223 protein-coding genes, 1 tRNA gene and 1 pseudogene (2 of these 225 only partly in view) are annotated in these 218,645 nt (G+C 71.7%); 109 read left to right on the top strand and 116 right to left on the bottom strand.

Features of this window, described 5'->3' with window-relative positions; all coding sequences use genetic code 11:
• Positions 1–554: the 3' portion of a VOC family protein gene (locus AC5PYY_RS05550; RefSeq protein WP_493898800.1), read on the top strand. The gene continues 94 nt to the left of window position 1, outside the view; only the last 554 of its 648 coding nucleotides appear in the window; its start codon lies beyond the left edge, outside the window; the stop codon is at positions 552–554.
• Between the two features lie 43 nt (positions 555–597).
• Here the strand turns inward: AC5PYY_RS05550 and AC5PYY_RS05555 are convergent, their stop codons facing one another.
• The 3 genes from AC5PYY_RS05555 to AC5PYY_RS05565 form a co-directional block, all read right to left on the bottom strand.
• Complete coding sequence (locus AC5PYY_RS05555) at positions 598–2,820, bottom strand: heavy metal translocating P-type ATPase (protein WP_493898801.1); 2,223 nt, start codon at positions 2,818–2,820, stop codon at positions 598–600.
• A 79-nt stretch (positions 2,821–2,899) separates the two neighbouring features.
• Positions 2,900–3,139, bottom strand: coding sequence for a heavy-metal-associated domain-containing protein (locus AC5PYY_RS05560; RefSeq protein WP_493898802.1), 240 nt, complete (start codon positions 3,137–3,139; stop codon positions 2,900–2,902).
• A 136-nt stretch (positions 3,140–3,275) separates the two neighbouring features.
• Positions 3,276–3,557, bottom strand: a complete 282-nt coding sequence (locus AC5PYY_RS05565; protein WP_493899331.1) for a metal-sensitive transcriptional regulator — start codon at positions 3,555–3,557, stop codon at positions 3,276–3,278.
• Between the two features lie 214 nt (positions 3,558–3,771).
• Here AC5PYY_RS05565 and AC5PYY_RS05570 point away from each other — a divergent pair, with 214 nt between their 5' ends.
• Together AC5PYY_RS05570 and AC5PYY_RS05575 are read left to right on the top strand one after the other, a co-directional pair.
• Positions 3,772–4,026, top strand: coding sequence for a hypothetical protein (locus tag AC5PYY_RS05570; RefSeq protein ID WP_493898803.1), 255 nt, complete (start codon positions 3,772–3,774; stop codon positions 4,024–4,026).
• 3 nt (positions 4,027–4,029) lie between these two features.
• The gene (locus AC5PYY_RS05575; RefSeq protein ID WP_493898804.1) at positions 4,030–4,458 is read left to right on the top strand and encodes a TA system VapC family ribonuclease toxin; all 429 of its coding nucleotides are present in this window, start codon (positions 4,030–4,032) and stop codon (positions 4,456–4,458) included.
• A 194-nt stretch (positions 4,459–4,652) separates the two neighbouring features.
• Here the strand turns inward: AC5PYY_RS05575 and AC5PYY_RS05580 are convergent, their stop codons facing one another.
• From AC5PYY_RS05580 to purB, 3 genes are read right to left on the bottom strand one after another with little or no spacing between them, the layout of a single operon-like run.
• The gene (locus tag AC5PYY_RS05580) at positions 4,653–5,291 is read right to left on the bottom strand and encodes a guanyl-specific ribonuclease (RefSeq protein ID WP_493898805.1); all 639 of its coding nucleotides are present in this window, start codon (positions 5,289–5,291) and stop codon (positions 4,653–4,655) included.
• Positions 5,288–5,653 (bottom strand): barstar family protein, encoded by a 366-nt coding sequence (locus tag AC5PYY_RS05585; protein WP_493898806.1) that lies wholly within the window; start codon positions 5,651–5,653, stop codon positions 5,288–5,290. Before AC5PYY_RS05585 ends, AC5PYY_RS05580 begins: the two co-directional genes overlap by 4 nt.
• Positions 5,650–7,122, bottom strand: a complete 1,473-nt coding sequence (gene purB, locus AC5PYY_RS05590; RefSeq protein ID WP_493898807.1) for an adenylosuccinate lyase — start codon at positions 7,120–7,122, stop codon at positions 5,650–5,652. The genes AC5PYY_RS05585 and purB overlap by 4 nt, the downstream gene beginning before the upstream one ends.
• 92 nt (positions 7,123–7,214) lie before the next feature.
• Here purB and AC5PYY_RS05595 point away from each other — a divergent pair, with 92 nt between their 5' ends.
• Together AC5PYY_RS05595 and AC5PYY_RS05600 are read left to right on the top strand one after the other, a co-directional pair.
• Positions 7,215–7,463 (top strand): hypothetical protein, encoded by a 249-nt coding sequence (locus tag AC5PYY_RS05595; RefSeq protein WP_157621783.1) that lies wholly within the window; start codon positions 7,215–7,217, stop codon positions 7,461–7,463.
• Complete coding sequence (locus tag AC5PYY_RS05600) at positions 7,460–8,044, top strand: hypothetical protein (RefSeq protein ID WP_022923270.1); 585 nt, start codon at positions 7,460–7,462, stop codon at positions 8,042–8,044. The genes AC5PYY_RS05595 and AC5PYY_RS05600 overlap by 4 nt, the downstream gene beginning before the upstream one ends.
• 16 nt (positions 8,045–8,060) lie before the next feature.
• Here AC5PYY_RS05600 and AC5PYY_RS05605 read toward each other — a convergent pair whose 3' ends face one another.
• The 8 genes from AC5PYY_RS05605 to AC5PYY_RS05640 all read right to left on the bottom strand — a co-directional run bounded on the left by AC5PYY_RS05605 (position 8,061) and on the right by AC5PYY_RS05640 (position 17,716).
• The gene (locus AC5PYY_RS05605; protein WP_493898808.1) at positions 8,061–8,399 is read right to left on the bottom strand and encodes a hypothetical protein; all 339 of its coding nucleotides are present in this window, start codon (positions 8,397–8,399) and stop codon (positions 8,061–8,063) included.
• 10 nt (positions 8,400–8,409) lie between these two features.
• The gene (cydC, locus tag AC5PYY_RS05610) at positions 8,410–11,901 is read right to left on the bottom strand and encodes a thiol reductant ABC exporter subunit CydC (RefSeq protein ID WP_493898809.1); all 3,492 of its coding nucleotides are present in this window, start codon (positions 11,899–11,901) and stop codon (positions 8,410–8,412) included.
• A gap of 68 nt (positions 11,902–11,969) precedes the next feature.
• Complete coding sequence (gene cydB / locus AC5PYY_RS05615) at positions 11,970–13,067, bottom strand: cytochrome d ubiquinol oxidase subunit II (protein WP_493898810.1); 1,098 nt, start codon at positions 13,065–13,067, stop codon at positions 11,970–11,972.
• A gap of 15 nt (positions 13,068–13,082) precedes the next feature.
• Positions 13,083–14,546 carry a cytochrome ubiquinol oxidase subunit I gene (locus AC5PYY_RS05620; RefSeq protein WP_493898811.1) on the bottom strand — a complete coding sequence of 488 codons (1,464 nt, stop codon included), beginning with the start codon at positions 14,544–14,546 and terminating at the stop codon, positions 13,083–13,085.
• A 73-nt stretch (positions 14,547–14,619) separates the two neighbouring features.
• Positions 14,620–15,483: a M56 family metallopeptidase gene (locus tag AC5PYY_RS05625; RefSeq protein ID WP_493898812.1), complete on the bottom strand. Its 864-nt coding sequence runs from the start codon at positions 15,481–15,483 to the stop codon at positions 14,620–14,622.
• An 18-nt stretch (positions 15,484–15,501) separates the two neighbouring features.
• Positions 15,502–15,894, bottom strand: coding sequence for a BlaI/MecI/CopY family transcriptional regulator (locus AC5PYY_RS05630; RefSeq protein ID WP_130014169.1), 393 nt, complete (start codon positions 15,892–15,894; stop codon positions 15,502–15,504).
• A gap of 147 nt (positions 15,895–16,041) precedes the next feature.
• A complete protein-coding gene (gene galE, locus AC5PYY_RS05635; RefSeq protein ID WP_493898813.1) occupies positions 16,042–17,058 on the bottom strand; it encodes a UDP-glucose 4-epimerase GalE in 1,017 nt (338 codons plus the stop codon).
• Between the two features lie 49 nt (positions 17,059–17,107).
• A complete protein-coding gene (locus AC5PYY_RS05640; RefSeq protein ID WP_493898814.1) occupies positions 17,108–17,716 on the bottom strand; it encodes an RDD family protein in 609 nt (202 codons plus the stop codon).
• A gap of 159 nt (positions 17,717–17,875) precedes the next feature.
• On the opposite strand from AC5PYY_RS05640, the gene AC5PYY_RS05645 reads away from it, so the two are divergent.
• Entirely contained in the window at positions 17,876–18,259 is a 384-nt protein-coding gene (locus AC5PYY_RS05645) for a tRNA-specific adenosine deaminase (RefSeq protein ID WP_493898815.1), read from the top strand.
• Entirely contained in the window at positions 18,256–19,023 is a 768-nt protein-coding gene (locus tag AC5PYY_RS05650) for an SDR family oxidoreductase (protein WP_493898816.1), read from the top strand. Before AC5PYY_RS05645 ends, AC5PYY_RS05650 begins: the two co-directional genes overlap by 4 nt.
• A gap of 173 nt (positions 19,024–19,196) precedes the next feature.
• Here AC5PYY_RS05650 and AC5PYY_RS05655 read toward each other — a convergent pair whose 3' ends face one another.
• From AC5PYY_RS05655 to AC5PYY_RS05675, 5 genes are all read right to left on the bottom strand, one after another.
• The gene (locus AC5PYY_RS05655) at positions 19,197–19,490 is read right to left on the bottom strand and encodes a hypothetical protein (protein ID WP_493898817.1); all 294 of its coding nucleotides are present in this window, start codon (positions 19,488–19,490) and stop codon (positions 19,197–19,199) included.
• Positions 19,491–19,695: 205 nt separating this feature from the next.
• The gene (locus tag AC5PYY_RS05660; RefSeq protein ID WP_493898818.1) at positions 19,696–20,415 is read right to left on the bottom strand and encodes an ABC transporter ATP-binding protein; all 720 of its coding nucleotides are present in this window, start codon (positions 20,413–20,415) and stop codon (positions 19,696–19,698) included.
• On the bottom strand, positions 20,415–21,536 hold the full coding sequence (locus AC5PYY_RS05665; RefSeq protein WP_493898819.1) for an ABC transporter ATP-binding protein: 1,122 nt from the start codon (positions 21,534–21,536) through the stop codon (positions 20,415–20,417). Before AC5PYY_RS05665 ends, AC5PYY_RS05660 begins: the two co-directional genes overlap by 1 nt.
• Positions 21,533–24,313 (bottom strand): FtsX-like permease family protein, encoded by a 2,781-nt coding sequence (locus AC5PYY_RS05670; RefSeq protein ID WP_493898820.1) that lies wholly within the window; start codon positions 24,311–24,313, stop codon positions 21,533–21,535. Before AC5PYY_RS05670 ends, AC5PYY_RS05665 begins: the two co-directional genes overlap by 4 nt.
• On the bottom strand, positions 24,310–27,957 hold the full coding sequence (locus AC5PYY_RS05675) for an FtsX-like permease family protein (protein WP_493898821.1): 3,648 nt from the start codon (positions 27,955–27,957) through the stop codon (positions 24,310–24,312). Before AC5PYY_RS05675 ends, AC5PYY_RS05670 begins: the two co-directional genes overlap by 4 nt.
• Before the next feature lie 581 nt (positions 27,958–28,538).
• On the opposite strand from AC5PYY_RS05675, the gene AC5PYY_RS05680 reads away from it, so the two are divergent.
• Together AC5PYY_RS05680 and AC5PYY_RS05685 are read left to right on the top strand one after the other, a co-directional pair.
• A complete protein-coding gene (locus tag AC5PYY_RS05680; protein ID WP_493898822.1) occupies positions 28,539–29,102 on the top strand; it encodes a SigE family RNA polymerase sigma factor in 564 nt (187 codons plus the stop codon).
• Positions 29,099–29,848, top strand: a complete 750-nt coding sequence (locus AC5PYY_RS05685) for a hypothetical protein (protein WP_493898823.1) — start codon at positions 29,099–29,101, stop codon at positions 29,846–29,848. Before AC5PYY_RS05680 ends, AC5PYY_RS05685 begins: the two co-directional genes overlap by 4 nt.
• 152 nt (positions 29,849–30,000) lie before the next feature.
• On the opposite strand, the gene paaK is transcribed toward AC5PYY_RS05685, so the two are convergent.
• The 3 genes from paaK to AC5PYY_RS05700 form a co-directional block, all read right to left on the bottom strand.
• The gene (paaK, locus tag AC5PYY_RS05690; RefSeq protein ID WP_493898824.1) at positions 30,001–31,314 is read right to left on the bottom strand and encodes a phenylacetate--CoA ligase PaaK; all 1,314 of its coding nucleotides are present in this window, start codon (positions 31,312–31,314) and stop codon (positions 30,001–30,003) included.
• A gap of 253 nt (positions 31,315–31,567) precedes the next feature.
• Positions 31,568–32,017 (bottom strand): hotdog fold thioesterase, encoded by a 450-nt coding sequence (locus tag AC5PYY_RS05695; protein WP_493898825.1) that lies wholly within the window; start codon positions 32,015–32,017, stop codon positions 31,568–31,570.
• Positions 32,014–33,261, bottom strand: coding sequence for a 3-hydroxyacyl-CoA dehydrogenase NAD-binding domain-containing protein (locus AC5PYY_RS05700; RefSeq protein WP_493898826.1), 1,248 nt, complete (start codon positions 33,259–33,261; stop codon positions 32,014–32,016). The genes AC5PYY_RS05695 and AC5PYY_RS05700 overlap by 4 nt, the downstream gene beginning before the upstream one ends.
• Positions 33,262–33,334: 73 nt before the next feature.
• Between AC5PYY_RS05700 and AC5PYY_RS05705 the strand changes: the two genes are divergently transcribed.
• From AC5PYY_RS05705 to AC5PYY_RS05745, 9 genes are all read left to right on the top strand, one after another.
• Entirely contained in the window at positions 33,335–33,748 is a 414-nt protein-coding gene (locus tag AC5PYY_RS05705) for a hypothetical protein (RefSeq protein WP_493898827.1), read from the top strand.
• On the top strand, positions 33,741–33,983 hold the full coding sequence (locus AC5PYY_RS05710; protein ID WP_493898828.1) for a hypothetical protein: 243 nt from the start codon (positions 33,741–33,743) through the stop codon (positions 33,981–33,983). Before AC5PYY_RS05705 ends, AC5PYY_RS05710 begins: the two co-directional genes overlap by 8 nt.
• Before the next feature lie 61 nt (positions 33,984–34,044).
• Positions 34,045–34,842: a MerR family transcriptional regulator gene (locus AC5PYY_RS05715; RefSeq protein WP_493898829.1), complete on the top strand. Its 798-nt coding sequence runs from the start codon at positions 34,045–34,047 to the stop codon at positions 34,840–34,842.
• Positions 34,843–34,968: 126 nt separating this feature from the next.
• A complete protein-coding gene (locus tag AC5PYY_RS05720; protein WP_493898830.1) occupies positions 34,969–35,799 on the top strand; it encodes a helix-turn-helix domain-containing protein in 831 nt (276 codons plus the stop codon).
• On the top strand, positions 35,747–35,926 hold the full coding sequence (locus AC5PYY_RS05725; protein ID WP_493898831.1) for an alpha/beta fold hydrolase: 180 nt from the start codon (positions 35,747–35,749) through the stop codon (positions 35,924–35,926). Before AC5PYY_RS05720 ends, AC5PYY_RS05725 begins: the two co-directional genes overlap by 53 nt.
• 160 nt (positions 35,927–36,086) lie before the next feature.
• A complete protein-coding gene (locus AC5PYY_RS05730; protein ID WP_493898832.1) occupies positions 36,087–37,031 on the top strand; it encodes a hypothetical protein in 945 nt (314 codons plus the stop codon).
• 99 nt (positions 37,032–37,130) lie between these two features.
• On the top strand, positions 37,131–38,831 hold the full coding sequence (paaN, locus tag AC5PYY_RS05735; protein WP_493898833.1) for a phenylacetic acid degradation protein PaaN: 1,701 nt from the start codon (positions 37,131–37,133) through the stop codon (positions 38,829–38,831).
• Between the two features lie 7 nt (positions 38,832–38,838).
• Entirely contained in the window at positions 38,839–39,738 is a 900-nt protein-coding gene (locus AC5PYY_RS05740) for an NUDIX hydrolase (protein WP_493898834.1), read from the top strand.
• A gap of 47 nt (positions 39,739–39,785) precedes the next feature.
• The gene (locus AC5PYY_RS05745; protein ID WP_493898835.1) at positions 39,786–40,808 is read left to right on the top strand and encodes an alpha/beta fold hydrolase; all 1,023 of its coding nucleotides are present in this window, start codon (positions 39,786–39,788) and stop codon (positions 40,806–40,808) included.
• A 30-nt stretch (positions 40,809–40,838) separates the two neighbouring features.
• Here the strand turns inward: AC5PYY_RS05745 and deoD are convergent, their stop codons facing one another.
• On the bottom strand, positions 40,839–41,564 hold the full coding sequence (deoD, locus tag AC5PYY_RS05750) for a purine-nucleoside phosphorylase (protein ID WP_493898836.1): 726 nt from the start codon (positions 41,562–41,564) through the stop codon (positions 40,839–40,841).
• Between the two features lie 229 nt (positions 41,565–41,793).
• Here deoD and AC5PYY_RS05755 point away from each other — a divergent pair, with 229 nt between their 5' ends.
• Complete coding sequence (locus AC5PYY_RS05755) at positions 41,794–43,686, top strand: glycosyltransferase family 2 protein (RefSeq protein WP_493898837.1); 1,893 nt, start codon at positions 41,794–41,796, stop codon at positions 43,684–43,686.
• A complete protein-coding gene (locus AC5PYY_RS05760) occupies positions 43,683–44,969 on the top strand; it encodes a PQQ-dependent sugar dehydrogenase (RefSeq protein ID WP_493898838.1) in 1,287 nt (428 codons plus the stop codon). The genes AC5PYY_RS05755 and AC5PYY_RS05760 overlap by 4 nt, the downstream gene beginning before the upstream one ends.
• 249 nt (positions 44,970–45,218) lie before the next feature.
• Here the strand turns inward: AC5PYY_RS05760 and AC5PYY_RS05765 are convergent, their stop codons facing one another.
• Positions 45,219–46,475, bottom strand: a complete 1,257-nt coding sequence (locus tag AC5PYY_RS05765; RefSeq protein WP_493898839.1) for a glycosyltransferase — start codon at positions 46,473–46,475, stop codon at positions 45,219–45,221.
• Between the two features lie 194 nt (positions 46,476–46,669).
• On the opposite strand from AC5PYY_RS05765, the gene AC5PYY_RS05770 reads away from it, so the two are divergent.
• Both AC5PYY_RS05770 and AC5PYY_RS05775 read left to right on the top strand, forming a co-directional pair.
• Entirely contained in the window at positions 46,670–47,623 is a 954-nt protein-coding gene (locus AC5PYY_RS05770; protein ID WP_493898840.1) for a class II glutamine amidotransferase, read from the top strand.
• 10 nt (positions 47,624–47,633) lie between these two features.
• On the top strand, positions 47,634–48,197 hold the full coding sequence (locus tag AC5PYY_RS05775; protein ID WP_493898841.1) for a GNAT family N-acetyltransferase: 564 nt from the start codon (positions 47,634–47,636) through the stop codon (positions 48,195–48,197).
• 21 nt (positions 48,198–48,218) lie between these two features.
• Here AC5PYY_RS05775 and AC5PYY_RS05780 read toward each other — a convergent pair whose 3' ends face one another.
• Positions 48,219–49,778 carry a GNAT family N-acetyltransferase gene (locus tag AC5PYY_RS05780; RefSeq protein WP_493898842.1) on the bottom strand — a complete coding sequence of 520 codons (1,560 nt, stop codon included), beginning with the start codon at positions 49,776–49,778 and terminating at the stop codon, positions 48,219–48,221.
• Between the two features lie 119 nt (positions 49,779–49,897).
• Here AC5PYY_RS05780 and arr point away from each other — a divergent pair, with 119 nt between their 5' ends.
• Positions 49,898–50,332: an NAD(+)--rifampin ADP-ribosyltransferase gene (arr, locus tag AC5PYY_RS05785; protein ID WP_493898843.1), complete on the top strand. Its 435-nt coding sequence runs from the start codon at positions 49,898–49,900 to the stop codon at positions 50,330–50,332.
• 224 nt (positions 50,333–50,556) lie between these two features.
• On the opposite strand, the pseudogene AC5PYY_RS05790 reads toward arr, so the two are convergent.
• Together AC5PYY_RS05790 and AC5PYY_RS05795 are read right to left on the bottom strand one after the other, a co-directional pair.
• Positions 50,557–50,667, bottom strand: a pseudogene (locus AC5PYY_RS05790) (toxin-antitoxin system HicB family antitoxin); the annotation flags it as partial.
• Between the two features lie 46 nt (positions 50,668–50,713).
• Positions 50,714–51,643, bottom strand: a complete 930-nt coding sequence (locus AC5PYY_RS05795) for a tyrosine-type recombinase/integrase (RefSeq protein WP_493898844.1) — start codon at positions 51,641–51,643, stop codon at positions 50,714–50,716.
• 291 nt (positions 51,644–51,934) lie between these two features.
• Between AC5PYY_RS05795 and AC5PYY_RS05800 the strand changes: the two genes are divergently transcribed.
• A complete protein-coding gene (locus AC5PYY_RS05800; protein WP_493898845.1) occupies positions 51,935–52,231 on the top strand; it encodes an addiction module antidote protein in 297 nt (98 codons plus the stop codon).
• 86 nt (positions 52,232–52,317) lie between these two features.
• Here AC5PYY_RS05800 and AC5PYY_RS05805 read toward each other — a convergent pair whose 3' ends face one another.
• Both AC5PYY_RS05805 and AC5PYY_RS05810 read right to left on the bottom strand, forming a co-directional pair.
• The gene (locus tag AC5PYY_RS05805) at positions 52,318–53,610 is read right to left on the bottom strand and encodes a tyrosine-type recombinase/integrase (protein ID WP_493896382.1); all 1,293 of its coding nucleotides are present in this window, start codon (positions 53,608–53,610) and stop codon (positions 52,318–52,320) included.
• Positions 53,607–54,662, bottom strand: coding sequence for a tyrosine-type recombinase/integrase (locus AC5PYY_RS05810; RefSeq protein WP_493898846.1), 1,056 nt, complete (start codon positions 54,660–54,662; stop codon positions 53,607–53,609). Before AC5PYY_RS05810 ends, AC5PYY_RS05805 begins: the two co-directional genes overlap by 4 nt.
• A 164-nt stretch (positions 54,663–54,826) precedes the next feature.
• Between AC5PYY_RS05810 and AC5PYY_RS05815 the strand changes: the two genes are divergently transcribed.
• From AC5PYY_RS05815 to AC5PYY_RS05825, 3 genes are all read left to right on the top strand, one after another.
• Entirely contained in the window at positions 54,827–55,141 is a 315-nt protein-coding gene (locus AC5PYY_RS05815) for a hypothetical protein (protein ID WP_493898847.1), read from the top strand.
• Entirely contained in the window at positions 55,131–55,373 is a 243-nt protein-coding gene (locus AC5PYY_RS05820) for a YlcI/YnfO family protein (RefSeq protein ID WP_493898848.1), read from the top strand. The genes AC5PYY_RS05815 and AC5PYY_RS05820 overlap by 11 nt, the downstream gene beginning before the upstream one ends.
• A 134-nt stretch (positions 55,374–55,507) precedes the next feature.
• Entirely contained in the window at positions 55,508–56,107 is a 600-nt protein-coding gene (locus tag AC5PYY_RS05825; RefSeq protein ID WP_493898849.1) for a hypothetical protein, read from the top strand.
• Positions 56,108–56,291: 184 nt separating this feature from the next.
• Here AC5PYY_RS05825 and AC5PYY_RS05830 read toward each other — a convergent pair whose 3' ends face one another.
• The 3 genes from AC5PYY_RS05830 to AC5PYY_RS05840 form a co-directional block, all read right to left on the bottom strand.
• The gene (locus AC5PYY_RS05830; RefSeq protein WP_022923225.1) at positions 56,292–56,618 is read right to left on the bottom strand and encodes a type II toxin-antitoxin system PemK/MazF family toxin; all 327 of its coding nucleotides are present in this window, start codon (positions 56,616–56,618) and stop codon (positions 56,292–56,294) included.
• The gene (locus tag AC5PYY_RS05835; RefSeq protein WP_066638586.1) at positions 56,615–56,821 is read right to left on the bottom strand and encodes an antitoxin MazE-like protein; all 207 of its coding nucleotides are present in this window, start codon (positions 56,819–56,821) and stop codon (positions 56,615–56,617) included. Before AC5PYY_RS05835 ends, AC5PYY_RS05830 begins: the two co-directional genes overlap by 4 nt.
• A gap of 129 nt (positions 56,822–56,950) precedes the next feature.
• A complete protein-coding gene (locus AC5PYY_RS05840; RefSeq protein WP_161937868.1) occupies positions 56,951–57,709 on the bottom strand; it encodes an alpha/beta fold hydrolase in 759 nt (252 codons plus the stop codon).
• A gap of 244 nt (positions 57,710–57,953) precedes the next feature.
• Between AC5PYY_RS05840 and AC5PYY_RS05845 the strand changes: the two genes are divergently transcribed.
• On the top strand, positions 57,954–58,454 hold the full coding sequence (locus AC5PYY_RS05845; RefSeq protein ID WP_493898850.1) for a GrpB family protein: 501 nt from the start codon (positions 57,954–57,956) through the stop codon (positions 58,452–58,454).
• Between the two features lie 10 nt (positions 58,455–58,464).
• Here AC5PYY_RS05845 and AC5PYY_RS05850 read toward each other — a convergent pair whose 3' ends face one another.
• The 4 genes from AC5PYY_RS05850 to AC5PYY_RS05865 all read right to left on the bottom strand — a co-directional run bounded on the left by AC5PYY_RS05850 (position 58,465) and on the right by AC5PYY_RS05865 (position 65,287).
• Positions 58,465–59,691, bottom strand: a complete 1,227-nt coding sequence (locus tag AC5PYY_RS05850) for an IS256 family transposase (protein ID WP_493896408.1) — start codon at positions 59,689–59,691, stop codon at positions 58,465–58,467.
• A 297-nt stretch (positions 59,692–59,988) separates the two neighbouring features.
• Positions 59,989–60,627 (bottom strand): class I SAM-dependent methyltransferase, encoded by a 639-nt coding sequence (locus AC5PYY_RS05855; RefSeq protein WP_493898851.1) that lies wholly within the window; start codon positions 60,625–60,627, stop codon positions 59,989–59,991.
• Between the two features lie 732 nt (positions 60,628–61,359).
• A complete protein-coding gene (locus AC5PYY_RS05860; protein WP_493898852.1) occupies positions 61,360–63,882 on the bottom strand; it encodes a polynucleotide kinase-phosphatase in 2,523 nt (840 codons plus the stop codon).
• Positions 63,875–65,287, bottom strand: a complete 1,413-nt coding sequence (locus AC5PYY_RS05865) for a 3' terminal RNA ribose 2'-O-methyltransferase Hen1 (RefSeq protein WP_493898853.1) — start codon at positions 65,285–65,287, stop codon at positions 63,875–63,877. The genes AC5PYY_RS05860 and AC5PYY_RS05865 overlap by 8 nt, the downstream gene beginning before the upstream one ends.
• A 421-nt stretch (positions 65,288–65,708) precedes the next feature.
• Between AC5PYY_RS05865 and AC5PYY_RS05870 the strand changes: the two genes are divergently transcribed.
• The 4 genes from AC5PYY_RS05870 (at position 65,709) to AC5PYY_RS05885 (ending at position 69,635) form a co-directional block, all read left to right on the top strand.
• Complete coding sequence (locus tag AC5PYY_RS05870; protein WP_493898854.1) at positions 65,709–66,197, top strand: hypothetical protein; 489 nt, start codon at positions 65,709–65,711, stop codon at positions 66,195–66,197.
• A gap of 432 nt (positions 66,198–66,629) precedes the next feature.
• On the top strand, positions 66,630–67,052 hold the full coding sequence (locus AC5PYY_RS05875) for an ArsR/SmtB family transcription factor (RefSeq protein WP_143785162.1): 423 nt from the start codon (positions 66,630–66,632) through the stop codon (positions 67,050–67,052).
• A complete protein-coding gene (locus AC5PYY_RS05880; protein WP_348647747.1) occupies positions 67,049–69,040 on the top strand; it encodes a heavy metal translocating P-type ATPase in 1,992 nt (663 codons plus the stop codon). Before AC5PYY_RS05875 ends, AC5PYY_RS05880 begins: the two co-directional genes overlap by 4 nt.
• A 211-nt stretch (positions 69,041–69,251) precedes the next feature.
• The gene (locus tag AC5PYY_RS05885; RefSeq protein ID WP_204142038.1) at positions 69,252–69,635 is read left to right on the top strand and encodes a VOC family protein; all 384 of its coding nucleotides are present in this window, start codon (positions 69,252–69,254) and stop codon (positions 69,633–69,635) included.
• Positions 69,636–69,945: 310 nt separating this feature from the next.
• Here the strand turns inward: AC5PYY_RS05885 and AC5PYY_RS05890 are convergent, their stop codons facing one another.
• Entirely contained in the window at positions 69,946–70,365 is a 420-nt protein-coding gene (locus tag AC5PYY_RS05890) for a cupin domain-containing protein (RefSeq protein ID WP_493896388.1), read from the bottom strand.
• 313 nt (positions 70,366–70,678) lie between these two features.
• Here AC5PYY_RS05890 and AC5PYY_RS05895 point away from each other — a divergent pair, with 313 nt between their 5' ends.
• The 3 genes from AC5PYY_RS05895 (at position 70,679) to AC5PYY_RS05905 (ending at position 71,719) form a co-directional block, all read left to right on the top strand.
• Positions 70,679–70,909, top strand: coding sequence for a ribbon-helix-helix domain-containing protein (locus AC5PYY_RS05895; RefSeq protein ID WP_188430346.1), 231 nt, complete (start codon positions 70,679–70,681; stop codon positions 70,907–70,909).
• Positions 70,896–71,243, top strand: a complete 348-nt coding sequence (locus tag AC5PYY_RS05900) for a type II toxin-antitoxin system PemK/MazF family toxin (protein ID WP_114928882.1) — start codon at positions 70,896–70,898, stop codon at positions 71,241–71,243. The genes AC5PYY_RS05895 and AC5PYY_RS05900 overlap by 14 nt, the downstream gene beginning before the upstream one ends.
• A gap of 92 nt (positions 71,244–71,335) precedes the next feature.
• A complete protein-coding gene (locus AC5PYY_RS05905; protein ID WP_493896383.1) occupies positions 71,336–71,719 on the top strand; it encodes a VOC family protein in 384 nt (127 codons plus the stop codon).
• Positions 71,720–71,810: 91 nt separating this feature from the next.
• On the opposite strand, the gene AC5PYY_RS05910 is transcribed toward AC5PYY_RS05905, so the two are convergent.
• On the bottom strand, positions 71,811–72,557 hold the full coding sequence (locus AC5PYY_RS05910; RefSeq protein WP_493898855.1) for a GNAT family protein: 747 nt from the start codon (positions 72,555–72,557) through the stop codon (positions 71,811–71,813).
• Between the two features lie 326 nt (positions 72,558–72,883).
• Here AC5PYY_RS05910 and AC5PYY_RS05915 point away from each other — a divergent pair, with 326 nt between their 5' ends.
• Complete coding sequence (locus AC5PYY_RS05915; RefSeq protein ID WP_493898856.1) at positions 72,884–73,666, top strand: aminoglycoside phosphotransferase/kinase family protein; 783 nt, start codon at positions 72,884–72,886, stop codon at positions 73,664–73,666.
• Positions 73,667–73,813: 147 nt separating this feature from the next.
• On the opposite strand, the gene AC5PYY_RS05920 is transcribed toward AC5PYY_RS05915, so the two are convergent.
• The 5 genes from AC5PYY_RS05920 to AC5PYY_RS05940 all read right to left on the bottom strand — a co-directional run bounded on the left by AC5PYY_RS05920 (position 73,814) and on the right by AC5PYY_RS05940 (position 80,217).
• Positions 73,814–76,270, bottom strand: a complete 2,457-nt coding sequence (locus AC5PYY_RS05920; protein WP_493898857.1) for an AAA family ATPase — start codon at positions 76,268–76,270, stop codon at positions 73,814–73,816.
• 99 nt (positions 76,271–76,369) lie between these two features.
• The gene (locus AC5PYY_RS05925; protein ID WP_493898858.1) at positions 76,370–77,239 is read right to left on the bottom strand and encodes a mechanosensitive ion channel family protein; all 870 of its coding nucleotides are present in this window, start codon (positions 77,237–77,239) and stop codon (positions 76,370–76,372) included.
• A gap of 13 nt (positions 77,240–77,252) precedes the next feature.
• A complete protein-coding gene (locus tag AC5PYY_RS05930) occupies positions 77,253–78,656 on the bottom strand; it encodes a DUF2254 domain-containing protein (RefSeq protein WP_493898859.1) in 1,404 nt (467 codons plus the stop codon).
• 14 nt (positions 78,657–78,670) lie between these two features.
• On the bottom strand, positions 78,671–79,591 hold the full coding sequence (locus AC5PYY_RS05935) for a crotonase/enoyl-CoA hydratase family protein (RefSeq protein WP_493898860.1): 921 nt from the start codon (positions 79,589–79,591) through the stop codon (positions 78,671–78,673).
• 185 nt (positions 79,592–79,776) lie between these two features.
• Positions 79,777–80,217 (bottom strand): OsmC family protein, encoded by a 441-nt coding sequence (locus AC5PYY_RS05940; protein ID WP_493898861.1) that lies wholly within the window; start codon positions 80,215–80,217, stop codon positions 79,777–79,779.
• A 190-nt stretch (positions 80,218–80,407) separates the two neighbouring features.
• On the opposite strand from AC5PYY_RS05940, the gene AC5PYY_RS05945 reads away from it, so the two are divergent.
• The 3 genes from AC5PYY_RS05945 to AC5PYY_RS05955 all read left to right on the top strand — a co-directional run bounded on the left by AC5PYY_RS05945 (position 80,408) and on the right by AC5PYY_RS05955 (position 82,444).
• Complete coding sequence (locus AC5PYY_RS05945; RefSeq protein WP_493898862.1) at positions 80,408–81,073, top strand: Type 1 glutamine amidotransferase-like domain-containing protein; 666 nt, start codon at positions 80,408–80,410, stop codon at positions 81,071–81,073.
• 71 nt (positions 81,074–81,144) lie between these two features.
• On the top strand, positions 81,145–81,789 hold the full coding sequence (locus AC5PYY_RS05950) for a VOC family protein (protein WP_493898863.1): 645 nt from the start codon (positions 81,145–81,147) through the stop codon (positions 81,787–81,789).
• Positions 81,782–82,444, top strand: coding sequence for an alpha/beta fold hydrolase (locus AC5PYY_RS05955; RefSeq protein WP_493898864.1), 663 nt, complete (start codon positions 81,782–81,784; stop codon positions 82,442–82,444). The genes AC5PYY_RS05950 and AC5PYY_RS05955 overlap by 8 nt, the downstream gene beginning before the upstream one ends.
• Before the next feature lie 142 nt (positions 82,445–82,586).
• On the opposite strand, the gene AC5PYY_RS05960 is transcribed toward AC5PYY_RS05955, so the two are convergent.
• Entirely contained in the window at positions 82,587–83,486 is a 900-nt protein-coding gene (locus AC5PYY_RS05960; RefSeq protein WP_493898865.1) for a patatin-like phospholipase family protein, read from the bottom strand.
• 228 nt (positions 83,487–83,714) lie between these two features.
• On the opposite strand from AC5PYY_RS05960, the gene AC5PYY_RS05965 reads away from it, so the two are divergent.
• A complete protein-coding gene (locus AC5PYY_RS05965; protein ID WP_493898866.1) occupies positions 83,715–83,888 on the top strand; it encodes a type II toxin-antitoxin system Y4mF family antitoxin in 174 nt (57 codons plus the stop codon).
• Between the two features lie 197 nt (positions 83,889–84,085).
• Here the strand turns inward: AC5PYY_RS05965 and AC5PYY_RS05970 are convergent, their stop codons facing one another.
• Both AC5PYY_RS05970 and AC5PYY_RS05975 read right to left on the bottom strand, forming a co-directional pair.
• Positions 84,086–84,757: a cation diffusion facilitator family transporter gene (locus AC5PYY_RS05970; protein WP_493898867.1), complete on the bottom strand. Its 672-nt coding sequence runs from the start codon at positions 84,755–84,757 to the stop codon at positions 84,086–84,088.
• Positions 84,754–85,365 carry a methyltransferase family protein gene (locus tag AC5PYY_RS05975; RefSeq protein ID WP_493898868.1) on the bottom strand — a complete coding sequence of 204 codons (612 nt, stop codon included), beginning with the start codon at positions 85,363–85,365 and terminating at the stop codon, positions 84,754–84,756. Before AC5PYY_RS05975 ends, AC5PYY_RS05970 begins: the two co-directional genes overlap by 4 nt.
• A gap of 336 nt (positions 85,366–85,701) precedes the next feature.
• Between AC5PYY_RS05975 and AC5PYY_RS05980 the strand changes: the two genes are divergently transcribed.
• Together AC5PYY_RS05980 and AC5PYY_RS05985 are read left to right on the top strand one after the other, a co-directional pair.
• Positions 85,702–86,235 carry a sugar O-acetyltransferase gene (locus AC5PYY_RS05980; RefSeq protein ID WP_493899332.1) on the top strand — a complete coding sequence of 178 codons (534 nt, stop codon included), beginning with the start codon at positions 85,702–85,704 and terminating at the stop codon, positions 86,233–86,235.
• A gap of 2 nt (positions 86,236–86,237) precedes the next feature.
• The gene (locus AC5PYY_RS05985; RefSeq protein ID WP_493898869.1) at positions 86,238–86,813 is read left to right on the top strand and encodes a TetR/AcrR family transcriptional regulator; all 576 of its coding nucleotides are present in this window, start codon (positions 86,238–86,240) and stop codon (positions 86,811–86,813) included.
• 202 nt (positions 86,814–87,015) lie between these two features.
• Here the strand turns inward: AC5PYY_RS05985 and AC5PYY_RS05990 are convergent, their stop codons facing one another.
• Together AC5PYY_RS05990 and AC5PYY_RS05995 are read right to left on the bottom strand one after the other, a co-directional pair.
• On the bottom strand, positions 87,016–88,083 hold the full coding sequence (locus tag AC5PYY_RS05990; protein WP_493898870.1) for an ArsO family NAD(P)H-dependent flavin-containing monooxygenase: 1,068 nt from the start codon (positions 88,081–88,083) through the stop codon (positions 87,016–87,018).
• 9 nt (positions 88,084–88,092) lie between these two features.
• Complete coding sequence (locus AC5PYY_RS05995; protein WP_493898871.1) at positions 88,093–88,899, bottom strand: phosphatase PAP2 family protein; 807 nt, start codon at positions 88,897–88,899, stop codon at positions 88,093–88,095.
• Positions 88,900–89,160: 261 nt separating this feature from the next.
• Between AC5PYY_RS05995 and AC5PYY_RS06000 the strand changes: the two genes are divergently transcribed.
• The 3 genes from AC5PYY_RS06000 (at position 89,161) to AC5PYY_RS06010 (ending at position 90,464) form a co-directional block, all read left to right on the top strand.
• Positions 89,161–89,304 (top strand): hypothetical protein, encoded by a 144-nt coding sequence (locus tag AC5PYY_RS06000; RefSeq protein ID WP_493898872.1) that lies wholly within the window; start codon positions 89,161–89,163, stop codon positions 89,302–89,304.
• Positions 89,294–89,623, top strand: coding sequence for a DapH/DapD/GlmU-related protein (locus tag AC5PYY_RS06005; protein WP_493898873.1), 330 nt, complete (start codon positions 89,294–89,296; stop codon positions 89,621–89,623). Before AC5PYY_RS06000 ends, AC5PYY_RS06005 begins: the two co-directional genes overlap by 11 nt.
• Positions 89,624–89,807: 184 nt before the next feature.
• On the top strand, positions 89,808–90,464 hold the full coding sequence (locus AC5PYY_RS06010; protein WP_493898874.1) for an HAD family hydrolase: 657 nt from the start codon (positions 89,808–89,810) through the stop codon (positions 90,462–90,464).
• Between the two features lie 55 nt (positions 90,465–90,519).
• Here the strand turns inward: AC5PYY_RS06010 and AC5PYY_RS06015 are convergent, their stop codons facing one another.
• Positions 90,520–91,386 carry a TrmH family RNA methyltransferase gene (locus AC5PYY_RS06015; protein ID WP_493898875.1) on the bottom strand — a complete coding sequence of 289 codons (867 nt, stop codon included), beginning with the start codon at positions 91,384–91,386 and terminating at the stop codon, positions 90,520–90,522.
• Positions 91,387–91,546: 160 nt separating this feature from the next.
• Here AC5PYY_RS06015 and AC5PYY_RS06020 point away from each other — a divergent pair, with 160 nt between their 5' ends.
• Complete coding sequence (locus AC5PYY_RS06020; protein WP_493898876.1) at positions 91,547–92,206, top strand: GNAT family N-acetyltransferase; 660 nt, start codon at positions 91,547–91,549, stop codon at positions 92,204–92,206.
• Positions 92,207–92,266: 60 nt separating this feature from the next.
• Positions 92,267–93,133: a pyridoxal kinase PdxY gene (gene pdxY, locus AC5PYY_RS06025; protein WP_493898877.1), complete on the top strand. Its 867-nt coding sequence runs from the start codon at positions 92,267–92,269 to the stop codon at positions 93,131–93,133.
• A gap of 314 nt (positions 93,134–93,447) precedes the next feature.
• Here pdxY and AC5PYY_RS06030 read toward each other — a convergent pair whose 3' ends face one another.
• The 5 genes from AC5PYY_RS06030 to AC5PYY_RS06050 all read right to left on the bottom strand — a co-directional run bounded on the left by AC5PYY_RS06030 (position 93,448) and on the right by AC5PYY_RS06050 (position 95,483).
• A complete protein-coding gene (locus tag AC5PYY_RS06030) occupies positions 93,448–93,753 on the bottom strand; it encodes an NUDIX domain-containing protein (protein ID WP_493898878.1) in 306 nt (101 codons plus the stop codon).
• Between the two features lie 107 nt (positions 93,754–93,860).
• The gene (locus tag AC5PYY_RS06035; protein WP_493898879.1) at positions 93,861–94,421 is read right to left on the bottom strand and encodes a TetR/AcrR family transcriptional regulator; all 561 of its coding nucleotides are present in this window, start codon (positions 94,419–94,421) and stop codon (positions 93,861–93,863) included.
• A complete protein-coding gene (locus AC5PYY_RS06040; protein WP_493898880.1) occupies positions 94,418–94,834 on the bottom strand; it encodes an SRPBCC family protein in 417 nt (138 codons plus the stop codon). The genes AC5PYY_RS06035 and AC5PYY_RS06040 overlap by 4 nt, the downstream gene beginning before the upstream one ends.
• 35 nt (positions 94,835–94,869) lie before the next feature.
• Positions 94,870–95,256, bottom strand: coding sequence for a type II toxin-antitoxin system VapC family toxin (locus AC5PYY_RS06045; RefSeq protein ID WP_493898881.1), 387 nt, complete (start codon positions 95,254–95,256; stop codon positions 94,870–94,872).
• Positions 95,253–95,483: a FitA-like ribbon-helix-helix domain-containing protein gene (locus tag AC5PYY_RS06050; RefSeq protein WP_493898882.1), complete on the bottom strand. Its 231-nt coding sequence runs from the start codon at positions 95,481–95,483 to the stop codon at positions 95,253–95,255. Before AC5PYY_RS06050 ends, AC5PYY_RS06045 begins: the two co-directional genes overlap by 4 nt.
• Before the next feature lie 59 nt (positions 95,484–95,542).
• Here AC5PYY_RS06050 and AC5PYY_RS06055 point away from each other — a divergent pair, with 59 nt between their 5' ends.
• The 3 genes from AC5PYY_RS06055 to AC5PYY_RS06065 all read left to right on the top strand — a co-directional run bounded on the left by AC5PYY_RS06055 (position 95,543) and on the right by AC5PYY_RS06065 (position 98,459).
• Positions 95,543–97,090, top strand: a complete 1,548-nt coding sequence (locus AC5PYY_RS06055; protein ID WP_493898883.1) for a GMC family oxidoreductase — start codon at positions 95,543–95,545, stop codon at positions 97,088–97,090.
• Positions 97,091–97,161: 71 nt separating this feature from the next.
• On the top strand, positions 97,162–98,043 hold the full coding sequence (locus tag AC5PYY_RS06060; protein WP_493898884.1) for an AraC family transcriptional regulator: 882 nt from the start codon (positions 97,162–97,164) through the stop codon (positions 98,041–98,043).
• Positions 98,040–98,459, top strand: a complete 420-nt coding sequence (locus tag AC5PYY_RS06065) for a VOC family protein (RefSeq protein ID WP_493898885.1) — start codon at positions 98,040–98,042, stop codon at positions 98,457–98,459. The genes AC5PYY_RS06060 and AC5PYY_RS06065 overlap by 4 nt, the downstream gene beginning before the upstream one ends.
• 161 nt (positions 98,460–98,620) lie before the next feature.
• Here the strand turns inward: AC5PYY_RS06065 and AC5PYY_RS06070 are convergent, their stop codons facing one another.
• Entirely contained in the window at positions 98,621–99,259 is a 639-nt protein-coding gene (locus AC5PYY_RS06070) for a hypothetical protein (protein ID WP_493898886.1), read from the bottom strand.
• A gap of 1 nt (position 99,260) precedes the next feature.
• Complete coding sequence (locus tag AC5PYY_RS06075; RefSeq protein WP_493898887.1) at positions 99,261–100,022, bottom strand: class I SAM-dependent methyltransferase; 762 nt, start codon at positions 100,020–100,022, stop codon at positions 99,261–99,263.
• A gap of 215 nt (positions 100,023–100,237) precedes the next feature.
• Here AC5PYY_RS06075 and AC5PYY_RS06080 point away from each other — a divergent pair, with 215 nt between their 5' ends.
• The gene (locus AC5PYY_RS06080) at positions 100,238–101,212 is read left to right on the top strand and encodes an aldo/keto reductase (protein ID WP_493898888.1); all 975 of its coding nucleotides are present in this window, start codon (positions 100,238–100,240) and stop codon (positions 101,210–101,212) included.
• A gap of 66 nt (positions 101,213–101,278) precedes the next feature.
• Here AC5PYY_RS06080 and AC5PYY_RS06085 read toward each other — a convergent pair whose 3' ends face one another.
• Both AC5PYY_RS06085 and AC5PYY_RS06090 read right to left on the bottom strand, forming a co-directional pair.
• Positions 101,279–101,698, bottom strand: a complete 420-nt coding sequence (locus AC5PYY_RS06085) for a type II toxin-antitoxin system VapC family toxin (protein ID WP_493898889.1) — start codon at positions 101,696–101,698, stop codon at positions 101,279–101,281.
• Positions 101,695–101,985, bottom strand: coding sequence for a type II toxin-antitoxin system Phd/YefM family antitoxin (locus tag AC5PYY_RS06090; protein WP_493898890.1), 291 nt, complete (start codon positions 101,983–101,985; stop codon positions 101,695–101,697). Before AC5PYY_RS06090 ends, AC5PYY_RS06085 begins: the two co-directional genes overlap by 4 nt.
• A gap of 139 nt (positions 101,986–102,124) precedes the next feature.
• Here AC5PYY_RS06090 and AC5PYY_RS06095 point away from each other — a divergent pair, with 139 nt between their 5' ends.
• On the top strand, positions 102,125–102,859 hold the full coding sequence (locus tag AC5PYY_RS06095) for a GNAT family N-acetyltransferase (protein WP_493898891.1): 735 nt from the start codon (positions 102,125–102,127) through the stop codon (positions 102,857–102,859).
• 50 nt (positions 102,860–102,909) lie between these two features.
• Here the strand turns inward: AC5PYY_RS06095 and AC5PYY_RS06100 are convergent, their stop codons facing one another.
• From AC5PYY_RS06100 to AC5PYY_RS06110, 3 genes are read right to left on the bottom strand one after another with little or no spacing between them, the layout of a single operon-like run.
• A complete protein-coding gene (locus AC5PYY_RS06100) occupies positions 102,910–103,335 on the bottom strand; it encodes a TA system VapC family ribonuclease toxin (RefSeq protein WP_493898892.1) in 426 nt (141 codons plus the stop codon).
• Positions 103,332–103,559, bottom strand: coding sequence for a CopG family transcriptional regulator (locus AC5PYY_RS06105; RefSeq protein WP_493898893.1), 228 nt, complete (start codon positions 103,557–103,559; stop codon positions 103,332–103,334). Before AC5PYY_RS06105 ends, AC5PYY_RS06100 begins: the two co-directional genes overlap by 4 nt.
• Positions 103,560–103,574: 15 nt before the next feature.
• The gene (locus AC5PYY_RS06110) at positions 103,575–104,399 is read right to left on the bottom strand and encodes a hypothetical protein (protein WP_493898894.1); all 825 of its coding nucleotides are present in this window, start codon (positions 104,397–104,399) and stop codon (positions 103,575–103,577) included.
• Between the two features lie 117 nt (positions 104,400–104,516).
• On the opposite strand from AC5PYY_RS06110, the gene AC5PYY_RS06115 reads away from it, so the two are divergent.
• The 3 genes from AC5PYY_RS06115 (at position 104,517) to AC5PYY_RS06125 (ending at position 107,206) form a co-directional block, all read left to right on the top strand.
• On the top strand, positions 104,517–105,245 hold the full coding sequence (locus AC5PYY_RS06115) for a Type 1 glutamine amidotransferase-like domain-containing protein (RefSeq protein ID WP_493898895.1): 729 nt from the start codon (positions 104,517–104,519) through the stop codon (positions 105,243–105,245).
• Positions 105,246–105,484: 239 nt separating this feature from the next.
• Positions 105,485–105,901 (top strand): nucleotidyltransferase family protein, encoded by a 417-nt coding sequence (locus tag AC5PYY_RS06120; protein ID WP_493898896.1) that lies wholly within the window; start codon positions 105,485–105,487, stop codon positions 105,899–105,901.
• 492 nt (positions 105,902–106,393) lie between these two features.
• Positions 106,394–107,206 carry a nucleoside phosphorylase gene (locus tag AC5PYY_RS06125; protein ID WP_493898897.1) on the top strand — a complete coding sequence of 271 codons (813 nt, stop codon included), beginning with the start codon at positions 106,394–106,396 and terminating at the stop codon, positions 107,204–107,206.
• 121 nt (positions 107,207–107,327) lie between these two features.
• Here AC5PYY_RS06125 and AC5PYY_RS06130 read toward each other — a convergent pair whose 3' ends face one another.
• The 3 genes from AC5PYY_RS06130 to AC5PYY_RS06140 all read right to left on the bottom strand — a co-directional run bounded on the left by AC5PYY_RS06130 (position 107,328) and on the right by AC5PYY_RS06140 (position 108,512).
• Complete coding sequence (locus AC5PYY_RS06130) at positions 107,328–107,549, bottom strand: HIT family protein (protein ID WP_493898898.1); 222 nt, start codon at positions 107,547–107,549, stop codon at positions 107,328–107,330.
• 310 nt (positions 107,550–107,859) lie between these two features.
• Positions 107,860–108,264, bottom strand: a complete 405-nt coding sequence (locus AC5PYY_RS06135; RefSeq protein ID WP_493898899.1) for a TA system VapC family ribonuclease toxin — start codon at positions 108,262–108,264, stop codon at positions 107,860–107,862.
• Positions 108,261–108,512, bottom strand: coding sequence for an antitoxin (locus tag AC5PYY_RS06140; protein ID WP_493898900.1), 252 nt, complete (start codon positions 108,510–108,512; stop codon positions 108,261–108,263). Before AC5PYY_RS06140 ends, AC5PYY_RS06135 begins: the two co-directional genes overlap by 4 nt.
• A gap of 254 nt (positions 108,513–108,766) precedes the next feature.
• Here AC5PYY_RS06140 and dnaK point away from each other — a divergent pair, with 254 nt between their 5' ends.
• From dnaK to AC5PYY_RS06160, 4 genes are all read left to right on the top strand, one after another.
• Positions 108,767–110,689 carry a molecular chaperone DnaK gene (dnaK, locus tag AC5PYY_RS06145; protein WP_493898901.1) on the top strand — a complete coding sequence of 641 codons (1,923 nt, stop codon included), beginning with the start codon at positions 108,767–108,769 and terminating at the stop codon, positions 110,687–110,689.
• Positions 110,686–111,369 (top strand): nucleotide exchange factor GrpE, encoded by a 684-nt coding sequence (locus tag AC5PYY_RS06150; RefSeq protein WP_493898902.1) that lies wholly within the window; start codon positions 110,686–110,688, stop codon positions 111,367–111,369. The genes dnaK and AC5PYY_RS06150 overlap by 4 nt, the downstream gene beginning before the upstream one ends.
• A 233-nt stretch (positions 111,370–111,602) precedes the next feature.
• A complete protein-coding gene (locus tag AC5PYY_RS06155) occupies positions 111,603–112,682 on the top strand; it encodes a DnaJ C-terminal domain-containing protein (protein ID WP_493898903.1) in 1,080 nt (359 codons plus the stop codon).
• Positions 112,683–112,688: 6 nt separating this feature from the next.
• Positions 112,689–113,126: a heat shock protein transcriptional repressor HspR gene (locus AC5PYY_RS06160; protein ID WP_493898904.1), complete on the top strand. Its 438-nt coding sequence runs from the start codon at positions 112,689–112,691 to the stop codon at positions 113,124–113,126.
• A gap of 190 nt (positions 113,127–113,316) precedes the next feature.
• Here AC5PYY_RS06160 and AC5PYY_RS06165 read toward each other — a convergent pair whose 3' ends face one another.
• The 5 genes from AC5PYY_RS06165 to AC5PYY_RS06185 form a co-directional block, all read right to left on the bottom strand.
• Positions 113,317–113,796, bottom strand: coding sequence for a hotdog fold domain-containing protein (locus tag AC5PYY_RS06165; RefSeq protein WP_493898905.1), 480 nt, complete (start codon positions 113,794–113,796; stop codon positions 113,317–113,319).
• Positions 113,797–113,904: 108 nt separating this feature from the next.
• Positions 113,905–114,900 carry a type IV toxin-antitoxin system AbiEi family antitoxin domain-containing protein gene (locus AC5PYY_RS06170; RefSeq protein ID WP_493898906.1) on the bottom strand — a complete coding sequence of 332 codons (996 nt, stop codon included), beginning with the start codon at positions 114,898–114,900 and terminating at the stop codon, positions 113,905–113,907.
• 201 nt (positions 114,901–115,101) lie between these two features.
• Complete coding sequence (locus AC5PYY_RS06175; RefSeq protein WP_493898907.1) at positions 115,102–115,737, bottom strand: ABC transporter permease; 636 nt, start codon at positions 115,735–115,737, stop codon at positions 115,102–115,104.
• Between the two features lie 151 nt (positions 115,738–115,888).
• Positions 115,889–116,047 (bottom strand): hypothetical protein, encoded by a 159-nt coding sequence (locus AC5PYY_RS06180; RefSeq protein ID WP_493898908.1) that lies wholly within the window; start codon positions 116,045–116,047, stop codon positions 115,889–115,891.
• Complete coding sequence (locus tag AC5PYY_RS06185) at positions 116,044–116,937, bottom strand: ABC transporter ATP-binding protein (RefSeq protein WP_493898909.1); 894 nt, start codon at positions 116,935–116,937, stop codon at positions 116,044–116,046. The genes AC5PYY_RS06180 and AC5PYY_RS06185 overlap by 4 nt, the downstream gene beginning before the upstream one ends.
• Before the next feature lie 246 nt (positions 116,938–117,183).
• On the opposite strand from AC5PYY_RS06185, the gene AC5PYY_RS06190 reads away from it, so the two are divergent.
• The 4 genes from AC5PYY_RS06190 to AC5PYY_RS06205 all read left to right on the top strand — a co-directional run bounded on the left by AC5PYY_RS06190 (position 117,184) and on the right by AC5PYY_RS06205 (position 121,124).
• Entirely contained in the window at positions 117,184–118,473 is a 1,290-nt protein-coding gene (locus AC5PYY_RS06190; protein WP_493898910.1) for a sensor histidine kinase, read from the top strand.
• 61 nt (positions 118,474–118,534) lie between these two features.
• Positions 118,535–119,206 carry a response regulator gene (locus tag AC5PYY_RS06195; protein WP_493898911.1) on the top strand — a complete coding sequence of 224 codons (672 nt, stop codon included), beginning with the start codon at positions 118,535–118,537 and terminating at the stop codon, positions 119,204–119,206.
• A 168-nt stretch (positions 119,207–119,374) separates the two neighbouring features.
• Positions 119,375–120,091, top strand: a complete 717-nt coding sequence (locus AC5PYY_RS06200; RefSeq protein ID WP_493898912.1) for a response regulator transcription factor — start codon at positions 119,375–119,377, stop codon at positions 120,089–120,091.
• On the top strand, positions 120,081–121,124 hold the full coding sequence (locus AC5PYY_RS06205) for a sensor histidine kinase (RefSeq protein ID WP_493898913.1): 1,044 nt from the start codon (positions 120,081–120,083) through the stop codon (positions 121,122–121,124). Before AC5PYY_RS06200 ends, AC5PYY_RS06205 begins: the two co-directional genes overlap by 11 nt.
• A gap of 99 nt (positions 121,125–121,223) precedes the next feature.
• Here AC5PYY_RS06205 and AC5PYY_RS06210 read toward each other — a convergent pair whose 3' ends face one another.
• Both AC5PYY_RS06210 and AC5PYY_RS06215 read right to left on the bottom strand, forming a co-directional pair.
• Entirely contained in the window at positions 121,224–121,964 is a 741-nt protein-coding gene (locus tag AC5PYY_RS06210) for a cytochrome c biogenesis CcdA family protein (protein ID WP_493898914.1), read from the bottom strand.
• A gap of 1 nt (position 121,965) precedes the next feature.
• Positions 121,966–122,565, bottom strand: a complete 600-nt coding sequence (locus tag AC5PYY_RS06215) for a thioredoxin family protein (RefSeq protein ID WP_493898915.1) — start codon at positions 122,563–122,565, stop codon at positions 121,966–121,968.
• A gap of 95 nt (positions 122,566–122,660) precedes the next feature.
• Between AC5PYY_RS06215 and AC5PYY_RS06220 the strand changes: the two genes are divergently transcribed.
• The 3 genes from AC5PYY_RS06220 to AC5PYY_RS06230 all read left to right on the top strand — a co-directional run bounded on the left by AC5PYY_RS06220 (position 122,661) and on the right by AC5PYY_RS06230 (position 125,820).
• Positions 122,661–123,335, top strand: coding sequence for a pyridoxal-phosphate dependent enzyme (locus AC5PYY_RS06220; protein ID WP_493898916.1), 675 nt, complete (start codon positions 122,661–122,663; stop codon positions 123,333–123,335).
• 164 nt (positions 123,336–123,499) lie between these two features.
• Positions 123,500–124,606 (top strand): ATP-binding protein, encoded by a 1,107-nt coding sequence (locus AC5PYY_RS06225; RefSeq protein WP_493898917.1) that lies wholly within the window; start codon positions 123,500–123,502, stop codon positions 124,604–124,606.
• Positions 124,603–125,820: an MFS transporter gene (locus AC5PYY_RS06230; RefSeq protein WP_493898918.1), complete on the top strand. Its 1,218-nt coding sequence runs from the start codon at positions 124,603–124,605 to the stop codon at positions 125,818–125,820. Before AC5PYY_RS06225 ends, AC5PYY_RS06230 begins: the two co-directional genes overlap by 4 nt.
• Positions 125,821–125,925: 105 nt before the next feature.
• Here AC5PYY_RS06230 and AC5PYY_RS06235 read toward each other — a convergent pair whose 3' ends face one another.
• Positions 125,926–126,513: a GNAT family N-acetyltransferase gene (locus AC5PYY_RS06235; protein ID WP_493898919.1), complete on the bottom strand. Its 588-nt coding sequence runs from the start codon at positions 126,511–126,513 to the stop codon at positions 125,926–125,928.
• A 204-nt stretch (positions 126,514–126,717) separates the two neighbouring features.
• Here AC5PYY_RS06235 and AC5PYY_RS06240 point away from each other — a divergent pair, with 204 nt between their 5' ends.
• On the top strand, positions 126,718–128,286 hold the full coding sequence (locus AC5PYY_RS06240) for a CYTH and CHAD domain-containing protein (protein WP_493898920.1): 1,569 nt from the start codon (positions 126,718–126,720) through the stop codon (positions 128,284–128,286).
• 132 nt (positions 128,287–128,418) lie between these two features.
• Here the strand turns inward: AC5PYY_RS06240 and AC5PYY_RS06245 are convergent, their stop codons facing one another.
• Both AC5PYY_RS06245 and AC5PYY_RS06250 read right to left on the bottom strand, forming a co-directional pair.
• The gene (locus tag AC5PYY_RS06245; protein WP_493898921.1) at positions 128,419–128,937 is read right to left on the bottom strand and encodes an O-acetyl-ADP-ribose deacetylase; all 519 of its coding nucleotides are present in this window, start codon (positions 128,935–128,937) and stop codon (positions 128,419–128,421) included.
• Positions 128,938–129,009: 72 nt separating this feature from the next.
• The gene (locus AC5PYY_RS06250) at positions 129,010–130,392 is read right to left on the bottom strand and encodes a cobyrinic acid a,c-diamide synthase CobB (RefSeq protein WP_493898922.1); all 1,383 of its coding nucleotides are present in this window, start codon (positions 130,390–130,392) and stop codon (positions 129,010–129,012) included.
• Between AC5PYY_RS06250 and AC5PYY_RS06255 the strand changes: the two genes are divergently transcribed.
• The 8 genes from AC5PYY_RS06255 (at position 130,391) to AC5PYY_RS06290 (ending at position 141,165) form a co-directional block, all read left to right on the top strand.
• Positions 130,391–131,284, top strand: coding sequence for a ZIP family metal transporter (locus AC5PYY_RS06255; protein ID WP_493898923.1), 894 nt, complete (start codon positions 130,391–130,393; stop codon positions 131,282–131,284). The genes AC5PYY_RS06250 and AC5PYY_RS06255 overlap by 2 nt on opposite strands.
• Before the next feature lie 300 nt (positions 131,285–131,584).
• The gene (gene clpB / locus AC5PYY_RS06260; protein ID WP_493898924.1) at positions 131,585–134,155 is read left to right on the top strand and encodes an ATP-dependent chaperone ClpB; all 2,571 of its coding nucleotides are present in this window, start codon (positions 131,585–131,587) and stop codon (positions 134,153–134,155) included.
• A gap of 206 nt (positions 134,156–134,361) precedes the next feature.
• Complete coding sequence (pstS, locus tag AC5PYY_RS06265) at positions 134,362–135,471, top strand: phosphate ABC transporter substrate-binding protein PstS (RefSeq protein ID WP_493898925.1); 1,110 nt, start codon at positions 134,362–134,364, stop codon at positions 135,469–135,471.
• Between the two features lie 105 nt (positions 135,472–135,576).
• Complete coding sequence (gene pstC / locus AC5PYY_RS06270; protein WP_493898926.1) at positions 135,577–136,551, top strand: phosphate ABC transporter permease subunit PstC; 975 nt, start codon at positions 135,577–135,579, stop codon at positions 136,549–136,551.
• On the top strand, positions 136,551–137,690 hold the full coding sequence (pstA, locus tag AC5PYY_RS06275) for a phosphate ABC transporter permease PstA (protein WP_493898927.1): 1,140 nt from the start codon (positions 136,551–136,553) through the stop codon (positions 137,688–137,690). The genes pstC and pstA overlap by 1 nt, the downstream gene beginning before the upstream one ends.
• Positions 137,691–137,728: 38 nt before the next feature.
• Positions 137,729–138,508 carry a phosphate ABC transporter ATP-binding protein PstB gene (gene pstB, locus AC5PYY_RS06280; RefSeq protein WP_493898928.1) on the top strand — a complete coding sequence of 260 codons (780 nt, stop codon included), beginning with the start codon at positions 137,729–137,731 and terminating at the stop codon, positions 138,506–138,508.
• A gap of 69 nt (positions 138,509–138,577) precedes the next feature.
• Positions 138,578–139,318 (top strand): LppX_LprAFG lipoprotein, encoded by a 741-nt coding sequence (locus AC5PYY_RS06285; protein ID WP_493898929.1) that lies wholly within the window; start codon positions 138,578–138,580, stop codon positions 139,316–139,318.
• Positions 139,318–141,165 (top strand): MFS transporter, encoded by a 1,848-nt coding sequence (locus AC5PYY_RS06290; protein WP_493898930.1) that lies wholly within the window; start codon positions 139,318–139,320, stop codon positions 141,163–141,165. Before AC5PYY_RS06285 ends, AC5PYY_RS06290 begins: the two co-directional genes overlap by 1 nt.
• Here AC5PYY_RS06290 and AC5PYY_RS06295 read toward each other — a convergent pair.
• A complete protein-coding gene (locus AC5PYY_RS06295; protein WP_493898931.1) occupies positions 141,132–142,010 on the bottom strand; it encodes an RNase H family protein in 879 nt (292 codons plus the stop codon). The genes AC5PYY_RS06290 and AC5PYY_RS06295 overlap by 34 nt on opposite strands.
• Before the next feature lie 101 nt (positions 142,011–142,111).
• Positions 142,112–142,603 (bottom strand): DinB family protein, encoded by a 492-nt coding sequence (locus AC5PYY_RS06300; RefSeq protein ID WP_075812073.1) that lies wholly within the window; start codon positions 142,601–142,603, stop codon positions 142,112–142,114.
• Positions 142,604–142,645: 42 nt separating this feature from the next.
• Here AC5PYY_RS06300 and AC5PYY_RS06305 point away from each other — a divergent pair, with 42 nt between their 5' ends.
• A complete protein-coding gene (locus tag AC5PYY_RS06305; RefSeq protein WP_493898932.1) occupies positions 142,646–143,227 on the top strand; it encodes an HhH-GPD-type base excision DNA repair protein in 582 nt (193 codons plus the stop codon).
• A complete protein-coding gene (locus AC5PYY_RS06310) occupies positions 143,224–144,438 on the top strand; it encodes an MFS transporter (protein WP_493898933.1) in 1,215 nt (404 codons plus the stop codon). Before AC5PYY_RS06305 ends, AC5PYY_RS06310 begins: the two co-directional genes overlap by 4 nt.
• Positions 144,439–144,601: 163 nt before the next feature.
• Here the strand turns inward: AC5PYY_RS06310 and AC5PYY_RS06315 are convergent, their stop codons facing one another.
• Together AC5PYY_RS06315 and AC5PYY_RS06320 are read right to left on the bottom strand one after the other, a co-directional pair.
• Positions 144,602–145,405, bottom strand: coding sequence for an exodeoxyribonuclease III (locus AC5PYY_RS06315; protein WP_493898934.1), 804 nt, complete (start codon positions 145,403–145,405; stop codon positions 144,602–144,604).
• A gap of 28 nt (positions 145,406–145,433) precedes the next feature.
• A complete protein-coding gene (locus AC5PYY_RS06320) occupies positions 145,434–145,844 on the bottom strand; it encodes a hypothetical protein (RefSeq protein ID WP_493898935.1) in 411 nt (136 codons plus the stop codon).
• A gap of 65 nt (positions 145,845–145,909) precedes the next feature.
• Between AC5PYY_RS06320 and AC5PYY_RS06325 the strand changes: the two genes are divergently transcribed.
• The 4 genes from AC5PYY_RS06325 to pyrE all read left to right on the top strand — a co-directional run bounded on the left by AC5PYY_RS06325 (position 145,910) and on the right by pyrE (position 149,476).
• Positions 145,910–146,710 carry a deoxyribonuclease IV gene (locus AC5PYY_RS06325; protein WP_493898936.1) on the top strand — a complete coding sequence of 267 codons (801 nt, stop codon included), beginning with the start codon at positions 145,910–145,912 and terminating at the stop codon, positions 146,708–146,710.
• Positions 146,711–146,799: 89 nt separating this feature from the next.
• A complete protein-coding gene (locus AC5PYY_RS06330) occupies positions 146,800–147,585 on the top strand; it encodes an SDR family NAD(P)-dependent oxidoreductase (RefSeq protein ID WP_493898937.1) in 786 nt (261 codons plus the stop codon).
• Positions 147,582–148,907 (top strand): glycoside hydrolase family 15 protein, encoded by a 1,326-nt coding sequence (locus AC5PYY_RS06335; protein ID WP_493898938.1) that lies wholly within the window; start codon positions 147,582–147,584, stop codon positions 148,905–148,907. The genes AC5PYY_RS06330 and AC5PYY_RS06335 overlap by 4 nt, the downstream gene beginning before the upstream one ends.
• 20 nt (positions 148,908–148,927) lie before the next feature.
• On the top strand, positions 148,928–149,476 hold the full coding sequence (gene pyrE / locus AC5PYY_RS06340; RefSeq protein WP_493898939.1) for an orotate phosphoribosyltransferase: 549 nt from the start codon (positions 148,928–148,930) through the stop codon (positions 149,474–149,476).
• A gap of 10 nt (positions 149,477–149,486) precedes the next feature.
• On the opposite strand, the gene AC5PYY_RS06345 is transcribed toward pyrE, so the two are convergent.
• A complete protein-coding gene (locus tag AC5PYY_RS06345; RefSeq protein ID WP_493898940.1) occupies positions 149,487–150,893 on the bottom strand; it encodes a C40 family peptidase in 1,407 nt (468 codons plus the stop codon).
• A gap of 427 nt (positions 150,894–151,320) precedes the next feature.
• Entirely contained in the window at positions 151,321–153,117 is a 1,797-nt protein-coding gene (locus tag AC5PYY_RS06350; RefSeq protein ID WP_493898941.1) for a sunset domain-containing protein, read from the bottom strand.
• A 143-nt stretch (positions 153,118–153,260) separates the two neighbouring features.
• On the opposite strand from AC5PYY_RS06350, the gene AC5PYY_RS06355 reads away from it, so the two are divergent.
• Positions 153,261–153,902, top strand: coding sequence for a TrmH family RNA methyltransferase (locus AC5PYY_RS06355; protein WP_493898942.1), 642 nt, complete (start codon positions 153,261–153,263; stop codon positions 153,900–153,902).
• Positions 153,903–153,962: 60 nt separating this feature from the next.
• Positions 153,963–154,766, top strand: coding sequence for a transglutaminase-like domain-containing protein (locus AC5PYY_RS06360; RefSeq protein WP_493898943.1), 804 nt, complete (start codon positions 153,963–153,965; stop codon positions 154,764–154,766).
• A 14-nt stretch (positions 154,767–154,780) separates the two neighbouring features.
• Here AC5PYY_RS06360 and AC5PYY_RS06365 read toward each other — a convergent pair whose 3' ends face one another.
• From AC5PYY_RS06365 to AC5PYY_RS06375, 3 genes are read right to left on the bottom strand one after another with little or no spacing between them, the layout of a single operon-like run.
• Positions 154,781–155,623 carry a transglutaminase family protein gene (locus AC5PYY_RS06365; RefSeq protein WP_493898944.1) on the bottom strand — a complete coding sequence of 281 codons (843 nt, stop codon included), beginning with the start codon at positions 155,621–155,623 and terminating at the stop codon, positions 154,781–154,783.
• A complete protein-coding gene (locus tag AC5PYY_RS06370; protein WP_493898945.1) occupies positions 155,623–156,555 on the bottom strand; it encodes an alpha-E domain-containing protein in 933 nt (310 codons plus the stop codon). Before AC5PYY_RS06370 ends, AC5PYY_RS06365 begins: the two co-directional genes overlap by 1 nt.
• Positions 156,549–158,174 (bottom strand): circularly permuted type 2 ATP-grasp protein, encoded by a 1,626-nt coding sequence (locus tag AC5PYY_RS06375; protein WP_493898946.1) that lies wholly within the window; start codon positions 158,172–158,174, stop codon positions 156,549–156,551. Before AC5PYY_RS06375 ends, AC5PYY_RS06370 begins: the two co-directional genes overlap by 7 nt.
• 113 nt (positions 158,175–158,287) lie before the next feature.
• Here AC5PYY_RS06375 and fbaA point away from each other — a divergent pair, with 113 nt between their 5' ends.
• The 5 genes from fbaA (at position 158,288) to AC5PYY_RS06400 (ending at position 162,774) form a co-directional block, all read left to right on the top strand.
• A complete protein-coding gene (gene fbaA, locus AC5PYY_RS06380; RefSeq protein ID WP_493898947.1) occupies positions 158,288–159,316 on the top strand; it encodes a class II fructose-bisphosphate aldolase in 1,029 nt (342 codons plus the stop codon).
• On the top strand, positions 159,313–159,732 hold the full coding sequence (locus AC5PYY_RS06385) for a DUF3151 domain-containing protein (RefSeq protein WP_493898948.1): 420 nt from the start codon (positions 159,313–159,315) through the stop codon (positions 159,730–159,732). Before fbaA ends, AC5PYY_RS06385 begins: the two co-directional genes overlap by 4 nt.
• Before the next feature lie 220 nt (positions 159,733–159,952).
• Positions 159,953–160,927, top strand: a complete 975-nt coding sequence (locus AC5PYY_RS06390) for a hypothetical protein (RefSeq protein WP_493898949.1) — start codon at positions 159,953–159,955, stop codon at positions 160,925–160,927.
• Positions 160,928–160,988: 61 nt separating this feature from the next.
• Positions 160,989–162,287, top strand: a complete 1,299-nt coding sequence (locus AC5PYY_RS06395; RefSeq protein ID WP_493898950.1) for an adenylosuccinate synthase — start codon at positions 160,989–160,991, stop codon at positions 162,285–162,287.
• Between the two features lie 31 nt (positions 162,288–162,318).
• Entirely contained in the window at positions 162,319–162,774 is a 456-nt protein-coding gene (locus AC5PYY_RS06400; protein ID WP_493898951.1) for an SRPBCC family protein, read from the top strand.
• Between the two features lie 68 nt (positions 162,775–162,842).
• Here AC5PYY_RS06400 and AC5PYY_RS06405 read toward each other — a convergent pair whose 3' ends face one another.
• The 3 genes from AC5PYY_RS06405 to AC5PYY_RS06415 are packed head-to-tail and all read right to left on the bottom strand — an operon-like array spanning position 162,843 to position 165,156.
• Positions 162,843–163,919: a winged helix DNA-binding domain-containing protein gene (locus AC5PYY_RS06405; protein ID WP_493898952.1), complete on the bottom strand. Its 1,077-nt coding sequence runs from the start codon at positions 163,917–163,919 to the stop codon at positions 162,843–162,845.
• The gene (locus AC5PYY_RS06410; protein WP_493898953.1) at positions 163,916–164,575 is read right to left on the bottom strand and encodes a YdeI/OmpD-associated family protein; all 660 of its coding nucleotides are present in this window, start codon (positions 164,573–164,575) and stop codon (positions 163,916–163,918) included. The genes AC5PYY_RS06405 and AC5PYY_RS06410 overlap by 4 nt, the downstream gene beginning before the upstream one ends.
• 2 nt (positions 164,576–164,577) lie before the next feature.
• Entirely contained in the window at positions 164,578–165,156 is a 579-nt protein-coding gene (locus AC5PYY_RS06415) for a pyridoxamine 5'-phosphate oxidase family protein (RefSeq protein ID WP_493898954.1), read from the bottom strand.
• A gap of 147 nt (positions 165,157–165,303) precedes the next feature.
• Between AC5PYY_RS06415 and AC5PYY_RS06420 the strand changes: the two genes are divergently transcribed.
• Complete coding sequence (locus tag AC5PYY_RS06420; protein WP_493898955.1) at positions 165,304–165,735, top strand: VOC family protein; 432 nt, start codon at positions 165,304–165,306, stop codon at positions 165,733–165,735.
• A gap of 29 nt (positions 165,736–165,764) precedes the next feature.
• Here AC5PYY_RS06420 and AC5PYY_RS06425 read toward each other — a convergent pair whose 3' ends face one another.
• The 4 genes from AC5PYY_RS06425 to purD are packed head-to-tail and all read right to left on the bottom strand — an operon-like array spanning position 165,765 to position 172,832.
• The gene (locus AC5PYY_RS06425; protein WP_493898956.1) at positions 165,765–166,394 is read right to left on the bottom strand and encodes an alpha/beta fold hydrolase; all 630 of its coding nucleotides are present in this window, start codon (positions 166,392–166,394) and stop codon (positions 165,765–165,767) included.
• A gap of 44 nt (positions 166,395–166,438) precedes the next feature.
• Complete coding sequence (gene purL, locus AC5PYY_RS06430; RefSeq protein WP_493898957.1) at positions 166,439–170,479, bottom strand: phosphoribosylformylglycinamidine synthase; 4,041 nt, start codon at positions 170,477–170,479, stop codon at positions 166,439–166,441.
• A 12-nt stretch (positions 170,480–170,491) separates the two neighbouring features.
• Entirely contained in the window at positions 170,492–171,484 is a 993-nt protein-coding gene (locus AC5PYY_RS06435) for a phosphoribosylaminoimidazolesuccinocarboxamide synthase (RefSeq protein WP_493898958.1), read from the bottom strand.
• Positions 171,485–171,488: 4 nt separating this feature from the next.
• Positions 171,489–172,832, bottom strand: coding sequence for a phosphoribosylamine--glycine ligase (gene purD / locus AC5PYY_RS06440; protein WP_493898959.1), 1,344 nt, complete (start codon positions 172,830–172,832; stop codon positions 171,489–171,491).
• A gap of 269 nt (positions 172,833–173,101) precedes the next feature.
• Here purD and AC5PYY_RS06445 point away from each other — a divergent pair, with 269 nt between their 5' ends.
• The 7 genes from AC5PYY_RS06445 to AC5PYY_RS06475 all read left to right on the top strand — a co-directional run bounded on the left by AC5PYY_RS06445 (position 173,102) and on the right by AC5PYY_RS06475 (position 182,133).
• Entirely contained in the window at positions 173,102–174,118 is a 1,017-nt protein-coding gene (locus tag AC5PYY_RS06445) for a helix-turn-helix transcriptional regulator (protein WP_493898960.1), read from the top strand.
• A 111-nt stretch (positions 174,119–174,229) separates the two neighbouring features.
• Entirely contained in the window at positions 174,230–176,470 is a 2,241-nt protein-coding gene (locus AC5PYY_RS06450; RefSeq protein WP_493898961.1) for a HelD family protein, read from the top strand.
• A gap of 10 nt (positions 176,471–176,480) precedes the next feature.
• On the top strand, positions 176,481–179,156 hold the full coding sequence (locus AC5PYY_RS06455) for a DNA polymerase III subunit gamma and tau (RefSeq protein ID WP_493898962.1): 2,676 nt from the start codon (positions 176,481–176,483) through the stop codon (positions 179,154–179,156).
• Positions 179,157–179,169: 13 nt separating this feature from the next.
• A complete protein-coding gene (locus tag AC5PYY_RS06460; protein WP_493898963.1) occupies positions 179,170–179,844 on the top strand; it encodes a lysophospholipid acyltransferase family protein in 675 nt (224 codons plus the stop codon).
• Between the two features lie 58 nt (positions 179,845–179,902).
• The gene (locus tag AC5PYY_RS06465; RefSeq protein ID WP_493898964.1) at positions 179,903–180,589 is read left to right on the top strand and encodes an HAD family hydrolase; all 687 of its coding nucleotides are present in this window, start codon (positions 179,903–179,905) and stop codon (positions 180,587–180,589) included.
• A 157-nt stretch (positions 180,590–180,746) separates the two neighbouring features.
• On the top strand, positions 180,747–181,391 hold the full coding sequence (gene recR, locus AC5PYY_RS06470) for a recombination mediator RecR (RefSeq protein ID WP_493898965.1): 645 nt from the start codon (positions 180,747–180,749) through the stop codon (positions 181,389–181,391).
• A gap of 169 nt (positions 181,392–181,560) precedes the next feature.
• Positions 181,561–182,133 (top strand): DUF5063 domain-containing protein, encoded by a 573-nt coding sequence (locus AC5PYY_RS06475; protein WP_493898966.1) that lies wholly within the window; start codon positions 181,561–181,563, stop codon positions 182,131–182,133.
• 66 nt (positions 182,134–182,199) lie between these two features.
• Here the strand turns inward: AC5PYY_RS06475 and AC5PYY_RS06480 are convergent, their stop codons facing one another.
• From AC5PYY_RS06480 to AC5PYY_RS06510, 7 genes are all read right to left on the bottom strand, one after another.
• The gene (locus AC5PYY_RS06480; RefSeq protein ID WP_493898967.1) at positions 182,200–182,538 is read right to left on the bottom strand and encodes a cation:proton antiporter; all 339 of its coding nucleotides are present in this window, start codon (positions 182,536–182,538) and stop codon (positions 182,200–182,202) included.
• The gene (locus AC5PYY_RS06485; protein WP_493898968.1) at positions 182,535–182,795 is read right to left on the bottom strand and encodes a monovalent cation/H+ antiporter complex subunit F; all 261 of its coding nucleotides are present in this window, start codon (positions 182,793–182,795) and stop codon (positions 182,535–182,537) included. The genes AC5PYY_RS06480 and AC5PYY_RS06485 overlap by 4 nt, the downstream gene beginning before the upstream one ends.
• Positions 182,792–183,169, bottom strand: a complete 378-nt coding sequence (locus AC5PYY_RS06490) for a Na+/H+ antiporter subunit E (protein WP_493898969.1) — start codon at positions 183,167–183,169, stop codon at positions 182,792–182,794. Before AC5PYY_RS06490 ends, AC5PYY_RS06485 begins: the two co-directional genes overlap by 4 nt.
• Positions 183,169–184,683: a proton-conducting transporter transmembrane domain-containing protein gene (locus AC5PYY_RS06495; RefSeq protein ID WP_493898970.1), complete on the bottom strand. Its 1,515-nt coding sequence runs from the start codon at positions 184,681–184,683 to the stop codon at positions 183,169–183,171. The genes AC5PYY_RS06490 and AC5PYY_RS06495 overlap by 1 nt, the downstream gene beginning before the upstream one ends.
• Positions 184,680–185,012, bottom strand: coding sequence for a sodium:proton antiporter (locus AC5PYY_RS06500; protein ID WP_493898971.1), 333 nt, complete (start codon positions 185,010–185,012; stop codon positions 184,680–184,682). The genes AC5PYY_RS06495 and AC5PYY_RS06500 overlap by 4 nt, the downstream gene beginning before the upstream one ends.
• The gene (locus AC5PYY_RS06505) at positions 185,009–188,002 is read right to left on the bottom strand and encodes a DUF4040 family protein (protein ID WP_493898972.1); all 2,994 of its coding nucleotides are present in this window, start codon (positions 188,000–188,002) and stop codon (positions 185,009–185,011) included. The genes AC5PYY_RS06500 and AC5PYY_RS06505 overlap by 4 nt, the downstream gene beginning before the upstream one ends.
• Before the next feature lie 129 nt (positions 188,003–188,131).
• Positions 188,132–189,235, bottom strand: coding sequence for an alpha/beta hydrolase (locus tag AC5PYY_RS06510; RefSeq protein WP_493898973.1), 1,104 nt, complete (start codon positions 189,233–189,235; stop codon positions 188,132–188,134).
• Positions 189,236–189,744: 509 nt separating this feature from the next.
• Here AC5PYY_RS06510 and AC5PYY_RS06515 point away from each other — a divergent pair.
• A complete protein-coding gene (locus AC5PYY_RS06515; RefSeq protein WP_493898974.1) occupies positions 189,745–190,935 on the top strand; it encodes a tyrosine-type recombinase/integrase in 1,191 nt (396 codons plus the stop codon).
• Between the two features lie 49 nt (positions 190,936–190,984).
• Here AC5PYY_RS06515 and AC5PYY_RS06520 read toward each other — a convergent pair whose 3' ends face one another.
• From AC5PYY_RS06520 to AC5PYY_RS06535, 4 genes are all read right to left on the bottom strand, one after another.
• Positions 190,985–191,602, bottom strand: a complete 618-nt coding sequence (locus tag AC5PYY_RS06520; RefSeq protein ID WP_493898975.1) for a peroxiredoxin family protein — start codon at positions 191,600–191,602, stop codon at positions 190,985–190,987.
• A gap of 9 nt (positions 191,603–191,611) precedes the next feature.
• A complete protein-coding gene (locus AC5PYY_RS06525; protein WP_493898976.1) occupies positions 191,612–192,589 on the bottom strand; it encodes a cytochrome c biogenesis CcdA family protein in 978 nt (325 codons plus the stop codon).
• Position 192,590: 1 nt separating this feature from the next.
• Positions 192,591–192,863, bottom strand: coding sequence for a glutaredoxin (locus AC5PYY_RS06530; RefSeq protein WP_493898977.1), 273 nt, complete (start codon positions 192,861–192,863; stop codon positions 192,591–192,593).
• A 195-nt stretch (positions 192,864–193,058) separates the two neighbouring features.
• The gene (locus tag AC5PYY_RS06535; RefSeq protein WP_493898978.1) at positions 193,059–194,327 is read right to left on the bottom strand and encodes an IS256 family transposase; all 1,269 of its coding nucleotides are present in this window, start codon (positions 194,325–194,327) and stop codon (positions 193,059–193,061) included.
• 286 nt (positions 194,328–194,613) lie between these two features.
• On the opposite strand from AC5PYY_RS06535, the gene AC5PYY_RS06540 reads away from it, so the two are divergent.
• Positions 194,614–194,826 (top strand): hypothetical protein, encoded by a 213-nt coding sequence (locus AC5PYY_RS06540; protein ID WP_493898979.1) that lies wholly within the window; start codon positions 194,614–194,616, stop codon positions 194,824–194,826.
• 208 nt (positions 194,827–195,034) lie between these two features.
• Here AC5PYY_RS06540 and AC5PYY_RS06545 read toward each other — a convergent pair whose 3' ends face one another.
• Positions 195,035–195,208 carry a hypothetical protein gene (locus tag AC5PYY_RS06545; RefSeq protein ID WP_493898980.1) on the bottom strand — a complete coding sequence of 58 codons (174 nt, stop codon included), beginning with the start codon at positions 195,206–195,208 and terminating at the stop codon, positions 195,035–195,037.
• Positions 195,209–195,341: 133 nt separating this feature from the next.
• Here AC5PYY_RS06545 and AC5PYY_RS06550 point away from each other — a divergent pair, with 133 nt between their 5' ends.
• From AC5PYY_RS06550 to AC5PYY_RS06585, 8 genes are all read left to right on the top strand, one after another.
• Positions 195,342–196,064, top strand: coding sequence for a response regulator (locus tag AC5PYY_RS06550; RefSeq protein ID WP_493898981.1), 723 nt, complete (start codon positions 195,342–195,344; stop codon positions 196,062–196,064).
• A gap of 86 nt (positions 196,065–196,150) precedes the next feature.
• Positions 196,151–197,248 carry a sensor histidine kinase gene (locus tag AC5PYY_RS06555; RefSeq protein WP_493899333.1) on the top strand — a complete coding sequence of 366 codons (1,098 nt, stop codon included), beginning with the start codon at positions 196,151–196,153 and terminating at the stop codon, positions 197,246–197,248.
• A 37-nt stretch (positions 197,249–197,285) separates the two neighbouring features.
• Positions 197,286–197,903 (top strand): DUF305 domain-containing protein, encoded by a 618-nt coding sequence (locus tag AC5PYY_RS06560; protein ID WP_493898982.1) that lies wholly within the window; start codon positions 197,286–197,288, stop codon positions 197,901–197,903.
• Between the two features lie 51 nt (positions 197,904–197,954).
• Positions 197,955–198,191, top strand: a complete 237-nt coding sequence (locus AC5PYY_RS06565; protein ID WP_493898983.1) for an SHOCT domain-containing protein — start codon at positions 197,955–197,957, stop codon at positions 198,189–198,191.
• A complete protein-coding gene (locus tag AC5PYY_RS06570) occupies positions 198,188–199,711 on the top strand; it encodes a multicopper oxidase family protein (protein WP_493898984.1) in 1,524 nt (507 codons plus the stop codon). The genes AC5PYY_RS06565 and AC5PYY_RS06570 overlap by 4 nt, the downstream gene beginning before the upstream one ends.
• Before the next feature lie 61 nt (positions 199,712–199,772).
• Positions 199,773–200,066: an SHOCT domain-containing protein gene (locus AC5PYY_RS06575; protein WP_493898985.1), complete on the top strand. Its 294-nt coding sequence runs from the start codon at positions 199,773–199,775 to the stop codon at positions 200,064–200,066.
• A gap of 64 nt (positions 200,067–200,130) precedes the next feature.
• A complete protein-coding gene (locus tag AC5PYY_RS06580; protein WP_493898986.1) occupies positions 200,131–200,733 on the top strand; it encodes a DUF305 domain-containing protein in 603 nt (200 codons plus the stop codon).
• Positions 200,734–200,824: 91 nt separating this feature from the next.
• The gene (locus AC5PYY_RS06585) at positions 200,825–201,700 is read left to right on the top strand and encodes a potassium channel family protein (protein ID WP_493898987.1); all 876 of its coding nucleotides are present in this window, start codon (positions 200,825–200,827) and stop codon (positions 201,698–201,700) included.
• Between the two features lie 82 nt (positions 201,701–201,782).
• On the opposite strand, the gene AC5PYY_RS06590 is transcribed toward AC5PYY_RS06585, so the two are convergent.
• The 8 genes from AC5PYY_RS06590 to AC5PYY_RS06625 form a co-directional block, all read right to left on the bottom strand.
• Positions 201,783–202,193 carry a four-helix bundle copper-binding protein gene (locus AC5PYY_RS06590; protein ID WP_493898988.1) on the bottom strand — a complete coding sequence of 137 codons (411 nt, stop codon included), beginning with the start codon at positions 202,191–202,193 and terminating at the stop codon, positions 201,783–201,785.
• A 222-nt stretch (positions 202,194–202,415) separates the two neighbouring features.
• Positions 202,416–203,822 carry an NADH-quinone oxidoreductase subunit N gene (locus tag AC5PYY_RS06595; protein WP_493899334.1) on the bottom strand — a complete coding sequence of 469 codons (1,407 nt, stop codon included), beginning with the start codon at positions 203,820–203,822 and terminating at the stop codon, positions 202,416–202,418.
• A gap of 15 nt (positions 203,823–203,837) precedes the next feature.
• Complete coding sequence (locus AC5PYY_RS06600) at positions 203,838–205,328, bottom strand: complex I subunit 4 family protein (RefSeq protein WP_493898989.1); 1,491 nt, start codon at positions 205,326–205,328, stop codon at positions 203,838–203,840.
• Between the two features lie 2 nt (positions 205,329–205,330).
• Positions 205,331–207,268, bottom strand: a complete 1,938-nt coding sequence (locus tag AC5PYY_RS06605) for a proton-conducting transporter transmembrane domain-containing protein (protein ID WP_493898990.1) — start codon at positions 207,266–207,268, stop codon at positions 205,331–205,333.
• The gene (locus tag AC5PYY_RS06610) at positions 207,265–207,567 is read right to left on the bottom strand and encodes an NADH-quinone oxidoreductase subunit NuoK (RefSeq protein ID WP_075957358.1); all 303 of its coding nucleotides are present in this window, start codon (positions 207,565–207,567) and stop codon (positions 207,265–207,267) included. Before AC5PYY_RS06610 ends, AC5PYY_RS06605 begins: the two co-directional genes overlap by 4 nt.
• Positions 207,564–208,127, bottom strand: coding sequence for an NADH-quinone oxidoreductase subunit J (locus tag AC5PYY_RS06615; RefSeq protein ID WP_493898991.1), 564 nt, complete (start codon positions 208,125–208,127; stop codon positions 207,564–207,566). The genes AC5PYY_RS06610 and AC5PYY_RS06615 overlap by 4 nt, the downstream gene beginning before the upstream one ends.
• Before the next feature lie 2 nt (positions 208,128–208,129).
• Positions 208,130–209,110 (bottom strand): complex I subunit 1 family protein, encoded by a 981-nt coding sequence (locus tag AC5PYY_RS06620; RefSeq protein ID WP_493898992.1) that lies wholly within the window; start codon positions 209,108–209,110, stop codon positions 208,130–208,132.
• Positions 209,103–209,714: a hypothetical protein gene (locus tag AC5PYY_RS06625; RefSeq protein WP_493898993.1), complete on the bottom strand. Its 612-nt coding sequence runs from the start codon at positions 209,712–209,714 to the stop codon at positions 209,103–209,105. The genes AC5PYY_RS06620 and AC5PYY_RS06625 overlap by 8 nt, the downstream gene beginning before the upstream one ends.
• A 69-nt stretch (positions 209,715–209,783) precedes the next feature.
• On the opposite strand from AC5PYY_RS06625, the gene AC5PYY_RS06630 reads away from it, so the two are divergent.
• Complete coding sequence (locus tag AC5PYY_RS06630; protein WP_493898994.1) at positions 209,784–210,434, top strand: hypothetical protein; 651 nt, start codon at positions 209,784–209,786, stop codon at positions 210,432–210,434.
• Positions 210,435–210,673: 239 nt separating this feature from the next.
• Here AC5PYY_RS06630 and AC5PYY_RS06635 read toward each other — a convergent pair whose 3' ends face one another.
• The gene (locus tag AC5PYY_RS06635) at positions 210,674–211,018 is read right to left on the bottom strand and encodes an NADH-quinone oxidoreductase subunit A (protein ID WP_493898995.1); all 345 of its coding nucleotides are present in this window, start codon (positions 211,016–211,018) and stop codon (positions 210,674–210,676) included.
• A 304-nt stretch (positions 211,019–211,322) separates the two neighbouring features.
• Positions 211,323–211,399, bottom strand: a tRNA-Pro gene (locus AC5PYY_RS06640).
• A 116-nt stretch (positions 211,400–211,515) separates the two neighbouring features.
• On the opposite strand from AC5PYY_RS06640, the gene AC5PYY_RS06645 reads away from it, so the two are divergent.
• Positions 211,516–212,910, top strand: coding sequence for an AAA family ATPase (locus AC5PYY_RS06645; RefSeq protein WP_493898996.1), 1,395 nt, complete (start codon positions 211,516–211,518; stop codon positions 212,908–212,910).
• Here the strand turns inward: AC5PYY_RS06645 and AC5PYY_RS06650 are convergent.
• The 4 genes from AC5PYY_RS06650 to AC5PYY_RS06665 all read right to left on the bottom strand — a co-directional run bounded on the left by AC5PYY_RS06650 (position 212,885) and on the right by AC5PYY_RS06665 (position 218,157).
• Complete coding sequence (locus tag AC5PYY_RS06650) at positions 212,885–213,835, bottom strand: metallophosphoesterase (RefSeq protein ID WP_493898997.1); 951 nt, start codon at positions 213,833–213,835, stop codon at positions 212,885–212,887. The genes AC5PYY_RS06645 and AC5PYY_RS06650 overlap by 26 nt on opposite strands.
• A gap of 225 nt (positions 213,836–214,060) precedes the next feature.
• On the bottom strand, positions 214,061–214,525 hold the full coding sequence (locus tag AC5PYY_RS06655; protein ID WP_493898998.1) for a GatB/YqeY domain-containing protein: 465 nt from the start codon (positions 214,523–214,525) through the stop codon (positions 214,061–214,063).
• A 110-nt stretch (positions 214,526–214,635) separates the two neighbouring features.
• A complete protein-coding gene (locus AC5PYY_RS06660; protein WP_493898999.1) occupies positions 214,636–217,320 on the bottom strand; it encodes a transglycosylase domain-containing protein in 2,685 nt (894 codons plus the stop codon).
• 36 nt (positions 217,321–217,356) lie between these two features.
• Entirely contained in the window at positions 217,357–218,157 is an 801-nt protein-coding gene (locus tag AC5PYY_RS06665; RefSeq protein ID WP_493899000.1) for an alpha/beta hydrolase family protein, read from the bottom strand.
• A 74-nt stretch (positions 218,158–218,231) separates the two neighbouring features.
• Between AC5PYY_RS06665 and AC5PYY_RS06670 the strand changes: the two genes are divergently transcribed.
• Positions 218,232–218,645: the start of an NAD(P)/FAD-dependent oxidoreductase gene (locus AC5PYY_RS06670; protein WP_493899001.1), read on the top strand. It continues 864 nt past the right edge of the window; only the first 414 of its 1,278 coding nucleotides appear in the window; it begins with the start codon at positions 218,232–218,234; the stop codon falls past the right edge of the window.

Consider the following 218,645-nt stretch of genomic DNA (forward strand, 5'->3'; position numbering starts at 1 on the left):
ACGGTGGCGTCCATCCCCGGTTCGGCACCCGCAACGTCATCCTCCCGCTGGCCGACGACCGTTACGTCGAGGTGGTCGAGGTCCTCGACCACCCCGCGTCCGACAAGGCACCCTTCGGGCAGGCGGTCCGGGCGCGCTCGGCCCGCGGCGGCGGCTGGATGGCCTGGGTCGTCGCGGTCGACGACCTCACCCCGGTCGAGGAGCGGCTGGGCCGCCCGTCGGTCGAGGGGCACCGGCACACGCCGGAGGGCATCGAACTGCAGTGGCGCCAGATCGGCGTCAAGAATGTCATCGACCACGGCAACCTGCCGTTCTTCCTGCGCTGGGAGTCGGCGGTCGAGCACCACCCGTCGCGGCTCGCCGACTCCGCGACCCGGCTGACCGGGCTCACCATCGGCGGGGACTTCCCCGAGGTGCGGGAGTGGCTCGGCATCACGGGTGCACCCAAGGGCTCCTTCGAGAGCGCCATCGAGTTCGGCTTCGTCGAGGACGACGACTGCCCGTGTCTGGGCGAGGTCGCCTTCGCGACGGACGAGGGCACCGTCACCATCTGAGGCCCCGGCTCCTGGGGCAGGCCGACGCCTGTGCCCGTGAAGGTCAGCCGCGCCCGTAGGCCTTGAGCCGCAGGCTGTTGAGCACGACGAGCACCGAGCTCAGCGCCATCGCGCCGCCGGCGATCATCGGGGTGAGCAGGCCGAAGGCCGCGAGCGGGATCGCCAGGGTGTTGTAGCCGAACGCCCACCCGAGGTTCTGCTTGATGATCCGCAGCGTCTGCCGGCTGAGCCCGATCGCGTCCGCGACGGTCTCGACGTCGGGGCGCATGAGCACGATGTCGGCGGACTCCGCGGCCACGTCGGTGCCCGAGCCCATCGCCATCCCGAGGTCGGCCTGGGCCAGCGCCGCGGCGTCGTTGACGCCGTCACCGATCATCGCGACGACCTTGCCCTCCCGCTGCAGCGCCTCCACGGCCGCGAACTTGTCCTGCGGCAGCACGTCCGCCGTGACGTTCTCCGGGTCGATCCCGACCTCCGCGGCGACGGCGGCGGCGGTCCGCGCGTTGTCACCCGTCAGCAGGTATGGCGTCAGCCCCAGCTCGCGCAGCCGCGCCACCGCGTGCGCGCTGGAGGCTCGCGCGGTGTCGGCGACGGTGATGGCGGCGCGGGCGGTGCCCTCCCAGCCGACGAGGACCGTCGTGCCGTCAGTGCGCTCCAGGGTCTCGTGGAGCACCTCGGGCACGACCCTGAACAGGCTCGGCCGGCCCACCGTGACCTCGACGTCCTTGACCGTCGCGCGCACGCCCTGGCCTGGGAGGTTGGTGAAGTCGGAGACGGTCGCCAGCTCCACCCCGCGCTCGCGGGCGCCGGTGACGATCGCCTGCGCCACGGGGTGCTCGCTGCCCGCCTCGACGCTGGCCGCGGCCTTGAGGGCCGCGTGCTCGGGCAGGGAGCCTGCCGTCACGACGTCGGTCAGCACCGGCTCGCCGGTCGTGAGCGTGCCTGTCTTGTCGAGCACGACGGTGTCGACGCGGCGGGTGGACTCCAGGATCTGCGGGCCCTTGATGAGCACGCCCAGCTCGGCGCCCCGGCCGGTGCCGGTGAGCAGCGCGGTCGGCGTGGCCAGCCCGAGGGCGCAGGGGCAGGCGATGATGAGCACCGCCACGGCGGCGGCGAGCGCAGGGGCGACGCCGTTGCCGGTGAGCAGCCAGAGCAGGAAGGTCACCGCGGAGATGACCAGCACCGCCGGCACGAAGACCGCGGAGATCCGGTCAGCGAGGCGCTGCACCGGGGCCTTGCCGGTCTGGGCCTGCTCCACAAGATCGGTGATCCGCGCCAGCGTGGTCTCCCGGCCGACCCGGGACGCCTCGACGACCAACCGGCCGTGCCCGTTGACCGTCGCCCCGGTGACCTCGTCACCCGGCGCCACCTCGACCGGCATCGACTCGCCGGTGACCATCGAGGAGTCGATGGTGGAGCGCCCGTCGACGACCACGCCGTCGGTGGCGACCTTCTCGCCCGGCCGGACGACGAACCGCATACCCACCTCGAGGTCCTCGATCGGGATCCGGTGCTCGGTGAGGTTCATCGTGCCGCTGCGCGCCTCGTGCCGCAGCACCGCGACGTCCTTGGCGCCGAGCTCGATGAGCGAGGTCAGCGCCGAGCGGCCCTCGGCCTTGGCGCGGGCCTCGATGAAGCGCCCGATGAGCAGGAAGGCGGTGACGACCGCGACGACCTCGAAATAGAGGTCCTCGCTGAAGCCGGTCAGCAGCGCCACGACCGACCAGCCCATCGCGGCCGTCGTGCCGACGGAGACGAGGGTGTCCATCGTCGAGGCGCCGTGCCGGGCGTTGATCGCCGCCGCCCGGTGGAACGGCCACGCCGCCCACAGATAGACCGGCAGGGTGAGGAACAACTGGGCCCAGTGACCCGCCATCCCGGTCGCCTCGCGCACCGGCGGGACCATGTGCAGCACCGCCACGACCGCCGCCAGGACGGTCGCGACGATCATCCGCACGCGCAGCGAGCCCTGGCCGACGACGTCGTGCGTCATCGCCGGTGCGCGCCCCGGACCGGACGTCTCGTCGGCGAGGGGAGTGGCGCCATACCCGGTCTTCTCGACGGTCGCGACGATGTCGGTGACCGACAGCGCCGAGGGGAACGTGACGCTCGCCTTCTCGGTCGCGAGGTTGACGCTCGCGTCGACCCCGTCGAGCTTGTTGAGCTTGCGCTCGATCCGCGCCGAGCACGACGCGCAGGTCATCCCGGAGATGGCCAGGTCGACGTGCTGCGTGTCGGTCGTGGTCGGCTGGGTCCTGATGCTCACGTTCTGCTCTCTCTCACTCTCACCGGACGCCGCGAAGGGTTGCTGTGCAGGCGACCGGGCGTCGCGGATGGTTGCCCTGTCAGACGGTGGCGGTGTAGCCGGCCTCCTCGACGGCCGCGCGGGCGGCGCCGAGGTCGAGCGGGCCGTCGGAGGTGACCATGACGTCGGTGTCGCCGCCCTTGACGAGCTCGTCGATGTGCACGTCGAGCACGCCGGCGACCTCCTTGAGCTCCTCGGTCACGGACGCGGTGCAGTGGTCGCAGGTCATGCCGGTGACGACGATCTTGGTGGTCTGGTTGGAGATGGGGGTGTCGGTCATGGTGAGCTCCTTGGTGAGGTGGTTCGGATGTTCTCGGTATGCCGCGCGCCCGGGTGACGCGCGGTCGTGGGGGTGTCGGGGTCCGCTGCTGGGGCGGTGTGTCCGGCTCGGGAGCGGCTGTGCGCCGTGCCTCGGGTCAGCTGCGGACGAGGCGCGCGATGGCGGCGGACGCCTCGCGGACCTTCTCGTCCTTGGCGTCCTCACCCTCGGCCGCGGCGTCGACCACGCAGTGGCCGATGTGGTCCTCGAGCAGGCCGAGGCTGACCGACTGCAGTGCCTTGGTGGCCGCGCTGACCTGGGTCAGCACGTCGATGCAGTAGGTGTCCTCCTCGACCATACGGGCGATGCCCCGCACCTGCCCCTCGATCCGGCGCAGCCGCTTGAGGTAGTCATCCTTGGACCCGGTGTATCCGTTCACGGCCATGCCAACAGCATACCCCCTATGGGTATTTTCGCAAACCCCCCTGTGCACCCTCCATTCCCTGACCGAGAGCCCCGTCTGTCCACTCTGGCAGCCGCGTGTGCTTACTCCGGCAGCCTCGTGTGCACGAACCGAGAGCCCCGTCCGTCAGTCCCGGCCTGTGGAACGCGGATACATCATTGCGTCAGTGCCAGTGATGCTATGATGCGGCATGCGCACGACCATCACGCTCGACCCCGACGTGGCGCTCCTCGTAGAGCAGGAGATGGCTGCCCGCAAGATCCGGTTCAAGCAGGCGGTCAACGATGCGCTGCGCCGGCAGCTGGCCGGCGCCGCCGGCGTGACGCCCCTGGTGATCCCCGCCCGCGACCTGGGCGCCGCAACCGCCGACCTGGACCGGGCCAGCAGACTGGCAGGTGAGCTGGAGGACGAGGCCTTGAGCCGCAAGCTGGCCGAGGGACGCTGACGCGTGCTCGTGGTTGACACCGACGTCCTCATCTATGCCGCTCACACCGGCTCGCGCCAGCACGCGGCGACGACGCGGTGGCTCGCGGAGGTGATGGACGGCCCGGAGATCCTCGCGGTCCCCTGGGTGGCTGCGCTCGGTTTCCTGAGGATCACGACCCACCCGCGGGTCTTCGCGGAGCCCTTCACCCCCGACGAAGCGCTCGAGAGCCTGCAGGCGTGGTGGAGCCACCCGAGCATCACCGTCGCCGAGCCGACGACTCGGCACGCCCACGTGCTGGCCGGCCTGCTCCGGGAGTCCGGGACCGCGGGCAACCTGACGATCGATGCCCACATCGCGGCGATCGCCGTCGAGCACGGTGCTGCCGTGGCGACCTTCGACCGTGACCTGGCCCGTTTCGGCGTGCGGGTCGTGGTGCCGGGCGAGGCGTGAGCCGCCCGGCCGGCAGGCCACACTCCTGAGCCGGTCGTGCCGACGCCGCGCCCTCCCTGACCGGCTTAGCTACGCACGTGCGTAGCTGAGCCGATCTGCGCCGGCGCGTCACCGGGAGCGATCGGGATCGGCGAGCCAGCCGCGGATGCGGGAGGACGCGCCCACTCGTGCTGTCCCTCCCTCTGCCGTCCGGCTCACCCCGCAGGAGCGAACTCGCAGAAGCTCTCGTAGTGGTCGTCGGTGTAGTACCAGACGTCGGGCAGCCACTCGACGTCGCCGCCGGTGACGACCCGCTTGGCGCCGCGATGGTCCAGGCCCGGGGTGTCGACGGTGAACTCGCGGTAGTAGCCGCGCGACTCCCCGGGCAGGTAGCCCTCGAAGTTGCCGAAGGTGGAGCCGTCCTTGCCCGGGTATGCGTAGGGCCCGCCCTGCTCGATCTGGCGCACCACCGGGTCCAGCTCTCCGGGCAGGTCGTCGTCCGCGCAGGCGTCGATGTCGTCGTTCGGTCGGGTGTCCACGCCGCTCGGGCGGCCGAGCACGTCGGCGTCGACGGGATGGGTCGGCTCGGCGTCCCCGTCGTCCTCGCCCGACCCCTGGGAGTCTGGCTGCGACCCGGCATCGGCACCGCTCGACACCGCGTCGCCCCCGGCATCGGGGGCGGCCTCGTCGCTCGTCTCCATCGACCCGAACGTCGTGTCCGACGACGCCTCGGCGCCGGTCCGCTCAGGTCCTGCTGCGTCGCCAGATCCCCCGCCCTGACTGAGCATGAGCCACAGCACCAGCGCGGCGAGCAGCACGAGCACGCCCACCGCGACGGGCCGGGACATCCTCATGCGCCCGCCGCCTCGTCGGAGTCGCCCGGCCCCAAGGCCACCACGGCCAGGTCCTCCGCGTCGTCGAGGATCTCGGAGAGGATCCACCAGGCCCGGCCGTCGGTCTCGGCGAGCCGCCCGGCTTCTTCCCAGACGAGCGCGACCGGCCGTCCGTCCCAGAAGTCCGCGAGATCGCGCAGCAGGTCGGCCATCGCGTCCAGGTTGGTCGCTGCCGGTGCCGGGAGCCGCAGCGCCTCGGCGAGCTGCGCCTGCGTCTCCCGCAGCCCGCCGCCGCGCGGGGTGGTCGCGGTGGACACGGCGTACCCGGCCTGGGCGAAGTGCGCCTGCGCGTCGCCGAGCCGGTCGGCGGGCAGGATGATCACGGCTGCTCCAGGTGCTCGACCAGCCGCGGCGCGATGCCGACATAGTTCGCCGGGGTGAGCGCGACCAGGCGCTCCTCCTCCTCGGCGGGCAGACCCAGGCCGCGAACGAACTCAACCAGCTCCGGCTGCCCGATCCGCCGCCCACGGGTGAGCTCCTTCAGGCGCTCGTAGGGGTTGCTCATCCCCTCGACGCCGCGCGCCGCGAGCGCCCGCATCACCGACTGGATCGGCTCGGCCAGCACCTCCCAGTTGCGGTCGAGGTCGGCGGCCATCGCCTCCGGCACCGCGTCCAGCCCGGCGAGGCCGCGGCTGACGTTGTCGAGCGCGAGCACGCTGTGCCCGAGCGCGGTGCCGATGTTGCGCTGCATCGAGGAGTCGGTGAGGTCGCGCTGCAGCCGGCTCGTGACCAGCGTCGAGGCGAGCACGTCGAGCAGCGCGTTGCTGACCTCGAGGTTGGCCTCGGCGTTCTCGAAGCGGATCGGGTTGACCTTGTGCGGCATGGTGCTCGAGCCCACGGTGCCTTGCCCGCGGACCTGCGCGAAGTAGCCCATCGAGATGTAGGTCCACACGTCGGTCGCGAGGTTGTGCAGGATCCGGTTGAAGCGCGCGACGTCGGCATAGAGCTCGGCCTGCCAGTCGTGGCTCTCGATCTGGGTGGTGAGCGGGTTCCACTCCAGTCCGAGGTGCTCGACGAAGCTGCGGCTCACCTGCTGCCAGTCGGCCCCGGGCACCGCCTCGACGTGCGCGCCATAGGTGCCGGTCGCCCCGTTGAGCTTGCCCAGGTATGCGCATTGCTCGATCCGGCGCAGCTGTCGCGTCAGCCGGTGCGCCAGCACCGCCAGCTCCTTGCCCATCGTCGTCGGCGTGGCCGGCTGCCCGTGCGTGTGCGCCAGCAGCGGGACCTCGGCGAGCTCGCGCGCCATGGCCGACAGCTGATCGACCAGGGCGCGAGCCCGCGGCAGCCAGACCTCCTGCACCGCGCCCTGAACCATGAGCGCGTACGACGTGTTGTTGATGTCCTCGCTGGTGCAGGCGAAGTGGATGAGCTGCCCCAGCGCCTCGGCCCGGGAGGTCCCCTCGGCGCCCCCGCCCTCGCTCTCGGCGTCCGACCTGGTCAGCAGGTCGACGAGCCGACCGCGCAGGAAGTACTCGATGGCCTTCACGTCGTGCACCGTCTCGGCCTCGATGACCTTCAGCTCAGCGATCGAGTCGGCGTCGAAGTCGACCACCAGTGCCCGCAGGGCCTCCTGCTCCTGCGCCGAGAGGCCGGGGGCGCCGGGCACCACGTCGTGCTCGACGAGGTGCAGCAGCCACTCCACCTCGACGTGCAGCCGCGCCCGGTTCAGCGCCGCCTCAGAGAGGTGGTCGACGAGCGGCGCGACCGCGCCGCGGTACCTCCCGTCCAGGGCACCCAGGGCGATGCTGGGGGCGAGCTCGGCGAGCGGCGTGCGGGCAGCGGGGAGCGGCATACCGGCATTGTGGCAGGCAGTGGCGACGGCCCGGGCATCGTCGGTGTCAACTTCGGGTTGACTGGCTTTGGCGTCAAGACTATGTTGACATCATGACGACACCACAGGACCGTATGCGCACCTTCCGGATGACCTCGGGGGTGGCGGTGATCCTCGCGGGCTTCGTGAGCTACTACGTCTCCCGGCAGATCGACGGCGGCTTCTGGCACGGCTTCTTCCAGGGCGCGACGCTGGCGCTCATGGTCCTCGGCGCCTTCCTCGTCGGGAGCGGGCGGTGGCCGGGGCGCCGTCGTGACGGCGGCGAGGAGCAGCACTGGCTGCCGAGCCGGGACGGGCGATGACTGGTCCGGCGCAGGGCGCGCCGCGGGAGGAGGACGAGGACCTCGTCGTCGCCCTGGGGAGGGTGATTGTCGGCGACGGGGGAGAGGTGTCGGTGGCCGGTGGCACGCTGGAGACGGAGGAGCACCTCCGGCTGGTGCGGCGGTGCGCCGAGGCCCACGAGGGCACGGCGGCGTTGCTGCGGCAGGCGGTCGGCTCGGCCCGCGGTGCGGGCGTGAGCTGGGCGCGGCTCGGGGCGGAGCTGGGTCTGTCCCGGCAGGGTGCGCAGCAGCGGTTCGGCGAGTCCGCCGGGCCGGGGGAGGAGGACGACGATGGAGCGGACCAGCGGTGGTTGGGCCCGGTCACCGCCGTAGACGAGATGGGCGAGCTGGAGCTCGCGGGCGAGCTGGGGTGGCACACCGTCGAGGCCGGGATGTTCCGGCACCGGATGGTGCGGACCGGCACGCGGTGGGAGCACCGACGGGTGATCTGGACCCGGCCCGTCCGGCACTACCTCACCGAGGGGTGGCAGGTGGGGGCGCGGGCCTTCCCGTGGCTCTACCTGGTGCGGGACACCGGGCTCCCGGTGGGCGACGCGTCCTGAGCTGCCGGCGCCGCGGTCAGCGCTTCTTGGCGTCCGGGTCGATCTCGTCGGCGCTCACGTAGTCGCCGGTCACGCGGTCGCGGTGCTCGCGAGCGATGCGGGTGGCCTCCTCGGCCTCCTGGTGCAGCTTGTCGGCGTGCTGCTGGGCCTCGCGCGCCTTGCCCTGCAGCTCCTTGGCGCGCTCCTCGGCGCTCTGGGCGTAGGACTCGCCGGACTGCGCCTTCTCGCGGAGTCCGGCCGCCTCCTCGCGGGCGGCCGCCAGCCGCTTGTTGCGCGCGACGACCGCCCAAGCGGCCAGCGCCGCCACCACGACGACGGCGATGACGACGATCCAGACGATGGTCGAGGTGTCCATGACCGGCAACCTAGCCGATGTGCTGCGGGACCGCTCGGCCGTCCGCTGCGTCCGCGGCACTCCGGCCGACCCGGTGCTCGGTCCAGCGTCCGGTCACCGGCGCGGTGTGGCTGACGAGCACGACCGCCCGGCCACCGCCCACCCTGTCCAACAGGCCGCCCAGGGCCCGCTGCGCCGTCGCGTCGTCGAGGTGGGCCGTCGGCTCGTCGAGCAGCACGACCGGCCGCTCCGAGAGCAGCGCCCGGGCCAGCGCGAGCCGGCTCCGCTCGCCGCCGGACAGCCCTGTCAGCGGGGTGTCGAGACCGTGCGGCAGTGTGCCGAACCAGCCATCCAGGTCGACCGCCTCGACCGCGTCCAGCAGCTGCTCGTCGGTGGCGCCCGGCGCCGCCAGGGCGAGGTTGGCGCGCACCGACCCGGCGAAGGCGTGCGGCTCGTCGTCGACGACGGCCAGCAGCGCTCGGGTCTGCTCCAGGTCCAGGGCACGCACGTCCGAAACGCACCGGCACCCTTGGCCCGTGTCCGCGTCCGCCAGCAGGTAGTCCCCGCCGCTCGGGTCGAGGTGGCGCGCCAGCACGGCGAGGGCGGTCGACTTGCCGGCACCGTTGGGTCCGCTGAGGCGGATGCGGTCGCCCGGCTCCACGACGAGGTCCAGCAGGTGCAGGTCGGGGAGCGTGGACCCGGCGGGGGGCCTGGCACCGGTCGCCCCGTCCCCGGCCGCCTGGGGCGCACCGTCCGCCCGGGGCGCCCACCGGGCCGAGGCCCCGCGCAGCTCCAGCACGGGCGGTGCGGGTGGCACCGGGGTGGTGCCCCGGCCGGCGACGGCCGGCTCCTGACCGACGAGCGCCTCGAGGCGTGCCGCCGCCGACCGCGCGCGGGCCCGGGCGCCCGCCACCTCGGGCAGGCCGGCCCAGGCGTCGGCCAGCGCGAGCGGCACCAGCGCGACCAGCGCGGCATAGGGCCCGCTCAGCGTCCCTTCCGCCCGCGCCCCCCAGGCGAGCAGCCCCACGAGCGTCGCGGTGACGGCCACGATCACCCACGTGACGGCGAGCCCGGCAGCCCGGGCCCGGGTGAGCCGGGCCTCGCTGCTCCGCTGCGCCGTCTCCGCCCGCAGCACCGGGGCAACCAGCTCCCGATGCCCGCCCACGGTCCCGGCGACGGCCTGGACCGCGAGCAGGTTCGCGACCAGGGCGGTGACCCGGTCCCGGACCTCGCCGCGCTGCGCCACGGCGGCGTCCTGCGCGGGGCGCTCCACGGCATACCCGAGGACGGTGAGGAGGGTGACGAGGAGACCACCGGCGGCCACGACGAGACCCGCGATCGGCAGGTGCCAGCCCGCGATGGCCGCCCCGACGAGGGTGGCGAGGAGGGTGGACCAGGCGGGCACGCTCACCCGCACGTGCTCGTCGACGACGTCCTCGAGGTCCCGGGCGGCGGCGGTGAGCACCTGTCCGCGGCTGCGTCGCCCCAGCCGGGCGGGGGTGAGCGGGATGAGCGCGGCGTAGAGGTCGGCCCGCCGCCGGGACAGGTCGTCGAGGGCCACGTCGTGGCTGACGACGCGCTCGGCGTAGCGGAACACCGGCCGGAAGATGCCGAACGCCCGTACCCCGACGATCGCCACGAGCAGGGTCAGCACCACGGGCATGGTCGAGGCCTGCACGATGAGCCACCCCGAGGTCGCGGTCAGCGCCACCCCGCAGCCGACTGAGGCGCCGCCCAGCAGGCAGGCCAGCGCCAGCCCGCGGCGACCGCGCGGGGTGCGCAGGGGCGCGACCTCGCCGGGCCGGTGACCGTCCGCCGGCTCCTGGTCAGCCCCGGTCGGGTGGGGTGCCGCGGCCGGCTCGGTCGGACGGCCGTCCTGCGGAGCCGGGTCCGCAGCGGCCGGCTCACCCCGATGGCCGTCCAGCGGAGCCGACGCCGCGGCGGCGTCGAGGCGCCACCGGTCGTCCGCGAGCGCGGCCAGGTAGCAGTCGTGGGTCACGACGACGAGCCGCCGCGTGTGGGCGAGCCCGGTGATGACCTGGTGCAGGACGGGTATGCCGTCCACCGCCACGTTGGCCGTCGGCTCGTCCAGCAGGAGCAGCGGCGCCGGGGAGAGGGTGGCGCGGGCGAGGGCGAGCCGGGCCCGCTGACCGGCCGACAGGCCGAACCCGTCGTCACCGAGCCGGGTGTCCAGCCCGTGCCGGTCAGCCAGCTGCGCCCACAGCCCGACCTCGGTCAGCGCTGCGGTCATCACGGCGTCGGTCGCGTCCGGGGCGGCGGTCGCGAGGTTGTCGCGCACGGTGCCCGGCAGCAGCAGCGGCCGCTGGGTCGCCAGGTGGGCCGCGGGGGCGCTGACCGTCCCGGACGCGGGGGTGCGCAGCCCCGCGAGCAGCTCCAGCACCGTCGTCTTGCCGGCCCCGCTGGGCCCGGTCACCACGGTCAGGCCGGGCCCGGACGACGTCGTGAGGGTCAGCCCGTCCAGGGTGCGGACCCGGCCGGGGTGGGCGTAGGAGACCTCGGCGAGCCCGATGGGCCGCCGGGCCGGTGTCGCCGGACGGGCACCACGGGCACGACGGGCCTTCCCCAGCACCCCGTCGTCGGCCAGCTCCTGCAGCACCTGCGCCCCGTCGGCGGCGTTGTGGAACTCGGCGCCGACCCGGCGGACCGGCCAGTACGCCTCGGGCGCCAGCAGGATCGCGGTCAGCCCGACGACGAGGTCCATCCCGCCGTGCGCCAGCCGCAGCCCGACCGACACCGCCACCATCGCCACCGAGATCGTCGCCAGCAGCTCCAGCGCCGCCGTCGACAGGAAGGCCGTCCGCAGCGTGGCGACGCTCGCCCGCCGGTGCCGCTCCCCGACCTCGCGCACCACGTCCACCTGCGCCCGCGCCCGCCCGTAGGCCACCAGCGTCGGCAGGCCCCGCATCACGTCGAGGAAGTGCCCGGCCAGCAGCTCCATCGCGCCCCACCGGCGCTGCGTCTCATCGCGCGTGTGCATGCCGATGAGCGCCGCGAAGACCGGCAGCAGCGGCAGCGTCAGCACGACGATGAGCGCGCTCCACGGGTCCACCACCACGAGGGCGACCAGCGCCAGCGCCGGCACCACGGCCGCGGTGACGAGCGCGGGGAGGTAGCGGGCGACATACGGCTCGAGGGCGGAGACCCCGTCGGTGGCGCGGGTGAGCGCGACCTCGGTGCCCGGCCGCCCCTCCACCGGCCGCGCCAGCCAGTGCCGCAGCAGCGCCTCCCGCACGATCCCGACCACGCGCAGCCCGGCGCGCCGGGCGACCAGCTCGCCCGCGCCGGCGAGCAGCCCGCGCGTCACCAGCAGCGCGACCAGCCAGCCGAGGTATGCCGTGAGTTCCTCGCGCTCGCCCCGCACCACCGCGCCGACGACGAGGGCGAGGGTCACCGCCTGCCCGATCGCGACGACCCCCGAGAGGACGCCGACGACGGACAGCGAGGCCACCGGGCCGCGGGTCGCCGGGAGGGCCCGCAGCAGGGCGGGGTCGAAGGGTCGCACCGGCTCAGTGTCGCTGGTCGTGCGGGCGCGCGGGCACGGGACTCCACGCCCACCGTCGCTGCCTCACGTCAGCGGCCCGCCCCGACCTGGTCGCCCTCCACGACGGCGGCGTGGTGCACCTGCGTCGGGATGTGGTGCCCCGAGACCCGCTTGCGGAAGGTCCAGTAGCTCCAGGAGGTGTAGATCAGCATGATGGGGGTGAAGACCAGCGCGACGACGGTCATGATGCCCAGCGTCTTCTGGCTCGAGCTGGCGTTCTGCGTGGTCAGCGACCACGCCGGGTCCAGGCTGGAGGGCATCACGTCGGGGAAGAGCGCCAGGAAGAGCGAGGCGGTGGCCAGCCCGATCGCGGCGAAGGTGCCGGTGAAGGCCCATCCCTCCCGACCGCGGCCGGCCATCAGCAGGCCCCCGACGAGGCTGGCCGCGGCGAGGCCGGTGACCGCCCATGACAGACCCGATCCGCTGCGTGCCTGCAGGATCGCGAGCCAGGCCACGGCCAGCACTGCGGCGACCAGACCGAGCCGGATCGCCAGGGCGCGGGCGTCGTGGCGCAGCTGCCCGTCGGTCTTGAGCGCGACGAAGAGCGCGCCGTGGGTGAGGAAGAGGGTGAGCGTGGTGAGCCCGCCGAGCAGCGCGACCGGTCCGAGGAGGTTCCAGAAGCCGCCGACATACTCCATCTCGGCGTCGATCGGCACCCCAAGCACGATGTTGGTGAAGGCGACACCCCACAGCAGCGCGGGGACGAAGGACCCCACGACGACCATCGTGTCCATCCGCGCGCGCCATGCGGCCGAGTCGACCTTGCCGCGGTACTCCAGCCCGATGCCGCGCAGGATGAGGCCCACGAGGATGAGCAGCAACGGGAGGTAGAACCCGGAGAAGAGGGTGGCGTACCAGTGGGGGAAGGCGGCGAAGATCGCGCCGCCGGCCGTCAGCAGCCACACCTCGTTGCCGTCCCAGAAGGGGCCGATCGCCGAGAGCATCTGCCGCTTGCGCGTCTCGCCGGTATGCGCGGTCGCACCGTCGGCGGACGCCACGTCGGCCCCGGGCTCGTCGCGGCCGAGGACGGGCAGCAGCATGCCGACGCCGTAGTCGAAGCCCTCGAGGCAGAAGTAGCCGATCCACAGGACGGCGATGAGGATGAACCAGATCGTGCTGAGCTCCATGATGTCCGTCCTGACTCAGTAGGTGAAGACGTAGGCGTCGTCGTCGTCGCGGGTGCGGGGGTCGTAGGACGCGTCCTCGGGGACCTGCTCGGCGCCCGCCCTGCCGTAGCGCAGGGTGAGCCCGACCTCGACCACGGCCAGCGCGCCGTAGAGCAACGTGAAGACGATCATCGACGTGAGGACCTCGCCCGCGCTGACACCGGGCGAGACGCCGGTCTGCGTGGTCATCAGCCCCATGACGAGCCACGGCTGGCGCCCCATCTCGGTGAAGATCCACCCGAAGGAGTTGGCCAGCAGCGGCAGGAAGAGGACGGCGACACCGGCATACCCCCAGACCCGGTGGCTCATCCGCGGCTCGTCGGTCTCGCTGCCCTTGCCGCGCAGCACCCACAGGACGGCGGCGGCGATGGCCATCGCGGCGAAGCCCAGGCCCATCATCAGCCGGAAGGACCAGTAGGTGACCGGGATCACCGGGCGGTAGTCCTCGGCTGCGGTGAGCTCGGACCCGGCATAGGTCAGCTCGTAGCGCTCCTGGATGTGGTCGATGCCCTCGACCCCGCCGTCGAAGGCGCCGGTGGCGAGGTAGGAGAGCAGCTTGGGCACGGTGAGCGCCCAGACCTCCTCGCCGCCGTCCAGGGTGCCCACGGTGATGATCGAGAAGGGGGCGCCCTCGCCCTCGGGGACGTCCTCGTAGAGCGCCTCGGCGGCCGCCATCTTCATCGGCTGCACCTCGGTCATCACCTTGCCCTGCAGGTCACCGGTGCCGATGACGCCGATCGAGGCGACGAGCACGGTGATCGCGCCGAGCTTGGCGCCCTTGCGGTACATCGGCTTGTCGGCCGCCGGCGTCGCCGCCCGCCACAGGTGCCAGAGGGCGAAGGCCAGCACGAAGCCGCCGCCGGTCATGTAGGCGGCGGTGATGACGTGCGGGAAGGTGACGAGCTGGACCGGGTTGGTCAGGACGGCGAGGAAGTCGGTGAGCTCGGCGCGCCCGGTCTGCGGGTTGAGTTCGTAGCCGACCGGGTTCTGCATGAAGGAGTTGGCGGCGAGGATGAAGTAGGCCGACAGCACGGTGCCGATGTGCACCAGCCAGATGCACGCGGCGTGCAGCTTCTCCGGGATCCGCCCCCAGCCGAAGATCCACAGACCCAGGAAGGTGGACTCCAGGAAGAAGGCGAGCAGGGCCTCGATCGCGAGCGGGGCACCGAAGATGTCGCCCACGAAGCGGGAATAGTCCGACCAGTTCATCCCGAACTGGAACTCCTGCACGATCCCGGTGACCAACCCGAGCGCGAAGTTGATGGTGAAGAGCTTGCCGAAGAACTTCGTCAGCCGCAGCCACTGCGGGTTGCGGGTGCGCATCCACTGCGTCTGCATGATGGCCACGAGCAGGGACAGCCCGATCGTGATCGGCACGAAGAAGTAGTGGTAGACGGTGGTGATGCCGAACTGCCACCGGGCCAGGTCGAGTGCCTCCACGGGCGCCTCCAGTCTGCGCGGACGTCGAACTACGTGACGTCGTAGATTTTACTCCTCGTCATAGCGGGCGCGGTCACCAGGAGAGGGTGAGAAGGGTCACGGTGGTGGCGACGGGGAGGGCGAGCACGCCAGCGGCCAGGAGGGTGACGCCGATCCGGGTGTGCCGTGGCGCCGGCGGCCGGCTGAGCAGCCGGACCCGGGCGGTGATCTCGGGGGTGGCAGCCGGGGCCATGGCCACGAGGGCCCGCGCGAGGTCGGCGTGCCCGGTGCGCTGCTCGGCGATGCGGTCGGCAAGCGCCTCGGTCAGCAGCTGCACCTCGGTCAGGGCGGCGGGCACCCGCAGGCCGGCGGGCACCGCCTCGTGCAGCACCGTGAACAGCTCGAGCAGCAGGTCGTGGCGGGCGTCGAGGTGGCCCTGCTCGTGCGCGAGGACGGCGCGCAGCTCGACGGTCCCGAGGCGGTCGAGAGCGGCGCGGGTCAGGACGATGCGGTGCCCGCGCCCCGGGAGGCAGTAGGCGCTCGGGTTGCCCAGGGCGAGGACCGTGACGCCGGGCCGGGCGATGCCGGCCGCGTCGCGGGCCAGGGTGTCGTCGAGGTGGTCCCCGACGAGGTCGATGAGCTCCCGGTGCTGGGTGCGGCGGCGGCGCAGGTCGGTGCCGACCCGGTGCCCCGCAGCGAGCAGCCGCACGAGCATGACGCCGGACACGACGAGCGCGAGGCCCAGGAGGAGCGGCTGGGACAGACCGGCGGTGAGCACGGCCGTGGGCGCGGCCAGCAGCGCGCAGAGGGCACCGGCCACGCTGACCGACTGCCACAGCAGCAGGCCCGGCCCGGGCATGCGGCGCAGCGCGGTCCAGGAGGGGAGCAGGCGCGGGGCGAGGAGGACCAGGACGAGGGCGAGGGCGACGACCGCGGCGGTCAGCAGCGGGCCGCCCATGGCTGCGGGGTGGTGGGCTCAGGCGCCGCGGCGACGCTCGACCTCGGCCAGCGCGGCCCGCAGGTCGTCGAGCTCGCCGGCGCTGGCGTCGTCCAGGAAATGCAGCATGGCGGCCGTACGGTCCGCCTTGACGGTGTCGAGGGCGGAGCGCAGCGCGGTCGCGGCGAGCTGCTCGCGGCTGGCGGCGGCGGAGTACTGCCACGCGCGCCCCTCGCGGGTCCGCTCGGCGATGCCCTTCTTGGCCAGCCGGTCCAGCACGGTCATGATGGTCGTGTAGGCCAGCTCCTTGTGGTGCTCACGCCGCTCCAGCTGGTCCAGGACGTCCCGGACCGACAGGCCGGAGTCGTCGGACCAGAGGATCTCCATGACGGCGCGCTCCAGGTCGCCGAGGGAGGAACTGCGAAGGGGCATGTCCGCAAGGATACGCCCCGAACCTGGACGCCACCCCTCGTTCCTGCACCGGACGCGTGCTCGGGTCGCACCGGACGCGTGCTCGGGTCGCACCGGACGCGTGCTCGGGTCGCACAGGACGCGTGCTCGGGTCGCACCGGTATGCCGTCAGTCCGGGTAGCCCTGCGGGTTCGCCTGCTGCCACCGCCACGTGTCGGCGCACATGTCCTCCACCGACCGGGTCGCCCGCCAGCCCAGCTCGGACTCCGCGAGCGAGGGGTCGGCATACGAGCTGGCGGTGTCACCCGGCCGGCGCGCGACGACGTCGTACGGGATCTCCCGGCCGCTGGCACGCTCGAACGCCGAGACGAGCTCGAGCACGGAGGTGCCGCGTCCGGTGCCGAGGTTCCACACCGACAGCGGCCGCTCGTGCGTGCTGATCCACTCCAGCGCCGCGACGTGCCCCTCGGCGAGGTCCTCGACGTGGATGTAGTCGCGCACGCCGGTCCCGTCGACCGTCGGGTAGTCGTCGCCGAAGACGGAGAGCTTCTCCCGCCGCCCGACAGCGACCTGGGCGATGAAGGGCATGAGGTTGTTGGGGATGTCGGACGGATCCTCGCCGATGCGCCCCGAGGGGTGTGCACCGACCGGGTTGAAGTAGCGCAGCAGCGCCACCTTGAGCTGCGGGTAGGCGTGCGTCACGTCGCGCAGGATCTGCTCGTTCATGACCTTGGTCCAACCGTAGGGGTTGGTCGCCGACGTCGGCAGCCCCTCGGTCATCGGCACCGGCGCGTCCTCGCCGTAGACCGTGGCGCTCGAGGAGAAGACGAGGTGGGGGACGCCGCGGTCGACCATCGCCTCGACGAGGCGCAGCGTGGCGTCGATGTTGTTGCGGTAGTAGTCGATCGGCTTCGCGACCGACTCACCCACCGCCTTGAACGCGGCGAAGTGGATCACTGCGTCGAAGGACTCCTGCCCGAGCAGCGAGTCGAGCTTGTCGCCGTCGGTGAGGTCGAAGGCGTGCACCGGGACGGGTATGCCCGCCAGCTCCTCCAGGCGCGGGGTCACCGAGGGCTTGCTGTTGGAGAAGTCGTCGACGACGACGACCTCGTGCCCGGCCCTGGCCAGGGCGATAACGGTGTGGGACCCGATGTATCCGGCACCGCCGGTGACGAGGACGCGCATACCGCTCATGCTGTCAGATCCCGGGCGCGCGACCGCCCGGACGCCGGGGTCAGGGCTTGAGCAGGCGCGGACTGACCGGGGCCTTCGGGTAGCCAGAGACCACCACGGCGCTCACGACGATGTCGTGCAGCGCGCGCTTCTTCGGGTCGCGGAACGGCCACAGCACGCTGACGAGGAAGAAAATGCCGACGGTGAAGAAGCTGAGCAGGCCCAGGAGCCCGCCGCGCACGAGGCCCACGAACCCGCCCAGCGGCGACCCGTCGGCCTCGCGGACGACCTTGAGCCCGAGCAGCGCCTTGCCGGGCGACTGCCCCTTCGCGCCGTTGAGCCAGGCGAGGTAGCCGAGCGAGGCGAGCCAGGCGAACCCGGCGAGGTCCTCGAGCGGCTCGACGATGCCGCCGACCACCCCCAGGACGACGATGATTCCGAAGAGGAGGCTCCAGTCCACCAGGGTCGCGGCGACCCGCTCACCCCAGTCGGCGTAGCGCAGCTGCGGCGGCGGTGCCGGCCGGGTGGGCGGCGTGTCCTCGGGCTGGCCGTAGGCGGACGTCGGCGACCAGGCCGGGATCGGGGGAACGCTCCACGGCGCGGCGTCGGTGGGGCCGGTGAGGTGGTCGCGCTCGCGGTCGCGGTCCGGTGGCGGCGGTGCCCAGCTCATGGTGTCTCCTCTGCCCTGCGCCGGTCGGTCGCCGGGAGCACGGTCCCGGCGGTTCCAGGGTATGACGCCGCGCCGCCGCTGTCGGCTCCGAACACCCGCCAGGGGACGGGCGGCTCTGGCCGGCCACACCGCGCGGGCGCGGCGAACTACGGTGGGCGGGTGGGCATCGACGACATGGACAGGATCCATCTCACCCGGGCGGTGGAGCTCGCGCAGGCCGCTCTCGAGGCGGGTGCCGACCCCTTCGGCTCGGTCCTCGTCTCGCCGCCTGACCGGGCTGCGAGCACCATCTACACCTCCGGCGAACACTGCCCGATGCGCGCCGCCGCCCACGGCTGGGTCGGGCTGGGGCGCATCGTGTATGCCTCCTCCACGGCCCAGCTCACCGCGTGGTCGGCGGAGCTGGGCCGGGAGCCCGGCCCAGTCGCGCCCTTGCCGATCCAGGAGGTCGTGCCCGGGGCGGTGGTGGACGGCCCCGACCCGGAGCTGGCCGAGCAGGTGCGCGCGCTCCATGCGCGTCGTGCCGGTGGCGGTCCTCGATGAGCCGCGGCACCGTGCTCCTCACCGGGGTCGGACGCCGCCGGGGCATCGCGGCGGGGATCGCCCTCGCCCTGGCCGGGGACGCCTGGGACCTGACGCTGTGCCACTGGCCGGGGTACGACGACCGCGTGGGTCTCGAGCACGGCCCGGACGACGCCGAGGCCGTGGCCACCCGCTGCCGGGAGCTCGGCGCACAGGTCGAGGTCATCGCCGCCGACCTCGCCGACCCCGAGGTGCCGGAGCACCTGGTGCGCGAGGCGAACCGGCGCGGCGACCTCACCGCCCTGGTGCTCTCGCACGCGGAGAGCGTGGACAGTGCCATCCGCACCACCACGGTCGAGTCCTGGGACCGCCACTTCGCGGTCAACGCACGGGCGTCGTGGCTGCTCATCAAGGCTCTCGCCGAGCAGCTCTCCCCGGCGGTCGTCGAGCGCGGAGCCGCCCGCGTGGTGGCGCTGACCAGCGACCACACGGCATACAACCTCCCCTACGGCGCCAGCAAGGGAGCCCTCGACCGCCTGGTCGTCGCGGCCGCGCACGAGCTGGCCGACCTCGGGGTGCGGGCCAACGTCGTCAACCCGGGGCCGATCGACACCGGCTGGATGGCCGAGGAGATCCGCGAGGCGGGCACCGCGCAGACGCCGCTCGGTCGCCTGGGCACCCCGCAGGACACTGCCGACCTCGTGCGCTTCCTGCTCTCGGAGCAGGGCGGCTGGATCACCGGCCAGCTGCTCCACAGCAACGGCGGCTTCCGCACGGCCGACTGAGCGAGTCTCGCCACTCATACACAGAAGCTGTTCCTGTGCGCGGATGCATCACCGCAGAGGAACGACTTCTGCGTAGGAGAGTGGCCGGTTGCTCAGACCCACCGGCCGTCGTGCCGCGCCGGGTCCTGACCGGTATGCCGTGGCGCAGGCCCTCCGTCAGCTGGCCGCAGCCTTCACCACCGGTTGCGCTGCGTCTTGTTCTTCTCCCGCGTCTCGAGCCGGGTGGGCGGTGGGCGCCGCACCAAGACCGCGAGGAGCACCAGCCCGACCGACGCGCCCACGGCCAGACCGATGGCCGAGAGTGACCAGTCGGTGAGGAACCCGACCAGCAGGCCCACGACCACCAGGGCGGCGACGCCCACGAGGAGGATCCGCGAGGAAGACGTGCGGCCGGTCGACCCGCCCAACGGTCGCCCGAGAAGGCTCTCGCCCTGCGGCTGGTCCGTCGGGTGCTCTTGTCCCTGCACGATCACTCCTCGCCACTGCTCCTGCATCGCCTGTGGCCACGACCGTAGTTCGGGTCCGGGGCGCCGTCGACCGCAGGAACGGAGGCAGGCTGACCGGGGACGTGCCGCCCCGGCGACGACTCGCCGGTCAGGCGCGGGTGGCTCCGCGCTGCTGACCGTGGACGTGCCGCCCCGGCGACGACTGGCCGGTCGACCGGCGGTCGGCTCAGACCCGCCGACCGTCGTGCAGCTCGATCACCTGGTCGGCCCGGCCCATCAGGACCGGGTCGTGCGTGGAGACCACGGAGGCGATGCGGCCCTCGTGCGTGAGCCGCACCAGCAGGTCCATGATCATCGCGCCGGTGTCCGAGTCGAGCTGCCCGGTCGGCTCGTCGGCGATGAGGATGTCGGGGTCGCTGACCAGCGCGCGGGCGATCCCGACCCGCTGCTGCTGCCCGCCGGAGAGCTCGTAGGGCCGCTGCCTGCTGTGCCGCGCCAGCCCGACGAGCTCCAGCGCCTCCTCGACGCGCCGGGTGCGCTCGCCGACCGGGGTCCGCTGCAGCCGCAGCGGGACCTCGACGTTCTCGGCCGCCGACAGCACCGGGACGAGGCCGAAGCTCTGGAAGACGTAGCCGATCCGCTCGCGCCGCAGCGCCAGCACGTCCTTCTCCGGCAGCTCGGAGAGCACCCGCCCGTCGTCGAGCATCACCTCGCCCTCGGTCGGGCGGTCCAGGCCCCCGAGCAGGTTGAGCAGGGTCGTCTTGCCCGAGCCCGACGGTCCGCGGACCACGGTCAGCCGCCCCGCGGGCACTTCGAGGTCGACCCCGGCGAGCGCATGGACCTGCGTCGCTCCGGTGCCGAAGGTGCGGTGCAGGTCGCGGCCACTGAGCACGACCGCTGCGGCGCTCTCGCTCACCTGCTCCTGGTATGCCGTCCGCTCGCTCATCACCGTTCCTCCCCGTCATCGTCTCGCACCGCGTCCGGCTCCGGCACGGACGGAAGGGGTGTTCGGTCGGGTTCGCGCTCGGACGGAAGGGGTGTCCGGTCGGATCCGGGTCGGGGCTCGCCGGCCGCGTGCTCCTCGTCGTCCGGCCACACCTGCACATGGCTGGGCTCGGCCTCGAGCCGCACCCGGTCGCGCAGCCCCAGCTCCTCGACGTGCGCCCGTGGGAGCTGGATGCGCCCGGCGCGGTCGATGACGGTGTACTCCTTGGCCACCTGCCGCTGCTCACCCGACTCGTCGGTGACGACATACCGCAGCACCTCGGTGGAGGTGCGACCGTCGCGGATCGCGACGGTACGCCGCACATGATCGGAGACGGTGGGGTCGTGCGTCACCACCAGCACCGTCGTCCCCAGCTCACCCGCCGAGGTGCGCATGGCCTCCAGCACCTGGGCCGACGACGTGTCGTCCAGCTCACCGGTCGGCTCGTCCGCGAGGAGCACGGCGGGGGAGTTGGCCAGGGCGGTCGCGATCGCGACCCGCTGCTGCTGCCCACCGGACAGCTCGGTCGGGCGACGCGCGGCGCAGTCGGTGATGCCCAGCAGGTCGAGCAGCTCGCCCACCCGCTGCTCACGCTCGGTCCGACCGGAGATGACCATGGGGAGGGCGACGTTCTCGGCCGCGGTGAGGAAGGGCAGCAGGTTGCGGGAGGTCTGCTGCCAGACGAAGCCGACGGTGTGCCGCTGGTAGTCCACCCGCTGCGCGCGGCTCATGGACAGCAGGTCCACCCCCGCCACCCGGGCGCGGCCGCCGGTCGGCCGGTCGAGCCCGGAGAGGATGCCGAGCAGGGTCGACTTGCCGGAGCCGCTGGCCCCGACGAGCGCGACGACGTCGCCGGGGTCGACGACGAGGTTGAGACCCTGGAGGGCCTGCACCTCGACCCCCTCGGTGGAGTAGATGCGCACCAGGTCCTCGCACCAGATGTCCGGGCCCTGGTGCTCTCGCACCGTCCCGAGCGCGGGATGGTCGGGGGCCGTCGTGGACGTGGCGTCGTCGTCCCCCGTCGTGGGGGCGTCGCGATGCTCCGGTGCGCGGTCGTCGTGGGTCTGAGGGGTCGTGCTCATCGGTCCTCCCCGACGCGCAGGGTCTGCGCGAGGTTGGTGCGCCCGGCGAGCCAGGCGCTGGTGGTGACGGCGATCAGGACGGTGAGGACCACCGCGCCGAGCACGGCGGCCAGCAGCGGCAGATCGAGGTGGAGGGCGGGCTGGGTGCTCCCGCCCGTCAGGCCGGTGAGGTCCAGCCCGCGCAGCAGCACCCACGGCACGGCGAGCCCCAGCAGCGACCCGACGACGAGCGAGGTCACCAGCAGCGGGGCGAGCTCCCAGGCCGTCAGCGCCCGGGTCTGCCCCGGGGCCAGCCCGAGCGTGCGCAGGGTCGCCAGCAGGCGGGCCCGCGCGGACCCACCCATGAGCTGCACGACGACCACCGCGAGCACAGTGAGTAGGCCGGAGACCACGGTCGCGCCCACGAAGAGCTGGCGTAGGCCGCTGGTCACGGGAGCCTCGGCATACGCGTCGAGGCGGGTCGTCACCGTGGTGACCACGCCGCCGGTGCCGACGAGGTCGGTCACGTCGCCGGCCACCGCCGCAGGCTCAGCCCCGTCGTCCAGCCCCAGGAGCGCCACGGTGGGCAGGCGGGACGTCCCACCCCCGGCGGCGCGCCACCGCTCCTCGCTCACCAGCACCCCGGCACCGGTGACCTGGATCCCAGGCAGTGCCTCACGGTGCCCGAGCACCTCGACCGCGCCGAGTCGACTGACGGTGATCTCCTCGGCGTCCGGCGTGATCTCATCCCCGGCGCCGCGCAGCGTGATCACCGCCGGTATGCCGTCCGACGACCAGAACTCGGGCGGCGGTCCGTCGACGAGGGGCGAGGCGGCATACACCTGCTCCACCTCGGACTCGGCGACGTAGACGCGCAGCGCCGTGCGCTCGCCGTCGACCTCCATGCTCTGGTTGGAGCCGGAGTCGATGATCGACCCGACGACCTCCACCCCGTCGATCGCCAGCAGTTCGGCACGCAGCTCCCCGGTGAGCGAGGGCCCGGTGAGCCGGACCGCGGCACCGTTGTCCTCCCAGGCCGCGAGCTGTGCACCACGGGTGACCGTCGCCAGCAGCACCGCGCTGACCAGCGCGATCGTGGTGCCGAGCACGACCGCCAGGGCAGGCACCAGCCCTCCTGCCGGGTCGCGCAGCGCCCGCGCGGCCCCGACGAAGGGCGTGAGCCCGCGGCGGCCCCGCAGCCCCGCCGTGAGCGCCGCGAGGGGGACGGGATAGAGCCGCAGGGCCAGCACGCAGGCCGCCAGCGCGAGCAGGACAGGGGTGGCGGCGGCCAGCACGTCGATGCCGGTCCGGGCCGCGTCGTCGCCCCGGGCCCCACGATCCAGCAGTCGCCAGGTGGCGACCGCCGCGAGTCCGATGACCGCCAGCTCGACGACCCAGCGCCACCGGCTCCGGCTGCGACCGGACAGGTCGGCCCGTCGTCGCAGCAGCGAAGCGTCGTCGATCGAGGCGGCGAGGGTCACCGACGGCACGAGCGCCACCGCCCCCGTCACGACCCACTGCCACCACGGCGTCGGGCCCGGCACCAGCGCCATGGCGCCCAGATGGCCGAGCACCGCCGCCGGCACGCCCAGCAGCAGCCCCTCGGCGGCGACGAGCCACCGCAGCTGTGCCGGGGAGCCACCGCGGGCCAGGGCCATCGCCAGGTTCTGGCGACGTCGGTGCACGACCAGCCCTGCCCCGAGTGCCGCCACCGCGAGGGCGACCCCCAACGGCCCGGCGGCGACAACGGCGAGCAGCGAGCTGGTCGCGCGTTGCTGGCTGGCGATGCGCTGCAGGGCGTCGGTGAGGTCGGTGGAGAAGATGGGCACCTGGGGGCCGTTGCTGTCCAGCATCTGCTCTGCCGTGGCCAGCGTGTGCTGCTCTGCGAGGAAGCCGTTGACCTGCGCGTCGAGGGCCTCGACCTGACCGGTGTTTCCGGTGATGAGCGAGGCGTCGACGGGATACCAGACCCGCATCCGGACCGATGCCGGCTGGCCGAGGCTGCCTCGGTTGGCCGGGGCGAGGAAGGCGGTGGCGTAGGCGCTCTCGCCGAGGTTGGGGTCGTAGAGGGTGCCCATCGTGGCGCCGTTGTCGACGTGCTGCCATCGCGGGTCGTCGGGATCGAGGGGCTCGTAGGTGCCCGAGATGACCAGCTCCCGCACGACGTCCCCGACCTGCAGCTGCAGCTCCTGCGCGGCTTCCTCCAGCACGATGACCGGGACGGGCGCCGGGCCCTCGTCGTCCGGCTCTTCGCCGGTGTCCCGGCCGCCGATGAACCCGGGATCGCCGACCACCAGCTCCGGCCACTCGCCCCGCACCAGCTCGACGTGCTCGCGCAGGTCCGGGTCCACGGCGGGGCTCAGGGTGGCCTGGTAGTAGCCCGACGCCTCCGGTGGCGCGTAGCCCTGGTCGTTCGTGAGCCGGACGAGGAACTGCGCCGGCTCGAGGACGCTGCGCAGCGGCTCCGGCTGCTGCTCGCGCACCCGCTCGGCCCCCTCGACCAGCGGTGCCCACCCATCCGCACCGGGCTCGCCCGTGAGGTCCTCCGCCCGTCCGAAGACGACGGTCCGCTGCCAGTCGCCGCGCAGGTCGCGCTGCCAGGCCGAGAGCGAGTCGATCTCCTGCTCGAGCTGACGCCCCTGCACGTTCACCAACCCCCGCGGCACGGCGGTGAGCAGCAGTGCCACCAGCCCGACCAGCACCGCCAGACCGACCGATACCCACGGGTCGGCGGCGAACTGGCGTCGGGCCAGTCGTCCCGATCCCAGTCCGCGAGGTATGCGGTGGCGTGCGCTCACCGGATCTCCTCCCGGTAGTCGCGGTCCAACGCCTGCGCCCGGACCCGTCGGGAGAGCAGCGTCGCCAGCACCGCCAGGCCGAGCAGCCCGGCCGCGACCAGCACCGCCCACGGCAGCGCCTCCAGCCGCAGCGCGGCGGGCAGCAGAAGCCGGCCCGGCTGGGTGGTGGACGTCGCCAGCTCCCGGACGACGGCGGCCCCGACCACCCACCCGGCCCCCAGGCCGAACGCGATCGAGGCCAGGACGACGCCGACCAGCTCCAGGGCCCGCGAGCGCGCCTGTGCCGCGGGCGGCATACCGAGGGCGCGCAGCACGGCGACCTCCGGGCGACGGGACGACAGCAGGGTCGCCGCCACCGCGGCCACCCCCGTGAGCGCCAGGAGCACGGCACCCGCCGACGCGACCCAGAAGACCAGCCGTGCCGCGCTCGTCGCGTCGGTGACGGCGACCGTGCCCGGGCCGGTGACCGCCCGGAGATCGTCGCGCGCGGAGAGCGCCGCCACGGCGGCGTCGACTCCGGGCCCGGCCTCGCCGTCCTGGGCCCCGTCGGCCACGGGTCGGGCCCACACCTGGGTGGGCCAGGTGAGGCTGCGCTGTCGCTCGGCGAGCAGGGCCGATACGACCCGAGCGTCGGCGAGCGCCGCGGTGGTGCCGGTCTGGCCGGGGATCGCGGGCACGACCTCGTGGACCTGCGCCTGCAGCGACGTGCCCGCCAGGGAGATCGTGAGCGCGTCCCCCAGGTCGAGCGAGGCGGCGGCCGCAGCTGCGTCGGTGACGGCGACCGGCACCAGCCCGGAGGGAGGGGTCTCGGCGGTCGGGGCATCGTCGAGGGAGTCGGTGGGTGCGCTGCCGCTGAACTCGGCACCCGGTGCCAGCGTCACCTCGGGATCGCCGAGCCCCTGGTTCGGCCACTCGATGTGCCACGTGGCGCCGCTGGTGGCATACCAGGTCGGGACGAACTCCTGGTTGCTCTCGGTGAAGGTGCTGAAGCTGACTCCCTGGTCGCCGACGTAGCCCTGATCCACCTCCAGGATGGTTGTGACCTCGGCCTCCTCCACGGACTCGGCCGCCTCGATGAGCGGATCGGCCATCTCGCGGGACATCACGTCGGCGCTGCCCCAGCCCGCATCGGCCAGCAGCGACTGGCCTCCGGCCGTCAGCTCCAGGTCGGCGGCGAGGGTGCTCGACCCGGAGGAGAAGAACGGCTGGCCGGCGGGGGGCGGGAGGATCTCGACGGTCATCGCCTCGATCGTGTGCTCACGGCCTTCAGGCAGGGTGAAGGTGAGCTCCTCGGTGGTCGTCGCCGGCGTGGCGGCGAAGTCGCGGAGCGTCTGGGGGTCATAGTTCAGCTCCGGACCGGGGACCTCGACGTCCTCGGACGCGACGGTCGAGGTGAGCCCGGTGCGGACGTCCTGGACCAGCACACTCACCCGCATCTCGACCGGCTGCGCGGCTCCGGTCACGGCGTCGTCGAGACGCAGCGTCGTCTGCTCCTCCAGCGACAGGCGCACCTGCTCCGCGGCCGCGCGTTCTTCCTCCGACATCTGGTCGAGGTTCTCCTGCTCGAGCTCGTAGAACTGCGCCTCCAGGTCGGCCAGCCCGTCGAGGCTGGCGATCTCCCAGCGGTCGGCGTCGCGCTCCGCCGTGAGGGTGAGCTCGAGGCTCTCCGTGCCGGCCGGCACCCCGAGCGGGTCGCCGTCGCGGGACTCACCGTCGACCGCGAGCACCTCGCCCAGGCCGTCGGGCACCAGCCCCGCAGGTATGCCGTCAGGCACGTTGGCGACCCCCGCGAGCCGGTCGGTGTCGGCCAGGGTGAGTGGGACGACGACGTCGCCGAAGCGGGCGTCGGGCTCGAGCCAGACCAGCGTCGCGTCGGCGATCTCAGGGAGGTCGGTGAGATCGGGTGGCGGGTCCGCCAAGGTCGAGCGGGAGGAGGGGTTGGGCGGGCGCACGAGGTCGGCCCGCAGCGGGGCGCCCTCGCTGACGGCGGCGAGGTCGTCGCGCAGCTGCGCGCTGGTGCCGGAGTAGAGCGCCGCCAACGTCGTCGACCCGGCGGCGAGGACGATGAGGACGACGGGCACGGCATACACCTGCAGGTGTCGGCTGACCTGCGCGGAGGCGAGGTGGGACGTGGTGGCGCGGGACCGTCGGGTGGCCAGCTCGAGGATCCGGGACAGCGGACCGAGCAGGGCCATGGCGATGACGGCGGCGGCCGCGAGGAGCAGGGCGGGAGCGGCGCCCGCGACGAGGTCGGTGCCGAGCGTGCCGTCCTCGGCGCGGGTGAGCGGGGAGCCGGCCCGGCGCAGCTGCCACCAGGCCAGGGCGGCCGCCCCGAGGACCAGGACGACGGTGACGATCGCGGTGGCGGCCCGGGTGCGCCCCGACCGGTCGGCGATCGCCTGGCCACCGGAGAGCCGGCCCGCCTGGAGCCCCGCGATCGCGGCCAGCGCCAGGCAGATGCCGAGCAGGGTGAGCAGGGCGGTCCAGGCTATCCGGGCGAGCAGATCCTCGCCTCCGGGCACCAGCTGCATGACACCCCAGGCGAGTGCGGCCCCCAGCAGTACGCCGACGGTCGCGACCGCCACCGACTCGGCCAAGCCGCTGAGCAGCACCTGCGCCCGGGATGCTCCGCGGGCGACGAGGAGCTGCGCCTGCGGTTCGCGGGTGGCGGCCAGCAGCCGCGCGAGCTGCACCACCGCGAGGCCGGTGACGAGCACGAGCACCGACAGAGGGATGACTCCGAGCGCACGGGCGGTGGCGAGGTTGGTGGCCGCCTGGCCTGCGGTGGGGGCCAGGTCGCCCTCCACCTGGAGTCCGCGGATCGCGACGCCCTCGACGTCGTCGCGCAGCGTGGAGCGCAGGCTCTCCGCGCCGGTAGCCAGGGTCCGGAGGTCGTCGGGCGTCGTGCGGTCGGTGTCGGGTCGGACGGGCCAGCGCACGAACGGGGCGCCGATCTGCTGCACCAGCTCCTCGTCGGTGACGAGGGGACCGAGGGTGGCCTCCTCGTCGGTGACGCCGGTGCGGACGAGCTCGTCGCCGAACCAGAAGGCATCCTGCGGATCGACCGGCTGCCAGAGGGCGGTCACCTTCAAGCCGAGATCGCCCACCGCGAGCACGTCGCCCAGGGTGAGGTCCCAGGCCCGCGCGGCACCGACGTGGAGCGCGGCCGGCGCGGGATCGTCGGGCGTGCCGGATGTGGTGGTCGCGCCCACGTCGGGCCACGCGCCCTCGACGACGGTCACCAGATCTGTAGGAGCCGAGCCGGTCGCCGCGAGGTCTGGGCTGCCCAGCAGCACCAGATCGCCGTCGAGAGCCGCGCCGTCCTGCTGGACCGGCCGCGGCTCGGAGACGACCAGGCGTCCGATGTCGACGGGCGCCGGGGCCAGTGACTCGGTGATCGTCCCGCGCGCCTGCTCGTCCTGTGCCTGCGGATCCTCGGCGAGACGGGTCTGGACCTGCACGCCGGTCTCCGTCGGCAGCCCCTGGGTGAGGGCCTGTCGGGCTGCGGTGCTGGCCGCGGCCGCGGAGTAGCCCACGGTGCCCGCGATGATCGCCGTCGTCACTGTGACCAGCGCGAGCAGCGTGAGCAGCAGTCCCCAGGAGGACCGCGCCCGCGCCCTCGCGAAGCCTGACCACGACGTCATACGCGTGACCCTAGGTGGGGGCACCGACAGCGACCCTGGCTTCCGTCGCGGCAACTCCCGGATCGTGGCCCTTTCGTGATGAACCGCTCCCGGGCGGCGCGACGTCGGGCCTGCATGATCCCCCAACGCGTTAGGGGTGTCGGGAGGTTGGGTCGACCCCATTCGACCCACCTCGACTCGGCTGGGCTCGGGTCCGCCCGGCTCGGCCCGGCTCGTCGCTCGCCCAGGGCGGCCAGCCGCTGTTCTTTGCCACGATGGTCATAAGGCCCCACGCCTGGCTGGCAGCCCCACCCTTCGCGTGGCGCCCCACGGGTGCAGCAGTGGGGGTCGCGGCGAACCGTGGGGCCTGCCGAGATCCGCGGGGCCCGCCGCGACCTTTCGTGCTGCAACCGGACACCCAGGACGCCCCACGCCTGGCTGGCAGCCCCACGCTCCGCGGCCCGCCCCACGGGTGCAGCAGTGGGGGTCGCGGCGAACCGTGGGGCCTGCCGAGATCCGCGGGGCTGCCTGGGCCCGACCCAACCAAGCGGGCCCCTCGGCGCGTTCCAGGAGCACACTGGTGACCCCGGGAAGGAGGAGGTATGCCACAGCGCAGCGGCGACGACTACGTCGCCTTCGTCCGGGCACGCCAGGGGGCACTGGTGCGGGCGGCATACCTCATCTGCGGGGACGAGCATCTGGCCCACGACCTGGTGCAGGACGCCCTGGTGAAGCTCGCGAGCCGCTGGGAGCGGCTGCGGGACGAGGCGCCGGAGGCCTACGTGCGGCGCATCCTCTACCGGGACACGGTGTCGCGGTGGCGTCGGCTGCGTCGGGAGCGGCTGGTCGACCACCACGACCCACAGGGTGCGCTGGCCGCCATCGTCGCCGTTGAGCCCGTCACGGGCTGGGTCGACGGAGCCGATGTGCGGGCCGCCCTCTCGCTGCTGCCACCGCGGCAGCGGGCGGTGATCGTGCTGCGCTACTACGAGGACCTCTCCGAGGCCGACATCGCCGCGACCCTGGGCATCTCGCCCGGCACGGTCAAGAGCCAGGCGAGCGACGCGATGAAGACACTGCGGCGGCTGCTGCCTGACGGCCCGGACGCCGGGTGGGTGCCGCACGTGGTGCGGGACGGGCAGCGGCACGAGAGGGGGACCGCGTGAGGGAGCACGAGCTGGCCGGCCGCCTGCGCTCCGAGGCCGAGCGCATACCGGAGCCCGATCTGGCGGAGTCGACCTGGGAGGGGGGTCGACGGGTCCGGCGACGTCGCTTCCTGGCGGGGGTGGGGGGTGCGACGACGGCCGCCGCGGCGGCGCTGGCACTCCTGGTCGTGCCCGGCGCGCCCGATCTGAGGGCCGAGCCGGCGGGGGACGTGTCTGGGCGGACCGTCGTCGACGCGCCGCGGCCGGTCGCCGCAGACCAGGCGTCCGGCGAGGAGCTGCAGACCTGGACGAGGCTCTACACCGCCTGCCTGGAGGCCTCGGGCTATGAGGTCACCAGGGGTGAGCACGGGATCGCCGCGACCAAGCTCGGGGTGCAGGCTGGGGAGCGGGACCGGGATCTGTCACGGTGCCAGGCCGAGCTGCTGCTGGAGGCACCGCCCCGGCCCGAGCCTGCGGTCCCGTCGCCGCCGGAGCCCGAGCCGACCGAGCCCCTGCCGTCCGACTATGGCTCCGGCTGGGGCGCGATGGTCCAGGAGGCGCGGATGACCCTCACCGCCCGCTACCACGACTACCTCATCAGTCACTCCTGCCTCGACGCGGCCGGGCTGCCGACAAGTGAACCGCCACCGGCCGAGGTGTTCATCCGCGGGCTGGACTGGGCGCAGATCCCCGCCTGGCACCCCTATCTCGAGGCGGCGCGCGAGGGACGGTATGTCGAGGCCCGCGACGCCTGCCCCCTCACCTGACCGGCAGCCTCGGCTGCTCAATCCGAGAGCCTCGGCTGCTCACTCCGGCAGCCTCGTGTGCCCACTCCGGCAGCCCGGTGCAGGGCAACGGCCCCGAGCTCGACCATGCCTTCTCGTGCCATGGCGACGATCTCCGTGGTCGAATTCGCCGGTCAGCGCTCCCGCTGGTCCACGATCCGCCGCGCCTTGCCGACCGAGCGCTCCACACCGCCCTCCGCCAGCACCACCACCTGCGCGCTGGTGCCGATCCGGTCCTTGACCTGCTTGCCCAGCTCACCGGCCAGCCGCTCGCGGTCCTCGCTGCCGAGCCCCGGCTCGCCCTCGACGTTGATCGTCAGCTGGTCCATCCGTCCCGGCCTGGTCAGCACGCACTGGAAGTGCGGCGTCAGCCCTGGGGTCGCCAGCACGAGCTCCTCGATCTGGGTAGGAAAGACGTTGACGCCGCGGACGATCATGAGGTCGTCGCTGCGGCCGGTGATCTTGGCGAGCCGGCGCATACCGGGGCGGGCGGTGCCGGGGAGCAACCGGGTGAGGTCGCGCGTGCGGTAGCGCAGCACCGGCATCGCCTCTCGCGTCATCGCGGTGAGCACCAGCTCGCCCTCCTCCCCGTCGGGCACCGGCTCCTCGGTGATCGGGTCGATGATCTCGGGGTAGAAGTGGTCCTCCCACAACGTGAGGCCGTCCTTGGTCTCGACGCACTCCTGGGCCACGCCCGGGCCCATCATCTCGGACAGCCCGAAGATGTCCGTCGCGTGCATCCGGCAGCGCTGCTCGATCTCGCCACGCATCGCCTCGGTCCAGGGCTCGGCCCCGAAGACGCCGATCTGCAGCGAGGTCTCGGCCGGGTCGATGCCCTGCACGGCCATCGCATCGACGAGGGAGAGGAAGTAGGACGGCGTCACCATGATGACGCGCGGCCCGAAGTCGGTGATGAGCTGGATCTGCTTGTCCGTCTGCCCACCGCTCATCGGGACGACGGTGCAGCCGAGCCGTTCGGCGCCGTAGTGGGCGCCCAGCCCGCCGGTGAAGAGGCCGTAGCCGTAGGCGACGTGCACCATGTCACCCGGGCGGGTGCCGGCGGCGCGCAGGGAGCGGGCGACGAGGGTGGCCCAGGTGTCGACGTCGCCCTGGGTGTAACCCACCACGGTCGGTCGCCCGGTCGTCCCCGAGCTCGCGTGGACCCGGACGCACTGCTCGCGTGGGACGGCGAGCAGGCCGAACGGGTAGTTGTCGCGCAGGTCGGCCTTGGTCGTGAACGGCAGCCGCCGCACATCGTCGAGGCTCGTGATGTCGTCGGGGTGCACCTCGCGCTCGTCGAGCTGGCGGCGGTAGTGCTCCACCCCGTCGTAGGCGCGGCGCACGCAGGCCTGCAGCCGCTCCAGCTGGGTGGCGCGCAGCTGGTCGACCGACCAGGTCTCGGCCTCGTCGTGCAGGTCGGGGCGCTCGTCGATCTCGGGCAGGGTCATGCGCTCGCGTCTCTTTCGTCGCCGGTGTCCGCCAGGGTATGCCCTCGTCCCCGGCCTCCGTCCCCGTCCCGTCTCTACACCGAGCGCCGTGAATGGTTGCCCCTGACCCCACCGGGTGTCGCGAATGGTTGCCCCTGACCTCGACCGGGCGCCACCTGTGGTTGTCCTCACCTCGACCGGGCGTCGCTCGTGGTTGTCCTCACCTCGACCGGGCGTCGCTCGTGGTGGGGGTATGCCGTCCGCCGGGCCGCCCTCAGCGCTCGCCTGACGCCGGGCGCACCGCCCTGGAGTGGCCGCGGAACTCGGCGACGACGGCATTGTCGGTGCCCCGGCATACCGTGACGTCCGTGATCCCGCTGCGGCCGTAGGTCACGCGTTCGGTGGCGGTGGCGATCAGTTCGTCGTCGAGACGGGAGGGGAGGAGATAGGTGATGTCGCAGCTGGCCGCGACGGTCGTGCGGCCGGTCGCGTTGCAGGCGAGCGCGAAGGTGGAGTCGGCCAGGGTGAAGACGTAGCCCCCGTGGGCGATGTCGTGGCCGTTGACCATCGTGTCGACGATCCGCATGCGGGTGCGGGCCCGACCCAGGCGACGGCCTCCCTCGGTGGTCTCGACCTCGACGTCGACGAGCTCGATGCCGAGCGCGGCGGAGGCCCTGTCCTGGTCCCACATGCGGTGGACGTGGCTGAGATCGGTGTCGGTCACAGTGCCTCGCTCGGTCGGTAGCGACCGCCGGGATAGAGCTCGTCGAGCTCAGCGAGCTGCCGGCGGACGGTGTCGGCGCCGATCTGCTCCAGCCAGGCGAACGGCCCGTGGGGGTAGTTGGTGCCGAGGGTCATGGCGGTGTCGACGTCCTCGGCGCTCGCCTCGCCCCGATGGACGAGGTCGACGCCCTCGTTGACGAGCATGGCGAGGGTGCGCGCGACCGGGTCGGTCTGCACCGGGCCGCCCACCAGCTGCTCGGCGAGCGCCGCGTCGGGCTCGGCGTCGACCGGCCGGCCGTCGGCATACTCGAAGACGCCGCGCCCGGTCTTGCGGCCGAGCCTGCCCTCGCGCACGAGCTCGCGCTGCCAGTCGGTCGGGCCGTAGCGCGGGTCCTCGCCGGTCTGCCGCCACACGGACTCGCCGACGGCGAGGTTGACGTCCTGCCCGATGAGGTCGGTCAGCTCGAACGGCCCCATCCGGAAGCCCGCGCCGCGCAGCGCCAGATCGACCGTCGCTGGGTCCACGAGCCCCTCGGCGACCATGCGCTGAGCCTCGCCGTAGAACGGGCGGGCGACGCGGTTGACGATGAACCCCGGCGTCGAGGTGCACCGCACCGGCGTCTTGCCCCAGCGGCGCACCAGCTCCGAGGCCGCGTCGAGGACGTCCGCGCCCGAGTCGGCGCCCGTGATGACCTCGACGAGCCTCATCAGTGGCGGCGGGTTGAAGAAGTGCAGGCCGAGGACCCGCTCCGGGTGGGCCATGGCAGGCGAGGTGCCGCCGGGCAGCGCCGCGTCGTGCCCGGAGCCGGCCTCCCCGACGATGTCGTCGATCGACAGAGAGGAGGTGTTGGTCGCCAGGACCGTCGTGCTCGGCTGCGCGCTCTCGAGCTGGCGGAAGATCGCCCGCTTGACGTCCAGGTGCTCGACCACGGCCTCGATCACGAGCGCCACCGCCGGGATGGTCGTCATGTCGGCGGTGGTGTGCGGCGTGACCCGCGCGAGGGTGGCGTCGGCGTCCACCCGGGTGACCTTGCCCTTGGCGACGAGCTTGTCGAAAGTCGCCCGCAACCCGGCCACCGCGCGCTCGGCCGCCTCCGGCTGCGCGTCCACGAGGATCACGGGGTGGCCGGCCTGCGCCGCGACCTGCGCGATCCCGGCGCCCATCGCCCCGGCCCCGATGACGGCCACCGCGGCCTGGTCCGGAGGGCTGAGCAAGGCGTGCGGCGGCGTCGGCGACTCTGGCATGGGTCCACCATGGCACGAGCGGTCCGCCTGTGGACGACGGCGCCCGGGGGCGCCGCGTCGGCATACTGGCGTCATGGGAATGAACATGGGGCTGGTGTATGTCGAGGGCGCGGCGGTCGAGGACCTCGCGGCGGTGGGGCTGCGGCCGACCGGAACCCGGTCGAGCGGGGACGAGGCGAGCACCTCGCCCGACCCGGAGATGGTGGTCGCCCGCCGGGTCGGTGACTGGCTCGTCCTCGTCGGCGGGATGATGCTGCTCGCCACCGAGGACGAGATGCTCGCGCGCACGCTGGGCCGGCGGGTCGTGGCCGCGCTCCTCGGCAGCACGAGCGACACCTACTCCTTCGCCGTCTGCGAGCCGGACGGGGCGCGCCTGGCACGTCGTGGACTCCGCGGGTCAACGCGAGGTCGACGAGGGGCCGGCGCTGCCCGCGGAGGACGGCGTCGAACTGCTCACCGAGGACACGGTGCTGGGGCTCGTGGGTGACGCCACCGGGGTCGAGATCTGGGACGCCTTCGTAGAGGAGGACTGGGAGGTCCTCGAGGGTGAAGGGGTCTTCGGGACCGAGATGATGTTCGACGAGGGCCCGGAGGTGGAGCCCGGCGTCGCCGCGCCGGGAGACGAGGCATACCCGAGCGCCGGCGAGCCGACCCACGAGGCCGGCGACCGCACCTCCGAGCCTGCGCGCAAGGGGTTCTTCGCCCGCCTGTTCGGCCGCTGAGCGGGAGCTCGCGCCCGGGTCTTGACTCTCACACGGTGTCAGGATCTGGAGTGGGATCGCCATGTTGAGTATCGGAGAGTTCGCCAGGTTGGCCGGGGTGTCGGTGCGCATGCTGCGCCACTACGACCAGCTCGGTCTGCTGCGGCCGGACCGGGTGGACAGCCACAGCGGGTACCGCTCCTACGCCGCCGCCCAGCTCGCCCGCGCCAACCAGCTCATTGGCCTGAAAGACCTCGGGTTCACGCTCGAGCAGGTCGGTGTGCTGCTGGACGGCGAGCTGGCCGAGGGCGAGGTGGTCGCCCTCATGCGGGCCCGTCGTGATGCGCTGCGCGCGCAGATCGCGACGGACGAGCACCGGCTCGCGTCCATCGAGGCGAGGCTCCGATCGATCGCAAAGGAGAATCCCATGTCAGAGTTCGTCGAGACCTCGCTGCCCACGCTCACGCTGGTGCAGCGGTCGGTCCGCATCGAGGAGATGTCGCAGGTCGAGGAGGCCATGAGCGGGATGTTCCAGCAGGTCAACGACCTGCTGCGGGACATCCCGCGAGCCGGCCCCGGCGTCGCGACCTACACCCCGCAGGGGGATGGCATGATCGCGGCGGCCGCCGAGCAGATCGGCGACGCGCCCGTCCCCGACGGCCTGGAGCGGGCCACGGTCGAGGCCCAGCCGCGGGCGCTCACCGTCCGCTACACCGGCGGCGACCTGTCCGGCATCCAGCAGGCCTGGCAGGGGCTCGTCGCCGAGGTCGAGACCCGCGGCCTCACCCCGCACGGCACCTGCCGAGAGGTGTATGACGTCACGCCCTTCGACGGCGACGGCGCCGGCTGGTCGGTGGACCTGCAGCAGCCGGTCGCCTGAGAGGCTCGCTGCAGAGCGTCCCGTGGAAGTCGTGACCGTTGTCGACTTCCACGGGACGCTCGCGCGCGGTGCCACAGCGACGACGCTCGCCCGTCGGCTCAGGCCCGGCGCGCTGGCGTCACCACCGTGGCCTACACCTTGACCGAGTCCGCCTCGCCGCTGGTCTCCGTCCTGTGGTGGGTCGAGGTGGAGGAGGACGCGACCTACGCCGACGCGGCGAACGAGTTCTGGGGCATCGCGTTCAGCCGACGCCACGGGCATACCGACGTCGTCGCCACGCTCATCGGGCCCAGCACGCAGCCGCGGACCCTCGACCTGCGCGCAGGGGAGCGCGGCTGGGGCGTCGAGCTGCCCGCGCACGTCTTCCTCCGGCACGTCCCGAAGCTGTCACTGCTCGGCGAGATGCGCGACCTGCCGTGCGACGGCGCGTTCGTCGAGATCGGTGGGGTCCGGCTGCCCGTCCCGGGGTATGCCGACACCCGCGCCCTGGAGGAGATGGTCACCCTGCTGCACCGTCAGGGCGTGCTTGTGACCGACGAGGCCATCGCGGCTGCGCTCGCCGGGGACGCCCCGGCCTACTCCGACCGGCAGCTGCGGCGCCGGTCCAGCGCGGCGGCGGGGATAGGCCCGAAACAGCTGCAGCAGCTGGCGCGGGCGCGTGCTGCATACCGGCTCCTGCGCGCAGGGCGGACCCTCGCCGAGGCCGAGGTGGAGGCGGGCTACAGCGACCAGGCGCACATGACCCGGGGGATGCGCGCGGTCGCCGGGACGAGCCCGGCCAGGATCCTCGACTCCTTCGGCAGCCGGCCGGGTGAGGACGGCCGGTTCGTTCAATGGCTCGGCGGAGCAGTCCGCCTGGAGCGGCTCGGCGGGGGGCGACGCGTGGGCGTCGGACAAGGTCGAGGTGCCGACCGCCTTCGCCCTCTTCGGCGGCGACCTGATGATGCCGCCGCGTGAGCTGTGTGAGCGATGCTTCGCCGTGGAGCGCTTCACCCTCTACCCGGAGGGCGGTCACTGGCCTGCGCTCGAGGAGCCGGAGCAGGTCGTCCGCGACCTGCTGGCCTTCGCCGACGGCAGGAGCTGAGCTCCCTCACCGGGTCACGACGGTCCCGTGGGAGTCGGGACCCTTCCCGACTCCCACGGGACCGTCGTGGGGCTGTGGACGACCGGGGCCACGGGAGGTCCACCTCTGCCAGGCTGGGGGCCGACGCACGAGCCGGGGGCAGGTGCGGGCAGGGGGAGGCATGGCACGAGCGCCGAGCGCTGCGGTTCGCCGACGTGCCTGGCGCCACGAGGTCGCACGCCTGCTGGCGGACCGCCACTCCGGCGTCGTCCGACGCGCGGACCTGATCGCCGAGGGACTGACCGACGAGGACATCCGGGCCGAGGTCGATCGCGGGGTGTGGCACCGCGCCGGCTGCCACACCCTGTGCATCGCGAGCACCGAGCCGCGCGGCGAAGGGCTCCTCTGGTGGGCATTGTGGGAGTCCGGCCCTCGTGCGGTGCTGGACGGCGCGACCTCCCTGGTGGTCTCCGGGCTGAAGCACTGGGAGGCGTCGCCCATCGACGTCTCGGTCCCGCGCAACGCCACCGTCCGCTCGTTGCCCGGCGTCCGGCACCACGTCCTGCGTGACCTCGGGCCGGCGATCCCCGTCGGGCTGCGGCGGACCAAGACCGACGTGGCGCTCCTGCGCGCCGCGCAGTGGGAGCGCACGGACCGGGCCGCCGCGACGCTGGTGGCGATGACGGTGCAGCAGCGCCTCGTGTCGACCAGCGCGCTGATGCACCGCTGGGGCGGGACGCGACGCTGCGCCCGACGGCGGCTGCTCGGTGCCGTGATCCGCGACGTCTGCGACGGCTCCCACTCGATCAACGAGCTGGACGTCGTTGCGGCGTGCCGGGCCCACGGCATACCTGCTCCGAGCCGGCAGAGCACCCGGACCGTCGGCGCGGGGCGGGTCTATCTCGATCTCTTCTGGGACGACTACGGCGTGCACGGCGAGATCCAGGGCGCCCACCACCAGTGGGGTCTGCACGGGGTCGACGACGCCGTGCGCGGCAACGCCCTCGCCATCGACCAGCGCGACCTCGTCTCGCTGCAGATCCCGGTCCTCGGCTGGCGGCTGGACCCCGCGGTCTTCCTCGACCAGATCGCCTCGGCGCTCCGACGTGGCGGGTGGGCCGGCTAGCGTCCCGTGGGAGTCGGCACCCTTCGCGACTTCCACGGGACGCAACCGCCCAGGTATGCCGCTGGGCAGGCCCGCGCGGGCGTCGTTACCCTGAGGCTCATGGCCACGACCGCGACGACGCACCCCCTGCTGGACACCCACCGCGAGACCCTGGAGGCGGCGACGCAGGCGCTGCGGGAGCGCAGCTACTACAGCCGCTACCCCGAGTCGCCGAGCCCCCGCGTCTACGGCGAGGGCTCCTCCGAGCGTGGCCAGCTCGCCCACCAGGAGACGCTCAACAAGGACTTCGACGGGCTCGCAGAGCAGCCCACGACCGGCCGCAGCGTCGGCTCGGAGAAGAGCCCCTACGGCCCGACCCTCGGGGTGCGCTACCCCGAGCTCGACGTCGAGGCCGCGATGACCGCGGCCCAGGAGGCGATGCCCGCCTGGCGCGACGCCGGCGCCGAGGTCCGCGCCGCGGTCCTCACCGAGGTCATCGAGCGGATCAACGCCCGCAGCCACGAGATGGCGCACGCGGTCATGCATACCTCGGGGCAGCCCTTCGTCATGTCCTTCCAGGCCGGCGGCCCGCACGCGCAGGACCGCGCGCTCGAGGCGGTCGTCGTCGCGCGCGAGGAGCAGCGGCGCGTTCCCGGCTCGGTGACCTGGGAGAAGCCGGCCAAGGGCGACCCGATCCGCATGCAGAAGGACTACCGCGTGGTGCCGCGCGGCGTGGCGCTGGTCATCGGCTGCAACACCTTCCCGACGTGGAACGCCTACCCCGGCATCTTCGCCAGCCTCGCCACCGGCAACCCGGTCGTCATCAAGCCGCACCCGCGCGCCGTCCTGCCGCTCGCGCTGACCACCCAGATCGCCCGCGAGACGCTCGCCGAGGCCGGCTTCGACCCGGCCCTGGTGCAGCTCGCGGCCGAGGACGACGGCGGCACGCTCGCCAAGGACCTCGCCCTGCACGACGCGGTCAAGATCATCGACTACACCGGCGGCCCCGGTTTCGGCCACTGGCTGGAGACCGAGGCGGCGGGCGCGGGCAAGCTCGTCTACACCGAGAAGGCCGGCCTCAACACCGTCGTCGTCGACTCCACCGACGACCTCAAGGGCATGCTCGGCAACCTCGCCTTCTCCTTCTCGCTCTACTCCGGGCAGATGTGCACCGCCCCGCAGAACGTCTACGTCCCGCCGACCGTCCGCACCGACGAGGGCGACCTGTCCGCCGGGGAGTTCGCCGACAAGCTCGGCCAGGCCATCAGCCGCTTCACCGCCGACGACGCCAAGGCGGTCGAGATCCTCGGCGCCACGGTCAACGACGACGTCCGCGGCCGCGCGACCGACATCCCCGCCCTGGCCGACCGCCTCGGCGGCGACGTCGTCCTCGACAGCCGCGCGGTCGCCCACCCCGCCTACCCCGACGCCGTGGTGCGCACCCCCGCCCTGGTGGGGGTCGACGCGACCAACGACCAGGCATACACGCAGGAGTGCTTCGGCCCGGTCGCCTTCGTCGTCCGCACCGAGGACACCGCAGACTCGCTGCGCCGCTTCTCGCGGACCGTCGCCGAGCACGGCGGCATGACCGCGGCGGTGTATGCCACCGACGAGGAGGTCCTGGACGACGCGCGGGAGGCCGCCGCGGACGCCGGGGTGGCGCTGTCGGAGAACCTCACCGGCCAGATCTTCGTCAACCAGACGGCCGCCTTCTCCGACTTCCACGGCACCGGCGCCAACCCCGCGGCCAACGCCGCCTACGCGGATGCCGCCTTCGTCGCCAACCGGTTCCGGGTCATCACCAGCCGACGGCACGTCTGACATGGGTATGCCGCACCCTCCGGGCGACGCGCCCGCCCGGGGCGTCTCGGGCGCGGCGGGAGCGCCCGGCCTTCGCGGCGACGCGGCGACCGCGGAGACTGCAGAGATCGGGGACGAACCGGCGGCCGTGCGGCTGCGCACCGTCGCCGACGGCGTGCTCGCGCTCGTGGGGATCAGCGGGCTGCGCGCGATGGAGGAGCAGGACGCCGTCCGGCGGGTCATCGGGCTGGCGGAGCGTGCCTTCACCGCAGGCACGCGGCGTGTCGAGGCGGAGGTGCGGGTCGACGACCGGGCGACCCGGCGGGTGCTGCAGCGGGCCGGACTGCGGCCGGAGGGCACGGCTCGCGGCCGGGGCGAGACCCCTGACGGCGAGTCGGTCGACCTCCTGCGGTTGGCCCGGCTCGCCACCGATCCGGCGCCCGGCGAGCCCGGTGCGTTTCTGGGCATGCTCAACGCCACGCTGCCGCGCAAGCGGCTCATCGCCCAGGGGCTCATCCGTGACGAGCAGGGCCGGATCCTGCTGTGCGAGCTGACCTACAAGACCGACTGGGATTTGCCCGGCGGCGTCGTCGACCCGGAGGAGTCGCCGCGAGAGACGTTGCGTCGCGAGCTGCGCGAGGAGCTGGGTGTCGACCTCCCGGTCGGGGAGCTGCTGGCGGTCAACTGGCTGCCGCCCTACAAGCAGTGGGAGGACGCCCTGCTCCTGGTCTTCGACCTGGGCCCCCATCCCGCCCTCACGGACGGGGTCGAGCTGCAGCCCAGCGAGCTGCGGGCGGTGCACTGGGTCGACCCGGCCGAGGTCGGCTCCCACGTCGCGCCCTACGTCGCCCGTCACCTCGACACGCTCCTCCAGGGTGGGGGCATCATCCTGGAGGATGGTCGCTCGCCCGCAGACCTGACGCCTTAGCCCGACGGGGAGCGCGGAGTGATGTCCCGGGCTGGCAGGATGCCGTCATGAGACTCCGTGACGTCCAGACCGCCCGCACCACGACCGCCGTCCGCGAGGCGGGCGACCCCGGCTCGCCGACCGTCGTGCTCATCCACGGCAACGTGTCGTCGTCGGCCTTCTTCGACGTGCTCATCGAGAAGCTCGCCGCCGACTTCCACGTGCTCGCGCCCGACTTCCGGGGGTATGGCGACTCCGCCCGGGCCACGATCGACGCCACCCGGGGCATGGCGGACCTGTCCGACGACGTCGCGGCGGTCCTCGACACGCTGGGCGTGGAGGGACCGGTGGACGTGCTCGGCTGGTCGGCGGGCGGCAACGTCGCGCTCCAGCTGGCGATGGACCACCCGGGCCGGGTGCGGCGGCTGGTGCTGGAGGCGCCGGGCAGCCCGTTCGGCTTCGGCGGCAGCACGGGGGAGGACGGGCGGCCGGTCGCCGACGACTTCGCCGGGAGCGGCGGCGGCACCGCCAACCCGCAGTTCTGCGCGGCGCTCGCGGCGGGGGACCGCGGCGAGGAGCCGACGAGCCCGCGCACGACGCTGCGTTCGTTCTATGTCGCGCCCGGCTTCACCTTCGCGCCCGAGGTGGAGGAGGCATACCTCGACGCGATGCTGAAGACGACGGTGGGCGACGACGTCTACCCGGGCGACACCGCGACCAGCGACAACTGGCCGGGCGTGGCGCCGGGGGTGACGGGGATGAACAACGCGCTGTCGCCGAAGTACCTCGACCAGTCCGGCTTCGCCGACCTCGACCCGGCGCCGCCGGTGCTGTGGATCCGCGGCGACGCCGACCAGATCGTGTCCGACACCTCGATGTTCGACCTGGCCCAGCTCGGCAAGCTCGGCGCGGTCCCGGGCTACCCCGGCGAGGAGGTCTGCCCGACCCAGCCGATGGTGAGCCAGATGCGGGCGGTGCTGCAGGCGGCCGGCGAGTTCACCGAGGTGGTCTACGAGGGCTGCGGCCACAGTCCGCACCTGGAGCAGCCGGAGCGCTTCGTCGACGACGTCCGCGTCTTCCTCCAGGCCTGAGGACGGACCGGCCGCACACCGCGCGGCCGGTCAGGACGCGGTCGGCAGCGGCGTGGCCAGCGCGGCGTCGAGGGCGATCGTGATCATGTCGCCGAAGGTCTGCTCGCGCTCCTGGGCGCTCGTCTCCTCGCCGGTGACGATGTGGTCGGACACGGTGCATACCGCGAGCGCCTGCCGACCGTGCTGCGCGGCGAGGGTGTAGATCTCGGCGGCCTCCATCTCGACCGCGACGACGCCGTACTCCACGACCTTCTGGGTCAGCTCGGGACGGGAGTGATAGAAGCTGTCCGAGGAGAAGACGGTCCCGACCAGATGCGGCGCGTCGGCCGCCTCCGCCGCCTCGACGGCCGCCCGCAGCAGCGCGAAGTGGGCGGTCGCCGGGTAGTGGTAGCCGCCGAAGCGCAGGCTGTTCATGGAGCTGTCGGTCGCCGCGGCCTGCGCGAGCACGACGTCGCGGACCTTCAGCCGCTCGGTGAGCGCCCCGCAGGAGCCGACCCGGATGAGCTGCTGCACGTCATACTCGCTGATCAGCTCGTTGACGTAGATCGACGCGGACGGCTGGCCCATGCCGGTGCCCTGCACCGAGACGCGCTCGCCGCGGTAGGTGCCGGTGAAGCCGAGCATGCCGCGCACCTCGGTGTAGCAGGCGGCGTCGTCGAGGAAGTTCTCGGCGATCCACCGGGCGCGCAGCGGGTCGCCGGGCAGGAGGACACGGGGGGCGATCTGGCCGGGCTCGGCGGCGATGTGGGTGCTCACGCGGCACAGGGTATGTCGTGCCGCCCGTCATCGCACGACGTCGGGTCTGTCGGTGGTCGGGTCTAGCGTCGCTGCATGGATCGAGATCGCGGCAACGCCACGGGTCGGGTGTGGCGCGCGTGGACGCCGAGGGGGTGGTGTTGACTGGAGAGATCATGAGCAGGTGGAGCCAGTGACGACGCCTCACGCCCCGAGGTTGCCGGGGCTCCACGGGCCCCCGGGACTGCCCGTGTCCCTGCCGGAGGACCAGGACGCCCGGGCGCGGGCGGATCGGCTGCTCGGGCTGGCGCTGCGCAGCCGGAACGACGTCTGGGTGGAGGCGTTGGCCCGGGCTGCGGGAGCGCCGGTGGTGGCGACGGCCCTGGCCTCGGCCCTGGTGGCGGGGGAGTCGCTGCCGGCCCGGATGCGTGAGCTGGCACGCGCGCCCTTCAGCGCGGCGCTCGCGACGGCGTGGTTCGGGATGGCTCGCCGCGAGGCGGAGCAGCATGCCGCGGTCGAGGTCTACCGGCAGGTCCTCGAGGCGCTCGGCGAGCGTGGGTTGCGGGGGGTGGAGCGGCGGCACTACCTCCAGGCGGCCTACCTCACCGGGCGGCTCGACCTGGTCGCGGACGGGCTCGAGCGGTGCCGCGGGGTGAGCGCCGACGTCCTCTCCGGGCTGCGCGCCGACCTGGCGCACCCCCAGCACGGCGGTGGCGCGGACGGCGTGGACGAGCAGGTCTATGCGAGGTGGGTGGAGCTGCTGGGAGAGCGTTTCGTGGCGCACGACCTGCGTGGGCCACGCGTGCACCAGAACGCCCGGCCGCTCTTCGACGGACTGCACGCCGACCCGGTCGACGCCCCGGGGTCGGTCGACGGGCCCCTCGTCACGGTGGCAGTTCCGACCTACCGCCCGGACCGTGGTCTGGTCACGTCCGTCGCCTCGCTGCTGGACCAGACGTACGGCCACGTCGAGGTCCTGCTCGTCGACGACGCCTCCGGCCCCGAGCACGAGGAGGTGCTGGCCGAGTGCGCGGCGCTCGACGAGCGGGTGCGGCTGCTGCGCCAGGAGGTCAACGGCGGCGCCTACCTCGCGCGCAACCGCGCCGTCGAGCTGGCCGCGGGCGCCTTCGTCACGACCCAGGATGCGGACGACTGGTCGCACCCGCGGCGGCTGGAGCTGCACGTCGCGGCGCTCCGGGAGCGCCTGGAAGCGCCCGCCAGCCGCAGCGCCGCGATCCGCATGCGGCCCGATCTGACGCGGCAGTGGTTCGGCTACCGCCCGGAGCGCACCAACGCCTCCTCGCTGCTCGTGCGCCGCGAGGTCTTCGACCGCGTCGGCCTCTTCGACCAGATCCGCAAGGGGGCCGACTCGGAGTTCGCCGAGCGACTGGTGGCCGCCGGTGCTGGCGAGATCGTCGACCTGCACCGCCCGCTCGCCATCACCCGGCTCACCGCCGGCTCGCTGTCCCGCGGCGACTTCACCCTCGGCCGGCACAGCCCGGAGCGGGTGCTCCTGCGCTCCTCCTTCCGCGACTACCACGCGCGGCTCACCCGGGGCGAGGCCGTGCCGCCGCTGCGACGCGAGGGCATGAGCCCGTATGCCGTGCCCCTCACCTACGTCCGTGACCTGCCTGGACGGGAGGCGCCACCGTCGGCATACCCCGTGGTGGTCCTGGCCGACCTGACCCAGCCACCGCCGACCCTCCCAGGGGCCGGGGGCACACCGGCCGTGCTCGCACGGGAGGACCTGGGGCGCGCCGCCGCGTCGTCGCCGAACCACCACTCCGAGCTGCTGGCCGCCGCCCGGCGCGGCGATCTGACGCTGCTCACCGATGCCGACGAGGTGCACGCCGACGTGCTGGTGGTCACCGACCCGGCACTGCTCGCGCAGTCGCCGCTGCCGCTTCCGCGACTGCGCGCGGACACCGTGCTCGTGGCGGCCGGCCCGGCGGGGCCGCACGACCGGGTGCGCGACCTGGAGTCGGCCGGCGCGGCAGCCCGCGTCCTCGGGTCAGGGCCGCGCTGGTTCGCCACTGACCCGCAGAATCAGGAGGTGTGGGCCCGGGAGGGCTGGCGCCTGCCTCTGCTCGACGAGCTGCTCGACCTGACGGCGGAGGGCGCGCGGGCTACCGTCCTGTCATGAGAGCCGCCTCTATCACTCCGGTGCTCCTGGCCTCGCTGGCCCTCGCCGGGTGTGCGGGAGACGACAGCACCAACGACGGCGCCGACGCCTCGAGCCCGAGCGAGTCGAGCACTTCTCGTGGGGGTGAGGTCGACGACGACGCCGCCTCCGACACCGCGGGCGACGCTCCTTCGACCACCGACGAGGCCGAGGGCACCAGCACTCCGACGAGCGGGATCGCCGCCGACGAGATCCCCGGCGTGGACGTCGAGGTGGTGATGGACGGTCTGGCCCTGCCGTGGGACGTGCAGCTGCTCGAGGATCCGGCCGGTTCCGGCACTGGCAGGGCACTCGTCACCGAGCGCGGCGGCCGCCTCCTTGCCCTCGGTCCGGACGGATCGACGCGCGAGGTGAGTCTCGACATACCTGACCTCTTCGTCGGCTCCGAGTCCGGGCTCATGGGTCTGGCCGTCGGACCGGAGGAGGCGTCGGGTCGCACGATCTTCCTGTGTCATGCGACGCAGGAGGGCGGGGCGCCGCGCGACATCCGGGTGACGCGGTGGGCGTTGGATGACGAGGCGAGCGCAGCGACCGCCGACGGTGTCGTCGTCGACGGCTTGCCGATCAGCTCGGGGCGGCACGGCGGATGTCGGTTGCTGCTGGCTGACGACACCCTCTACGTCGGCACCGGTGACGCCGCACAGTCCGAGCACCCGCAGTCGCTGGAGTCGCTCGGCGGCAAGGTGCTGGCGGTCGACCTCGAGGGTGAGCCGGTGGAGGGCGCGCCATTCGTCGACGGCGACCCGCGGATCCTGAGCTACGGCCACCGCAACGTGCAGGGGCTGGCGGTGCAGGCTGGCACGGACGCGTTGTGGTCAGTGGAGCACGGGCCCGATGTGGACGACGAGGTCAACGTCATCGAGGAGGGTGGCAACTACGGGTGGGACCCCGGACCCGGGTATGCCGAGTCGGTGCCGATGACCGACACCGAGGCCTTCCCCGACGCGGTCGAGGCGGCCTGGTCGACGGGCGATCCGACGCACGCGCTCGCCGGTGCGGTCTTCCTCGAGGGTGGGCAGTGGGGCGCATGGGACGGCGCGCTGACGATCGCCGAGCTGCGCGGGCAGGGGGTCACGGTGCTGACCGTGAACGGCGAGGACGTCACGGCCGAGGAGCGGATGGAGGAGCTTGAGGGCACCTACGGCCGCCTGCGCTCGCTCACCCTGGACGCCGACGGGGCGCTGTGGGTGACCACCTCGAACGGCCAGGACGACGTGGTCCTCCGCGTCACCCCCCAGGACTGACCGGCAGCCTCGCCTGTCCACCCCGGCAGCCTGGTCTGTCCACCCCGGCAGCCTGGTCTGTCCACTCCGGCAGCCTCGCCTGCCCGCCCGTCGCATATCGCGCGGCCGGTCACGGCATACCGCGCGGCCGGTCACGACATACCGCGCGGCCGGTCACGACATTTCGCGCGGCCGGTCACGACATATCGCGCGGCCAGTCCGGGTGGCGGGCCGTGCTCGCGCCGCCCTCGCCTTCCTTCGCCCGGCCCCCTACCGCCGCGCCGTCACCCTGACCCCGAGGGTCGCCGCGATCCGGTCCGCCGCCGCGGCCGCGCCGCGCTCAGCCCGCACTCTGGCGCCCACGGCCGCAGCCTGCTCGCCCACCCCTGGATCGGCCGCGACCGCGAAAGCCTCCCGCATCGCGTCGACCGAGGTATGCCCGACCGCGACCGGCGCCGCCGCCGCGCCGATCTCGTGAACCCGCCGCCCGAAGAACGGCTGGTCCAGCGCGAAGGGCACCACCACCTGGGGCACGCCGGCGCGCGTCGCCTCGGCGGTCGTGCCTGCGCCGCCGTGGTGCGCGATCGCCGCCACGCGCGGGAAGAGCAGGTCGTGCGGGGCACCGTCGACGAAGAGGACGCGATCGTCATACCTCTCCTCCAGGCCGGTGCCGCGCAGCGCGACCACGTGGTGCCCGGCCGCGAGCGCGCCCTCGATCGTGTGCCGCAGCGCCTCCCGGGTCTGGGGCAGGCTCTGGCTGCCGAAGCCGGCGTAGACCGGTGGCGGCCCGTCGGCGACGAAACGCTCGAGGTCCGCGTCGAGCGCGGTGCCGGGTGGGGAGTCGCGGAAGGGGTAGCCGGTCAGGACGATCCGGCGGCCACTCACCCGGCGTGGCGCAATGAGCTCCGGGGAGTGCGCGATGAACGCGGGCACGGTGAGGGTATGCCGTGCCGCCCGCAGTCCGGTCCTGCGCGGCACCCCGTGGTCGGCGAGGGCGGCGCTCACCGGGGAGCCCATCGCCATGCCCGGACCCAGGGCGCGCAATCCGTCGAGGAGGTTGCGCGGCGAGCGTCCGCGGCGGCTCGCGAACATGCTGGCGTCGCCCCAAACCGACGGTAGCGCCGGCACGAAGAGCATGAGCACCTGGCGGCGCGCGTCGTGCGCCGCGAGCTGCCCGGCCCACGGAAAGGTCAGGGCGGTGGAGACGACCGCGTCGTAGCGGGGCCACAGGTCGATCAGCGCGCGGGCCAGCTCGGGCGCCATCGCCTCGGCCTGGTGCCGCAAGGCCGCGACCTGCTCGCCGACGCTGCCGCTCGCCATCCTCTCGGCGACGGAGCCCTCGCGATAGATCCGCATGGCGTCGACCCGGATCTCTTCCGCGCCCAGCCCGGCGTCGCGGACCGTGCCCACAAAGTCGCTCGACGCGGTGACCCCGACCTCGTGACCACGATCTTGCAATTCCCGGCCCACCGCGAGCACCGGCTGGTAGTCGCCGCGACTGCCGCCGGCCAGGATCGCGATCCGCATACCCCCATCATCGCCGGACCCTCGCGCCGACCGGGCTGTGGGGGAGCGCCCTGGCATCGCGCCGAAGGCAGACCGTGACGCCTGTGACGACTGTGGCCCGCGCGCAACGCCGCGCCGGCAGATCGAGGAGCCGACCGCGCCGCGCGCGCCTAGGCTGACCGACGTCATACCGACCGACCATCGATGGAGGATGTATGTGCCGAGTGCTCGCGTTCATCGGGCCGGAGACTCCGCTGGAGAATCTGCTGCTCACGCCCGAGAACAGCCTCGTCAACCAGGCCCTCGACCCGGAGAGCCACCCTGAGCTGCAGCTGGCGGGGTGGGGGTTCGGCGCCTGGGGCGAGCACCTGGCCAACCCGGAGAAGCCGTTCGTCTACCGCCGTCCGATGGCGGCGTTCTACGACGACAACGTCAAGCACATCGTGCCGAGCCTGCGCGCCAGCACGATGCTGGCCCACGTGCGCGCCGCGGCCTACGACGCCAAAGTCGTGCTGGCCGATGAGAACTGTCACCCGTTCTCCGTCGAGGGCACCCGCTGGATCGTCGCGCAGAACGGCTATCTGCCCAAGTGGCAGCTGCTGCAGCGCGAGCTGCTGCAGCACTGCAAGGACGAATACCTCGAGCAGATGGCGGGCACCACCGACACGGAGTTCATCTACGTGCTGCTGCTCTCCCTGCTTGAGGGCGACAGCGACGAGGACGTCCAGCGGGCGGTCGAGGAGCTGATCCGGCTGATCGCCGCCGCGATGAAGAAGCTCGAGCGGCCGGGCCTGACCAAGCTCAAGCTGGCGCTCGTCTCGCAGGACCGCATCATCGGGGTCAACGGCGGCCTCGGGCTCGAGGGCGAGACCGACGCGAGCGGTGACTGGCTCGAGTTGCGCAAGCACTCCGAGCCGGGCACCGACGAGCACAGCCTCTCGATGCTGCTGGAGCCGTTGTACTTCCTCATGGGCCGCAAGTTCGAGGAGGACACGAGCACGTATGCCTTCGAGAAGTGCGCCGAGGACGAGGCGACCGGCGTGATCTTCGCCTCGGAGACCCTCACCGAGGACACCGATGGCTGGTCGCAGCTCGACTTCGGCCACATCGCCTTCTTCCGCAACGAGGGTGGCAAGGTGACCAAGACCGTCAAGGCGCTCTCGGTCTAGGCGTCGACTCGTGCCGGTCGCGCGGGAGGAAAGTCAGACGGATCCCGGGTATGCCGCTCGCGCTCCCCTCGTGGTGCGCAGCGGGGGTCTGGTGCTGCGGGAGTGGCGGCAGACTGACGTCCCGGCGATGGTGACCCTCTTCGACACCGCCGAGATGGACCGGTGGACGCCGCTCGCGCACCCGTTCGACGCGCAGGTCGCGGCGGACTACGTGCGGGCCGCTCATCGGGCACGCGCGAGAGGCACGATCCAGCTCGCGATCACGACCGACGGCGAGGTGCCCCTGGGAGAGGTGCTGCTCTTCCCGGGGGCGTCGCCGACGGCGTGCGAGTTCGCCTACGCGGTCGGTGCGGCATACCGGGGGCAGGGTCTGGCCGCCCGCGCCATATCGGCGTTGCTCCCGACCGCGCGTGCCGCGGGATACCGCTCCGCCACGCTGACCATCGCCCAGGGCAACCTCGACAGCGAGCGGGTCGCGACGGCCGCATGCTTCCAGCGGGACGAGGCCCCGCTGACCACTCGGGAGCGCAAGGGATACACGCTGCTCATGGGCACCTGGAGCCGCGCGCTCTGACCCCAGGGTCAGCGCCTGCTCTCAGATCCGTTCCACCCGGTCGGCCTGCGGTCCGCGATCGCTCTGCCGCACCTCGTAGCGCACCCGGTCGCCGGGGTAGAGCTCGTCGTCGCCGCGCAGCACCGACACGTGCACGAAGAGGTCGGCGCCTCCCGCGTCCGGGGTGATGAAGCCGAAGCCCCGCTCCGGGTCGTAGCGCGCGACCACGCCCTGGCCGCCCCGTGCCGGGCGGTCGGCCCCACCCCGGGGCCCGCCCCGGTGACCTGACCGGCCACGGTCGCGGCCTGGGGCGGGTCCGCCGCGCCGGGGCGCGCCGCCCACGAGGCGCACGTCGCGCGCCTGCGGACCGCGGTCGCCCTCGACGACGTCGAACGCCACCCGGTCACCCTCGCCCAGCTCGGGCAGGCCGTCCGCGAGCGCGCGGGCGTGGACGAAGACGTCGTCGCCACCCGACTCGGGCGCGATGAACCCGAAACCCTTGTCCACGTCATACCAGGAGACGGTGCCGTCCGCCCCGTCGGAGACCGCGCCCTGCGCGTTGCCGTCGGTGGTCAGGGGGAGCAGGTGCTCGGCCTGCGGTCCCTTCTGGCCGTCGACGACGAGGTAGGCCACCCGCTGCCCCTCGGAGACGACGCCGCCGGCGACGATCGCCGAGCTGTGCAGGAAGATCTCGGGGCCGCCGTCGTCGGGCGTGATGAAGCCGTAGGCCTTTGCCGGCTCGAACCACGAGACCGTGCCGAGCTGTCCCACTGGTGAGTCGGCGGGACGGTCGGCGATGACGCGGACGCCGCGCGCCTGCGGGCCGCGATCGCCCTCGCCGATCTCGAACTCGACGACCTGCCCCTCCCGCAGCACCTTCATCGCCTCGTCGCCGAGGATCTCGGACGCGTGGACGTAGAGGTCTTCCTCCTCCGACCCCAGGTCGATGAAGCCGAAGCCTCGGTCGGTGTCGAACCAACGGACGGTGCCTTCGGTCACGGCTCTCTCCTCGGTATGCGTGTGCGGCGGGCTGCCCTCGAGTGTCCCAGTCATGCCCGGTTCGGTCTGCGGCAGGGCGCTGTACATATACATGTCGCGACGCTCCTCGCCCACCTGTTGCCACGCCCGGAGCAGCCCTTCGCGCTCGAAGCCGCAGCTCTCGGCGGTGCGCCACGAGCCGTCGTTCCACGGCTCGACGTAAAGCTCGAGCCGGTGGATCTCGTCGAGGGAGAGTGCCCAGGCGGTGAGGGTATGCAGTGCCGCCCGCGCGTAGCCGCGGCGCCGACAGCGTGGGTCGATCCAGTAGCCGGTGCTCGCCCGTCCTTGGTCGATGTGGTGGAGCCAGAGCCCGATCTGACCGACCGCCTGGTCACTCTGCGCATCGGCAATCGCGAAGGAGTAGCCAGTGCCGGTGCGGAGGCGGTCGTGCTGCCGGGCGATGAAAGCCAAGGCATCCGCCGTGGTGCCGCTGCGCGGGACGGTCGTGATGAGCGGGATGAGGTCGTCATCGGCGACGGCCTGGATCAGCGGCGCGTCGCCGTCCTCGAAGGCGCGCAGGATGACGGCACCGTGGCGGAGCACCGGCATCGCTGTGGGGAGCATCTCGCCATCCAACCACCGGGGAAGGGGGCCTGCGCTGCATACCTGATCGCTCTGTTGGCGTGCTGCCGAGGTCAGTCCTTCCAGCCTGGGTTGCGGGCCGAGCCGCTACGCTCGCCGGCATGAGCGAGGCTGTGGAGCCGGTGCCCTTCGAGGTATACGAGGAGGGTGTCTCCCTGCACGGCACGAAGGCTGACCTCGAGGTCGGCGATCTCATCACGCCGGGTCGGGAGTCGAACTTCGAGAGCGGCCGGGTGATGAACTACGTCTACTTCACCGAGACGCTCGACGCGGCGGCGTGGGGAGCCGAGCTGGCCGTCGGTGAAGGGCGGGAGCGCATCTACGTGGTCGAACCGACCGGTGACGTCGAGGACGACCCCAACGTCACCGACAAGAAGTTCCCAGGCAACCCGACCCGCTCCTTCCGGTCGAGCGAGCCGCTGAGGGTAGTCGGCGAGGTGGCCGACTGGGTCGGACATCCGCCCGAGAAGCTGCAGGCTATGCGCGACGGCCTGGCCGAGCTTCGGCGGCAGGGGAAGGCTGAGATCCTCGACTGAGTGCCTACGACTACCACGGCGAGGCCCGCCTCCTCGTCATCGGCCCTGACCGTCACGGCCGGCTTGGACGAGCTGGATCCGGGCAGGCACCCCGCCCGCGCCGCCGTCCACCTCCGTCACATCCAGGCCGCCCAAGTCAACCCGACCGCCACTGAGGACGACAGGCCGCCCAGCAACGATTCGGCAGAAGCTGACCTACTCGGAAAGCGGCATTCCGGGTGTCCTCAGGATGCGTCGCCGAGTTTGTGGATGACGTTCTGGTTGAGGCTGAGGTGCTCTTCGGCTGCCTTCGTGGCGAGTTGCCGGTGGGGGCGTTCACCGACGCGGAGATGGAATCTTCCTGAATAGGTGCAGGACGATCAGGCGCGGACCGCGGCTCTGTCAGGTGCCGGAGGCCATGTAGGCGGCGAGGATGTAGTTGGGATGTCGGTCGAGGTTCGTGCGGGCCCGGTCATACCGCATGGTGGTGCGGGGGTCGGCGTGGCGGGCCGCGATCTGGACGTCTCGCAGGTCCACGCCGGCGTCGAGCATGGTGGTGACGAAGGTGTGCCGGAGCATGTGCGGGTGCATCCGCGGCAGGTTGATGCCTGCGTGGTCGGCCAGGTGATGCAGCCGTCGGGTCGCGGCGTGACGGTCCATCCGACCGCCCTGCCGGTTACGCAGGACCGGACCGTCTACACGGCTGTCGACGGAGCGTTCGATCGCGCGCTGCACCGCTGGCGGCAGGGGCGTCAGGACGACCTTGCCTCCCTTGCCGCGGACCTTCAGCACCCGGTGCCCGTGCTCCTCGCGCAGGTCGTCGATGTTGGCGCCACACGCTTCGAAGATGCGAAGTCCCAGCAGCCCGAGCATGCAGACCAGTGCGAAATCGTTGATGTTGCTGCTGACCCTTGCTGCCTGGAGCATCGCTTCGAACTGCAGATGGGACAGGCCGAGAGTGGGTGATTCGGGTGGCACGTGCGGTCGCCGGACGTGGTCGGCTGGCGAAGAAGGCAGGACACCGTCGATGACTGCGGTGCGGTAGAACCCGATCACCACGGACAGCCGCCGCGAGATGGTCGCCGGCTTGTATCCGCGCGTCTCCTGCATCCACCGCACGTAGAGCTCGACGTGCACCCGGTGGACGCTCAACGGGTCCAGGTGACGTTCGGCGCACCACCTCATGAAGGCGCGCAGGTCCGACTCTGTGTGGGTGCGCGTCTGCCCGGTGTATCGGGCCAGATGCGCGGCTATCGCCTGGCGCAGCGCAGCACCGCCCGGGCTGTCAGTCGAGACGGGAACGAGCACGGAGGTGATCTGGAAGGTGTTCATGCACCATCGTGACCCGCAGATCAGCGCGGCCGCTATTGACGTCAGCCAGTTTCCTCGACGTCGACAATTCATGCTGCCAGGCGCGGCAAGTCCGACGAGCGTAGCCGTCCTCCGCGCAGACCACGCTTGCCGGGAGGGCGATATGTCAACTACAGTTAACATACGGCGGAGGTCGTCCGATCGGGAACGTTCGATCGGTGGCTGACCAGGCTCGGTGGTGACAAGTCCACGCAGGAAGCCGACATCCGCAAGGCCCACGAGGTCAGCGGCCGAATGGAGGAAGCACCGATCATGACCAACGACACCTTTGCGCCCTTCGACAACGCGGACTACCTCAACACGTTCGAGGACGTGGCCGCGTACCTGGAAGCGGTCATGGAGGTCGCCGAGGACGACCCAAAGGTGATCGCCGCAGCGCTGGGGGCCATCGTTCGGTCTCGCAACCTGAGCCAGATCGCACGACAGGCCGGGATGAGTCGCGAAGGCCTATACAAGGCACTCTCCGCAGACGGCAACCCATCATTGGCGACAGTCGTGAAAGTAGCCCATGCCCTTGGCCTCCGACTGCACTTCGAAGCCATCGCGTGAAAGAGCAGAGCACCACTCTGCAAGCGGCAGTAGCGTGCGGACCACGCTCAGCGCGGCATTATGCACGTGATGGGGGTGGGGGCGGTTCATGATGCTTCGCCGTTCTCGAGATCGTTGAGGAGTTTGCCGAAGAGCTGGGCTCGGTGGGTCTGGCCCTTGGCGTGGGCGTCGTCGTGCTGGGCCTGGAGGGTGGGGCGGAAGGCGATGGTGGTCTGGAAGAAGGTGCAGGTCTCGCAGATGGACTCGAAGGCGCAGTCGAGCTCGGGGGGTCGGGTGCAGTGGCCGTTGCCGAGCATGCGGGAGTGCTCGCGGCGCAGCCGGGCCATGTTGGGTCCGAGGGCGTCGGCGGGCAGGTGGGCGGGGTCGGTGTAGAGGGCGTCGACCTTGTCGGTGACGGCGAAGTACTCCTCGGCGACGGTGCGGTTGGCGATGCGGGCATAGCGCAGGGTCATGTCCATCGAGGAGTGGCCCAGCATCGCGGCGATGGCTTCCAGGGACATGCCGCGGTTGATGGCCTGGGTGGCCAGGGTGTGGCGCAGCTGGTGGGGGTGGATGTGGGCCAGGCCGGCGGCGGCGCCGGCCTTGTTGATCATCCGGGTGACGGTGTGCCGGTCCAGCGCCCGGCCGTTCTCTCTCGGGAGCAGCAGCGGGTGGGCGGGGTCGACGTGGGTGGCCCGGTAGTCCTGGATGAGGGTGAGCACGTGCGGGTGCAAGGGCAGGTAGCGGTCCTGGTGCAGCTTGCCGACCGGCACATGCAGCCAGGGTCCGGTGCCGATGTGCACGAGAGCGTCGGCGGGCAGGGCGGTGTACTCGCTGACTCGCAGGCCGGTGCGCAGCAGGACTTCCACGGTGACGCGCAGCAGCATCCGGGGCTGGGCCTGGGCGGCGCGCAGCAGCCGCGCGGCGCTCGGGTCGTCCAGCGCCTTGGGCAGGGGCCGGTCCTGGCGGGGCAGGTCACCGGAGAACATCGGCACCCGGGCCGGGGCGTCGTCCCAGCCCCACTCGCCGATCCGGATGAAGAACATCCGCAGCGTGCCCAGCCGGCCGGCGATGGTGGCCAGGCCCAACGGGGTCCCGCCGCGGCCGGGGCGGGCGGCCAGCCACGGCTTGTAGGCCTCGATCGTGGACCGGTCGATGTCGGCCACGCAGGTCAGGGTCGGGGTGTGGGTGAGCAGGTAGGTGGCGAAGCAGCGCAGCGACTGGTCGGCGCCGTTGACGCTGCCCGGGCGCAGCACGCAGGCCAGCTGGGTCAGGTAGGCCCGCATGGTGGCCGCGACCTGAGGCAGCTCGGCGGCGACCTGGTCCCAGGTCGCGACCGGCGCGGCGCCGCCGCGCTGGTCCTGGGCGGGGTCGAACCGGACCGGCAGGGTGGTGCTCATCGCAGCCTCCGGAACCCCGGCAGCGCCGGCCGTTCACCGGCGCCCGGCGGCGGTGTCGCGTGCACGCCGGGGACGCCGGCGAAGACCTGGGCGTCGATGACCTCGGCGGCCTTGCGGTACTGGGAGGCCAGCCAGTCGTCGGCCAGGTGCAGGTAGATCCGGGTGGACTCGATCGAGGCGTGACCGGCCTGGGCCTGGACGGCCTCCAGGGCCATCCCTGCCTCCCGCAGCCGGGTCAGGCAGGTGTGCCGCAGCTCGTGGCAGGTGCCGTGGGACAGGCCCGCACGCGTCCGGGCACCGGCCAGGACCTGATCGATACCGCGCACGGTCAGCGGCTGCCCGCGGGTGGGTCCCTTGAGCACGACGAACAACCGGCCGGTCGCGGCGTCGGCGGGTCGCTCGATGGCCAGGTAGTCGGCGACCGCGGTGAAGAACCTGGCCGAGACGGGCACAATGCGTTGCCGCCCGCCCTTGCCCTCGGCGATGAACACCCGCCGTTCGGCAACCCGCAAGTCCTCCAGGCGCAGGCCCAGGACCTCGCAGCGGCGCAGCCCGCCGAGCACCATCGCCGCGACCATGGCCCGGTCCCGGTGGGTGCGCAGGGCGCCGGTGAGGGCATCGACATCGGCCGGGGCCAGGATCCGCGGCAGGGACCGGACCCGCCTGGTCAACGGCACGCCCTGGGAGGGGCGGGATCTCTCCCTGCGGGTCGGCAGCCCCCGGGGCACCGGGTTGGCGACCACGTCCCCGCGAACCTGCAAGAAGGCGTAGAACCCGGAGATCGTGGAGACCCGCCGGGCGACCGTGGCCGGCCCCACCCCGCCTCCGCCGTCGGCGGGCAGGCCCTGGACCACGCCGGCAGGACGGCCGGTGCGCTGGGCGGTGATGAAGGCGAGCACGTCGGCCGGGACCGCCTCGGCCGGGTCTTTGCCGAGCACCGACAGGAAGATTCTCAGGTCGTACGCCGCGGCCAGGACCGTGTTCGGCCGGCACCGCCCGGACAGGAAGTCCAGGTAGTCGTCCGCGCAGCCGACCCCGACCCGCAGCACCACCTCGCCCGAGGGCCCTCGCGACCTGACCAGACACGGATCCAGACCCGACATGTCACGACCTCCCGGTCCCTCGACCATCAGCCACACCGGCTGGTCGAAATCTCCCGGAAGATCACGTGCATAACAAGCAGTTGCGCGCGTATTCGTCTGTAATACAATAGCTCATGAGCGGACTGTTCGACCTGGAGGCGCTCGATGACACTGAGCCCTTCGAGGTCGACACGCAGGCCGCTCATCTGTTCAAACATCCGCACCTGGGGATGGACGACGTGATCGAGGCGTGGAGCAGCGATCCGCTGTTCTACCTGGCCAAGCCGCCCGCCCACTGGTTGATGGTCGCGGAGGTCAGTGGGCGAGTACTCATCGTGCCGCTGGCTCCATCTCGATCGGGCGATCCGAGCAAGTGTCGACCAATCGGCTGTTACGAGGCGTCTTCGGGCCTCGCCGCTACGTACCGGAGGGACCCTGATGAGCATTGACAACAGCCGGCCGCTGACGCCGGAGCAGGAGTACGAGTTCTACGCCGACCCGCGCAACCAGGAGCCTCAAGGACCTGCGCGTCGACGCAAGCGTCCGATGAGCGCACCTGTGCCAGTGCGTTTCCCGGCCGACCTGCTTGAGGAGGTCAAGCGCGCTGCAGAGGCAGACGATCGCTCGGTCTCGGCCTGGATTCGCCGAGCCGTCGAGCACGAGCTGTCCCGCCCCGCCTGAGCTCCCGCGGCAAGCACGACGCGCGGCAGTAGCGTGCGGACCACGCCCAGTGCGGCAGTAGTGTGTCCGTCTGGCGCTGCTCCTGACGGAAGCGTTGGGCAGTTGGGTGCCCCTGAGGTGTCATCATCGCTCGTGTGGAGATGACGGTGATGCACGACCTGGCCCCGGCCGGCTGGCTGATAGGGGACCCGGCGCCTTGGCAGCAACTGGTCGGCTTCGGGCCCAGTGGATTCGAGGCCTACGCGCGCCTTCGCCTCATCCCTGATCCCGTGCACACGGATCAGTCCGCGAGCGAGCACGGCACGCCTGAGGATGAACCCGACCTGACCAAGCTGCGACTGCTGGTGAGCGAGCTGATTCCACATACCACCACCCCCGAGCATGGCTATTTCTGTTTCTGGTTCGGCTTCACGGGGGCTGTCGAGGGGGAGGGCTTGAGGTGCCCTCCAGTGCGGAGAAGTCAGATCGACGGAGCGCCACTGGTGCGCCTCCCCCACCGTGATTACTACCTCTTTCAGGGACCGTTGAACGCGATTGACCGGTGGGAAGCGGGAGAGTTGCTGCCTGCATTTGTCTGGCCCCAGGACCAGGCTTGGTGCGCTGCAGCGGACGTCGACCCACACTGGGTGGGCGTTGGGGCGAGCGAGCGCGCCGTGCGAGACCTTCTCTCTTCACCAGAGCTTGACGTCGTGGCAGCCGACCCGAGAGAGCCCCAGCCGTACTACCTGCACTGACCGAGATGCTGCAGCCAGTTGCATTCGGAGCGCGGCAGTAGCGTGCCGACCACGCTCAGCGCGGCAGTAGCGTGCCGACCACGCTCCATGCGGCAGTAGCGTGCCGACCACGCTCAGCGCGGCAGTAGCGTGCCGACCACGCTCAGCGCGGCAGATCCGGATGTCCGCAGTGGTCTCTCGTCCGCTACCTAGCCAGGCCGAGGAAAGCCATGAGGGCGCGTTCGACCTCCACGAGACTTTCGGGCGCCAGGCGGCCAATGCGGGTACCGACGTTCTCGCGGCGGACTGTGGTGACCTTGTCGATCATGACCTGGCTGTCGTGCTGCAGGCCGGTGAAATCATCGGCGGCGACGCGTACGCGAAGCAGAGGGGCATCTACCAGCGTCGTCGTCAGGGGCGCCACGGTCACCGAGGCAGTGCCCTCGAAGAGGTCGTCCTGCACGATCAGTGCGGGCCTCGGCTTGGAGGCGTAGACACCCCCGGCGACGGTCCACAGCTCGCCGCGCCTCACTCCTCGTCCCAGGGGGCGGTGACGGCTTCGACGAACTCCTGGTCATCGGACTGCTCGTCCGCCCTGGCGACCAGGGCCGCCTGACGTTCGGCCTCCTGTGCGAAGCGCTCGCTACGCACGTCCGGCACCCAGATCTGCACGGGTCGAAGTCCGCGTGCGCGCATCCTGCGCCGGTACTCGCTGACTCGATGCTTCACCGTCATGCCTACCACGTTACATGTAACGACAGTGCAGCGGAAGGCGGCTACGTCCCTAACAGCGCACCAAGATTTGGGTCCCCACCTCACCCGCCGAGCGACCAGCGGCATGAGCGGACGTGTCGTGGACATCTGCTAGCGGCCGTGGTTTGCCAGCCATGGGTCGACGATGGCGTGGTACGTGGTCGGGTCGTCTCGACGGATGCAGTGGCTGACACCGTCGAGGTATCGGACGTCAACGCTGGGGTTGCTGGTGGGGACCGAGTGCTTGGCGAACGGACCGTCGGCGTCGTAAAGGACGAGCGTGGGGCACCTCAATTCTGTAAACACGTCGCTGGCATTGACCTGGCCGAGCTCGAGCTGGTCGATCATGTGTCGGTCAACGTGCGGTTTGCACTCGGCCCACCGGTCGATCTCGTCGTCCGTCCAGGTCGTGTTGCGTCGCATGAGCACCTTCTCCCTCCCTGCGTCAGCCGGGTTGTCGAACCGGTCGAGGAAGGTGTGTTGCTCGTCTGCGAAGCCGGGCGGGGTGACGGTGCCCTGCGTGAGGGCGGGATCTTCAAGGACGAGTGCGCGGACGAAGTCCGGCGCTCTGGTCGCCGCGATGGCGGCGACGCGTCCTCCGAGAGAGTGGCCGATCACGGTCGCCGGTCCGAGTGCGCGCAGGGTCTCGACGAGGTCGTTGACGAAGGTGTCGAGCATGCGCGATGCGGCGGCGGTGTCGAAGCGGGGTGATCCTCCGTGGCCTCGCAGGTCGACGGCGTGGACGTGCCAGGTCGGCGACCACCGTTCGACCGCGTGAGGCCAGGCGGTTCCGGCCTCGGTGAGGCCATGGACCAGGAGCAGGGCTGGCCGGTCCGGGTCACCCCAATTATGGGTCCGCAGGGAGGTCACAGTGCTCCTTAGGTTAGATCGATGGCTTCTTGCCTGCAGAAGAGCAGAATTTTGATCGGCCTGTCAACGACTCATGCGGTGAGCTACGTCGAGCGGGCAGGGCTGAGCGAGACCGCCGTCGCCACCAACCTGCACGGGCGTAGCCGTCCCCTGTCCTCCGCGCGGCAGTAGCGTGCGGACCACGCTCCATGCGGCAGATGAGCGTGTCCGACAGCCTGTCCGTGCTGGCCCCTATCGTCATCACGTGACGTGGGTTGAGCGGTATCCGGAAGAGCGCCTGGTGCCTCACGACCCTTCATGGGCAGCGAAGTTCCTGGAGGTGGCACGGTCGCTGCGCAAGGTGCTCGGGCCAGAGTGGGTCATCGAGCACGCCGGTTCTACCTCCGTGCCGGGGTTGTCTGCGAAACCGGTCATTGATCTGGTACTGCGTCTACCAGAGGGACGGAGCGTCAGTGATGCGATGCAGCCGCTCTTGCCGATGGACTGGACTGCGGCCGTGGAGGTCGGGGACCACTGGGCGATCTTCCATCCCGCCGTTGGACGACGCGATGCGATCGGGCATCTCTTCACGGCAGCCCAGTGGCCTGAGGCTCACATGCGTCTGTTCGCGAGCTGGCTGAGGTCCCATCCCGTCGACGTGCAGCGATACGAGGACCTCAAGCGGGACCTGGTCGCGGCCGGTGTTTGGGGGCCCGACTACACCCGAAGGAGACAGAGCCCCGCTGAGTGGTGGGCTTTGAGGTGATGCTCGTTGCCTACCGGTCGCCTTCTTCGAGGGCGACGGTTCCAGTATTGCTGGTCTTGTAGATCTTGGCCATCGATGCTTCGGAGAGGTAGCGGCGTTCGTCGACCTGCCACTCGTCGTGGGTGTCGATCAGGACGGCTCCGATGAGGCGGATGATGGCGGCTTCGTTGGGGAAGATGCCCACGACGCGGGAGCGGCGCTTGATCTCCTTGTTCAAGCGCTCGAGGGGGTTGGTGGACCAGATCTTGCGCCAGTGCTCACGCGGGAACGCGGCGAACGCGAGGACCTCGGACTTCGCGTCGTCCATCAGCGGCCCGATCTTGGGGTACCGGGCCGCGAGGTCGTCGCGGACCTTGTCCCACTGCTTGCCCATCGATCCCAGGTCGGGCTGGGCGAAGATGGTCCGGAACACCGCGGCGACCATCTCGGTCTCGGCCTTGGGCACGTGAGCCAGGACGTTGCGGATGAAATGGACCCGGCACCGCTGGTGGGCCGAGCCCTGGAAGACGCGGGTGAGGGCGGCGACCAGGCCGGCGTGCTGGTCGGAGATCACCAGCTGCACCCCGCCCAGGCCGCGCTTCTTGAGGCCGGTCAGGAACGCCCGCCAGAAGATCTCCTCCTCGCTGTCCCCGACGTCCAGGCCCAGGATCTCCCGGCGGCCGTGCTCGGTGACGCCGGTAGCGATCACGACGGCCTTGGACACCACCATCCCGGCCTCGGTGCGCACGTGCAGGTAGGTCGCGTCCAGGTAGACGTAGGGGAAGCGAGCGTGGTCCAGCCGGCGGGTGCGAAACGCGCCGACGACCTCGTCCAGGCCCGCGCAGATCCGCGACACCTCGGACTTGGAGATCCCGGTCCCGCCCAGGGCGACCACGAGGTCGTCCACCGACCGGGTCGAGACGCCGTGGACGTAGGCCTCCATCACCACCGCGTACAGCGCCTGGTCGATCCGCCGACGCGGTTCCAGGATCGAGGGGAAGAAGCTACCGGTGCGCAGCTTGGGGATCGCGACCGTAACGTCACCGCCCTTGGTCGTGAGCAGCTTGGGCCGGGACCCGTTGCGCTCGGTCGCGCGTGTGTCCGTGCGTTCGTAGCGGCCGGCGCCGATGGTCTCGGTCGCCTCGGTCTCGATCAGCTCCTGCAGGACCATGCGGACGGACTCGCGGACCAGGTCCACGCCGTCACCGGCACGAAGTGCGTCCAACAGGTCGGACACGGCAGACTGGGGAAGGGTCATCGGTGAGATCTCCTCTGGTGAGTACTCGGCGGTACACACCGAGCATCTCGCCGATGACCCCCTCACACCAGGGCACCACACCGGCCACCCAAACCCCACCACTCCACGGGACTCTTACCCCGAAGGAAGGCCGATTTCGTCCGGGAGATCGTCAACTCAGCCCGCCAGGAGATGGGACTGCCCCCGATCCACGGGGCGCTCTGACAGGCTGGGGCCGCGCAGCTCAGCCTCCGCACGGCTCGCGGCAGAACAGGATGTTCCTCGCCCGTCTGGGGGCTGACGCACTCTGCCCTCATCTCACCGGAAGAACGTGAACCACTGCCGGCCTACCTGAAGCGATCGGGGTTCCGTGACCAGACGGTGCACGCCGACAGCCCACCGCTCGTTGGCGTCCTCAGGCGTGACGAAGGCGACCTCTTCGAACCCTGCCTGTGCGAACCACTGGCGGATGGAGGGGGTGAGGTCGGGATGACGCCGGTGACGGGTCCAGATCACCTCGGCGCCCGGCGCGCACAGCTGAGGTGCCGCCGCGATGGTCGTCCGCACGTCGGCGTCGCTGACGTTGCCGAAGATCCCGCAGAGCAGCACCAGGTCCGCCGGGACTGTCCCTTCGTACTGGGCACTTTGCGAGGCGTCGCCCTCGCGGACGTCGATCTGCGCGGGAAGTGAACGCGATTGCCGGCGGGCACGCCCTGCCAGTCCGGTGTCGCGCTCGAGAAGGACTCCGCGAACGCGATGCGCATCCTTCCGCCTGGCCAGGACCCCGAGAAGGTCGCGCCCGTCGCCCGCGCAGGCACTGACGACACGCACCGGCTCGGGAGCAGACCCATCCAGGTAGCGGTTGATGGCGTGGCGGACCGCAGCCAACCGGGAGTTGAGCCCCGAGCTGGAACGGTCGTACGCCTCGTGCCAATCCGACCAATCCGTGGCTGGCATCACTGGACTCTACCCGCTCGCGAGCTCAACACCCCGATCGATTCCGCACGAGCGACCCGCGGCAGTAGCGTGCGGCCACGCTCAGTGCGGCAGTAGCGTGCGGCCACGCTCAGTGCGGCAGTAGCGTGCGGCCACGCTCAGTGCGGCAGTAGCGTGCGGCCACGCTCAGTGCGGCAGTAGCGTGCGGCCACGCTCAGTGCGGCAGTAGCGTGCGGCCACGCTCAGTGCGGCAGTAGCGTGCGGCCACGCTCAGTGCGGCAGTAGCGTGCGGCCACGCTCAGTGCGGCAGTAGCGTGCGGCCACGCTCAGTGCGGCAGTAGCGTGCGGCCACGCTCAGTGCGGCAGTAGCGTGCGGCCACGCTCAGTGCGGCAGTAGCGTGCGGACCACGCTCAGTGCGGCAGTAGCGTGCGGACCACGCTCAGTGCGGCAGTAGCGTGCGGACCACGCTCAGTGCGGCAGTAGCGTGCGGACCACGCTCAGTGCGGCAGTAGCGTGCGGACCACGCTCAGTGCGGCAGTAGCGTGCGGACCACGCTCAGTGCGGCAGTAGCGTGCGGACCACGCTCAGTGCGGCAGTAGCGTGCGGACCACGCTCAGTGCGGCAGTAGCGTGCGGACCACGCTCAGTGCGGCAATACAGTGCGTCTCTGCTGACGATGAGGAGGTTCAGTATGGGCGGTTTTCCGACATACTTCGGGCGCAGCGCTTCCCTGCAAATTATGGTTGCGCTGTATCAGAGTCTTGGGTCGACGGGCTCGGACTCCAGGGCGAGGACGCTGAATACCGCTTGGTGAACTTTCCAGAGTGGGGCGCGGTCGATGAAGGCTGTCAGGGCTTCGAGTCCGAGGCCGTGCTCGCGGCGGGCTAGTTGGCGTTTCTTCCCCAGATTCCGGTCGCGCAGGAGTGAGAGCGAGTCGGTGTAGTCGGGTCCGTAGATGATGCGCAGGTACTCCCTGCCTCGGACCTTGATGCCGGGTTGGACCGAGGCATCGGTGAGGTGGGCCGGTTTGACGACCATTCCTTCTCCGCCGCCGGCGGTCAGGTCGTTCCACCAGCGGGTCGCTTCTTCGCGCTCCTGCCTGGAGGCAAGGTCGACGTAGCGGTGAAGGGTCGGGGTGATGAGGTCGCCGTCCAGCTTGGCGAGTTCGGCGAGGTGCCACTCGTGCGGTTCGGTCAGCGCCAGGGCGCGTCCCTCTGCGGCGAGGATCTGGAAGGGAGCCAGCGTGACGCCGTCCAGGCCCTGCGTCGGTCGCACGTAGGCGGCATAAGCCTCCCGGAACTTCTCGGCGTTGGCGAGGCGGCGCTCTGTCTGTTGGGTGAGGGCCTCGACGTCCAGCCCGCGTGCTGCGGCTTGCTTGAGGACGGTGAGGGCTTCGGGCAGGGCGTGGGTGGCGGCCGCCCCGACGGATGCGTACTGGGTCTTGATGAGGTCGAGCGCTTTGGCTGACCAGGGGAGGAGTTCGCAGTCGAGGGCGAGCCAGTCCGTGTCCAGCGACTCGAACAGCGGCTGGGCCGAGAGGCGGAGGCGTTCGAGGAGCTCGGTGGTGTCCGCGAAGAAGGGCCGTCCCGTGCGGGTGTAGAGGGCGCCGGTGGTGCCGTCGCTGACGCCGAAGCGCCGTTCGGCGGACTGAGCGTCCTGGGCGATGACCGCGATGGCGCGTGAGCCCATGTGCTTCTCCTCGCACACGACGCGCGTGACGCCCCAGCCGGCGTACTCCTCGAACGCTTGCTCGGGGTGCTCCAGGAACCCCTCCCTCGTGGAGGTGGCGACCGGCGACATCGTGGGGGGCAGGTAGATCAGCCAGCGCGGGTCGACGGCGAACCGGCTCATCACCTCCAGTGCGGCGGCGGCGTTCTCCTCGGGGATCTTGACCTTGCCGGCGTGAGTGGTCTCCAGCCAGCGGGTGCCGGCGACGTCGCCGATCCGCAGCACCGTGGGCTCGCGGTCACCGGCGGCGGGTGTGAGCGGTCGGACCGGCTCGTACCACTGCTGCTCGGCCGGCACAGACACGATCTGGCGCTCGGGGTAACGCAGCGCGGTGAGCGCGCCGCCGAAGACGACGCCGGTGTCCAGGCAGATGGTGTTGTTGACCCACTCCGCTTCGGGGACTGGGGTGTGGCCGTAGACGACCATGGCTTGGCCGCGGTACTCCTGCGCCCAGGGGTAGCGCACGGGTAGGCCGTACTCGTCGGTCTCCCCGGTGGTGTCGCCGTAGAGCGCGAAGGCGCGGACCCGCCCTGAGGACCGGCCGTGGTAGGCCTCCTTCAGCCCGGCGTGGGCGACCACGAGCTTCGCCTCGTCGAGGACGTAGTGGCTGATGAGCCCATCGAGGAAGCTCAGCGTCCGGGCCCGGAAGTCTTCGGGCTCGTCCTCGAGCTGGGCGAGTGACTCGGCCAGGCCGTGGGAGATGGTCACCTTTGACCCGCGCAGGGCGCGCAGCAGCTTGGCCTCGTGGTTGCCGGACACGCAGAGCGCGTCGCCGGAGGCGACCATGCCCATGACCAGGCGCAGCACGCCGACCGTGTCCGGGCCCCGGTCGACCAGGTCACCGACGAAGACGGCCTGCCGGCCTTCCGGGTGGGAGGCTCCGATCGCCACACCGGTCTCGTCCAGCGTGATGGTCCAGCCCAGCTTGGTGAGCAGGCTCCGCAGCTCCGAGGCGCAGCCGTGGACGTCGCCGATGATGTCGAAGGGGCCGTGCAGGTCCGTGCGGTCGTTCCACGGGCGCTCACGCACGATCCGGACCGCGTCGACCTGCTCGGTGCCGCGCAGGACGTGGACCCGCCGGAACCCCTCCTTGTTGAGCTTGCTCAGGGACCGCTGGAGGTCCCGGTGCTGGCGGGCGATGACGTGGCGGCCGAAGTCCCGGTCTGGCCGTGCCGCGTTGCGTTCGACCGCGACCGACTCGGGCACGTCCAGCACGATGGCGTCCACGAGGACGTCGTGGCTCTTGGCGAGCGTGATGAGCGAGGCTCGGGCGGCCCGTTGCACGTTGGTGGCGTCGACCACGGTCAGCAGGCCGCGACGCAACCGGGTGCCGACGATGTAGTGCAGCACGTCGAACGCATCCGGGGTGGCTGACTGGTCGTTCTCGTCGTCGGCGACCAGGCCCCGGCAGAAGTCGCTGGAGAGGACCTCGGTCGGTTTGAAGTGTGTGCGGGCGAACGTCGACTTCCCGCTGCCTGACACGCCGATCAGCACGACCAGGCCCATGGCCGGCACGGTGACCGAGAGCCCATCCGAGACATCAGTCATCACGGCCCTCCTTCTCGGTGAAGATCGCCATCTGGGTCGGGGCACCGAGTGTCTCGTCGACCTCTCCGATGCCGCGGCGCTCCACCATGTAGCCGTACGTGGTGGCAACATGCTCCGACCAGTCGGAGAACTCCGAGCGGGTCCACTCGAACCGGTGGTCAGGGTGCCGCATCCCCACCAACCCTTCGTACCGGACGTTGTACTCACTGTTCGGGGTCGTCACCACGACGAGCCGGGGCCGGGCGGCGCCCCACACAACCCGTTCCAGCGCCTCCAGCCGCGAGGGGTCGACGTGCTCGATGACCTCCATCAGCACAGCGGCGTCGAACCCGGCGAACCGGTCGTCCTCGTAGGTCAGGGCGCTGTGGAACAGCTGGATCCGTTCGGCCTGCCGCTCGCTCATCTGCTCCAGCCGCAGGCGTGCGGCGGCATGCTGCAGCGACCGTGCTGACACGTCCGACCCAGCGACCCGGGTGAAGGCCCCGGTCTGGAGCAGCTGGTCGAGGAACTGGCCCGAACCGCAGCCCAGATCGATGACCGACTGTGCCCCAGCGTCGAGCAGCACCTGGTGGACCGCGGCGTGCCGCTGCGCGTTCAGCGGCAGGCGCTTCTCCTCCGGCTGCCGCACCTCCTCGTCCTCGACCGGCTCCACCACCTCGACAAGGTCGTCCCCGAGTTCAGCCAGGCGAGTCAGGGCCACACGCCTCAGGGCGCCGGCCCGACCAAGGTATCGGCGCGTGATCAGATCCCTCTCAGGGTGGGTCGGTAGCCACGCCTCGCCCGAGCGCATCAGCTTGTCCACCTCATCGGGCCCCTGCCAGTAGTGCTTCGACTCATCCAGCACCGGCAGGAGGACGTGCAACTGATTGAGCGTGTCGGCCAGACGCACCTCGCCAGTGAGGCGAAGCCGGACATACCTAGAGCTTCCCCACTCAGGGAAATCGTCATCCAGCGGGACAGGCAGCGCCTCCACGGTCCAACCCAGTGGCTCGAAAAGGCGGTGCGCGATGGGGGGCCCGCCACGGCACGGCAGAACCGGGATGTTGACCTCCAACGGGATCGGTCGGTCCGCCAGATCTTGTCGGGAGCCGCCTCGCCCGCTGCGGGCGGTGCTGAAAACCCGTCCCAACGCGACGGCGAGCAACGAGGACGCCGCGTATGGACGGTCGTTGACGTACTGGGCCAGGCTGAAGTCCGGAGAGCCCTTGCCGCGGGAGCGCGCCAACCGGACTGGGTCGACGTCCAGCACGAGGGCGACCGTGCACCTCTCATCGCTCGCTTCGGGGTAGAAGACCGTTGCGGTGCCGAACGACTGCTCGAAGTGCTGCACCCGGTCAGGGTGCTTATGCAACAGGTAACCCAGATCAGTCGCCGGCTGGTGCGTCGTCGCCACGGTCAAGAGCACCCGCTCAGTCTGCCCGAGTACCGACAGCACAGGTCGGCAGGCCACGCGGGCGCAACTTCACGAGTCAGTCCGTGGGAACCAGGCGCCCCTTGGTGTGCCGACCCAGACTGGTGCTCACGCCGAGCGACCTGCGGCAGTACAGGATGTGGAGCTCAGGTCGGGCGTGCTCGCGAGTGGCTAGCCGGACAGTGTTGCGCATCGGTTGGCCTGGACGTCCACAAAGCGTGACTCACTTGTACCCGACCGGACTAGTCAGGAGGGCACGGCCGGCGTGGCTCTTGTGGGGGGTGAAGTCGCGGTGGCAAGGCCCGTCGCCCCTAGATCTGGACATTGGCATCTGCTATGCACTTGCACTGCACCTGCCGTGGCACATACTGTGTACGTACCAGCACCAGCCGACACTCACCATCAGGAGACCAGAATGAACCCCATCAGTGACACCAATGACGTGCTGATCAAGGCAGTTCGAGCTGCGGCGGAGGCGTTCATCAGCACGCTAGACGAGCTGTCCAACAACGTCTCCTTCGCGGCTTCGGCCACACCGGACGGGCCGATTGCTTACGACCCCTTGCACGACGAGCCGCCGTTCACCCCCGACCCCAAGGGTTCCGAAACCGAGCAGCAAATGGCCTGGGTGACCTACCTCGGAGCCATCGGTCGCCTCAACGCCGAGGAGCATCGCGGGGCGTCAAGCAAGGAAATCTCGGCGTTCGCCAAGAAGGCAGGCTACTCCGGGGGCAACGCGGTCAACGGTTGGAACTCGCGCCCCGGCAGTCCCCGCGCGGTGGAGAACATCGACGGCGCGCGCTTCTTGAACAGCGCCGCCCTCGGCTGGATCACCAAAGACGCGACGGAGCTCGGTATCGAAATCGTGGGCGAGATCGAGACCGTCCCCCAGCCGCCCAAATGAACTAGACGTCACTCTCACGAGGCCGGGGCTCCGCGGGCAAGGAGAACGACCAAGGTAGCCGCCCCTCGCATGGGCACCAGGACACTGTGACGGTATCTGCCCGCTCTCCCTCGCTGACGCGATCGACCGGCGGCATGGTCGGACGCTACGCGTTCACAGCGGCAATGTCGGACGCGCCGCAGGCTAGCGTCCTCCTGGCGGCAGTAGCGTGCGGCCACGCTCAGTGCGGCAGTAGCGTGCGGACCACGCTCAGCGCGGCAGATGAGTGCATCCCGAGCAGCCCGCAAGCGCTCCGGCGGTGGGCCCGGTGGCGACGTATGGCTAACGGGCGGGAGTTGAACCGTGACTGCTATGTGGCGAGGTCTGCTGGGCCAGAACAATGAGGGGTGCCGGCACCGACCCCGCAAGGTGCGCTATTATCGCCGGATGACGATGACATCGGACGGCATGAGCGTGCCGGCGGCGCCTGCAGGGAGTGACGGGCTGGTGGTGGCGGCGGCGCTGTTCCACGGCCTGTCGGACCCTTCCCGGCTGGCGATCCTGCAGCACCTGACCCTGGGCGAGCACCGCGTCCGGGACCTCACAGAGCATCTGGGGCTGGCGCAGTCGACGGTGAGCGCGCACCTGGCGTGCCTGCGCGACTGCGGCCTGGTCGTGTCCCGGCCAGAAGGCCGCGCCTCGATGTTCTCGCTGACCAGTGCGCCCGAGTTGCTGGGCGTCCTCGACGCCGCGGAGCGGCTGCTCGCCTCCTCGGGGTACGCGGTGGCCCTGTGCCCGAACTACGGCGTCGGGACCGAAGGCAATCCCGCCCCGGACCAGCTGCGAACCCACGCCGGGCAGGAGGAGGGGGTGTGAGCGGCCAGGAGACCCCGCAGCGGGAGGTCCTCGTGGACGCGTGCGGGTGCGAGATCGCCCCGCCGCCTCCCACCGGCGGTGGTGAGGTCGAGGAGCCGGTCACCCGGCTCTGGCAGGTGCGCGAGGTACAGCTGGGTCTGCTCTCCGGTGCATTCCTGGGGGCCGGGTTACTCGCCGGGCTCGCGGGTTGGGCGATCGCGGAGCTGGTGCTGGCTGCCGCGGCGCTGCTGGTGGGCGGGTCCACGTTCGTCCCGGGTGCGCTGCGACGACTGGCGCGCGGCAAGCTGGGTGTCGGCCTGCTGATGACGATCGGCGCCGTCGGGGCGACCCTGCTGGGGCAGGTGGAGGAGGCCGCCGCGCTGGCGTTCCTGTTCTCCCTCAGCGAGGGCCTGGAGGAGTACTCCCTGGCCCGGACCCGGCACGGCCTGCGGGCCCTGCTGGACCTGGTGCCCAAGGAGGCGACCGTGCTGCGCGGCGGCCGCGAGCTCCTGGTCGACCCCGGACAGCTGGTGATCGGGGACGTCATGGTGGTCCGGCCGGGGGAGCGGCTGGCGACCGACGGGAGGGTGCGGACCGGCCGCAGCAGCCTGGACACCTCGGCGATCACCGGCGAGTCCATGCCGGTGGAGACCGGACCTGGTCAGGACGTCTTCGCCGGGTCGATCAACGGCACCGGCGCCCTCGAGGTCGAGGTCACCTCCACCGCGCAGGACAACTCCCTGGCCCGCATCGTGCACGTGGTGGAGGCCGAGCAGTCCCGCCGCGGCGCCACCCAGCGGCTGGCCGACCGGGTCGCCGGCCCGCTGGTGCCCGGCATCCTGGTCGCCGCAGTCTTGACGGTCCTGCTCGGGGCCCTGCTGGGTGACCCCTCGGTCTGGGTGCACCGCGCCCTGGTCATGGTCGTGGCGGCCTCTCCCTGCGCCCTGGCGATCTCCGTGCCGGTCACCGCGGTCGCCTCGATCGGCGCGGCCAGCCGCCGCGGGATCCTGGTCAAGGGCGGCGCCGCGATGGAGGCCCTAGGCAGGGTGAGCACCGTCGCCCTGGACAAGACCGGCACGCTGACCCGCAACCGGCCGGCCGTGATCGACGTCGCCACCGCACCGGGCCACGACCAAGGCCAGGTGCTGGCGTGGGCGGCCGCGCTGGAGGCCCGCAGCGAGCACCCGCTCGCCGCCGCCATCCTGGCCGCCACCGACCAGGTCCCCGCCGCGCAGGACGTGGAGGCGGTCGTCGGCGCCGGGCTGGTCGGCACCGTCGACGGCGCGCGGGTCCGGTTGGGCCGGCCCACCTGGATCGAGCCCGGTCACCTCTCCTCGGCCGTGACCGGTATGCAACAGGCCGGCGCGACCGCGGTCGTGGTCGAGGTCGACGGCCACCCGGTTGGCGCCATCGCCGTCCGGGACGAGCTGCGGCCGGAGGCGACCGAGGTCATCTCCCGGTTCCGCGACCACGGCTACACCGTGGCCATGCTCACCGGCGACAACCAGGTCACCGCCGCGGCCCTGGGCGAACAGGCCGGCATCGAGCAGGTGCACGCCGACCTGCGCCCCGAGGACAAGTCCACGGTAGTCACCGGGCTGCGCGCCCACGGACCCACCGCCATGGTCGGCGACGGCGTCAACGACGCTCCCGCGCTGGCCACCGCAGACGTCGGCGTCGCGATGGGCGCCATGGGCACCGACGTCGCGATCGAGACCGCCGACGTCGCCCTCATGGGTGATGACCTGCGCCTGCTGCCGTTCGCGTTCGACCACGCCCGCCGCACCCGGGCCATCATGCTGCAGAACGTCGTGCTGTCCCTGGCCCTGATCGCGGTCCTGATCCCGCTGGCCCTCTTCGGCGTCCTCGGCCTGGCAGCCGTCGTACTCATCCACGAGCTGGCCGAGGTCCTCGTCATCGCCAACGGGGTTCGGGCCGGACGCGCCAGGCACTTGCCCCACCTTGACAAGGTCCACGACCACGCCCGCCCACTGAAGGCCCGGGTGTAAGAACAGCACGCGGCCACCCCACCAACCGCCGCGGAAACCTGGACCTTCGAGACACCGACCGGAGCGGCAATGTCGGACGCGCCGCAGGCTAGCGTCCTCAGTGCGGCAGTAGCGTGCGGACCACGCTCAGTGCGGCATGTGCGGATGCTGGCGCGAGCCGGCCGGGGGCACTCCGATGCCTGGTCGAGGCGCTTCTGGCTAGCCTCGCAGGATGAACGGAATCGTGTGGTGGGAGATCGAGACAGCGGACCCCGAGCGTTTCCAGAGTTTCCACACCGCGCTCTGGAGCTGGGCGTTCGAGCCAGCCTTCGCGGACACGTCACTCGGCGCGGACTACTGGATCATCAAGGCTGACGGCGTGACCCTTGGAGGGCTGCAGCGCTCGCTCGAGTCGACCCAGCCCTCGAGCGGCGGTACCCGCATCTACTTCGAGATCGATGACCTCGAGGCTGCCTTCGTTTCGATCGCTGAGAACGGTGGGACGATCGAGCGTCACAGGACAGAGCTGGGCGGAGACGATCGCTGGTTCGGCATCTACAGGGACCCGACCGGAACCTCCTTCGGTCTGTGGACAGCAAATCCAGAGAACCCTTAAGTCCGGACCGCGGCATGACCGGATGGGACTTGGTGGCGTGGACTCCCCGGAAGCTGCTGGTCGTCCGGACGGTGAATGGCGAGACGTTGTGCGCTCGGGCCGTCCCCGGCGGCCTGTGGAGTGGAACGTGATCTGGGTCGGCGGTGACTCGGTGTTCAGATCATCGCCGAGCGTCTTTTGGTGAGTTGTCGGCGGCTGTCCGGTCATTCCTCGCCTGGGCGACGGTGCGATGACTGTTTCCTCAGTTCGTGTGCGGAGCGCCGGGCTGCCGTGCACACGGAGCGCTCGCACTGGCTAGGGGCGCAATTTTTCAACCTAGTGGCGGCCCGACGATGGTTCGTGTCTCGCTGCCGGGCACCTGGCCGAAGGCATCGGGATCAAAGGGATTCTGGCTGTCCAACCCCGACAGGTAGTCACGCTGGGCGCGGAAGAAGTCCTCGATTCCACCGGGTGTCACGACCGTAATGAACCTGCAGGGTGCGCCGGCGAGATTGGCCACGGCATGGGGGACGTGTCGCGGAAACCACACTAGGCCGCCGGGGTGAAGCGCTCCGCTCCGGTCACCGACTTCGTAGTTCAGCAAACCTTCGAGGCAGATGACGACTTCATCCTCCGCCTCGTGCACGTGCCGCGGCGGCCCTCCGGTCTCGACGAGCCCAGCGATCACAGTGAGGAGGCCGTTGGACTCGCGCGCGGTGACCTTCATGGAAAGCACGGAGCCGCCACCCATGTCCAACTCCTCGAGGGAGTCGTCAGCCGCTAGCGCGTATCCGGGGTGGAGGGTCATATCCCAGTATGTACCTGTGGTCCGCGCATAGCGAGTCCCGTTCGGACGTTCAACCGCCTTCCGATGCGTAGTGCGACGTACGGCCCAGCTGTCGACACCGGCTGGTGCGGCAGTAGCGTGCGGACCACGCTCAGTGCGGCAGGAGCGTGCGGACCACGCTCAGTGCGGCAGGAGCGTGCGGACCACGCTCAGTGCGGCATGACCGGATGCTGCTACTGAGGTAGTAAATACCATCCTACTCGGGTAGCATCGATGCATGAAGGTGAGTGTGAGTCTGAGCGAGCAAGACCTCGCGGCCCTCGACCGTTACGTCGAAGAAGCTGGCCTCGAGTCGAGGTCCGCTGCCGTCCAGCAGGCCATCCGCCGCCTGCAAGACCCGCAGCTGGAGGCGGCCTATGCCGCCGCCTGGGAGGAGTGGGCCGTCGCAGGGGACGAAGACGCGTGGGCGTCAACGTCCTCGGACGGGCTGACCGATGCTGCGCGGTGAGATCCTTCTCGTCGATCTGGATCCGGTGCGCGGCAGCGAGGCCAACAAGCGGCGGCCCGCGGTGCTCGTCAGCAATGATCGGGCGAACACCATGGCTGAACGACTCGGTCGTGGAGTAGTCACCGTCGTGCCCGTGACCAGCAACGTGGAGCGGATCTTCCCGTTCCAGGTGTTGCTGCCAGCCGACGAGACAGGACTGCGGGTGGACTCCAAGGCCCAGGCGGAGCAGGTGCGCTCCGTCGCCGTCGAGCGGGTCGGTTCTGCGGTAGGCCGGGTGTCGCACCGCCTCATGGCCGCGGTCGACGAAGCGTTGCGAATCCATCTGCAACTGTGACCGCGCGACGCGCGGCAAGAGCGGATGGCGGTCGTAGCCCCTCGCGGGATACTCCGACGCCCGGTCACGGCTCGTCTGGCTAGCATCCAGGGATGAGCGGAATCGTCTGGTGGGAGATCGAGACAGCGGAACCCGAGCGATTTCAAGACTTCCACAGCGGCCTGTGGGCGTGGACGTTCGAGCCAGCCTTCGCGGATACGTCGCTGGGAGCGGACTACTGGATCATCAAGGCTGACAGCGTGGCCATTGGAGGGCTGCAGCGTTCGCTCGAGCCGGTCAAGCCCTCAACAGGCGGCACCCGCATCTACTTCGAGGTCGACGACCTCGAGGCTGCTTTCGTTGCCATCGCTCAGAACGGAGGGACGATCCAGCGTCGTCGGACTGAGCTAGGTGGCGACGATCGCTGGTTCGGCATCTATAGAGACCCGACCGGAACCTCCTTCGGCCTCTGGACCGCCAATCAGGAGAACCGATGAGGTCGGGCCCCGGCATAGCGTGCGTCCTACGCTCCGCGGCAGTAGAGTGCAATTGCCGCTATCTCTTTGCGCCTGTTGTGGCTGGGATGGCTTATGGGGAGTGGCCAGGTCTCTGCCATTCGATAGTACTGTCCAATTCTGCCCCTCCGTGGTTGAGGGCTATCAGGTGCGAGTTCCGGTTGGACTGGTCGGTTTCGGCTGTGATGTGAGTTACGCCCCTTGCCTGCAAGGTGACCGCGATGTTCTGCAGCAGCGCTAGGGCCAGACTGGTCCTGCGCCACGGGGTGGTGACCCCGATGCATCCGAGGCGTGGTTCGGGGTGACGGTTCCAGACGCGAATGAGCCCATCGAGAGTGCCTGTTCGAGGATGTCGAGCGACGAGGTAGAGAGCGGGGTCGAAGTCGGGGTCGTCCAACGATTCGGTCAGTTGCGCGCCGGTGCCGGCCCAGCCGCTGGTCCCGGGGATGTCGTCCCTGATGGTGTTGTCGAGGACAGCCACGGCCTGGGGATCCAGTTCGGTGACAGAGACGATCCGGTGCTCAGTGCGAACCGGGATGGTGGGGATCGCTGCGACCTGGAGCCGCCAGAGCCTTTCGGTTCTCACTGGTAGGAAGCCGGCGCGTCGCAGGGCACGGTTGTAGGTCTCGTCCTGGTCAGCTGGACGAGAAAGGATCAGCGTGCCGCATCCGTCCTTGGTTGCTGCGTCCACCAGCGCTGGCCACGCGCTCGGGTGCTCTGCTGGTAGTCGTACGAACCAGTGGCCATCTGGACGTCGGATCGCCCGCATGGTTGCTCCGTCGACCGTCGACCGGCGCCGGACTACCTGGGGATGGGTCATATGGCGATCCTTTCGCCTCCACCCCAGGCATTCCACCCGTTTTCTGTGGTCGGGCTTCAGGGGCGATAACCGGTGGCTTGGCCACCTTTCCTTGTGGCACGGTCACAGGCATGCGAGACACCGCCTGGCAGAGCGACGTCCACCAGTGGGTCTGCGCGGTGACAGGAGGATCGCTGCCCCCTCTGGAGCATGTCCGCACCGAGGCCTGGTCCACGGTCTGGCGCGCTCGGAGCCGGGACACCACGTTTTGGTTCAAGGAGAACACCCCGTCCCTGACGCCCGAGGGTCCTGTCCAGGCCAAGCTGGCCATCCTTGCACCGGAGCAGGTGGACGCCCCGGTGGCGTGGGATGTCGACCGTGGCTGGTTGCTGACCCCGGATGGCGGTCAGGTGCTGCAGGATCGCTACCCCGAGCTGCGCGGCATGGACCGTGAGGCCATTCGGTCGATGCTGCGCAGCTACGCACACCTCCAACGCGCGACCCTCGGCCACGGGGAAGATCTGGCTGCTGTGGGACTGCCGGACCGCTCACCTGCCACCGCCGGGCAGACGCTGAGGCAGGTGGCGACCGCGATGGCGGCAACCCCACCAGGCGACCCGCGGCACATCGACGATCAGGAGCTCACCCGGCTCCAAGCCGGCGTGGACGTCGTCGAGGAGGCAGCTAGGTGTCTGCAGCACGGGCCCGTCCCGCACGCTCTTGATCACAACGACCTGTTCCCCCGCAACGTGTTCGTGCCGCGTTCCGGCGGCCAGGGTTATCGCTTCTTCGACTTCGGTGAGTCGTTGTGGTCCCACCCGTTCGAGTCCCTCGTGATGCTGACCTGGGAGGTGATCCACCAGCACAAGCTGCAGGTGGCTGACAGCGGCCTGCTCGACCTGGACCATCCCAGCATCCACGACCTCTTCGATGCCTACCTCGAAGGCTGGCAGGACTTTGCTGACCTACCCGCTCTGAGACGTCTGACGGCAGCCGCGCTTCAGATCGCTCCCCTTTACCGGGCCGAACGCTGGATGGAGATCCTCGCCAGCCGTCCGGCCGCACTCGGCCGGCACGGAAGCATCCCACGGGCCTGGATCTTTGACATCGAGCGGCCCGTGCACCTCTGACGAAGTATCTCTGGCAGCCCACCCCCGGCCGAAGCCGTACTGCCCTGGTCGATACCCACATATCCCCGACGAGCGGCCACCCTAGCCACTCCTGTTCGGCGATTTGACGGGCTCAGCCAACATCCGCTCATCGGCATGACAGTGATGTCACGTCCGCCCACGGACCGCCACGATCCGGCCGCCTTCATCCCCAGCACCCGGCCCCAGCTCGACCACTACGTCTGCCGTCGCCACAGCCACCGGGTCGTGCTCGGCCACGACGACGGTGTGTCCTCCCGCCGCGAGCGCGTGCAGCTGCGCCAGGAGCCGGTGCACGTCGGCGGGGTGCAAGCCGGTGGTCGGCTCGTCGAAGAGGTAGAGCGTGGCGCTGCGGCGCTGCTTCTGCAGCTCGGTCGCGAGCTTGATCCGCTGCGCCTCGCCCCCGGAAAGCTCGGTGGCGGACTGCCCCAGCTGCAGGTAGCCCAGCCCCAGCGCAGCCAGCGCGTCGAGCGCCCGCGCGGCCGCCGGCACGTCCGCCAGCGCTTCCCGCGCCTCCCGCACACTCATCCGGAGGAGATCGGCGACGGTATGCCCCTGCCACCGCACCTCCAGCGTCTCCGGCGCGAACCGGTCGCCGTGGCAGGTCGGGCACGGGGCATACGTCCCGGGCAGGAAGAGCAGCTCCACCGCCACCGCGCCCTCACCCCCGCACGTCGGGCACTGCCCGGCGGCCGTGTTGAAACTGAAGCGCCCCGCACCGAAGCCGCGGGCCTTCGCCTCCGGCGTCGCCGCAAAGGTCTTGCGCACCGCGTCCCACAGCCCGGTATACGTCGCCAGCGTCGAGCGCGGTGACCGGCCGATCGGCTTCTGCGTGATCCGCACGACCCGCGTCGGCGCACCCTGGCCCCGGGCACGCACCGATCCGCCCGACCCATCGGCCCCACCCGCGCCGTCGCTGCCGGTCCCGGCGTCGTCTTCCTCCCCGGCGTCCTCGAGATCCTCCACCCGCGCCAACTGCGCCCCGACGACGTCGTGCACCGCGTCGAGCAGGCTCGTCTTGCCCGACCCGGACACGCCCGTCACCACGGTCACGACCCCGAGCGGCAGGTCCAGGTCGACGCCCCACACGGTATGCCGTGACAGCCCGCGCAGCTCCAACGTCCCGGTCGGCGTCGGCGCACGGCTGGCGGTCCCAGAGTCCAGCACCTCCGCGGCGTGGACCGGCTCGTACAGGTACACCGCGGTCGGCGACTCCGCTACCCCCCTCAGCCCGTCGACCGGCCCGGACCACAGCACCTCGCCGCCGTCCCGCCCCGCGCCCGGCCCCACGTCGACCACCCAGTCGCATCGCTGCACGACCACCATGTCGTGCTCGACCACGACGACGGTGTTTCCCGCGGCCACCAGCGCCCCCAGCAGCCCCATGAGCTGGTCGACATCTCGCGGGTGCAAACCGGCCGACGGCTCGTCGAGCACATAGACCACGCCGAAAAGCCCCGACCGCAGCGCCGTCGCCAGCCGCAGCCGCTGCAGCTCACCCGAGGAGACACCGGCCGCCGGCAGGCCCAGCGTCAGGTGCCCCAGCCCCAGGTCGAGCAGCAGCTCCAGCCGCCCCAGCAGGTCGGCCACCAGCACCCGCTCGGCCTGCTCCTGCGCGTCGCCATCGACCTCAGCAGCTGAGCCGTCCCCGAGCTCCGCCGCCCGCCCGCGCAGCACCGCCACCAGCTCGCTCACCGGCAACGCGGCCGCTTCGTCGATCGCCAGCCCCTGCCACGTGACCGCCAGCGCGTCTGCGCGCAACCGGCGCCCACGGCATACCGGACACGCCCTGGTCTCCACGAGACGCAGCATCCGCCGCCGCGCCGTCGCGCTCTTCGTCTCGGCGAGCGTCCGCCGCACGTAGCGCGCCGCCGAGGAGAACGTCCCCTGATAGGGCCGGTTGATCCGCTCGGCGTCCCGCGTCGGCACGACCGTGACCACCGGCTGCTCGTCGGTGAAAAGGATCCAGCGCCGCGTCTCCTCCGGCAGCTCGCGCCACGGCGCGTCGATGTCGTGCCCGAGCGTCGCGACGATGTCGCGGTAGTTCTTGCCCAGCCACGCCCCCGGCCACGCGGCGATCGCGCCCTCGGCGATGGAGAGCGAGTCGTCCGGCACCATCGAGGCCTCGGTCGGCTCGTGCACCACCCCGAGCCCGCCGCACTCCGGGCAGGCGCCGACCGCGGTGTTCGCCGAGAAGTGGTCGGAGTCGAGCCGCTCCGCCCCGTCCGGATAGACCCCGCACCGGCTCAGCAGCATCCGCAGCGTCGACCCGGTCGTGGTCACCGTGCCGACGGTCGAGCGCGCGCCTGCGCCGGAGCGACCCTGCTCCAGCGCCACCGTCGGCGGCAGCCCGCGCACGTCGCGCACCTGTGGGTCGAGCGCGCCGTGCAGCAGCCGACGCGCGTAGGGCGCGACCGAGTCGAGATAGCGCCGCTGCGACTCGCCGTGAATCGTCCCGAACGCCAGGCTCGACTTGCCCGACCCGCTCACCCCGGTCACTGCGACGAGCGCGTCGCGGGGGAGGTCGACGTCGACGTCACGCAGGTTGTGCAGCCGCGCTCCGCGCACCTCGATCTGGCCGTCCATGCAGGTCAGGGTATGCCGCCGCACCCATCCCGCTGCAGCCGTCGCGCTGCACTCCGGTCACCCAGGGCGTCACCCCGCAGCACGCCGCGGGACAGAGGACTACTCCCGCTTCTCCTCGAACAGCTGGCTCAGCGTCTGCGTCAGCCGCGGCGAGGCGTCGACCGTCACCGCGTCCGAGGTCGTCTCGATGCCCGCCTCGGCGAAGGCGGCGAGCACCGCACGGATGACCGCGTCGGTGGCCTCCTTGGTCTCCAGCTGGCGGGCGCCGGACCAGAAGCGCAGCTCGAGCACCACCGCCTTGGTGCCCACCGCGGTGAAGAAGGCCTCCGGTGCCGGGTCGTCCAGCACCGGCGCCAGGCCGACCATGGTCCGCACCGCCACCCCCTGCGCGGTGGCGAGATCGTCGTCGTCCGCCAGCTCGATGGTGATCGAGCTGCGCACCTGCTCATAGCCGGTCTGGACCGTCACGAGGTTGGAGTGGAGGGTGCCGTTGGGCACCAGCACGAGCCGTCCGTCGAAGGTGCGGATCGAGGTCGAGCTCAGCCCCATCGACACGACCGTGCCCGCCTGGTCCAGCAGCGCGATCTGGTCACCCACCTGGATCCGGTCCCGCGCCAGGATGATGATGCCGGCGAAGAGGTTGCCCAGCACGGTCTGGAAGGCGATACCGGCCGCGATCGAGATGATCCCGACGCCGCCGAGGATGTTGACCGGCCGCACGCTCGGGAAGAGCACGGTGAGCGCGATACCTACGCCGAGGGCCACCACGACCCAGCTGAGCAGCCGGCCGAAGACCTGCGAGGACTCGGCGCTGCGGCCCCGCCAGCGCAGGGCGCGCGCCACCAGCACCCGCACCAGCTGCCCGAGGAGGATCGACCCGACGAGCGCGGCCAGCGAGATCCCGAGCCCGGTCCAGGTGAGCTCGGGCAGCGTGAGGCCGCCGTCCTCGGCCGCCGCCAGCACCATCATCCGCCCTCCTCCGTCATCCGCGCTGCTCCGTGGGAGCGGCCTCGTCGTCGGCGCGGGCCCGCTCGACGATCTGCTCGGCGACGCGCTCCCAGTGGTCGAGCGCCTCGGCATACTCCGGTAGCGCGACCGGGCGCAGCCGCTCGATGATGAAGAGCACCTGGCGCGGCACCTGCAGCGAGTTCTCCGCGTAGTGCAGGACCTCCTCGAGCGCGAGGTCGATGAGCTCCTCCACCCGCTGCGGGGTGTGGACGAGCCGGACGACACCGTCGTGCCGCACCGCTCGGGGCAGGTTGCGCCGCGTGACCACCCGTCGCAGGATCCGGTGGATCTCGTCCATCACCTGGCTCGCGGTCGTCGGGTCGTTGATGCCCGGGCTGAGCGCCCGCTCGGCGATGTCGACCAGCTTGCGGATGCCGACCGCCGGGTCCTGGTTGAAGGCCCGGTCCTGCTCGACGACGACCGAGCGACGCAGCACCGCGACGTCCAGCTCACGCTCCAGCTCGGCCTGGTCCTCCTCCTCGCGCGAGGGCGCCTCCGCGATGGTGACGGGCGCGCCCGGCACGTGCACACCCCATACCCGGATCGCCGGAGCACCCTCGGTGACGTAGCGACCGACCGGGGTGAGCACCTGCACGACCGCGTCGTGCTCGGTGGCCCACCGGACCAGGCCGCGGTGGTCGACCTCGACGACGTAGCCGTGCTCCTGCGACTCGACGGTGAGCGGCGCGCTGCCTTCCGGCTGCTCCCATTCGGCGGCGTGCTCGGGGTGGGCGGGGTCGTCGGCGCGGGGGAAGTAGCGGTCGGTGACCGCCATCGTCGACTCACCCAGGTGCGAGACGATCGAGGAGACCTGGATCGAGGTCGTGATGTGGTGGATGAAGGCGAGAAACATCGCCACGCTCGCCAGCACGAACAGGAAGCCGAGCGTGATCGAGATCTGCGGCACGAAGGCCGTGATGTCACCGGTGTCGCCGCGGACCGAGCGCAGCACGGTGAGGGCATAGGTGAAGGTCGCGGCGAAGATCCCCAGGGTCGCCTGGGTGATCCGGCTCGACAGGAAGTCGCTGAGCACCCGCGGGCTGAACTGGCTGCTCGCCAGCTGCACGACGACCATCGTGATCGAGAAGACCAGACCGGTGACCGAGATCATCGCGCCGGCGATGTTGCCGAGCATGTCGCGCGCGCCGCCCGGCCCGCCCTGGAAGACGAAGGGCAGGTGCTCGTCGAAGGTCTTCTCCCACTCCGGCAGCAGCGCGCCGGTCGCGGTCGCGACGATGACGATGACGGTCGGCAGCATCCAGAAGGGTCGCCAGAAGCGGTCCCAGCGGGTGATGCTGCGGGTCTGGGGCAGGACGCCGACGTCGTCGATGTCGTCGTGGTCCGCGTCGCGGGTGGTCTGGTCGGTCGCCTCGGTCATCGGGGCACAGCCTGTCAGGGGGTATGCCGTGCCGCACCTCGACCGGACGCCTCGCCGGGGTGGTCGGTGCGGGGAGGGCTGGCAGCGCGGGGCGCGTCGGCGGGGGTGGCCTGGGTGGCGGCCTCGGGGGCGGCCTCGGGGCGGGGGGTGCCGCCGGGGAGGTCGGAGCCGTTCATCCGGGCCAGCAGCTCGAGCTGGGCGCGACGCTCCCGGGCGAAGGTGCGGCGGGCCGAGGAGGTCCACGAGCGGGTGAAGAGCTGCTTGGCGCGGGCCAGGGCCCGTCGGTCGTGCTCCACCATGGCGGCGACGAGCTCGTCGGCCGCGGCGAGCGGGTCGTCGGCGACGCGGGTGGCCAGGCCCAGCTCGGCGGCCTCGGCGCCGGGCACGAGGCGGGCGGTCAGGGTCAGCTCCTTGGCGACGTCGATCCCGACCAGCTCGGTGAGGGAGCGGACCCCGCTCATGTCGGGGACCAGGCCCCAGCGGGCCTCGCGGACCGACCAGGTGGCATCGGGGGCGGTGGTGCGCAGGTCGGCCCCGAGGGCCAGCTGGATCCCGGCGCCGAGGCAGTGCCCATGCACAGCGGCGACGACGGGGACGGGGAGGCGCCGCCAGGCCCAGCAGGCCTCCTGGAAGGTGTTGGTGCCGCGCCACGGCCGAGGGAGGAAACGGCGGGCGATCCCGGTCCGGTCGCGCAGGGCCGAGCGCAGGTCGAGGCCGGCGCAGAAGGCGTCACCCGCGCCAGAGAGGACGACCGCCCGCACGCTCTGCTCCCGGCGCAGGCCGTGCGCGGTCGTCACGAGGTCGTCGAGCATCTCCAGGGTGAGCGCGTTGAGCTTGTCCGGGCGGTGCAGCTGGACCTGCACCACCCCGGGCGAGCGCCACGAGAGCCGGACGTGCTCGCCGGTGCGGGGCAGGGAGGGGTGAGCGGACGGCATACCCCCGAGCATCGCAGACGGGCCGCGACGGTCCGGTGACGCGTCGTCGTGACGCGACACGCCCGGGCGGGAGCGACTCATCCGCGCACGTGAACGAATGAGCCGATCGGGGCGGGCGCGTCATCGGCCCAGGCGTTCACGCGAACGCCTGGGCCGATGAGGTATGCCGTGAGGTCGGGTCCCGCTCAGGACTCCAGTGCCGCGTCGAGGGTGATCTCGACGCCGGTGAGCGCCTTGCTGACCGGGCAGCCGGCCTTGGCGTCCTCGGCGGCCTGGACGAAGCCGGCCTCGTCGAGACCGTCCACCTCGCCGCGCACGGTGAGCGCGATGCCGGTGAGGCGGAAGCCGCCGGCGGGGTCCTCGCCGAGCGACACGCCGGCGGAGACGTCCAGGGCCTGCGGCGTGCCGCCGGCCTCGGCGATGAGCGCCGAGAGCTGCATGGCGTAGCAGGAGGAGTGCGCGGCCGCGATGAGCTCCTCGGGGGAGGTGTGGCCGTCGGCCGAGTCGGCGCTGCGGGTGGGGAAGGAGACGTCGTAGGTGTCGAGCTGGGAGCTGGTGAGCTCGACCTTGCCGGAGCCCTCCTGCAGGGAGCCGGTCCAGGCGGTGCGTGCGGTACGGGTGGGCATGTGCATCCTTTCGACGGGCCTGTCTGTCGTGGGGGCAACGTGTGGGCGGGGCCGGACCATTCCACCCGGCGCGGCGCGCACGGGGTCCCCGGGCGGGAGGGCGCGGCCTAGGGTGACCAGGGCGATGAGTTCCGTCGCCTGGCCCGGTCGGTCTGCATGACCGTCCTCGCCCCACCCACCAGGAGGTGCCGTGAAGCTGCTGCTCACGTCCGGAGGAGTCTGCAACCCCAGCATCCGGGAGGCCCTGGTCGACCTGCTCGGACGCCCGATCGAGGAGTGCCACGCGCTCGCGATCCCGACGGCGGAGTACGGCCACCCGATGTGCGGGCCCGCCAACGCAGGCCGTTTCATCACCGGGACCATGCCCGTGCCGATGGTCGACCTGGGGTGGGCCTCGGTCGGGGTGCTGGAGCTGACCGCGCTGCCCACGGTGGGCCGCGAGCGGTGGGTGCCCTGGATCGAGGAGGCCGACGTGCTGCTCGCCTCTGGTGGCGCGGCCGACTACCTCGCGCACTGGATGCGGGAGACCGGGCTCGCCGACCTCCTGCCGACCTGGCCGGACAAGGTCTGGGTCGGCCTCAGCGCGGGGAGCATGGTAATGCCGCCGCGGATCGGGCCGGAGTTGGTCGCGTGGCGGCGGCCGGACGGCAGCGACCGCACCCTCGGGGTCGTGGACTTCTCGATCTTCCCGCACCTGGACGTGTTCCCGACGAACACCCTGGCCAAGGCGCGGGAGTGGGCAGCGAGGATCGACGGGCCGTCCTACATCCTCGACGATCAGAGCGCGATCGTGGTCGACGGTGACCGGGTCGAGGTGGTGTCGGAGGGGGAGTGGCACGACTTCACTGCCGGCTGAGGGACGCGGGCGGGGGCGGGAATGGGTACCGTGAAGGGCCTGACCCCACCCCGACCCGAGGAGCCCCGCGGATGCTGGCTGTGAGCATGGTGACCATCGACTGCGAGAACCCGCGCGAGCTGGCGGAGTTCTGGACCCAGGCGCTGCAGACCGAGATCACGGTGGACTGGGACGACTTCCTCGTCCTCGGCGGGGAGCCTGCCCTGGGGCTGCAGCGGGTGGACGACCCCACGCCGGGCAAGAACCGCCTCCACCTCGACCTGTCGGGCGGCGTGCGCGCGCAGGAGGTGGCGCGGCTCGTCGAGCTCGGTGCCGATGTGGTGCGCACGCACGACGTCGACGGCTTCGGGTGGACCGTGATGGTGGACCCGGCGGGCAACGAGTTCTGCGTCGGTGACCCGCACGGCGACGGGGAGGGTGCGGATGAGGCTGCGCCGGCCGAGGGTGAGGGCGAGGCCGCGCCGGCCAGGGGACGGGACGAGGACGACCGACCCGAGGACTTCAACGAGCGGGACGCGGGCGAGAACTGCATGGAACCGGAAGCCGAGGCGGGTGCGCAGCGCGCCGACCGGCAGGGCGGTTCCGACGAGGGCGCCTCCGACGAGGGTGCCGACCGGGAGGACGCCTCCGACGATGGTGGTGTCGAGGACGACGCCGACACGGGCGCCGACGCCGGCGGAGTCGAGGACGAGCAGGCGGGCGGGCCGCGTGCCTGAGCCGGAGGGCGCCGAGCAGGCGCCGCCCACCCCGCTGGTGCTGCTCCACGGCGTCGGGCAGGCCCCGATGGCCTGGGAGGACGTCGTCGTCGCGCTCTACGGCAGTCGCCGGCTGCTGACGCCGTGGGTGCCCGGTCTGCGGCCGACCGGGCAGGAGGTCATGTCGCTGCCGGACGCCGCCGCGGCGTTGGACCAGCAGCTCATGCTCGAGGGGCTGCGGCAGGTCGATGTCTGCGGGCTGTCCTACGGCGCGATGGTCGCGACCCGCCTCGCCGCAGACTTCCCCGAGCGGGTGAGGCGGCTGGTGCTCATCGGCGGCCAGGTGCGGCCGCCGCGGCTGATCATGCGCGCCCAGTCGGCCGCGCTCAAGCTCGTGCCGGCCTCCCGCCTGGCCGACTCCGGGGTCTCCAAGGAGCGGCTGCTGCAGGTGCTCGAGGCCGCCCGCGCCGCCGACCTGAGCGACGCGCTCGGGCAGATCCAGGCGCCGACGCTCGTGCTCGTCGGAGCTAAGGACAAGGCCAACCAGCTGGGCTCGCGCGCCCTGGCGAACGGCATACCCCAGGCGCAGCTGCGCATCGTCGAGGGCGCCGGCCACACCCTCAACGAGGACGCCCCGGCATTTCTCACCGACCTGCTCCGCGACTTCCTCGACTGACCGCGCGATATGTCGTGACTGGCCGCGCGATATGTCGTGACTGGCCGCGCGATGTGTCGTGACTGGCCGCGCGTTCTGTTCGGACTGGCCGCGCGATATGCGCGCATACCGTGCGGCCAGTCACGGCATATCGTGCGGCCGGTCAGGGTTGGGGGAGGCCGAGGAAGTCCCGGATCGTGGGCAACTCGCGTCGGGCTTGGGCGAGACCGGCCTCGTGGCTCGCGCGCAGCTTCGCGACGTCGCGCTCACCGTTGCCGACGGGCATCCGCTCCGGCACGAAGAGGTATGCCGCACCGCTCGCCTCGAGCTCCCACAGCTCCTCGCGCACCGCGTTGTAGCGGGCCGCCCGGAGCGCCATCGCCTCAGGCACCGCGGGATAGCGGCGGAAGTGCCGCCGCAGGAAGCCCTGCGCCCGCTGCGGCCCCTTGACGTAGCCACGCTCCTGCGTCAGCACGACGAGGAACTTCCTGAAGCCGTCCGCCCGCGCCGCGTCCAGCGGGATCCCACCCGAGGGCCCGAGCGCGCCGTCGACGTAGACCCGCCCGTCGATCGTCACCGGCGGCATGACAACCGGCATCGTCGACGAGGCGCGGACCCGCACCATGAGGTCCCGCATCGACGCGAGATCCTTTCTGCCCCAATAGATCTGGTCGCCGCTCTCGGCGTCGAAGGCGCCGATCCGCACCTGGGCTGGGTGCGTGGCGAAGGTCTCGAAGTCGAAGGGCAGTGCCTGGTGCGGCAGGGCCGTCTGCTCGTAGATGTACTCCGCGTTGAACCACCCCTGCCCCCGCGCGAACGTCCACCAGTCACCGAAGCGCGGGTCGGACGCGAAGTCGGTGAAGCTGTGCCGCGCGCGCCAGGCGTCGCGCGACAGCGTGTTGCAGGTGTTGCTCGCCCCCGCCGAGATCCCGCCCACCCAGCCGAGGTCGATCCCCGCCTCGATGAGCGCCACCACCAACCCCGAGGTGTATGACGCTCGCATCCCTCCGCCTTCGTAGACCAGGGCGGTGTCGCTCACCAGACGTCGGGGCTGCTGCTCCACGGACCCACCCTAGGCGCCGGTGCAGCCCGGCACCGGCATGCGCGTGCCGGTGCGGGGCAGCAACCGGCTCGCCGCGGTGAGTCGCTGACTGAATCGGCAAAAGTTTGCCGACACGGCTGGCGTCGACGCATCGTGCGTGGCATTTCTGGTCCCTCTCGGCACGATCGTGCCGGTCTGGAGGTCTCGAGCATGATGGACGCGACCCAGATGGTCTAGCGATGCCGCGCCTTGGGGCTACGGCAAGCCGATCTCGCCGATCTCGCCGGGGTCTCCGAGCGCTTCGTGCGCGAGCTCGAAGGTGGCAAGCCATCAGTCCGCCTCGACCTGCTGGTGCGCGTCCTCGACGTCCTCGGCCTCGAGTTGGTGCTCCGGCGCAGGAGCACTTCCCAGAGCCAGTCGTGACTGCGATGCAGCGGGTCGACCCACGGGACGTCCGCCGAGCGACCGTGCTCAAGGCGGGCCGAGCGGCGGCGACCCTGGACCGTACCGACGGTGCCGTCACCTTCCGCTACGACGCGGCATACCTGGGCCGGGATCGCGCTCGCTCTGGCGCTCGCCGCCTGGGGCGGTCGGGCTCGGGAGCGCGTGGCGGTGGTGGGTCAGCAGCGGCAGTCCGCGTCGGAGCAGCCACACCCGCCGGTGCCTGACGGCGCGCAGCAGCCCTTGCCCTGCCAGGCGAGGATGCCCTCGCGCAGTGCGATGCCGGCGATGACCAGCCCGGCCAGCGGGTCCGCCCAGGACCAGCCGAGAGTGGCGTTGAGCACGAGGCCGACGAGCAGCACCGCGGAGAGATAGGTGCACAGCAAGGTCTGCGTGCCGTCGGCGACGACTGCGTTGGAGCCGAGCGCGCGGCCGGTGCGACGCTGGGCCCACGACAGGACGGGCATGATGATGAGCGACGCGACGGCGAGCCCGATCCCGACCACCGAGGTCTCCGCCTCCCGCCCCGAGAGCAGCGCCCGGATCGACTCGACACCCACCAGGGCGGTGAGCGCGAAGAAGGCGATCGCCATGAGCCGCAGCGCCTGCCGCTCCCGCTGCTCGGGCAGGCGGTGGCTGAACTGCCACAGGACGATGAGTCCGCTGCTCACCTCGACGACCGAGTCCAGCCCGAAGCCGATGAGCGCGACCGAGCCGGCCACCAGTCCAGCCGCGATGGCGACGACCGCCTCGAGGACGTTGTAGACCACCGAGGCCAGCGCCAGCAGCCGCGCCCGCCGTTGCAGGGCGCCCCGACGCGATGCCGACAGGGGCGCCGAGAGCGCGGTCATGACCGATCCCCGACGTGGCCGACGCCAGGCAGGAAGCGGCCCACGGTGGCGGTGTAGGCGGCATACCCCTCGCCGTGGGTGCGACGCAGATAGGGCTCCTCGACGACCCGGACCTGCAGCTGGATCGCGACGACGAAGAGGACGAGACCTGCGAGCGAGGTGGCAGTCGGCGCCATGAGGCACAACCCTGCCACGGTCAGGAGCATCATGGTGAAGATCGGGTTGCGCGCGAGGCCGAAGGGGCCGGTGGTCACGAGGTCGGTGCGCTCGCTCTTGTCGACGCCGACCCGCCAGCTGGCTCCCATCGCGAGCTGGGTCCAGACCGTGCCGGCGATGCCGGTCACGGTCAGGATGACCCCGAGGGCCGCGAGCGACGATTGCTGTAGTGGTGTGATTGGCGTCCATCCGGCGATGGCGTCGATCGGTCCCAACGCCACGAGGAGCGCGGCGAGTCCGAAGCTGACGCCGGCCCACCACTCGGTGGATCCCGTACGCCCGCGGAAGCCGCGCATACCGTGGTCTCCCGTGCGTCGCCACTGCACCCAGCTGCGCCAGCCGAAGCCCAGCACCGCGTAGAGCACGAATAACCCCAGTGCCAGCCACCCCATGACCGGATCCTTTCGTCGGAGGAGACCGACGCTAGGGGCCTCGGGCAGTCCCGGACCAGCAAGGTTCGGCTGTCCTGCGCCGCCCCTGTTGCCGAATTCGACCATGGGTTATTGCGCCAAGGCACGACAACCCATGGTCGAATTTCACGGTCGATCACGACATTCCACGCGGCCGGTCACGGCATCTCCTGCGGCCAGTCACGGCATATCGCGCGGCCGGTCACCGCGGGGGTTTCGGGTCCTCGCAGGGACTGTCGTAGGCGGCGCCGTGGTGTGTGTACGATCGTACGCGTGAAGGACTACTTCGCCGGAGACGCACGCACCAACCGGGAGCGGATGCTCGCCGGGGATCTCTACATCGCGGACGACCCGGAGAGCGCGCAGATCGCCCAGCGGGCGCTGCGGCTGCAGGCCGAGTATGCACGGCGCACCGCTGAGGACCCCGACACCGCCCGCGAGGTCCTCGAGGAGCTGCTCGGCGAGCTGGGGGAGGACGCCTACCTCAAGCCGCCGGTCTACTGCGACTACGGCGTGCACACCCGCGTCGGCGCCCGGACCTTCGCCAACTACGGGCTCGTGCTGCTCGACGTCGCGCCCATCACGATCGGCGAGGACTGCCAGATCGGGCCCAACGTGCAGCTGCTGACGCCGACCCACCCGGTCGACCCCGAGCCCCGCCGCGACAAGCTGGAGGCCGCCGCGCCGATCACGCTGGGTGACAACGTCTGGCTGGGAGGCGGCGTCATCGTGTGTCCCGGTGTCACGATCGGCGACAACACTGTCGTCGGCGCCGGGGCCGTCGTGACCAAGGACCTGCCCGCCAACGTGGTCGCGCTGGGCAATCCGGCCAGGGTCGTCAAGGAGATCTGAGCGTGGCCCCCGCAGCGCGCCCCCGTCGGCACGACCCCGAGCGGCGCGACCGGATCGTCGACGCCTGCCTCGACGTGATCGCCGAGCACGGGGTCGCTGGCTGCTCGCACCGCCGCGTCGCCGCGGCGGCCGACGTCCCGCTCGGCTCGATGACCTACCACTTCGACGGTATGCAGCAGCTGCTCACCGAGGCCTTCGGCCGGTTCGCCGACTCGGTCGCGGAGCAGTTCGAGCGGCGGCTGGGGTCGGCGGCCGGCCCCGACGAGGCCGCGGCGGCGGTGGCCGCGCTCATCACCGAGGACGTCTTCGACAGCCGGCGCTCCCTCGTCCTCACCCACGAGCTCTACACCCTCGCGGCGCGCGAACCGGCATACCGGAGCATCACCCGCGACTGGATGAGGCGCAGCCGAGCGGCGCTCGAGCGGCACGTCGACGCGACGACAGCGCGGCTGCTGGACGCGCTGATCGAGGGCCTGACGATCCACCGGGCCCTCGACACCGAGCCGGGAGCCGGATCGGCCGACGCGGCGCTCGTCGAGGAAGCGGTGCGGCGGGTCCTGACGCCCGCGGCCCCCTAGAGACGTTCGGGCTCGTGTGACCCCGGATTCGACCACCGGAAGTATCGCCTTGGCGCGAGAAGCCGTGGTCGAATTCCACGGTCAGCGGCCACTGTCCCCGTCCCGCCCCTGTCTCCGGCCCGCCGCGAGCCTCCCCGCCCCGACGTTCTGGACAGAGTCTTCTGGGGAACGGGCCCCAGAATCCGCTGTCCAGAGCGTGGGGTCACCCCCTCCGCGAGACCGAGGACACCTGCGCGGCAGCATGCTCGCCGACCAGCCGCGCCCACTGGCCCACGCCGATGAGCGTCGCGGACGCGGGGCCGCACCAGTCGCCGTACCCCAGCAGGAAGAGGCCGGGCAGCCCCGGCACCATCGGTGTCCCGTCCGTGACCACCCGTCCGTTGACCCGCGGCAGGTCCAGCCCGTGGGCCCACGACAGCTCGGGTCGGAAGCCGGTGCACCAGACCACCGCGTCGTAGGGCTGCTCGAGGCCGTCGGCACCGATCGCGCCTCGGGCCGTCATCTGCTGCACCATCGGGGTCGCGACCAGTGCCCCACGGTCCCGGGCCTCGCGCACCGGCGGCACCGCCACGATGTCGCCCAGCCCGCCGACGCCCTCGCCCTCGCCCCGCAGCCGCGCCGTCGCGACCCGGAAGAGCTCACGCCCGTCCACCTCGTCGGGCAGGTAGCGCGGCGGCGCCAGCGTCGCCCACGTGACCTCGGCCACCTCGAGCAGGTCGGCCGCGATCTGGGCGCCGGAGTTGGCGCCACCGACGACCAGCACCCGCCGACCCGCGAAGGAGGCGGGACCGGTATACCTCGCGCTGTGGACCTGCGTGCCGCCGAAGTCGCCGATCCCCGGGACGGCGGGCACGAACGGTCGCGACCAGGTGCCGGTCGCGCCGACCACCACGCGCGCCCTCCACGGGCCGCGATCGGTCTCGACGTGGAACCCGTCGGCCTGGCGGTGCACCGACCGCACCCGCACCGGCCGCTCCACGGGTATGCCGTAGCGCTCCTCGTAGCGCGCGAGGTAGTCGATGACGTGGTCGGCGTCGGGGTTCTGCCGGTCGGATGCCGGCGTGGGCGGCATCCGCCAGCCCGGCAAGGAGGAGTAGCCGGCGGGGGAAAAGAGGCGCAACGAGGGCCACGTGTGACGCCAGGCGCCGCCGGGGCGGTCCTGCGCGTCGAGGACGACGTGATCGACGCCCGCTCGCCGCAGGTAGAAGGACGCAGCCAATCCCGCCTGCCCACCACCGACGACGACGCAGTCGATCACAACGGTGCCCACCCGGTCAGGCTAGGGGACGAGCTCGGGCACGCGGCGCCCCGCCGACGCGATCGGCCGCGGGTGCTCGACGGGGAGCTCATAGGCCGCCAGGCCGTAGGCGGGCCGCGCCGAGCGGAGCGGCAGGGCCGGGACGGCGCGGCGGCCGAGGCGAGCCCGCTCCGCCCGCCGGACGAGGGCCTGGTCGACGTCGATGATGACGCGCAGGACGACGGCGCCGACGAGCATGCCCCCGAGCAGGTCGGACGGCCAGTGGTAGCCCAGGTAGTAGGCCACCCCGATCGAGTTGAGCACGATGAGGCCCATGAGCCAGGCGAGCCGGTGCATGACCCGGCTGTCCGGGTGGGCGTAGATCGCGATGAGATAGGCCGCGGCGCCGTAGAAGAGGATGGCCTCGGAGGCGTGGCCGGAGGGGTAGCTGATGCCGTACCACCCGTGCTCGGCCGCGCCGCCGTTGAGGAAGCGGCCCGACACGTCGTCGGCCTTGGGGGAGGTGCGGGCCAAGATGACCTTCAGCCCGCCCACGACGGCGTAGAAGCCGAGCTCGACGGCGGCCGTGAAGAGCAGCGGACGCCAGGTGCGGTGCTTCCAGGCGAGCACGGTCGCCACGAGGATGAGGACGGGCAGGCAGACGGCCTGACCGGCGACCGCGTTGGGCACCTGGTCCAGGAATCTGGTCCACTCCGGCGTGAGCTCGTCGGACCAGAAGCCGTGCAGCGACCGGTCGGTCTCGCGCAACGGGCCGGCGACGAGCAGCGTCAGCGTGATGAGGGCAGCGAGCAGCACCGGCGTGGACGTGAGTCGACGCAGCAGCGGCATGGCGGCAGCACCTAATCTTCGAAGCGGCGGAGGTCTGTGGCGCCGACCGACTCTGGCCTCGCGTCGATGTCCCCTGACTACGAGATCCCCTGACTGCAAGATCCGCCGACGGCGAGCGGGCGCCTATGTCATTACTATACGCCCCTGACCTGCATCGATGCCAATCGAGTCGTCGCGCCTGTGATCAGCGCAGGTGCGGCAGCACGTCGGCGGCGACGAGGTCGAGGTGATCCACGGTTCCCGTCAGGAGGCGCTGCGGTCGTGGCCGAGCTCAACGGGAGCTACCACCCGCCGGAGCAGGTCCGGGCCCTGCTCGGCGAGCTGACCGGGCGCGAGGTGCCGGAGACCGTGACGGTCTTCCCGCCCGTTCTACAGCGAGTTCGGCAAGAACCTCGTGCTTGGTGACGGTGTCTTCATCACCATGGGCTGCCGTTTCCAGGACACCGGCAACATCACGATCGGCGCGGGCTCCCTCATCGGGCACGGCTCGACCCTCACGACCCTCAACCACGGCGTAGACCCGGCCCGTCGCGGAGACACGATTCCGGCCGCCGCGACCCTGGGGCGCGATGTCTGGCTCGGCGCCAACGTCACCGTCGTGCCAGGGGTGAGCATCGGCGACGGCGCGATCGTCGGCGCAGGGTCCGTGGGCACCAAGGACGTGCCCGAGCGGTCCATCGTCGCCGGAATGCCGGCCCGGGTGATCCGCTCGATCGACGACTGACAGTGGTGAGGATCGGTCCAGGTGCACCGATCCTCCCCGCGGGTGCCGGGCCAGACTGGGGAGGATCGGTCCAGGTGCACCGATCCTCCCCGCGGGTGCCGGGCCAGACCGGGGAGGATCGGTCCTGCTGCACCGATCCTCCCCGCGCCCCACGGCATACCCCGTCCCGTGCCAGGATCGCGCCATGCTGCGCGCCGTGATCTTCGACCTGGACGACACCCTGGTCGACCAGCGCTCCGCGGCGCACGAGGCGGTCGTGCCCTGGGCGGCCGACCACGGCGTCGTGGACCCCGGGGTGGCCTTGCGGTGGGATGCGGTGGCCCAGCGGCACTACCCTCGCTACCAGCGCCGGGAGGTCAGCTTTCAGGGGCAGCGGCGCGCGCGGGTGCGGGAGTTCCTCGGGCGCGACCTGAGCGACGCCGAGGCCGACGCGATCTTCGCCGGCTACCTCGCTCGGTATGAAGCCGGCTGGCGCCTCTTCCCCGACGCCGCTCCGGCGCTGGAGCGCGTGCGGGGGCGGGGGCTGCGGCTCGGGATCCTCACCAACGGCGAGGTCAGCCAGCAGCGGCGCAAGCTCGATCGGCTGGGGCTCGACGAGGCGTTCGACGCCGTCGTCTGCTCCTCCGACCTGCCCACCGGCAAGCCCGACCCGGGAGCCTTCCACGCCACGGTGGATCGGCTCGGCGTCGCAGCCGAGGAGTCGCTCATGGTGGGCGACTCGCTCGTCACCGACGTGGAGGGCGCGCTCGCGGCAGGGCTCGACGCGGTCCTGCTCGATCGGCACGGAGACCACCCTGACGCTGCCGTGCGCCGGATCGCGTCGCCGGAGGAGCTCGGGTGACCCGGTGCGGTCCGACGGGCGTGCACCACGAGTCGACTGAGGGCGCAGCCCCAGGTCAGCGACGCGACGCCTGGCGTTGTGCACGCCGCTCGATGCGTCGCATCAGCTCATAGAGCACGATCGAGCCCGCGCTCGCCGCGTTGAGCGAGCTCGCGGTGCCGGTCATCGGGATCGCGGTGAGCAGGTCGCACGCCTCGCGCCAGCCGCTGCTCATGCCCGTCGCCTCGCTGCCGATGACGACGATCGTGGTGCCCTCGGTCGGCACCTCGGTGAGCGGCACCTCGCCGTGCTCGTCGGTGCCGACCACGGTGACCTGCTCACCCCTAGATCGTCGCCGCTCGGCCCAGTCGAGCACCGGCTGGTGCGAGGGCAGCCGCAGCACGGGTATGCCGAAGATCGAGCCTGTGCTCGCCCGCACCGCGGCCGGATCCCACGGGTCGGCGGCGTGCCCGGTCACGATGAGGGCCGATCCGCCCAGCGCGTCGACGGACCGGGCGAGGGTGCCGATGTTGCCCGGGTTGGCAGGCCGGTCGAAGACGACGACGGGTCCCCGCAGCTCGTCCGGGAGACGGGACACATCGTCGGCGGGCAGCTCCACGAGCGCCAGCAGCTCGGGTATGCCGTCACTCCGCTCTCCCAGCTCCGCCATCAGCTCGGGCGCCACGTCGACGACGGCGCAGCGCCCGCCGTGCGAGGCGAGGGTCTCGCGAGCCCAGTCGGAGGGCCGGGCCCGCCCGTCCTTGAGCAGCGCGAGCACGCGGTGATCCGAGGAGGCCAGGGCGGCGCTGATCGGCCGCACGCCCTGCACGAGCAGCTGGCCGGTCTGGTTGCGCTTGCGCCGGTTGGTCAGCAGCGCCTCCCACTGCTGGAAGACGGCGTTGCGCCGCTCCACCCGACGCGGCAGGCTCAGGTCAGGTCGCACAGGAGCCAGGATGCCGCATCCCCCCCGCCTCTCCCCGAATCCACCACCGGTTTCGTCGCCATGGCACGAAAACCCGTGGTCGAGATCTGCGGTCGCCGCTCTCACCCGCACCAGGAAATCCGCTGGTGGCACGAGCGCCCCACCCGCCACACTCGTCGGTATGCCGCACCTCACCCTCGAGCAGATCTGGCCACCCTTCGGGCTCCGGCTCGAGGCGGGTGACCTCGTGCTGACCGCGCTGCGCGAGGGCGACATCGCCGCGCTGGTGGCCCTCGTGCTCGACGGCATCCACGACCCGGCCCACATGCCCTTCGAGTTCCCGTGGACCGATGCGCCGGCGGAGGAGATCCCGGCCAACTACGCGCGCTACGTCGGCCGCATTCTCGCTGGTCAGACCCCGGAGGCAACCTCGCTGCAGCTCGTCGTGCGCCGGGCCGGCGAGGTGGTCGGCATCCAGGCTCTGGAGGGCGCGGACTACGCGGTGACCCGCACCCTGGAGACCGGCTCGTGGCTCGCCCAGAAGTTCCAGGGCCAGGGCATCGGCACGCGCATGCGGCAGGTGGTCTGCGCCTTCGCCTTCGACCACCTCGGCGCCGAGCGGATCACCTCCGCGGCCTTCGTCGACAACGCCGCCTCACGTGCCGTCAGCCGCAAGGTCGGCTACGAGACCAACGGCCGGGAGTGGATCAAGCGCCGCGACGAGGTCGCCGAGGAGGAGCGCTTCGTGCTCACGCCGGAGACGTTCCGCCGCGGCGAGCCGGTCCGGGTGACCGGCGCGGCGGCATACCGGGAGTTCCTCGGGCTGGGCGAGCGCGACTGAACGCGACCGGCCCCCGGCAGCGATGCTGCTCCCGTGGCGCGGTGGTGCCATCATCGAGGGATGCGCTTCCTCTCGATCCAGAGCCACGTCGCCTACGGTCACGTCGGCAACTCGGCCGCCGTCTTCCCGCTGCAGCGCCTCGGGCACGAGGTCTGGCCGGTGCTCACCGTCAACTTCTCCAACCACACCGGGTACGGCGCGTGGGGCGGCCCGCTCATCCCCGCCGACGACGTGCGCTCGGTCGTGAGCGGGATCGAGGACCGCGGCGTGCTCGGCACGGCCGACGGAGTGCTCTCGGGCTACCTGGGCGGCGAGGAGATCGTCGACGTCGTGATCGACGCCGTCGCCCGGGTCAAGAAGGCCAACCCGCGCGCCACATATACCTGCGACCCCGTCATGGGCAACGCGACCTCCGGCTGCTTCGTCGCCGAGTCGATCCCGCCGCTCATCCGCGAGAAGGTGCTGCCGCACGCCGACATCATCACGCCCAACCAGTTCGAGCTCGGCTACATGACGCACACCGAGCCGGACAGCCTCGAGTCGACGCTCGCCTCGGTGGACCGCGCGCGCGAGCTCGGCCCCAGGACCGTGCTCGTCACCAGCGTGCTGCGACCCGAGCGCGAGGCCCAGCCTGACGGCGGCGAGACGATCGAGATGCTCGCCGTCGACGACGAGGGCGCCTGGATCGTCGCGACGCCCCGCCTCCCGATCAAGGCCAACGGCTCCGGCGACGTCACCAGCGCGCTCTTCACCGCGCACTACCGCGAGAGCGGGTCGGCGGCCACCGCCCTGGAGCGCACCGCGGCCAGCGTCTTCGAGCTGCTCCAGGTCACCCTCGACTCGCGCGAGCGCGAGCTGCGGCTGGTGCAGGCGCAGGAGGCGTTCGTCGCGCCCGGGCGGAGCTTCGAGGCGACCCAGGTGCGCTGACGGCAGGATCCGGTATGCCGATGCTCGCCTGAGTCGGCGCGTGCGGCTGTTGCGCCGGGGTCAGGGTGTGCGCCGGGTGTCGGCTGGCGCGCCTGTGATCCGTCCCGCCGCCGCGCCGGTGCTGATCGGCTCAGGCGCGCACGTGCGTAGCTGGGCCGATCCAGTCGGGCGTGTCGTCGGCCGCAGCGTTCACGTGAACGCTCGGGCCGATCAGGTCGGGCGTGTCGTCGGCTGCAGCGTTCACGTGAACGCTCGGGCCGCTCAGTTCGGGCGTGTCGCCGGGACGACTCGACGGATCGTCGCCACGGGTGTCGCTACGCCCCCTGCGACGTCAGATCCAGCGCGGTCCGCACCGCCGCAGGTATGCCGTCCACGTCCGCGAGCCTGAGGCCAGCCAGGTCCTCAAGGGCGAACCAGCCGAGGTCGTCGTGCTCGTCCGGTGCCGCGTTGACGGGTTCTCCCCGCCAGCGGGTGACCCGGAAGGCATGGATCTCCACCTCGGCGTGCCCCAGGGCGACCGAGATCGGGGCAGCGTCGTGGATCTCGATACCCAGCTCCTCCTGGCACTCCCGGCGAACCGCGTCGAGTGCCGACTCTCCCGGCTCGAGGTGCCCGCCCACGAGGTCCCAGCAGTCGGGATATCACTCGCGGTGCGCCGCGCGGTGGGCGAGCAGCACCCGTTCATCGCGCACGAGGACGGCGACGGCGACCCGATGCATACCCGCCATCATCGCCCGCCCTCCAGGTCCCGCCGCACCAGGTCGATGAACGCCTCGATCGCCTCGTCGGCCGCCGCGCGGTCGCGGTCGATGAGCAGGTCGAAGACCAGACCTTGGCCCACGGCCAGCGTGAGCCGTGCGAGCCGTTCCGCATGCGCGTGGTCCGTACGTGCGGCATACAGGCGGGTGAACTCGCGCAGCTGCGCGGCGACCATGACCTCTCCCAGCCGGGCCGCGTAGGGCTCGCCGTGCATCGCGTGGGTCGCGAGCTCGAACCAGAGCGCTCCGTAGACCTCTGCGCCCTCGACCGTGGCGGCCCAGTTGCGCCGGCCGGCGTCCCAGGGGTCGTCGGCATCGTCGAAGAGGGCCCCGATCTGCTCGGCCTGGCTCCCGGCGACGGCGTCGATCACTGCGGCCAGCAGGTCCTCGCGTGAGCCGAAGTGGTAGTGCAGCATCCGCTGGCTCGTGCCGATGGCCGACGCGAGCGAGCGCAGGCTCGTGTCGCGTATGCCGTGCGCGGCGTAGTGCGCGATCGCGCGACCGAGCAGGGCGTCACGGGCGTCGCTCATCCCTCGGCGATCCGCGCGAAGGTCCGTGCCTCGAGGTCGATCATGGACTGCGCGCGTCGGCCGAGCAGGGGCGTGGCGACCCGACCCAGGGGGCCGGTCCAGGTGAGGCCGAGATCCAGCCGTGAGCCGTCGCCGACCGCGCTGATCGTGTGCGTCGCCGTCGTCACGACACCCGGCGCCCGCGCCACCCAGGTGAAGGCCGAGCCGGGCGCCCACTCGGTGATCTCATAGGTCGAGGTGACCAGGCCCGGCTGCCTCACCTCGAACCGGGATCCGACCCCGGTGGGCGACGGCCCCGTCACGTGGCGGACCGAGGTGAAGGTGTCGAGGTGGTCGGGCCAGGCGGCGAGGTCGCTGACGACCTCCCACAGGCGCTCGGTCGTGGCGCGTGAGCTCGCGCTGGTGGCTGCCATGTATCAGATGATACATGGCAACTGCGCGACTGATCTCAGACGGTCACGACCTCGACGTGCGCCCGAGCGCCCTCCGCGAGCCCGTGGTCGCGAGTCCACAGCTCGCATCCGAGCGCTGACGCGAGCGCGGCGTAGGCGGCGTCGTAGCTGGTCAGGTTGTGGCGGAGCGCCCAAACGCCCGCGCGCAGAGCCGGTGTGCTGGGGTGCCGGCGCAACGCGAGGTCGTCGTAGTCGGCCAGAGCATCCTGGGCGCGATGGGCGCTCAGATGCCCGCCCAGCGCCAGCCCCCGCAGGGCGTTCGTGACCTCGTGGTCGACGAGGTCGGGGGCGTGGAGCGTCTCCTGGGCGAGCTGCGACCGGAGAGGAGCCAGCTCCCGCTGAGTAAGGGCATCGACGACCACCGAGGCGTCGACGACGATCATCGGGAGTCGCGGTCGGCGCGGATGATGTCGACGGCCGACACGAGGCTCGACTCCGACCGCGCGTCCACCCGGGCGAAGACCTCCGCGAGATCGGGAGTGGCGACCTCGCGCTGGAGGAGATCGCGCAGGTATGCCGTCAGGCTCAGCCCTCGCCGCGCCGCCCGGGCGGCCAGCTCATCGCGGGTGGCGGGGTCCACACCTCGGATCTGCAGCAGAGTGGATGACATGCATACAGAATACATCCAACCCGCGGGCCAAGATTGAGCATCCGGCTACCGTGACTCCCGTGAGCACCCAGGACGAGGAGACCGTCGACGTCGTCGTGGTGGGGGCCGGCTCGGCCGGTGCCGTGGTCGCGCACCGGCTGACTGAGGACGGCTCCCGTCGGGTGCTGCTCCTGGAGGCGGGCGGCCCGGACACCTCGCCGAACATCCGCATCCCGGCGGCCTTCTCGCGGCTCTTCGGCTCCTCGGCGGACTGGAACTACCGGACCACGCCCCAGCCCGGGCTCGGCGGCCGCTCGATCTACTGGCCGCGGGGCAAGGTGCTGGGCGGCTCGTCCTCCCTCAACGCGATGATGTGGGTGCCGGGCTTCGCCGCCGACTACGACCGGTGGGCCGAGCTCGCCGGGCCCGGCTGGGGCTGGGACGCGGTCCGGCCGCTGCTGGAGAGCACGCTGGTCCCGGTCGAGGAGCAACGCGATCCGAGCCCGCTCACCGGTCGCTTCCTGAGAGCCGTCGGCGAGGCCGGGTTCGCGGTCGAGGAGGCCAATTCCGAGGCGCCCGACGGCTTCACCCAGACCCGCGTGACACAGCGGCGCGGCGCGCGCTCGAGCACCGCACAGGCATACCTCCGATCCGCGGCCGGGCACCCGAACCTCGAGGTGCGCACCCGCGCGCACGTGACGCGGGTGCTCTTCCAGGGGCGGGTCGCAAGCGGGGTGGAGTATGCCGTCGGCGGGGTCACGCGGCGGGTCTCGGCGCGGCAGGCGGTCGTGCTCTGCGGCGGCGCGGTCAACACCCCGCAGCTGCTCCTGCTCTCGGGCATCGGCCCGGGCGAGGAGCTGCAGGAGCACGGCATACCGGTGCTCGTCGACGCACCGGAGGTGGGCCAGAACCTGCGCGACCACCTGGTGAGCGGGCTCATCGCCCGCACCTCGGAGGACACGCTCGCCTCTGCCACGTCGGCGGCCAACCTGGCGCGCTACCTGCTGCGGCGCCGCGGGATGCTGACGTCCAACGTCGCCGAGGCCTACGGTTTCGTGCGCTCCCGGCCCGAGCTGGATCAGCCGGACCTGGAGCTGATCTGGGCGCCGGTGGCGTATGCCGACGAGGGGCTGCACGACATACCGGAGCACGGCCTGACGCTCGGCCCGATCCTGCTCCAGCCGCGCAGCCGCGGCACGATCGGCCTCGCCTCGGCGGACCCGTTCGCGCACCCGGTGATCGACCCCCGCTACCTCAGCGACCCCGAGGGTGCGGACCTCGCGACCCTGCTCGCCGGCCTGGCGATCGCCGAGCGGATCCTTGCCTCACCTGCGCTGCGGGCCGTGACGGATGGCACCTACGTGCGCCCGGTGGACGGCGAGCGGCTCAGCGCTGAGGAGCGCGCTGCCGCGGCGCTGGAGCAGCACGCGCACACGCTCTACCACCCCACCTCGACGGCCCGGATGGGCACCGATGCCGCGTCGGTGGTGGACCCCGATCTGCGGGTGCGCGGAGTCGAGCGGCTGCTCGTCGCCGACGCGTCGGTGATGCCCGAGATCATCCGCGGGCACACGCACGCGCCCAGCGTCGTGATCGGCGAGCGGGCGGCGCAGCTGCTCCAGCGCTGACGGCCGCACCGTCGGAGTCACCCCGGTCCTTGGGAGGCCCGCCGACCGCCGATCCGACCTACGATGGGCAGATGGCTGTGTGGACCACGCCGCCACCCGCGATCCTGCCGCCGGCGCTGCGTCGGCACGTGCGGGAGATGGTCGGCTACCACGCCGTGGGCCTGACCCCGGGGATCCACCGCGGGCTGCCCTCCGACACCCTCACCATGGTGCTGGCGATCGGCGCGCCGCTACGCACCGCCAGCTCGTGGGAGGCGCTCGACGCCGGCTCGGTCGACGAGCAGAGGGTCGTCCTGGGCGGGCTCCACGTGCGCAGTGCCCTGGTGCTGCAGCCGGATGCGTGGGAGGGGATCCAGCTCGCCGTGTCGCCGCTCGGGGCGCGTGCCTTGTTCGGAGTGCCCGCCGCGGGCCTACCGGTCGACCACTGGGATGCCGCCGACCTGCTCGGCGACGCCCTGTCCCGGCTCTCGGACCGGCTGGACACCACGACCGACTGGCCCGGCCGGTACCGACTGGTGACCGAGTTCCTCCTCGGACGGGTGGCGTCCGGTCAGGGTCACCGGCCACGGGCCGAGGTCGCCGAGGCATGGCGGGTGGTGCGGGCGCGGTGCGGTGATGTCCGGGTCGAGGAGGTCGCCAGTCACGTCGGTCTGGGACGTCGCCGACTGAGCACCCTCTTCGCCGCCGAGCTGGGGGTGACGGTGCGGACAGCGGCACGACTGGTGCGTTTCGACGCCGCGCGGCGGGCTCTGTCGGCACGGGCCTGCGCGCCGTCGGCCGGTCGCTCGCTCGACCTGGCGGGGCTCGCGGCCGACTACGGCTACTACGACCACGCCCATCTGGTGCGAGACTTCGGCCGGTTCGCGGGCCTGAGTCCGACGGACTGGTTGGCCGAGGAGTTCCCGAACGTCCAAGCCGGCCACGTGCCCCAGGCGCCACCATCGACGGCATGAGTGATTCCGCGCCCGACCACAGCCCGCACCCTCCGACCGTCTGGCCGGCCTTCCAGGCACGCGATCCGCGCGCCGTGATCGACTTCCTGGTGGCCCTCGGGTTCGAGGAGACCGCGGCCTACACCGACGACGACGGCGTGCTCCAGCACGCGCAGCTCGACTGGCCCGAGGGTGGAGGCGTGATGCTCGGTCAGCACCGTCCCGACGGCGAGTTCTCCCAGACTCCCGGCACCAGCGCGGCATACGTCGTCACCACCGACGTCGACACCGTCCTCGAGCGGGCTCGTGCCGCTGGCGCGGAGGTCCCGGACGCGCCTGTCGAGCAGTCCTATGGCAGCCGCGAGGTGCTCGTGCGCGACCCCGAGGGCAACCAGTGGAGCTTCGGGACCTACCCAGGCGAGCCCCGCCGCCGCTGACCCCGAGCCCCAGCACGGACCCACCGGCGTGCACAACGGTGCGGCGGTCGGCGAAGGCGCAGGTCAGCTGAGAGGCTCGCGCGGTGGTGCACGCCGGTAGGTCCGTACGTCGGCCGGACGACCGGGCCGCTGCTCCTGGGGGGACTCGTCCGCAGGCCTTCTCAGGGCTCGATCACCGGTGCGGCCTCCAGCGCCGCAGGCGAGGTGGCGCCGCCCCGCTCCAGCGCCGCCCCCTCGGTCCGGGCCAGATGACGGCGCACCCCCTCCGCCACCTGCGCGATCGGCCGGGGCGGGAGGTAGGCGGAGGCGCCGGCCTCAAGCATCCGGCCGACCTGCCCCGCATAGCTGACGCCCAACTCCTCGTCCTCGATCTCGGTCACCACGACGCGCGCGTCGGGAAACATGTCGCGCAGGCCGTGCACCAGTTGCGGGGTGCCGGGCGGAACGAGCAGCACGTCGACGGTCGGCGGGGCCTGCTTCATGTCGATGACGAGGTAGTCGTCACCGAACTCCTCCGAGAGGCGCGCCCGCACCGCCTTCGACAGCCGCATCGCGGTCGCGACCACGGTGACGCCCTCGGTATGTGGTGTGGCCGGCTCGTCCTCGTCGTCCTCGTCCTCTGCGTGGAGGATCGCGCCCTGCAGCACCCGAGGGGTGAAGGAGAGCGTGCCGAGCGGCTCGCCGCCGCGAGTGAGCGTGACCTCCTCACCTGCCACGGCCGCCCCCACCAGGGCGCGGACGGGCGGCAGGTCGTCGAGCTCGATCCGGGCAACTGGCGCATCGCGCTGGAGCCACCGCATGTCAGGGCGCTCTCAGCACGACGAACAGGAAGCAGAGGAATGCCGTCCGCTCGCCGCTCGCGATGCGCGGCGGCAGGAGCTCGGTCGGGGTCTGTGGGGAGGGCGGCGGCTCGTCGACCATCTCGATGCCGAACCCGGCGCGGGTGAAGGCGTTGAAGATCGCGTGCACGGGGCGGTGCCACATCGTCAGCGTTGCGGGCCGACCGTCGAAGTCGAACTCGTCGGAGTACTGCCGCGTCGCGAAGTAGTCCTCGTCCGGGTGGGTGAAGGTGCGCACGAAGGGGTGGTTCACCGCCAGGATGAAGCGGCCCCCCGGCCGGAGCACCCGACTGATCTCGGCGAGCGGCGCGTCCCAGTCCTCGAGATAGTGCAGCACCAGCGAGGACACCACGTCGTCGAAGGAGTCGGCGGCGAAGGGCAGGGGTTGGGCCAGGTCGTGGACGTGCAGCGGCACGTCGTCGCCCAGGCGCTTCCGGGCCAGGTCGATCATGGCCGGGCTGCCGTCGAGCCCGGTCATGCGGGCTCCCCGATCGCGCAGCAGCGCGGTCAGCGGCCCCGCCCCGCACCCGGCGTCCAGGATCCGGCGCCCGTCGACATCGCCCGCGAGGTCGACCATGGCGGGGCGAGCGTAGAAGGCGTTGAGCAGGCTAGCGACGTTCTCCGCCTCATAGCTCGCGGCGAAGTCGTCGTAGGCGTCGGGGCGCCACGAGGGCGCGACGGCCTGCGCTCCGGGGTCCTGTCGCGCTTCGGCGTCCGAGGTCATACCACCAGCGTGCGGCCTGACCCTGGGGACTTCCTCGATCAACACGCGCTTCGCCGCTCGACTGCGCTCACCCCACGTCACCACCGGCACCAGACCGTGGATGGCGGGCGCGACCGCGGCGTCGATGGAGTCTCACTCGGGGCGCACCGCGGGCGCTGTTGACGAAATCCAGGTCCTTCGCCATGCTCTCGGCCACCCTGACGAAGGAGTCCCTGGTGACTGCGTGGAGATTCGGGCCGGTGGTGCTCGGGGCCGGCAACGTCGGAGGCGATGGCGGTGACCTCAGCCAGATCGGCACAGGCCACGACGAGGCCACGGCCTGCGCCATCCTCGATGAGGCAGTCGCGTGCGGCATCACGGTGGTCGATACCGCCGCACGGTATGCCGCAGGCTCCAGCGCGGCGATCATCGGACGCTGGCTCCGGGCTCGTCCGGTGGAGGTCACGAGTCGGGTGTCCGTCGCCACGAAGGTCGCGCCGCCGTGGCTGGACCATCGACCGGCCCCCTTCGACCGGGACTGGATCGGGCCGATGCTGACCGGCTGCCTCCAGCGGTTAGGCGTCGAGCAGGTCGCGATCCTCTACACCCACGCCCCGGACGACCACGAGATGCGCCCGGACGGCACTGGCGACCCGACGCCGGTCGAGGACACCCTGGAGGCGTTGGAGGAGCAGCGGGAGGCGGGCCGGTGCGAGCTCCTCGGCGCCAGCAACGTCACCGCTGATCAGCTCACGCGGGCGCTCGACGCGGCGGACCGGCTGGGGATCAGGGGATACGAGGTCGTCCAGAACCCCTTCAACCTGCTGGAGATCCAGGCCCAGGAGGAGGTGCTGGATCTGGCGGCGGAGCGCGGACTGACCTACACGTCGCACTCGCCGCTGGCGACAGGCATCCTCACCGGCAAGTACGCCGGTGGAGTGCGTCCGGAGCACAGCCGCCTGTCCGACCAACCCGACTTCGCCGACGAGCTCCCGCCGCAGTCGGAGGCTGTGGTGGCGCTACTGATCGGCCTGGGTCGGCGGCGTGGGGCGTCACCCGGTGCACTGGCGCTGGCCTGGCAGCTGGCTCATCCCGACGTCACCGCGATCACGGTCGGCCCCGGTCGGCAGGCCCCGCACCTCGCGCTGGTGACCGAGGCGCTGGCTCTCGACGGTGGACCCGATCTGCTCTCCGAGCTCGACCCGAGCTGACCGCAGCGGTCGATCGCGGCGGTGACCGCCGGCATACCCCCTCGTCCGATGAGCCGCAGGGGCCACTCAGGCGCTGGGTGTCAACGCCACCAGGTCGAGGGCACCCTCCAGGCCGGCGAAGTCGTCGGGGTTCCGCGTCAGCAGCGGTATGTCGTGCCGCACCGCCGTGGCCGCGATCTGCAGGTCCATCCGCCGCGGACGGGGGTTGCGGCCATGCTCCCGGACCAGGGTGGCCAGGGCTTCGTAGTACTCCGCCGCGAGCAGGTCGAAGGGGAGCACGTCGAAGACCTCGAGGATGCTGCGGATGCGCTGACGTCGCCGGGTCTGCTCCACCAGGTCGTCGGTGGCCGTGATGCCGTAGTGCAACTCCCCGACGGCGATGACCGGCACCGCGAGCTCGTCGGCGTGGTCGCGCAGCTGCGCGGCGGAGGGCGGCTCGATGATGGCCGAGGTGTCGAGCAGAGCGCGCCGAGCGGTGGTGCTCATGCGCCGCTGCTCTGGCGCGCCCAGGGGTCGCGGGGAGTGTCGTCGTCCTGGCGGATGTCCGCGAGCCAGCGGCGGGCGTCGCTCCTGCTGAGGGGAGTACTGGTCAGAGCGGCCACGGCATCGGCTGTTGGCACGAAGGCCCGCCGGCCCGTGTCGCGCTGGTGGGGGACGACGTCGGCGACCGCCCGACCGTTGACCGTCACCACGAAGGACTCGCCAGCCGCCACGCGACGCATGATGACGGCATTGTCGTTGCGCAGGTCGGCCTGGCGAATCTCTGTGCTCATAGCGTTAGCGTAGCGAACCTGTAGCTACCGGGCTCTCGATCTCGTCCACACGGCCGGCGTCTGGCTGATTCAGCACCTGCGTCTTGTCCGCCAGCGGAAACTGATGGCGTCACCAGACTCCTGTCGCCATGATCGAGGGATGGCGGAGGCGTCGCGCACCTGGTCCACGGAGGACGGGGCTGTCCTGCGCGCGATGCTGCGCCCGGACGGGGCCTGGTCACTGCGCCTGCCGGACGCGGGCCCGTCGGTCTGGGGTGGGCTGCTGCACCGCGCGAACCTCGAGCTCCACGGACCGCTTCTGGTGTCGTGCCCCGCGGGTCACCATCCGGAAGCCGCCGCAACGCTCACCGACGCGGGCTTCGAGCCGATCCGTCAAGAGGTCGTCTGGCGCCTCTCGCTCGCTCGGCTGCGCGCACTGCCCCGGGTGCACACCGAGCACCGCCTCCTGCCCGTCACCGAGGTCGATCTCGCGGAGGCCGCGGCGCTCGACAACCGGATCCGGCACGACATACCGGGCACCGAGGCGTGGACCGCGAGCGCCGAGGAGTTCGCGGCCACGCTGGACGATCCGGAGTTCGACCCGGCGCTCTATCGCGTGGCCCAGCACCCTGGTTCGGGCAGTCTGGCCGGTCTCATCAGGGTATGGAGTCGCTCACCGGAGCCGCGTCTCGGCTGCCTCGGCGTGACGCGACCCTGGCGGCGGACCCGCCTGGCGCTCGCGCTCGTCCAGGACGTGGCTCGGACCTTGGAGAGCCGAGGCATCACGCACCTGCGGACCGAGACGGACACCACCAACCGTGACTCGCACGGCATGGCCGCCCGGCTCGGGGGCGAGGTCATGCGCGAGACGGTCGAGTGGCGCCGCCCCGCGTGAGAGTTCGACGAGGCGCGAAGAGCGCGGGCGAGCGGCCAGGGTGGCGCGGGTCAGGCCAGCGGGTTGACCCACCGGATCTCGGGAAAGCGCGCGAAGTCCGAATCGGCCGAGACCACGGCGACGCCAAACTCGAGCGCGAGCGCTGCGAGCTGGGCATCCGGGACGACGTTGCCGGTGACGTGGTGCCGCTCGGAGATCTCTGCGTATGCCGCGGCGGTGCGTCCGGTGGCGGGCGGCACCCAGACCGTCGCGGCAGCGAGCCAGCGGTCGACATACTCCTGCGCGGCGGTAGCCGAGAGAGGGTGCTGGGCGATGCGCGGATGGGTGGCGATCCGCAGGAACGCGCCGATGGTCTGCCACGGAAGGCCGATGCGTTCGTGTCGCGAGAGGGCATCCGTGAGCCAGGTCGAGGCGCGCTCCCAGTAGGGGCTGTCCTCGTCGATGGCGTAGAGCAGGATGTTGGCGTCGACGATCACGGCGACTCGTCGAGCAGGTCGAGGACCTCGCCGATGTTGCGGACGTCCACCTTGAGGCCGAGCTTCGTCGAGTGGTGCTCGTAGGGAGAGGGCGGCGGGTTGGACGTGGCCATGCCACGACGGGCAAGGGAGTTGACCGCCTCGCTCGGGCCCATCCCACGCTCGCGCCGGAGGCGCTCGACCTCGACGGCGACATCATCACTTAGCGTGATTGTCGTCCTCATGCGGCAAGGCTAGCATCATGATGCGACACCCTCCCCGCTCTGAAGCAGCGCCATGATCTCCCGGCTAATCGCCGGATCGGGGCGGTAGTGCTGCTCGAGCCACCGCAGCGTCGCCGCAGCGGAAGGCACATTGCGGTCATAGCCCTGGACCATCGCCCCCCACGGCGGCTGCCGGTCGCTCGCGACGCGCTCGACCCGTCGTGTGGCCTCGAACGGATCGTGCTGCGCCCACGTCGTCGCCGCGTCGAGGCGCAGGAGCGCGAGGACGCGGTCGACGGCATACACCTGGATGAACCGCATCGCCACGAGCCGTTCGCCGCGGAGCTCGCGGTGCAGACCGACGTAGAGGTTGGTCAAGGCCTCGTTCAGGTGGAAGTCGACCGTGTCGAGGGCGGTCGGTCGGGCCGGTGGCCGGCCTTCGGTGAGCGTGAAGGACGGCCGCGACCAGACGACCCGCGCCCCGGCGAAGGGCAGCGCCTCGAGCTCGGCGGGGGTGAAGACCGCATACTCCAGGAACAGGCCGTCGGCGAAGAGCGCCTTGCGGCCGTTGGGGTCGTTGACGAAGCTGTAGGCCACCTCGCCGCCGAATCCCGCCAGCCAGTCGATGTCCTCGAGGTAGCGCTGCTTGGTCTGCGCGTCGGCGACGACGAGGAAGAAATCGATGTCGGAGTGGTCGTCGAAGCGGTCGGTCTCCTGACCCGCGGAGCCGAGTCCAAGGACGGCGACGACCTCCGGATCCGCGCTCACGCGCGAAGCGATCCGATCGAGGCGTCGGAGGGTCGGATGCAGGGGCTCGGTGGTGTGGCCGGACGTGGTGTCGTGGGTGCTCTGCTGCGGCATCGGCGCCGTCCTTTCCTGAAGAGAGAAGGTCGACGTCTCAGCCCGCGCGGGCAGCCCTGCCCACCGAGGTCGCGACGTCGCCACGCTATCGCAGGTCGGGCCGCCTACAGTTCCGGCATGGATGCCTCGTCGGTCGGCCCGGTCGCTCGGGGGACGATCGTGACCCTCGGCGGCGGGGGCTTCTCGATGTCGGAGGACGGGAGCTCGCGCATCGACGACCACCTGCTGGAGCTGACCGGCACCGCTCACCCTGCCGTCTGCTTCGTCCCCACGGCGAGCGGTGACTCGCCGGACTACTGCCGCCGCTTCGAGGACGCGTTCGCCGGCCGAGCGCGGACGTCGGTGCTCTCCCTCTTCTCCCAGGCGCCCTGGGGGTATGCCGATCCGAAGCTGCTGCTCGAGCAGGACCTCGTCTACGTGGGCGGCGGATCGACCGTCAATCTGCTGGCGGTATGGCGTCGGCACGGTCTCCCCGAGATCCTGCGGAGAGCCGCGGGTCAGGGGACGGTCCTGGCCGGCATCAGCGCCGGGATGAACTGCTGGTTCGAGGCATCCTCGACCGACTCGTTCGGTCCGCTCGCCCCGCTGCGTGACGGCCTGGGTTTCCTCCGTGGTGGAGCCTGCCCGCACCTGCTCGGGGAGGAGGGGCGGCTGCCGAGCCTGCGGCGCTGGGTCGCCTCGGGCGAGCTCCCGACAACGTATGCGGCCGACGACCACGTCGCCCTGGTGTGGCGGGACGGAGCGCTGACCGAGGCGGTCGGCGAACGCGAGAGTGGCCTCGCGCTGCGCGTGGAACGCGCTGGTGACGAGGTGGCAGAGGAGCGGATCGCCGTTCGGGTGCTGTGACCGATCGGAGCGCCGAGACTGCCTGGATGATCCGCCGCCGCGAGCCTGATCGCCCGCGCGGTGAGGGCCGATCAGGGCACACGCGCTGCATACCGACCGAGCCTCGGACGCCGCGTCTATCCTGCTCGAGTGCGCGTCTGTGGTCCTGATCTGGAGGCCAGGGCACTGTCGGCGGTTCTGGCGGATCCGATCTGCGTGGCAATCCTGAACCGCCTCCCCCGCCTGGACCTGGATGAGTGGTGGCTCACGGCTGGAGCGGTCTTCCAGAACATCTGGAACGCGTGGAGGGGCGACCTCCCGGATCCGGCATCAGGGACTACGACGTCTTCTACTTCGACGGGTCCGATCTGACCTGGGAAGGAGAGGACCGGGTGATCCGAGCTGCGAGCGAGCTGTTCCAGGACGTGGAAAGTCAGATCGAGCTGAGGAACGAAGCCCGGGTCCACCTCTGGTACGAGGTGAAGTTCGGAGTCAAGGCGGAGCCGTTCACCAGTGCAAGAGATGCCATCGACTCGTTTGCCTCGACCACGTGCTGTGTGGGTGTCACTCAGAGCCCTGAGGGCCTGAAGCTGTATGCGCCGTTCGGCCTGGATGACGTCTTCGCGATGCACCTGCGACCGAACCGCCGCCTGGCGCCGCAGGCTCGACGGCTCTGAGGCTGGCGGTGGTGAACGGCAGGTAGTCGTCGACGTCGGCCGCGTCGGCATGGTGGCCGGTGGAGCCGGCGCGCATCAACATGATGGTGGTGCGGGCGGGGTCCAGCCGTCCGGCTGGCAGGGCCCAGACTTCTGGATCCCTGACGGCCCTGCCGGAGCGACGCAGTGCCGCGAAGAGGGGAGCGGGATGCACGGGCGACAGGAAGACAACATCGGCCCAGGTGCATCCGAGCGGGTGCACCGGCTGGGCCAGAACCTGGGGGTATGACGCGTGCCTGGCCCGCGAGGCCCGGTCGGGATAGGTGCGCCGCACCTGCGCCAACGGCAGCACGGCGTCACCGAGGATGGGGGACGCGGGGACGTGGTAGAGCGTTTCAGACACGACGTAGGTCATGAAGAAACCCTCGGGCGAGGCCGCCGCGAGGGTCGAGCGTGAGTCTAGCGGCTAGACGTCTGCCGCCGCCGGGACCTGAGGTCTGGTTGGGTGAGCCCATGGACGAGTGGCAGCCTCAGGTCAGCCCGCTTCTGGAGTTCGACCACAACCCCACCGCCTTCATCGAGCCCCGTGCGCGAGCTGCGCCCGATGTCCCTCGTGCGTGCGTGCTGACCTGGTTTCACGACGGGGTGGAGCGCCTCGTCGCCCGTCTGGGCGGTCGCCGGATCGCAGAGAACCGGTGGGAGGACGGCCCGCATCCGCTCTTCGAGCTGAACGTCTCCGGCCGACGGGTCGGCATGGTCCCCATGCCCGTCACAGGGCCTGCCTCAGGCAGCCTCGTCGAGGAGGTGATCGCACTCGGCTGTCGCTCGTTCGTCGCCTGCGGGGGCGCCGGCAGTCTGCGTCACGATCTCACGGTGGGGCATCTCGTCGTGGTGACTTCGGCACTACGTGACGAGGGGTTGTCGCACCACTACCTGCCTCCGGGGCGCACCGTCGATGCCGACCCTCAGGCGGTGGCAGCGTTGCGGGAGGTCCTGTCCGAGCGCGGCCTCCCGTTCGTGGAAGGGCGCACGTGGACGACCGATGGCTACTTCCGGGAGACCCCGGGAAAGATCGCGGCCCGTCGCGACGAGGGGTGCATCACGGTGGATATGGAGGCCGCGTCGATCGCGTCGGTCGCTCGCTTCCGAGGCGTGCCATTGGCGCAACTGCTGTATGCGGGCGACGACCTCAGCGGCGAGACCTGGGACCACCGGAGCTGGACGACTCAACACGAGGTTCGCGACAACATGCTGGACCTCGCCGTCGAGGCGGCCCTCAAGATCGACGCCGAGGCCGCCGCTGCGGCGGAGAACCGCCTTCGTTGAGCATCCCCACGGGTCATGGGATCCCAGACGTCAGGCGGGCCGGATACGGTCACCCTTGAGAGTCGGTCGACGTCATCGCATCAGTGCATCTTGACGGTGGGCTCAAGGGCGTTCCGCGTCCTCACTCAAAGGTCGTGGGCAGCCCGAGCTCGCTCCGCAGCGCTCGGGCGAAGGGGAGGCGCTGCTCCGGCGTCACCCACGTCGCCTGATCGTGCCGACGGTAGAGGTCGTCGCCGTCGTGCCGCGGGAACACGTGGACGTGCAGGTGCCAGAGGTCCTGGTCTCCCGCTGGCTCGTTGTGCTGCCGGATCGAGGTTCCGGCGCAGTCGATTGAGGTGCGCATCGCTCGTGCCACGCGCTGGGTGAGGTCCCAGACAGATGCCCGTCCTCGGCGGAGATCTCATAGAGGTTCTCGACGTGGACGCGAGGGATCACGAGGGCCGCGCCGGGATTCGCCGGCCACCACTTCGGGGCGATACGAGCGTAGGCGCGGTCGGTGACCGCGATGATGTCTTCCGCCTTGTTGCGCTCGTCGAACTCACCTCGCTGGACGCGGCAGAACGGGCAGGAGTATGCCGTCGGCTCATGGCGGGGGAAGTTCACCGGATGATCCTGGCACGGAGATGCCAGACGTCAGGCGGGCCGCATCCAGGTCAGCCCCAGAAGCGGTCGAAGTCCGCGTCGAAGGAGACGACCGTGGCGTGGTGCTCCAGCGCCAGAGCGGCGAGGTGTGCGTCGCTGGTGAGGTTGCCGGCGGTGCCGGCGGAGAGCAGCAGCTCACTGAGGAGGTCGAGGTGACGCTCGCCCGGGTGGAGGACGACGGCCGAGGGAGCGGTGAGCCAGCCGCGGACTACGCCGAGAGCCTCGTCGGTGGTCAGGGGTCGGACGAAGAGCCCCGGGCGGGTGGCCAGTCGCACGACCGCGAGCAGTGCCGCCCACGCCAGACCCACCGTGTCCTTGCCGCTGAGCGAGTCATCCAGCCACCGCTTGGCGATGGCATGGTCGGGGGACGCGCTGTTGACGGCGTGCAGGAGCACGTTGGCATCGACGAGTTTCATGCTCCACGTCGTAGACGCCCGAGGAACGACTCGTCCTCGAGCTCGCCAGACAGGCGTAGAGCCTTCGTCACATCCACCGTGGGTACGCCCATATCGAACGTCGGCGTCTCGTGGCGCCGCGTCGGCCGGTCCTGCGCGCCGTCACGGATGGCGCCGTTGAGCGCGCGCTTGAAGGAGACGCCCTTCTCCTGCATCCGGCGCCTGATGATGTGCTCGACGTCCGCGTCGAGCGTGACCGTCGTCCGCATAGATGACGGCATAGCATCATCTCCACTGATGTGAGATGCACCGATCCCTGGCGCGCACCCCTGCGCACTGCGACCCCCGGTCAAGGCTGCGACCGAGCGTGGGAACAATCAGCTCACGTCCGTAGTTGAGCCTAGTGAACTCAACTTCACTGAGCCTCGGTTTGACAACACGCGAACCGCTCACCAGAGTTGAGTGCAGACGTGTCAACTCACCGCGCACGAGGTGCGCAACGACATACCAAGGAGAGCAGTTCATGGGACGTGCAGTCGGTATCGACCTCGGCACCACCAACTCGGCTGTCGCCGTGCTGACCGGTGGCGAGCCGGAGATCATCGCCAACGCCGAGGGTGGGCGCACCACCCCGTCCGTCGTCAGCTTCGCCAAGAACGGCGAGGTGCTCGTCGGTGAGGTCGCCAAGCGGCAGGCCGTCACCAACGTCGACCGGACCGTCCGCTCCGTCAAGCGCCACATGGGCACCGACTGGAGCACCGAGATCGACGGCAAGAAGTACAGCCCCCAGGAGATCAGCGCCCGCACGCTGCAGAAGCTGAAGCGGGACGCGGAGGCATACCTGGGCGAGGACGTGACCGACGCGGTCATCACCGTGCCGGCCTACTTCGACGACGCTGAGCGGCAGGCCACCAAGGAGGCCGGCGAGATCGCGGGCCTCAACGTGCTCCGCATCATCAACGAGCCGACCGCCGCGGCGCTCGCCTACGGCCTGGACAAGGGCAAGGAGGACGAGCTGATCCTCGTCTTCGACCTCGGTGGCGGCACCTTCGACGTGTCCCTGCTCGAGGTGGGCAAGGACGCCGACGACGGCTTCGCGACCATCCAGGTCAAGGCCACCCACGGTGACAACAAGCTCGGTGGTGACGACTGGGACCAGCGCATCATCGACCACCTGGTCACCACGGTGAAGAACCAGTCCGGCGTCGACCTGTCCAAGGACAAGATCGCGCTGCAGCGCCTCAAGGACGCCGCCGAACAGGCCAAGAAGGAGCTCTCCTCCGGGACCAGCACCTCGGTCAACCTGCAGTACCTCTCCATGGGTGAGAACGGCCCGATCCACCTGGACGAGACCCTCACCCGCGCGCAGTTCGAGCAGATGACCTCCGACCTCCTCGACCGGGTGAAGCAGCCCTTCGAGCAGGTCATCAAGGACGCCGGCATCAAGGTCGACGAGATCGACCACGTCGTCCTCGTCGGCGGCTCGACGCGCATGCCCGCGGTCGCCGAGCTGGTCAAGAAGATGACGGGCAAGGAGCCCAACAAGGGCGTCAACCCGGACGAGGTCGTCGCCGTCGGCGCCGCCCTGCAGGCGGGTGTCCTCAAGGGTGACCGCAAGGACGTGCTGCTCATCGACGTCACCCCGCTGAGCCTGGGCATCGAGACCCAGGGCGGGATCATGACGCGCCTCATCGAGCGCAACACCGCGATCCCGACCAAGCGCAGCGAGGTCTTCACCACGGCCAGCGACAACCAGCCGTCGGTGGGCATCCAGGTCTACCAGGGTGAGCGCGAGATCGCCGCGCACAACAAGTTGCTCGGCAACTTCGAGCTCACCGGCATCGCCCCGGCCCCCCGCGGCGTGCCGCAGATCGAGGTCACCTTCGACATCGACGCCAACGGCATCGTGCACGTCTCCGCCAAGGACCGCGGCACCGGCAAGGAGCAGTCGATGACGATCTCCGGTGGCTCCGCGCTGCCGAAGGATGAGATCGAGCGGATGATCAAGGACGCCGAGGCGCACGCCGACGAGGACAAGGCTCGCCGCGAGGAGACCGAGACCCGCAACACCGCGGAGCAGCTGGTCTACTCCACCGAGAAGTTCCTCGCCGACTCCGGCGACCAGGTGCCCGCGGACACCCGCGGCCCGGTCGACTCGGCCCTGACCGACCTCAAGGACGCGCTCAAGGCCGACAGCGGCGCCAGCCTGGACGACATCAAGGCCAAGATGGAGACGCTGTCCACCGAGAGCCAGAAGATGGGTTCGGCGATGTATGCCGCTCAGGCCGAGGCGGGCGGTGACGCTGGCGCGGGTGCCGGTGCCGGGTTCGCCGACGGGACCGGGGCGGCGGATGTCGACCCGAACGCCGCGGGTGGTTCCTCGGATGAGGACGTCGTGGACGCCGAGGTCGTCGAGGACGACAACGACGGTCAGGACACCAAGTGACCGACCAGCCGCAGGGCACCCACCCCGAGGGCGCTCCCGACGAGGAGCGCCCCGGGGAGGGCCCGGTGATCCGGGACAAGCGCCGCATCGACCCCGAGACGGGCAAGCTGCGGAAGACCGACGACGAGGGCGGAGAGGCTGTGAGCGACCAGACCACCCCCGAGGCCGGGGCCGGCCCGGCAGTTGGCGCCGAGAGCGCCGACGGCACCGAGGCACAGGCCGAGGGCGACACGCATCCTGACACCCAACTGGCCGCCGAGCGGCTGGAGGAGATGCGTCGGATGCAGGCGGAGTTCGTCAACTTCCGCAACCGCACCCAGCGCGAGCGCGAGGCCGACCGCGGCCGGGCGACCGGTGCCGTGGTCGAGGCGCTGCTGCCGGTGCTGGACGACGTGCACTCGGCGCGAGAGCACGGCGACCTCACCGAGGGCAGCCCGTTCGCGGCGATCGCCGACAAGCTGGAGCAGGCACTCGGGCGTTTCGGCGTCGAGCGGGTCGGCGCGGTTGGCGACGTCTTCGACCCGACCGTCCACGAGGCGCTGATGCACCTGCCTGCGGATCAGGCCGATCTGCCCGAGGGCGCGACCGAGATGACGGTCGTGCAGGTCATGCAGCCCGGTTTCCGGATCGGCGAGCAGGTGGTGCGCGCCGCCCGCGTCGCGGTCGCGGACCCGAGCTGAGGGACGCGTCGGCCATGCGTCATACCGGACTGGCCGCGCGATATGCACGGACTGGCCGCGCGATATGCACGGACTGGCCGCGCGATATGCACGGACTGGCCGCGCGATATGCACGGACTGGCCGCGCGATATGTATGTGCCGGCCGCACGGTGTGCGCGCAGACCGTGCGGTCGGTCGACGCAGAGCGCGCGGCCGGTCGCAGAATGAGTAGTGAAGGAGGAGGTGAGCACGCATGGTGAACCAGGACTGGTTCGAGAAGGACTTCTACTCGATCCTCGGCGTCAGCAAGGACGTGGACGCCAAGGAGCTGAAGAAGACCTACCGCAAGCTGGCGCGGCAGTATCACCCCGACAACAACCCGGGCGACGCCGCGGCGGAGCAGAAGTTCAAGGACATCGGTGAGGCCTACGCAGTGCTCTCCGATCCCGAGCAGCGCAAGCAGTACGACGCCGTGCGAGCCATGGGCGGCGGCGCCCGCTTCACCGCGGGGGCTGGCGGCCCGGGTGGTGCCGGTGGCGGCTTCGAGGATGTCTTCGCCCAGATGTTCGGCGGTGCCGGTGGTGCGCAGAACGTGCGCTTCGGTGCCGGCGGGCCGGGCGGTGCAGGCGGCATCGATCTCGAGGACCTGCTCGGTGCCTTCGGTGGGTCTGGCGGCTTCCAGCAGGGCGGCGGCCAGGGCTTCCCGGGCGGCTTTCCCGGTGGGGCGCAGGGCTTTCCGGGTGGTGGTGGCTTCTCGGGTCAGGGCTACGGCGGAGGTATGCCGCGCGGCCAGGACGTCGAGGCGTCCACCACGCTCGACTTCCGTTCTGCCGCAATGGGAGACACGGTCACGTTGTCCAAGCCGGACGGTGGGCGGATCACCACACGCATCCCGGCCGGGGTCAAGGACGGCCAGCGGATCCGCTTGCGCGGCAAGGGAATGCCCTCGCCGGTGCAGGGTGGTGAGGACGGCGACATGTATCTCAAGGTGTCCGTCACCCCGCACCCGGTCTTCGGCCGCGACGGCGACCACCTCACCGTCGACCTGCCGGTGACCTTCGCCGAGGCGGCGCTGGGCGCCACGGTGCAGGTGCCGACGCTCGACGGCGGCACGGTCAAGGTCAAGGTGGCGCCGGGCACGCCGTCCGGGCGGGTGCTGCGGGTCAAGGGCCGCGGGATCGAGACGAAGAAGGGCACCGGCGACCTGCTCGCCAAGGTGCAGGTCGTCGTGCCGAAGGACCTGTCCGACAGCGCCAAGAAGGCCGTCGAGGCGTTGCGCGCAGAAGACGACGGCGACCCGCGCGCCGAGCTGCTGGCGCGGGCCAGGGCGTGATCGGCGATGGTCGATCGTGACACTCCGGTCTATGTGATCTCGGTCGCGGCCGAGCTCGCCGGGATGCACGCGCAGACGCTGCGGCAGTATGACCGGCTCGGCCTGGTCACCCCGTCGCGCACCCGGGGTGGGGGGCGGCGCTACTCCTCGCGCGACGTCGACCGGCTGCGCGAGGTGCAGCGGCTCTCCGGCGAGGGTGTCTCGTTGGCGGGAATCCAGCGGATCATGGAGCTCGAGGTCCAGGTCGAGGCGTTGCGCGACCGGATCAGCCAGCTCCTGCTCGACAACGAGCGGCTGCGCGACCGGGTCACCCAGGGCTCGCGGATCTTCGCCGCCGATCTTGAGGGCGAGGTCGTGGCCGTCCGCGCCGGCCAGCGGCCACAGAGCCGATCGGCGACGACCGCACTGGCGCTGTGGCGACCCCTGGGCTGGCCACACGACTGAGGAGTCGGGCGGCAGGCGTCGTCGACCACACCCCACGCCCCCCTGCTGCCGGTGGCGGCCCCTCACGCGGACCAACGTTGGGTTAGCACGACCTCCATCGGGGGACTTGTCGATGAAGGTCGTGCTAACCCGTGGTCACTCTCTGGTTGTGGTCACTCCCTGGTCGTGGTCGATCACTCTGGTGCCCTGGTCACGACCCTGACGTGTTCTTCTTCGGCGTCACCCAGAGCCGGATGGTGCCCTCGATGACGACCGTGCCGTCGGCGAGTTCGCCCCGCACCTGCACCGGCAGGTCTGGGTCGTCGGAGGCCCACCGCTCCGGGTCGGTCTCGGCGATGCAGGTGACGTCGCCATCGGCCTTCGCGAGATAGCTGACCTCCATGCCCTTGGGGATCCACCGTTTGCCTGTCGGGATCGTGGCCTCGGCCAACGCTCCCATCGCCGCCTCCAGCCCGTTGCACAGCGCGATCGCGTGGACCGTCCCGAGGTGGTTGGTCACCCTGCGCCGCTTGCGGATGAGCACCTCGGCGTGGTTCGGCTCGATCACCGTGAACCGCGGCCGGATCGTCGCGAAGTACGGCGCCATCTGGCTGAACGCCAGGTCGAACAACCGCGTCCCGACCACGGGCACGGCCCCGGCGCGGCGGTAGAGGGCGAGCACGTCAGGCATACCGGAGAGCCTAGGTGACCGCCATCCCCACTCCCGACCAACGTTGGGGTAGCCCGACCTTCATCGGCAAACTTCCCGTGGAAGGTCGTGCTATCCCGTGGTCACTCCTCACAAAGCCGCGGTATGCCCCTGGCTGGCACGGTCTCGCACGTCTCCGGCCCCGACGGCGAGCGCCGCGTCGATGAGGGACCGGACGCGCCCCGGATGCGCCAGATCCGCCCAGACCAGGCGCACCACCACATATCCCTCGCGTTGCAGTCGGAGCTCACGTTTCTTCTCGGCGACCAGATCTTCGTGGCTGCCGTACTTGGTCATGCCGTCGAACTCGACGACGACGCGAGTCCCGTCCAGAAGGAAGTCCACGCGCGCGATGAAGCCTCCGTCGGCCCCGCGGATCTCGACCTGGGGCACCGGGCTGAAGCCCAGTCCCACGAGGAGCAGTCGGCTCCGTGTCTCGCCGGGCGACTCCGTCCGCCTGTCAGCCAGCTCGATCACCCGCTTGGTGAGCGCGTGGGCAGGGTGGTTGGGGCGGGCCGCCGCAGCCTGCGCCAGCTGCTCCACCGATGCGAGACCGTGGTGGAGCACGTGGTCTGCAGTCATGACCCCGGCGTCCCGGCCCAGTTCCTCTGCCACGCCCATGACCACGAACCGCGGCTCGAGCACACTGACTCCGCGCAACCCTGTCGCCGTCGCGTCGGCATACCCGGTGTGGATGGTGTAGATGGCGTTCTTGCGGTGCTGCCCCGTCCCGATCCGGCAGCCGTGGATGCGCTCCGGCACGACCGGCAACGGCAGATCCAGGAGCACTGCGGCACTCACGTGACTCACCGCCACATCGGTCGGCCAGGTGCGGGCCACCGCGACGGTCCGGAGTGCGTGCCGCTCCCGGGCGGAGGACTGCTGGAAGAGCTCGTGGTCCACGAAGGCGCCCCGACCGACGCGCAGCAGGACCTTCTGTCTGCGGAGGGCGGCGATGGCGCCCTCGCCCAGGCCGAGTCTGGTGAGGTCTGCGCTGGTGATGGTCCCTCCCTGTGTCGCGAGCAGGTCACGCAGGCCGGTGAGCTGCGCGGGCGGGAGGGTCGAGTCCCGGGGCGGTGTCTGCATACCGCGACCTTGCCTGCCGCGGCGTTGTCGCCGCAGAAGTTATGCACAGGGACGTCTGGGAGCCGCCTTCAGTCCTGGAGATTCTGGCTCCTCCCCGGGACCAACGTGGGGATAGCACGACCTTCATCGGCAAACTTCCCGATGAAGGTCGTGCTATCCCGTGGTGACTCCCGGCGCCGGCGCGCCCGGCCGTCACCAGCTCTACTTCACCTCGCGCCGGGCCACCCGCCACAGGCCGAGCGCCAGCGGGATGAGCACCCACCAGATCGACGTGACGCCCAGCTGGGCCCACTGCTCGCCGGTCGGGGCCGCGTCGAGCGTCATCATCGGCGTCGACGCGACGTTCTGGTCGATCCAGGCGGCGCGGTCGCTCACCCATCCCACGGTCATGGACAGCACGTTCATGATCACCGGCAGCACGAAGAACGCGGCGATCGCCAGCGGCACGTTGAGGAAGAGCGCCCCGAACGCCACGCCCATGAGCACGTAGATGAGTTCCAGCACGACCATGCCCGCGTACACATGCCACGGCAGGCTCAGGTCGATGTCGCCCCCGGCGAGCCCGGCCGAGGCGACGTGCGCCAGCGCCGCCAGCACGACGGTCACGGCGACGACCACGACCCCGAGCAGCAGCGCGCCGAGCGTCTTGGCGGCCATGACCCGCAGCCGCCGCGGCTCCTGGGTGAAGGTCACCAGCGCCGTGCGCTGGCTCCACTCGGACGCCGCAGTCAGGATCCCGAGGACCGGCAGCAGCACCGCCTGGGGCAGCACCGCGGTGAGCAGCAGCGTCGAGTAGTCGGCGCCGCCCTCCCGCCCGAACCACATCGCCAGCCCCATCGCCAGCGCGGTCAGCGCGACGATGACGATCAGCAGCCACCGCCCGGCGCGGGTGTCGACGGTCTTGCGCAGCTCGGTGCGCAGCAGGCGGGCGAACGGCAGCCCGCGAGCGTCATCGAGGTCGGCTCCGCCGCTGCGGTATGCCGTCCGCTCACCAGAAGGTGTCGCGCGCCGCCCCTCTCTGGTCGCCGTCGGCGCGCGTCCGGATGGTCTGGGTCGTGCCGGTCATGGTGTCCTCCTGGTCGGGCTGTCGTGGTTGCGGGCCGCCGGGGGCGGCGGGGGCCGAGGTCTGGTGGGTCGGCGTGCTCACGCCGCGACGTCCCGGGCGTCGTCGGCCGTCAGGGTCAGGAACATCTCCTCCAGGCCACCACCGGACGGGCTGAGGCTGGTGAGGACCAGGCCGTGCTGCAGCGCCAGCTCCCCGACCTGGGCGGTCTCGGCCGAGACGGCGACCGTGCCGTCGGGGCGCTGGGTGTGCTCCAGACCGGAGGCCTCCAGTGCCGCCGCCAGAGCCTGTCGGTCGGTCGCGTCGACGAGCACTCCGGCCGCGGCGAGGAGCTCGTCTTTCGTGCCCTGCGCCACGATCTGGCCGTGCCCGATGAGCACGAGGTCGTCGGCGATCTGCTCGACCTCTGAGAGCAGGTGCGAGCTGAGCAGCACGGTGCCTCCCTCGCGGGCGTAGTCCCGCAGCAGGCCGCGCATCCAGTGGATGCCGCCCGGGTCGAGCCCGTTGGCGGGCTCGTCGAGGATGAGCACGGAGGGGTCGCCGATGAGCGCTGCACCCAGGCCGAGCCGCTGCCGCATTCCCAGGCTGTAGTTGCCCACGCGACGCTCCGCCTCGCGGGCGGTCAGCCCGACCCGCTCGAGCACAGTGTCGACCTGGCCGCGCCCGGCACCGACGAGGATCGCGGCGAGGGTGAGGACCTCCCGGCCGGTGCGCCCGGCGTGCTGCGCGCTCGCGTCGAGCATGACGCCGACGTGCCGCGTGGGGTTGGGCAGGCTGCGGTAGGGCCGACCCAGGATGTGCGCGGTGCCCGAGGTCGCGGGCGTGAGGCCGGTCATCATCCGCATCGCGGTGGACTTCCCGGCGCCGTTGGGGCCGAGGAAGCCGGTGACCCGGCCGGGCCGGGCGGTGAAGGAGATGTCGTCGACGGCGGTGAAGGTGCCGTAGCGCTTGGTCAGGTGCTTGATCTGGATCATGCCTCCAGCCTCCGGCGCGGGGACGGTCCGCGGCATCGGTCCGGGGTCGACACCGCGAGGTCCATCGGCCGAGCATCCGGCCCGGCACCCCAGACCGAAGGAGGGGGTGCCTCGTCCGTCCGGCCGGTGCCGTCGCCCCTCGACCGGTCCTAGAGTCGCTGTATGCCCTCCGCTGCCCGCGCCGTCGAGCCTCGCGCCGGTGCCCCCGCGGTCCCTCCCGCGGCGGGAACCGCGGTCCGTCCCCCAGTGACTGCCACGGGCGGCTGGGCGGCCGACGACATCGTCGAGCCCTCTCCGCTCACCCGCTGGCAGCAGGCCTGGCGCCTCGCGGTGGTCTGGCTGCTGGGAGGTCTGCTCTGGCTCCTCGTCTTCGGGCTCTCGCCGGCGGGCGCCGGCGATGGCGAGCACCGGACCATGGTCGACGTCCTCCTCGTCGTCGACGTGCTGATCGGCCAGTTCGTCATACTCCTCGCGGCCTTCCGCCGACGGTGGCCGGTCACCGTCGCGGTCGTGTCGGTGCTCCTGAGCGGGATATCCGCGTGGTCGGTCCCGGCGGCGATGCTGGCGACGATGTCGCTGGCGACGCGACGCAGGGTCGGGCCGCTGCTGCTGGTGCTCGCCCTCAACCTCGTGGTGACGCTGAGCTACGACGCGACCATCGCCCCCACCCTGTTCCCGACTGACTCGGCCTACGTCGACGGCGGGAACTGGTGGCAGATCGGGCTGAACGCGCTCGTGGTGCTGCTCGTGGTCGTCGTCGTCATGCTCATCGGCTGGAACGTCGGCGGCCGCCGTGAGCTGGTCGCCAGCTGGCGCAGCCAGGCCGAGACCGCCCAGCGGGAGCAGGCCTCCCGGGTGGCGCAGGCACGGTTGGCCGAGCGGGCCCGCATCGCCCGGGAGATGCACGACGTCATGGGGCACCGGCTCTCGTTGGTGGCGATGCACGCCGGCGCACTCGCCCATCGGCCTGACCTGAGCGACCGGGAGCGGGCCGAAAGTGCCGAGATCGTCCGGTCCGGTGCCCACCAGGCGTTGGAGGAACTGCGGGCGGTCCTGGGGGTGCTGCGCGGCGATGATCTCGCGGAGTCAGGGGGCTCAGGGGGCGACGTCGCGGCGGGAGCGGCGGTCGAGGCACCCCAGCCCAGCCTGACCGACGTGCCGTCGCTGGTCGCGGAGGTCACCAGCAGCGGGCAGCGGGTCACCCTCGACGCCGACGCCGAGCTGTGGGAGCGCTCGGTCCGCATGCCCGAGGTGGTGGGGCGGCACGCATACCGTGTCGTCCAGGAGGCCCTGACCAACGCGCGCAAGCACGCAGAGGGGGCCGAGGTGCAGGTCGAGCTCTCGGGGGAGCCCGAGGACGGGCTTCACGTCGTGGTGCGCAACCCGCTCACCGGCTCCGCGCCAGTGTCCGAGACGCCCGGCATGGGACTGCCGGGCATGGCCGAGCGGGTGCACCTGGCTGGCGGGACGTTCGAGGCCGGGGTGGTGGGCGAGGAGTTCGCCGTGCGAGTGTGGCTCCCGTGGCCGAGACGATGAGCGAGGGTATGCCGCAGCGCGGCCGGCGAGCGCGGCTCTGGCTGGGACAATGAGCGAGGGTATGCCGCAGGCCATCCGCCCCCGCGTCGTCCTGATCGATGACGACCCGTTGGTGCGGGCCGGGTTGAAGATGCTGCTCGGCGGACCGGACGGGGTCGAGGTCGTCGCCGAGGCAGAGGACGGCGACCAGGCGCTCGAGCTGGTCGGACGGCACCAGCCGGACGTCCTCCTCATCGACGTGCGGATGTCGCGGGTCGACGGCCTCTCGGCGACCCGAGAGGTCCTGGCGCGCTGGCCGGCGACCAAGGTGCTGGTGCTCACCACCTTCGACGCGGACGACCTGGTGCTGCAGGCCCTGCGGGCCGGTGCGCGCGGCTTCGTGCTGAAGGACACCCCACCGTCCCGTCTGGTCGCGGCGGTCCACGAGGTGGCCGCGGGGGACCACGCGCTCTCGCCCTCGGTGACCGCGCTGCTCGTGCGAGAGGTCGCCGGGAGTGACGCAGCCTCCGCCGAGGATCGCGGCGGGCACGCGCGCCGGCAGCTCGCGCGACTCACCGAGCGCGAGGCCGACGTGGCCCGCGCGGTCGCCGGCGGTGGCTCCAACGCCGAGATCGGCAAGGAGCTCTACCTCTCGGTGCCCACCGTCAAGGCCCATGTCTCGAGCATCCTGTCCAAGCTGGGGCTCGCCAACCGGGTGCAGGTCGCGCTGCTCGTGCACGACGCCGACCGCTGACTCTGCCAGCGACCAACGTTGGGATAGCACGACCCCCATCGGCAAGTTTGCCGATGGGGGTCGTGCTATCCCGTGGTCGGTCCGGAGAGTGGGGCGCTGGGAGAGTGGCGAGCCGGCCGTCACCGGCTCGTCACACCTCTGCGCCTCGGCACGGCATACCCTCCCCTCGTGGGCACGGTGCTGGTGGTCGAGGACGAGGCGACGGTGCGGGAGGTGATCTGCGCCTATCTGCACCGCGCCGGTTTCCCGACGCACGAGGCGGCCGACGGTCTCGTCGCGGTCCGCGCCTTCCCCGACGTGCGGCCCGACCTGGTGATCCTCGACCTCATGATCCCGGGTATCGACGGCTTCGAGGTATTGCGGCGCATCCGCGCGGTCGACCCGCGGGTGCCCGTCATCATGCTCACCGCGAGGTCGACCGAGGAGGACCGGATCGCCGGCCTGGAGGTAGGCGCGGACGACTACGTCACCAAGCCGTTCAGCGCCCGTGAGCTGGTGCTGCGCGTGCAGGCCCTGCTCCGACGTGCCGCGGGTGACCGGCCCGCCGAGGATCCGCGTGGGCGGGGCGTCGTCCGCGACGGCGACCTGGAGATCGATCTGGCCGGTCGGCGCGTCACCCGCGCTGGCGCCGAGGTGCTGCTCACCGGACGCGAGTTCGACCTGCTGGCCCACCTCGTGACCCACCCGGGTGTCGTCCTCACCCGCGATGACCTGCTGCGTGAGGTCTGGGGCTGGGACGTGGGGGATCGATCCACGGTGACGGTGCACGTCCGGCGGCTGCGCGGCAAGGTCGAGATCGACCCCGGTGAGCCGACCCGGATCAGCACGGTGTGGGGCCAGGGTTACCGCTGGGACCGGGCCCGGGAGGACGACGATGCGACCTGAGGTGGAGGCGGTGGTCCTGGCGGCCGGCACCGCGGGTGCCGTCGGGGTCGCGGGCGCGGCGGCGACCCTGCTCGTCGCCCGGCGCTCCCCGGCGGCAGCCACGCTGCTCGGACCGGTGGTCGGTGTGGCCAGCGTCGCGGCGGGCGTCGTCGTCACCAGCCGGGCGATGTTTCTCTCCGAGCACGACTCCACCCTGGTGGCCCTCGTGCTCGCCGCGGCGATCCCCGTCGCCCTGGCCATCGGGGTGCTGCTCTTCCGTGCGGTCCGGCGGATGGACCGCGACAGCGCGCAGCGCCTTGCCGACGAGCGGCGCGAGGCGGCCCTCGCCCGCAGCCGGCAAGAGATGGTCGCCTGGGCCTCGCACGACCTCCGCACGCCGTTGTCGGCTATCCGGGTGATGGCCGAGGCGCTCGAGGACGGGGTGAGCGCGGATCCGCGCGACTACCACCGCCGCATCCGTGCCGAGGCGGACCGGATGACCGGCATGGTCGACGACCTGCTCGAGGTCTCCCGGCTGCGCAGCGGCACCGCCGGAGGTGACCGCGAGCTCCTCGACCTGGGCGAGCTGGTCGCGGGCGTCGTCCGTGGCCAGCAGCCGGTGGCGGCGGAAGCCGGTGTCAGGCTCGGTATGCCGTCGCACTCGTTGCTGTCCGACGCCTCTACGTCCGCGCCCACTCCGGTCCGCGCCGTGCCCGGTCACCTGCAACGGGTCGCGGCCAACGTCATCAGCAACGCGGTCCGCGAGACGTCGCCGGGCGGCGCCGTGAACGTCCGCGTCGAGCCGGACGCCGCAGCCGCCGTGCTGACCGTCGAGGACGGCTGCGGCGGACTCCCGCCCGACGACCTGGCCCGCGTCTTCGAGCCCGGCTGGCGCGGATCCACCGCCCGGTCGGCGCAGTCGGGTGCAGGGGCAGGGGTGGGGCTCACCATCGCCCGGGCTCTGGCCGAGGACGCCGGAGGGTCGGTCGATCTGGTCAACGCCGGCGACGGCTGCCGGGTGACGGTCCGCCTGCCACTGCACGAGCGGACCTGACGGTCCGCCCGCCGTTGCACGCACGGACCTGACCGCCCAGCGTCGCCCAGCGCTGGATGCCGACTGCCCCGCGCTCGGTCCTGACGGTCCGCCTCCCGCTCAGCGCTCGGGGATGAAGCCGGAGTCCAGCTCCCACGGCGCGATCGGCGAGTGCTCCAGGATCCAGGCCTGCAGCTCGCGGTCCAGGCCGAGCCCGACGGCCACGCAGACGAGCACGAAGACCAGCCCGAGGCCCCGCTGCAGCCAGCCCCGCGGGTCGGCCGCCCACCCGAGTCGCCGGATCACCTTCTGCCCCGCCAGCGCCACGACCAGCAGCGTCCCGCTGAGCCCGACGCAGTAGGCCGCCAGCAACGCCAGCCCATAGCCGAACTCGGCCGGCAGCACGGTCACGACGACATAGGCATACAGCGGGCTGCACGAGGAGAACACCGGCCCGAGCGCCGCCCCGGTCAGCACCTGCCCCCCGATCCCGTCACGCTGCTGCGCTCCGTGCAGCCCGGCATGGCTGCGGGAGGCGAGGGACAGGGCGGCGCTCGCGCGCTCCCACAGCACCGGGAAGAGCATGACGCTCCCGAGCACGATGAGCAGTCCACCCGAGCTCCACCTCCACACCCCGGGCGGCACTCCGATGAGCGCCGTCGTCCCCTTGAGCGCCAAGGTAAACACCGCCACCGACAGACCCAGCGACGCCGAGACGACGAGCGCCCGTCGCGTCTGTCCCGCGGCGGAGGCGTCGCCCCCGCGCAGCGACCCGCCGACGATGACGGGCAGCAGCGGCAGCACGCAGGGCGCCAGCGTCGTCAGGACGCCGGCGACCAGCGCGCCGAGGAGGGCGATCACCTCAGCTCTCCGTCTCGGCCAGGATCTCCTCGCCAGAGGTGGAGCCGGTCCAGGTCGCGACCTCCTCGCCCTCCCCGTCGACCTGCACGAAGGTGTGCTGCTGCGTCACGCCGTACTGCTGCCGCAGCTCGGTCATCTCGTCGTAGTCGATCTTGACGACGGTCAGTCCGTCGGGGACGCCATTGCCCGTCAGGCTCTCGTCGGTCGCGCGGCAGTCGGGGCACCAGTCGGCGTGGAAGAAGAGCACGACGGCACCGTCGTCGGCGTCGTAGGCACCCGGGTCGGCGGCGTAGTCGGCATAGTCGACGTAGCCGGACATCATCTCCTCCGAGCCCATCGCCTCCTCCGACTCCTCCATGTCGTCGTCGGACTCATCCATCTCCTCCGAGGTCATGTCCTCGTCCATCTCCTCCGAGGTCACGTCCTCGTCCATGTCCTCCGAGGTCATGTCGCCGTCCATGTCCTCCGAGGTCATCTCCTCGCTCATCTCCTCCGTCGAGGCAGGCGAGGCGTCGGTGGCGTCATCGGTCGTGCCGCAGGAGGCCACCACCAGGGCGATGGCGGCGGCGGCGAGGCTGGTGGTCACAGTCGTGCGTCTCATACCCCTGACCCTGCCGCGCGGGTCGCCCCACAGGTGTTGCCGATTCCTTACGGTCCTGTTGCCGAAGCCTGACGTCGTGCCGCAGTCTTGCCGGTATGCCGCAGCTCCCGACCTTCGCCGACGTCGAGGGTGCCGCCCGGGTCCTGAACGGCGTCGCCCACCGCACCCCGGTCCTCGCCTCGCGGCGCCTGGACGAGCTGGTCGGCTGCCGGGTGCTCCTCAAGTCCGAGCACCTGCAGCGGGTGGGCGCCTTCACGTTCCGCGGCGCCTACACCGCGCTCTCGGCCTTCGACGACGCGCAGCGCGCCGCCGGGGTCGTCGCCTACTCCTCCGGCAACCACGCCCAGGCGATCGCGCTCGCGGCACGTGAGCTGGGCATACCCGCCACGATCGTCATGCCGCACGACGCGCCGGCGCTCAAGGTCGCCGCGACCCAGGGCTATGGCGCCGACGTCGTGCGCTACGACCGCTACACCGAGGATCGCGAGGCGATCGGCCGAGCCATCGCCGAGGAGCGGGGCGCCACCGTCGTCCCGCCCTACGACCACCGGCACGTCATCGCCGGGCAGGGCACGGCCGTCAAGGAGCTGCTCGAGGACGTCGGCGAGCTCGACGTCGTCGTCACCCCGCTGGGCGGAGGAGGTCTGCTGTCGGGGTCGATCCTCGCCGCCCACGCGATCTCCCCACGGACCCGGGTGTATGGCGTGGAGCCGGCCGCGGGCGACGACGCCCGCCGCTCCCTGCAGACGAGCGCGTCGGCGTCGTGCTGACCGGAGGCAATATCGACCTGCCCCGCTTCGCCGGGTTGGTCGGTGGCGACAGGTAGACAGGAGCCATGACCTGACCTGGCTCCACAGGGAGTAGAACAAGTAAAACCGTGTTCGCAAAGTATAACAAGTATAATGACGACGATGAGGCGGAGAGGAGGGTTCTGGTGACGCAGGGGGACAACCCGTTCCGACCCAGTTTCGGCGTGAGTCCGCGGGTGCTGGTGGGGCGAGAAGACGTGCTTGACGAGTTCGACATCGGCCTCGACGAGGGGCCTGGCTCGCCCATGCGCTCGCTGCTCATCAGCGGCTCGCGCGGCATCGGCAAGACCGTCATCCTCAACGCCCTGGAAGGGCGGGCCCGCACGCGCGGGTGGCACGTGATCCGGTTGCCGGAAGGCCCAGGTCTGCTGGCCGAGCTCGAAGACACCCTCCTGCCCGCGCTGCTGACCGAGCACGACCCGAGGGCCGAGACCACCAGGGTCACCGGGGGCAGCATCAGCGCCGTCGGTTCGATCGCGACCGAGACCGACCGGGCCTTCCCGGTCGCCCCCCACCTCGGCTCGATGCTGGACCGGCTGGCCCATATCGCCGAGGGCCACGGGACCGGCATCCTGCTCACCCTCGACGAGGTCCAGGCTGCTGCCGCGGCAGACCTGGCCGGGCTCGCCTCGGCCTACCAGCACCTGGTGCGCGACCAGCGGGAGGTCGCGCTCGTGGCGGCCGGGCTCCCTTCCGGCATCGGCAACCTGCTCGCGCAACAGGGCTCGACCTTCCTGCGCCGCGCCGAGCGGGTCGAGCTGGGGCAGCTCGACGCGACGGAGGTGTCCGACGCCGTGGTCCAGACCGTGCGGGGAGCGGGTCGGGTGATCAGCTCTGCGGCGGTCGAGCTGCTGGTCCAGCTGGTGCACGGCTATCCCTACCTGTTCCAGCTCGTGGGCTACCACGCCTGGCGGGCCGCCGGCAGCGGCGAGGTCATCACGGAGCGCGATGTCGCCGACACCAGATCGATCGTCATCGACCGGATGAGCAGACTCGTGCACACTCCCGCGCTGCGCGAGGTGCCGCAGGGCGAGCGGGACTACCTGCGCGAGATGGCCGTCGACGACGGGCCCAGCTCGACCGGCGAGCTCGTCACCCGGCTGGGCGTGTCCAAGCAGCACGCCAACGTGCTGCGCACCCGGCTGATCGAGCGCGAGCTCATCGTCCCGGCAGGACACGGCTACGTCGACGTGGCGCTGCCCTATCTGCGCGAGCACCTGAGGCGCGGGTGAGCGCGCCCACGGACGAGCGCGTCCACATACCCTCCGAGATCTGGATCCTCGTCGGCGCGAGTTTCGTCATCGCCGTCGGCTTCGGCCTGATCTCACCGGTCCTTCCCGGCTTCGCCCAGACCTTCGACGTGGGCACCACGGCGGCCGCGATCGTCGTCTCGGCCTTCGCCTTCTTCCGGCTCGTCTTCGCCCCCGCCGGGGGCGCGCTGGTCCAGCGGCTCGGGGAGCGTCCGGTCTATCTCACCGGCCTGCTCATCGTCGCGATCTCGGCCCTGGCGACGGCCTTCGCGCAGACCTACTGGCAGCTGCTCGTCTTCCGGGGGCTCGGCGGCATCGGCTCCACGATGTTCACGATCTCCGCGCTCGCGCTCGTCGTGCGGCTCGCGCCCCCGTCGATCCGGGGTCGGGTCTCCTCGCTGTGGGGCAGCGCCTTCATCGTCGGCAGCATGCTCGGCCCGGTCATCGGTGGCCTCATCGCCGAGTGGGGGCTGCGCGTGCCCTTCGTCGTGTATGCCGTCGCGCTCGTCATCGCGGCCCTCGTGGTCGGCCTCGGGCTGAGCGGGGCGCGGCTGCGGCCCGCGCCGGAGGACGCCGAGCGGCAGGTGCTCACCGTGCGGGAGGCGCTGGCCGACCGGGCCTACCGCGCGGCGTTGCTCTGCGGCTTCGCCAACGGCGCGAGCAATCTCGGGGTGCGCATGGCGATCGTGCCGCTGCTGGCCGCGGCGGTTCTCGACCGGCCCTGGGCGGCCGGCGCGACCCTCACGGTCGCCTCGATCGGCACCGCGGCGACGCTGCAGGTCACGGGCCGGGTCGCCGACCGGCACGGCCGGCGACCGCTCATCGTCGTCGGCATGCTCACGACGGCGGTGTCCTTCGGGTTGCTCGGTCTCGCGCTGCTCCCGGGCCTGAGCACGCCCGCCTCGCTCAGCGTGCTCTTCGGGCTCAGCCTGCTCTCCGGGATCGGTGCAGGATTCGTCAACCCGGCGCAGCAGGCGGCGCTGGCCGACATCGTGGGGCAGGACCGCAAGGGCGGCACGGTGCTGTCCAGCTATCAGATGGCGACCGACGTCGGCGTCATCCTGGGGCCCGTGCTCGTCGGGCTGGTGGTCGACAGCATGGGCTTCGGCCCGGCGCTGGCCCTCACCGGAGTGCTGGCCGCTGGAGGAGCGCTGGTCTGGCTCCGCGCGCCGGAGACGCTCGGCCGCTCGGAGTGACCACGGGATAGCCCGACCTTCATCGGGAAAGACGCCGAGGAAGGTCGGGCTGTCCCGTGGTCACTCCCGGTTCCTCCAGCGCCGGCGGAGAGGAGGCCGAGGAGCTCAGGCCGAGGTCGCGGCAGCCCGCCAGTCCTGCTCGAGGATCGCCATGACGTGGCAGTCGACCCAGCCGTCGGCATACCGCAGCGCCTGCCGCTTGGTCCCCTCGAGCCGGAAGCCGACCTTCTCGTAGACCCGCCGTGCGCGCGGGTTGAAGGCATAGACCTCCAGCTCGACCCGGTGCAGGCCCAGCCCGGCGAAGGCGTGGTCGACAGTGAGCCGCGTCGCCTCGGTGCCCAGCCCGCGGTCCCGGGCCCCGCTGATCCAGACGCGGAAGCCGATCGACCGGTTGCCCGGGTCGTGGTCGAGCAGGACGCTCTCCCCGACCACCTTGCCCGTGCTGCGCTCGAGGATGGACCAGACCTGCCGGTCGTCATCGGTCGCCCAGCGCGCATAGATCTCCTGCAACTGCGCGACGGTCCACCGCTCATCGTCGTTCTCGTCGTCGGCGTGGATCGACCCGGTCAGCCGGGCGACCTCCCCGTCCGCCATCAGGGTATGCAGCCGCTCCACGTCGGCGGCCGTCGTCGGACGCAGCTCCACGAGGGCGCCGGTGAGGACGGGGGTATGGGTGAGGTCGGGCGACGCCATGACGACAACCTACGACCGAGAGCCTCGACTGTTCGGTCCGAGAGCCTCGACTGTTCAGTCCGAGAGCCTGGCATGTGCGGTCCGAGAGCCTCGGGCGTCGCGGGCGTGCACACCAGGCTGCTGGAGTGCGCCCACGAGGCTGCCGGAGTGTGCAGGCGAGGCTGTCGGTGCGGGGGTGCGGGTCGGCGCGGCATACTGCCAGGTATGCCGCACGTCGAGATCGAGCGGAAGTTCGACATCTCCGTCGACGCGCCGTTGCCCGGGCTCGGCGGGATCGTCGGCGTCGGGGAGGGCCGACCCCTGCGGATGCGAGCGGTGTACGTCGACACCCCGCAGCTGCTGCTGGCCCGGCACCGGATCACGCTCCGTCGCCGGGAGGGCGGCACCGATGAGGGGTGGCACCTGAAGCTCCCGGCAGACCAGGGCCGCCGCCTGGAGTTCCACGCACCCTTGACCTGGGGCCCCGACGTCCTCGAGGTGCCCGAGGAGCTGCAGGAGACGGCCCTCGCGGCCCTGCGAGATGCGGGCGCCGTGGACTCCGACGGGGTCGACACCGCTGGCAGCGACCAGCCCGACGACGGCGGCGACAGCCTCCGCGGGCCCCAGGCGGCGCTGCTTCCCGCGGCGACGCTCACGACATACCGTGTCGAGGTGGACCTGACCGGCTCGGAGGGACAGGTCCTCGCCCAGCTCTGCGACGACGACGTGCGGGCGCAGCCGGCGGGCCAGTCGTGGCGCGAGCTGGAGGTCGAGCTGGTCGAGGGAGACGAGGCGCTGCTCGACCGGATCACCGAGGAGTTCGGTCGCCAGGGCGTGCCTCAGGTGGCGACCCCCTCGAAGCTCGGTCGAGCACTGGGCGACCGCCCGACCCGGGCAGCCGACGGGAGGGGACCCCGGCGGTCGGGTCCGGCCGCAGACGTCGTGCGCGAGCATCTGCTTCTGCAGGTTGCTGAGATCGTCGGCCGCGAGGACGACGTCCGCGCCGACCAGCCGGACGCCGTGCACCAGATGCGCGTGGCGACCCGTCGCCTGCGATCGGCGCTGCGGACCTTCCGGCGGCTGCTCGACCGCGAGGTCACCGATCCACTCCGTGACGAACTGCGCTGGCTGGCCCACGTCCTCGGCGCGGCCCGGGACGCAGAGGTGATGAGGGACCGGGTCCTGGGTCAGCTCGACGAGATCCCTGCCGAGCAGGTGAGTGGGCCGGTCCGGGAGCGGGTCGAGGTCGCGGCGACCGCGCGGCATACCCCGGCCCATGCCGCCGTCGGGGCGGCACTCGACTCGCCGCGCTACGCCGCGCTGGCGGGCGACCTGCGTCACCTGGTGGCCGAGCCGCCGTGGCGCGGACGCGCTCGCCGGCGTGCCAGGCGGGTGCTGCCGCCCCTCGTCGACCGCGCTGCCGAGCGCGCCGTCCAGGCCTGGGACCTGGCCGCAGGCACGGAGGGGGAGGAGCGCACCCGGAGGCTGCACGACGCCCGCAAGCGGGCCAAGGCCGCACGGTATGCCGCCAAGGCGCTCCAGCCCAGTTTCGGCCGCCAGGTCACTGTGCGCGCGCGGGCCTGGAAGCAGGTGACCCAGGCCCTGGGTGAGATCCAGGACGCGGCGGTCACCTCCCAGTGGCTGCTGGAGCTCGCGCGCGATGCTGAGGCTGCGCGGGAGTCGACGCTCACCTATGGCGCGCTCCTGCAGCAAGAGTCACAGTGTGCAGCGAAGGCCGACGCGCGGGCCGCAGACCTCCTCAACGCCGCCGCCCGGCGCGCCCGGACCGACTAGGGCAGGCTGTCGGATCGAGCAGATGAGGCTGCCAAAGTGGGCAGGCGAGGCTCTCGGTGCGGGTCGTGGCCCTGCCCCCCCTCGCACCGGACGCGCGTTCGTCACGCCGCGAGACCGTCGTCGTGTGGGGATCTAGTGTGTCAGCGCGGCCTCGAAGGCCGTGAGTACCGGCTCGCTGAAGAGCACGAAGCGCACCTCGGTGATCCCCGGCACCGCCGCTTCGGTATGCCGCACGGTCGCCACCGCCACGTCCGCCACCTCGGCGGCGTCCCAGCCGTAGACCCCGGCGCTGATCGCCGGGAAGGCCACCGAGGTGGCCCCGACCTGATCGGCCACCTCCAGGCTGCGCCGGAAGCAGGACGCCAGCAGATCCGGGTCGGTCTGGCCGCGGTGCCGGTTCGGCCCCACCGTGTGGATCACCCAGCGCGCCGTGAGGTCGCCCGCACCCGTCGCCACCGCCTCGCCGACCGGCAGCCCGTCGTGCCACCGGGCCGCGCGTACGCGGCGGCACTCCTCGAGCAGTGAGGGCCCGGCCGCCCGGTGAAGCGCGCCGTCCACCCCGCCGCCGCCCAGGAGCGTGGAGTTGGCCGCGTTGACCACGGCATCGATGTGCGCCTCGGTCAGGTCGCCCTGTTCGGCCGTGATCCGCATCCCCTCATCGTGCCGCGCCCGTGCCTCCCCCGCGAGGTGGCCCCGACTCGACGCCGTGGACCCCGCCCCGGATCACACCTCGGCGGAGATGAGGTGGAAGAAGCTGCCGGTGACGCGCCCGCGCCGCGACCCGCGATCGGCCACGTCCGACCCATCCGCATCGACCACCTCGGCCAGCGGTTCGTCCGGTGACTCCACAACCCGGCAGTAGTGGAACTCGTGGCCGCGCAGCTCCGCGCCGGCCGGGTAGCCCGCCACCGGCCCGAGCAGGGTGGCCCGGCGGTAGCCCAGGTGGAGCTTGCGCTTCTCGTAGCTGCTGACCAGCCCCAGCAGACCGGCCATCTGGTGGCGCACCCCGTCGGCGTCGACGAGCGCCTCGCCGAGCACCATGTAGCCGCCGCACTCCCCGTGCACCGGGCGCGTGCGAGCGTGCTCGACCAGGCCGTCGCGGAAGGTCGTCGCCGCGGCGAGCCGCCCGGCGTGCAGCTCGGGGTAGCCCCCGGGGAGCCACACCACGTCGGCCTCAGCGTCGGGCGCCTCGTCGGCGAGCGGCGAGAACGGCAGGATCTGCGCCCCGGCCTCGCGCCACCCCTCCAGCAGGTGCGGGTAGGTGAAGGAGAACGCCTCGTCGCGCGCGATGGCGATCCGTTGCGCCGGCGGCTCGGGCAGCTGCCCGCGTCCCCCGGGCAGGTGCCCCTCCGGTATGCCCTCGCCCGGCCCGGACGCGTCCGAGCCGGACGGGATCACCCCACCCGTGCTCGCCTCCCGCGCGGCAGCGCGCACCGCGTCGAGGTCGACGTGCTCGCGGACCAGCTCTGCGCATCCGGCGATTGCGGCCTCCAGGTCCGGATTCTCCGTCGCCTGGACCAGGCCCAGGTGGCGCTCGGGAAGCGTCAGCTCGGGGCGTCGCGGGAGGACGCCGAGCACGGGCAGCCCGGCCCGCTCGATCCCGGCGCGCACCAGCCGCTCGTGCTTGGGGCTGGCCACCCGGTTCACGAGGACGCCGGCGATCGGCAACTCAGGCGCGTAGGCCGCGAAGCCGAGCGCCACCGCCCCGGCGGACTGCGCCTGCGCGGAGCCGTCGATCACGAGCACGACCGGCCACCCCAGCAACTGCGCGGTCTCGGCGGCGGTGCCCCCGCCGGAGCGCCCGGGCCGCTCGACCCCGTCGAAGAGCCCCATCGCCCCCTCGGCGACCCCGATGTCCGCCCCGGAGGCCCGGTCGACGATCGCCGCGAGCAGCGCCGGGCCCATCGCCCAGGTGTCGAGGTTGAAGGAGTCGCGCCCGCTGGCCGCCCGGTGGAAGGCCGGGTCGATGTAGTCCGGCCCCGACTTGAACCCCTGCACGGCGAGCCCGTCGTCGCGCAGGGCTCGCAGCAGGCCCAGGGTGACGGTGGTCTTGCCCACCCCGGAGGCGGGCGCGGAGACGAGCAGGCCGGGAGGCGTGGGAGGCATGGATCCATCCAAGCAGTCGCGGCCGGGCCTCGCCGGGGGCGGTCGGGCATACTGCGACCGTCCTGTCGGCCCGAGGAGGTATGCCGTGGCGCTCGCCCTGCTCGTCACCGTGCTCGCCGGCCTGTCGACCTGCGTCGGCGGCTGGCTCGGGACCCGACCGCTCACCCTGCGGCCGGGGGTCCTGGCGTCCTCGTTGGCGTTCGCTGCCGGCCTCATGATCAGCATCTCGGTCGTCGAGATCGCCCCCGCGTCGGTGGCCGCGTTGGCCGCGCGAGGCTCCCCAGGCGCCGCACTCGGCTGGGTGCTCGGCACCATGGCCGTGGGGGCCGGAGTGGTCGCGCTGCTCTCCCGGCAGATGCCGCACCACATCGACCCCTCCCAGGTCGGCGGGGGAGGGGAGCTGCGCCGGGTCCGCTCAGGCGAACTCGACGTGCACCTGCTGCGCAGCGGGCTCCTGCTCGCCGCTGTCGTCGGCCTGCACAACCTGCCGGAGGGTCTGGCCACCTTCCTCACCACGCTGCGCGAGCCCTCCGGCGGGCTCGTGCTGGCGCTCGCCATCGCGATCCACAACGTGCCTGAGGGGGTCGCCGTCGCCGCCCCGATCTACGCCGCGACCGGCAACCGCCGCCGGGCGCTCTGGTGGGCCACCCTCTCCGGCCTCGCCGAGCCGCTCGGTGCCCTGCTCGGGTATGCCGTGCTGCGCCTGGTCCTCCCCGGTGACTGGATCGACCTGTCGCTGGCGCTGGTGGCCGGGATGATGATCGCGGTCAGCTTCCTCGAGCTGCTCCCGGCGGCGCGCCGCTACCAGGCGCGTCCGGCGGGGCCCCTCGTCGGCTTCCTGCTGGGCGCGGTCCTCATGGTGCTCTCGCTCGCTCTGCTGCGCCTCGCCTGATCGACCGCCCGCGCGATATGTCGTGACCGGCCGCGCGATATGCCGTGACCGGCCGCACGATATGCCGTGACCGACCGCGCGATATGCCGTGACCGACCGCGCGATATGCCTTGACCGCCCGCGCGGTATGCCGTGACCGCCCGCACGATATGCGCGGACCGTCGTCGTTTCTCCGGCGACAGGCGTCGAGGGAACCAGAGTTGAGTGGAATAGACTCAACTTTGCCCGGGTTGCTCAGACAGATACTTTTACCGACACGGAAGCGGCCTCGAGGGAGGCCGGGAGGAGCACCGCATACCCATGGATCTCAACCTCACCACCAAGGCCCAGGAGGCCCTGTCCACCGCCGTCCGGGACGCCGCCGCGGCGGGGCACGCTCAGGTCGAGCCGGCGCACCTGCTCGCAGCGCTGGCCCATCAAGGGGACACCACGACCGCGCCCCTGCTGGAGGCGGCCGGCAGCTCGCCGCAGGTGGCGAAGCAGGCGGCCGACCAGGTGCTGTCGACGCTGCCCCGCGCCAGTGGCGCCAGCATGGGCAACCCCGGTCTGTCCCGCGCCATGCACGGCGTGGTCAAGGACGCCCAGGAGGCGATGGTCGCCATGGGCGACTCCTTCGTCTCCACCGACCACCTGCTCCTCGCGCTCGCCCGGGCCGGTGCCGTCCCGGGTCTGGACGCCGCGGCCCTGGAGGAGCGGATCCCCGCCCTCCGCGGTGGGAAGAAGGTCGACTCCGCCGACCCCGAGTCCACCTTCGACGCGCTGGGGAAGTACGGCACCGACCTCACCGCACTGGCCCGCGACGGCAAGCTCGACCCGGTCATCGGTCGGGACGGCGAGATCCGCCGCGTGGTCCAGGTGCTCTCCCGACGCACCAAGAACAACCCGGTGCTCATCGGAGACCCCGGCGTCGGCAAGACCGCCGTCGTCGAGGGCCTGGCCCAGCGCATCGTCGCCGGCGACGTGCCCGAGTCGCTGCGCGACAAGACCCTCATCGCCCTCGACCTCGGCGCGATGGTCGCGGGCGCGAAGTACCGCGGCGAGTTCGAGGAGCGGCTCAAGGCTGTGCTCGCCGAGATCACCGGCAGCGACGGTCAGGTCATCACCTTCATCGACGAGCTGCATACCGTCGTCGGGGCGGGTGCGAGCGGCGACTCCTCCATGGATGCCGGCAACATGCTCAAGCCGCTCCTCGCCCGCGGGGAGCTGCGCATGGTCGGCGCGACCACGCTGGACGAGTACCGCGAGAACATCGAGAAGGACCCGGCCCTGGAGCGCCGCTTCCAGCAGGTCTTCGTCGGCGAGCCGAGCGTCGAGGACACCGTCGCCATCCTGCGCGGCCTCAAGGAGCGGTATGAAGCGCACCACAAGGTCGCGATCGAGGACTCCGCGCTGGTCGCCGCGGCGGATCTGTCGGACCGCTACATCAGCGGGCGCCAGCTGCCGGACAAGGCGATCGACCTCGTCGACGAGGCCGCCAGCCGGCTACGGATGGAGATCGACTCCTCGCCGGTCGAGATCGACCAGCTCCAGCGCCAGGTCGACCGGCTGACGATGGAGGAGATGCACCTCGCCCGCGAGGACGACGAGGCCTCGCAGGCCCGGCTGGCCAAGCTGCGCGCCGACCTCGCCGACCGCCGCGAGGAGCTGGCCGCCCTGACCGCCCGCTGGGAGGCCGAGAAGACCGGGCTCAACCGGGTCGGCGAGCTCAAGGCACGGCTCGACGACCTGCGCACCCAGGCCGAGCGGCTGCAGCGGCAGGGTGACTACGAGGGCGCGTCCCGGCTGCTCTACGGCGAGATCCCCGCGGCCGAGACCGAGCTGGTGGCTGCGCAGGAGGAGGAGTCCGCGCTGAGCACCGACACCGAGAGTGCGCCGATGGTCAAGGACGAGGTCGGTCCCGACGACATCGCCGACGTCATCTCGGCCTGGACCGGCATCCCCGCCGGGCGGCTGCTCGAGGGCGAGACCGAGAAGCTGCTGCGGATGGAGGACGTCATCGGGCAGCGGCTCATCGGGCAGCGGCGCGCCGTGCGCACCGTGAGCGACGCGGTCCGCCGCGCCCGCGCCGGCATCTCCGACCCGGACCGGCCGACCGGCTCCTTCCTCTTCCTCGGCCCCACCGGTGTCGGCAAGACCGAGCTCGCCAAGTCGCTCGCCGACTTCCTCTTCGACGACGAGCGCGCGATGGTCCGCATCGACATGTCGGAGTATGCCGAGCGGCACGCGGTCGCGCGCCTCATCGGCGCGCCCCCCGGCTACGTCGGGTATGACGAGGGTGGCCAGCTCACCGAGGCGGTCCGGCGGCGCCCCTACAGCGTCGTGCTGCTCGACGAGGTCGAGAAGGCACACCCCGAGACCTTCGACATCCTGCTCCAGGTGCTCGACGACGGCCGGCTCACGGACGGGCAGGGCCGCACGGTCGACTTCCGCAACGTCATCCTCGTCATGACGTCCAACCTGGGCAGCCAGTACCTCATCGACCCAACCACCGACGAGCAGGCCAAGCGGGAGCAGGTCATGGCGGCCGTCCGGGCCAACTTCAAGCCCGAGTTCCTCAACCGGCTCGACGAGGTCGTCATCTTCGACCCGCTGAGCCAGGACGAGCTGGCCACCATCGTCGGGCTCCAGGTGGCCGAGCTGAGCCGCCGGCTGGAGGGTCGCCGGATCTCCCTCGAGGTGACCGACGCGGCCTCCCGGTGGCTGGCCGAGCGTGGCTTCGACCCCGCCTACGGGGCCCGGCCGCTGCGCCGCCTGGTGCAGACCCAGATCGGCGACCGGCTGGCCCGGGCGTTGCTCGCGGGCGAGGTCCGCGACGGCTCCACCGTGGTGGTCGACGTCGACGGCGAGGGAGATGGCCTGGTCCTGCGCTGAGCAGGGGCGCGACGGCATACCGTCGCCGAACCTTGAGCGTGCCGGACTTTCGTCCCTCGTTTACCGCTCGTTCATCCAACGCCGTAGAACGCGTCACGTGCGGCTCCTACTTTTCGGAAGCGTTGGCGACGCCGCCAGCGCGCCCTGGACGCGCCGGTGTCACCGGCCGGGGGTGCGACCCTGACAGACGTTGAGAGAGGTTCCCCGTGAAGCAGCACCGCTTGACCCGCACGGTCGCCATCGCCATGGCGGCGTCCTTCGCGCTCGCCGCCTGCGGCGGCGACGACGACAGCAGCTCGGACGCCGGCGGCGCCGAGAGCGGTTCCGAGGGCGGCGACGCCCTTTCCGGTCGCCTGGTCGGCGCCGGCGCCTCCTCCCAGGAGTCGGCCATGACCGCATGGATCGCCGGTTACCTCGAGGTCGAGCCCGAGGTCGAGGTGCAGTACGACGCCGTCGGCTCGGGGGCGGGTCGCGAGCAGTTCCTGGCCGGAGCCACCGACTTCGCGGGCTCGGACGCCTACCTGGACGAGGAGGAGCGGGGCATGGTCGGGGACGCCTGTGCCAGCGGCGAGGCGATCAACTTCCCGATGTACATCTCCCCGGTCGCCGTCCCCTACAACCTGCCCGGCGTCGACGAGCTCAACCTCGCGCCGGAGGTGCTCGCCGGGATCATGAACGGCGACATCACCATGTGGAACGACGAGGCCATCGCCGCCGACAACCCTGACGCCGACCTGCCCGAGCAGGAGATCACGGTGGTCCACCGTTCCGACGAGTCCGGCACCACCGAGAACTTCATGGAGTACCTCACCGCCGCGGCCCCGGACGCGTGGCCGCACGAGGCCTCCGACGCGTGGCCGATCGAGGGCGGCGAGGCCGCAGCGCAGACCACCGGGGTCATGCAGGTCATCAACTCCACCGAGGGCACCATCGGGTATGCCGACGCCTCGGCCGTGACCGGTCAGTCCGCGTCCATCGGGGTCGGGGAGGAGTTTGTGCCCTTCTCGCCGGAGGCGGCGGCCAAGGTCGTCGAGACCTCCGGGTCGGCGGACACGGGCGTCGAGGGCGACCTCGCCCTGGACCTCGCGCGGGACACCACCGAGTCGGGCGCCTACCCCATCGTGCTGGTGAGCTACCACATCGCCTGCAAGGAGTACGACGACGCCGACCGCGCCAACAACGTCAAGGCGTTCCTGTCCTACGTGGCCTCCGAGGAGGGCCAGCAGGCGGCGTCCGACGCGGCCGGCTCGGCCCCGATCGGTGAGAACACCCGGGAGCAGATCATGTCCTCGATCGACATGATCCAGGGCGGCTGAGCCCGTCCGACATCGAGTTGACGCCATGACGGCGGACGTCGCCCCCGGGGACGTCCGCCGTCATGTGCGTGACACGGCCCGACGACCGCAGACGAGAGGTACACGATGAGCACAGCGCAGCCTGATCCGGGACCGGACGGCGGCGTCGCCACGGCCGAGCCGCCGGCCGCGAACGGCAAGGCGAAGCGGCGCGCCGGAGACGTCGTCTTCAGTGGCGCGTCCCTCTTCTCCGGCGTCCTCATCCTCCTGATCCTCGCCCTGGTGGCGATCTTCCTGGTGTGGCAGGGTATGCCGGCCCTCACCGCGCCCGCGGAGGAGATCAGCGGGGGCAACGGGTTCTGGAGCTACGTCTGGCCCATGCTGCTGGGCACGATCGTCTCCTCGGTCGTCGCGCTGCTCATCGCCACCCCGATCGCGGTGGGCATCGCACTGTTCGTCTCCCACTACGCGCCGCCCCGCATCGGCCAGGCCATCGGGTTCGTCATCGACCTGCTGGCCGCGGTGCCCTCGGTCGTCTTCGGCATGTGGGGCCTGTTCGTCTTCGCCCCCCGGCTGCGGCCGCTCTTCGAGTGGCTCGAGGCCAACCTCGGGTTCCTGCCCTTCTTCCAGGACAGCTCGGCCACCGGACGCACCCTCATGACCGCCTCGATCGTGCTGGCCGTCATGATCCTGCCGATCATCACCTCGGTCTCCCGCGAGGTCTTCCTGCAGACGCCGCGGCTCCACGAGGAGGCGGCGCTCGCCCTCGGGGCGACCCAGTGGGAGATGATCCGCACCGCGGTCATCCCCTTCGGCGGCCCGGGGGTCATCGGTGGGGTGATGCTCGGCCTGGGGCGGGCTCTCGGCGAGACGATGGCGGTGGCCATCATCCTCTCGCCCGGCGTCTTCACCTGGAACCTCATCGGTGGTGGCAACAACACCATCCCGGCCGAGATCGCCCTGAACTTCCCGGAGGCGGCAGGCCTGCGGCTCTCTGAGCTCATCGCCGCCGGTCTCGTCCTCTTCATCCTCACCCTGGCCGTCAACCTGATCGCTCGCTGGATCGTCGAGCGTCGGTCCGAGTTCTCCGGAGCCAACTGATGAGCACCACCACCCAGACCACCCAGACCCCCCGGCAGGACGACGAGCCGAGCTACGTCCCCTCACCGGTCCGGGCCACGAGCTCGCGGCCGCTGCTGCTCATCGGCGCCGGGGCGGTCCTGCTTTGGCTGCTGCTCTGGTTCGTCGTCGACCTGCACCCGGTCTTCGCGCTGGTCGTGTCCTACCTCGCCTTCCTCGCCACGTCGTGGGCGACCTACCGCGCCACCGGCGGGTCCCGTGTGGCCACCGACGTCGTGATGCGCTGGCTGGTCTACGCCGCCTTCATCTGCGCCATCGTGCCCCTCGTCTCGATGCTCTGGACCGTGTTCAGCCAGGGCCTGCCGCTGGCCTTCAGCCCGGGGTTCTGGACCCAGGACATGGTCGGGATCACCGGGGCCGACGACCAGGCCTACGCCAATGGGGAGACGAGCACGCTGGCCGGCGGTGCCGGGCACGCCATCGTCGGCACCCTCATCATCACCGGCGCCGCGGCGCTCATCTCGGTGCCGATCGGCCTGTTCACCGCGATCTACCTGGTGGAGTACGGCGGCAGCAACCACCTGTCCAAGGGGATCCGCTTCCTCGTCGACGTCATGACCGGCATCCCGTCCATCGTCGCCGGCCTCTTCGCCTTCGCGCTCTTCACGCAGGTGGTCGGCATCCGGGACGCCAAGATGGGCATCGCCGGGGCGGTCGCCCTGTCGGTGCTCATGATCCCGACCGTCGTCCGCAACAGCGAGGAGATGCTGCGGATCGTCCCCAACGAGCTGCGCGAGGCCTCGCTGGCCCTGGGTGTGCCGAAGTGGCGCACCATCGCCAAGGTCGTGCTGCCGACAGCCGCGTCGGGCCTGGCCTCGGGCATCACCCTGGCCATCGCCCGCGTCATCGGTGAGACGGCGCCGCTGCTGGTGGCCATCGGCTTCGCGCGCAGCTTCAACACCAACATGTTCGAGGGGCCGATCAACAGCCTGGCGGTCTACACCTACTGGATGTTCACCAAGCCGCTGGACCCGGCGCTCATCGAGCCGAGCCGGGAGCGGGCGTGGGCGGCGGCGCTGCTCCTGGTGCTCATCGTCGTGGCGCTCAACCTGGCCGCGCGCGCCATCGCGAAGTTCTTCGCCCCCAAGACCGGCCGCTGACGGCATACCCCCTGTTCCGAGAAGAGAGAATCACTGATATGTCCAAGCGCATCGACGTCAAGGATCTCGACATCTACTACGGCGACTTCCACGCCGTGAAGACGGTGTCGATGACCATCGAGCCGCGATCCGTGACCGCCTTCATCGGCCCGTCCGGCTGCGGCAAGTCGACCGTGCTCCGCACCCTCAACCGAATGCACGAGGTCATCCCGGGCGCCTACGTCAAGGGCGAGGTCGCCATCGACGGGACCAACCTCTACGGACGCGGCGTCGACCCGGTCGACGTGCGTCGGCAGGTCGGCATGGTCTTCCAGCGGCCCAACCCCTTCCCGACCATGACGATCAAGGAGAACGTCCTCGCGGGCGTGCGGCTCAACAGCAAGCGCATCTCCAGCAAGGCCGCCGACGAGCTGACCGAGAAGGCGCTGCGCGGTGCCAACCTGTGGAACGAGGTCAAGGACCGGCTGGACAAGCCGGGCTCGGGGCTGTCCGGTGGCCAGCAGCAGCGCCTGTGCATCGCGCGGGCCATCGCGATCCAGCCGGAGGTCATCCTCATGGACGAGCCGTGCTCGGCGCTCGACCCGATCTCGACGCTCGCGATCGAGGACCTCATCAACGAGCTCAAGGACAAGTACACCGTCGTCATCGTCACGCACAACATGCAGCAGGCGGCGCGCGTCTCGGACAAGACCGGCTTCTTCAACCTCGAGGCCACCGGCAAGCCGGGCGAGCTCGTGGAGTACGACTCCACCCAGAACATCTTCAACAACCCCAGCCAGCAGGCGACCGAGGACTACATCTCCGGCCGCTTCGGCTGAGACTCCCCTCTCGATCTCCGCTCGACCGGCCGTACGGTCTGTCGGGGACGGGTGCGTGATACTGAAGGTATGAGGTCTCCCGGCGCACGGCATACCCGCGGCTCGAGGATGCTCGGGGTGGTGGGGCTCGCCGCCCTCGTCGCGCTCGCGGGGTGCTCCGACGACGACGGCGAGGAGAGCGCGACCAGCTCGGCGCCGCCCCCGACGGCGCAGGACCGGCTGGAGCAGGCGCACGGGGTCCTCACCGACGCCGGCTCGGTCCACCTGACCATGGCCGGCGCCGACCTGCCCGAGGAGGAGAGCTCCTACATCATCAGCGCCGACGGCAGCGGCACGATGGACCCGCCCGCCTTCGACGGCACGATCACAGCGGTCGTGGCCGGGGTCCAGGCCGACATCCCGACCGTCGCGCTCGACGGCCAGCTCTTCGTGAAGCTGCCCTACGTCCCCGCGCACGTCAACACCGACCCGGAGGAGCTGGGGGTGCCCGACCCGGCCACGCTCTTCGACCGGGAACGCGGTCTGGTGTCGCTGCTCACCCAGACCGACGACCCTCAGTTCGGCGAGCGCTCCCGGGCCGGGGCCGAGGTGGTGCAGCAGGTCGTGGGCACGCTGCCCGGCGAGATCGTCACCGACCTGCTCTACGCCGGGGACGCCGAGTCCTCCTTCGACGTCACCTACGGGCTGGTGGAGGAGTCCTGGCAGGTCCGCAGCGTCGAGATCACCGGTCCGTTCTACCCCCCGACGACCTCGACCTACACCGTGACCCTCGACCAGTACGGCGAGCCGGTCACGGTCACCGAGCCCTAGTGCCGGCGGGGGATCAGGGGGTCGCAGCGGGCGCTGCGGCTGGTCGTCCGGCGCGGGGGGCGCGGGCGCTGCTGACGGTCGCCGCGCTCGCGGTGGCCCTCGCCGCGGCCGACACCTACGTCGTCGTCCTGGCGCTCACGGACATGATGGCCGGCGTCGGGGTCGGCATCGAGTCGCTGCAGCGGGGGACCCCGATCATCTCGGGCTTCCTGCTCGGCTACATCGCCGTCCTGCCGCTCATCGGCCGCGTGTCCGACCTGGTCGACCGGCGCCGGATCCTGCTGTGGTGCCTGGTGGTCTTCGTCATCGGCTCGGCCGTGACCGCGGCCGCGGTCGAGCTGCCGGTCATGGTGGGGGGCCGCTTCCTCCAGGGTCTCGGCGGGGGCGGTCTGGTGCCCGCGACCCTGGCGCTGGTGGCCGACCTCTGGCCGCCCGGCCGGCGCGGTATGCCGCTGGGCGTCGTCGGCGCGGTGCAGGAGATGGGCTCGGTCGTCGGTCCGCTGCTGGGCGCGCTCGTCCTCGCCGTCGCCGGGTGGCGGGAGATCTTCTGGCTCAACGTGGCGCTCGGGCTGCTGGCCCTGGTCGGCGTCGCCGTCATCCGGCCCTCGCCCCCCACGCGCCCACCGGGCGTCGCGAGTGCTTCCCTCACGCCCCACCGAGCGTCGGGGATGGTTGCCCACGGACCCACCGGGCGTCGCGGATGGTTGGCGCGGGGGACGGCATACCTGCTGGCGGCGCTCGCGACCGCGCTCTGGACGCTGACCCTGTGGGCGCCCGAGACCCTGACCACCTCGATCGATCTGGGTGTGCCCTTCGTGCCCTTCGACACCGCGTCGGCCTCCCGGGTCGCGACGCCGATCGGTGCAGCCGCGGCCGTGGCGACGCTGCTCCTCGTGCTCGTCACCGCGTCTCGCTGGCTGCCGCTGCTGCTGCGCGCCGACCTGCCCGGCGCCACCCTCGTGGCCATCGCCCTCGGGTCGCTCGTCCTGACCTTCTCGACGGCCAACCCGGAGGAGGAGGTGCTCGGCCCCTGGGGGGTATGGCTGCTGCCGCTGGGTGCCGCCTCGACCGTGGCCTTCCTGCTCCGGCAACGGCTCGCCGCGAACCCGCTGATCCCCGAGGGCGTCATCCGCCGCCGGGTCTGGCCCGCGCTGGTCGTCAGCCTCCTCGTCGGCGCGGCGATCGTCGCGATCGTCGTCGACGTCCCGCTGCTGTCCCGGCTCACCCAGGGCACCGACGAGACCGATGCGGCGCTGGTGCTGGTGCGCTTCCTCGTCGCCGTGCCCGTGGGTGCGCTGCTCGGGGGCTGGCTGCTGCGCCGCGTCGGCCCGGGGCTGGTCGCCGCCCCGGGGCTGGCGGTCGCGGCGGTCTCGATCTTCGCGATGGCGCGCTGGGAACGGGCCTCGCTGGACGAGGTCGTCAGCACCACTTTGGCGCTGGTCGGCGCCGGGCTCGGTGTCGGTCTGGCGATCGCACCGGTCAACGACGCGGCGCTCGCCGACGCCCGCGAGGACGGTCACGGCACCGTCAGCTCGCTCGTCGTCGTGGCGCGCATGGTCGGGATGGTCGTGGGTCTGGCGCTGCTCACCTCCCTCGGCCTGCGTCGGTTCCACCTCGAGGTCGGGACGCTAGCGGACCCCACCGACACCGACGCCCTGCTCGACGCTGCCGTGGTGCAGGTGCAGACGGTCCTCACGGGTGCCGGGTATGCCGCCGCCCTCGCCGCCGTCGTCGCGCTCGCCCTCGGGGTGCGGGCAATCTCGGGCACCCGACCTGACGGCCGCGACGCCGCTCGCGACGTGACCGCGCGGGCTCAGCCCTCGGGCGTCGCCTGGTGGAAGCGCTGACGCCACTGCTGGCCGGTGCGCTGCCACAGCGAACTGCGCAGCGTGCTCCCGCCGTCGCCGGAGCCCCGCCACAGCACCAGGACGAGATCGGCGCCCAGCCGCTGGGTGTCGACGACCTCGAGCTCGACCGGCTTCGCCAGCGGCGCGATCTCGGCCAGCATCTGCTCACGGGTCCGCAGCCCCCCGGACCGGCCGACCTCCTGCCACGACGGGTGCAGCAGCCCGGCGACCCCGCCCGGGTCGGCGCGCAGCTCGTCGCTGAGCAGCGAGCGCTCCAGGGCGACGACCTGGTCCTCGTCGCTGACTTCCTCGGACAGCGAGAAGAGGTCGGCCTCCGGCTGCCGGGTGGTGACTTCGAAGGCGTGCTCGGACCCGCCAGGAGACGCCCCGGCGAAACCGGGACCCGCCTCCGGCTCACGGCCCGCGGCATACGCCTGCGCCGCGGCGTTGGCGAGGCGGTCTGCCTCCTCGTTGAGCCCGTGGCCGGCGTGCCCCTTGACCCACTGGAAGCGCACGTTGGGGCGCATCGCCGCGTCGAGCGCCTTCATGATCTCGACGTTGGCCACCGGCTTGCCGTCCCCCTTGCGCCAACCCTTGCGCTTCCACCCCGGCATCCACTGGGTGATCGACTTGATGGCGTACTGCGAGTCGCAGTAGACGAGCAGATCCTCCTCCAGGTCCTCGGTCTGCTGCAGCAGGTCGAGCACCGCGGTCAGCTCACCCATGTTGTTGGTGCCGCGCTCCCAGCCGCCGCTGGCCCACCGGTCCGCGTCGACGTACCACCCCCACCCGGCCGGTCCGGGGTTGCCGAGCGCGGATCCGTCGGCGGCTGCTTCGACAGTCATGGCGCCAAGCCTAGGTCGCGTGGGGACGAGCACCGGCAGGACCATCGGCCCGCGCAGACATCCCGCCGGGGTATACCGCGTCTGGCTGCCCGAGCCCGGTGTCAGTCCCGAGCTGCCAGCACCTGCTCGCGCAGGATGTCCGCGTGCCCGCAGTGTTGAGCCAGCTCGCGCAGGACGTGCAGGTGCACCCACCGCAGCGGCAGCGGACCACGACGGTTCCCGGGCAGCACGGCGTCCCCGCTCATCCCCGCGACGGCTGCTCGTGACCGCGCCACGGCCGCGGCGTGCTCGGCCAGGACGGACGCGATGGTGTCCTCACTGGTCAGCTCGAACGACTCTTCGACCGTCTCCGGGATCCCCAGCGCCGACCGCGGGCTCCCGGTCACCGCCTCGCCGAACCACACGCGCTCGACGAAGGCCGCGTGCTTCACCAGCCCGAGCAACGTCGTCAGCGAGGGCACCAGCGCGGCCCGCGCCTCCTGCTCGGTGAGACCGTCGAGCGAGGCGCGCAGCATCTGCCGGTGCTGGTCGATGAAGGCCCGCACCTGCACCTCCGGGTCAGCCTCGCGCACGACCGGGTCGTCAGGCTCCATGCGGCCACCGTAGCCCCGCGCTCACGCCCTACCCTGGGGACCATGAGCGACACCCTGCACCTCGTCGGCGAGGCCGAGGCCGACCGCATCCTCACCGAGCACCCCTTCGCGCTGCTGACCGGCATGCTGCTGGACCAGCAGATCCCGATGGAGGTCGCCTTCGACGGCCCCCGCAAGATCCTCGAGCGCCTCGGGTCGGTCGACCCCGCGGCGATCGCCGGGACCGATCCGGAGGAGTTCATCGCCCTCTGCGCCACCCCACCGTCGGTCCACCGCTTCCCGAAGTCGATGGGGCAGCGGGTGCACGACCTCGCCGCCGCCGTCGTCCAGGACTACGACGGTGACACCGCCGCCATCTGGTCCCAGGGCGACCCGGACGGCAAGGAGGTCCTCAAGCGGCTCAAGGCGCTGCCCGGCTTCGGCGACCAGAAGGCCAAGATCTTCCTCGCCCTGCTCGGCAAGCAGCGCGGCCTCACCGTCGACGGCTGGCGCGAGGCTGCCGGCGACTACGGCAAGGACGGCGTCCACATGTCGATCGCCGACGTCACGAGCGCCGACTCGCTGCAGCAGGTCCGCGCCTACAAGAAGGAGAAGAAGGCCGCCGCCAAGGCTGCCCAGGCGTGACCGCGGACCCGCCCGAGCCGCCGGGGGGAGCCGACTCACGGCATACCTCCGTGTGGACGGCGCCCGGCATGGCCGCGATCGCGGTCGTCGCGCTCACCGGCTTCTCGGGGTATGCCGCGCTCCTCCCGGTCGCACCGCTGTGGGCCGTCGCGGGCGGCGCCGACAGCGGTGGCGCCGGCATGGTCAACTTCGTGCTGCTGGGGATGACGGTCGCCACGCAGTTCGCGGTGCCGTGGGCGATCGGCCGCGCAGGGTGGGCCTGGGTGCTGTCGGCCGGCATGGTCCTGCTCGGCGTGCCCTCGCTCCTGCACGGCCTGACCGATGCGCTCACTCCCACGCTGATCCTCTCCGGCCTCCGCGGCGTCGGCTTCGGCATCCTCACCGTCGCTGCGAACGCCGCGGCCGTGCTGCTCGTCGACGAGCGCCGCCGGGGAGCGGCGGTCGGGGCCTACTCCGCAGCCCTGTCCCTGCCGCTCGTCGCCTTCATGCCGCTGGGCGGCTGGGTCGCGGGGGCGCTCGGGTTCTGGCCGGTCTTCGTGGTCGGCGCGATTCCGCTGCTCGGCATCCCGGCCTGCGTCGTCGTGGCCCGGCACCTCCCCGCGCGCTCGACCCACGACGCAGCTCATCCGGAGGTGGAGGAGGCTGCGGCGACGCGACGCACCTATCTCGCCGTGCTCCGCCCCACCCTCATCCTGCTGGCCGTGACCTTCGCCGGGGGATCGGTCATCACCTTCGCGCCGCAGCTGGTCGCCGAGCCGTGGCTGTCGGCGGTCGGCCTCTTCGCGCTGGCGCTGACCTCGGCGATCATGCGTTGGCGGATCGGTGAGATCACCGACCGGATCGGTGTCGACCGGCTGGTCGCGCCCTTCGTCCTGCTGACGGTCGTGGCCTTCGTCGCCCTGGCCTGGCTGGTGCGCGACCAGGTCAGTGCCTCGCAGGTGGTGACCTGGGTGCTGGCCTGCGCGCTGGTCGGCCTGTGCTACGGCGCGCTCCAGAATCTCACCATGCTGCAGGCCTTCGCCGCCGCCGGCCCGCGTCGGGTCGGCACCGCGAGCGCGATCTGGAACGCCGGCTTCGACGCCGGCACCGGCACCGGGTCGCTCGTCGTCGGGTGGGTCGCGGTGGGGTCGGGATTCGGACCCGGTATGGCGCTCACCGCCGTGCTCTCTTGCCTCACCCTGCCGCTAGCGCTGGTCCGCGCCCGCCGTTGACCGACTGACCACGGGATAGCACGACCTTCATCGGCAAACATCCCGATGGGGGTCGTGCTATCCCGACGTTGGTCCCAGATGGAGGTCGGCCGTGACGTCGATCCTCTGTCGACCTTCCGCGCCGCCCTCCGGGCCGGTGCTCGCTGCGCTGCGCTCCGTGTCCTCAGGCGGCTGTCAGGTCGACGACCACGGGGGCGTGGTCCGACGCCCCCTTCCCCTTGCGCTCCTCCCGGTCGATGAAGGCCCCGTCCACTCGCGCCGCCAGCGCGGGCGACCCCAGGCAGAAGTCGATCCGCATGCCCCGCCGCTTCGGGAAGGCGAGCTGCGTGTAGTCCCAGTACGTGAACGTCCCCGGGCCGGGCGTGTGCTCCCGCGTCACGTCGGCATACCCCGCCTCGACCACGCCGGCGAAGGCTGCGCGTTCCTGCGGGCTCGTGTGCGTGCGCCCTTCGTAGAACGACGTCGACCACACGTCGTCGTCGGTCGGCGCGATGTTCCAGTCGCCCATGAGCGCGATGGGCGCGGCAGGTTCGGCCGCCAGCCACCCCGCGCCTGCAGCGCGCAGCGCCGACAGCCACTCCAGCTTGTAGTCCAGGTGCGGGTCCTCCAGCGCCCGACCGTTGGGGACGTAGAGACTCCACACCCGCACCCCGCCGCACGTCGCGCCCAGCGCCCGCGCCTCGACCACCGGCTCCCCGTCGCCGGTCGTCCACGACGGCTGCCCGGGGAAGCCGACCTCGACTTCCGCCAGCCCCACCCGACTCACGACCGCGACGCCGTTCCACTGGTTCAGCCCGACGTGCGCGACCTCATACCCCGCCTGCTCGAACGGCAGCAACGGAAACTGGTCGTCGCGGCACTTGGTCTCCTGCAGTGCCAGCACGTCGACGTCATGCCGCTCGAGGAAGGCGACCGCGCGCTCCACGCGGGTCCGGATGCTGTTGCAGTTCCACGTCGCGATACGCACCCCGCTAGCCTACGAGGAGGGCGGGCGGTCACGGTCGGGCGATCTGCCGCACCGATCTCAGGTATGCCGCGCGCACCCCCGGCGAGGCGAGCGCAGCGACGCGGTCGGGCACCGCCGTCGCAGAGTAGTTCTGCTCCCAGCGCAGGCGGGTGTCCGCCCCCGCCGGGCGCAGTGTCACCTCGATCCGGCCCCCGAGCACCCGGCCGACCTTCTCGATCACGGCGTGATGCGGTGGCTCCCACTCGCGCACCACCATGACGTCGTCGAAGCCGAGCCGCCCCAGCCCGGTCCGGGCGGTGAAGCGCGCGCCGTCCTGCAGCGGCCCACCACCCACCGTGGTGAGCGGGATCGCGCGGGTATGCCGCTCCAGGTCCCAGAGCCTCTCCCACACCTGCGGGGGTGGGCCGGGGACGAGCAGGTCGAACCAGAAGGACGCCACCCGCTCAGCGTAGGTGAGTGCGGCGTCGCCCGCGTCTGTCAGGGGCCCTGCCTACGATTGAGGCCATGAGCGCACTTCCCCTCGGAGCCCACGTCGACCAGACCGACCCGATCGCCGAGGCGAGTGCGCGGCAGGCGCCCCTCGTGCAGTTCTTCCTCGGCGACCCTCAGGGCTACCAAGGTCCGGAGATCCGCTACGAGGGTGGCGCGGCCGCGCTGCGGGCGGCGGCGGAGGAGGCCGGGGTGGACCTCTACGTCCACGCGCCCTACATCATCAATGTCGCGACCCTCAACAACCGGATCCGCATCCCGTCGCGCAAGTTGCTGCAGCAGCACCTCGACGCCGCGACCGAGATCGGCGCGAAGGGGCTCATCGTGCACGGCGGGCACGTGGGGGCCAAGGACGCTCCGGAGAAGGGCTTCGACAACTGGCGCAAGGCCATCGAGTCGCTGACGATCACGACGACGCCGGTGCTCATCGAGAACACCGCGGGTGGTGACAACGCGATGGCGCGGCACCTGGACCGGATCGCCGCCGTGTGGGAGGCGATCAGCGCCGCCGAGGGCTTCGAGCGCGTCGGGTTCTGTCTCGACACCTGTCACGCGTGGGCGGGCGGGATCGAGCTCGGCGACGTGGTCGAGCGGGTGCGCGAGATCACCGGCCGCATCGACCTCGTGCACGCCAACGACTCCCGCGACACCGCCGGCTCGGGCGCCGACCGGCACGCCAACCTCGGGGGCGGCCAGCTCCCGCCCGACGAGCTCGCCGACGTCGTGCGGTCGGCCGCGGCGCCCGTGGTCGTCGAGACGCCGGGTGGGGCGCAGGAGCACGTGGCCGACCTCGACTGGCTGCGCGAGCACCTCTGAGCGGCGGCCCGCAGACTCACCACGAGAGCGGCGACCGCACGGCGACGGGGCAGCAGCGCCCCGGTTGCGGCGCGGCATACCCTGAACGCATGGGTAGAGCACTCGTGACCGGGGCCTCCGCGGGGCTGGGGCGGGAGTTCGCGGTCCAGCTCGCGCAGCGCGGGCACGACCTCGTCCTCGTCGCGCGCGACCGCGAGCGCCTGGAAGGGCTGGCGCGAGAGCTGACCGCCGGTCGAGACCTCTCGGTCGAGGTGCTGCCTGCCGACCTCGCCGACCGCGCGCAGCTGCAGCGGGTCGCCGACCGGGTGGCCGACGTCGACAGCCCGGTCGACCTCGTGGTCAACAACGCGGGCTTCGGCTCCCGGCGCGGCTTCGTCCGCAACGACCTGGCCGAGGAGGAGGCGGCGCTCGACCTCATGGTGCGCGCCGTGATGGTGCTCTCCCACGCCGCAGCAGGGGCGATGCGGGCCCGGGGCCACGGAGCCATCCTCAACGTCTCCTCCGTCGCGTCGTTCGCTCTGATGGGGCACTACTCGGCCATCAAGTCCTACGTCACCGTCTTCTCCGAGGCCCTCGCCACCGAGCTGGCGCCGCACGGCGTCACCGTGACCGCGGTCTGCCCGGGCTTCGTGCACACGGAGTTCCACGACCGCGCGGAGATGAACATGTCGCGACTGCCCGAGCAGCTCTGGCTCAAGGCCCCCGACGTGGTCCGCACGGCGCTCGACGACGTGGCGCGCGGGGCGATCGTGTCGGTGCCGTCGCTGACCTACACGGTCATGGCCGGGGCGCTCAGAATCGTACCCCGCAGCGTGACCCGCCGGATCTCCGGAGAGATCGCCGCCCGGAGGCGGCCTCGCACCCAGCAGGGATGATGCGCTCGCGCCGCGTGGTCGCGGTGGCGCTGATCGCCCTCCTCAGCGGCGGCGCGTTGGCCTGGCAGGGGTCCCACCGCCAGGTGCCGCTGCACCAGGAGGACGCCGTCCGGGACGCCACCGGAGCCCTCACCCCGGTCGCGCCCGGGCGCACCGCCGAGGGGTGGTTGCCGCTGTCGGCGGACGCCGAGCGGGTGCCGCTGGAGGTGTCGCTGCTCGCCGCCCGCGCGGCCGGCGACGAGGTGTGGCTGCGGCAGGGGTGGGTGCCCGACGGGGAGCACGCCGATCTGGCCCGCGACGCGTTGCTGGACCTGCGCACCCTGACGGCCCCCACGGGCACGCGAGCGGGGGCGGTCCTCGCGGGGCCCTCGCCGGCGTGGCGGTTCGTCTGGCCGAGGGACGCCTCCTTCGCCGCCGCAGCCTACGCCCGGTCTGGCCATCCGGACGAGGCCCTCGCGGCGCTGCTGCTCCTGCAGGAGCTGCAGGCGCCCGATGGCTCGATGCAGGCGCGCTACCGGCCCGATCCTGGCGGCGGTGTGCCGGACGACCGACTGGCGCAGGAGGACGGCCCGGGCTGGGCGCTGTGGGCCAGCGCCGAGCTGATCCGGGTCGGTATGCCGCCCGGTCCCGCCACGGTCGTCGACCCGGCCGAGCTGCTCACCCCGCTGGTGACGCGATCGACCGCGCGGCTGCTCGCCCGGATGGACCCGGACACCGGTCTGCCGCTGCCCTCGCCGGACTACTGGGAGCAGCCGGAGGAGCGGCTCACGCTGGGCATCGCGGCGACCTCGCTCATGGGTCTGGAGGCCGCGGCAGATCTGTATGCCGAGGGGCATGTCCCCGACGGCGCGTGGTGGGCCGCCGGCGTGGATCCGGACAGTCTGGCTCCGGAGGCGGCCCGGCTCCGGCAGGTCGTGACGGACCGGTTCGCGCCGGGTTTCGGCCGCTACCCCGGCGGACGACCGGACGCCGCGGTGACCTTCCTGCTGCCGCCCTTCGTCAGCACGCCGATGCCCGGCGCCGAGGGGGCCCGGATCGTCGGTCAGGCGGCCCAGCTGCGACCGGCGGGCGGGTTGGCGCCGGGGGCGGGCTGGCCCAACGACGGAGTGTCCTGGACGCCGGAGACCGCGCTGCAGGCGATGGCTGCCGCCCATGCCGGCCGGCCCGAGGAGGCGCAGCGGTGGCTGGGTTGGCTCGAGGAGCACCGCACGGACGCCGGCGCTCTCCCGGAGAAGGTGCTCCACGACGGGGATCCGGCGGCCGTGGCGCCCCTGGCGTGGACGGCGGCGCTGGTCGTCCTCACCCTCCGCCCGCAGGAGTGAGCCTCGATAGGCTCGTGGGCATGCCGACCTCCCGCGATCGCCTCCTCGAGCTCGTCCGTGACCTGGCCGTGGTGCACGGCAGGGTCACCCTCTCCTCGGGGCGGGAGGCGGACTACTACGTCGACCTGCGCCGCATCACCCTGCACGGGGAGGCCGCGCCCCTGGTCGGCGAGGTGATGCTCGACCTCGTCGACGACCTGGAGATCGACGCGGTCGGGGGGTTGACCATGGGCGCCGACCCGGTCGCCACCGCGATGCTCCACGCCGCGGCCCGTCGTGACGGCCTGCAGCTGGACGCCTTCGTCGTCCGCAAGAGCGAGAAGGCGCACGGTCTGCAGCGCCGCATCGAAGGCCCGGACGTCGCCGGCCGTCGGGTGCTGGTGGTCGAGGACACCTCAACCACCGGGGGCTCCCCGTTGACTGCGGTCGAGGCGCTGCGCGAGGCCGGTGCGGAGGTCGTCGCGGTGGCCGTCATCGTTGACCGCGACAGCGAGGCGCGGGGCCGGATCGAGGAGTCCGGGCTGGACTACCGCGCCGCGTTCGGCCTGTCCGACCTCGGGCTGGAGTAACCGGGCCGGGTCACATCCCGGGCACGCGGCCGTACCACACCTCGTCCCAGATCGGTCCGTAGACGACGTCGGCGTCCGGGTTCTGTGCCTCGTAGCTCATGCCCGGACCGGCGTAGATGCCGACGTGGTACCAGTTCTTGTAGAAGACGAGGTCGCCCGGCTGCGGGTTCGAGACCGGGATGACGTGCGTGCGCTGGTCCCGGACCGTCCGCGGGATCGTGATGCCGTTCTGCTTGTAGACCCACCAGGTGTAGGACGAGCAGTCGAAGGCGTTCGGCGGGGTGCCGTAGAGCACGTAGGGGTAGCCGACGTACTGCGCCGCGGTGTTGAGGATGGCCTGCCGCGAGGCGGTCGGCGCGGGGGTGGGTGCCACTCCTGATCCGGGCTCGTCGTCGGTGAGCACCGATCCGGCCATGTACTGCGAGCCGGACAGCTTGAGCCAGCCGTTGCTCTGCAGGGTGCCCGAGACCTGCGTCCCCGCGGTCTTGGTGCCGACGACCGAGTAGGACGTCGACGGGCCGCTGCGCACGTTGGCGACGGGGACGCTCACCCAGCGGGTCACGGTGGGCGCCGGGTCGGTCGACCCGGCGCCGCTGCCGCCGCCGCCGGGGTCGCTGGAGGTGAGGATGGTGCCGGAGATGTACTTCCCGCCCCCGATGTTGAGCCAGCCGTTGCTGGTCCAGGTGCCGCTGACCTCGGTGCCCTGGCGCATGGTCGTGACGACCGAGTAGCCGAGGCCGGGGCCGGAGCGCACGTTGCCGACGCCGGCGGCCATCCACCGGGTGACCGACTGCGAGGAGCTTCCGCCGCCGGGGTCGCTGGAGGTGAGGATGGTGCCGGAGATGTACTTCCCGCCCCCGATGTTGAGCCAGCCGTTGCTGGTCCAGGTGCCGCTGACCTCGGTGCCCTGGCGCATGGTCGTGACGACCGAGTAGCCGAGGCCGGGGCCGGAGCGCACGTTGCCGACGCTGGCGGCCATCCACCGGGTGACCGACTGCGAGGAGCTTCCGCCGCCGCCGCTGCCGGCGTTCGGGTTGTCGGACGTGAGGTTCCACGCCGCGACGAACCTGTTGCCGGAGAGCTTGAGCCAGTTGTTGGAGGTGAGCGTGCCCGTGAGCTTGGTGCCCTGTCGGTAGCCGCCCGCGACGGAGTAGGACGTGGACGGCCCGGTGCGCGCGTTGACGCCGGCGGCGACGTCGACCCACATCGTGACGGTGGTGTCGGGGGCGGGGGTGGGGAGGATCCGCGGCTGGGTGGCGACCGGTGCCTGCGGTGCGGCCGGCACGAGCGGCTGCTTCGGCAGCTGCGGCGCGTTCGGCGGAGCCGCCTGGGCCGACGGGGCCAGGGCGACGACGGGTGCCGTGGCGGCCGTGACGGCGATCAGGGTGCGGGACAGGCGTCGTGAAGTCAGGGGCATCGGCGATCCATCGTGACGGTGGGGCAGGGACAGGTCGGCCAGCCTGGAACGTGGGACGGTGCAGGGGTGCTCTCCTGGTGGCCAGGAGCAATGAAACCGATCCGACTCGCACTCCGCAACCCTGCCTGACCTGCGAGAGTGCGTTTTCCGGCGGAGTCACAAGCCTGTCATTCGTGATGTTCATCACAGCCAAGTGGGAACATCGCAGGTCACGCCGGATATCACACCTGTGTAGTTCTCTGACCTGCGGTTTTCTCGATATTCACACCGATCTCGGCTGTCCCTGGCGACACGTGATGGACGTTGCGGAAAGATTGCTGTGTGACTGCTGTGCATCGTCTGGGCGGCTCTGTGAGATACGGCGGGGATGACGAACGGGGCCCGTCACCGATGTAGTGACGGGCCCCGTGCGAGGTGCGGGATGGGGTCAGCGGCGCCGACGGTCCCAGTGCGCGAAGCCGGCGGCCCGGGCGGCCTCCTCGCTCTCGAACCAGACCTCGGCACGGACGCCCTCGTAGCTGGGCGAGTCGGGAGTGTGGAACAGCATCGAGCCCGCGTTGCCCTTGACCTCCCACCCGGTCGGACCGGTGCCGTCCTCGAGCGGCTCGGCAGATCCGGTGCCGTAGATCGACTCGGCGAAGACGGGGGCCCCGAGATCGGTGTCCGCGGCGGCAGTCGGCTCGGCGCTGACTGGCGCGTCCTGGGTCGAGGAGTCGTCTGCATGGCGCTCGTCGCCGTACCGCTCGTCGGCAGAGGCCGTGTCGGTGGGCGCGGCGCCCGCTGCCACGCCGGACTGGGCGGCGTAGGAGGCGTCCGTGGTCGCCTGGTCGACGTAGCCCTCGTCACTCCCGGCGGCCGTCCGCTCGGCGTAGGTCACCTCGTCAGTCGATGCGGGTGGGGCGTCGACATCGTCCGTCGCCAGGGGGCGACCGTCGTCGGTGTAGCTGTCGTCGTGCGCCGCGGGGGGAGGCGGTGCATCGATGTCGTGGTCGTCGTGGTCCGCGTGATCGCGGTCCGCCCGGTCCTCGTCGGTCCGCGTGCTCTGCCAGGCGGCAGCCGTCCCAGCCGCACCCGCCACGCCGGCTGCAGCGGCGCCAGAGCCGTCCGCACCCGTGGGCTCGGCGTCGCGCTCGTCGCGATAGCTCGCGACGCCGTCGTCGCCCAGCGTCTCCTGGTGGCCGTCCCCCTCGACGACCACCGGCTCGCTTCCGCCGACGTCACCGGCCCGGTAGGTGGAGGACTCGCCGACCGGATACTCCGTGTCGCCAGCCTCGTCGTGGCTCACCTGCTGGTCGTGGGCACCGTGCTCGTCGTGCCCGACCTGCTGGTCGTGGGCACCGTGCTCCTCCAGCACCTCGTCCGCGGTGAGTGGTCCGTCGGCGGGCGTCTGCTCCTCGACGGGCAGCGGCTCGTCGCTGGCGCCGGCCGTGATCTCGTCCTGCGACAACGCGTGGACCTGACCATCGTCGGAGACCGGCTCGTGCTCCTGCTGCACCCGGTCGGGCTCGTCGGCCGCGACGGCGTCGTGGTCGTCGACGGAGGTCTCGTCCACCCTGCCGTCGTCGTGCGACTCGCTCGCGGTCGCGCCAGCCGCGGTCGCGCCACCCGCGGCTCCCATCGCGCCGATGGCGGCGGCGTCGCGCCAGCGCGTCGGATCCTGGTCAGACCCGTCGGTCGCCGGCTCCTGCGCGGTGCCGTCGGTGTCGGTCGCGTGGTGCTCGGGGGTGACGGTCTCGTCGACGGGGGTCGCGTCGTCCTCGATGCGCGCGTCGTAGGTGCCGGCCTCGGCCTCGGTCCTGACGGAGTCGTCCGCGTAGGTGGTGGCGTCTTCGACCGGGGTGGCGTAGGTGTCGCCCTCGGTCCGAGTGGTGTCAGACGCGTAGGTCGTGTCGTCCTCGATGGGCGCGTCGTAGGTGCTGGTGCCCTCGGTCGGTGCCACCTCGCCCTCGCGCGTGCCGTGCACCGCCTCACCCTGCCGGTCCAGCTCGGCCGAGGTGTCGGCGTGCTGGTCGAACGGCTCGTCCTGGGTATGCCCGGTCCGGGGGGCGCCCTCGACGTGGGCGGCGCGGTCCGGGCCGCGGTCGGCCTGCGGGATCATCGCGTCACCGTCGCGTCCCTGGACCCCGTCCGCCCCGTCGCCCGGACGTCGCAGGAAGAAGAAGACGGCCGTGCCGACGAGCAGCAGCAGCAGGATCAGCATGACCCACGTCCAGGTGTCGCCCATCGTGGTTCCTCCATCCGGCGGCCCGAGAGTTGGCCGCATCGAGTAGTGCCCGGCTGGTGCCAGGCCGCACTCCACCGTAGTGCGAATCCGGACCGGAGGCCACGGCAGACGCGCCCAGTCCCCGGGTGGGAGAATCACGCGCTGTGACCGACGAGAAGCGCGCCATCGGTGCCGGGCCGTGGCCGGCTGACCGCCCGTGGCCGTCGACGCCGTCGGGTGACCTGCCCGGTCATCTCGATCCGGACCTGCTGGCCGAGGGTGATGCGCGCAACGTGGTCGATCGCTACCGCTACTGGCGGCACGAAGCGATCGTCGCCGACCTGGACCGCTCCCGCCACGGCTTCCACGTCGCCGTGGAGAACTGGGAGCACGACTTCAACATCGGGTCGGTGATCCGGACCGCCAACGCCTTCAACACCGCCGCCTTCCACATCGTCGGGCGGCGACGGTGGAACCGTCGGGGGGCCATGGTCACCGACCGTTATCAGCACGAGCACTACCATCCGGACATCGCTCAGCTGGCGGCCTGGGCGGGCGAGCGCGGGCTTCCCCTCCTCGCGATCGACAACGTGCCCGGTGCCGTCCCCCTCGAGGGGTATGCCGTGCCGCAGGACTGCGTCTTCCTCTTCGGCCAGGAAGGTCCGGGGCTGAGCGCTGCGGCCCTCGACGCGAGCCAGGTCGTCCTCGCGATCACCCAGCACGGCTCGACGCGCTCGATCAACGCCGGTGCGGCGGCCGCGATCGTCATGTACCACTGGGCGCTGCAGCACGCCGCCCCGGCGTGAGCGACGACATACCTCCCTCCCACCGCGACCCTGCCTGAGGTGACCTGCGACGATGGGACCATGCGTCGTTCCCTCACCGCAGATCTCACCGCGACCGTGACCAGCCCCGTCGAGGCGACCCTCGGTGTCACCGTGGCGGATCAGGTGCAGCGCACCGACGAACGTTTCACCATGACGCTCGACGGCGCCCCGCTGGAGCCGCTCGACGTGCTCGACGAGGCGTCCGGGACGCGCTGGCACATGCTTCGGGACGTGCCCCCGGGCGAGCTGGCCATCAGCTATGCGGCCACGGTGACCGACGGCGGCGCGAGCGGCCCGGTGACTCCGCTGGAGCGCATCCACTACGTCCGTCCGAGCCGCTACGTCGACCTGGACCGGCTGGAGGCGGTGGCGCGCGCCGAGGTGGGGGACGTCGAGGGGGAGCAGGGCGTGCTCGACGTCGCCCGCTGGGTGCACGACCACATCCGCTACGTCATCGGCTCCTCGACCGTCACCGACGGGGCCAGCGACACCTACCTGTCGCGGACCGGCGTGTGCCGCGACTTCGCCCACTTGACCCTGGCTCTGCTGCGGGCGCGCGGTGTGCCCTCCCGGCTGGTCGCCTGCTATGCGCCCGGTCTGTCACCCATGGACTTCCACGCGGTGGTCGAGGCGGCCGTGGACGACAGGTGGGTTGTGGTGGACCCGACCCGGCTGGCCCCGCGCACGTCGCTGGTGCGCATCAGCGCAGGCGCCGACGCGAGCGAGACGTCGTTCCTCACCGTGCATTCCGGCGGGCTGACCTTCGGCACGCTCGACGTCACCGCGGTGCTCGAGGGCGACCTGCCCTCCGACGACCACCAGGGCACCGTCGCCATCGGCTGACGGCCACGCTCGCGTCAGGGCCGCAGCGCCGTGAGCTCCACCTCGACAAACATGCTGCTGGAGGCCGTGCCGGTGTAGATACCGCGCAACGGGGGCACGTCGCCGTACTCCCGGCCGCGGGCCACCTCGACGTGACGCCCGCCCGGCTGGATGGCGTTGGTCGGGTCCATGCCGACCCACTCGCCATCCCACCAGCGGACCCAGGCGTGCGACTCCCCGGTGTAGGGGGTGCCGATCTCGGGCTCGCGCGCCGGCAGCAGGTAGCCGCTGACGTAGCAGGCGGGGATGCCGACCGCGCGCAGGCATCCGATGGTGAGGTTGGACATGTCCTGGCAGACGCCGGAGCGGCTCGCCCAGGCCTGGGCCGCGCGGGTGTGCACGCCGGTCGAGCCGGAGACGTACTCCATCTCGTCGTGAATGAGGTCGACGATCTCGCGGGCGCAGGCGCTGGGCGTCTCGCTGCGGCCGGCGATCTCCTCCACCCGGGCCTTGAGCTCCTCCGGCGGCTCGACCATGCTCGACGGGAGGAGGTATTCGCTGAGGTCGTCGAAGACCTCGGGTGAGCGCACCTCGTCCCACGACAGGCCCCGGCCGCTGACCTCGGGTCGCTGCACGTCGACGGTGGCCGAGGCGGTGACGGCGAGCCGCGGGTGCGGCTCGTGCACCTCGAACTGCGTCACCGTGGTGCCCCAGTAGTCGGTGTAGGTGTTGGTCCAGGCCGTCGGCGCGATGTCGACCTTGGTATGCAGCACCGCTTGGTGCAGGGTCGAGCGCGGCGACATCCGCGCCTCGTTGAAGGAGTGGGACGCCATGCCGGCGTACTCGTAGCCGGTGCGGTGGACGATCCGGAGCAGCATCAGCGCACCCCCGCCCGCCAGACGGCCTGGCCCGCGCCGTCGAAGTAGTAGTCGGACACGGCGTCGTTGACCGCGCTGCAGGTGCGCTGCAACCGGCTCATCCGCTCGGGCAGGTTGGTCATCGTCTCCTCCAGCGATCCGAACTCCAGCTCCGCCCGGGCGCGGCCCAGGGCCCGGAGGGCGTCTCCGGTCAGGCTGCTGCGGCGGCTGCCGAGCCCCGTCTCCAACGAGCGCATGGCCTCCTCTGCGGCGGTCAGCGACACGAGGACCGACCCGGGGAAGAGCCCGTCGAGGAGCAGGAACTCCGCGGCCTGGGCATCGGTCGCGGCGCCGCGGTAGGTGCGGATGAACGCGTGGTGGGCACCACAGGCCCGCAGGGTCTGGGTCCAGGCGTAGGGACTGTCGGCGTTGTAGGCCGCGGACTCGATGATCCGCGAGGTCATGTCGACGCGCTCCAGCGAGCGGCCCAGCATGAGGAACTGCCAGCCCTCGTCATGGGTCATGGTGGTGTCGGCGATGCCGCCGACGACGGCGCACCGCTCGCGCACCAGCTGGCAGGCGCGGTGCGCCGGAAGGTGCTGCAGGCGGTTGCCGCGCATCATGTTCCAGGTGGTGTTGATGGCCTCCCACATCTCGAGCGAGACGGTCTCCCGCGAGCGACGGGCGCTCTCCCGCGCGCCGTAGAAGGCGGCGACCATCGAGGTGAGGGAGTTCTCATCCCAGCCGAGCAGCTGCAGCACCGTCTGGTGGTCCGGGCTGGCCTCGTCGTCGATGCCCATGACCCGCAGCAGCACCTCACTGGTGGCTTCCTCGTCGACGACGGGGTCTTCGAGCAGCAGGGTGAGGTGGACCTCGAGCAGCCGCGAGGTGTCCTCGGCCCGCTCCAGGTAGCGGCCGATCCAGAACAACGACTCGGCGATCCGGCTCAGCATCGGACACCTCCGGTCTCGGGGGCCGACGCGGTGTCAGCGGTGACCGCTGGTGGGTACTGTTGTCGTTGTTGCTGTTGCTGCTCCTGCTCGGCGGGCTCGGCCTCGGAACGCTTGAGGGCCACCTGGGGTGCCGTGCCGACCTGGACCGGCCGCTGCGCCCGCGGCTCCACCCGCGTCCGCCGACCGTCACCGGAGAGCACCCAGGTGTCCTTGGAGCCGCCGCCGCGGCTGGAGTTGACGATGAGCTCACCCTCGCCCAGGGCGACGCGGGTCAGGCCGCCCGGCAGGACCCAGACCTTCTCGCCGTCGTTGATGGCGAAGGGGCGCAGGTCGACGTGGCGCGGCCGGAGGCCGTCGTCGACCATCGTCGGCACGGTCGACAGCTGCACGACGGGCTGGGCGATCCACCCTCGCGGTGAGCGGGTGACGGTGGCGCGCAAGGTGTCCAGCTCCTCCTTGCTCGCCTGCGGTCCGATGACGATGCCCTTGCCGCCGGAGCCGTCGACCGGCTTGAGGACCAGCTCGTCGAGGCGGTCGAGCACCTCCTCGCGGTGCGTCGGCTCCTCCAGCCGCCAGGTGTCGACGTTCGGCAGGATCGGCTCCTCGCCCAGGTAGTAGCGGATGATGTCGGGCACGTAGGAGTACATGAGCTTGTCGTCGGCCACGCCGTTGCCCACCGCGTTGGCGATGGTCACGTTGCCGGCGCGCGCGGCATTGAGCAGCCCCGGGCACCCGAGCACGGAGTCGTTGCGGAAGGCGACAGGATCGAGGAAGTCGTCGTCGACCCGGCGATAGATCACGTGGACCGGCTGCAGGCCGTGCGTCGTGCGCATCATCACCCGACCGCCCTGCGTGACCAGGTCGCGGCCCTCGACCAGCCGGCAGCCCATGAGCCGGGCCAGCAGCGAGTGCTCGAAGTAGGCCGAGTTGTAGGGGCCGGGGGTGAGCACGACGACCTCGGGGTCGGTGATCCCGGAGGGTGCCGCGGCCCGCAGCGCGCGCAGGAGCCGACTCGGGTATGCCGCCACCGGGCGGATCCGGTGCGTCCCCACGACCTCGGGCAGGGTCGAGGTCATCGCGCGGCGGTTGGTGAGGACGTAGGACACCCCGCTGGGGATCCGGACGTTGTCCTCCAGCACGCGGAAGGCGCCCTCGGCGTCGCGGATGAGGTCGATTCCGGAGACGTGCACCCGCACGCCGTTGCCCGGCTGGATGTCGAAGGCGACGCGGTGGTAGTGGTTGCTCGTCGTGACGATGTGCCGGGGCAGCACCTTGTCGGTGATGATCTCCATCGGGCCGTAGACGTCGGCGAGGAAGGCCTCCAGGGCCTTGACCCGCTGCGCGACGCCGGACTCGACGTGGGCCCAGGTCTCGGCCTCGATGACCCGCGGGACGATGTCGAGCGGGAAGGGCCGCTCCTCGCCTTCGTAGTCGAAGGTCACGCCCTGGTCGTGGTAGCTCTTGCTGACGTACTCGCCGCGGTTGCGCACGTCGTCCAGGCCGAAGTCCTGAAACTGCTGCGCGATCTGCTCATAGCCCGCTCGGACCCGGCCCTGGTCGGTGACGGTCTCGTCGAAGGTGGACGGCGTGGTCGGATAATCGGTGAACGCGCCTGTCATGGTGCAACCCTAGACGCCCGTCCTCTCGGGCCCCGGCCGCCCCTCCAGGAGAGGCCGTGGGCTGTGGAAGAGTAGGCGGTGACCTGACGTCATCCGTGTCCTGAGGAGGACCCATGCCCATCGCCACTCCCGAGGCCTATGCCGACATGCTCGATCGGGCCAAGGCGGGCAGCTTCGCCTACCCGGCCATCAACGTCTCCAGCAGCCAGACGCTCAACGCCGCGATCAAGGGCTTCGCCGACGCCGGCTCGGACGGCATCATCCAGGTGTCGACCGGTGGGGCGGAGTACTGGTCGGGGCAGGGGGTCAAGGAGATGGTGACCGGAGCCCTCGGCTTCAGCGCCTTCGCGCACGAGGTGGCCAAGAAGTACGACGTCAACATCGCGCTGCACACCGACCACTGCCCGAAGGACAAGCTCGACACCTTCGTCCGCCCCCTCCTGGCGGCCTCGATCGAGCGGGTCAAGGAGGGCGGCCTCCCCTACTTCCAGTCGCACATGTGGGACGGCTCCGCGGTGCCGCTGGAGGAGAACCTCGAGATCGCCGAGGAGCTGCTGGGCCTGTGCCGTGAGGCCCGCATCATCCTCGAGGTCGAGATCGGGGTCGTCGGCGGTGAGGAGGACGGTGTGGCCAACGAGATCAACGAGCAGCTCTACACCACCCCCGAGGATGCCGTGGCGACGGTGGAGGCGCTGGGCGGCGGCGACAAGGGTCGCTACCTCACCGCCCTGACCTTCGGCAACGTGCACGGTGTCTACAAGCCGGGCAACGTCAAGCTGCGCCCCGAGATCCTCAAGACCGCGCAGGAGGCCGCGGCCTCGGCGCTCGGGCAGGGCGGCGACGCGCGCCCCTTCGACCTGGTCTTCCACGGCGGCTCGGGCTCCACCGCGCAGGAGATCTCCGACGCGGTGGACTTCGGCGTCGTGAAGATGAACATCGACACCGACACGCAGTACGCCTTCACCCGCCCGGTCGCCGGCTTCATGCTGAGCAACTACGACGGCGTGCTCAAGATCGACGGTGAGGTCGGCAACAAGAAGAAGTACGACCCGCGCACCTGGGGCAAGGAGGCGGAGGCGGCCATGTCGGCGCGCGTCGTCGAGGCCTGCGAGAACCTCCGCTCCGCCGGGACCCACGCGTGAGCACGGGGCCGGGGGCGGGGTCGGACCTGCTCGGGATCCCCGCCACCGAGCTGCCGGAGGATCCAGCCGCTCGGGCGCTCGAGGAGGGCGACCCGCGGACGGTGGCGGCGGCATACCCGACGTCGTGCCTGGCGTGGGCGATGCTCGCCGAGGACGCTCTGCACGAGGGCGACGACGTGGCGGGGTATGCCTTCGCCCGGACCGGATACCACCGCGGCCTGGACCAGCTGCGCCGCGCCGGATGGCGCGGCCAGGGGCCGGTGCCCTGGGAGCATGCGCCCAACCAGGGCTTCCTGCGGGCGCTCGCCGCGTTGGCGACGGCCGCCGGGCGCATCGGGGAGGCCGAGGAACAGACGCGGTGCACGGAGTTCTTGCGGGCGTCGTCCGCGACGGCGGCCCGCGAACTGGGTCTCTGACGGACGGTGGCCCGGTGGCGCGGCGCCCTGCCGCTGCGCCACCGGCGCCAGTCCCCCCGTGTAGGCGAGCAGCCCCGGGGCCACTGGTCGCTCCGGCGCTGCTCGCGCCCCACACGTCGGAGCGATCGCGTCCCCTGACGTGCGTTCCGACCGCCTTATGTAATCATGCAGTGAGCGCTCAGCTTGTCATGAGTCTGCCACTGGCCGTATCCTGCCATAGGTGAATGCTCAATCAGCGCCCTTGGGGCTGACGGCCGAGGTCGAGCAGTTCTACCGGCACCTGCTCCGCTCCGCGCCGGCGGGGGTGGAGAAGCACGCTGACGCCCTCGGGTGGCAGGGCCGCGAGGCTCGCCGGGTGCTCGCGCACCTGGAGAGCCTCCGCCTCGCGCGGGTCACTCCGGACGGTCTGGTGCGCGTGGACGACCCCCGCGCCGGTGTCGGCCGGCTGCTCGATCACGAGGAGGCCGACCTCGACGAACGCCGCAGCCGGTTGCTGGACCTGCGCGGCTCGCTGGAGACTTTCGAGGCGGACTATCGCCGTGGCCTGCAGCTCTCGGGCCCGCGCGCGCCGGCCTGGGAACAGGTCTCGCCGACCGAGGCGCCGGCCGTGGTGGAGCACCTCTACCGCACCTCCCGGGGGCCGATCATGCAGGTGGCGGCCCGCATCGACATCGGGCCGGGGCACGAGGAGTCGGTGCGTCGGCACTGGCAGGCGGTGGCGGCCTCCGGTCGAGTGCTGCGCAGCATCTTCCCGCTCTCGGTGCTCACCAATCCCCAGTGGCACGCGTTCGCGGAGGCGCGGGCCGAGGCGGGGGAGCAGCAGCGCTACCTCGCGGACGACGCGATCCGGGTGGAGTTCGGGGTCTTCGGGCGATCTGCGGTCATGCTGGAGGAGCGCGGCGCGGAGGGGGAGTACATCCTCATGCGCCCGCCGATCGTCATCGACGCCTTCGAGACCCTCTTCGAGGAGCTGTGGCGCCGGGCCGAGCCCCTGCTGTCCAAGGATGCGTCGGCGCAGGAGGTCAAGCTGCTGGAGCTGCTGTCGTTGGGCTTCAAGGACGAGGCGATCGCCCGGCAGCTGGGCCTGGGTCTACGGACGGTCCGGCGGCGGATCGCGACCCTCATGGAGGAGCACGGGGCCGACACCCGCTTCCAGCTGGGGCTCGCGGTCGTCCGCCGCGGCCTGATGGAGTGAGGACTCCTGCCACGTCGATAGGGTGAGGGGTCCGCTCCCTGCAGAGAAAGGCACGACAGCCATGCCAGCGATCGTCCTGGTCGGCGCCCAGTGGGGCGACGAGGGCAAGGGGAAGGCGACCGACCTGCTCGGTTCCGACATCGACTACGTGGTGAAGTTCAACGGCGGCAACAACGCCGGCCATACCGTGGTGATCGGCGACCAGAAGTATGCGCTGCACCTCCTGCCCAGCGGGATCCTCTCGCCCGGCTGCACGCCGGTCATCGCCAACGGCGTCGTCATCGACCTCACGGTGCTCATGGAGGAGCTGGACGGCCTCGAGGCGCGGGGCATCGACACCTCGCTGCTGCGGATTAGCGCCAGCGCGCACCTCATCCCGCCCTACAACCGGGTGCTCGACAAGGTGACCGAGCGCTTCCTCGGCACGCGCCGCCTCGGCACCACCGGCCGCGGGATCGGGCCGACCTATGCCGACAAGATGAATCGCGTGGGGATCCGGGTCCAGGATCTCTACGACGAGTCGATCCTGCGGCAGAAGGTCGAGGCCGCACTCGAGGTGAAGAACCAGCTGCTGCTCAAGATCTACAACCGTCGCGCGGTCGAGGTGGAGGAGGTCATGGACGAACTGCTGCGGCACGCCGAGCGCATCCGCCCCATGGTCACCGACACGGTGCTCGAGCTGGGCCAGGCTCTCGACGAGGACAAGACCGTCCTCTTCGAGGCGGGTCAGGCCACGCTGCTCGATGTCGACCACGGCACCTACCCCTTCGTCACGTCGTCCAACGCGACCGCGGGTGGGGCGTGCACCGGGTCGGGCGTGCCGCCGACCCGCATCGACCGGGTGATCGGCGTGTTCAAGGCCTACACGACCCGGGTGGGTGAGGGGCCCTTCCCCACCGAGCTGGATGACGAGGACGGCCAGCGGCTGCGCGACGTCGGTGCGGAGTACGGCACCACCACGGGGCGGCCGCGCCGGTGCGGATGGGCCGACGTCGTCATCGGTCGCTACGCGCGCCGGGTCAACGGGCTCACCGACGTCGTCCTCACCAAGCTCGACGTGCTCACGGGATTCGACACCATCCCGGTGTGCGTCGCCTACGACGTCCAGGGCGAGCGCGTCGGGGAGATGCCGGTCCACCAGTCCGACTTCCACCACGCGACTCCGATCTACGAGGAGCTGCCGGGCTGGAGCGAGGACATCACCGGCGCGAGGGAGTTCTCCGACCTGCCGGAGGCCGCGCAGCGCTACGTCGAGCAGCTCGAGGAGTGGATCGGCGCCCGGATCTCGGTCATCGGCGTGGGGCCGGGCCGTGACGAGGTCGTCGTCCGGCACGACCTGCTCGGTCGCGACGGGGCCTGAGCCCGGCGCCAGGCACACCACCCTCGGACCCATGGACGTCACCGTCGACACCGTCTTCGCGGCGCCGCGCGACGTGGTGGTGCGGATCGCCGGAGACCCGGACCAGGCGACGCGGTGGTACAGCAACATCCGGTCCGTCCGCTGGCAGACCGACCCGGAGGTCGTCGAGGGCGCCCGGATCGACTTCGTCGCCGGGTTCCTCGGGCGCGAGCTCTCCTACACCTACACGATCGTCGACCTGGTCCCCGGTGAGCGCCTCGTCATGCGGACCGACCAGGGCCCCTTCCCGATGGAGACGACCTATACCTGGTGGGACGAGGAGCCGGAAGATGGCCGACCCCGGACCGGCATGAGCGTGCGCAACGCGGGCCGCCCCAAGGCGATGACCACCCTCGCGTCCGGCGCGGTGACGCTGGGCATGCGCCGCGCCATGCGGCGCGACCTCGAGCGCCTCCGCCTCGTCCTCCGCGAGGAGCAGGCCCACTGACCCCACCCACCCACCTATCCACCCCAGACCGGGCTCTCGGTCGAGCAGTGAGGTGGGTATGCCGTCGCTCAGGCCGGGAGCGCCGCCGTCAGGCGGGGAAGGGCCCGCTCGACCGGGCCGGGCAGCGCGCCAGCGAAGGGCGTCACGGTCACCGCTGCGCCCGCGCGGGTGGGCCGCTTCCAGGTGCCGAGTGCCTGACCTGCCGAGATGACGGTGCTGCGGAAGACGCCGTTGCCGCCTGGGACGACCTGACGCGCTTGGTCCTTCGTCAGGACCGCGGAGCGGTCGCCGTAGCCGAGCACGATCTCGTCGAAGCCGGGCAGCAGCATCGGAGCGGCCGTCGCGCGCTTGCGCGTGGCGTAGTCGGCCACCACCGCGGGGTCCACCCAGTGCTCGGTGCCGTCGACCTCGATGGTCTCCAGCTCCTCGCGCGCCCCGTCGAGCACGGGAGCCATGTCCCGTTTGAGCAGCTTAGTCCACCACAGGAAGTCGGCCACCGGCGCCGGGCCGTGGCTGCGGACATAGCGCCGGAACCACTCCGCGACCGCCTCCTCACCAGCGAGGGCGCGAGGAGAGGGGATCCACTCCTCGGAGAGCACGAAGCGCTGTGCCGGGTCGTGGCCCAGAGTAGGTCCCTGGCAGAGGACGCCGCGGAGCGCGAGGTGGAAGATCGAGTGGTAGCCCCGTCCGCCGTCGGTGGCGTGCCCGGCCCGCTCCCAGGCCTGCAGCAGCTCGGCGCGCGTCAGCCCGCTGCCTGCGAGCTCGCGCACGGCCACCTTCTCGGCCAGGTCGAGCGAGGCGTCGTCGAGGCCGAGCTGCTCGCGCCGGCGGGTCGTCTCGCGCAGGATCTTGGTGGCGGTCAGTGCGAGCATCCAGCCGAGGTCCTCGGCAGGCACCACGAAGAGGGTGCCCCGCATCGGCCAGCTCCGCACGATGTCGCCGCGGTCGTAGGCCTCCTGCACCTGCGCCAGCGACCGGCCGGAGGTCCGGAGCGCGATCGAGGTCGTCGAGCCGGGATAGTCCTGCCCCTGCACGCAGGTGAGATGACGCACCACCTCCGTCGGCGTCGGGAGGGCGTCGACGAGACGTTGGGACAGCAGCCGCATCCGCGCGACGTCCGCCAGCGAGAAGCGGGTGGCCGTCATGTCGTCCGCGCGTCCGCGGCAGCAGCCGCCGCCCGAGCCAACCAGGCTGGTGGGTCGCCATACCGCTGCGGTGGAACCAACCGGCCGGCCACGCAGTCCTCGACGAGTTGCCGCAGCCTGTTCTCGCGGGTCGTCTCCCGCTTGGCCGAGGTGAGCCAGCTCGCCACCTGCTTGCGATAGCTCGGCGTGGCCTCCTGCCAGAAGGCCCAGGCGGCGGGATCAGCCTCCAACGCCTGCTCCTGCTCGGGCGTGAGCGGCTGGTCGTCGCGCTCGAAGGAGTAGACACCCGTCCGTCCCGGGGTGCGCGCCTCGAAGGCGGCGAGACCGGCCGGGTGCATCTTGCCCTCCGCCGTCAGCCGCTCCACGTGCGCCACGTTGACGGCGCTCCAGATGCTGCCCGGTCGTCGTGGCGTCCAGCGCTGGCGCCGGGCGTCGTCGTCGATCCGTTGGCTGAGGGAGTCGATCCAGCCGAAGCACAGGGCCTCCGGCACCGCCTCCGCCCACGTCAGGCCTCGGTCCGGGACATGCTTCTTGAGCAGCCCCATCCACAACTCGTCGGCGGAGTCGTGGTGCGCCTCCAGCCAGGCGCGGAAGTCCTCCGGGCCGTCGAAGAACGTCGCCGGTCGCTCCGGCGTGCCACCCTCCCGCCAGGCCACGCTCAGTCCCCGCCGAACGTGAACCGCGTGCAGTCGGTCGGGAAGGAGGTCCATGCCAGCACCCGTCGTGGGGTGACGACCCGCAGGCCACCGCCGTCCTCGCCCGCCCAGGAGTCCGCTTCCGGGGTGTAGCCCGACGCGACATACTTCTCGAAGGCCCTTGCCAGGCGCCCTCCGAGCTCTTCCGGATCTGCTCTCGTCGCGTGCGACTCGCCCTCCACGATGACCACCTCGGTGCCGCTCTCGAGGGTGAGCGTGACGGCTGGGTTCGCCTCCACGTTGCGGGTATGCCGTGTGGTCGGCGCGCCGTCGTAGTAGAACCGACCGTCCAGCCAGACGCCCCACCGGGGCACCGAGTGCGGGCGCCCGTCCGGTCTGACGCTGGCCAACCAGTAGTGCTGGGCCTCACGAAGTCGCTCCTCGACCGCGTCCCACGCGAGCATCCCGTCGGTGGTCTCCGGCAGACCGTAGCCCTCCGGGAAGGTCGGCCGGTCGCTCCGTGGGGCGGTGTCCGGGCCCGTCGTCGACCTGCTCTCGGTGCCGCTGGCGGTGCTGCGCCCTGCGCTGTGCTCGTGCTCCATGCTGGGACCCTAGACCTGGCGACCGACAGACCCCCTCGACCGACCTGAGCACGCATCTCCGCCGCGCCGTCCACGGACGCCCGCCGCCGCGCGGCTGTGCCGAAACCTCCAAGCCGGGCCCCGGCATACCAGGGCAGACTCGGGCTCATGACCCAGATCCGCGTGTCCCCGAAGCTCGTCGTCGACGGCGCAGACGCCGCCCTCCGCTTCTATGCCGAGGTGCTCGGCGCCAGGCCGGTGACGCGGCACACCATGGGTGACTCGGTGGTCTTCGCCGCGCTGGAGCTGCCCGACGGCAGCCAGGTGCAGGTCAAGGACCCCGACGGCGTCGACGCCGCTCCCGCCGCCGGAGGCACGGGGGTGATCCTCGACATCCTCACCGACGACCCCGACACCGTCATGGCGGCCGCCCTGGAGCGCGGTGCGCAGACGATCTTCCCGGTCGACGACCAGCCCTACGGCTCCCGCCAGGGCCGGTTCCGCGACCCCTTCGGGCACCAGTGGATCGTGGGTACTCCGCTGTCGATGAGCGACGAGGAGGTCCAGGCCGCGCTCGACGCCTGGGCCGAGGAGGCCTGACCGCGCGCACCCGACCGCCTGGCCGCGACTCAGCCGCGCAGCACCGCGGCCAGCTCGTGAGGTCGGCTCAGCGCCGCCATGTGCCCACCGGGCACGATCGTGACGTCGAGGCCGAGCCGCTCCCGCGCCAGCCGCCGCTGGAAGTCCGGCGGGAAGAGTCGGTCCTCGGCGCCCGCCAGCACCGTGGTGGGCACGTCGGGCCAGTGCTCCAGCGGCCACGGCTCAGCGAAGGGACGCTCGCTCTGTGCGGGGTCGGGTCGCGCGAGCGCCTCGGCGCGGACCGCTGCGGGCAGGTCGTGGTAGAAGTGCTCGACCTCGTCGTACTCCCCGATGTCGACGCTGCTGTGACCGGACCCCTCCCACCACTGCGCCCCGGACTCGTCCGGCGCCGGGATCATCGCGTTGAGCAGCACCAGGCGGCGGACGTCGAGCCGGTTGGCGACCAGCGGTGCCGAGAGCCCGCCCATCGAGTGCCCGACGACCACCACCGGCCCGGGGTCCGGACCGGCGGCGGCAACGATGGTGTCGGCATACTCCGCCAGACCCGCCGTCTCGTCGCCCGCGGGGAGCTCGACGGCGACGGCGGCGTCGAGCAGCGGCACCAGCCGGTGCCAGTCCCACGCCTGCCCGCCGGCGCCGGGCACGAGGAGATGTCTCATGTCAGGGTCGACCCGGCCGGTGGCGCGAACTCATCGCCGCGACGTCAGCCCACCCACGCCCGGGCGTTGCGGAACATCCGCAGCCACGGGCTCGGCCGGTCCGGCGCACCGGTGGTCCACGACAGCTGGGCGTTGCGGGCCACCCGCTCCGGGTGCGGCATCATCGCAGTGAACCGACCGTCTGGGGTGGTCACGGCGGTGAGACCGTCCGGTGAGCCGTTCGGGTTCATCGGATATGCCGTCGCCACCTCTCCCCGCCCGTCGACGTAGCGCATGGCGGCGGTCGCGCCGGCTCGCAGCGCGTCGAGGTCGCCCTGCGCGGCGAAGTCGGCGCGGCCCTCGCCGTGGGCCACCGCGATCGGCAGCAGGGACCCGGCCATGCCGGAGAAGAAGAGCGAGGGGCTGTCGAGGACCTCGACCTGCGACAGGCGGGCTTCGTACTGCTCGCTGCGGTTGCGGGTGAAGCGCGGCCAGGCCTCGGCACCGGGGATGAGCTCGGCGAGCGCGGCGAACATCTGGCAGCCGTTGCAGATGCCCAGCCCGAAGGTCTCCTCGCGGGCGAAGAAGGTCGCGAAGGCGTCGGTGAGCCGGTCGTTGAAGAGCACCGAGCGGGCCCATCCCTCGCCCGCGCCGAGCGTGTCGCCGTAGGAGAAGCCGCCGCAGGCGACCAGGCCGACGACGTCGCTCGCGGCCAGGTCGAAGCGGCCTGCCTGCAGGTCGGTCATGTGCACGTCGACCGTGTCGAAGCCGGCCCGGTCGAAGGCGAAGGCGGTCTCTACGTGGGAGTTGACGCCCTGCTCGCGCAGCACCGCGACCACCGGCCGGGCGCCGCGGGAGACGAACGGCGCGGCGACGTCCTCGAGCGGGTCGAAGCTGGGGCGCACCTGCAGCCCGGGGTCGTCCTCGGCGGCGACGCCGGCGTGCTCCTCGTCGGCGCACTCCGGGTTGTCCCGCAGGGCCGCGATCCGCCAGGAGACCTCATCCCACGCCTGCGCGAGGTCGCGGACCGGCTCGTCGAGCTCGATCCCGTTGCCGCGCAGCGTGATTCGACGGTCTGGGGAGACGGTCCCGAGGGTCTGCGTCAGGTCACCGAGGCCGTGGCGGTCCAGGACGTCCCGCGCCCGGTCCGCGTCTAACGCCCCGACCGCGAGCACCACGCCGAGCTCCTCGGCGAAGAGGGCGCGCACCGCGTCCGCGTGCCGGTCGGCGACGTCGGCGGACCCACGCCGCGCATCAGCGGGCCACCCCGGCAGGTCGACGTCCACGCCCGCCCCGCTGGCGAAGGCGATCTCCGCGAGCGTCGCCCAGAGGCCGCCGTCGGCGCGGTCGTGGTATGCCGTCACGAGGCCCTCGGAGCGCAGCTCACCCAGGGCGGCCGCGAGGGAGGTCAGGCGGGACGGGTCGTCCAGGTCCGGCACCGCCCCGCCGAACTCACCGGCGACCTGAGCGAGGATCGACCCGCCGAGACGGTCCGCCCCGGCCCCCAGGTCGACGAGCAGGAGCATGTCGCCCACCTGCGCCTGCGGGGTCCAGGTGCCTCGCACGTCCGGCAGCGAGGCGAAGGCCGAGACCACGAGGGACACCGGCGAGACCACGCTCTGCTCGCCCGCTCCGGAGGCCTCGTCGCTCCACCGGGTCCGCATCGACAGCGAGTCCTTGCCGACCGGGACCGAGATGCCCAGGGCCGGGCACAGCTCGAGCGCGACGGCCCGCACCGTGTCGTAGAGCGCGGCGTCCTCGCCGGGCTCGCCGCAGGCGGCCATCCAGTTGCAGGACAGCTTGACCCCGGAGAGCGTGACCGGTGCCGCGAGCAGGTTGGTCAGGGCTTCACCGACCGCCATCCGACCCGACGCGGGCCCGTCGACGGCGGCGAGCGGCATCCGCTCCCCGGTCGCCATGGCCTGCCCGGCCAGCCCGGTGAGGTCTGACAGGGTGACCGCGACGTCGGCGACGGGCACCTGCCAAGGGCCGACCATCTGGTCGCGGTGACTGAGCCCGCCGACCGTGCGGTCGCCGATGGTGATGAGGAAGCGCTTGCACGCGACGCTCGGGTGGCGGAGCACGGCATACGCCGCCTCCCGCAGCGGACCACCCTGCAGCGCAGCGAGATCGAGCTCCGGGGTCGAGCGATCGACGCGGTGCACCTCCCGGGTCATCCGCGGCGGCTTGCCGAGCAGCACCTCCATCGGCATGTCCACCGGGTCGCCCGGCGCCCCGCCATCGGTGACGACCAGCTGGCCGTCGTCCTGGGCCTCGCCGACCACGGCATAGGGGCAGCGCTCGCGCGCGCAGAGGGCGGCGAAGGTCTCCAGCGCCTCGGGGGCCAGCGCCAGGACATAGCGCTCCTGGCTCTCGTTGGACCAGATCTCCTTGGGCGAGAGGCCCGACTCCTCCAGCGGCACGGCCCCGAGGTCGAAGCGGGCGCCGAGGCCGGCGTCGTCCACGAGCTCGGGGAAGGCGTTGGACAGCCCGCCCGCCCCCACGTCGTGGATCGCCAGCACGGGGTTGTCGCCGGTCAGCAGCCCGAGCGACCAGCAGTGGTTGATGACCTCCTGCGCCCGCCGCTCCATCTCCGGGTTGCCGCGCTGCACGGAGTCGAAGTCGAGCGCGGCGGTGTTGCTCCCGGCCGCCATCGAGCTGGCCGCGCCCCCACCCATGCCGATCCGCATGCCGGGCCCACCGATCTGCACGAGCAGGGTCCCCGGGCCGAAGCGGACCTTCTCGGTCATCGCGGCACTGATGGCTCCAAGCCCACCGGCACTCATGATCGGCTTGTGATAGCCGCGGCGCACGCCGTCGACGGTCTGCTCGTAGACCCGTAAGAAGCCGCCGAGCGAGGGTCGCCCGAACTCGTTGTTGAAGGCGGCGGCACCGATCGGCCCGTCCAGCATGATCTCCAGCGGCGTCGCGAGGTGCGCGGGCGCGCGCGACGACTCCGGCCCGGAGGCCCGCTCCCACGGCTCGTCGGTGCCCGGCAGGCGCAGGTGCGAGACCGCGAAGCCGGTCAGCCCGGCCTTCGGTGCGCTGCCGCGCCCGGTCGCCCCCTCGTCGCGGATCTCGCCGCCCGCGCCGGTCGCGGCGCCGGGGACGGGCGAGATGGCGGTCGGGTGGTTGTGCGTCTCCACCTTCATCAGGACGTGGACGTCGTCCTCGACCAACCGGTATGCCGTCGGTCCGGACCGCGCGTCGCCGGCCGGGAGGAAGCGCTCGACCCGGCCGCCCTCCATGACCGAGGCGTTGTCCTTGTAGGCGACGACCGTGCCCTGACCCGCCACCTCCTCGGTGTGCCGGATCATCCCGAAGAGGCTGCGCGGCTGCGGCTCCCCGTCGATGACGAAGTCGGCGTTGAAGATCTTGTGCCGGCAGTGCTCGGAGTTGGCCTGGGCAAACATCGTCAGCTCGACGTCGGTCGGGTTGCGCCCCAGTCCGGTGAAGGCCTCGACGAGGTAGTCGATCTCGTCGGGCGCGAGCGCCAGCCCGAAGGCGGCGTCGGCCTCCGCGAGAGCCTCCCGCCCGCGCCCGAGCACGTCGACGTGCTCCATCGGCTCGGCCTCGCGCTCGGCGAAGAGCGCCCGCGCCGCCTCGCGGTCCGGCAGCACGGTCTCGGTCATCCGGTCGTGCAGCAGGTCGGCGATCGTGACCCACACCTGCTCGTCCAGGACCGCCCTGGCGTCCAGCGCGAGGTGGAACTCGGTCACCCGCTCGACCCGGTGGACGTCGATCCCGCAGTTGCGCACGATGTCGGTGGCCTTGCTCGCCCACGGCGAGATCGTCCCCAGTCGGGGCGCGACGACGACGACCACCTCCTCCCCGCGCGTCGCGTCGTCCTCGGTGTCCTGCGGCTGCTGGTCTCGGCCCGTCCACGGCTCGCCATAGGTCAGCAGGCGCGTCACCGCGTCGGTCTGGTTCGGGTCGCCGGAGGGGTCGAGGTATGCCTCCGCCGCCACCCAGTGCACGAAGCGGGCGGAGACGCCGGTCACCGCCGGGGCGACCTGCTGCAGGCGCGCGAGCAGCGCCCGGGCTCGGAAGTCGGAGAGGGCCGAGCCGCCTGGGACGGCGGTGAGACGGAGGTCGCGGGTCGCCAAGGGTGGGCCTCCTCAGGCTGGGGTGGCGGGAGTGAAGCGCTGGCCGGTGAGGGCTTCGTAGGCCTCGACGTAGCGGGCCCGGGTCAGCTCGACGACCTCGTCCGGCAGTGGCGGCGGAGGGGTGTCGGACGCGCGGTCCCAGCCGCTTCTCGCCGAGGTGAGCCAGTCGCGCAGCACCTGCTTGTCGTAGGACGTCTGGGTCCGTCCCGGCGCCCACTCCGAGGCGCGCCAGAAGCGGGAGCTGTCCGGCGTGAGCACCTCGTCGGCGAGCCGGATCTGGAGCGCCTCGGGATCCACTGCGGCCCAGTCGATCTCCTCCTCAGCGGTCGTCCCGGCGCGACGCCGGGCGCCGGCCACCTGCTCCGGATCCACCCCGAATTCCACCTTGGTGTCGGCGATGAGGATGCCCCGGTCCTCGGCGATCCGGGTGCCCCGGTCGAGGATGGCCACGGTAAGGTCGCGCAGCCGTTGCGCCAGCGGCCGGCCGACGAGGGCGGCCACCTGCTCCAGGCTGATCGGCTCGTCGTGCTGCCCCACCGGTGCCTTCGTGCTGGGGGTGAAGATCGGCGTGGGGAGCCGGGAGCCGTCGACCAGGCCGTCGGGCAGGGCGACGCCGGAGACCGAGCCGGTCGCGGCATACTCCGCCAGGCCGCCGCCGGTGAGGTAGGCCCGGGCGACGCACTCGACCGGGAGCATCTCCAGCCGCTGGACGTAGACCGCACGCCCCGCCACCTGATGCGGCACGTCGGTGGAGACGACGTGGTGCGGCACCAGGTCGGCGAGCTGCTCGAACCACCACAGCGACATCTGCGTGAGGATGGCGCCCTTGTCCGGGATGGGCGTCTCGAGGATGTGGTCGTAGGCGCTGATCCGGTCCGAGGCGACCAGGAGCAGCCGGGTCGGGTCCGGGTCGCCCTCGGCGTCGAGCGGGGCGTGGAGGCCGCGCACCTTGCCGGAGTAGATCAGCTCGTGGCCGGGGAGCTCGGGCTGAGGGTCGGTCGTCATCAGCTCAGTCCTCCTCGGCGGCGGTGGGGTCCGCTGCGTCGTCGGCCGCAGCTGCGGCCGACGGGAGCCGCACCTCGCCACGCTCGGCCGCGAGCCCGATGTCGGTGCGGAAGTGGCTGCCGCGCAACGAGATCCGGTCGATGGCGGCATACGCTGTCGCCCGCGCGGCCGCGAGGTCGTCACCGACCGCGACGACGCTCAACACCCGGCCACCGGACGACACCAGCCCGTCGTCGCCGTCACGCACCCCGGCGTGCAGCAGGTGCACGCCCTCGATGGCCGCGGCCTCGTCGAGCCCGCCGACCGGGTCGCCGGTGGTGGGCGAGGCGGGGTAGTGCTCGGCAGCGAGGACGAGGTTGACCGCGCTCCGATCCGACCATGCCAGCGGCGCCAGCCCGGCCAGCTCGCCGCGCGCGGCGGCGCCGAGCACCTCGCCCAGCGGCGTCTGCAGCCGCGCCAGCACGGCCTGCGTCTCGGGGTCGCCGAAGCGCACGTTGAACTCCACGACCTGGGGGCCGGCGGCCGTCAGCGCGAGGCCGACGTAGAGGACGCCGACGAAGGGGGCGCCGCGCCGCGCCATCTCGTCGATAGTCGGCTGGGCGACGGTACGGACGACCTCGTCGACGAGCCCCTCGGGCGCCCACGAGAGCGGGGTGTAGGCGCCCATGCCACCGGTGTTGGGCCCGGTGTCGCCGTCGCCGACCCGCTTGAAGTCCTGGGCCGGGGCCAACGGCACCACGCTCGCGCCGTCGCAGAGGCAGAAGAGGGAGACCTCGGGCCCGTCGAGATAGTCCTCGACGACGACCACGGGCTCACCGCCGTCACCCCCGGCCCGGGCCAGGCACGCCTCGGCATGCGCGGAGGCCGCCGCGCGGTCGTCGGTCACGACCACGCCCTTGCCCGCCGCGAGGCCGTCCTCCTTGACGACGTAGGGCGGACCGGCGGCGTCCAGGGCCGCCTCGACCTCGGCGGTCGTGCTGCAGGCGCGGGCGGCGGCCGTGGGCACGCCCGCCTGCGCCATGACCTCCTTGGCGAAGGCCTTGCTCCCCTCGAGCCGGGCGGCTGCCGCCGACGGGCCGAAGCAGTCGATCCCCTCGGCCCGCAGCGCGTCCGCGACGCCCGCGACCAGGGGTGCCTCCGGGCCGACGACGACCAGCTCGACGCCCTCCTCGCGCGCCGTCCGCACGACGTCCGCGGGATCCACCGGGTCGCCGGGGACGCAGCGGCCGAGCTGCGACATACCGGGGTTGCCGGGGAGCGCCAGCACCTGGTCGACCGAGGGGTCGCGGGAGAGAGAGCGGACGAGGGCGTGCTCACGGGCGCCGGAGCCGAGGACGAGGACCACCACGGGGCAGCAGCCTATCGGGCGCACCGGCGCGGACGAACCGGTGTGAGGAGATGAGTGGCCCCCCTGGGAGGCAGGGGGGGTAACTCCCAGGAGGGCCACCGACAGGGCAGGGTCTGCACGGGCTGATGGGGGGCTGCCCGAACGACACTCACGCTCCCTGCACCGACCCGAAGGCCGGTATGCAGCAGCCTGACACATCGTTCACGTGGTTGTCACCTTGGGTGGCGTCGGGTTGTTGACAATGACGGTCATCCGTCATGCTGTGGCGGGTGGAGGAGACGGAGCGCCCGCTCTACGGGGAGGGTTTCGAGGAGCTCGTGTCGAGCATCTACCTCATGGCCGTGCGTGTGGGGAGTCCCACCCGGGAGAGCATCCGGGACTCGGTGGCGGGGGTGGACGCGCGCGACGTGGACCACGCCGTCTCCGAGCTGCTGGCCCGTGAGTTCCTCCGGGTCGAGGAGGGGGGAACGCTCGGCGTCGTGCCACCGCGGGAGGCGGTGGCACGGTATGCCGAGAGCACCGAGATGCGGCTGCGGATCGCCCGCGCCACCGCACCGGAGCTGGAGAGCGCGTGGCGCAAGGCGCTGGGGCGAGCGGGCTCGCCGATCACCTCGGGCATCGACGTGCTCACCGGGGTCGAGAAGATCTCCAGCCGGATGTCGGCCCTGCACCTGGGGGCGCGGGGGCGGCTCTGGTGGGCCATCGACGGCAGCCCCGCCGGGCGGCTCCTGCTGGAGCGCGCCGCGCAGGACCCTGGCCTGCTCGAGGTCCGCAGCGGCGTCGAGCACCACCTCATCCTCGACACCGGTCTGCTCGAGATGTCCGCCGCCGTGCTCGTCATGGAGCAGTCTGTGCAGCGCGGCGCCGCGGTCCGCATGGGCAACGGCATACCGATCAGCGCCGTCGTGTGCGACGACGACACCGCGATCCTCGACATCAGCCGATTCGACCCGCAGGGTGCAGGGTCCGTGGAGATCCGCGAGAGCGGCCCGGTGCTCGCGGTCGCCAGTCTGCTGGAGCGCATGTGGCGGCTCGCGGCACCCTTCGGGCCGATGCGCGCGGCGACCCGGCGCAAGGAGGTCGGGGAGTCCTCGGCCCCCCTCGACGATCGTGACCAGGCCATCCTCGGGCTGATGTCGGCGGGGGCGTCGGATCAGGCCATCGCCCGCAACATCGGCGTCTCGGTGCGCACCGTCGAGCGACGAGTGCGCTACATCATGGAGCACCTGGGGGCCGCGACCCGGTTCCACGCCGGGGCACAGGCGGTGCGTCGCGGCTGGGTGTGACGGTGAGGCAGGTCGCCTGGCCGGTGCCGGTAGAGTAGGGGTCTTTGTGGGGCGGTCGTGACGCGCAGGACAATCCGCCCCGGACCCGTTCACCCGATGGAAGGTGGCCGATTGAGCAGCGAGCAGACGACCGACCACGTGCTCGCGGCCGAGATCGCGGCCGAGCAGGATCACGTGGACCGGGTGTATGCCGAGCTGGGCAAGGCGGCCGAGCGGGTCGAGCTGGTGCACGCCGAGGGGATGGCGCGGGGTCAGACCGATCGGCGTGGCACGGGGGATCCGCGGGAGGAGGAGCTGTCCGGGCTCTTCGAGCGCGACGCGCTCGTCTTCTCCGCCAGCAAACGCCGGGCCACGCTGCAGCACCAGCACGAGGGTCTGGTCTTCGGACGGCTCGACCTGGAGCACGCGGTGGCGGCGCCCGACGGCTCGACCCGGGAGGTGCGCTACGTCGGTCGTCTGGGCGTGCGGGACGACGACTACGAGCCGCTGGTGGTCGACTGGCGGGCCCCGGCCGCAGCCCCCTTCTACCGCGCCACCCCCGTCGACCCGCAGGGCGTCATCCGGCGCCGCGTGCTGCGCTGTCGCGGCGAGGAGGTCGTCGGCGTCGAGGATGACCTCATGGTCACCGAGGCGCCGGACGACGTGGTCGTGGTGGGTGACGGCGCGCTCATGGCGGCGCTCACGCGCAGCCGCGGTGCGCAGATGCGCGACATCGTGGCCACGATCCAGCAGCACCAGGACGAGGCCATCCGGGCGCCCGCCCGCGGCGTCACCGAGATCACCGGCGGCCCGGGCACCGGCAAGACGGTCGTCGCGCTGCACCGCGCGGCCTACCTGCTCTACTCCGACCGCCGCCGCTTCGAGGGCGGCGGGGTGCTCGTCGTCGGACCGTCCGCCGCCTATACCGCATACATCGAGCGGGTGCTGCCCTCCCTCGGCGAGGACGCGGTCGTGCTCCGGTCGATCGGCGACGTGCTGGCCGGCGTGACCGCGACCCGGCTGGACGCGCCGGAGGTCGCGGCGCTCAAGGGCAGCCTGCGCATCCGGCGCCTCCTCGCGCGGCTCGAGCGCCAGCCCATCCCCGACGCCCCGCTGCAGCTGCGCACCTTCGTTGGAGGTCACCCGATCCGGCTGGAGGCCGGCGACCTGGACCGCGCCCGCGCCATGGTGCTCCGGCACCACCACCGCAACGCCGGGTATGACGCCGCCGTCGAGAGTCTCGCGGCGCTGGCCTGGGAGCAGGTCGACTCCGGCGACCGCGAGGAGTTCGTCGACCGCTTCACCGACTCCAGCGAGGTCGAGGCCTTCATGCGCCAGTGGTGGCGACCGCTGGACCCGCGCGAGATGCTGCTCTGGCTCGCCGACGAGGAGCGGGCGCGCGAGCTGGGGGCCGACCCGGTGACCGCGCGGCTGCTCGCGGCCTCCTATCAGCAGGCGCTGGAGCTGGGCACCTGGACCGTGGCCGACGTCGCCCTCGTCGACGACCTGACGGCACGGCTCGGGCCGCCGGTCGACCTGCCCAGCGAGGAGCGGGGCTTCTTCGAGATCGAGGAGCTCGACGACGTGTCGCAGTACGGCGTGTCGGCGCTGCGGGTCGGCGCCGACGGGGAGAGCGAGCCGCTCGCGTCCGGCGAGTCGTCGCACCGGGTCTCCACCGACCCCCGGGACCGGCTCCTGGCCGGCCGGATCGGGGAGGCCGAGGAGTATGCCCACGTCCTCGTCGACGAGGCGCAGGACCTCTCGCCGATGCAGTGGCGCATGCTCGGGCGGCGGGGACGTTGGGCGTCCTGGACCGTCGTCGGTGACCTGGCCCAGGCCTCGTGGGACGACCTGGAGGAGGCGGCCCGGGCGCGGGAGGAGGCCTTCGGGAGCGCGCCGCGCCAGGACTTCCACATGGACACCAACTACCGCAACGCGCGGGAGATCTTCGACCTGGCGGCGCGGGTCATCCAGGAGCACGTGCCTGATGCCGACATCCCGGCCGCGGTCCGGGAGACCGGCATCGACCCGGTGGAGCTCACCGGGCCCGCCGCCCGGCTGCCCGGGACGGTGGCGGCGCAGGTGGAGGAGCTGCTCGGGGAGGTCAGCGGTCAGGTGGCCGTCATCGCACCATGGTCCTGGCACGACCGGGTGGCGCCCGCCGTCACCGGTGAGCGCGCCCTGCTCGTCGACCCCCTCTCGACCAAGGGGCTGGAGTACGACGCCACGGTCGTGGTGGACCCGGACGCGATCGTCGCGGAGTCGCCAGGAGGGGTGCGGGCGCTCTACGTCGTGCTGACGCGTGCGGCCCACCGGACCGCCATCCTGCGCCCTGTGGACGAGGGCGGGGCGAGCGTCGGTGGGGGCCGTTAGGGTCGGTCGTGTGAGCACCGCCCTGTATCGCCGCTACCGGCCCGAGTCCTTCGCCGACGTCATCGGGCAGGAGCACGTCACCGAGCCGCTGATGCAGGCGCTGCGCTCGGAGCGGGTCAACCACGCCTACCTTTTCTCCGGTCCGCGTGGCTGCGGCAAGACCACCAGCGCGCGCATCCTCGCCCGCTGCCTCAACTGCGAGCAGGGGCCGACCGACCAGCCGTGCGGCACCTGCGACTCGTGCGTCGCGCTCGCCCGCGACGGTGCCGGGTCGGTCGACGTCATCGAGATCGACGCGGCCAGCCACGGGCGGGTCGACGACACCCGCGAGCTGCGCGAGCGGGCCGCCTTCGGGCCGGCCCAGTCGCGGTTCAAGGTCTACATCATCGACGAGGCGCACATGGTGAGCCGGGAGGGCTTCAACTCCCTGCTCAAGATCGTCGAGGAGCCGCCGCCGCACGTGAAGTTCATCTTCGCGACGACCGAGCCGGAGAAGGTCCTGGCGACCATCCGCTCCCGGACCCACCACTACCCCTTCCACCTCGTCCCGCCGCAGCGACTCACGGCATACCTCGAGCAGCTGTGCGAGCAGGAGGGCGTGACGCTCGAGCCCGGTGTGCTCTCCTTCGTGACGCGTGCCGGTGGGGGCTCGGTGCGTGACTCGCTGTCGGTGCTCGACCAACTCATCTCCGGGGCGGGCGAGCAGGGGTTGACCTACGAGCGCACCGCTGCGCTGCTCGGCTTCACCGATGTCGAGCTGCTCGACGCCGTGGTGGAGGCGGTGGCCGCGGGGGACGCGGCGACGGTCTTCGCGCAGGTGGACCGGGTGATGGAGTCCGGCCATGACCCGCGGCGCTTCGTCGAGGACCTGCTGGAGCGCTACCGCGACCTCATCGTGCTCGCCGCCGTCGGTGAGCAGGCAGGAGGGTTGCTGCCCGGGCTGCCCGAGGACCAGGTCGAGCGGATGCGGCGCCAGGCGGGGGCCTATGGCGCTGGCGGACTCTCGCGGTCGGCGGACCTGGTGAGCAAGGGGCTGTCCGAGATGACCGGCGCGGTGTCCTACCGCCTCATGCTCGAGCTGCTCGCCGCCCGACTGCTGCTCCCGGCCGCCGCGGGCGAGGAGGGGTATGCCGCGCGCCTGGACCGCCTCGAGCGGCGGCTGGGTGCGGGCGGGGTGACGAGTGGGGCACCGCCCACCGACATCCCGGGACCTGCCGCGCAGGGTGCGGCAGCTGCGGGGAGATCTGGGGGTGCGGCGGGCGCGACCACCGGTGCGGCCCCCGCGAGTGCGTCACCACGACAGCGGGCCCAGGCCGCCGCGGGCGTAGGCGCGGCCGCGCAGGAGACGGGTGCGATGACGGGTGAGCCCGCGACCGGCCACGAGCCGGCGGGTCAGGACGTCGCCGGTCGGCGGGCCGGTGAGGGGGCCGCCGGTGAGGGGGCCTCCGGTGAGGGTTCGGCGGTGCAGCAGGCTCCTGGCCATCTCGACACCGCCGCGCTGCGTCGGCACTGGCCCGACATCATCGCCGCGGTGCGCGAGATCAGCCGGCGGACCGCTGGCGCGCTGGAGTCGATGCAGGTGGTCGACTTCGACGGGCGCCGGCTGCTCGTGGGGATGCCCGACGAGCGCTGGATCCGCCACTTCATGGGCACCTCCAACGAGGAGGCGCTGCGGCAGGGAGTGCTCGACGCGCTCGCCCTGGACACCCGCATCGAGGCGACCGTCATCGGGGGCCCGTCTGGGGGCGGCGGGCACGACCAGCGGCCGCCGGCTGGGCCTGGAGGCCCGCAGCACGGTGGCGCGGGCCGGTCGGCGCCGGCCGAGCCGGCCTCGCGAGGCACTGCCGTCGCGCCGGCGCCCTCCGGCCAGGGCGGCGCGGGGGAGCGACGTGACGCCGGCCGCGTTCCGCAGCAGCCGCGACCCGAGCAGAGTGCGCGTCCGACCGAGGTGCCGCCTCCGGACGACGAGCCACCGCCGGCCGATCCGCCGGACGACGGGCCGCCGGAGGAGGTGCCGGACGCGCCGCAGGACGAGGGGCGATCCGGTGGTGCACCGCAGGTCGATGCGCCGGACGACGGGCCGCGCACCGGCGCAGCGCCCGGAGCGGGCGAGGCGGCCGATCCCACGCCGCACGCGCCCAGCGTCCTGCCCGACACCCCGCAGCGGGGTCGCCTGCGCACCCGCTCCCGAGCCGGGGAGTCCGGTGCGGTGAACCCTCCGGCGACACCGACCAAGCCCGTGCGCGTGCGCGGTCGTGGCCGCGGCGAGGCGCCCCAGCCGGGCACTCCCGCGGATGCGGTGCTCGCCGAGCAGCTCGGGGCCGGTGCGACCGTGGCGGGTTCTGCCTCCGTCGCCGCCGCCGACCGACCCGACTGGTCGCAGACGGCCCGCTCCGGCGCAGCGCCGTCCTGGGCGACCGGGGAGTCGGGCTCCGACCTCGAGTCGGGCACCGGCGCTGCCGGCCCGGGCGGCCGCAACGGCGCAGGTGACCCCAACGGCGCAGGTGACCCCAACGGCGCGGGGGACCGTAGCGGCGCGGCCGGCACCGCGGCGCCCACCCCCGGTGGCGACGCCCCGAGCATCGACGACGAGGATCTGGCCACCTCCGGTGCCGTGGGGCAGCCGGTCATCGAGAACGTCCTCGGGGGTACTGTCATCGCCATCAATGACGACCCTGTCGGGTGAGGAACCTCCACGGATGCTCTACGAACTGCTCCATCCCATCGTCACTCCGCTCGCCACGGCCATCTGGCGTCCGGAGGTCGTCGGGCGTGACCACGTGCCGATGGATGGTCCGGTCATCCTCGCGAGCAACCACCGCTCGTTCATCGACAGCGTCGTCATCCCGCTGACCTCACCCCGGCAGGTCGCCTTCCTCGCCAAGGCCGAATACTTCACGGGCACTGGCGTCAAGGGCTGGATCAGCCGAGAGTGGTTCGAGGGCGTCGGCTCGATCCCCGTCAACCGGGACGACGCGCGAGCGGCGCAGCAGTCGCTGGACGCGGCCCTCGCGCACCTGCGAGGGGGTGGTGCCTTCGGGATCTATCCCGAGGGCACGCGGTCCCGCGACGGCAGGCTCTACCGCGGCCGCACGGGCGTCGCCTGGCTGGCGCTCGAGGCGCGGTGCCCGATCGTGCCGGTCGGACTGCAGGGCACCCAGGACATCCAACCGGTCGGGGCGCGCTTCCCGCGGAGGGCGAAGGTCCGCGTCGAGTTCGGCCGCCCCATTGAGGTGGCCGGGCGCTTCGACGGCGTGCCTCAGGGTCGGGCCCGGCGCGAGCTCACCGACGAGGTTATGGAGCGGATCCTGGCGATGACCGGCCAGGAGTGGGCGGGGGAGTACGCCACCCGGTCCAGCGGCCCGGCCACGTGAGCGACGCCGAGGCCAGGCCCGGCCCTGAGGGCCGGCGTGGTGTCGAAAGCCCGGCGACGTGACCCGCGACCATGCTCTCTCCTGCGACGGCATCCTGCTGGACTTCGACGGCACCCTCGCCGACACGATCCCGCTGATCGTCGCCTCCTACCGACACGCTCTGGGTGGCAACGACGCGGGCAGCGCAGACACCAGCGGCAGCCCAGGCGTCGGCGTGCCGGACGAGACCACGATCCGCCGCTGGATCGGTCGGGCCCTGCGCGAGACCTTGGAGGAGGTGCGTCCGGGCGAAAGCGATGCGCTCGTGCAGCGCTACCGCGAGCACAACTTGGCGTACCACGACGACCTCATCGAGCCGGTGCCCGGCGCCGGCGAGCTCGTCGAGGCGCTGCAGGCAGCCGGCCGATCCGTGGCGGTCGTCTCCTCGAAGCGGGCCGAGCTGGTCCGCCGGGGGATGCGCCTCACCCGGGTCCCTGAGGTCGAGCTGGTCGTGGGCTTGGCGGAGACCTCGCGGCACAAGCCCGACCCCGCGCCGTTGCTCGAGGGCGCCCGCAGACTGGGGCTCGACCCGAGCCGCTGCGTCTACGTCGGCGATGCGGTCGTGGACGTGCAGGCGGCCCGGGCGGCCGGGATGAACGCAGTCGCGGTGACCTGGGGTGCGGGGAGCGTGGACGACCTCGAGGCAGCCGGTCCCGACGCGCTGGCCCGCGACGCCGACGACCTGCGCAGACTGCTGCTGGGCTAGGCAGGGCCCACGGATGTGCGGGTGCTCGTGACACAGGCGTCGTTCCGCGCACGCCTGTGTCACCAGCACCTGCACAGGTATGCCGTCGCTCCCCGACCAGCAGCGTCACCGCGAGCCGCCGAGGGGGAGTCGGCCCGACCGCATACAGTGGCGTGCTGTGTATGAAGGCGTGGTCCAGGACCTGATCGACGAGCTGGGGCGGTTGCCCGGTGTCGGCCCCAAGGGGGCGCAGCGGATCGCCTTCCACCTGCTGGCAGCCGACCCGGAGGACATCACCCGGCTCTCCGACGCCCTGCTGCAGATCCGCGAGAAGGTGCGCTTCTGCGAGACCTGCGGCAACGTGGCCGAGGCCGAGCAGTGCCGCATCTGCCTCGACCCGCGGCGGGACCCGGCGATGATCTGCGTGGTCGAGCAGAGCCAGGACGTCGCCGCGATCGAGCGCACCCGGGAGTTCGGTGGGCGCTATCACGTGCTCGGAGGCGCCATCAACCCGATCGGCGGCGTCGGGCCAGACGACCTGCGCGTCCGTGAGCTGGTGGCCCGGTTGGCCGACGGTGAGGTCACCGAGGTCATCATCGCGACCGACCCGAACCTCGAGGGTGAGGCGACCGCGACCTACCTCGCCCGGCTCCTCGCGCCTTACGACGGCGTGAGCGTGAGCCGGCTCGCCTCCGGGCTCCCGGTGGGCGGCGACCTGGAGTATGCCGACGAAGTCACTCTGGGCCGCGCCTTCGAGGGTCGCCGCATGATCTCCACACCCACACCGACAAGCACGCCCAACCCCACCCCCACCCCACCCTGACCGAGAGCCTGGCCTGCTCACTCCGGCAGCCTTGCCTGCTCACTCCGGGAGCCTGGCCTGCTGACTCCGGCAGCCTTGCCTGCTCACTCCGGGAGCCTCGTCTGCTCACTCCGAGAGCCTCGCCTGTCGAGTCCGGCAGGCAGGGCCGGTGTCGCCTAGGGTGGGGCCCATGACTCAGGAAGTCCATGACGACTGGGGCCAGCCGGCGCAGGAGATGCACGCTGAGGTCGCCGCCTACTTCGCGAGTCTGGAGGAGGTGGCCTCCGGGGACGCCGCTGAGTCGGCGCTCCCGCTGCTGCTGCTCTCGGTGGGCCAGCTCTGCGCCGCCGGGGCTCGGCTCGGCGCGCTGGTGGACGTGGTTCCTCGGGAGCGGTTCGAGCCGGACGCCGGCCCGGACACCGACCTGGAGCGGATCCGGGAGGCGCTGCACGACCTGCTCGGGGGCCTCGACGCCTACTGCGACCTGGAGGACCCGGTGCTCTCCGGTGAGGTCACCCGAGGGTCCCTCGCCGACGACCTCGTCGCGGTCGCCGCTGACCTCTCCCACGGCCAGGAGCACTACTCCGCCGGTCGCCCGACGGAGGCGATGTGGTGGTGGCAGTTCAGCTATCTCTCCTCCTGGGGCGAGCGCGCCGCCTCGGCGCTGCGCGTGCTGCATACCCTTCTCGCGCACGTGCGCCTGGACGCCGACGACGAAGAGGTCATGGAGGCCGAGCTCGCCGCGCTGCACGGCAGCGCCTGACAGCAACTATTCACGACGCCCGGTGGGTCGTGGAGCAACCCTTCACGACGCCCGGTCGGTATGACGTCAGGCGAGGTCGTTGGGGTCCGTCGCCGGGTCGAGGGGTGCGCCTGAGCGGTACGCAGCTCGGCCGAGCGCGTTCGAGGCGACCGAGCTCATGATGATGAAGCCACCGACGGCAACGAGGAGCTTGATGAGATCGATGACGTCGAAGCCGTGCGTCGCCACGTGGTGCACGTAGACCGCGGCGATGATGGCGGGAAGGCCGAGCCCGGTCGCCCCCGAGAGCACGTTGATCCGGGAGAGCCCGTCGCGGGTGCGGTGCATGGCGATCGCACTGAGCAGCACGAAGATCGCTCCACCGATGCTGAGCACGCCGATGACGGCGACGAGGACGGGGTTCATCGGCTCCCCCTGGTGAGGATCCGGGCCAGCGACACGGTCGCGAGGATGCCGACCAGGGCCGCCAGCGACGCGACGTCGAGCAGCACCACCGAGCCGGACGCGATCCCGACCGTGAGGAAGATCCCGACCGCGCAGAAGTAGACCAGGTCGCTCACGGCCGCGACGGATGCGTCGTCCCGCGCCGTCACGACCCGCGCCAGCCCGAGCACGGCGGCGAGGAGCAGGATGAGCGCGGTGGTCCAGATGACGAAGCTCATGAGGGCTCCACCTCCATCGCCGAGCTGGCCTTGGGTCGGCCCCGCGTCATCGACAGCAGCCGGTGCTCCATCTCGCGCAGGTCGGCGACCACGCTGTCGGGTTCGTCGCCGTAGAGCGCGTGGACGTAGAGCGTCGGGGGCGAGTCGCCGGTCCGCGGAGCGATCCCGACGGTGATGGTGCCGGGGGTGATGGTGATCGAGGAGGCCATGACGCTGATCTCCAGGTCGGTCTCGCAGTGCAGCGGCAGCGCGACGATGGCCGGCGACACCCGCAGGCCCGGCGTGACGACGTCGACGCCGATGCGCACGGCGCCGCGCACCACCTCGAGGGCGAGCCACGCGCCATACGTCACGGTCCGCACGGGGTTGAGCATCAGCCCATCACCGCCTCGACGTAGGGCGCCAGGTCGATGAGGCCCGTCGCCGCCCGGTGGGTGATCTCCAGGACGGGCCCGGCGAGGACGAAGATGGTCAGCTGGGCCGCGACCAGAACCGCCATCGGCGCCAGCAGCCGCGGCGTGACGCGGACGTCGTCGGTCAGCAGCTGCTTGGGCCCGCGGCCCGTCTTGGGGGAGTCGGGGAGGTAGTCCTCCATGTCCGGCCCCCAGAAGACGCCGACCCACAACTTCTGCATCGCCACGAGCGACCCCAGCGCCCCGACGCAGATGAGGGTGATGAAGACGATCTGCCAGACGCCCCCGGCCTGCGCCGCCGCCTGCACCAGCCAGACCTTGCCGAAGAAACCGGCGCTCGGGGGCAGCCCGACGAGCGACATGAGCGCCAAGGCATACGTGATGGTGAGCCACAGGTCGCGCCGGATGATGCCGGAGAGCCGTTCGTAGCGTCCGGAGCCGTAGGTCTGCTCGATCGCCCCCGCACCCAGGATGAGGGCGCCTATCGTGAGGATGCTCTGCAGCATGTAGAAGATGCCGGCACCTAGCGAGAACTGCGTGAAGAGCACCAGGCCCACCAGCGCGTTGCCGTTGCTGGCGATCAGCTGCCACGACAGCGCCCGCCGCATGACCCGCTCGCCGAAGGTGCTGTAGGCACCCACCACGATCGACAGACCCACGAGGGTGGCGAGGATGAGCGCCCACGGCGGCCGGCCCTCATACAGCGTCGAGGTGATCCGGAAGAGGGCGTAGAGGGCGACCTTGGTATGCAGCGCCGAGAAGAGCCCCATCATCGCCGCCGAGGTCGCGGGGTAGGACCGGGGCAGCCAGGTGTGCATGGGCACCACGGCGGCCTTGATCGCCAGGGCGAGCAGGACCACCCCGGAGCTCAGCATGGTGCGCGGGTCGTTGCCGGCGCCCACGAGCAGCGCCAGGTTGACCGTCTCGGCGGTGGCGTAGACCAGCCCGACCCCGATGAGCAGGATCGTGCTCGTGAGCAGGTTGACCACGACGAACGTCCGCCCGACGCCGAGGCGACGCCAGGTGCCGGTGACGGCGATGAGCGCATAGCTCGGCAGCAGCATGACCTCGACGAAGACGAAGAGGTTGAACAGGTCGCCGGTGAGGAACGCCCCGTTGACGCCGCCCAGCAGCATGAGTACCAGCGGCGTCACGAGGCGGTAACGGTCCTCCCGGGTCACCATCATGAAGACGATGCACATGAGCACGGTGAACGACGTCACCAGGATCATGAGCGCGCTGAAGGTGTCGGAGACGAACGGGATCGCGATCCCCGGGAGGAAGGCGCCGACGTTCTCGGCGAGGACCGGGGTCTCCCGGTGCTGGGCCAGCAGGTCGACCGCGGCCAGCCCGGTCAGGACGGGTATGCCGATCAGCCAGGCGCGCTGCCAGATCTGGTTGCGCCAGAGCACGGTGAGCGCGGCCGCCGCGATGGGGATCGCGGCGAGGAGCGGGAGGAGGGCGGCGGTCATCATCGCTCGTGCGTCTCCCCCGTGGCCGGCATCCGCTTGGTGTCGTCGTTGTGCCCGATGACGGCCATCGCGAGCATGAGCACGGTCACCGCGAGCGCGATGACGATCGCCGTGAGGACGAAGGCCTGCGGCAGCGGGTCGCCCGCGGCCTCGACACCGGTGCGGCTGGGCAGCGGCTCACCGCGCCAGGCGGTGACGCCGGTGGAGAGCAGCAGCAGGTTGGCCGCGTGCGAGAGCAGGGCGAGCCCGAAGACGATGCGCACCATGCCGCGCTGCAGCATGAGATAGATCGCGCCGGCGGTGAGCAGGCCGATGGTGATGGGCAGGATCACGTCGGTCCACCTCCTGGGGGGCGCTCGTCCTGCTGGAGATAGCGCGACTGGCGGCCAGGGATCCGCTGGCGCAGCTCCTTGAGCGACTGCGGTCGCTCGCCGCGGGCGGTGTCCATCGGGCCGCTCATCTCGCCCTCCACCGACTCGTCCGCGCGCTCACGGGTGCCCTCCCGGCCGCCCGTGGCACCGAGCAGGTTGAAGGCCTCCATGACCAGGCCGAGGACGGCGAGGTAGACGCCGAGGTCGAAGGCCATCGGGGAGATGAGCTTGTAGCTGCCGATGTAGGTGTGCAGCGGCTCCAGGAAGGAGACGTGCCCGACGAGGCCGAGCAGGCCGGTGGCGACGGCGATGAGGATGCCGATGCCGACGAGGCGCAGCGGCAGCTTGGGCGGCCCGATCTGCCGGTCGCGCGAGGTCGACAGATAGATGAGCGCCACGATCGAGGAGCCGACGAGCGCGGCGATGAAGCCGCCGCCGGGGGAGTTGTGCCCGCGCAGGAAGAGGATCGCCGAGATGATCGCCAGCAGCGGCGCGGTGACGCGCACCAGCAGCTGCATCGGCACGGCGTTGCCCCACGCCTCGGTGACCGCACGGTATGCCGTCGAGCCGCGCTCGCGCAGCGGCACCTCGGGCAGGGGCACGTAGTTGCGGTCGTCCTCGGGGGCCGGGTCGAGGTAACGGTCGCGCACGGTGGACAGGATCGCCACCATCGCGACCGCTGCCATGCCCAGCACGGTCAGCTCGCCGAAGGTGTCGAGGGCACGGAACTCCACGAGGATGGTGTTGACGACGTTGTCGCCGCCGGTCTCGACCGGACCTTCCTCGAGATACCAGATCGCGATCTCGCTGCGGTCCCGCCGGCCGGTGAGCGCCCAGGCGGCGACGCCCGCCGAGAGGCCCCCGACGCCGGCGAGCAGCAGCGCCGCCTTGTGGCCGAGCCGGGGCCCGCGGCCGAAAGTCTGCGGGAGCCGCTGCAGCACCAGCATGATCATGAGGACGGTCAGCGACTCGACGAGCAGCTGCGTCAAACCCACGTCGGGGGCACCGAGGGCGAAGATCTGCACCGTGACCGCGATGCCGATCGTCGACAGGGCCACCACGGCGGCCAGCCGCGAGTTGGCACGGCACAGCACGCCGACGCCGATCGCGATGACGACGAGCACGACCACGTCGATCGGCTGCCACAGCCCGTCCTGCATCGGGAGCAGGTGGTCGGCACCGGCCAGCCATGCCGCACCGCCCAGGACGAGCGCGGCGAAGGCGACGAACTGCACGGCGACGTGGCGGGTGGGGTTGTCGGCGCGCACGAGGAGCGCGAGCGACATACCTCCCTTGGCGGCGGCCCGGATGATGGCGGCGATGACGGTCGCGCCCTCGACGGGGAACGGGCGCCGCTCGCGGGCGGGGAAGAAGGAGCGGCGGCGCAGGGTGATGAAGACGCCGACGGCGATGATCGCGGCCGAGGTGAACAGCTCCAGGGTGAAGCCGTGCCACAGCGTGAGGTGCGGGTGCGGCTCCTCGGCGTCGGCGGGCAGCATCGCGGCGGTGGCCCGGCCGACGGGGGTGTCGAGGATGCCGACGACGAAGGCCAGCGGCAGCCCGACGACGATGGGCAGCGCGGCGAAGGTGCCGAGGGCCCACGGGGTCGTGTGCAGCGGGCGGTCCTCGGGCCACTTGCTCTGGCCACGGCCGTCGTAGAAGCCGTTGAAGACGATCTTGGCGCAGTAGGAGAAGGTGATGACCGCGGTCAACGCGACGCCGAGGAAGGCGGCCCAGCCGGCCCAGGCGCCCCCCGGAGCCTCGTGCACCGCCGTGAGGATGCTCTCCTTGGAGACGAAGCCCAGCATCGGCGGGACGCCGGCCATCGAGGCGCAGCCGAGGATCGTCACCCAGAAGGCCCAGGGCATGGCGCTGGAGAGCACCGGCAGGCGGCGGACGTCACGGGTGCCGGCGGCGTGGTCGACGACGCCGACCATCATGAACAGGCCCGACTTGAAGAGCGCGTGCGCGATGACGTGCAGGATCGCGGCGGCCAGGGCGTACTCCGTGCCGACGCCGATCGTCGCGACGATGAGGCCCAGCTGGCTCACCGTGGAGTAGGCCATGAGCTTCTTGAGGTCCGTCTTCTGCAGCGCGAACCACCCGCCGAGACCGCAGGTGACCAGGCCCACCGTGATGAGCAGGACGTTCCACACCGGCACGTCGTGGAAGGCCGGCGAGAAGCGCATGAGCAGGAAGATGCCGGCCTTGACGACCGCTGCGGCGTGCAGGTAGGCGCTCACCGGGGTGGCCGCGGCCATCGCGTCCGGCAGCCAGACGTGGAAGGGGAACTGCGCCGACTTGGTGAAGGCGGCCAGGATGACCAGGAGGGCCACGCCGGCGGTGAACCCGGGGTTGGTGTCCCAGACCTCGTGGGCGAGTGCCTCGGAGAGCACCGTGGTGCCGGTGCGCACGATGATCGCCGTGACGGCGGCGAGCAGCCCGAGCCCGCCGAGGAACGTGATGAGCAGGGTCCGCATCGAGGCGGCCTCTCCGGCATACCCGGAGCGGGCGATGAGGAAGAAGCTGGCCAGCGAGGTCAGCTCCCAGCACAGGAAGAGCAGGATGAGGTCGTCGGCCAGCACCAGCCCCACCATGGAGACGGTGAACATCGCCATGTAGAAGTAGAAGGTCAGGTTGCGGCCCGGCTTGAGGTAGGCCGTGGAGTAGGCGAGGACGACGGCGCCGATGACCAGCGCGATGAAGGTGAAGACCGTGCCGAGGCCGTCGGCGCGCAGCGAGAGCTCCAGGCCCAGTGTCGGCACCCACGGGATCGACCACGAGGTTGTGCCCTCCTGCATGACCTCGCTCGCGGCCGGCCAGTAGGCACCGGCCGCCGCGAGGTAGAGCGCCGCGAGGGGCCAGCCGGCGTGCCGACCGAGCAGCTTGGTGAGCGGGACCGTGGCGACGACGGTCAGTCCGGAGATGACCAGCGTCCACAGCAGGCTCATGCGGTCCCCGCCCAGGGCACGCCCCGGCCACCCGGGCAGGAGCAGGTGCGGCGGGTCATGCGGAGCAGGCTATCAAGGTAACGGACGTGGTCAGGGCAGGATGCCGCAGCGTCAAGGTATGACCTGACCTCAGGCATCGTGAGCCGCCGGGGTCCGTGTCGCGCCCGCCGGTGTCGCCAGGTGGGCGCGGGCCCAGCGCTCGAGCGCGGCGTAGGCCTGCGCCTTCGGGGTGGGCAGCGAGAGGAAGACGTCGTGGAGCGCGTGCTGGAGCCGAGCGAGGGTGACGTAGGGACCGATGCGGGTGGCGGCATACGCGATCTCCTCCACGGCGAGGACCGAGTCGGCGTGCGTCATGTCGGCGGTCCAGGTGAAGGGGGAGGAGGACGTCGCTGACAGGAGCACCAGTACGGGGCAGTCGACCGACACCTCTCCGCGGGCGATCCGACGGTGACCGGCCAGGATGGCGGCGCCCCAGGCGACCCGGGGTGGGAAGCCGCGCTCGGGCCGCCAGGCGTCGGGAAGGTGCGGTGGGGGCTGCGAGCCGATGATCTGCTGGGCCTGGGTGTAGTAGCCGAGGTCCAGGGTGAGCCCCGTGCGACGCGGATCAGTGCGGGCGCGCACCTCGACGAGGGGCGATACGGCGCGGCGGCCGAATCGTCCGACCTGCAGCTCGAGCCACGGGCTGTTGAGCACGAGGGCGCTGGCGCGTCCCGGGTGGCGGGACGCCCAGAGGGTGAGGGTGAGGCCTCCGGTGGAGTGGCCGAGGAGGACGAGCCGGCGGGGGTGCGAGGGGGTGGTGGTAGGGCTGGTGGTGGAGTCGGTGTGGCCGGTGGTGGGGGTGGCCGCGCCGGCGGCGATCGCGGCGAGCGCCGCCTCGATGTCCGCGTCGTAGTCGTCGAGGGACTCGATGTAGCCGGGCGCCTGGTCGGGGCGCAGGCTGCGGCCGTAGCGGCGCAGGTCGAGGGCGTAGAACCGGGCGCCCAGGGCGTTCCAGAACTCCGCGAGCTCGGTCTGGAAGAAGTAGTCGCTCCAGCCGTGGACGTAGAGGACGTCCACGTCGGTGAGCGAGGCGGCCTTCGGGTCGGGCCCGGCGTCGGGGTGGTGCTGGGCCGCAGGCGCGGGGAGGCGTCGGACCAGCGTTGCGACGAGCGGGCCGTGCAGGCCCTCCTCGCTGAGCGGCAGCGTCAACTGCTCGAACGGCTCGCCCAGGACGTCCGGCACCCACTCGGCCATCAACCCACCCTAGGTGGCGAGCGCTCGCGCGGGTCGGTCCTGGTGACGCGCCCGTTCCGAGCGGCCCAGGCGTGCACGTGAACGCTGTGGCCGATCTCGACCGGCGCGTCGGCGGCACGGGCGTGGCGGCCACCCAAGAGAAGCGGCCCTGACCTACGTCGTCGCAGGTCAGGGCCGGTTCCGTGATGGTCGGGGTGACAGGATCTGAAAAGATCACTCCGCCACGGTCACCGACTGCCTGACCTGCGTCGTAAGTGCCTGACCTGCGATGGAAGGTCAGTAGCGCGTGAAAGGTTCGGGCACAAGAGGACACGAGATGACACTAGTTATGCCCCAGTTATGCCCAAGGTCGCGCTCGCCTAGTTGCGCCCGGTACCCGCGCCGGATGGGCGACACGCTCCGGGCCGGGCGTGAGCGGGCGCCGTCATGGTGGACACGAGTGGACACGAGATGACTCCTGTTATGCCCAAGCGTGGCCGGTTCCACGACCCAGCGCCGGGGGAGGGGCCATGACGCGCACCAAGCGTGACTTCGGGACGATCCGGCGCCGGTCGGGCGGGCGGTACCAGGCGTTCTACATGGGCCCGGACCAGGACTTCCACCGGGCCCCCTCCACGTTCCAGACGCGGGCCGACGCTGAGGCGTGGCTGGCGCACGAGCGGCGCCTGATCCAGGAGGACACCTGGTCCCCGACCCGGTCCCGGCGGGCGAAGGTGGCCCGCACCGCCGAGGCGTTCGGCCCCTACGCCGCCGCGTGGTTGTCCCAGCGCGACGTCAAGCCCCGCACCCGCGCCCTCTACCAACGGCTGCTGGAACGGTTCCTGCTGCCCGAGTTCGAGCAGGTGGCGTTGCGGGACATCACCCCGGCCGTGGTGCGGGGCTGGCACGCCGGCCTGGACCCGCACCGCCCCACCCAGCGCGCCCACGCCTACGCCCTGCTCCGCTCGATCCTGGCCACCGCCGTGGCCGATGAGATCCTGGCCGCGAACCCCTGCCGGGTCCGCGGCGCCGGGACCACCACACGCGCCCGCCGGGTCGAACCAGCCACCCTGGACCAGCTGCAGGTCCTCGTGACACACATGCCCGACCGGTACCAGGCCCTGGTCCTGCTCGGTGCCTGGTGCGGGCTGCGGTTCGGGGAGATGGCCGAGCTGGGCCGCGCCGACCTGGACCTGAGAACCGGGGTGGTCCACGTGCGCCGCGGCGTGGTCCGCATCACCGGGCAGGTCTCCGTCGGTACCCCCAAGTCGGCCGCCGGCGTGCGGGACGTGGCCATCCCACCCCACCTGCTGCCCACCCTGGCCGGCCACCTGGCCGCCCACGTCGGACCCGCGCCCGAGGCGCTGGTCTTCCCCTCGGTCACCGACCCCCAGGTTCAGGTCCACCCCAACACCCTCTACCGGCACTGGCACAAGGCACGCCAGGCCGCCGGCCGGCCACACCTGCGCATCCACGACCTACGCCACACCGGCGCCGTCCTGGCCGCCCGCACCGGCGCCACCCTCGCCGAACTCATGGCCCGCATCGGCCACTCCACCCCCCAAGCCGCCCTCCGATACCAACACGCCGCCCTCGGCCGCGACGCCCACATGGCCAACCAACTCCGCCAACTCGCCCAGAACGAATTGGGGCCCGCCGGACTGATCGATGGCGCATGGCCCGTGTGGTGGTGCGCCAGCATCCGTTCGACGCTCGCCTGAGCCAAGGGCTCGATCATCGGGAAGCCCGAGATGCGGCCTATCGGGGGGGTCAGGCGGGCAGGTGCTCCTGGACCTGCACGAGCAGGTCGGTCGGTGACAACCACATGGAGGGATACTCCCCGTACCAGCGCTGCTGGCCGTCGCGATCGATGAGGACGAAGCTGTGACCGGGCAGGCCCGCGTGCATGCCCTTGCCCAGGGTGCCGTAGGCGTCGGACACGGTGCCGTCGTCGAGGAGGAACGGCGTGCGCACCCCGTTGAGCCGCATGTCGCGGGTGATCTGGTCGCGGGTGTTCATGACGATGGGTAGGACGGTGAGGTCCAGGCCTGCGAACAGGTCCTCGTCCCTCTCGATCTCGGCCATCTGCACCAGGCAGGACTGGCAACCGGCACCTTCGTCGAAGTAGAGGAGGACGTTGCTCCCGCGGAACTGCTCCAGGCTGACCACCTGGCCGTCGGTGTCGGTCAGGGTGAAGGCGGGCGCCGGGCGGGCCTGGGCCTCGGAGGCTGGGCGTGAGGTCAGCAGCATGGCCGAGACCACGGCGACCGCGGCCAGGAGCGCGACGCCGACGACGGTCAACCGGCGGCGTCGCCGGCGCTTCTCCGCCTCTCGTTCCTGCGCCTCGATCCTGGCGAGACGGGACTCGCGGGCTGCTCTGCTGGACACGTCTTCTCCTCAGCGGTGCTCTGCGTCGTCGGGGACGGCGCCGGTGCGCAGCGCCGGCGCGTGGTGGCAGGTGTCGGCGGGGTCGTCGGCCCCGGAGACGCCCTCTTTCTGACGGGGCTCGTCCTGCGGGCGCCTACGCTCACGCAGGGTCGCGACGACGAAGACGGCCGCCAGCACCATGACACCCAGGCCCAGCAAGGGCTCCGGCAGCGGGGAGACCCACTGCTCGAAGCGGTCGAACAGGCCGGCGAGGCCCTGGCCGATCTCGACCTGGAACTGCGGGCCGCTGGTCATCGTCCCGGTGCCCGCGAGGTAGATCACGAAGACGCCCATCGCGGTGAAGGCGGCCGCCACCACGATGTTGATCGAGTTGGTGAACAGGACCCGGCCGCCGAGCTGCAGCCGGACGGGGCGTGCCTGTAGGAAGCGTCGCTCCCCCAGGCGGAAGCGGTCCCAGAACAGGGCCATGACGAACAGGGGGAAGACCATCCCGAAGGTGTAGGCCAGACCGAGGGCGAAACCTCCGACGGCGGATCCGGAGAGAGCCGAGAGGGTCATGACCCCGGCCAGGACGGGGGCGCAGCAGCTGCTGGCGATGCCGGAGAACACGCCGAGGCTGAAGAAGCTGAGCCCGTCGCCACTCCGGGTGTCGGGGGCGCGCAGCGATGCGGGGAGGGTGAGCATGCGCCCGGACAGGCTGACTGCGGCGAGTGCCAGCATGAGCGCGCCGCCGGCGTAGTACAGCGGGGTGTGGTAGTTCGCGACCGCGGAGGCGACCAGGCCGATGCCCAGGGTGATCGGCACCATGACCAGGCCCAGACCGGCCGCGAACAGGAAGGTGAGGGGGAGCAGCCGCCACCGCCGGTTCTTGACGGCCGCGGCGAGGTAGCTGGGGGCCAGGAACACGATGCAGCAGGGGGCGAAGAGGGCCACCCCTCCGGCGAGGAACGCGGCCAGCACCGAGCCGGTGGTGAGCAGCTCGCCCATCTCAGCTCTCCAGCAGGGTGATCAGCCGGCGGCGGGACACCCCGCCCTGGCTGAAGAAGGCCCCGTCGACGAGCACCAGCGGGGTGAGCCCGGCCCGGTGCTCCTGCATGAGGTCCTGCCCCTGCGGGGTGCGCGCGTCGAAAGACCTGACCTCGATGAGATACCCGTCTTCCTCGAGCCCGGTCAGCACGCGGTGCGTCTCGTCGCACGAGTGGCATCCAGGGCTGTCCACGACCTCGATCTGCACGGGTCGGGATGTACTGGTGGTCGTCACGCGTGTTCCTCTCTGCGGCCTCAGGCTGGACACGGACCAGCCTCACGCGCCGGGGCAGCGGATCTGCGGCGGTCCCATGGAGAATTGATGTTCGGTCGACGGGTGCCTCCAACCAACCTCCACAAGCTCCCGGTTCCCCGGCCCTGCCGGTCAAGTCCGGTGGAGTGGTGTACGAGGTGATCCCTCGTTGAGGGGTTAGGCGGTCAGGGCGGGGACGAGGGTGGTGCTTACCTCCTGGGTGGGTTTGGCCGGCGCGGTCGTGGTGGTGAGGGCGGTCCGGCAGCGGGCCAGGGCGTCGAGGCCGATGTAGCGGCGTTGCTCGGCCCAGGCGTCGTGCTGCTCTGCCAGGACGGCGCCGACGAGGCGGATGATGGACTCGCGGTTGGAAAAGATCCCGACGACGTCGGTGCGGCGGCGGATCTCCCGGTTGAGCCGTTCCTGAGGATCGTTCGACCAGATCTGGCGCCACACCTCCTTGGGGAAGACGGTGAACGCCAGGATGTCCGCGCGCGCCTCCTCCAGGTGGCCCGCGACCGTCGGCAGCTTCTCGGTGAGGGCCTCGAGGACGCGGTCGAACTGGGCGTGCACCGAGGCGGCGTCGGGCTGGTCGTACACGCTGTGCAGCAGCGCCTTCACCCACGGCCAGGAGCTCTTGGGGGTGGCGGACATGAGGTTGGCGGCGTAGTGGGTGCGGCACCGCTGCCACGCGTTCCCGGGCAGGGTCGCACCGATGGCCTCGACCAGGCCGGCGTGGGCGTCGGAGGTGACCAGCCCGACCGGGCCGGCCGCGGTCAGCCCACGGGCAACGAGGTCGCGGAAGAAGCCGAGCCAGGACGCGGTGCTCTCGCCGGTGGCGACCTGGATGCCCAGGATCTCCCGGTATCCCTCGGCGTTGACGCCAGTCGCCACCAGTGCGCTCACCTTGACCACGCGCCCGCCCTCGCGGACCTTCAGCACCAGGGCGTCGGCGGCGACGAACGTGTACGGGCCATCGTCCAGGGGGCGGGTGCGGAAGGACTCCACGTGCTCGTCCAGCTCGGCCGCCATGGTCGAGACCTGTGACTTGGACAGGCCGGTGATGCCCAGGGCGGTGACCAGCTTGTCCATCCGCCGGGTGGAGACGCCGAGCAGGTAGCAGGTCGCCACGACCGTGGTCAGCGCGGCCTCGGCACGGCGGCGTCGCTCCAGGAGCCAGTCGGGGAAGAACGAGCCCTCGCGCAACTTGGGGACCGTGACGTCCAGGGTGCCGACGCGGGTGTCCAGGTCCCGGTGCCGGTACCCGTTGCGCCGGTTCGTCCGCTCAGTGGTGCGGGTGCCGTAGTCGGCGCCGCACACGCTGTCGGCCTGCGCCGAGAGCAGACTGTTGATGAAGGACTGCAGCAGCTCGCGCATCAGGTCCGGACTGGCCTGGGCCAGCTGCTCGTGCAGGAACTGCTCGGGATCGATAATGGGGCCAGCGGCCATCGTGGTGCTCCGTCTCGAGTCGGTTGTGAGAGATCACTCGAAGGATCACACCGGTGGCCGCGCCTACCTCAGCAGGACACGCTCACCCGGGTGCTCGTACACCACTCTGGTGGACTCCACTGCCCTGCCCGCCGACGGACCGGGCGCGGCGGGGAAGGACTCCTCGCCCCGATCACGAAGGTTTGATGGAGAAACCCGTCCTCGGCCCACCAGCCCCCACCGCGGGGTGCCACGATCGGACTGGCGGCAGCGGACCGGCTGTCACCCACTCGTGAAAAGGACACTCATGCACAAGCTCGTCAAGGTCTTCGCTGTCGTCGCCCTGGCAGGTCCTGGGCTGCTCATCGCCGGGTCCGCCCAGGCGGACGACGACACCGCCGCGTTCGGTCAGCACGTGCAGATGCACGCCCAGATGATGGGTTTCGACGGACCGCACAATCCGGGTATGCACCAGGGCAAAGCAGGCTGGGACCACAGCCACGCGCACCCGATGCCCTGACCCTGCTGCCCCGCACCGCCCTCAGCGGGCCGGTGCGGGCGGTGCGGGAGTCGGTCGTCGTCGATCCTTATGGACTGGTCTACCGGCGCTGCGAGCAGTTCAACGCGACAGAAGCGTCACGAGTCGAACGGGTTCCGCTGCCGTCGTCCGAACGGGCGTCCTCTGCGCCCCTCGTCCTCGGTGAGGACGCCGGCGGATCACGGGAGCATCACTGAGGGGGACCGGCGGTCCGGCGTCGGCGCGTGCCCAGGTCCGTGCCCCTCCGTGAGGAGCGTCCGCGGGGCAGGAGAGCCCGGACGGTGATGAGGACCGTGGCCCAGAGGGCGACGGTGAGCATGATCGTGACCAGCAGCGTGGTCAGGCCGATACCGCTCCAGATCATCGCTTCTCCTCCAGGTCAGGGGTCCACCTCGCAGCGAGTCTCGTCCCGCCTGCTGTGTCTGTTGCGTGCGATGCCTGTAGGTTCGATGAAGGTTCTGACGGGGCCACGTCCCCGGGTGCGCGATGATGCGGGCATGTCGGCGACGAACTCCCCTGCCCATCAAGCCCGTGTCCTGATCGTCGAGGACGAGCGCGCACTGGCGGGCGTGGTCTCGAGCTACCTGTCCCGGGCCGGATACGGCACCTCGGTGGCCCACACCGGCCCCGAGGCCGTCGAGGCCGCGCGCGCCCAGGATCCCGACGTGGTCGTCCTGGACCTGGGGCTGCCGGGGATGGACGGGGTGGAGGTGCTGCGCCGGATCCGGACCTTCTCGGACTGCTACGTGGTGGTGGTGACCGCCCGGGCCGACGAGGTCGACACCCTGATCGGGTTGTCGGTGGGCGCGGACGACTACGTGACCAAACCGTTCAGCGTGCGCGAGCTGGTGGCCCGAGTGCAGACCGTGCTGCGCCGGCCCCGGGCAGGCCGCTCCCGCGGGGACCACCCGGTGGAGCCGGTGCGGGTCTTCGGTGACCTGCAGGTCGACCAGGCGGGTCTGCAGGTGCGCCTGGCGGGGCGACCGGTGGACCTGACGCCGACCGAGCGTGACCTGCTCCTGACCCTGTCCTCCCGCCCGCGGACCGCCTTCTCCCGACGCCAGCTGATCGAAGAGGTCTGGGGTGGCGGCTGGGTGGGTGACGAACACCTCGTGGACAGCCACATCGCCCACCTGCGCAGGAAGCTGGGTGACGCCCCTGAGGAGGGTCGCTACGTGGCTACCGTCCGGGGGGTCGGCTACCGGATGGGACCGGGATGAGCGCGGACCTGCCCCCTCGACGAACGCGGCTGGCCCCTCGAGAAGAGACGTGGGTCCTCCGGAGGGCCGGACTGTCGACCCGTCTGCTGGTGGGACAGGCCGTCGTGCTCGTGGCTGGTGCCCTGACCGTAGGACTGGTCGCCGCCGTCGTCGGACCGCCGATCTTCCACGAGCACCTGCTCCGGGCCGGACTGCCGGAGGGGGCGTCGGAGATGGTGCACGTGGAGCTGGCCTACCGCGACGCCTCGCTGCTCGCGGTGGGCCTGGGGCTGCTGATCTCTCTGCTGGCGGCGGGCGGGGTCACCTGGTTCCTGACCCGGCTGCTGCGCCGGCCCCTGGCCGACCTGACGGACGCTGCCCAGGAGCTGGAGCGGGGCCACTACGACGCCCGGGTGCCCGACGTCGGTTCGGGCACCGAGCTGAACACGCTGGCCGAGGCGTTCAACGTGATGGCCGCCCGCCTGGAAGGGGTCGAGGACACCCGGCGGCGGCTGCTGTCCGACCTGGCCCACGAGCTGCGCACCCCGATCGCCACGCTGACGGCATACCACGAGGGGCTCGCGGACGGCGTGGTGCCGCCGGGCCCGGAGGCCCGGGCCGTGCTGGCCGAGCAGACCGACCGGCTGGCCCGGCTGGCCCAGGACATCGACGAGGTGTCCAGGGCCGAGGAGGGACGCCTCGTCCTGGACCGACGCCCGGTCCCGGTGCCCGACCTGCTGCGCCTGGCCGCCGAGACGATGCGGGAGGCGTACGCCCGCAAGCAGGTGGACCTGCTCGTCGATGTCGACCAGGCCGCAGGCCCGCACCTGGTGGTCGACGTGGACCCGGTACGGCTGGGCCAGGTGCTGACCAACGTGCTCGGCAACGCCCTGCGGCACACGGCTCCTGGCGGCCTGGTCACGATGCGGGCCGACCGCGACGGCGCGGTGGCGGTGGTCGACATCGTCGACGACGGTGAGGGGATCTCCGCCCACCAGCTGCCGCACGTCTTCGAGCGGTTCTTCCGTGGCGACAGCGCGCGCGACCGGGACAGGTCCGGCTCGGGCATCGGGCTGACCATCAGTCGGGCGATCGTGGACGCCCACGGGGGCACGTTGTCCGCCGCCAGCGACGGGCCGGGGACGGGGGCGACCCTCCGCCTGGCCCTGCCCCTGGGATCTCCATCGAATCTCCATCGAACCTGAGGTTCCTCGGCAGGTGAGCGGTGCAGGCTGGACCCTCGTGACCTCCTCAGCACCGCGACCAGTCCTGACCGCCACCCTCGCACTGAACCTGGTGCTCGGTGCCTGCAGCACGCAGACCGGGACCGACGACGACCCGCCGACCACGACGGCGGCGACGGCGGCGCGGACCTCGCACAACGCGATGGACACCCAGTTCGCCCAGCAGATGATCGTGCACCACGAGGGCGCCGTCGAGATGGCCCAGCTGGCCCAGGAACGCGCCGCCACCCCGCAGGTGCAGGACCTGGCCGGGCAGATCGAGGCGGCTCAGGGCCCCGAGATCGAGCTCATGCACACCTGGCTGCAGGCCTGGGGTGAGCCACCCGCGCCCGAGGACGACATGGCCGACATGGCCCACGGGGACATGGGCACGACGATGCAGATGGAGGGGATGACCCAGGAGGAGGCCATGGCCGAGCTGGAGTCGCACTCCGGGCAGGAGTTCGACCGCCGGTTCCTGGAGCTGATGATCGAGCACCACCGTGGGGCCATCCTGATGGCCGAGGGGGCTCTGGCCGAGGGGCAGGACCCGCAGGCTCAGGAGCTGGCGGAGCAGGTGGTGGCCGACCAGGAGGCCGAGATCGACGTGATGGAACAGATGCTGGAGGACCTGTGACAGGACCTGACCTGCGTGGTGGAGCACCTCCACGACGGGGAGCCTGACCCGGTGACCTTGATCTGGCTCATGCTGCTGGTCGTGGGTCTTGTGCTGTTGGGATACACGGTGGTGCGGGCGCTGGTCGGTGGCCTGGCAGACGGTTTCGGCGGCGCGGACCTGCGGGCTCCTTCCAGCAGGCCGCGGGCGCGGGAGGTCCTGGACGAGCGGTATGCGGCCGGGGAGTTGAGCACGCAGGAGTACGAGGAGCGTCGGGCCGTGCTGGTCCGGAGAGAGGACGGGTCGTGAGGCCGATCAAGCGGCGGACGGCGCTGGCCCTGGGTGGTCTGGGCGTGGTGAGCACGGTCGTGGGCGGGACCGGCCTGTGGCGCGAGCTGACGACCCCGGGGACGCCGGGGGATCCCGGGGGCGAGCTGGTGGAGCCGGAGGTGCTGGCCAGCAGCGACGGACGGCTGGACGTGCAGCTTCAGGCCAGGTTCGGCACGCACGAGGTCGCTGGACGCTCGGCCACCACGATGGGCTACAACGGGGGCGTGCCGGGCCCGACGCTGCGGCTGCGGCCCGGTGACCTGCTGCGGATCGAGCTGGACAACCAGCTGGACCATACGACCAACCTGCACGTGCACGGGCTGCACGTCACCCCGGAGGGCGACGGCGACAACGTCTTCCTGGAGATCGGGCCCGGGGAGAGCCACCAGTACGAGTACCAGCTGCCCGAGGACCATCCGACAGGCGTCTACTGGTACCACCCCCACCACCACGGCAGCGTGGCCGACCAGCTGTTCGCCGGGCTCTACGGGGCCATCGTCGTCGAGGAGCACGACCCTCCGGCCGTCGACCGGGAGCGGGTGCTGGTCGTCTCCGACATCACCCTGGCCGAGGACGGATCCGTCGTGGGTCCCTCGATGCCGGAACGGATGATGGGCCGGGAGGGCGAGCTGGTCCTCCTCGACGGCCAGGTCGAGCCCCGGCTGAGCGGCCGGGCGGGCGAGCGGGAGCGGTGGCGGGTCGTCAACGCCTGCTCCTCCCGCTTCCTGTCGCTGCGGCTGGCGGGCGAGGGCGCCGAGGGGCAGGTCGTGGGCCGGGACGTGGGGCGCCTGGCGACCCCGGTGGCGCTGGAGGAGGTCGTGCTGGCCCCTGGCAACCGGATGGACCTGCTGGTGGACCTGGCCGAGGGCGAGGCCGAGCTGGTCGCCGTGCCCGTGGACCGCGGCCAGATGATGGGCGGGATGATGGGCGGCGCGGTCGGCCCCGAGGACGCCGAGCGGCTCCTGGCCCACCTCGAGGTCGGCCGGGACGGCGGGCCGGCGGCCGGCGGGTCCGGCGAGGGCGGTGCCAGCGGGCTCCCCGGTGGTCCGGACGGTCCGCTCGCCGACCTGCGCGACGTCGACGTCGACCGGCGCCGGGAGCTGACCATGGAGATGTCGATGGGCGGGATGATGGGCGGCGACGGCGGGCCTGGTCGGGGGCCCGGCGGGGGACCGATGGACTTCACCATCGACGGCCGGTCCTTCGACCCCGACCGCACCGACCAGCAGGTGCGGCTGGACACGGTCGAGGAGTGGACCATCGCCAACGTGGGCCCGCTGGACCACCCCTTCCACCTGCACGTGTGGCCCATGCAGGTCATGGACGTCGAGGGCCGACGACCCGACGAGCCGCTGTGGCTGGACGTGGTCAACGTCCCCGCCGGCGGCACCGTCACCGTGCGGATCAGGTTCGCCGACTTCGGCGGGCGGACCGTCTACCACTGCCACATCCTCGACCACGAGGACCTGGGCATGATGGGCACGATCCAGGCCCGGTGACCCCGCCCGGCAAGACCTGACACACCGACCGACCGACAACACCACGACCGGAGGAGACGGAATGTACGGCAACGGATGGGGGATGGGCATGGGCATGGGGTGGATGTGGCTCGTGTGGCTGCTGGTCATCATTGCCACCGTGGCCGTCGTGGCGCTGCTGGTCCGCTCCAGCGGCGACCGGGCCCTCACGCGCGGACCGGTCGACCAGCCGCCCCCGCACGCGGCCGACGAGGCCAGCGCCTCCGGCGGCCGGTCCGCGGCCCGCCGGATCCTCGACGAGCGCTACGCCCGCGGCGAGATCGACGAGCAGGACTACCAGACCCGCCGCCGCCGTCTCGAGGAGCCGGACGGCTGAGACCGACCTACCTTTTCCCCCGCACCCCCCTGAGCGCATCCCCTGACCGATCAGGAAGGAACCGATGATGTCCACCCCCCACGAGCAGCACGCCCAGCACGAGTCCTCCGGGCAGTCGGAGCAGGACCACCAGCAGCACAGGAGGCACGAGCGGAAGATGTACCTGATCTTCGCCGCGATGATCACCACCTCGACGGTGACGATGTTCCTGCTGACCTACACCAACGCCTGGACCTGGGCGCACATGACCTTCAGCGAGGAACGGGTCTACATGGCCCTGCTCATGGGCTCGGCGATGGCCATCATCATGCTCGCGTTCATGTGGGGGATGATGTACAAGAACGTCACGGTCAACCTGGCGATCATCGCCGGCGCCCTCGTCCTGGGCCTGACCGCGCTGTGGCTGTCCCGCTCGCAGACCTTCGTGGAGGACCAGGCGTACATGAATGGGATGATCCCGCACCACTCGATCGCCATCCTCACCAGCGAGCGCGCCGACATCGACGACGTCCGCGTGCGCGAGCTGGCCGACGAGATCATCGAGGCCCAGCGCAAGGAGATCGCCGAGATGAAGTGGCTCGTGGAGGACATCGAGCAGAACGGCGCGGTGACCACCACCGAGGAGGCCGAGCAGCGCCCGGTACCGGAGTTCGAGGCCAACCCGTGAGGTTCAGCTCCCGCGGGACAGGGGATGTGCCCTTCCTCCGCCCCTGCCGACGACAGACCGGGGGGCCTACCACCGGGGGAGGCGCGTGGTGATGGAGGTGGTGGCGACCGTCGCCGGGATCGTGGTGATCGTGATCGGTCTCCACGACATGTTCCACACCCTGCTGCACCCGACCGGGCAGGGGCGTCTGAGCCGCTTGGTGCTGGTCGGGGCGTGGCGGATCTCCAGGGCGACCGGGCACCGCCTGGGCTCGACCGTGGGGCCCCTGGCGATGGTCGTGGTCATCCTGCTGTGGGTGCTGCTGCAGCTGCTCGGGTGGGCACTGATCTATCTGCCGCACGTCCCCGAGGGGTTCACGTACTCCTCCGGGGTGGATCCCTCGGACTACCCGGACGTCCTGGAGGCCGTGTACCTGTCGGCGGTCACGCTGTCCACCCTGGGCTACGGGGACATGGTGGCGACCGACCTGTGGATCCGGACGGCTTCACCCCTGCAGGCCCTCACCGGGTTCGCGCTGCTCACCGCCGCCCTGACGTGGTTCACGCAGATCTACCCGCCCCTGTCCCGTCGTCGCTCCCTCGCCCTGGAGTTCAAGGGCCTGGCCGACAGCGACTGGGCGCAGAGCGTGGAGGACGAGGACGCCGCGGTGCTGACCCGGGTGCTCGACACCCTCGCAGCCGAGGTGCTCAAGGTGCGCATCGACTTCGCCCAGCACAGTGAGGGCTTCTACTTCCAGGAGAGCGAGCCCGACCTCGCGCTGGCACGCCAACTGCCCTACGCGCTCCAGCTGCGCGACGTGGCCCTGGCCTCGTCGCAGACGGTGGTGCGACGCAGCGGGTGTCAGCTGTCACTGGCGATCGAGCAGCTCAGCTCGGAGCTCGACGAGAACTTCCTGCACACCGGCGGCGACCCCGAGGAGGTGCTGGCCGCCTACGCGGCGGACCACGGCCAGGAACCGCGGGCCTGAGAACGAGCAGCCCCGTGGGGTGCCCGGGCAGCACCCGGCAGGGCCGAGGTCCCGGGCACCGGCTCGTCGGTTCGTGGGTGGTTCAGCCCAGGGTGGCGAGCAGGTCGGCGCACGCCTGCTCGCAGCGGCGGCACGCCTCGGCGCAGACCCGGCAGTGCTCGTGCATCTGGGCGTGCTGCTCGCACTCCTCGGCGCAGGCACTGCAGGCGGTGCGGCAGGCCTCCAGCGCGGCCCGGGTCGTCTCCACGTTGTTTCCGGTCTGCCGTGACAGGACGTTGCCGGTGGCGGCGCAGACGTCGGCGCAGTCGAGGTTCTTGCGGATGCAGGTGACCAGGTCGGCCACCATGTCCTCGGCCAGGCAGGCGTCGGCGCAGGCGGTGCAGGTCTGGGCGCACTCGAAGCACGCCTCGACGCACTCGGCGAGCTTCTGCTGGTCGACCGACCCCAGGTCCTTGGGGTAGGTCTGCAGCATCGTGGTCACGTGGTGGGTCATCGTGTTGCTCCCTTCCGTCGTCCCCGGCGTCGGTGCCGGTGTCTGGATCTCGTGCAGGGCCGGCCTGGGAGCCGGCCACGTCTGACGGTAGGCCCGGGGGGAACAGGTCGCGACCGGAACCGGCCCGTGGGGGGCGAGGGGACCGTGGGATCCGCTCGTCGAGCCGTCAGCCTCGCACCGTCCGGCGTCACGGCCCACGGACTCGAGGTGCGCGGGGGCGGTTCACGGGGAGAAGGAGGCCCAGAGGGCTCCGGACCCGATGCCGAGGAGGAGACTCAGGGCTGCGGTCGCGATCGCGGTGGTGCGCGACCAGCGGCCGGGTGTGCCGACATCGTCCTGGTGCTGCTCCGGTGTCTCGGGGCGGGCGTAGAGGGGCGCGATCCAGCGCAGGTAGTAGAAGAGGCTGACGACGGTGTTGACGAGGACGAGGACGGCCAGCCAGGTGTACCCGGCGTCCCAGGCCGCGGCGGTGGTGGTCAGCTTGCCGACGAAGACCACGGTGGGTGGGGTGCCGACGAGTCCGAGGAGCGCCACGACCAGGGCTGCGCCGAGCCACGGATGGGATCTGCCCATGCCCCGGTAGGAGCGCAGCTCGCGCCGCTGGGGGAGGGCGGTGGTGACGGCGAACGCGGAGAGGTTGGTGACGGTGTAGCCGGCGAGGTAGAGCAGCAGCGAGGGCAGCGCGAGGTCGCTGCGTCCGGCGACCGCGACCGGCACGAGCAGGTAGCCCACCTGGCTGACGGTGGACCAGCCCAGCAGTCGCCGGGGGTCGGTCTGCCAGTAGGCGGCGAGGTTGCCCAGCGTTATGCTGGTCACGGCCAGCAGCGCGACCAGCAACGGCCAGGCGAGGGTGTCGGGAAGCATCTCGACGAGCCGGTAGGCGGCGATCACCGCGCCGATCTTGGGCACGGTGGTGAGGAACGCCGCGACCGCTCCGCCGGCACCCTGCGCCGCGTCGGGGACCCAGAAGTGTCCTGGGGCGCCTCCGGCCTTGAACAGCAGCCCGCCCAGCACCGCCACGACGCCGGCGGCGACCACGCCTGCCGGCGCGTCAGCGAGCCGGTCGCTCAGCTCGGCGTAGGACGTGGTGGCTGACACGCCGTAGAGCAGCGTGACCCCGGCCAGCAGGAGGATGCCGAAGAGGGCACCCAGCAGGTAGGTCTTCATCGCGGCCTCGGCGCTCAGGGGCGTGCGGGCGATCCCGATCAGGCCGTAGAGGGGGACGCTGGCCAGCAGGAACCCGACGGTGACGACGAGCAGGTCGTCCGCACCGGCCAGGATCAGGGTGCCGGTGGTGGAGAACAGCAGCAGCGCGTAGGTCTCGCTCTCCCGCGGTGTGCCGGTGATCTCGTCGGAGGCCAGCGCCAGCACGACGAGGGTGCCGAGCGCGGCGACGATCCGGGCGATGCCGGTGGTGGTGTCGACCGTGAAGGTGCCTTCCATCGCCATCTGCGCCGGACCGGGCAGGTCGAGGGCGGCCAGGGCGGCCGCCACGAGCAGGACGGCCGCGGCGACGACACGGGTGAGCCACTGTCGGGTCCGCGGCAGGAAGGACCCGCCCATCAGCACCGTGAGCCCGCCGAGGAACAGCACGATCTCCGGTGCGAGCAGGGCCGGCCGCATGGCCATGGACTCCACCGCGGCCTACCTCCCGACGAGCTGGACGAGGACCTGCGCCGCGGGCTCGATCACCTCGAGCAGCGGGCGGGGGAGGACACCGATGAGCAGCGAGAGTGCCAGCAGTGGAGCGATGGCCCACAGCTCGGCGGGACGCAGGTCGCCGAAGCCGGCGGAGACGCCCCTCGTCGGACCGGTGAAGATACGCTGCAGCGCCCGCAGGAACAGCGCGGCGGTGATGAGGATGCCGACCAGCGCGACCGCGGTGACCGGTGCCGCGGCGATGCTGCCGGTGAAGATCTGGAACTCGGCGATGAAGCCCGACAGGCCGGGCAGGCCGAGCGAGGCGAACGCACCGACGGCGAACAGGGTCGCGAGCCTGGGGGCAGGACCGGCCAGACCTCCGTAGGAGGCCATGTCGTAGGTGCCGGCCCGGTCCCACATCACCCCCGCGAGGAGGAACAGGGCAGCGGTGATCAGGCCGTGGCTGACCATCTGGGTGACGGCGCCGGTGACCGCCACGGACCGCGCCTGCGTGGTGTCGTCGGCGACGATCCCGGCGGCGCCGACGGCCAGGACGACGTAGCCCATGTGGTTGACCGAGGTGTAGGCGACCATCCGCTTGAAGTCCGTCTGGGCCAGCGCCACCAGGGCGCCGTAGACGACGGAGACGACCCCGACCACGACGACCGCCCAGGCCCAGGCCCGCCAGGCCTCGGGCAGCATCGGCATCGCGATCCGCACGAATCCGTAGGTGCCCATCTTCAGCAGGACGCCGGCCAGGACGGCCGAGCCGATGGCCGGTGCGTCGGTGTGCGCCGGGGGCAGCCAGGTGTGGAACGGCACCGTGGGTGTCTTGACGGCCAGCCCGACCAGGATCGCGGCCAGGACCAGCCCCCCGGCCAGCGACGACCCCTCCAGCGGGGTCTGCTCGGCCAGCTCCACCATGTCGAACGTGTGCCGGTCGGCGGCGATGTAGAGCCCGATGAAACCGGCGAGCAGGGCCAGGGAGCCCAGGAAGGTGTAGAGGAAGAACTTCATCGCCGACCGGCCGGCCTCGCCGTGGCCCCACCCGGCGATCACGAAGTACATGCCGACGATGGACAGGTCGAAGAAGAGGAAGAACAGGATCAGGTCGGCGGCGACGAAGAGCCCCAGGCTCACGCTCTGCAGGAACAGGAACAGCGCCGCCTGGGTCCGGGGCCGGTCGCTGCTGCGCAGCGTGAAGACCGCGCAGGCCAGGAAGATCACCGCCGTCATCGCCACCAGAGGCAGGGACAGCCCGTCCACCCCGACGTGGTAGCTGCTGTTCACCCCGGGGATCCACTCGGCCCGCTCCTCGAACGCGAGCCGACCCGCCCCCGGTGGCTCGTAGGTCAGCCACAGCGCAGCGACGAGCGCCAGGTCGCCGGCGGCGACGACCACCCAGACCCACCGTGCAGCACCGTCGCCCAGGCGTGGCAGGGCCATCAGGGCCAGCGCGGCGGCCAGGGGCAGGAAGACGATCAGACTGAGCACGTTCACCTCACCGTGAGCAGGAGCAGGACGCCGACCGCGAGGACCGCGACGGCCTGGACGTAGTAGTGGTGCAGCTGCCCGCTCTGCGGGCGACGTGCCATCCGACCGAGCTGGCGCACCCCTGCCGCAAGCTCCTCAGCGGCGCCGTCGAACCAGCGGTCGTCCGCCCGCCCGGCCCGCTGCGCAGCCTTCACGGTCGCCCCGGAACTGAGCTCGACCGCACCGTCGAGCACCCGGTCGTCGAACCTCGCCGCCCGGCGCGCCAGGCCCAGGGCGCCCGAGGCAGCCCCGGTCACGACCCGGTCCAGCACCCGGTCGTCGAAGCGGGCCAGCACCTGGGCCAGCGCCAGGGTCGGCAGGACCACCACGGTCCGCGCCACCGGTTCCAGACCGAGCCAGCCGCGCGCCCACCGGGGCTGCGGCGCAGGTCGCCACCACAGGAGCGCGAGCACGGCCAGCGCGATCCCCGCCGAGGCCAGCATCTCCAGGAGGGTGGGGTGCAGCGGTTCCTCCCCGAGAGCGCGGGAGAGCGTGTCGCCCACCGGAGGCAGCGCGAGCAGGCCCAGCACCAGCGCACCCAGGGCGAGCAGGACCATCGGCGCGCGTTCGAGCGCTCCGACGTGCCCGGTGCCCGGCTCCTCCTCATCCAGGTGCCCCTCGACCAGGGCGCGCTCCGCAGCAGGGACTCTCCGCCACACCGCGACCAGGATCTTGCCGGCGTAGGCCGCCGACAGGGCGGCGGCGGCCAGGCCGACCGCATACAACCACGGCGACTGCGCCAGCGCGGCGGCCAGGACCGCATCCTTGGTCGCCCACAGGGCCAGGGGCGCGACCCCGGCCAGCGACAGCACGCCGAGCGTGCTGGCCCAGCCCACCAGCGGCCAGCGCCGGGCGACCCCGCGCAGGCCGCTCAGGTGCTTGGTGCCCAGCGCGGTGAGCCACGCTCCGGCGGCCAGGAACAGCAACGCCTTGGTCGCGGCGTGCGCCACCAAGTGTGCCGCGCCTGCGCCGACCGAGGCCAGCCCAGCACCCATCACCACGAACCCCAGCTGGGCCGAGGTGGAGGCGGCGAGCAGCTGCTTGAGGTCCTGCTGGGCCAGGGCCACGGCGCCGAGCAGCAACGCGGTCAGCGCGCCGGCCCAGGCCGCGGCCGGCGCGGCCCAACCGGTGGAGGCGAGCAACGGTTCGGTCCGCAGCAGCAGATAGCCGCCCATGGCGACCATCGCGGCCGAGTGCAGCAGCGCACTGACCGGGCTGGGGCCCTCCATCGCCCGGGACAACCAGAACGAGAACGGCAGCTGGGCCGCCTTGCCCAGCGCCGCGACCAGGACACCGGCCGCCACCACGTGCCGCCACCCCTCACTGCTGGCCGACAGGTCGGCCAGCGCCAGCCCGCCACCACCGGCGAGGGCGGCCCCGGCCGCGAGGTAGAGACCGACGTCGGCTCCACGGGTGGTCACGAACGCGGTGATCCCGGCGGAGACCCGGTGCTGCTCACGCCACCAGAACCCGATCAGCGCGAACGACGTCGCACCCATGACCTCCCAGGCGAAGAGCAGAGCGGGCAGCGTCTGCGCGGTGGCGGTCATGAGCGCGCTGGAGGCAAAGATGAGCATGAGCCCGTGGAACCGTGCCTGCGACCGCCGGATCTCACCCGCCGAGAAGAGCAGCACCAGCAGGGTGACGACCGCCACGGTCGGCACGACCAGTGCCGACAGCGCGTCCACGCCGAGGGCCAGGTCGCTGCCGGCCATGAAGGGCACCGAGACCTGCGGTCTGGACAGGGCCACGAGCAGCGACAAGACAGCGGTGAGGCCGGCTGTGGCCAGGGACACGGGCATCGCGGCACGCTCGAGGCGCGAGAGTGCCAGCGCGCCGCCGACGACCGCGGGCAGCAGCACGAGCAACCAGAGGGCGGCCTGGGCCGTTGTTTGGGTCATCGGGACAGGTCCGTGGCCATGTCGGTCATGTCGGCCTGCCGTTCCCGGTGCAGCAGGGTGGCGACCGCGAAGCCCATGGCCATCTCCAGGGTCATCGCGGCGATGATCACCAGGAGCAGGACCTGCCCGGTCGGGGCGGGCGCCAGGAACCACCAAAACCCGGCAGCGGCCAGGATGACCGCGTTGATCATCAGCTCCAGGCCCATCATCACCATGACGACAACCTGCTGGGAGATCGCGCCGTACAGACCGACGGAGAAGATCGCGGCGGCGATGAGCAGGGTCGCCTCCAGGGTCATCGGCCCACACCTCCGGGCTGGGGGTCGTCGGGGGTGTGCCGCTCCAGGTCGTCGCCGAACCGGTCGTACCGGGTGCGGTGAGCCGCCAGCACGACGCCGGCCACGATGGTCGCGACCATGACCGGGCTGATCACGGCCATCACGAGCATCTTCGGGCCCATCAGCGCCTCGCCGAGGGCCACCGTGACGTCCGGTGGTGGGCTGCCCCGACGGGTGGGCCAGTCCACCAGCAGGACGCCCGCCGCCAGCACCAGGAAGGTGAGGACCGCCGCCGCGACGGCGGTCCTGTTGCTGTGCACCATGCTCATCGGCATCAGGGCGGGGTTCATGCCCATGAACATGACCATGTACACGGCCATGATGGCCATCTCCATGACCATCATCAGGATCGTCACCACGCCGACGTAGTTCTGCTGCAGGAACAGCACCTGCAGGCCCACCGCGACGAAGGACAGCGCCAGGGCGTACGTGGCCCGGGCCATCGAGTCGACGTAGAAGACCGCGGCGCCGCTGAGGACAGCGACCAGCCCGAGGCCCCAGAAGGCGATGTCTGCGAGCACGGTCAGGACCTCCACACGGCGACGACGGCGACCAGCAGGTCCTGCACCAGCACGGCCGGGAGCAGCACCATCCAGCCCACCTCCATGAACGTGTCGGGCCGGAAGGCCGGCAACCGCCGCCGCAGCCAGACCAACAAGGAGAGCACGGCCAGGGTCTTGATGAGCACCCAGGCCCATTCAGGCAGCAGCGGACCGGCACCTCCGCCGAGGAACATCGGGACCGAGAACGCCGCACCGGCCGCCAGCAGGGCGTAGCGGCCCGTCTCGAACACCAGCCGGTCCACCCCGGACAGCTCTGCGCGCACGCCGCCGGCGATGTCGCTGCCCAGCGCCGGGGCGAACGGCCCCCACACCGAGAAGGCCGCGACCCCGAGCAGGTAGACCAGGAAGGCCACCGGCATCCACACCACGAACCACAGCCCGTCCTGGGCCGCGGCGACCCTGCCCACGTTCAGGCTCTCCGCGGCGATCGCCGGGGCGACCAGGGCGAACATGAGGGGCAGCTCGTACCCGAGTGCGTGGGCCAGGAACCGGTAGCCCCCGACCAGCGAGTGCGCCGAGTTGGCACCCCACCCGGTCAACCACACCAGGGCCCAGACCATGACGTCCATGGCGTTGAACCACATGACGCCCACGTCCAGGTCGAAGATCGTCCACCGCCCCAGCGGGACCACCGCCACCATCAGCGCGGCCGTGACGACCAGCCCCGCACCACCCACGCGCCAGAGCAGGCTGTCGGCCTGCACCGTGGTGCGACGCCGTTGCCGCATCAACCGGGCAGCCTCGCCGAAGGGCCGCGCAGCTCCGCCGGATGCACCCCCTGGTCCGCCGCTCGAACGTGCCGACAGGGCCCCGTCGAGCACCGCGGCGACCACGACAAGGGCGCCGAGGACGGCCACCGCGACGAACCCCCAGCCGGGCGCCACCGTGAGGATCGGCGAGTCCGGCACCCCGGGGCTCTGCACCAGCGTCCCCTCACCCATGGGCCACCTCGTGGTGGGCGTCGTCGGCCTGCAACTCGTGCAGGTCGAGGCTGGCAAGGACCAGACGCGCTGCTGCCAGATCCAGCCCGACCACCAGCTGCGCCAGGTGCTCGGTCCAGACGGCTGGACGGACGTCGTGCCGGCTTTCCCCGCCGCCGGATGAGGTCGCGCGGTCCACCATGCGGAGCAACCGGTCGTAGGTGTCACCCACGACGTCCACGGGTAGCCGCTGGTGGCGGACCTCATCCTCGGTCATCGGGCACAGCCCCCGCAGCGACCATCGCAGCGCCCGCGAACGACGCACCTTTCGCCTGAGCCTTTCAAGCCCGTCCGGGTCCGCCAGCTCGTCTTCACTCCCGAGTGCGGCGTCACGGATCTTGCGGGTCTGGGCCGCCGCATCGTCCCACCCGGCCAGCGCGAGCACGGAGACGAGGTTGTCGAGCCCGCGAGCCCGCGCGTCGGCTTCTTCCCCGCCCTCGGCTTCGGCGCCGAACACCTCGGCGCGGGCCTGCGTCAGGAGGTCCCCTTGCAGCGAGCAGTGCAGCACCAGGCCCGCGGGCCAGTGAGGCAGTACCGGGCCCAGCCGTACCTTCAGGACGTCCATCTCCAGCCCGTCCCGGTCCGCACCACCTACGGCCAGGGGGATCCCGCCCGGAGACATGTCCATACCCCCGTGCCCGCCGTGACCTTCGTGCCCGCCATGTCCTTCGTGGCCGCTGTGACTCTCTTGGCCTTCGTTGCCGCCGTGATCCTCGTGGCCTTCGTGCCCGCCATGCCCTTCGTGTCCGCCATGTCCTTCGCGGCCCCCGCGGCCTTCGTGGCCGCTGTGGCTCTCTTGGCCTTCGTGGCCGCTGTGACTCTCTTGGCCTTCGTGGCCGCCGTGATCCTCGTGGCCTTCGTGCCCGCCATGTCCTTCGCGGCCCCCGTGGCCTTCGTGGCCGCTGTGACTCTCTTGGCCTTCGTTGCCGCCGTGATCCTCGTGGCCTTCGTGAGCGCCATGTCCCTCGCGCTCCGCGTCGGGGCCCTCCCCGTGACCACCGTGTCCCGGGTGGTCCTGTCCAGCCTCGGTGTGGCTCACCTCCGCCTGTTCCCCCGGCAGAGACTCTGTTCCCTCCGCGGCACGTTCTGCGTGGGCGGCGGGGTCGGCGTGGTCTCCGTCGTCTTCGTGGTCTTCGTGGTCGCCCCCGGCCCCGGCGTCGTGGGGTCGGTGGTCCAGCAGATCGTCGGCTCCGGGCCGGTGAATCGCGTCACGCTGGTGGTGAGCGTGCTCGAGGAGGCGGGCGTGTGCGTCGTCGAGCACGTCGACGATGTCGCTGTGCCTTAATACCTCGACCCGCACCCGTGGCCCTGGCATCTGGTGCCACACGAGGTCGACGGCCTCGGCGAGCCGCGAACCGGGTACGCCGCACACGATGAGAACGTCGGCGTCTGCCGGGGACTGGGCCAGTTGCCACCCCCGCGCGAGCACGGCGCGCTCGACGAGCATCCGCGTGCGCCCCCATCCGGGGACCTCGACCACGAGGGCGTGCGCATGCCGTGCAGCGAGCCTCGAGGTCGCCGTGCTCAGACCCATCGCAGGGCACCTTCCCGCCACGCCCACAGGACGGCGACGAACAAGGCGGCGAGGAAGAGGAACATCTCGACCACCGCCGTGGCTCCGATCTCGGCCACCACCACGGCCCATGGATACATGAAAAGCATCTCGACGTCGAAGGCGAGGAAGAGCAAGGTCGCCAGGTACCACCGCACGTGGTAGCGGGACAGCGCGTGCTGGTGCGGGGTCCAGCCTGATTCGAACGGAAGCACCTCCAAGGGATCCGGCGTCACCGCCGTCCTCCGGTGGAGCGCATACAGCACGAGGATGGGCACGACCGCGGCCACGGCCATCACCACGACACCCAGGAACATGGACCTCCTTCGCCACCGTAGATCCTGCCCCGCGGCGGGTGGATCTGTCCATGAGTGACGGGACGGCGGGGGCGCCGCAAGGTGCGCCGGGAGGTCACACACTGGACCCAGTCGGCACGCCCGGTGAATAACAGCTGAATCGCGGCCGAGCTAGGTCGGGCGGGCATAACGGGAGGGTGGTTCTGTCCTTACCTGGCCGCTCGTGTCGACACGTGACTTGTGCCGCAGTCATGCCCAAGACGACAATTTCACGCGGACAGTGGCAAGAATATCCACAAAACTGCAGGTCAGAGACCTGCGGTCATGGTCGGGGTGACAGGATTTGAACCTGCGACCTCTTCGTCCCGAACGAAGCGCGCTACCAAGCTGCGCCACACCCCGTGGCGAGGCGCCCGGACCCTCACCGGGCCGGACGCAGCATCGGCAAGGATAGCCCACCGCGCGCGGGGCGCCGAAATCGGTCGGGTCTGTCGGGGCGGGGTCCTAGAGTCGCGACTATGGATGACGAGGACGTCAGGGGATTCGTCAGGTCCTTCCGCGAAGCGGTGGATCTGGCCCATCAGGCGCTGGGCACAGAAGGGGGCGAGCCGCTCGCGGAGCGGCTGACGGCATACCTCGGCGTGCCGGTGAGCGAGGTCGCGGTGGTGACCGAGGAGGTGCCCAACCACCGGTATGCCGACTGGGACGCCGCGCTCAGCGAGCTCGCCTCACGTGATCCGGAGGCGGAGGAGCTCGGCGTCGGCGGGGGAGAAGCGCGCCACCACCTGTCGTTCTCCGACCTGCTCTCCGGCCCGCACGGCCGCGTGTCGGTAGGGCAGGTCGACTACGTCTCGGTCGCAGTCGGGCCGGGTGAGCACCGGCGAGCGATAGGGACGGGGGTGCGGCTGTTCCGCTTCCGGGGTGAGCCGATCGCCGTGATGCAACGCCGCGGCAACCGGCAGTACGGCAGGGAGAAGGGCGGGATCGAGGTCCTGTGTGCGCAGGAGCAGACCCGCAGTGAACTGCTGGACGAGCTGCGCGACCTCGCGGTCGAGCGCAGCGTGCTGCGCGGTCAGGTGGTGTCCTTCTCCTCCTCCGGCTACGGCCGGGAGTCGCAGGGGGTCACCTTCCTCGAGCGGCCCGCCGTGAGCGCCGACGAGGTGATCTTGCCGCCCGGCTCCTTGGACCGCGTGGCTGGCCACGTGACCGGGATCGCCGCGCACGCCGAGGTGCTGCGTCGGCATGGCCAGCACCTCAAGCGAGGGCTGCTGCTCTACGGCCCGCCCGGGACGGGCAAGACCCACACGGTGCGGCACCTCATCAGCCGCAATCCGGAGCACACGGTCGTGCTGCTGGCCGGGGAGTCGCTGGCCTTCGTGTCGACGGCTGCCTCGCTCGCGCGGGCGCTGCAGCCGGCGATCGTCGTGCTGGAGGACTGCGATCTGGTGGCGGAAGACCGTGGCAGGGGGCCCAGTGGTCGGCCGCTGCTCTTCGAGGTGCTCGATGCGATGGACGGGCTGGACGCCGATGCCGATGTGACCTTCCTCCTGACCACCAACCGGGCCGAGTCGCTGGAGCGCGCCCTCGTCCAGCGCCCGGGCCGGGTCGACCTGGCGGTCGAGATCCCGCTGCCGGACGAGGCGGGTCGGCGGCGGCTGCTCGATCTCTATGCCGGCGACGTCGACTACGGAGAGGAGGTCCTGGTGGAGGCGGCGCGCCGCAGCGACGGGATGACCGCGTCCTTCGTCAAGGAACTGATGCGTCGGGCCGTGCTGGAGGCCGCCATGGCGGGGGCCGAGCCCGCCGACGCGCATCTCAGGGCCGCGCTGGAGGGGTTGCTCGATGCCCAGGAGGAGATGACGAGGGTGCTGCTCGGCAACGCCGGGGCTAGCGAGCCTCCGGGACCAGGGTGAGCAGCGTCGCCTCCGGCCGACAGCAGAACCGGAACGGCGTGTAGGGGTTGCCACCCAGCCCGGCCGAGACGTGCAGCCAGGCGGCGTCGTCGGGTGCCTCGCTCGAGGGCGTCGCACCGGCGCCGGGCCACCAGCGCGACAGCCCGGACGCACGCGAGTTGTCGAGGTCGCAGTTGGTCACGAGGGCGCCGTAACCCGGGACACGCAGCTGACCCCCGTGGGTATGCCCCGCGATGAGCAGGCGCGCGCCGTCGGCGGCCATCGGGTCCAGCACCCGCTGGTAGGGCGCGTGCGTGACGCCGATGGTGAGGGTGGCCTCGGCGGCGGCCGGGGCGGACACGTCGGCGTAGCGGTCCAGACCGAGGTGGGCGTCGTCGGTGCCCACGAGCTCGAGGTCGAGGCCGGCGACCGTCGTGCGGACGCGGCGGTGGGTGAGGTCCTCCCAGCCGCGGGCGGTCAGCCCGTCGATGAGGTCCTGCGTCGGCAACACGGCCGGAGTGAGCTCGGCGCCCCTCCTGTGGCTGTTGTTGAAGTAGCGCAGCGGGTTCTTCAGCGTCGGCGGGTAGTAGTCGTTGGAGCCGAGGACGAACGCGCCAGGGCGGTCCAGCAGGCGGCCGTAGGTCTCCAGCGCCGCGGGGACGGCGTCCATGTCGGCCAGGTGGTCGCCGGTGTGCACGACCAGGTCAGGCTCGAGATCGGCCAGGCCCCGCACCCAGTCGCGCTTGCGGTGCTGCCGGGGCACCAGGTGCAGATCTGACAGGTGCAGGATCCGGAGGTTCGGCGAGCCGGGCGGCAGGCACGGCACCGCGACGTGACGCAGCGCGAACCAGCGCGGCTCCACCCAGGTCGCGTAGGCCGCAGATACTGCGCCGAGGCCGGCGGTGAGCGCGGAGGCCGAGCCGAGGGCACGCCATACCGAGGTCATCGGCTCATCCTCGCAGGCCCGACGACGATGTCGACCATGGCTTCTCGCGCACGTGCACGACATCCCGTGGTCGCATTCCGCGGTCGGCCCAGCGACCGTGGAATGCGACCACGCAATGGTGTGCCATGGCGACGAAGGTCGTGGTCGACATGTGCGGAGCACGGGCTGACGTCGAACCCACGCGCACCGCCCGGGTGCTGCATCGACCGAGAGGGGTCAGCCGGGTCAGCCGGCGAGGGCCTGCTTGACGGCGGCGGCGACGCGGCCGCCCTGGGCGCGACCGGCGATCTTCGGCTGCAGGACCTTCATGACTTGGCCCATGGCCCGCATGTCCGTGGCCCCGGTCTCCGCGACGGCGTCCTGGGCGAGGGCGGCGAGCTCCTCGTCGGAGAGCTGCGCGGGCAGGTAGCCCTCGAGCACGGCGAGCTCGGCCTCCTCCTGCTCGGCGAGCTCGGTGCGGCCGGCGCCGGAGTAGGCCTCGGCCGCCTCGCGCCGCTTCTTGGCCTCCTTGGTGATGACCTTGAGCACCTCGTCCTCGGAGAGCTCACGCTGCTCCTTACCCGCGACCTCCTCGTTGGTCACCGCGGTGAGTGCCATCCGCAGCGTGCCCGCGCGGACCTTGTCCTTCGCACGCATCGCCGCGGTGAGGTCTTGCTGGAGAGTGGCTTTGAGGCCGGTCTGCTCGGTCATGCGCTCAGTGTCTCACCCGGCCAGCGGCGGGTCGACGGGATCGCGGCGTGCAGACGGGGCTGCTGGAGTGAGCAGGCGAGGCTGCTGGACTGAGCAGGCGAGGCTGCTGGTCAGTCGTCCTCGCCGTCGCCACCGCCGTCGCCGTCCTCCGGAGGCTCGGGCGCTGGGGCAGGCTCGGGCTCGGGCTCCGGTTCGGGCTCGGGCTCCGGCTCCGGCTCCGGTTCCGGCTCGGGTTCTGGCTCCGGCTCGGGCTCCGGTTCGGCGTCGCCACCGTTGCCGTTGCCGGTGCCGTTCCCACCATTGCCGTTGCCGTTCCCACCGTTGTTGGAGGGCGGCGGGTTGCTCGGCTGCTGCGGGGGCGGCGGCGGGGCGTAGCCGTTGGACACGTGCAGCGTGACCGGGTTGGAGGTCAGGACCGAGGAGCCGACGCCGGGCGTCGTGTAGACGACGGTGCCCTCGGGCTGATTGGACGCGACCCGCTCGATCGTGCCGGTCAGCCCGACCTCCTCCAGCGCCTCCTGGGCGTCCTGGACGCCGCGACCCACGACGTTGGGGATAGCGATCCGCTTGCCGTTGAGGATCTCGCTGTCCGGGCGGTCCCAGTCCTCGACGTCCATGCCCTCCGAGGCGAGATCCATGATCTTCTTCCACGTCGGCGCGGCGAGGGAGGAGCCGTAGAGCGGCCCGTCGATGTAGCGGTCGCCGACCTGCAGGTTCTCCAGGTCGCCGCTGTAGCGGGCACCGTCCGGAACGTTGCCCACGAAGACGGCGGTCGACAGCTGCGGGGTGAAGCCGGCGAACCAGGTGTGCGTCGAGTTGTTGTTGGTGCCCGTCTTGCCAGCAGCCGGACGGTCGCCGGCGAGCACTGCCTGGTAACCCGATCCGCCCGGGCCCACGACGCCCTTGAGCAGCTCGACAGCGCCCAGCGCCACGTCCTCCTCGAGGACCCGCTCACACTCCGGCAGCTCGAGCGGCAGCTCCTCACCGTCGGAGTCGAGGATCTTGGTCACCGGCACCGGGGGGCAGTAGACGCCGCCGGAGGCGAAGGTCGCGTAGGACGTCGCCACGGTCAGCGGGCTCGCCGTGTCGGCGCCCAGCACGAGGGAGGGGGCGAGCGTGCTGTCGTCGTTGCCGGGGTCGAGCCCGTAGGCCTTGCCGTTGGCGGCGTGCAGGCCCATCTCGGTCATCTCCTCGGCGATGTCGCAGGTGCCGACCTGCGAGGCCAGCGTCGCGAAGGCGGTGTTGACCGACATCGCGGAGGCGTCGCGCAGCGAGATCGAGGGGTTGTGGTTCTGGTCCGAGGCGTTGCGCACCGCCCAGTGGTCCTCACCGATCGTGCAGCCCTCCTCGAAGTCGTCGCGGAAGAAGATGCCGGCGGGGAAGACCTCGTCGCCCGGGGGGTATGACGTCGCGGGGTTGTTAGGGTCCTCCAGCCACACGTTGCCGTAGGTGCTGTCCTCGGGCTCCCGCACGCGCAGCGTGGTCTCGACCGGGACGCCCTTCTGGAGCGCCTCGGCCAGGGTGAAGGCCTTGGCCACCGAGCCGATCTCCATACCTCCCGGACCGCCGTAGGCGTTGTCGACGTTCCAGTTGATCGAGGTCTCCTCGACCTTGTCGTTGCTGTCCTCGAAGGAGTAGGTCGAGGACTGGTTGAACGCCAGGACCCTGCCGGTGCCCGGCTCCACCACGGTGGCGGCCGAGCCGAGGTAGTAGTCGTTGCCCTGCGGCGTGGCGTCCTGGAGGATGTCCTTGATCTCGCTGGACAGGTCGACGTCCAGGGTCGTCTCGATCGTCAGGCCCTGGGTGTAGAGGTTCTCCGCGCGCTCGTCCTGGGTCCGGCCCAGGGCCGGCTGCTCCAGGAGCCAGGCGGTGACGTAGTCGCAGAAGTAGGGGTTGCGCGAGTTGATGCAGGAGCGCTGACTGTCGGTGAGGTTGAGCATGTCCTCGACCGCGATGGCCTGAGCCTCGTCGCGCTCCTCCTCGGTGATCATGTCCTGCTCGAACATCTTGTCCAGCACGAGGTCACGGCGGGCCTGGGCCAGCTCGGGGTTGGCGACCGGGTTGGTGTTGGAGGGCGAGCGCACGACGCCGGCCAGCAGCGCCGACTGCACGATCGACAGCTCGCTGGCCTTGACGTCGAAGTAGTGCCGGGCCGCGGCCTCGACGCCGTAGACCTTGTCGCCGTAGAACGACAGGTTGAGGTAGCCGACGAGGATCTCGTCCTTGGTGAGCCGCTCCTCGAGGGTGATGGCGTACTTCAGCTCGCGCAGCTTGCGGACGTAGCCGTCCATACCGGAGCGGGCCTGTGTCTGCGCGTAGGCCTCGGTGTCCTCCTCCTTGAGCGCCTGCTGCTGCAGCGCCAGCTTGATGTACTGCTGGGTCAGCGTCGACCCGCCCTGGGTGCTGTCGGTCGTGGCGTTCTGGACCACCGCGCGGGCCAGCGCCTCCACGTCGGCACCACCGTGCTGGAAGAAGCGCTCGTCCTCGATCGCCACCTGGGCGTTCTTCATGTTCTGCGAGATCTCGTCGCTGGCGACGATGATGCGGTTCTGGTCCGCCGGGGTGGCCAGGATGGTGCCGTCGCTGGCGAGGATGCGCGACTGCTCTGCGAGCGGGTTCTGCTCCAGGTCGCCCGGGAGCTGTTCGAACATTCCGACGCTCTCGCGGGCGGCGAGGCCGGTGGCGCCCACGACCGGAGCGAGCAGACCGGCGCCGATGATCCCCATGAGGACGGAGACGGCGAGAAAGACCCCGAGCAGCGAGGTCAACCGTGCGACAGTGAGGGCAGAGCGCATACCATCAACGGTACGTGAGATTTCTGAGAGGTCGGGTCAGCGCGCGGGGAGCAGCGAGCGCAGCGCCGTGAGCACCTCCTGGTGTTCGGGGGCGCTGGGGTCGATGAGCGGGAAGTGCGTGCTCCCTGCGGGCACGACGAGCCGGTCTCGCTCAGGGTCTGCCGCCGCCTCCCACCACGACCGGGTCACCTCCAGCGGCACCTTCTCGTCCGCGTCGCCGTGCACCGCCACGACGGGGTATGCCGTGCGCCCCAGCCGGGCGGGGTCGGCACCCTCCCAGGTGGCCGGGGCCTCCTCCGGTCGGCTGCCGAGCAGGTCGACCGCGGCGTCGTCGTCCAGCCCCAGCTCCGCGACGAGGTGCAGGTCGAGACAGCCCGCGAGGCTTACCGCTCCCCTCACCCCCTCCGCCTCGGGTTGGTGCAGCAGCCACACCGCCAGGTGACCTCCGGCCGAGTGACCCATGATGAGGACGGGCCGATCATCCCCTCGCCCCTGCGCGACCTCTCCACCCTCCCTGGCCCGCATCGCGGCCAGCGCGGCGCGGCAGTCCTGCCCGGCCGTCGGCCACCCGGCCTCGCCGCCCTCCATACCGGAGCGGGCGTACTCCACGAGCGCCACGGCATACCCCTGATCCGCCAGGGCGCGCGCGAGCGGCCGCAGGTGGGTGCGGTCCCACTCCGCCCGCCAGAAGCCGCCGTGCACCAGCACCACGAGGGCGAGCTCCTCGGGGTCGGCGGGCTCGACGAGCTCGTAGACCTGGTGCGGCAGCTCGCCATAGCGTTCGAGACGGCCGACCGGCGGGTGCGGCCCGAGCAGCCAGCCGCGATCGGGTTCCATGCACCGGTTCTACCAGGAGGGGGTGACACAGGGTCCTGACGCGCCTTCGCGGCGCTGCGCTAGCGTCCGGAGGTATGGCGCTCGCGAGCTGGGTCGGTCGACGCACGCCGGAGCACGTGGTCGTGGTCGGCGCGGGGATCGCCGGGCTGAGCACCGCGTGGCAGCTGCTGGGGGAGGGGGTGTCGGTCACGGTCCTGGACCGCGGCGGGGTCGCCGCGGGCGCGTCCTTCGGCAACGCCGGCTGGCTCACGCCCGGCCTCGCCGTACCGCTCGCGGACCCGGCGGTGCTGCGGTATGGCGTGGGTGCCGTCCTCGATCCGTCGTCGCCGGTCTCGGTGCCGCCCCAGGCGGACCCCGGCCTGGCGCTGTTCCTGCTCCGGCTCGCCGCGCGGTGCACGATGCCGACCTGGCGTCGCACCATGGCGGCGCTGGTGCCGCTCAACCGGCTGGCGCTCGCGGCCTACGACGAGCTGGAGGCCGGAGGAGTG

The sequence above is a fragment of the Serinicoccus sp. JS2-9 genome (assembly GCF_059025165.1).

What these genes read in the sequence shown, in the direction of transcription:
- AC5PYY_RS05560 (WP_493898802.1), bottom strand. Translation starts at nt 3,139, where the DNA reads ATGACCGACACCCCCATCTCCAACCAGACCACCAAGATCGTCGTCACC.
- AC5PYY_RS05570 (WP_493898803.1), top strand. Translation starts at nt 3,772, where the DNA reads ATGCGCACGACCATCACGCTCGACCCCGACGTGGCGCTCCTCGTAGAG.
- AC5PYY_RS05580 (WP_493898805.1), bottom strand. Translation starts at nt 5,291, where the DNA reads ATGAGGATGTCCCGGCCCGTCGCGGTGGGCGTGCTCGTGCTGCTCGCC.
- purB (WP_493898807.1), bottom strand. Translation starts at nt 7,122, where the DNA reads ATGCCGCTCCCCGCTGCCCGCACGCCGCTCGCCGAGCTCGCCCCCAGC.
- AC5PYY_RS05595 (WP_157621783.1), top strand. Translation starts at nt 7,215, where the DNA reads ATGACGACACCACAGGACCGTATGCGCACCTTCCGGATGACCTCGGGG.
- AC5PYY_RS05600 (WP_022923270.1), top strand. Translation starts at nt 7,460, where the DNA reads ATGACTGGTCCGGCGCAGGGCGCGCCGCGGGAGGAGGACGAGGACCTC.
- AC5PYY_RS05605 (WP_493898808.1), bottom strand. Translation starts at nt 8,399, where the DNA reads ATGGACACCTCGACCATCGTCTGGATCGTCGTCATCGCCGTCGTCGTG.
- cydB (WP_493898810.1), bottom strand. Translation starts at nt 13,067, where the DNA reads ATGGAGCTCAGCACGATCTGGTTCATCCTCATCGCCGTCCTGTGGATC.
- AC5PYY_RS05625 (WP_493898812.1), bottom strand. Translation starts at nt 15,483, where the DNA reads ATGGGCGGCCCGCTGCTGACCGCCGCGGTCGTCGCCCTCGCCCTCGTC.
- AC5PYY_RS05630 (WP_130014169.1), bottom strand. Translation starts at nt 15,894, where the DNA reads ATGCCCCTTCGCAGTTCCTCCCTCGGCGACCTGGAGCGCGCCGTCATG.
- galE (WP_493898813.1), bottom strand. Translation starts at nt 17,058, where the DNA reads ATGCGCGTCCTCGTCACCGGCGGTGCCGGATACATCGGGTCCCACACC.
- AC5PYY_RS05640 (WP_493898814.1), bottom strand. Translation starts at nt 17,716, where the DNA reads ATGAGCTGGGCACCGCCGCCACCGGACCGCGACCGCGAGCGCGACCAC.
- AC5PYY_RS05650 (WP_493898816.1), top strand. Translation starts at nt 18,256, where the DNA reads ATGAGCCGCGGCACCGTGCTCCTCACCGGGGTCGGACGCCGCCGGGGC.
- AC5PYY_RS05660 (WP_493898818.1), bottom strand. Translation starts at nt 20,415, where the DNA reads ATGAGCGAGCGGACGGCATACCAGGAGCAGGTGAGCGAGAGCGCCGCA.
- AC5PYY_RS05665 (WP_493898819.1), bottom strand. Translation starts at nt 21,536, where the DNA reads ATGAGCACGACCCCTCAGACCCACGACGACCGCGCACCGGAGCATCGC.
- AC5PYY_RS05675 (WP_493898821.1), bottom strand. Translation starts at nt 27,957, where the DNA reads ATGACGTCGTGGTCAGGCTTCGCGAGGGCGCGGGCGCGGTCCTCCTGG.
- AC5PYY_RS05680 (WP_493898822.1), top strand. Translation starts at nt 28,539, where the DNA reads ATGCCACAGCGCAGCGGCGACGACTACGTCGCCTTCGTCCGGGCACGC.
- paaK (WP_493898824.1), bottom strand. Translation starts at nt 31,314, where the DNA reads ATGACCCTGCCCGAGATCGACGAGCGCCCCGACCTGCACGACGAGGCC.
- AC5PYY_RS05700 (WP_493898826.1), bottom strand. Translation starts at nt 33,261, where the DNA reads ATGCCAGAGTCGCCGACGCCGCCGCACGCCTTGCTCAGCCCTCCGGAC.
- AC5PYY_RS05705 (WP_493898827.1), top strand. Translation starts at nt 33,335, where the DNA reads ATGGGAATGAACATGGGGCTGGTGTATGTCGAGGGCGCGGCGGTCGAG.
- AC5PYY_RS05715 (WP_493898829.1), top strand. Translation starts at nt 34,045, where the DNA reads ATGTTGAGTATCGGAGAGTTCGCCAGGTTGGCCGGGGTGTCGGTGCGC.
- AC5PYY_RS05730 (WP_493898832.1), top strand. Translation starts at nt 36,087, where the DNA reads ATGGCACGAGCGCCGAGCGCTGCGGTTCGCCGACGTGCCTGGCGCCAC.
- paaN (WP_493898833.1), top strand. Translation starts at nt 37,131, where the DNA reads ATGGCCACGACCGCGACGACGCACCCCCTGCTGGACACCCACCGCGAG.
- AC5PYY_RS05740 (WP_493898834.1), top strand. Translation starts at nt 38,839, where the DNA reads ATGCCGCACCCTCCGGGCGACGCGCCCGCCCGGGGCGTCTCGGGCGCG.
- AC5PYY_RS05745 (WP_493898835.1), top strand. Translation starts at nt 39,786, where the DNA reads ATGAGACTCCGTGACGTCCAGACCGCCCGCACCACGACCGCCGTCCGC.
- AC5PYY_RS05760 (WP_493898838.1), top strand. Translation starts at nt 43,683, where the DNA reads ATGAGAGCCGCCTCTATCACTCCGGTGCTCCTGGCCTCGCTGGCCCTC.
- AC5PYY_RS05765 (WP_493898839.1), bottom strand. Translation starts at nt 46,475, where the DNA reads ATGCGGATCGCGATCCTGGCCGGCGGCAGTCGCGGCGACTACCAGCCG.
- AC5PYY_RS05770 (WP_493898840.1), top strand. Translation starts at nt 46,670, where the DNA reads ATGTGCCGAGTGCTCGCGTTCATCGGGCCGGAGACTCCGCTGGAGAAT.
- AC5PYY_RS05780 (WP_493898842.1), bottom strand. Translation starts at nt 49,778, where the DNA reads ATGCTCCCCACAGCGATGCCGGTGCTCCGCCACGGTGCCGTCATCCTG.
- arr (WP_493898843.1), top strand. Translation starts at nt 49,898, where the DNA reads ATGAGCGAGGCTGTGGAGCCGGTGCCCTTCGAGGTATACGAGGAGGGT.
- AC5PYY_RS05795 (WP_493898844.1), bottom strand. Translation starts at nt 51,643, where the DNA reads ATGAACACCTTCCAGATCACCTCCGTGCTCGTTCCCGTCTCGACTGAC.
- AC5PYY_RS05800 (WP_493898845.1), top strand. Translation starts at nt 51,935, where the DNA reads ATGACCAACGACACCTTTGCGCCCTTCGACAACGCGGACTACCTCAAC.
- AC5PYY_RS05805 (WP_493896382.1), bottom strand. Translation starts at nt 53,610, where the DNA reads ATGAGCACCACCCTGCCGGTCCGGTTCGACCCCGCCCAGGACCAGCGC.
- AC5PYY_RS05815 (WP_493898847.1), top strand. Translation starts at nt 54,827, where the DNA reads ATGAGCGGACTGTTCGACCTGGAGGCGCTCGATGACACTGAGCCCTTC.
- AC5PYY_RS05820 (WP_493898848.1), top strand. Translation starts at nt 55,131, where the DNA reads ATGAGCATTGACAACAGCCGGCCGCTGACGCCGGAGCAGGAGTACGAG.
- AC5PYY_RS05835 (WP_066638586.1), bottom strand. Translation starts at nt 56,821, where the DNA reads ATGACGGTGAAGCATCGAGTCAGCGAGTACCGGCGCAGGATGCGCGCA.
- AC5PYY_RS05850 (WP_493896408.1), bottom strand. Translation starts at nt 59,691, where the DNA reads ATGACCCTTCCCCAGTCTGCCGTGTCCGACCTGTTGGACGCACTTCGT.
- AC5PYY_RS05855 (WP_493898851.1), bottom strand. Translation starts at nt 60,627, where the DNA reads ATGCCAGCCACGGATTGGTCGGATTGGCACGAGGCGTACGACCGTTCC.
- AC5PYY_RS05860 (WP_493898852.1), bottom strand. Translation starts at nt 63,882, where the DNA reads ATGACTGATGTCTCGGATGGGCTCTCGGTCACCGTGCCGGCCATGGGC.
- AC5PYY_RS05870 (WP_493898854.1), top strand. Translation starts at nt 65,709, where the DNA reads ATGAACCCCATCAGTGACACCAATGACGTGCTGATCAAGGCAGTTCGA.
- AC5PYY_RS05875 (WP_143785162.1), top strand. Translation starts at nt 66,630, where the DNA reads ATGACATCGGACGGCATGAGCGTGCCGGCGGCGCCTGCAGGGAGTGAC.
- AC5PYY_RS05885 (WP_204142038.1), top strand. Translation starts at nt 69,252, where the DNA reads ATGAACGGAATCGTGTGGTGGGAGATCGAGACAGCGGACCCCGAGCGT.
- AC5PYY_RS05890 (WP_493896388.1), bottom strand. Translation starts at nt 70,365, where the DNA reads ATGGGTGGCGGCTCCGTGCTTTCCATGAAGGTCACCGCGCGCGAGTCC.
- AC5PYY_RS05895 (WP_188430346.1), top strand. Translation starts at nt 70,679, where the DNA reads ATGAAGGTGAGTGTGAGTCTGAGCGAGCAAGACCTCGCGGCCCTCGAC.
- AC5PYY_RS05900 (WP_114928882.1), top strand. Translation starts at nt 70,896, where the DNA reads ATGCTGCGCGGTGAGATCCTTCTCGTCGATCTGGATCCGGTGCGCGGC.
- AC5PYY_RS05905 (WP_493896383.1), top strand. Translation starts at nt 71,336, where the DNA reads ATGAGCGGAATCGTCTGGTGGGAGATCGAGACAGCGGAACCCGAGCGA.
- AC5PYY_RS05910 (WP_493898855.1), bottom strand. Translation starts at nt 72,557, where the DNA reads ATGACCCATCCCCAGGTAGTCCGGCGCCGGTCGACGGTCGACGGAGCA.
- AC5PYY_RS05920 (WP_493898857.1), bottom strand. Translation starts at nt 76,270, where the DNA reads ATGGACGGCCAGATCGAGGTGCGCGGAGCGCGGCTGCACAACCTGCGT.
- AC5PYY_RS05925 (WP_493898858.1), bottom strand. Translation starts at nt 77,239, where the DNA reads ATGATGGTGCTGGCGGCGGCCGAGGACGGCGGCCTCACGCTGCCCGAG.
- AC5PYY_RS05930 (WP_493898859.1), bottom strand. Translation starts at nt 78,656, where the DNA reads ATGACCGAGGCGACCGACCAGACCACCCGCGACGCGGACCACGACGAC.
- AC5PYY_RS05935 (WP_493898860.1), bottom strand. Translation starts at nt 79,591, where the DNA reads ATGCCGTCCGCTCACCCCTCCCTGCCCCGCACCGGCGAGCACGTCCGG.
- AC5PYY_RS05940 (WP_493898861.1), bottom strand. Translation starts at nt 80,217, where the DNA reads ATGCCCACCCGTACCGCACGCACCGCCTGGACCGGCTCCCTGCAGGAG.
- AC5PYY_RS05950 (WP_493898863.1), top strand. Translation starts at nt 81,145, where the DNA reads ATGCTGGCTGTGAGCATGGTGACCATCGACTGCGAGAACCCGCGCGAG.
- AC5PYY_RS05970 (WP_493898867.1), bottom strand. Translation starts at nt 84,757, where the DNA reads ATGACCGCGCTCTCGGCGCCCCTGTCGGCATCGCGTCGGGGCGCCCTG.
- AC5PYY_RS05975 (WP_493898868.1), bottom strand. Translation starts at nt 85,365, where the DNA reads ATGGGGTGGCTGGCACTGGGGTTATTCGTGCTCTACGCGGTGCTGGGC.
- AC5PYY_RS05980 (WP_493899332.1), top strand. Translation starts at nt 85,702, where the DNA reads ATGCTCGCCGGGGATCTCTACATCGCGGACGACCCGGAGAGCGCGCAG.
- AC5PYY_RS05995 (WP_493898871.1), bottom strand. Translation starts at nt 88,899, where the DNA reads ATGCCGCTGCTGCGTCGACTCACGTCCACGCCGGTGCTGCTCGCTGCC.
- AC5PYY_RS06010 (WP_493898874.1), top strand. Translation starts at nt 89,808, where the DNA reads ATGCTGCGCGCCGTGATCTTCGACCTGGACGACACCCTGGTCGACCAG.
- AC5PYY_RS06020 (WP_493898876.1), top strand. Translation starts at nt 91,547, where the DNA reads ATGCCGCACCTCACCCTCGAGCAGATCTGGCCACCCTTCGGGCTCCGG.
- pdxY (WP_493898877.1), top strand. Translation starts at nt 92,267, where the DNA reads ATGCGCTTCCTCTCGATCCAGAGCCACGTCGCCTACGGTCACGTCGGC.
- AC5PYY_RS06035 (WP_493898879.1), bottom strand. Translation starts at nt 94,421, where the DNA reads ATGAGCGACGCCCGTGACGCCCTGCTCGGTCGCGCGATCGCGCACTAC.
- AC5PYY_RS06040 (WP_493898880.1), bottom strand. Translation starts at nt 94,834, where the DNA reads ATGGCAGCCACCAGCGCGAGCTCACGCGCCACGACCGAGCGCCTGTGG.
- AC5PYY_RS06045 (WP_493898881.1), bottom strand. Translation starts at nt 95,256, where the DNA reads ATGATCGTCGTCGACGCCTCGGTGGTCGTCGATGCCCTTACTCAGCGG.
- AC5PYY_RS06050 (WP_493898882.1), bottom strand. Translation starts at nt 95,483, where the DNA reads ATGTCATCCACTCTGCTGCAGATCCGAGGTGTGGACCCCGCCACCCGC.
- AC5PYY_RS06060 (WP_493898884.1), top strand. Translation starts at nt 97,162, where the DNA reads ATGGCTGTGTGGACCACGCCGCCACCCGCGATCCTGCCGCCGGCGCTG.
- AC5PYY_RS06065 (WP_493898885.1), top strand. Translation starts at nt 98,040, where the DNA reads ATGAGTGATTCCGCGCCCGACCACAGCCCGCACCCTCCGACCGTCTGG.
- AC5PYY_RS06070 (WP_493898886.1), bottom strand. Translation starts at nt 99,259, where the DNA reads ATGCGGTGGCTCCAGCGCGATGCGCCAGTTGCCCGGATCGAGCTCGAC.
- AC5PYY_RS06075 (WP_493898887.1), bottom strand. Translation starts at nt 100,022, where the DNA reads ATGACCTCGGACGCCGAAGCGCGACAGGACCCCGGAGCGCAGGCCGTC.
- AC5PYY_RS06085 (WP_493898889.1), bottom strand. Translation starts at nt 101,698, where the DNA reads ATGAGCACCACCGCTCGGCGCGCTCTGCTCGACACCTCGGCCATCATC.
- AC5PYY_RS06090 (WP_493898890.1), bottom strand. Translation starts at nt 101,985, where the DNA reads ATGAGCACAGAGATTCGCCAGGCCGACCTGCGCAACGACAATGCCGTC.
- AC5PYY_RS06095 (WP_493898891.1), top strand. Translation starts at nt 102,125, where the DNA reads ATGGCGGAGGCGTCGCGCACCTGGTCCACGGAGGACGGGGCTGTCCTG.
- AC5PYY_RS06105 (WP_493898893.1), bottom strand. Translation starts at nt 103,559, where the DNA reads ATGAGGACGACAATCACGCTAAGTGATGATGTCGCCGTCGAGGTCGAG.
- AC5PYY_RS06110 (WP_493898894.1), bottom strand. Translation starts at nt 104,399, where the DNA reads ATGCCGCAGCAGAGCACCCACGACACCACGTCCGGCCACACCACCGAG.
- AC5PYY_RS06115 (WP_493898895.1), top strand. Translation starts at nt 104,517, where the DNA reads ATGGATGCCTCGTCGGTCGGCCCGGTCGCTCGGGGGACGATCGTGACC.
- AC5PYY_RS06125 (WP_493898897.1), top strand. Translation starts at nt 106,394, where the DNA reads ATGGACGAGTGGCAGCCTCAGGTCAGCCCGCTTCTGGAGTTCGACCAC.
- AC5PYY_RS06130 (WP_493898898.1), bottom strand. Translation starts at nt 107,549, where the DNA reads ATGCGCACCTCAATCGACTGCGCCGGAACCTCGATCCGGCAGCACAAC.
- AC5PYY_RS06135 (WP_493898899.1), bottom strand. Translation starts at nt 108,264, where the DNA reads ATGAAACTCGTCGATGCCAACGTGCTCCTGCACGCCGTCAACAGCGCG.
- AC5PYY_RS06140 (WP_493898900.1), bottom strand. Translation starts at nt 108,512, where the DNA reads ATGCGGACGACGGTCACGCTCGACGCGGACGTCGAGCACATCATCAGG.
- dnaK (WP_493898901.1), top strand. Translation starts at nt 108,767, where the DNA reads ATGGGACGTGCAGTCGGTATCGACCTCGGCACCACCAACTCGGCTGTC.
- AC5PYY_RS06155 (WP_493898903.1), top strand. Translation starts at nt 111,603, where the DNA reads ATGGTGAACCAGGACTGGTTCGAGAAGGACTTCTACTCGATCCTCGGC.
- AC5PYY_RS06160 (WP_493898904.1), top strand. Translation starts at nt 112,689, where the DNA reads ATGGTCGATCGTGACACTCCGGTCTATGTGATCTCGGTCGCGGCCGAG.
- AC5PYY_RS06165 (WP_493898905.1), bottom strand. Translation starts at nt 113,796, where the DNA reads ATGCCTGACGTGCTCGCCCTCTACCGCCGCGCCGGGGCCGTGCCCGTG.
- AC5PYY_RS06170 (WP_493898906.1), bottom strand. Translation starts at nt 114,900, where the DNA reads ATGCAGACACCGCCCCGGGACTCGACCCTCCCGCCCGCGCAGCTCACC.
- AC5PYY_RS06175 (WP_493898907.1), bottom strand. Translation starts at nt 115,737, where the DNA reads ATGGGGCTGGCGATGTGGTTCGGGCGGGAGGGCGGCGCCGACTACTCG.
- AC5PYY_RS06185 (WP_493898909.1), bottom strand. Translation starts at nt 116,937, where the DNA reads ATGATCCAGATCAAGCACCTGACCAAGCGCTACGGCACCTTCACCGCC.
- AC5PYY_RS06195 (WP_493898911.1), top strand. Translation starts at nt 118,535, where the DNA reads ATGCCGCAGGCCATCCGCCCCCGCGTCGTCCTGATCGATGACGACCCG.
- AC5PYY_RS06205 (WP_493898913.1), top strand. Translation starts at nt 120,081, where the DNA reads ATGCGACCTGAGGTGGAGGCGGTGGTCCTGGCGGCCGGCACCGCGGGT.
- AC5PYY_RS06215 (WP_493898915.1), bottom strand. Translation starts at nt 122,565, where the DNA reads ATGAGACGCACGACTGTGACCACCAGCCTCGCCGCCGCCGCCATCGCC.
- AC5PYY_RS06220 (WP_493898916.1), top strand. Translation starts at nt 122,661, where the DNA reads ATGCCGCAGCTCCCGACCTTCGCCGACGTCGAGGGTGCCGCCCGGGTC.
- AC5PYY_RS06235 (WP_493898919.1), bottom strand. Translation starts at nt 126,513, where the DNA reads ATGGCGTCGCCCGACCTCACCCATACCCCCGTCCTCACCGGCGCCCTC.
- AC5PYY_RS06240 (WP_493898920.1), top strand. Translation starts at nt 126,718, where the DNA reads ATGCCGCACGTCGAGATCGAGCGGAAGTTCGACATCTCCGTCGACGCG.
- AC5PYY_RS06245 (WP_493898921.1), bottom strand. Translation starts at nt 128,937, where the DNA reads ATGCGGATCACGGCCGAACAGGGCGACCTGACCGAGGCGCACATCGAT.
- AC5PYY_RS06255 (WP_493898923.1), top strand. Translation starts at nt 130,391, where the DNA reads ATGGATCCATCCAAGCAGTCGCGGCCGGGCCTCGCCGGGGGCGGTCGG.
- AC5PYY_RS06250 (WP_493898922.1), bottom strand. Translation starts at nt 130,392, where the DNA reads ATGCCTCCCACGCCTCCCGGCCTGCTCGTCTCCGCGCCCGCCTCCGGG.
- clpB (WP_493898924.1), top strand. Translation starts at nt 131,585, where the DNA reads ATGGATCTCAACCTCACCACCAAGGCCCAGGAGGCCCTGTCCACCGCC.
- pstC (WP_493898926.1), top strand. Translation starts at nt 135,577, where the DNA reads ATGAGCACAGCGCAGCCTGATCCGGGACCGGACGGCGGCGTCGCCACG.
- pstA (WP_493898927.1), top strand. Translation starts at nt 136,551, where the DNA reads ATGAGCACCACCACCCAGACCACCCAGACCCCCCGGCAGGACGACGAG.
- pstB (WP_493898928.1), top strand. Translation starts at nt 137,729, where the DNA reads ATGTCCAAGCGCATCGACGTCAAGGATCTCGACATCTACTACGGCGAC.
- AC5PYY_RS06285 (WP_493898929.1), top strand. Translation starts at nt 138,578, where the DNA reads ATGAGGTCTCCCGGCGCACGGCATACCCGCGGCTCGAGGATGCTCGGG.
- AC5PYY_RS06295 (WP_493898931.1), bottom strand. Translation starts at nt 142,010, where the DNA reads ATGACTGTCGAAGCAGCCGCCGACGGATCCGCGCTCGGCAACCCCGGA.
- AC5PYY_RS06300 (WP_075812073.1), bottom strand. Translation starts at nt 142,603, where the DNA reads ATGGAGCCTGACGACCCGGTCGTGCGCGAGGCTGACCCGGAGGTGCAG.
- AC5PYY_RS06305 (WP_493898932.1), top strand. Translation starts at nt 142,646, where the DNA reads ATGAGCGACACCCTGCACCTCGTCGGCGAGGCCGAGGCCGACCGCATC.
- AC5PYY_RS06325 (WP_493898936.1), top strand. Translation starts at nt 145,910, where the DNA reads ATGAGCGCACTTCCCCTCGGAGCCCACGTCGACCAGACCGACCCGATC.
- AC5PYY_RS06330 (WP_493898937.1), top strand. Translation starts at nt 146,800, where the DNA reads ATGGGTAGAGCACTCGTGACCGGGGCCTCCGCGGGGCTGGGGCGGGAG.
- AC5PYY_RS06335 (WP_493898938.1), top strand. Translation starts at nt 147,582, where the DNA reads ATGATGCGCTCGCGCCGCGTGGTCGCGGTGGCGCTGATCGCCCTCCTC.
- pyrE (WP_493898939.1), top strand. Translation starts at nt 148,928, where the DNA reads ATGCCGACCTCCCGCGATCGCCTCCTCGAGCTCGTCCGTGACCTGGCC.
- AC5PYY_RS06345 (WP_493898940.1), bottom strand. Translation starts at nt 150,893, where the DNA reads ATGCCCCTGACTTCACGACGCCTGTCCCGCACCCTGATCGCCGTCACG.
- AC5PYY_RS06350 (WP_493898941.1), bottom strand. Translation starts at nt 153,117, where the DNA reads ATGGGCGACACCTGGACGTGGGTCATGCTGATCCTGCTGCTGCTGCTC.
- AC5PYY_RS06360 (WP_493898943.1), top strand. Translation starts at nt 153,963, where the DNA reads ATGCGTCGTTCCCTCACCGCAGATCTCACCGCGACCGTGACCAGCCCC.
- AC5PYY_RS06365 (WP_493898944.1), bottom strand. Translation starts at nt 155,623, where the DNA reads ATGCTGCTCCGGATCGTCCACCGCACCGGCTACGAGTACGCCGGCATG.
- AC5PYY_RS06370 (WP_493898945.1), bottom strand. Translation starts at nt 156,555, where the DNA reads ATGCTGAGCCGGATCGCCGAGTCGTTGTTCTGGATCGGCCGCTACCTG.
- AC5PYY_RS06375 (WP_493898946.1), bottom strand. Translation starts at nt 158,174, where the DNA reads ATGACAGGCGCGTTCACCGATTATCCGACCACGCCGTCCACCTTCGAC.
- fbaA (WP_493898947.1), top strand. Translation starts at nt 158,288, where the DNA reads ATGCCCATCGCCACTCCCGAGGCCTATGCCGACATGCTCGATCGGGCC.
- AC5PYY_RS06395 (WP_493898950.1), top strand. Translation starts at nt 160,989, where the DNA reads ATGCCAGCGATCGTCCTGGTCGGCGCCCAGTGGGGCGACGAGGGCAAG.
- AC5PYY_RS06400 (WP_493898951.1), top strand. Translation starts at nt 162,319, where the DNA reads ATGGACGTCACCGTCGACACCGTCTTCGCGGCGCCGCGCGACGTGGTG.
- AC5PYY_RS06405 (WP_493898952.1), bottom strand. Translation starts at nt 163,919, where the DNA reads ATGACGGCCACCCGCTTCTCGCTGGCGGACGTCGCGCGGATGCGGCTG.
- AC5PYY_RS06415 (WP_493898954.1), bottom strand. Translation starts at nt 165,156, where the DNA reads ATGGAGCACGAGCACAGCGCAGGGCGCAGCACCGCCAGCGGCACCGAG.
- AC5PYY_RS06420 (WP_493898955.1), top strand. Translation starts at nt 165,304, where the DNA reads ATGACCCAGATCCGCGTGTCCCCGAAGCTCGTCGTCGACGGCGCAGAC.
- AC5PYY_RS06425 (WP_493898956.1), bottom strand. Translation starts at nt 166,394, where the DNA reads ATGAGACATCTCCTCGTGCCCGGCGCCGGCGGGCAGGCGTGGGACTGG.
- AC5PYY_RS06435 (WP_493898958.1), bottom strand. Translation starts at nt 171,484, where the DNA reads ATGACGACCGACCCTCAGCCCGAGCTCCCCGGCCACGAGCTGATCTAC.
- AC5PYY_RS06460 (WP_493898963.1), top strand. Translation starts at nt 179,170, where the DNA reads ATGCTCTACGAACTGCTCCATCCCATCGTCACTCCGCTCGCCACGGCC.
- AC5PYY_RS06475 (WP_493898966.1), top strand. Translation starts at nt 181,561, where the DNA reads ATGACTCAGGAAGTCCATGACGACTGGGGCCAGCCGGCGCAGGAGATG.
- AC5PYY_RS06480 (WP_493898967.1), bottom strand. Translation starts at nt 182,538, where the DNA reads ATGAACCCCGTCCTCGTCGCCGTCATCGGCGTGCTCAGCATCGGTGGA.
- AC5PYY_RS06485 (WP_493898968.1), bottom strand. Translation starts at nt 182,795, where the DNA reads ATGAGCTTCGTCATCTGGACCACCGCGCTCATCCTGCTCCTCGCCGCC.
- AC5PYY_RS06490 (WP_493898969.1), bottom strand. Translation starts at nt 183,169, where the DNA reads ATGCTCAACCCCGTGCGGACCGTGACGTATGGCGCGTGGCTCGCCCTC.
- AC5PYY_RS06495 (WP_493898970.1), bottom strand. Translation starts at nt 184,683, where the DNA reads ATGATGACCGCCGCCCTCCTCCCGCTCCTCGCCGCGATCCCCATCGCG.
- AC5PYY_RS06505 (WP_493898972.1), bottom strand. Translation starts at nt 188,002, where the DNA reads ATGAGCCTGCTGTGGACGCTGGTCATCTCCGGACTGACCGTCGTCGCC.
- AC5PYY_RS06510 (WP_493898973.1), bottom strand. Translation starts at nt 189,235, where the DNA reads ATGGCCGAGTGGGTGCCGGACGTCCTGGGCGAGCCGTTCGAGCAGTTG.
- AC5PYY_RS06515 (WP_493898974.1), top strand. Translation starts at nt 189,745, where the DNA reads ATGACGCGCACCAAGCGTGACTTCGGGACGATCCGGCGCCGGTCGGGC.
- AC5PYY_RS06525 (WP_493898976.1), bottom strand. Translation starts at nt 192,589, where the DNA reads ATGGGCGAGCTGCTCACCACCGGCTCGGTGCTGGCCGCGTTCCTCGCC.
- AC5PYY_RS06535 (WP_493898978.1), bottom strand. Translation starts at nt 194,327, where the DNA reads ATGGCCGCTGGCCCCATTATCGATCCCGAGCAGTTCCTGCACGAGCAG.
- AC5PYY_RS06540 (WP_493898979.1), top strand. Translation starts at nt 194,614, where the DNA reads ATGCACAAGCTCGTCAAGGTCTTCGCTGTCGTCGCCCTGGCAGGTCCT.
- AC5PYY_RS06545 (WP_493898980.1), bottom strand. Translation starts at nt 195,208, where the DNA reads ATGATCTGGAGCGGTATCGGCCTGACCACGCTGCTGGTCACGATCATG.
- AC5PYY_RS06550 (WP_493898981.1), top strand. Translation starts at nt 195,342, where the DNA reads ATGTCGGCGACGAACTCCCCTGCCCATCAAGCCCGTGTCCTGATCGTC.
- AC5PYY_RS06575 (WP_493898985.1), top strand. Translation starts at nt 199,773, where the DNA reads ATGTACGGCAACGGATGGGGGATGGGCATGGGCATGGGGTGGATGTGG.
- AC5PYY_RS06580 (WP_493898986.1), top strand. Translation starts at nt 200,131, where the DNA reads ATGATGTCCACCCCCCACGAGCAGCACGCCCAGCACGAGTCCTCCGGG.
- AC5PYY_RS06585 (WP_493898987.1), top strand. Translation starts at nt 200,825, where the DNA reads ATGGAGGTGGTGGCGACCGTCGCCGGGATCGTGGTGATCGTGATCGGT.
- AC5PYY_RS06590 (WP_493898988.1), bottom strand. Translation starts at nt 202,193, where the DNA reads ATGACCCACCACGTGACCACGATGCTGCAGACCTACCCCAAGGACCTG.
- AC5PYY_RS06595 (WP_493899334.1), bottom strand. Translation starts at nt 203,822, where the DNA reads ATGGCCATGCGGCCGGCCCTGCTCGCACCGGAGATCGTGCTGTTCCTC.
- AC5PYY_RS06605 (WP_493898990.1), bottom strand. Translation starts at nt 207,268, where the DNA reads ATGACCCAAACAACGGCCCAGGCCGCCCTCTGGTTGCTCGTGCTGCTG.
- AC5PYY_RS06610 (WP_075957358.1), bottom strand. Translation starts at nt 207,567, where the DNA reads ATGACCCTGGAGGCGACCCTGCTCATCGCCGCCGCGATCTTCTCCGTC.
- AC5PYY_RS06620 (WP_493898992.1), bottom strand. Translation starts at nt 209,110, where the DNA reads ATGGGTGAGGGGACGCTGGTGCAGAGCCCCGGGGTGCCGGACTCGCCG.
- AC5PYY_RS06625 (WP_493898993.1), bottom strand. Translation starts at nt 209,714, where the DNA reads ATGGACGTCCTGAAGGTACGGCTGGGCCCGGTACTGCCTCACTGGCCC.
- AC5PYY_RS06635 (WP_493898995.1), bottom strand. Translation starts at nt 211,018, where the DNA reads ATGTTCCTGGGTGTCGTGGTGATGGCCGTGGCCGCGGTCGTGCCCATC.
- AC5PYY_RS06645 (WP_493898996.1), top strand. Translation starts at nt 211,516, where the DNA reads ATGGATGACGAGGACGTCAGGGGATTCGTCAGGTCCTTCCGCGAAGCG.
- AC5PYY_RS06650 (WP_493898997.1), bottom strand. Translation starts at nt 213,835, where the DNA reads ATGACCTCGGTATGGCGTGCCCTCGGCTCGGCCTCCGCGCTCACCGCC.
- AC5PYY_RS06655 (WP_493898998.1), bottom strand. Translation starts at nt 214,525, where the DNA reads ATGACCGAGCAGACCGGCCTCAAAGCCACTCTCCAGCAAGACCTCACC.
- AC5PYY_RS06660 (WP_493898999.1), bottom strand. Translation starts at nt 217,320, where the DNA reads ATGCGCTCTGCCCTCACTGTCGCACGGTTGACCTCGCTGCTCGGGGTC.
- AC5PYY_RS06665 (WP_493899000.1), bottom strand. Translation starts at nt 218,157, where the DNA reads ATGGAACCCGATCGCGGCTGGCTGCTCGGGCCGCACCCGCCGGTCGGC.